The 230,686-nt window shown below is 59.1% G+C and carries 216 protein-coding genes and 7 tRNA genes (2 of these 223 only partly in view); 102 read left to right on the plus strand and 121 right to left on the minus strand.

Features of this window, described 5'->3' with window-relative positions; genetic code table 11:
* The 23 genes from GH975_RS06520 to GH975_RS06630 form a co-directional block, all read left to right on the plus strand.
* Positions 1–121: the end of a methyl-accepting chemotaxis protein gene (locus GH975_RS06520; RefSeq protein WP_153713751.1), read on the plus strand. 1,079 nt of this gene lie to the left of the window's left edge; only the last 121 of its 1,200 coding nucleotides appear in the window; the start codon falls outside the window, past its left edge; its stop codon occupies positions 119–121.
* A 54-nt stretch (positions 122–175) separates the two neighbouring features.
* Positions 176–511, plus strand: coding sequence for an STAS domain-containing protein (locus GH975_RS06525; RefSeq protein ID WP_153713752.1), 336 nt, complete (start codon positions 176–178; stop codon positions 509–511).
* Between the two features lie 161 nt (positions 512–672).
* Positions 673–2,064: a flagellar hook-length control protein FliK gene (locus GH975_RS06530; protein ID WP_170272575.1), complete on the plus strand. Its 1,392-nt coding sequence runs from the start codon at positions 673–675 to the stop codon at positions 2,062–2,064.
* A 20-nt stretch (positions 2,065–2,084) separates the two neighbouring features.
* The gene (locus GH975_RS06535; protein WP_153713754.1) at positions 2,085–2,672 is read left to right on the plus strand and encodes a flagellar basal body-associated FliL family protein; all 588 of its coding nucleotides are present in this window, start codon (positions 2,085–2,087) and stop codon (positions 2,670–2,672) included.
* On the plus strand, positions 2,672–3,676 hold the full coding sequence (gene fliM, locus GH975_RS06540; protein WP_153713755.1) for a flagellar motor switch protein FliM: 1,005 nt from the start codon (positions 2,672–2,674) through the stop codon (positions 3,674–3,676). Before GH975_RS06535 ends, fliM begins: the two co-directional genes overlap by 1 nt.
* Positions 3,673–4,101, plus strand: coding sequence for a flagellar motor switch protein FliN (fliN, locus tag GH975_RS06545; RefSeq protein WP_153713756.1), 429 nt, complete (start codon positions 3,673–3,675; stop codon positions 4,099–4,101). Before fliM ends, fliN begins: the two co-directional genes overlap by 4 nt.
* Complete coding sequence (gene fliO / locus GH975_RS06550) at positions 4,102–4,419, plus strand: flagellar biosynthetic protein FliO (protein ID WP_153713757.1); 318 nt, start codon at positions 4,102–4,104, stop codon at positions 4,417–4,419.
* The gene (gene fliP / locus GH975_RS06555; protein WP_153713758.1) at positions 4,416–5,153 is read left to right on the plus strand and encodes a flagellar type III secretion system pore protein FliP; all 738 of its coding nucleotides are present in this window, start codon (positions 4,416–4,418) and stop codon (positions 5,151–5,153) included. Before fliO ends, fliP begins: the two co-directional genes overlap by 4 nt.
* Before the next feature lies 1 nt (position 5,154).
* Positions 5,155–5,424 (plus strand): flagellar biosynthesis protein FliQ, encoded by a 270-nt coding sequence (fliQ, locus tag GH975_RS06560; RefSeq protein WP_153713759.1) that lies wholly within the window; start codon positions 5,155–5,157, stop codon positions 5,422–5,424.
* Positions 5,421–6,203, plus strand: coding sequence for a flagellar biosynthetic protein FliR (gene fliR, locus GH975_RS06565; RefSeq protein WP_246164692.1), 783 nt, complete (start codon positions 5,421–5,423; stop codon positions 6,201–6,203). The genes fliQ and fliR overlap by 4 nt, the downstream gene beginning before the upstream one ends.
* Positions 6,196–7,338: a flagellar biosynthesis protein FlhB gene (gene flhB, locus GH975_RS06570; RefSeq protein ID WP_153713760.1), complete on the plus strand. Its 1,143-nt coding sequence runs from the start codon at positions 6,196–6,198 to the stop codon at positions 7,336–7,338. The genes fliR and flhB overlap by 8 nt, the downstream gene beginning before the upstream one ends.
* 54 nt (positions 7,339–7,392) lie before the next feature.
* The gene (flhA, locus tag GH975_RS06575; RefSeq protein WP_272482778.1) at positions 7,393–9,486 is read left to right on the plus strand and encodes a flagellar biosynthesis protein FlhA; all 2,094 of its coding nucleotides are present in this window, start codon (positions 7,393–7,395) and stop codon (positions 9,484–9,486) included.
* 10 nt (positions 9,487–9,496) lie between these two features.
* Positions 9,497–10,684, plus strand: coding sequence for a flagellar biosynthesis protein FlhF (locus GH975_RS06580; protein WP_153713761.1), 1,188 nt, complete (start codon positions 9,497–9,499; stop codon positions 10,682–10,684).
* Positions 10,684–11,490, plus strand: coding sequence for a MinD/ParA family protein (locus GH975_RS06585; RefSeq protein WP_153713762.1), 807 nt, complete (start codon positions 10,684–10,686; stop codon positions 11,488–11,490). The genes GH975_RS06580 and GH975_RS06585 overlap by 1 nt, the downstream gene beginning before the upstream one ends.
* The gene (locus GH975_RS06590) at positions 11,490–12,242 is read left to right on the plus strand and encodes an RNA polymerase sigma factor FliA (protein WP_153713763.1); all 753 of its coding nucleotides are present in this window, start codon (positions 11,490–11,492) and stop codon (positions 12,240–12,242) included. Before GH975_RS06585 ends, GH975_RS06590 begins: the two co-directional genes overlap by 1 nt.
* A 32-nt stretch (positions 12,243–12,274) precedes the next feature.
* Positions 12,275–12,649: a chemotaxis response regulator CheY gene (gene cheY, locus GH975_RS06595; RefSeq protein ID WP_153714796.1), complete on the plus strand. Its 375-nt coding sequence runs from the start codon at positions 12,275–12,277 to the stop codon at positions 12,647–12,649.
* Positions 12,642–13,364, plus strand: a complete 723-nt coding sequence (locus tag GH975_RS06600) for a protein phosphatase CheZ (protein ID WP_153713764.1) — start codon at positions 12,642–12,644, stop codon at positions 13,362–13,364. Before cheY ends, GH975_RS06600 begins: the two co-directional genes overlap by 8 nt.
* Positions 13,365–13,375: 11 nt before the next feature.
* Positions 13,376–15,406, plus strand: coding sequence for a chemotaxis protein CheA (locus tag GH975_RS06605; protein WP_153713765.1), 2,031 nt, complete (start codon positions 13,376–13,378; stop codon positions 15,404–15,406).
* Between the two features lie 76 nt (positions 15,407–15,482).
* Positions 15,483–16,289, plus strand: coding sequence for a ParA family protein (locus GH975_RS06610; RefSeq protein WP_153713766.1), 807 nt, complete (start codon positions 15,483–15,485; stop codon positions 16,287–16,289).
* Positions 16,286–17,086, plus strand: a complete 801-nt coding sequence (locus tag GH975_RS06615; RefSeq protein ID WP_153713767.1) for a hypothetical protein — start codon at positions 16,286–16,288, stop codon at positions 17,084–17,086. Before GH975_RS06610 ends, GH975_RS06615 begins: the two co-directional genes overlap by 4 nt.
* Complete coding sequence (locus GH975_RS06620) at positions 17,083–17,562, plus strand: chemotaxis protein CheW (RefSeq protein ID WP_153713768.1); 480 nt, start codon at positions 17,083–17,085, stop codon at positions 17,560–17,562. The genes GH975_RS06615 and GH975_RS06620 overlap by 4 nt, the downstream gene beginning before the upstream one ends.
* 5 nt (positions 17,563–17,567) lie before the next feature.
* The gene (locus GH975_RS06625) at positions 17,568–17,906 is read left to right on the plus strand and encodes a DUF2802 domain-containing protein (RefSeq protein ID WP_246164787.1); all 339 of its coding nucleotides are present in this window, start codon (positions 17,568–17,570) and stop codon (positions 17,904–17,906) included.
* Complete coding sequence (locus GH975_RS06630) at positions 17,899–18,345, plus strand: YcgN family cysteine cluster protein (protein WP_153713770.1); 447 nt, start codon at positions 17,899–17,901, stop codon at positions 18,343–18,345. Before GH975_RS06625 ends, GH975_RS06630 begins: the two co-directional genes overlap by 8 nt.
* Positions 18,346–18,460: 115 nt before the next feature.
* Here the strand turns inward: GH975_RS06630 and GH975_RS06635 are convergent, their stop codons facing one another.
* On the minus strand, positions 18,461–18,847 hold the full coding sequence (locus GH975_RS06635) for a MerR family transcriptional regulator (protein WP_153713771.1): 387 nt from the start codon (positions 18,845–18,847) through the stop codon (positions 18,461–18,463).
* A 111-nt stretch (positions 18,848–18,958) separates the two neighbouring features.
* Between GH975_RS06635 and GH975_RS06640 the strand changes: the two genes are divergently transcribed.
* Genes GH975_RS06640 through GH975_RS06650 form a run of 3 tightly spaced genes read left to right on the plus strand, consistent with a single transcriptional unit; the run spans position 18,959 to position 24,569 of the window.
* Complete coding sequence (locus tag GH975_RS06640; protein WP_153713772.1) at positions 18,959–21,385, plus strand: acyl-CoA dehydrogenase; 2,427 nt, start codon at positions 18,959–18,961, stop codon at positions 21,383–21,385.
* The gene (locus GH975_RS06645; RefSeq protein ID WP_153713773.1) at positions 21,382–23,313 is read left to right on the plus strand and encodes a 3-hydroxyacyl-CoA dehydrogenase NAD-binding domain-containing protein; all 1,932 of its coding nucleotides are present in this window, start codon (positions 21,382–21,384) and stop codon (positions 23,311–23,313) included. The genes GH975_RS06640 and GH975_RS06645 overlap by 4 nt, the downstream gene beginning before the upstream one ends.
* Positions 23,313–24,569, plus strand: coding sequence for an acetyl-CoA C-acetyltransferase (locus tag GH975_RS06650; RefSeq protein ID WP_153713774.1), 1,257 nt, complete (start codon positions 23,313–23,315; stop codon positions 24,567–24,569). The genes GH975_RS06645 and GH975_RS06650 overlap by 1 nt, the downstream gene beginning before the upstream one ends.
* Here GH975_RS06650 and GH975_RS06655 read toward each other — a convergent pair.
* From GH975_RS06655 to GH975_RS06665, 3 genes are read right to left on the minus strand one after another with little or no spacing between them, the layout of a single operon-like run.
* The gene (locus GH975_RS06655; RefSeq protein ID WP_153713775.1) at positions 24,566–24,865 is read right to left on the minus strand and encodes an AzlD family protein; all 300 of its coding nucleotides are present in this window, start codon (positions 24,863–24,865) and stop codon (positions 24,566–24,568) included. The two genes, GH975_RS06650 and GH975_RS06655, sit on opposite strands and share 4 nt — an antisense overlap.
* Complete coding sequence (locus tag GH975_RS06660; protein ID WP_153713776.1) at positions 24,862–25,527, minus strand: AzlC family ABC transporter permease; 666 nt, start codon at positions 25,525–25,527, stop codon at positions 24,862–24,864. The genes GH975_RS06655 and GH975_RS06660 overlap by 4 nt, the downstream gene beginning before the upstream one ends.
* The gene (locus GH975_RS06665; RefSeq protein WP_153713777.1) at positions 25,520–27,412 is read right to left on the minus strand and encodes an ATP-binding cassette domain-containing protein; all 1,893 of its coding nucleotides are present in this window, start codon (positions 27,410–27,412) and stop codon (positions 25,520–25,522) included. The genes GH975_RS06660 and GH975_RS06665 overlap by 8 nt, the downstream gene beginning before the upstream one ends.
* A gap of 93 nt (positions 27,413–27,505) precedes the next feature.
* On the opposite strand from GH975_RS06665, the gene GH975_RS06670 reads away from it, so the two are divergent.
* Positions 27,506–28,471, plus strand: coding sequence for a nuclear transport factor 2 family protein (locus tag GH975_RS06670; protein ID WP_153713778.1), 966 nt, complete (start codon positions 27,506–27,508; stop codon positions 28,469–28,471).
* A 106-nt stretch (positions 28,472–28,577) separates the two neighbouring features.
* Here the strand turns inward: GH975_RS06670 and GH975_RS06675 are convergent, their stop codons facing one another.
* Both GH975_RS06675 and GH975_RS06680 read right to left on the minus strand, forming a co-directional pair.
* Positions 28,578–29,237 carry a nitroreductase family protein gene (locus tag GH975_RS06675; protein WP_211365781.1) on the minus strand — a complete coding sequence of 220 codons (660 nt, stop codon included), beginning with the start codon at positions 29,235–29,237 and terminating at the stop codon, positions 28,578–28,580.
* A gap of 55 nt (positions 29,238–29,292) precedes the next feature.
* On the minus strand, positions 29,293–29,505 hold the full coding sequence (locus tag GH975_RS06680) for a hypothetical protein (RefSeq protein WP_153713779.1): 213 nt from the start codon (positions 29,503–29,505) through the stop codon (positions 29,293–29,295).
* Positions 29,506–29,615: 110 nt separating this feature from the next.
* Between GH975_RS06680 and GH975_RS06685 the strand changes: the two genes are divergently transcribed.
* Positions 29,616–30,131, plus strand: a complete 516-nt coding sequence (locus GH975_RS06685; protein ID WP_153713780.1) for a GNAT family N-acetyltransferase — start codon at positions 29,616–29,618, stop codon at positions 30,129–30,131.
* Here the strand turns inward: GH975_RS06685 and GH975_RS06690 are convergent.
* Positions 30,128–31,150 carry an ester cyclase gene (locus GH975_RS06690; protein WP_153713781.1) on the minus strand — a complete coding sequence of 341 codons (1,023 nt, stop codon included), beginning with the start codon at positions 31,148–31,150 and terminating at the stop codon, positions 30,128–30,130. The two genes, GH975_RS06685 and GH975_RS06690, sit on opposite strands and share 4 nt — an antisense overlap.
* A 2-nt stretch (positions 31,151–31,152) precedes the next feature.
* Positions 31,153–31,632, minus strand: a complete 480-nt coding sequence (locus tag GH975_RS06695) for an invasion associated locus B family protein (RefSeq protein WP_170272577.1) — start codon at positions 31,630–31,632, stop codon at positions 31,153–31,155.
* Between the two features lie 134 nt (positions 31,633–31,766).
* Here GH975_RS06695 and GH975_RS06700 point away from each other — a divergent pair, with 134 nt between their 5' ends.
* Complete coding sequence (locus GH975_RS06700; protein ID WP_153713783.1) at positions 31,767–32,306, plus strand: peroxiredoxin; 540 nt, start codon at positions 31,767–31,769, stop codon at positions 32,304–32,306.
* A 5-nt stretch (positions 32,307–32,311) separates the two neighbouring features.
* Here GH975_RS06700 and GH975_RS06705 read toward each other — a convergent pair whose 3' ends face one another.
* Genes GH975_RS06705 through GH975_RS06715 form a run of 3 tightly spaced genes read right to left on the minus strand, consistent with a single transcriptional unit; the run spans position 32,312 to position 33,711 of the window.
* Complete coding sequence (locus GH975_RS06705) at positions 32,312–32,881, minus strand: SCO family protein (protein WP_153713784.1); 570 nt, start codon at positions 32,879–32,881, stop codon at positions 32,312–32,314.
* Entirely contained in the window at positions 32,881–33,336 is a 456-nt protein-coding gene (locus GH975_RS06710) for a copper chaperone PCu(A)C (protein WP_153713785.1), read from the minus strand. The genes GH975_RS06705 and GH975_RS06710 overlap by 1 nt, the downstream gene beginning before the upstream one ends.
* Before the next feature lie 36 nt (positions 33,337–33,372).
* Positions 33,373–33,711, minus strand: a complete 339-nt coding sequence (locus GH975_RS06715) for a hypothetical protein (protein ID WP_153713786.1) — start codon at positions 33,709–33,711, stop codon at positions 33,373–33,375.
* A 186-nt stretch (positions 33,712–33,897) separates the two neighbouring features.
* On the opposite strand from GH975_RS06715, the gene GH975_RS06720 reads away from it, so the two are divergent.
* Positions 33,898–34,812, plus strand: a complete 915-nt coding sequence (locus GH975_RS06720) for an NAD(P)-dependent oxidoreductase (protein WP_153713787.1) — start codon at positions 33,898–33,900, stop codon at positions 34,810–34,812.
* Here GH975_RS06720 and GH975_RS06725 read toward each other — a convergent pair.
* The gene (locus GH975_RS06725) at positions 34,809–35,312 is read right to left on the minus strand and encodes a hypothetical protein (protein WP_153713788.1); all 504 of its coding nucleotides are present in this window, start codon (positions 35,310–35,312) and stop codon (positions 34,809–34,811) included. The genes GH975_RS06720 and GH975_RS06725 overlap by 4 nt on opposite strands.
* Positions 35,313–35,403: 91 nt before the next feature.
* Between GH975_RS06725 and GH975_RS06730 the strand changes: the two genes are divergently transcribed.
* Genes GH975_RS06730 through GH975_RS06740 form a run of 3 tightly spaced genes read left to right on the plus strand, consistent with a single transcriptional unit; the run spans position 35,404 to position 38,277 of the window.
* On the plus strand, positions 35,404–37,161 hold the full coding sequence (locus GH975_RS06730; protein ID WP_153713789.1) for a sensor histidine kinase: 1,758 nt from the start codon (positions 35,404–35,406) through the stop codon (positions 37,159–37,161).
* A 20-nt stretch (positions 37,162–37,181) separates the two neighbouring features.
* On the plus strand, positions 37,182–37,601 hold the full coding sequence (locus GH975_RS06735) for a response regulator (RefSeq protein WP_246164693.1): 420 nt from the start codon (positions 37,182–37,184) through the stop codon (positions 37,599–37,601).
* A 13-nt stretch (positions 37,602–37,614) separates the two neighbouring features.
* Positions 37,615–38,277, plus strand: coding sequence for a hypothetical protein (locus GH975_RS06740; RefSeq protein WP_153713791.1), 663 nt, complete (start codon positions 37,615–37,617; stop codon positions 38,275–38,277).
* Here GH975_RS06740 and GH975_RS06745 read toward each other — a convergent pair.
* Positions 38,274–38,969: a hypothetical protein gene (locus GH975_RS06745; RefSeq protein ID WP_153713792.1), complete on the minus strand. Its 696-nt coding sequence runs from the start codon at positions 38,967–38,969 to the stop codon at positions 38,274–38,276. The two genes, GH975_RS06740 and GH975_RS06745, sit on opposite strands and share 4 nt — an antisense overlap.
* Positions 38,970–39,095: 126 nt before the next feature.
* Between GH975_RS06745 and GH975_RS06750 the strand changes: the two genes are divergently transcribed.
* From GH975_RS06750 to GH975_RS06770, 5 genes are read left to right on the plus strand one after another with little or no spacing between them, the layout of a single operon-like run.
* Positions 39,096–40,121 carry an ABC transporter permease subunit gene (locus GH975_RS06750; protein ID WP_153713793.1) on the plus strand — a complete coding sequence of 342 codons (1,026 nt, stop codon included), beginning with the start codon at positions 39,096–39,098 and terminating at the stop codon, positions 40,119–40,121.
* On the plus strand, positions 40,121–41,161 hold the full coding sequence (locus GH975_RS06755; RefSeq protein ID WP_153714798.1) for an ABC transporter permease: 1,041 nt from the start codon (positions 40,121–40,123) through the stop codon (positions 41,159–41,161). The genes GH975_RS06750 and GH975_RS06755 overlap by 1 nt, the downstream gene beginning before the upstream one ends.
* A gap of 10 nt (positions 41,162–41,171) precedes the next feature.
* Complete coding sequence (locus GH975_RS06760) at positions 41,172–43,019, plus strand: extracellular solute-binding protein (protein ID WP_153713794.1); 1,848 nt, start codon at positions 41,172–41,174, stop codon at positions 43,017–43,019.
* Entirely contained in the window at positions 43,009–43,983 is a 975-nt protein-coding gene (locus GH975_RS06765) for an ABC transporter ATP-binding protein (RefSeq protein WP_211365783.1), read from the plus strand. Before GH975_RS06760 ends, GH975_RS06765 begins: the two co-directional genes overlap by 11 nt.
* Entirely contained in the window at positions 43,980–44,945 is a 966-nt protein-coding gene (locus tag GH975_RS06770; protein ID WP_153713796.1) for an ABC transporter ATP-binding protein, read from the plus strand. The genes GH975_RS06765 and GH975_RS06770 overlap by 4 nt, the downstream gene beginning before the upstream one ends.
* On the opposite strand, the gene GH975_RS06775 is transcribed toward GH975_RS06770, so the two are convergent.
* Positions 44,932–45,630 carry a class I SAM-dependent methyltransferase gene (locus GH975_RS06775; protein WP_170272578.1) on the minus strand — a complete coding sequence of 233 codons (699 nt, stop codon included), beginning with the start codon at positions 45,628–45,630 and terminating at the stop codon, positions 44,932–44,934. The two genes, GH975_RS06770 and GH975_RS06775, sit on opposite strands and share 14 nt — an antisense overlap.
* Before the next feature lie 90 nt (positions 45,631–45,720).
* Between GH975_RS06775 and GH975_RS06780 the strand changes: the two genes are divergently transcribed.
* From GH975_RS06780 to GH975_RS06790, 3 genes are read left to right on the plus strand one after another with little or no spacing between them, the layout of a single operon-like run.
* Positions 45,721–46,521 (plus strand): enoyl-ACP reductase FabI, encoded by an 801-nt coding sequence (locus GH975_RS06780; protein ID WP_153713798.1) that lies wholly within the window; start codon positions 45,721–45,723, stop codon positions 46,519–46,521.
* Positions 46,518–47,276, plus strand: coding sequence for a hydroxyacylglutathione hydrolase (gene gloB, locus GH975_RS06785; RefSeq protein WP_153713799.1), 759 nt, complete (start codon positions 46,518–46,520; stop codon positions 47,274–47,276). The genes GH975_RS06780 and gloB overlap by 4 nt, the downstream gene beginning before the upstream one ends.
* A gap of 1 nt (position 47,277) precedes the next feature.
* Positions 47,278–48,663 carry a LysM peptidoglycan-binding domain-containing protein gene (locus GH975_RS06790; protein WP_153713800.1) on the plus strand — a complete coding sequence of 462 codons (1,386 nt, stop codon included), beginning with the start codon at positions 47,278–47,280 and terminating at the stop codon, positions 48,661–48,663.
* Here GH975_RS06790 and nudC read toward each other — a convergent pair.
* From nudC to cysS, 15 genes are all read right to left on the minus strand, one after another.
* Positions 48,656–49,435 carry an NAD(+) diphosphatase gene (nudC, locus tag GH975_RS06795; protein ID WP_153713801.1) on the minus strand — a complete coding sequence of 260 codons (780 nt, stop codon included), beginning with the start codon at positions 49,433–49,435 and terminating at the stop codon, positions 48,656–48,658. The genes GH975_RS06790 and nudC overlap by 8 nt on opposite strands.
* 1 nt (position 49,436) lies before the next feature.
* A complete protein-coding gene (gene dnaQ / locus GH975_RS06800) occupies positions 49,437–50,150 on the minus strand; it encodes a DNA polymerase III subunit epsilon (RefSeq protein ID WP_153713802.1) in 714 nt (237 codons plus the stop codon).
* Positions 50,135–50,575 (minus strand): ribonuclease HI, encoded by a 441-nt coding sequence (gene rnhA, locus GH975_RS06805; protein ID WP_153713803.1) that lies wholly within the window; start codon positions 50,573–50,575, stop codon positions 50,135–50,137. The genes dnaQ and rnhA overlap by 16 nt, the downstream gene beginning before the upstream one ends.
* Positions 50,568–51,557, minus strand: a complete 990-nt coding sequence (gene sohB, locus GH975_RS06810; protein WP_153713804.1) for a protease SohB — start codon at positions 51,555–51,557, stop codon at positions 50,568–50,570. Before sohB ends, rnhA begins: the two co-directional genes overlap by 8 nt.
* A complete protein-coding gene (locus GH975_RS06815) occupies positions 51,557–53,335 on the minus strand; it encodes a SurA N-terminal domain-containing protein (RefSeq protein WP_153713805.1) in 1,779 nt (592 codons plus the stop codon). Before GH975_RS06815 ends, sohB begins: the two co-directional genes overlap by 1 nt.
* Before the next feature lie 75 nt (positions 53,336–53,410).
* Complete coding sequence (locus GH975_RS06820; RefSeq protein WP_153713806.1) at positions 53,411–53,683, minus strand: HU family DNA-binding protein; 273 nt, start codon at positions 53,681–53,683, stop codon at positions 53,411–53,413.
* Positions 53,684–53,821: 138 nt separating this feature from the next.
* On the minus strand, positions 53,822–56,236 hold the full coding sequence (gene lon / locus GH975_RS06825; protein WP_153713807.1) for an endopeptidase La: 2,415 nt from the start codon (positions 56,234–56,236) through the stop codon (positions 53,822–53,824).
* 80 nt (positions 56,237–56,316) lie between these two features.
* Complete coding sequence (gene clpX / locus GH975_RS06830) at positions 56,317–57,597, minus strand: ATP-dependent Clp protease ATP-binding subunit ClpX (RefSeq protein WP_153713808.1); 1,281 nt, start codon at positions 57,595–57,597, stop codon at positions 56,317–56,319.
* A 117-nt stretch (positions 57,598–57,714) separates the two neighbouring features.
* Positions 57,715–58,317, minus strand: coding sequence for an ATP-dependent Clp endopeptidase proteolytic subunit ClpP (gene clpP / locus GH975_RS06835; protein ID WP_153713809.1), 603 nt, complete (start codon positions 58,315–58,317; stop codon positions 57,715–57,717).
* A gap of 38 nt (positions 58,318–58,355) precedes the next feature.
* A complete protein-coding gene (tig, locus tag GH975_RS06840) occupies positions 58,356–59,663 on the minus strand; it encodes a trigger factor (RefSeq protein ID WP_153713810.1) in 1,308 nt (435 codons plus the stop codon).
* 113 nt (positions 59,664–59,776) lie between these two features.
* Positions 59,777–59,861, minus strand: a tRNA-Leu gene (locus GH975_RS06845).
* A gap of 6 nt (positions 59,862–59,867) precedes the next feature.
* Positions 59,868–59,943: transfer RNA gene (locus GH975_RS06850), tRNA-His, on the minus strand.
* A 49-nt stretch (positions 59,944–59,992) separates the two neighbouring features.
* Positions 59,993–60,069: transfer RNA gene (locus tag GH975_RS06855), tRNA-Arg, on the minus strand.
* Between the two features lie 189 nt (positions 60,070–60,258).
* Positions 60,259–60,335, minus strand: a tRNA-Pro gene (locus tag GH975_RS06860).
* A 45-nt stretch (positions 60,336–60,380) separates the two neighbouring features.
* On the minus strand, positions 60,381–61,736 hold the full coding sequence (gene cysS, locus GH975_RS06865) for a cysteine--tRNA ligase (protein ID WP_153713811.1): 1,356 nt from the start codon (positions 61,734–61,736) through the stop codon (positions 60,381–60,383).
* Positions 61,737–61,804: 68 nt separating this feature from the next.
* Here cysS and GH975_RS06870 point away from each other — a divergent pair, with 68 nt between their 5' ends.
* Positions 61,805–62,299: a peptidylprolyl isomerase gene (locus GH975_RS06870; RefSeq protein WP_153713812.1), complete on the plus strand. Its 495-nt coding sequence runs from the start codon at positions 61,805–61,807 to the stop codon at positions 62,297–62,299.
* A complete protein-coding gene (locus tag GH975_RS06875) occupies positions 62,287–62,994 on the plus strand; it encodes a UDP-2,3-diacylglucosamine diphosphatase (protein WP_153713813.1) in 708 nt (235 codons plus the stop codon). Before GH975_RS06870 ends, GH975_RS06875 begins: the two co-directional genes overlap by 13 nt.
* On the opposite strand, the gene miaE is transcribed toward GH975_RS06875, so the two are convergent.
* Genes miaE through nfuA form a run of 3 tightly spaced genes read right to left on the minus strand, consistent with a single transcriptional unit; the run spans position 62,991 to position 64,852 of the window.
* Positions 62,991–63,626, minus strand: coding sequence for a tRNA-(ms[2]io[6]A)-hydroxylase (gene miaE / locus GH975_RS06880; protein WP_153713814.1), 636 nt, complete (start codon positions 63,624–63,626; stop codon positions 62,991–62,993). The genes GH975_RS06875 and miaE overlap by 4 nt on opposite strands.
* A complete protein-coding gene (locus GH975_RS06885; RefSeq protein ID WP_153713815.1) occupies positions 63,627–64,247 on the minus strand; it encodes a GNAT family N-acetyltransferase in 621 nt (206 codons plus the stop codon).
* A 23-nt stretch (positions 64,248–64,270) separates the two neighbouring features.
* Entirely contained in the window at positions 64,271–64,852 is a 582-nt protein-coding gene (gene nfuA / locus GH975_RS06890; protein WP_153713816.1) for a Fe-S biogenesis protein NfuA, read from the minus strand.
* Between the two features lie 63 nt (positions 64,853–64,915).
* Between nfuA and GH975_RS06895 the strand changes: the two genes are divergently transcribed.
* Together GH975_RS06895 and GH975_RS06900 are read left to right on the plus strand one after the other, a co-directional pair.
* Positions 64,916–65,098, plus strand: a complete 183-nt coding sequence (locus GH975_RS06895; RefSeq protein ID WP_153713817.1) for a DUF2970 domain-containing protein — start codon at positions 64,916–64,918, stop codon at positions 65,096–65,098.
* Between the two features lie 163 nt (positions 65,099–65,261).
* Entirely contained in the window at positions 65,262–66,185 is a 924-nt protein-coding gene (locus GH975_RS06900; protein WP_153713818.1) for an NAD(P)/FAD-dependent oxidoreductase, read from the plus strand.
* On the opposite strand, the gene GH975_RS06905 is transcribed toward GH975_RS06900, so the two are convergent.
* The gene (locus GH975_RS06905) at positions 66,182–66,577 is read right to left on the minus strand and encodes a hypothetical protein (protein ID WP_153713819.1); all 396 of its coding nucleotides are present in this window, start codon (positions 66,575–66,577) and stop codon (positions 66,182–66,184) included. The genes GH975_RS06900 and GH975_RS06905 overlap by 4 nt on opposite strands.
* Before the next feature lie 177 nt (positions 66,578–66,754).
* Between GH975_RS06905 and phrB the strand changes: the two genes are divergently transcribed.
* From phrB to GH975_RS06930, 5 genes are read left to right on the plus strand one after another with little or no spacing between them, the layout of a single operon-like run.
* Entirely contained in the window at positions 66,755–68,164 is a 1,410-nt protein-coding gene (gene phrB / locus GH975_RS06910; RefSeq protein ID WP_153713820.1) for a deoxyribodipyrimidine photo-lyase, read from the plus strand.
* 2 nt (positions 68,165–68,166) lie between these two features.
* Positions 68,167–69,429: an NAD(P)/FAD-dependent oxidoreductase gene (locus GH975_RS06915; protein WP_153713821.1), complete on the plus strand. Its 1,263-nt coding sequence runs from the start codon at positions 68,167–68,169 to the stop codon at positions 69,427–69,429.
* Positions 69,365–70,111 carry a DUF1365 family protein gene (locus tag GH975_RS06920; protein WP_246164694.1) on the plus strand — a complete coding sequence of 249 codons (747 nt, stop codon included), beginning with the start codon at positions 69,365–69,367 and terminating at the stop codon, positions 70,109–70,111. The genes GH975_RS06915 and GH975_RS06920 overlap by 65 nt, the downstream gene beginning before the upstream one ends.
* Positions 70,108–71,373, plus strand: a complete 1,266-nt coding sequence (locus GH975_RS06925; RefSeq protein WP_170272580.1) for an SAM-dependent methyltransferase — start codon at positions 70,108–70,110, stop codon at positions 71,371–71,373. Before GH975_RS06920 ends, GH975_RS06925 begins: the two co-directional genes overlap by 4 nt.
* Entirely contained in the window at positions 71,373–71,876 is a 504-nt protein-coding gene (locus tag GH975_RS06930; protein ID WP_153713823.1) for a DUF2878 domain-containing protein, read from the plus strand. Before GH975_RS06925 ends, GH975_RS06930 begins: the two co-directional genes overlap by 1 nt.
* Here the strand turns inward: GH975_RS06930 and GH975_RS06935 are convergent.
* Genes GH975_RS06935 through rlmKL form a run of 7 tightly spaced genes read right to left on the minus strand, consistent with a single transcriptional unit; the run spans position 71,873 to position 80,265 of the window.
* A complete protein-coding gene (locus GH975_RS06935) occupies positions 71,873–74,602 on the minus strand; it encodes an ATP-binding protein (protein WP_153713824.1) in 2,730 nt (909 codons plus the stop codon). The genes GH975_RS06930 and GH975_RS06935 overlap by 4 nt on opposite strands.
* Entirely contained in the window at positions 74,599–75,393 is a 795-nt protein-coding gene (locus GH975_RS06940; protein ID WP_153713825.1) for a phosphate/phosphite/phosphonate ABC transporter substrate-binding protein, read from the minus strand. Before GH975_RS06940 ends, GH975_RS06935 begins: the two co-directional genes overlap by 4 nt.
* The gene (locus tag GH975_RS06945) at positions 75,393–75,761 is read right to left on the minus strand and encodes a response regulator transcription factor (protein WP_153713826.1); all 369 of its coding nucleotides are present in this window, start codon (positions 75,759–75,761) and stop codon (positions 75,393–75,395) included. Before GH975_RS06945 ends, GH975_RS06940 begins: the two co-directional genes overlap by 1 nt.
* Positions 75,762–75,776: 15 nt before the next feature.
* Entirely contained in the window at positions 75,777–76,850 is a 1,074-nt protein-coding gene (locus GH975_RS06950; RefSeq protein ID WP_153713827.1) for a hypothetical protein, read from the minus strand.
* Positions 76,851–77,975 (minus strand): response regulator, encoded by a 1,125-nt coding sequence (locus GH975_RS06955; protein ID WP_153713828.1) that lies wholly within the window; start codon positions 77,973–77,975, stop codon positions 76,851–76,853.
* Positions 77,972–78,199, minus strand: coding sequence for a glutaredoxin family protein (locus GH975_RS06960; RefSeq protein ID WP_246164695.1), 228 nt, complete (start codon positions 78,197–78,199; stop codon positions 77,972–77,974). The genes GH975_RS06955 and GH975_RS06960 overlap by 4 nt, the downstream gene beginning before the upstream one ends.
* The gene (rlmKL, locus tag GH975_RS06965; RefSeq protein WP_170272581.1) at positions 78,181–80,265 is read right to left on the minus strand and encodes a bifunctional 23S rRNA (guanine(2069)-N(7))-methyltransferase RlmK/23S rRNA (guanine(2445)-N(2))-methyltransferase RlmL; all 2,085 of its coding nucleotides are present in this window, start codon (positions 80,263–80,265) and stop codon (positions 78,181–78,183) included. Before rlmKL ends, GH975_RS06960 begins: the two co-directional genes overlap by 19 nt.
* A gap of 95 nt (positions 80,266–80,360) precedes the next feature.
* Between rlmKL and rmf the strand changes: the two genes are divergently transcribed.
* Positions 80,361–80,558, plus strand: a complete 198-nt coding sequence (rmf, locus tag GH975_RS06970; protein WP_153713830.1) for a ribosome modulation factor — start codon at positions 80,361–80,363, stop codon at positions 80,556–80,558.
* A gap of 70 nt (positions 80,559–80,628) precedes the next feature.
* Here the strand turns inward: rmf and GH975_RS06975 are convergent, their stop codons facing one another.
* From GH975_RS06975 to GH975_RS07020, 10 genes are all read right to left on the minus strand, one after another.
* Positions 80,629–81,642, minus strand: coding sequence for a quinone-dependent dihydroorotate dehydrogenase (locus GH975_RS06975; protein WP_153713831.1), 1,014 nt, complete (start codon positions 81,640–81,642; stop codon positions 80,629–80,631).
* 35 nt (positions 81,643–81,677) lie between these two features.
* Complete coding sequence (locus tag GH975_RS06980) at positions 81,678–81,905, minus strand: DUF2835 family protein (protein ID WP_153713832.1); 228 nt, start codon at positions 81,903–81,905, stop codon at positions 81,678–81,680.
* Positions 81,892–86,502 carry an NAD-glutamate dehydrogenase gene (locus GH975_RS06985; protein ID WP_153713833.1) on the minus strand — a complete coding sequence of 1,537 codons (4,611 nt, stop codon included), beginning with the start codon at positions 86,500–86,502 and terminating at the stop codon, positions 81,892–81,894. Before GH975_RS06985 ends, GH975_RS06980 begins: the two co-directional genes overlap by 14 nt.
* Positions 86,503–86,534: 32 nt before the next feature.
* Positions 86,535–89,096, minus strand: a complete 2,562-nt coding sequence (pepN, locus tag GH975_RS06990) for an aminopeptidase N (RefSeq protein WP_153713834.1) — start codon at positions 89,094–89,096, stop codon at positions 86,535–86,537.
* A 12-nt stretch (positions 89,097–89,108) separates the two neighbouring features.
* The gene (locus GH975_RS06995) at positions 89,109–89,351 is read right to left on the minus strand and encodes a DUF1315 family protein (RefSeq protein WP_246164696.1); all 243 of its coding nucleotides are present in this window, start codon (positions 89,349–89,351) and stop codon (positions 89,109–89,111) included.
* Entirely contained in the window at positions 89,342–89,965 is a 624-nt protein-coding gene (locus tag GH975_RS07000) for a rhomboid family intramembrane serine protease (protein ID WP_153713835.1), read from the minus strand. Before GH975_RS07000 ends, GH975_RS06995 begins: the two co-directional genes overlap by 10 nt.
* Positions 89,962–90,903 carry a metallophosphoesterase gene (locus GH975_RS07005; protein WP_170272582.1) on the minus strand — a complete coding sequence of 314 codons (942 nt, stop codon included), beginning with the start codon at positions 90,901–90,903 and terminating at the stop codon, positions 89,962–89,964. Before GH975_RS07005 ends, GH975_RS07000 begins: the two co-directional genes overlap by 4 nt.
* Positions 90,900–91,778 carry an NAD(+) kinase gene (locus GH975_RS07010; RefSeq protein WP_153713837.1) on the minus strand — a complete coding sequence of 293 codons (879 nt, stop codon included), beginning with the start codon at positions 91,776–91,778 and terminating at the stop codon, positions 90,900–90,902. Before GH975_RS07010 ends, GH975_RS07005 begins: the two co-directional genes overlap by 4 nt.
* A 383-nt stretch (positions 91,779–92,161) precedes the next feature.
* A tRNA-Asp gene (locus GH975_RS07015) sits at positions 92,162–92,238 on the minus strand.
* Between the two features lie 2 nt (positions 92,239–92,240).
* Positions 92,241–92,316 (minus strand) — tRNA-Val (locus GH975_RS07020).
* A gap of 216 nt (positions 92,317–92,532) precedes the next feature.
* Here GH975_RS07020 and GH975_RS07025 point away from each other — a divergent pair.
* From GH975_RS07025 to GH975_RS07035, 3 genes are all read left to right on the plus strand, one after another.
* Complete coding sequence (locus GH975_RS07025) at positions 92,533–93,354, plus strand: hypothetical protein (protein ID WP_153713838.1); 822 nt, start codon at positions 92,533–92,535, stop codon at positions 93,352–93,354.
* A 76-nt stretch (positions 93,355–93,430) separates the two neighbouring features.
* On the plus strand, positions 93,431–94,480 hold the full coding sequence (locus tag GH975_RS07030) for a 3-deoxy-7-phosphoheptulonate synthase (protein ID WP_153713839.1): 1,050 nt from the start codon (positions 93,431–93,433) through the stop codon (positions 94,478–94,480).
* Positions 94,477–95,109 (plus strand): carbonic anhydrase, encoded by a 633-nt coding sequence (locus tag GH975_RS07035; RefSeq protein WP_153713840.1) that lies wholly within the window; start codon positions 94,477–94,479, stop codon positions 95,107–95,109. The genes GH975_RS07030 and GH975_RS07035 overlap by 4 nt, the downstream gene beginning before the upstream one ends.
* On the opposite strand, the gene recD is transcribed toward GH975_RS07035, so the two are convergent.
* The 19 genes from recD to cysM all read right to left on the minus strand — a co-directional run bounded on the left by recD (position 95,106) and on the right by cysM (position 121,600).
* On the minus strand, positions 95,106–96,938 hold the full coding sequence (recD, locus tag GH975_RS07040; protein WP_153713841.1) for an exodeoxyribonuclease V subunit alpha: 1,833 nt from the start codon (positions 96,936–96,938) through the stop codon (positions 95,106–95,108). The genes GH975_RS07035 and recD overlap by 4 nt on opposite strands.
* Positions 96,935–100,441: an exodeoxyribonuclease V subunit beta gene (gene recB, locus GH975_RS07045; protein ID WP_153713842.1), complete on the minus strand. Its 3,507-nt coding sequence runs from the start codon at positions 100,439–100,441 to the stop codon at positions 96,935–96,937. The genes recD and recB overlap by 4 nt, the downstream gene beginning before the upstream one ends.
* Positions 100,438–103,671, minus strand: coding sequence for an exodeoxyribonuclease V subunit gamma (recC, locus tag GH975_RS07050; protein WP_153713843.1), 3,234 nt, complete (start codon positions 103,669–103,671; stop codon positions 100,438–100,440). Before recC ends, recB begins: the two co-directional genes overlap by 4 nt.
* An 84-nt stretch (positions 103,672–103,755) precedes the next feature.
* A complete protein-coding gene (locus GH975_RS07055) occupies positions 103,756–105,195 on the minus strand; it encodes an NAD(P)(+) transhydrogenase (Re/Si-specific) subunit beta (RefSeq protein WP_153713844.1) in 1,440 nt (479 codons plus the stop codon).
* A 10-nt stretch (positions 105,196–105,205) separates the two neighbouring features.
* On the minus strand, positions 105,206–106,777 hold the full coding sequence (locus GH975_RS07060) for a Re/Si-specific NAD(P)(+) transhydrogenase subunit alpha (RefSeq protein ID WP_153713845.1): 1,572 nt from the start codon (positions 106,775–106,777) through the stop codon (positions 105,206–105,208).
* A 126-nt stretch (positions 106,778–106,903) separates the two neighbouring features.
* Positions 106,904–106,990, minus strand: a tRNA-Leu gene (locus GH975_RS07065).
* A gap of 40 nt (positions 106,991–107,030) precedes the next feature.
* Entirely contained in the window at positions 107,031–107,588 is a 558-nt protein-coding gene (gene pgsA / locus GH975_RS07070) for a CDP-diacylglycerol--glycerol-3-phosphate 3-phosphatidyltransferase (RefSeq protein WP_153713846.1), read from the minus strand.
* Positions 107,589–107,593: 5 nt separating this feature from the next.
* Positions 107,594–109,420 (minus strand): excinuclease ABC subunit UvrC, encoded by a 1,827-nt coding sequence (gene uvrC, locus GH975_RS07075; RefSeq protein ID WP_153713847.1) that lies wholly within the window; start codon positions 109,418–109,420, stop codon positions 107,594–107,596.
* A gap of 23 nt (positions 109,421–109,443) precedes the next feature.
* Positions 109,444–110,061, minus strand: a complete 618-nt coding sequence (locus GH975_RS07080; RefSeq protein ID WP_153713848.1) for a response regulator — start codon at positions 110,059–110,061, stop codon at positions 109,444–109,446.
* An 83-nt stretch (positions 110,062–110,144) separates the two neighbouring features.
* Positions 110,145–110,921: an undecaprenyl-diphosphate phosphatase gene (locus tag GH975_RS07085; protein ID WP_153713849.1), complete on the minus strand. Its 777-nt coding sequence runs from the start codon at positions 110,919–110,921 to the stop codon at positions 110,145–110,147.
* Position 110,922: 1 nt separating this feature from the next.
* Positions 110,923–111,564, minus strand: coding sequence for a tRNA (adenosine(37)-N6)-threonylcarbamoyltransferase complex dimerization subunit type 1 TsaB (gene tsaB / locus GH975_RS07090; RefSeq protein ID WP_153713850.1), 642 nt, complete (start codon positions 111,562–111,564; stop codon positions 110,923–110,925).
* Between the two features lie 6 nt (positions 111,565–111,570).
* Entirely contained in the window at positions 111,571–112,356 is a 786-nt protein-coding gene (locus tag GH975_RS07095; protein WP_153713851.1) for a GGDEF domain-containing protein, read from the minus strand.
* 36 nt (positions 112,357–112,392) lie between these two features.
* Positions 112,393–112,866 (minus strand): hypothetical protein, encoded by a 474-nt coding sequence (locus GH975_RS07100; RefSeq protein WP_153713852.1) that lies wholly within the window; start codon positions 112,864–112,866, stop codon positions 112,393–112,395.
* A 56-nt stretch (positions 112,867–112,922) separates the two neighbouring features.
* Entirely contained in the window at positions 112,923–113,585 is a 663-nt protein-coding gene (adk, locus tag GH975_RS07105; RefSeq protein ID WP_153713853.1) for an adenylate kinase, read from the minus strand.
* Between the two features lie 83 nt (positions 113,586–113,668).
* A complete protein-coding gene (gene ppc, locus GH975_RS07110; protein WP_153714802.1) occupies positions 113,669–116,311 on the minus strand; it encodes a phosphoenolpyruvate carboxylase in 2,643 nt (880 codons plus the stop codon).
* A gap of 74 nt (positions 116,312–116,385) precedes the next feature.
* Positions 116,386–117,168, minus strand: coding sequence for a nucleoside triphosphate pyrophosphohydrolase (gene mazG, locus GH975_RS07115; protein ID WP_211365784.1), 783 nt, complete (start codon positions 117,166–117,168; stop codon positions 116,386–116,388).
* Positions 117,155–119,377, minus strand: coding sequence for a GTP diphosphokinase (gene relA, locus GH975_RS07120; protein ID WP_153713854.1), 2,223 nt, complete (start codon positions 119,375–119,377; stop codon positions 117,155–117,157). The genes mazG and relA overlap by 14 nt, the downstream gene beginning before the upstream one ends.
* Positions 119,370–120,719 (minus strand): 23S rRNA (uracil(1939)-C(5))-methyltransferase RlmD, encoded by a 1,350-nt coding sequence (gene rlmD, locus GH975_RS07125; protein WP_153713855.1) that lies wholly within the window; start codon positions 120,717–120,719, stop codon positions 119,370–119,372. The genes relA and rlmD overlap by 8 nt, the downstream gene beginning before the upstream one ends.
* Positions 120,719–121,600 (minus strand): cysteine synthase CysM, encoded by an 882-nt coding sequence (cysM, locus tag GH975_RS07130; protein ID WP_153713856.1) that lies wholly within the window; start codon positions 121,598–121,600, stop codon positions 120,719–120,721. The genes rlmD and cysM overlap by 1 nt, the downstream gene beginning before the upstream one ends.
* Positions 121,601–121,700: 100 nt before the next feature.
* Between cysM and GH975_RS07135 the strand changes: the two genes are divergently transcribed.
* A complete protein-coding gene (locus GH975_RS07135) occupies positions 121,701–122,375 on the plus strand; it encodes a sensor histidine kinase (protein WP_170272583.1) in 675 nt (224 codons plus the stop codon).
* Here GH975_RS07135 and GH975_RS07140 read toward each other — a convergent pair.
* On the minus strand, positions 122,351–123,271 hold the full coding sequence (locus tag GH975_RS07140; RefSeq protein WP_153713858.1) for an NAD(P)H-dependent flavin oxidoreductase: 921 nt from the start codon (positions 123,269–123,271) through the stop codon (positions 122,351–122,353). The two genes, GH975_RS07135 and GH975_RS07140, sit on opposite strands and share 25 nt — an antisense overlap.
* A 2-nt stretch (positions 123,272–123,273) precedes the next feature.
* Complete coding sequence (locus GH975_RS07145; protein WP_153713859.1) at positions 123,274–123,729, minus strand: DUF1289 domain-containing protein; 456 nt, start codon at positions 123,727–123,729, stop codon at positions 123,274–123,276.
* Positions 123,730–123,861: 132 nt separating this feature from the next.
* Between GH975_RS07145 and GH975_RS07150 the strand changes: the two genes are divergently transcribed.
* Positions 123,862–125,010, plus strand: coding sequence for a YeeE/YedE family protein (locus GH975_RS07150; protein ID WP_153713860.1), 1,149 nt, complete (start codon positions 123,862–123,864; stop codon positions 125,008–125,010).
* Here the strand turns inward: GH975_RS07150 and GH975_RS07155 are convergent.
* Both GH975_RS07155 and ppsA read right to left on the minus strand, forming a co-directional pair.
* Complete coding sequence (locus tag GH975_RS07155; protein ID WP_153713861.1) at positions 124,988–125,476, minus strand: putative 4-hydroxy-4-methyl-2-oxoglutarate aldolase; 489 nt, start codon at positions 125,474–125,476, stop codon at positions 124,988–124,990. The two genes, GH975_RS07150 and GH975_RS07155, sit on opposite strands and share 23 nt — an antisense overlap.
* Positions 125,473–127,833, minus strand: coding sequence for a phosphoenolpyruvate synthase (gene ppsA / locus GH975_RS07160; protein WP_153713862.1), 2,361 nt, complete (start codon positions 127,831–127,833; stop codon positions 125,473–125,475). The genes GH975_RS07155 and ppsA overlap by 4 nt, the downstream gene beginning before the upstream one ends.
* Positions 127,834–127,973: 140 nt before the next feature.
* On the opposite strand from ppsA, the gene ppsR reads away from it, so the two are divergent.
* Complete coding sequence (gene ppsR / locus GH975_RS07165; RefSeq protein ID WP_153713863.1) at positions 127,974–128,804, plus strand: posphoenolpyruvate synthetase regulatory kinase/phosphorylase PpsR; 831 nt, start codon at positions 127,974–127,976, stop codon at positions 128,802–128,804.
* On the opposite strand, the gene GH975_RS07170 is transcribed toward ppsR, so the two are convergent.
* On the minus strand, positions 128,785–129,627 hold the full coding sequence (locus GH975_RS07170) for an alpha/beta fold hydrolase (protein WP_170272584.1): 843 nt from the start codon (positions 129,625–129,627) through the stop codon (positions 128,785–128,787). The genes ppsR and GH975_RS07170 overlap by 20 nt on opposite strands.
* On the opposite strand from GH975_RS07170, the gene GH975_RS07175 reads away from it, so the two are divergent.
* Complete coding sequence (locus GH975_RS07175; RefSeq protein WP_153713865.1) at positions 129,626–130,306, plus strand: NUDIX hydrolase; 681 nt, start codon at positions 129,626–129,628, stop codon at positions 130,304–130,306. The two genes, GH975_RS07170 and GH975_RS07175, sit on opposite strands and share 2 nt — an antisense overlap.
* Here the strand turns inward: GH975_RS07175 and cysB are convergent.
* Positions 130,274–131,251 carry an HTH-type transcriptional regulator CysB gene (cysB, locus tag GH975_RS07180; RefSeq protein WP_153713866.1) on the minus strand — a complete coding sequence of 326 codons (978 nt, stop codon included), beginning with the start codon at positions 131,249–131,251 and terminating at the stop codon, positions 130,274–130,276. The genes GH975_RS07175 and cysB overlap by 33 nt on opposite strands.
* A 227-nt stretch (positions 131,252–131,478) precedes the next feature.
* Here cysB and ccoN point away from each other — a divergent pair, with 227 nt between their 5' ends.
* From ccoN to GH975_RS07230, 10 genes are all read left to right on the plus strand, one after another.
* Positions 131,479–132,939: a cytochrome-c oxidase, cbb3-type subunit I gene (ccoN, locus tag GH975_RS07185; protein ID WP_153713867.1), complete on the plus strand. Its 1,461-nt coding sequence runs from the start codon at positions 131,479–131,481 to the stop codon at positions 132,937–132,939.
* Between the two features lie 2 nt (positions 132,940–132,941).
* Positions 132,942–133,556 (plus strand): cytochrome-c oxidase, cbb3-type subunit II, encoded by a 615-nt coding sequence (gene ccoO / locus GH975_RS07190; RefSeq protein ID WP_153713868.1) that lies wholly within the window; start codon positions 132,942–132,944, stop codon positions 133,554–133,556.
* Entirely contained in the window at positions 133,553–133,756 is a 204-nt protein-coding gene (locus tag GH975_RS07195; RefSeq protein WP_153713869.1) for a cbb3-type cytochrome oxidase subunit 3, read from the plus strand. Before ccoO ends, GH975_RS07195 begins: the two co-directional genes overlap by 4 nt.
* On the plus strand, positions 133,753–134,661 hold the full coding sequence (ccoP, locus tag GH975_RS07200) for a cytochrome-c oxidase, cbb3-type subunit III (protein ID WP_153713870.1): 909 nt from the start codon (positions 133,753–133,755) through the stop codon (positions 134,659–134,661). Before GH975_RS07195 ends, ccoP begins: the two co-directional genes overlap by 4 nt.
* Positions 134,662–134,703: 42 nt before the next feature.
* Positions 134,704–136,038, plus strand: coding sequence for a cytochrome c oxidase accessory protein CcoG (gene ccoG / locus GH975_RS07205; RefSeq protein WP_322788847.1), 1,335 nt, complete (start codon positions 134,704–134,706; stop codon positions 136,036–136,038).
* The gene (locus GH975_RS07210; protein WP_153713872.1) at positions 136,032–136,517 is read left to right on the plus strand and encodes a FixH family protein; all 486 of its coding nucleotides are present in this window, start codon (positions 136,032–136,034) and stop codon (positions 136,515–136,517) included. Before ccoG ends, GH975_RS07210 begins: the two co-directional genes overlap by 7 nt.
* On the plus strand, positions 136,514–138,844 hold the full coding sequence (locus GH975_RS07215) for a heavy metal translocating P-type ATPase (protein WP_153713873.1): 2,331 nt from the start codon (positions 136,514–136,516) through the stop codon (positions 138,842–138,844). The genes GH975_RS07210 and GH975_RS07215 overlap by 4 nt, the downstream gene beginning before the upstream one ends.
* 1 nt (position 138,845) lies before the next feature.
* Positions 138,846–139,028 carry a cbb3-type cytochrome oxidase assembly protein CcoS gene (gene ccoS, locus GH975_RS07220; protein ID WP_153713874.1) on the plus strand — a complete coding sequence of 61 codons (183 nt, stop codon included), beginning with the start codon at positions 138,846–138,848 and terminating at the stop codon, positions 139,026–139,028.
* Entirely contained in the window at positions 139,021–139,689 is a 669-nt protein-coding gene (locus tag GH975_RS07225; protein ID WP_170272585.1) for a sulfite exporter TauE/SafE family protein, read from the plus strand. The genes ccoS and GH975_RS07225 overlap by 8 nt, the downstream gene beginning before the upstream one ends.
* A 101-nt stretch (positions 139,690–139,790) precedes the next feature.
* The gene (locus GH975_RS07230) at positions 139,791–140,348 is read left to right on the plus strand and encodes a 3'-5' exonuclease (RefSeq protein ID WP_153713876.1); all 558 of its coding nucleotides are present in this window, start codon (positions 139,791–139,793) and stop codon (positions 140,346–140,348) included.
* On the opposite strand, the gene GH975_RS07235 is transcribed toward GH975_RS07230, so the two are convergent.
* The 4 genes from GH975_RS07235 to GH975_RS07250 all read right to left on the minus strand — a co-directional run bounded on the left by GH975_RS07235 (position 140,334) and on the right by GH975_RS07250 (position 145,035).
* Positions 140,334–140,930, minus strand: a complete 597-nt coding sequence (locus GH975_RS07235) for a 3'-5' exonuclease (RefSeq protein ID WP_211365785.1) — start codon at positions 140,928–140,930, stop codon at positions 140,334–140,336. The two genes, GH975_RS07230 and GH975_RS07235, sit on opposite strands and share 15 nt — an antisense overlap.
* Position 140,931: 1 nt before the next feature.
* Positions 140,932–142,770, minus strand: coding sequence for a DUF294 nucleotidyltransferase-like domain-containing protein (locus tag GH975_RS07240; protein WP_153713877.1), 1,839 nt, complete (start codon positions 142,768–142,770; stop codon positions 140,932–140,934).
* 84 nt (positions 142,771–142,854) lie between these two features.
* On the minus strand, positions 142,855–144,771 hold the full coding sequence (locus GH975_RS07245; RefSeq protein WP_153713878.1) for a sodium:solute symporter family protein: 1,917 nt from the start codon (positions 144,769–144,771) through the stop codon (positions 142,855–142,857).
* A 9-nt stretch (positions 144,772–144,780) separates the two neighbouring features.
* Positions 144,781–145,035, minus strand: coding sequence for a DUF4212 domain-containing protein (locus GH975_RS07250; RefSeq protein WP_153713879.1), 255 nt, complete (start codon positions 145,033–145,035; stop codon positions 144,781–144,783).
* Between the two features lie 135 nt (positions 145,036–145,170).
* Between GH975_RS07250 and GH975_RS07255 the strand changes: the two genes are divergently transcribed.
* Positions 145,171–149,025: a hybrid sensor histidine kinase/response regulator gene (locus tag GH975_RS07255; RefSeq protein WP_153713880.1), complete on the plus strand. Its 3,855-nt coding sequence runs from the start codon at positions 145,171–145,173 to the stop codon at positions 149,023–149,025.
* On the opposite strand, the gene grxD is transcribed toward GH975_RS07255, so the two are convergent.
* A complete protein-coding gene (gene grxD, locus GH975_RS07260) occupies positions 149,022–149,348 on the minus strand; it encodes a Grx4 family monothiol glutaredoxin (RefSeq protein WP_153713881.1) in 327 nt (108 codons plus the stop codon). The two genes, GH975_RS07255 and grxD, sit on opposite strands and share 4 nt — an antisense overlap.
* A gap of 132 nt (positions 149,349–149,480) precedes the next feature.
* Between grxD and argF the strand changes: the two genes are divergently transcribed.
* Together argF and lexA are read left to right on the plus strand one after the other, a co-directional pair.
* Positions 149,481–150,413, plus strand: a complete 933-nt coding sequence (gene argF / locus GH975_RS07265) for an ornithine carbamoyltransferase (protein ID WP_153713882.1) — start codon at positions 149,481–149,483, stop codon at positions 150,411–150,413.
* Between the two features lie 35 nt (positions 150,414–150,448).
* Entirely contained in the window at positions 150,449–151,042 is a 594-nt protein-coding gene (lexA, locus tag GH975_RS07270) for a transcriptional repressor LexA (RefSeq protein WP_153713883.1), read from the plus strand.
* Here the strand turns inward: lexA and GH975_RS07275 are convergent.
* On the minus strand, positions 151,039–151,485 hold the full coding sequence (locus GH975_RS07275) for a hypothetical protein (protein WP_153713884.1): 447 nt from the start codon (positions 151,483–151,485) through the stop codon (positions 151,039–151,041). The genes lexA and GH975_RS07275 overlap by 4 nt on opposite strands.
* Positions 151,482–154,136 (minus strand): type I DNA topoisomerase, encoded by a 2,655-nt coding sequence (gene topA / locus GH975_RS07280; RefSeq protein ID WP_153713885.1) that lies wholly within the window; start codon positions 154,134–154,136, stop codon positions 151,482–151,484. Before topA ends, GH975_RS07275 begins: the two co-directional genes overlap by 4 nt.
* Before the next feature lie 148 nt (positions 154,137–154,284).
* On the opposite strand from topA, the gene GH975_RS07285 reads away from it, so the two are divergent.
* Positions 154,285–155,001 (plus strand): hypothetical protein, encoded by a 717-nt coding sequence (locus GH975_RS07285; RefSeq protein ID WP_153713886.1) that lies wholly within the window; start codon positions 154,285–154,287, stop codon positions 154,999–155,001.
* Here the strand turns inward: GH975_RS07285 and GH975_RS07290 are convergent.
* Together GH975_RS07290 and GH975_RS07295 are read right to left on the minus strand one after the other, a co-directional pair.
* Complete coding sequence (locus GH975_RS07290; RefSeq protein WP_153713887.1) at positions 154,998–156,992, minus strand: 3-hydroxyacyl-CoA dehydrogenase NAD-binding domain-containing protein; 1,995 nt, start codon at positions 156,990–156,992, stop codon at positions 154,998–155,000. The genes GH975_RS07285 and GH975_RS07290 overlap by 4 nt on opposite strands.
* Positions 156,989–157,447, minus strand: a complete 459-nt coding sequence (locus GH975_RS07295) for a hypothetical protein (RefSeq protein WP_153713888.1) — start codon at positions 157,445–157,447, stop codon at positions 156,989–156,991. Before GH975_RS07295 ends, GH975_RS07290 begins: the two co-directional genes overlap by 4 nt.
* A 91-nt stretch (positions 157,448–157,538) precedes the next feature.
* Here GH975_RS07295 and GH975_RS07300 point away from each other — a divergent pair, with 91 nt between their 5' ends.
* The 5 genes from GH975_RS07300 to GH975_RS07320 all read left to right on the plus strand — a co-directional run bounded on the left by GH975_RS07300 (position 157,539) and on the right by GH975_RS07320 (position 161,782).
* The gene (locus GH975_RS07300; RefSeq protein WP_153713889.1) at positions 157,539–158,294 is read left to right on the plus strand and encodes a TatD family hydrolase; all 756 of its coding nucleotides are present in this window, start codon (positions 157,539–157,541) and stop codon (positions 158,292–158,294) included.
* Entirely contained in the window at positions 158,288–158,758 is a 471-nt protein-coding gene (locus tag GH975_RS07305) for an elongation factor P hydroxylase (protein ID WP_153713890.1), read from the plus strand. The genes GH975_RS07300 and GH975_RS07305 overlap by 7 nt, the downstream gene beginning before the upstream one ends.
* Positions 158,758–160,101, plus strand: a complete 1,344-nt coding sequence (locus GH975_RS07310; protein ID WP_153713891.1) for an MATE family efflux transporter — start codon at positions 158,758–158,760, stop codon at positions 160,099–160,101. The genes GH975_RS07305 and GH975_RS07310 overlap by 1 nt, the downstream gene beginning before the upstream one ends.
* Complete coding sequence (locus tag GH975_RS07315) at positions 160,098–161,105, plus strand: DUF3080 family protein (RefSeq protein WP_153713892.1); 1,008 nt, start codon at positions 160,098–160,100, stop codon at positions 161,103–161,105. Before GH975_RS07310 ends, GH975_RS07315 begins: the two co-directional genes overlap by 4 nt.
* Before the next feature lie 113 nt (positions 161,106–161,218).
* Positions 161,219–161,782: a hypothetical protein gene (locus GH975_RS07320; RefSeq protein ID WP_153713893.1), complete on the plus strand. Its 564-nt coding sequence runs from the start codon at positions 161,219–161,221 to the stop codon at positions 161,780–161,782.
* Here the strand turns inward: GH975_RS07320 and GH975_RS07325 are convergent.
* A complete protein-coding gene (locus tag GH975_RS07325; protein WP_246164697.1) occupies positions 161,770–162,012 on the minus strand; it encodes a sulfurtransferase TusA family protein in 243 nt (80 codons plus the stop codon). The two genes, GH975_RS07320 and GH975_RS07325, sit on opposite strands and share 13 nt — an antisense overlap.
* Positions 162,013–162,219: 207 nt before the next feature.
* Here GH975_RS07325 and phbB point away from each other — a divergent pair, with 207 nt between their 5' ends.
* From phbB to GH975_RS07340, 3 genes are read left to right on the plus strand one after another with little or no spacing between them, the layout of a single operon-like run.
* Complete coding sequence (phbB, locus tag GH975_RS07330) at positions 162,220–162,966, plus strand: acetoacetyl-CoA reductase (protein ID WP_153713895.1); 747 nt, start codon at positions 162,220–162,222, stop codon at positions 162,964–162,966.
* A gap of 48 nt (positions 162,967–163,014) precedes the next feature.
* Positions 163,015–164,196 (plus strand): beta-ketothiolase BktB, encoded by a 1,182-nt coding sequence (gene bktB, locus GH975_RS07335; protein WP_153713896.1) that lies wholly within the window; start codon positions 163,015–163,017, stop codon positions 164,194–164,196.
* Between the two features lie 4 nt (positions 164,197–164,200).
* The gene (locus tag GH975_RS07340; protein ID WP_153713897.1) at positions 164,201–165,904 is read left to right on the plus strand and encodes a PHA/PHB synthase family protein; all 1,704 of its coding nucleotides are present in this window, start codon (positions 164,201–164,203) and stop codon (positions 165,902–165,904) included.
* Between the two features lie 197 nt (positions 165,905–166,101).
* On the opposite strand, the gene GH975_RS07345 is transcribed toward GH975_RS07340, so the two are convergent.
* Positions 166,102–167,289 (minus strand): polyhydroxyalkanoate depolymerase, encoded by a 1,188-nt coding sequence (locus GH975_RS07345; protein ID WP_170272586.1) that lies wholly within the window; start codon positions 167,287–167,289, stop codon positions 166,102–166,104.
* A 103-nt stretch (positions 167,290–167,392) separates the two neighbouring features.
* Here GH975_RS07345 and GH975_RS07350 point away from each other — a divergent pair, with 103 nt between their 5' ends.
* Genes GH975_RS07350 through GH975_RS07365 form a run of 4 tightly spaced genes read left to right on the plus strand, consistent with a single transcriptional unit; the run spans position 167,393 to position 172,529 of the window.
* A complete protein-coding gene (locus GH975_RS07350) occupies positions 167,393–169,333 on the plus strand; it encodes an acetoacetate--CoA ligase (RefSeq protein WP_153713899.1) in 1,941 nt (646 codons plus the stop codon).
* Complete coding sequence (locus GH975_RS07355; RefSeq protein WP_153713900.1) at positions 169,333–170,775, plus strand: VWA domain-containing protein; 1,443 nt, start codon at positions 169,333–169,335, stop codon at positions 170,773–170,775. Before GH975_RS07350 ends, GH975_RS07355 begins: the two co-directional genes overlap by 1 nt.
* Positions 170,772–170,966, plus strand: coding sequence for a hypothetical protein (locus tag GH975_RS07360; RefSeq protein ID WP_153713901.1), 195 nt, complete (start codon positions 170,772–170,774; stop codon positions 170,964–170,966). The genes GH975_RS07355 and GH975_RS07360 overlap by 4 nt, the downstream gene beginning before the upstream one ends.
* A 60-nt stretch (positions 170,967–171,026) precedes the next feature.
* A complete protein-coding gene (locus GH975_RS07365; RefSeq protein ID WP_153713902.1) occupies positions 171,027–172,529 on the plus strand; it encodes a putative bifunctional diguanylate cyclase/phosphodiesterase in 1,503 nt (500 codons plus the stop codon).
* Here the strand turns inward: GH975_RS07365 and GH975_RS07370 are convergent.
* The 4 genes from GH975_RS07370 to GH975_RS07385 all read right to left on the minus strand — a co-directional run bounded on the left by GH975_RS07370 (position 172,519) and on the right by GH975_RS07385 (position 175,716).
* Positions 172,519–173,613, minus strand: coding sequence for a chorismate-binding protein (locus GH975_RS07370; protein WP_153713903.1), 1,095 nt, complete (start codon positions 173,611–173,613; stop codon positions 172,519–172,521). The genes GH975_RS07365 and GH975_RS07370 overlap by 11 nt on opposite strands.
* A 30-nt stretch (positions 173,614–173,643) precedes the next feature.
* Positions 173,644–174,354 carry a glycerophosphodiester phosphodiesterase gene (locus GH975_RS07375; protein WP_153713904.1) on the minus strand — a complete coding sequence of 237 codons (711 nt, stop codon included), beginning with the start codon at positions 174,352–174,354 and terminating at the stop codon, positions 173,644–173,646.
* Positions 174,351–174,920, minus strand: coding sequence for a DUF1439 domain-containing protein (locus GH975_RS07380; protein ID WP_153713905.1), 570 nt, complete (start codon positions 174,918–174,920; stop codon positions 174,351–174,353). Before GH975_RS07380 ends, GH975_RS07375 begins: the two co-directional genes overlap by 4 nt.
* 67 nt (positions 174,921–174,987) lie before the next feature.
* Positions 174,988–175,716 (minus strand): 5-oxoprolinase subunit PxpA, encoded by a 729-nt coding sequence (locus GH975_RS07385; RefSeq protein ID WP_153713906.1) that lies wholly within the window; start codon positions 175,714–175,716, stop codon positions 174,988–174,990.
* Between the two features lie 87 nt (positions 175,717–175,803).
* Between GH975_RS07385 and GH975_RS07390 the strand changes: the two genes are divergently transcribed.
* Positions 175,804–176,589 (plus strand): putative RNA methyltransferase, encoded by a 786-nt coding sequence (locus tag GH975_RS07390; protein ID WP_153713907.1) that lies wholly within the window; start codon positions 175,804–175,806, stop codon positions 176,587–176,589.
* Between the two features lie 4 nt (positions 176,590–176,593).
* On the opposite strand, the gene GH975_RS07395 is transcribed toward GH975_RS07390, so the two are convergent.
* Both GH975_RS07395 and GH975_RS07400 read right to left on the minus strand, forming a co-directional pair.
* Entirely contained in the window at positions 176,594–176,758 is a 165-nt protein-coding gene (locus GH975_RS07395; RefSeq protein ID WP_153713908.1) for a hypothetical protein, read from the minus strand.
* Between the two features lie 68 nt (positions 176,759–176,826).
* Positions 176,827–178,140, minus strand: coding sequence for an MFS transporter (locus GH975_RS07400; protein WP_153713909.1), 1,314 nt, complete (start codon positions 178,138–178,140; stop codon positions 176,827–176,829).
* Positions 178,141–178,308: 168 nt separating this feature from the next.
* Between GH975_RS07400 and GH975_RS07405 the strand changes: the two genes are divergently transcribed.
* From GH975_RS07405 to GH975_RS07425, 5 genes are all read left to right on the plus strand, one after another.
* On the plus strand, positions 178,309–179,418 hold the full coding sequence (locus tag GH975_RS07405) for an S-(hydroxymethyl)glutathione dehydrogenase/class III alcohol dehydrogenase (protein WP_153713910.1): 1,110 nt from the start codon (positions 178,309–178,311) through the stop codon (positions 179,416–179,418).
* The gene (gene fghA, locus GH975_RS07410) at positions 179,418–180,245 is read left to right on the plus strand and encodes an S-formylglutathione hydrolase (protein ID WP_153713911.1); all 828 of its coding nucleotides are present in this window, start codon (positions 179,418–179,420) and stop codon (positions 180,243–180,245) included. Before GH975_RS07405 ends, fghA begins: the two co-directional genes overlap by 1 nt.
* Before the next feature lie 99 nt (positions 180,246–180,344).
* Positions 180,345–181,076: a class II aldolase/adducin family protein gene (locus GH975_RS07415; protein ID WP_153713912.1), complete on the plus strand. Its 732-nt coding sequence runs from the start codon at positions 180,345–180,347 to the stop codon at positions 181,074–181,076.
* Positions 181,073–181,960 carry an NAD(P)-dependent oxidoreductase gene (locus GH975_RS07420; protein ID WP_153713913.1) on the plus strand — a complete coding sequence of 296 codons (888 nt, stop codon included), beginning with the start codon at positions 181,073–181,075 and terminating at the stop codon, positions 181,958–181,960. Before GH975_RS07415 ends, GH975_RS07420 begins: the two co-directional genes overlap by 4 nt.
* Positions 181,960–183,039: a mandelate racemase/muconate lactonizing enzyme family protein gene (locus tag GH975_RS07425; protein ID WP_153713914.1), complete on the plus strand. Its 1,080-nt coding sequence runs from the start codon at positions 181,960–181,962 to the stop codon at positions 183,037–183,039. Before GH975_RS07420 ends, GH975_RS07425 begins: the two co-directional genes overlap by 1 nt.
* Here GH975_RS07425 and GH975_RS07430 read toward each other — a convergent pair.
* Positions 183,029–183,907, minus strand: a complete 879-nt coding sequence (locus GH975_RS07430) for a HalD/BesD family halogenase (RefSeq protein ID WP_153713915.1) — start codon at positions 183,905–183,907, stop codon at positions 183,029–183,031. The two genes, GH975_RS07425 and GH975_RS07430, sit on opposite strands and share 11 nt — an antisense overlap.
* Positions 183,908–184,009: 102 nt before the next feature.
* Between GH975_RS07430 and GH975_RS07435 the strand changes: the two genes are divergently transcribed.
* Positions 184,010–184,885 (plus strand): LysR family transcriptional regulator, encoded by an 876-nt coding sequence (locus GH975_RS07435; protein ID WP_153713916.1) that lies wholly within the window; start codon positions 184,010–184,012, stop codon positions 184,883–184,885.
* On the opposite strand, the gene GH975_RS07440 is transcribed toward GH975_RS07435, so the two are convergent.
* The 7 genes from GH975_RS07440 to GH975_RS07470 form a co-directional block, all read right to left on the minus strand.
* Entirely contained in the window at positions 184,882–186,033 is a 1,152-nt protein-coding gene (locus GH975_RS07440) for an aromatic ring-hydroxylating oxygenase subunit alpha (RefSeq protein ID WP_246164698.1), read from the minus strand. The genes GH975_RS07435 and GH975_RS07440 overlap by 4 nt on opposite strands.
* A gap of 95 nt (positions 186,034–186,128) precedes the next feature.
* The gene (locus tag GH975_RS07445; RefSeq protein ID WP_153713918.1) at positions 186,129–187,169 is read right to left on the minus strand and encodes a quaternary amine ABC transporter ATP-binding protein; all 1,041 of its coding nucleotides are present in this window, start codon (positions 187,167–187,169) and stop codon (positions 186,129–186,131) included.
* A 20-nt stretch (positions 187,170–187,189) separates the two neighbouring features.
* Positions 187,190–188,209: an ABC transporter permease gene (locus tag GH975_RS07450; RefSeq protein ID WP_153713919.1), complete on the minus strand. Its 1,020-nt coding sequence runs from the start codon at positions 188,207–188,209 to the stop codon at positions 187,190–187,192.
* 73 nt (positions 188,210–188,282) lie between these two features.
* On the minus strand, positions 188,283–189,254 hold the full coding sequence (locus GH975_RS07455; RefSeq protein ID WP_153713920.1) for a glycine betaine ABC transporter substrate-binding protein: 972 nt from the start codon (positions 189,252–189,254) through the stop codon (positions 188,283–188,285).
* Positions 189,255–189,393: 139 nt separating this feature from the next.
* A complete protein-coding gene (locus tag GH975_RS07460) occupies positions 189,394–190,833 on the minus strand; it encodes an aldehyde dehydrogenase family protein (RefSeq protein ID WP_246164699.1) in 1,440 nt (479 codons plus the stop codon).
* Entirely contained in the window at positions 190,823–191,950 is a 1,128-nt protein-coding gene (locus tag GH975_RS07465) for a hybrid-cluster NAD(P)-dependent oxidoreductase (RefSeq protein ID WP_153713922.1), read from the minus strand. Before GH975_RS07465 ends, GH975_RS07460 begins: the two co-directional genes overlap by 11 nt.
* A 93-nt stretch (positions 191,951–192,043) precedes the next feature.
* A complete protein-coding gene (locus GH975_RS07470; RefSeq protein WP_153713923.1) occupies positions 192,044–192,280 on the minus strand; it encodes a hypothetical protein in 237 nt (78 codons plus the stop codon).
* A gap of 89 nt (positions 192,281–192,369) precedes the next feature.
* Between GH975_RS07470 and GH975_RS07475 the strand changes: the two genes are divergently transcribed.
* Positions 192,370–193,416 carry a GlxA family transcriptional regulator gene (locus GH975_RS07475; RefSeq protein ID WP_153713924.1) on the plus strand — a complete coding sequence of 349 codons (1,047 nt, stop codon included), beginning with the start codon at positions 192,370–192,372 and terminating at the stop codon, positions 193,414–193,416.
* A 1-nt stretch (position 193,417) separates the two neighbouring features.
* Here the strand turns inward: GH975_RS07475 and GH975_RS07480 are convergent, their stop codons facing one another.
* The 13 genes from GH975_RS07480 to GH975_RS07540 form a co-directional block, all read right to left on the minus strand.
* Positions 193,418–193,948, minus strand: coding sequence for a DUF5943 domain-containing protein (locus GH975_RS07480; RefSeq protein WP_153713925.1), 531 nt, complete (start codon positions 193,946–193,948; stop codon positions 193,418–193,420).
* A 2-nt stretch (positions 193,949–193,950) separates the two neighbouring features.
* Entirely contained in the window at positions 193,951–194,925 is a 975-nt protein-coding gene (locus GH975_RS07485; protein ID WP_407657219.1) for a dipeptidase, read from the minus strand.
* Between the two features lie 15 nt (positions 194,926–194,940).
* A complete protein-coding gene (locus GH975_RS07490; protein ID WP_211365786.1) occupies positions 194,941–196,116 on the minus strand; it encodes an aromatic ring-hydroxylating oxygenase subunit alpha in 1,176 nt (391 codons plus the stop codon).
* Between the two features lie 14 nt (positions 196,117–196,130).
* Entirely contained in the window at positions 196,131–197,495 is a 1,365-nt protein-coding gene (locus GH975_RS07495; RefSeq protein ID WP_153713927.1) for an L-serine ammonia-lyase, read from the minus strand.
* A gap of 3 nt (positions 197,496–197,498) precedes the next feature.
* Positions 197,499–198,365, minus strand: coding sequence for a formyltetrahydrofolate deformylase (gene purU / locus GH975_RS07500; protein ID WP_153713928.1), 867 nt, complete (start codon positions 198,363–198,365; stop codon positions 197,499–197,501).
* A 140-nt stretch (positions 198,366–198,505) separates the two neighbouring features.
* The gene (locus GH975_RS07505) at positions 198,506–199,114 is read right to left on the minus strand and encodes a sarcosine oxidase subunit gamma (RefSeq protein ID WP_170272587.1); all 609 of its coding nucleotides are present in this window, start codon (positions 199,112–199,114) and stop codon (positions 198,506–198,508) included.
* Positions 199,107–202,109: a sarcosine oxidase subunit alpha family protein gene (locus GH975_RS07510; protein ID WP_153713930.1), complete on the minus strand. Its 3,003-nt coding sequence runs from the start codon at positions 202,107–202,109 to the stop codon at positions 199,107–199,109. The genes GH975_RS07505 and GH975_RS07510 overlap by 8 nt, the downstream gene beginning before the upstream one ends.
* A complete protein-coding gene (locus GH975_RS07515) occupies positions 202,106–202,396 on the minus strand; it encodes a sarcosine oxidase subunit delta (protein ID WP_153713931.1) in 291 nt (96 codons plus the stop codon). Before GH975_RS07515 ends, GH975_RS07510 begins: the two co-directional genes overlap by 4 nt.
* A gap of 12 nt (positions 202,397–202,408) precedes the next feature.
* Positions 202,409–203,662, minus strand: coding sequence for a sarcosine oxidase subunit beta family protein (locus GH975_RS07520; protein WP_153713932.1), 1,254 nt, complete (start codon positions 203,660–203,662; stop codon positions 202,409–202,411).
* A 112-nt stretch (positions 203,663–203,774) separates the two neighbouring features.
* Complete coding sequence (locus tag GH975_RS07525; protein WP_153713933.1) at positions 203,775–204,533, minus strand: hypothetical protein; 759 nt, start codon at positions 204,531–204,533, stop codon at positions 203,775–203,777.
* Complete coding sequence (locus GH975_RS07530; RefSeq protein ID WP_153713934.1) at positions 204,530–205,615, minus strand: electron transfer flavoprotein subunit alpha/FixB family protein; 1,086 nt, start codon at positions 205,613–205,615, stop codon at positions 204,530–204,532. The genes GH975_RS07525 and GH975_RS07530 overlap by 4 nt, the downstream gene beginning before the upstream one ends.
* A gap of 2 nt (positions 205,616–205,617) precedes the next feature.
* Positions 205,618–207,507, minus strand: coding sequence for a DUF3483 domain-containing protein (locus GH975_RS07535; RefSeq protein ID WP_153713935.1), 1,890 nt, complete (start codon positions 207,505–207,507; stop codon positions 205,618–205,620).
* Between the two features lies 1 nt (position 207,508).
* Positions 207,509–209,566: an NADH:flavin oxidoreductase gene (locus GH975_RS07540; RefSeq protein WP_153713936.1), complete on the minus strand. Its 2,058-nt coding sequence runs from the start codon at positions 209,564–209,566 to the stop codon at positions 207,509–207,511.
* Positions 209,567–209,745: 179 nt separating this feature from the next.
* Between GH975_RS07540 and dddP the strand changes: the two genes are divergently transcribed.
* Together dddP and GH975_RS07550 are read left to right on the plus strand one after the other, a co-directional pair.
* Complete coding sequence (dddP, locus tag GH975_RS07545) at positions 209,746–211,017, plus strand: dimethylsulfonioproprionate lyase DddP (RefSeq protein ID WP_153713937.1); 1,272 nt, start codon at positions 209,746–209,748, stop codon at positions 211,015–211,017.
* Between the two features lie 267 nt (positions 211,018–211,284).
* Positions 211,285–212,106, plus strand: a complete 822-nt coding sequence (locus GH975_RS07550; protein WP_272482792.1) for an ATP-binding protein — start codon at positions 211,285–211,287, stop codon at positions 212,104–212,106.
* Here the strand turns inward: GH975_RS07550 and GH975_RS07555 are convergent.
* Genes GH975_RS07555 through GH975_RS07570 form a run of 4 tightly spaced genes read right to left on the minus strand, consistent with a single transcriptional unit; the run spans position 212,103 to position 216,837 of the window.
* Positions 212,103–212,732, minus strand: coding sequence for a DUF3726 domain-containing protein (locus GH975_RS07555; RefSeq protein ID WP_153713939.1), 630 nt, complete (start codon positions 212,730–212,732; stop codon positions 212,103–212,105). The genes GH975_RS07550 and GH975_RS07555 overlap by 4 nt on opposite strands.
* A complete protein-coding gene (locus GH975_RS07560) occupies positions 212,729–214,396 on the minus strand; it encodes a hypothetical protein (protein ID WP_153713940.1) in 1,668 nt (555 codons plus the stop codon). Before GH975_RS07560 ends, GH975_RS07555 begins: the two co-directional genes overlap by 4 nt.
* A gap of 18 nt (positions 214,397–214,414) precedes the next feature.
* Complete coding sequence (locus tag GH975_RS07565) at positions 214,415–215,392, minus strand: membrane dipeptidase (protein ID WP_153713941.1); 978 nt, start codon at positions 215,390–215,392, stop codon at positions 214,415–214,417.
* A gap of 2 nt (positions 215,393–215,394) precedes the next feature.
* Positions 215,395–216,837, minus strand: coding sequence for an aldehyde dehydrogenase family protein (locus GH975_RS07570; protein ID WP_407657220.1), 1,443 nt, complete (start codon positions 216,835–216,837; stop codon positions 215,395–215,397).
* A gap of 93 nt (positions 216,838–216,930) precedes the next feature.
* On the opposite strand from GH975_RS07570, the gene GH975_RS07575 reads away from it, so the two are divergent.
* Positions 216,931–217,245, plus strand: coding sequence for a LysR family transcriptional regulator (locus tag GH975_RS07575; protein ID WP_153713943.1), 315 nt, complete (start codon positions 216,931–216,933; stop codon positions 217,243–217,245).
* Positions 217,194–217,601, plus strand: coding sequence for a LysR family transcriptional regulator substrate-binding protein (locus tag GH975_RS07580; RefSeq protein ID WP_246164700.1), 408 nt, complete (start codon positions 217,194–217,196; stop codon positions 217,599–217,601). Before GH975_RS07575 ends, GH975_RS07580 begins: the two co-directional genes overlap by 52 nt.
* On the opposite strand, the gene GH975_RS07585 is transcribed toward GH975_RS07580, so the two are convergent.
* Genes GH975_RS07585 through GH975_RS07600 form a run of 4 tightly spaced genes read right to left on the minus strand, consistent with a single transcriptional unit; the run spans position 217,598 to position 222,572 of the window.
* Positions 217,598–218,143 carry a sarcosine oxidase subunit gamma gene (locus tag GH975_RS07585; RefSeq protein WP_153713945.1) on the minus strand — a complete coding sequence of 182 codons (546 nt, stop codon included), beginning with the start codon at positions 218,141–218,143 and terminating at the stop codon, positions 217,598–217,600. The genes GH975_RS07580 and GH975_RS07585 overlap by 4 nt on opposite strands.
* The gene (locus tag GH975_RS07590) at positions 218,136–221,042 is read right to left on the minus strand and encodes a sarcosine oxidase subunit alpha family protein (RefSeq protein ID WP_153713946.1); all 2,907 of its coding nucleotides are present in this window, start codon (positions 221,040–221,042) and stop codon (positions 218,136–218,138) included. The genes GH975_RS07585 and GH975_RS07590 overlap by 8 nt, the downstream gene beginning before the upstream one ends.
* Complete coding sequence (locus GH975_RS07595) at positions 221,039–221,311, minus strand: sarcosine oxidase subunit delta (protein WP_153713947.1); 273 nt, start codon at positions 221,309–221,311, stop codon at positions 221,039–221,041. Before GH975_RS07595 ends, GH975_RS07590 begins: the two co-directional genes overlap by 4 nt.
* A 10-nt stretch (positions 221,312–221,321) precedes the next feature.
* Complete coding sequence (locus GH975_RS07600) at positions 221,322–222,572, minus strand: sarcosine oxidase subunit beta family protein (RefSeq protein WP_153713948.1); 1,251 nt, start codon at positions 222,570–222,572, stop codon at positions 221,322–221,324.
* Positions 222,573–222,741: 169 nt separating this feature from the next.
* Here GH975_RS07600 and GH975_RS07605 point away from each other — a divergent pair, with 169 nt between their 5' ends.
* The 6 genes from GH975_RS07605 to fdhF all read left to right on the plus strand — a co-directional run.
* Complete coding sequence (locus GH975_RS07605) at positions 222,742–224,085, plus strand: NAD(P)/FAD-dependent oxidoreductase (protein ID WP_153713949.1); 1,344 nt, start codon at positions 222,742–222,744, stop codon at positions 224,083–224,085.
* 159 nt (positions 224,086–224,244) lie between these two features.
* Positions 224,245–224,526: a hypothetical protein gene (locus GH975_RS07610; RefSeq protein WP_153713950.1), complete on the plus strand. Its 282-nt coding sequence runs from the start codon at positions 224,245–224,247 to the stop codon at positions 224,524–224,526.
* 211 nt (positions 224,527–224,737) lie between these two features.
* Positions 224,738–226,219 (plus strand): hypothetical protein, encoded by a 1,482-nt coding sequence (locus GH975_RS07615; protein ID WP_153713951.1) that lies wholly within the window; start codon positions 224,738–224,740, stop codon positions 226,217–226,219.
* 94 nt (positions 226,220–226,313) lie between these two features.
* Positions 226,314–226,790 carry a formate dehydrogenase subunit gamma gene (locus GH975_RS07620; protein ID WP_153713952.1) on the plus strand — a complete coding sequence of 159 codons (477 nt, stop codon included), beginning with the start codon at positions 226,314–226,316 and terminating at the stop codon, positions 226,788–226,790.
* Between the two features lies 1 nt (position 226,791).
* Entirely contained in the window at positions 226,792–228,321 is a 1,530-nt protein-coding gene (locus GH975_RS07625; RefSeq protein ID WP_153713953.1) for an NADH-ubiquinone oxidoreductase-F iron-sulfur binding region domain-containing protein, read from the plus strand.
* Positions 228,314–230,686, plus strand: partial view of a formate dehydrogenase subunit alpha gene (gene fdhF, locus GH975_RS07630; RefSeq protein ID WP_153713954.1) — the 5' portion only. 498 nt of this gene lie beyond the right edge of the window; 2,373 of the gene's 2,871 nt are visible here — the first part of the coding sequence; it begins with the start codon at positions 228,314–228,316; its stop codon lies beyond the right edge, outside the window. Before GH975_RS07625 ends, fdhF begins: the two co-directional genes overlap by 8 nt.

Here is a 230,686-nt window from a genome sequence, read left to right on the forward strand (position 1 = left end):
TGAGTTAGCGTCCAATCAGATACGTACTATAGCGCAACAAATACGGACCCGTAGTGACGAAGAGACCCGACAAGCTGTACCCCAAGGTACACTCGACGAGGGCGAGATTGAACTATTCTAGACGTAGCAAACAGGAGGGCTATCCATCAACGCCCTTATTTACAAAGGAACGTCAATGTCGGTTTCAACCAGTTTTCTAAGCGCCGAATCGCGCCTGACCATTCGCGTCACCGGGCGCTTTGGGTTTTCACTGCACAAAGCCTTCCTAGATGCCTTCCAAAAGTTCGGCAGCGGCGCCCGTTGTTACACGGTTGACCTGACGGATGCCGATAGCGTCGACTCGTCGGCACTGGGCATGATGCTGTTACTGCGTGACTTCGCCGGTGGTGACCGATCCAACATTACGGTCGAGGGTGCCAACTTGGACATCGAAAAGGTGCTAAAGATCACCGCGTTCGATAAGTTATTTCATATCCCGGGCCTTAGCATCCGTGATCTCGAAACCGTCTAATTGGCACGCATATTGCTAAATTGTCACTAACGCCAACTTAGTGACGGATTTAGTGCATGACAGACATCGCGATAGCACCCACAGCTCCAGTAGCCTCCTATAGCAGCGCGTCCAAGGCCACAGGCTCCAGCCTCAAAAGCGGTGGCGAGTTCGCGAACTTGATGAACCCAATAAAATCCGCCGCTGCAGGGACCACAAACGGCAAGTTATTGCCGGTCGCCCAGCCCGCTTCGGTGGCGCTCACAGTTTTGGTCGCCGCACTGCCGATCGAGGTCAGTGACGGGATTCAGGCCTCGTTGGCCGCGTTTCTTGAAACCGCTGGCATTCCCAGTACCACAACGCAAATCCCAGATGCCGTCATGGACGCCTGGATTGAGACCGAACTGCCATTGCTGGCCGTCGAATTACCGGCGCTGGCGGATGCGCTTGACCAATTGACGACGATCGCAGCCCCGTCGCCCACACCCTTGCCGTTATCGATCCCCCCCGTGGAAGCGACAAATTCAGCCGTGCCCATGCGTGTTGCCGCCACCGAAACGCCCGCCATCGCGAGTGTCACAACCCGCACCGCATCGCCCGAGCGTGCCGACACCCAACGCAACTTCATCGCGCTGGCTGCGGGGACGCGGGCCGACTCGGCCTCAACACTGCCCAAAGCGAGCCTTGCGCCGGTTGCGACCATGGCAGTACCAACAGCCCAGGGCGCGATTACCCCAGATGCAGCCGGCCTGATCGTGACGACGCGTGAACCGTCTGGGCTGAACAAACCCGAACAGACAGCGCTGTCGCGCCTGGCTAACGCGCTCAACACCCAGAGCGCCCAGACGCCCGCGAATACAGCGAGCACGGGCTACGTGCCGCTGGCGACGCTCAATTCAGCGCTACCGGCGCCCGCTATCAGTCAAGTTGTTGACGAGGTTAACGCGATGATCGGTAGCCCCGGCGCAGCACGCCCCGAGGCGCCCGTGATCAGTACGGCCCGTATGCCCACCGACGGCAGTCTTGGTCTAGCGGAGAACGTGACCGAGGGCCGGTTGATGGCAGCCCGCGTGGAGGCTTCAGCCGCCGCGCCGGCCCCGACGCGCGCCGAAGCCCCAGCCGCGCCTGTGGCGGGTGACACCAAGTTGCCGCACTTCGATGACCCCGCGTGGCTGCGCAGTGTCGGCGAAAAGGCCCAAATGATGCTGCGAAATGCACAGCCCGAGGCACGACTGCGCCTGGACCCGTCTCACCTGGGCACCATCGAATTGAAAGTCGCCCAAGGTAACGACGGCACACAGATCACCATGGTGGCGACGGACGGGCGCGTACGCGATGCGCTCGAGGCCGGCCAAAACCGTCTGCGCGACCAACTGGCAGAGCAGGGCGTTAGCCTGAGCCAGTTCGACGTCAGTGATCAGGCCCAACAACAAACCGCACGCGACAGTGATGACCAACCTCAGACCGGTCAAGGACAGGCGAGCGCTGATGTTGATAGCCTTTCGGACTCCACTGATGACAAGTCCGCTACGTCCCTTGCCGCCAACGATCGATTGGTCGATCAACGCGTTTAACCACAGGATTTAATAAGCTCATGGCCGACGAAGACAACCTCAAAACCGACGATGCCGATGACAGCATCGACAGCGGTGGTAAAAAGAAACTCATGATCATGGGCGCGGCCGGATTGTTGCTGCTCAGCATCATCGGCGCGGCCGTGTGGTGGTTCATGTTGCGCGACACCCCAGCGGAGTCTGTGTTGGACGCGGACGGCAACGAGATCGTTATCGAGGGCAATGTCGCAGCATCGGTTGACGGCGACCAGGACGGTCAAGGGCCCGACATCACCGAACCCGATGCCGGTCCGGCCGAGTACGTCAGCGTAAGACCGCCGCTACTGACCACGTATTTTCAGGGTGAGCGTGTGCGTAACTTCCAGCTCAAATCGACCCTTGTAACCCGTGACTCAGCCACTGCGGATGCAATCCGTGCGCACATGCCCCGGATTGCCGACGCCTTTGCGATTCATTTGCGTCAGATGAGCTTAAAACAGGTAATGGATGCACAGGTTCGACTGGACCTGCGTGAACAACTCACGACCATTGCTAATGATGTCCTGAGCAAGGCCAAATCGGCGGCAAAAGTCGAGGCGACCTTGTTTGAACAGGTGGTGGTCCAGTAATGCAAGATATCCTAAGCCAAGATGAAATCGATGTACTGCTGCATGGCGTCGATGACGGCGATGTCGACACGGACGAGGGTGTCGATGACGGCTCGGCCACGAATTACGACCTGACCAGTCAGGACCGGATTGTTCGTGGCCGAATGCCGACCTTGGAAATGATCAACGAACGCTTCGCTCGCTACACCCGAATCAGCCTATTTAACCTATTACGGCGCACGGCGGATGTCGCCTCCAGCGGCGTCCAAGTCCTCAAGTTTGGCGAGTACATGCACACACTGTACGTTCCAACCAGCTTGAACCTAATTAAAATCAAGCCGTTACGAGGCACGGCGCTGTTCGTGATGGACGCCAAATTGGTCTTCAAACTGGTCGACAACTTTTTTGGCGGCGACGGTCGTCACGCCAAAATCGAAGGCCGTGAATTTACGCCGACAGAAAATCGGCTGGTCCAAAAAGTTCTGGATCAAATGTTCGTCGATCTAAAAGAAGCCTGGCGCACGATTATGGACCTGGAATTCACTTTCGTGAACGCCGAAGTAAACCCAGCCATGGCCAACATTATCAGCCCGTCCGAGGGTGTCATTGTCTCGACCTTTCACATCGAGCTGGATGGCGGCGGAGGGGAATTGCACCTGACGTTCCCGCTGTCGATGATCGAACCGATCAAAGACATGTTGGACGCCGGTATTCAGTCCGACGTTGATGACGTTGATGACCGCTGGGTCGCGACGCTCCAGCAAGACATCATCGAGGCGTCGGTGCCGGTGACCTGTCGCGTTGCCCAGACCACGCTGACACTGCGCGAAGTCAACAAACTAAAGGTCGGCGATGTGATACCGATCGAAGAGCCCAAAGAGGTCAAGTTGATCGCCAACTCGATTCCGACTTTTGTTGGCCGTATGGGCCAGTACAAAGGCAACTACGCGGTCCAGGTCGAGCGGCCCATCAGCCGCGATCGACCCACCGCACAACCCTTCAACCTAAAGAAAGGTAAGTCATGAGTGACGACAATCAAAACATTGCAGACGACCTGATTGCTGACCTCGCGGGCGACACCAGCGACGGCGGTGATGCACTAGCCGACGAATGGGCGGCAGCGCTGGAACAACAGGACGATACCGCGCCTGCCGGCTTTGACGAGCTAAGCCCGGGTGGCAACGGCGACAACCCAGAGCTGGAAGTGATTTTGGACATTCCGGTGTCGATCTCGATGGAAGTCGGGCGCACCCAGATCCCGATTCGCAATTTACTCCAACTTAACCAGGGATCGGTCATTGAACTGGATCGGTTTGCCGGTGAGCCGCTGGACGTATTGGTCAACGGCACGCTAATAGCGCAGGGTGAGGTGGTCATGGTCAACGAAAAATTTGGCATCCGATTGACCGATGTGTTGAGCCCATCCGAACGCATCAAAAAGCTCAAATAGATGGACGCCGGAAACCTGTTTGGCGTGTTCGCCGCGTTGATCGTCGTTTTGGGCGTGATCGTCGGTGGAGCCTATCTAATTCGGCGATTTGGCGGCCAACTCGCCACCAACCCCGGCCCGCTGCGAGTGCTTAGCTCGATCAACGTCGGCACGCGCGAGCGCGTGGTGCTGATTCAGGCGGGCGACGAGCAGTTACTATTGGGAGTCGCACCGGGTCGCGTGGAATTATTAAAAAACCCGACGACGCCGATCGATGTCCCGGCGCCTGCCGCATTCGCCCAATCCCTATCCAGCGCGCTGAACCGAGGCCGCCAATGATGCGTTATCTGTGGCTGTTGCTGCTGCCGCTGAGTACCATCGTCGGTGCCGAGGACCTAGGCATCAAGGCCTTCACCGTGACCCAGAACGCGAACGGTGAAAACGAATACTCGGTGACGCTGCAAATCTTGGCGATCATGACCGCACTGTCGTTTTTGCCCGCGGTGGTCATGATGATGACAGCGTTCACCCGAATCATCGTGGTGCTTGCAATCTTGCGTCAGGCGATCGGCCTGCAACAGTCACCGTCCAACCAAATCTTGGTCGGATTGGCGATGTTTTTGACGTTTTTCATCATGGCCCCGGTGTTTGCCAAGATGAACGAAGCGGGCTTACAGCCGTATTTGAACGAAACCATGGGCTCGGTCGAGGCCTTGAACGCGGCGATCGTGCCACTCAAAGCGTTCATGCTGGCGAACACCCGCGAGGTCGACCTGCAACTATTCAGCGAGATGGCCGGCGTCGCCGCGTTTAACGGTAACCAAGATGTACCCCTACAGGTATTAGTACCGGCATTTGTGACCAGCGAGCTGAAAACCGCGTTCCAGATCGGCTTCATGCTGTTCATTCCGTTTTTGGTCATCGATTTGGTTGTGGCCAGCGTACTGATGGCGATGGGCATGATGATGTTGTCGCCGATTATCATCAGCTTGCCATTTAAATTAATGCTGTTTGTTTTGATCGACGGGTGGGCCATGATTATGGGCACGCTCGCGAGCAGTTACGGAGTCTAGGATGGCACCCGATGCAGTCGTCAACGCGTTTAGCGAAGCCCTGTGGCTGATTGTGCTGATGGTCTGCGTGATCATCCTGCCAAGTTTGTTCGTCGGTTTGATTGTCAGTGTGTTCCAAGCTGCAACCCAGATTAACGAGCAAACGCTGTCGTTTCTGCCGCGACTGCTTGCGACCCTGATCGCCGTCTCGGTCGCCGGTCCTTGGCTGGTGCGCCGGATGATGGAGCACTTCAACGGTATTTTGGCCTCGATCCCCGGGATGCTTGGGTGAGCATCGGCGAAGCCGACCTGATCAACCAACTGATGAGCACGCTGCTTGCGATCTTTCGCATCGGTGCGTTCTTTGCGGCCGGCCCTATATTGGGCGCAACCTTCATCACCGGCCCGGTGCGTGCCGGTCTGGCCCTGATCATGGCCTTGATTATCCAGCCCCTAATTCCCGCCGTACCCGCGATTGATCCGCTCAGCATTCAGATGCTGGTGGTCATCGGCCAGGAAATCATGATGGGCGTGGCCATGGCCTTTGTGGTTCAGCTGCTGTTTCAAATGTTCGTCTTGGCAGGTCAAGCGATCGCCATGCAGGCAGGTCTGGGCTTCGCCAACATGGTGGACCCCTCCAACGGCGTGTCGGTGCCGGTGGTGTCGCAGTTTTACTTAATGATGGTGACCTTGCTGTGGCTGACTTTAGGCGGGCATCTGGTGATGATTCAGGTGCTGGTCGACAGCTTTACCGTGCAACCCATCGGAAATATTCAAAATCTAGTTCAAGGCATGGCGCTGTTGCCCGAACTGGGCAGCTGGTTGTTTGCCGGGGCGCTACTGATTGCACTGCCGGCAATCGCCGCGATGCTGATCGTTAACCTCGCCTTTGGCATCATGACGCGTACCGCCCCCCAGCTGAACGTATTTGCCCTCGGCTTTCCGTTCACGTTGCTGTGTGGTCTGTTGGCGATGTACATCGGCTTGGACGGTTTCTTGCCGCGCTTTGAAGTATTCGCCGCCGAAGCGCTGGGTTACGTCCGCGAAGTGATGAGTGGGCGCGATGGCTGAAGAAAACGAAGACGGCCAAGAAAAATCCGAAGACCCCTCCGAGCGACGCCTCGAAAAGGGCCTTGAAGACGGCCAAGTTGCGCGCTCAAAAGAACTGGCGACGCTGCTGAGCTTGATGTTCGGCATGATCGCGATGTATTTCGCCGGCTCCATGTTGGCTGAGGCCCTGGCTGCGATTGGCCGAGATGCCTTCACCATCAGCCGCGGCGAGTTGGCCGACAAAAGCAGCATGGCCACGCTGCTGGGTGAATCCAGCCGCGCCGTGATCGGCGGCATTATTGTGGTCGGCGGCGCCGGCATGATCGCCGCGATCGCCGGCAACTTGGGCGTCGGCGGCTTTTTGTTAAGTGCCAAATCCTTGATGCCCAAAGGCTCACGCATGAACCCGCTGCAGGGGCTCAAGCGTATGTTCAGCGCCAATTCACTGGTCGAGCTGGTCAAGAGCGTACTCAAAGTTGCCTTGACTGCCGGCATTGGCGGTGCGGCGCTGTGGGCCCAGCTCGATATCCTGTTGTCGCTAGCGGACATGCCCATTGAACAGGCGATTGAAAAAGCCCTGACGTCGGTGTTGCTAACGGTCTTGTACATGGTGTCCGGGCTGATCTTGGTGGCCGCATTGGATGTGCCGTACCAGCTGTACGAGCACAAGAAAAAAATGCGCATGACCCTGAAAGAGGTCAAGGACGAATTCAAAGAAACTGAGGGCTCGCCGGAGCTGAAAGCACGAGTGCGCCAAGTCCAGCGCGAAATGGCCAATCGCCGAATGATGCAAAAGGTGCCCGACGCCGACGTCATCGTCACCAACCCGACCCACTACGCGATCGCGCTCAAATACGACCCACACGGTGGCGGCGCGCCGACCGTACTGGCCAAGGGCAAGGACGAACTGGCCATGCGAATCCGCGAAAAAGCCAGCGAACACGGCATCGCGCGCTTGGAAACGCCGCCTTTGGCCCGTGCGCTTTACCACAGCGTCGACATCGACCAGGAAATTCCAGCCGGACTCTACGTCGCCGTGGCCCAGGTGCTGGCCTACGTGTTCCAGCTAAACGAACACTTCAAGGGCCGCGCCCAGCGCCCAGCGCACCCCTCAAACCTGCCCATCCCGACCGAATTCAGGGTCGACCCCGACTAACTGGCACGCATTTCGCTTTGACCCACGGAGAACCGTCAATTTTAAGGAGCCTCCGTGGCTGCAGTGTTACCCAGTATTAGTGGCATCCGCTCACAGCTCGCCGTTCCGATCATGGTGCTGGCACTGCTGGGCATGATGATATTGCCGCTGCCGGCTCTGGCCCTGGACATGCTATTTACCTTTAACATCACCCTGTCGCTGGTGGTGTTGCTGGTCACGGTGTACGCGCGCAAACCGCTAGACTTCGCTATTTTCCCGTCCGTTTTGCTGGTCGCAACGCTGCTCAGGCTGGCGCTGAACGTGGCATCAACTCGGGTCGTACTACTGAAAGGCCACGAGGGTGGTGATGCTGCAGGTAAGGTCATCCAGTCGTTCGGCGAGGTCGTCATCGGCGGCAACTACGTGGTCGGTTTGGTGGTCTTCCTGATTTTGATCATCATCAACTTTGTGGTCGTCACCAAGGGTGCCGGTCGAGTCTCGGAAGTCACGGCACGTTTCACCTTGGACGCTATGCCCGGCAAGCAAATGGCCATCGACGCCGACTTAAACGCCGGTATATTGACGCAAGAGCAAGCCAAAGCGCGGCGCCAAGAAATCGCCCAAGAGTCCGAGTTCTATGGCTCGATGGACGGTGCCAGTAAATTCGTCCGCGGTGACGCCGTCGCCGGCATCCTGATTTTGATCATTAACATTGTTGGCGGTTTGGCCATCGGCGTGGCACAACACGACCTGGCCTTTGCCGACGCATCACGCATCTATGTGCTGTTGACGATCGGCGATGGCTTGGTCGCACAGGTCCCTTCGCTGTTGCTGTCGACGGCCGCGGCGATGATCGTGACCCGTGCCACCAGCGACGACGACATGGGCGTTCAGGTGCGCAACCAGCTTGGTTCACCCAAGGCGCTGGCGATCGCATCGGGCGTGTTAATGGTCATGGCGATCGTGCCGGGCATGCCCCACATTGCCTTCGGGCTGCTGTCGATCGGCGTCGGTGTGACTGCGTACTACCTAAACCAGCGGCCGACGGTATCGGTCGAGTCCGAGCCCAAGGTGCCCGGCGCGCTGTCCGACGGTATAACGAACGAACCGGGCGCAGCACGCGCACCCGTTAACGACCCCTTGCCGGAGCTGTCGTGGGACGACGTCGAGGCGGTTGACCGCATTGGATTGGAAGTCGGGTATCGCCTGATTCCGCTGGTCGATCGTGGGCAGGGTGGGCAGCTATTGGCTCGGGTCAAAGGCGTGCGCAAAAAACTGTCGCGCGAACTGGGCTTTCTATTACCCAGTGTTCACATCCGTGACAATTTGGAGTTGTCACCGACCGCCTACCGCTTGACGCTGAATGGGGTGGCCGTGGGCGAGGCGGAGATCAACCCTGACATGGAAATGGCGATTAACCCCGGCCAGGTGTTTGGCAACTTGGACGGTGAGCGCACCCAGGACCCCGCGTTCGGCTTGGACGCCGTCTGGATCCCCGAATCGCGCCGCGATCAAGCCCAGTCCCTCGGGTACACCGTAGTCGATGCGTCAACCGTGGTCGCCACCCACTTGAATCAAATTCTGGTCCAGTCAGCTCACGAATTATTGAGCCACGATGACGTCAACCAGCTGCTCGAAAAATTGCGCGACACCTCGCCAAAGCTGGCGGAAAACCTGGTCCCGGAGTCGGTTAGCCTCAGTCAGTTGCTGCAGGTATTGAAGTCACTGCTGCGTGAAGAAGTCCCGGTGCGCGACTTCCGCGGCATCGCCGAAGCGCTGACGGCTGCGGCGCGGCAACATTTAGCCCGGGTGATTATTGACGGGATCAACGGCAACGAATCCGAACTGCGCGTCATTGCCCTGGATCCAGAGTTGGAACAGTTATTGCTAACCAGTGTACAGCAGAGTCAGCAATCTGGCGGTGCTGCCGACGAGGCCGTCATGGAGCCGCAACTGGCGGAACGTTTGCAGCGGTCATTGATTGCCGCCGCCGATCAGCTCGAAATGGAAGGGCGACCACCGGTGCTGCTGGTATCCGCCCCCATTCGACCGCTACTGGCTCGATTTGCGCGCTTTGGCGCACGCACGATGCACGTTCTGGCGTACCAGGAAGTGCCAGAGAACAAACAAGTGACCATTGTGGCCAACGTCGGCCAACAGGGCGCATAGGAGCAAGACCATGAGCAACCAACGAATTCAAGCCCGGGACATGCGCAGTGCTTTGCGACAGGCCAAAGAGCGCTTTGGTGAACAGGTCAATATTTTAGCCAATCGGGCCATTCCAAACGGGATCGAGTTGCTGGTATCGACCGGCCCGGTGCCGTCGATTGCCGCGACAACCCGCGATGATTATGGCATTGGTAGCCAAGAGCGCTTTGCCCAGCGCGCCCGCCAGACGGGCCGCGACTTAGCCGCGCAGTTTGGCGTCGACTTAAATGGTAGCGTCGATCAACGGACCCGGCACGGTCTCCCCGCCCGCTCGACAGTGGCGCCGGAAATCACCGAGCTGCGCAGCCAACTGGTCGAACTTAAACACATGATTAGCGCCGTCTCGCCGCCACCCGTAGCCGCCACAGCGGAGCCGGTGCCCGCGGCGCGCTCGAGCACGGTCGACGCATTGGAGGGCATTGGCTTTACGCGCCAAGCAATCATGCGACTGGATATGACCCGTTCACACAAAGACCCGATTCGAGATGGTTTGAATGCCGTCGCCAAAGCACTGGCGGTGGTCAAAGCGCCCGGACTACACGCGCCAAGCCAGGTGTTCGTCGGTGCGGCTGGGTCCGGCAAGACCACGACCATTGCCAAATTGGCGGCCCAAAAAGTCATCCAAGGCGGCGCCAACTCCGTCGCCATTATTAGCTTGGACAGTCGGCGCATGGGCGCCGGCCTGATTGCCAGCTCTCTGGCCCGCGTGCTGGGGGTTCAGGTGGTCACCGTATCGCCCGACGAATCACTGCTCGAGGCGCGCCAGAAAATTGCCGCCCCGCAGGTGCTGGTGGATACCGCAGGGTTAACACCGGCCGATCCCGGATTCCGGCGCCAACAACAACAAATCAGCGAGCTAAAAGACGCCACTGTGTGGCTGGTATCCTCGGCCACACAACAGATCGCAGCGGCGCGCTCGGTGTACCGAGCCCAAGGAAAACTCGCGCTAAGCGGTATGATCCTGACTAAACTGGACGAGGCGTGTAACTTGGGCGAAGCACTAAGTTTGACGCTTGAATCTCAGTTACCCGTGGCATGGAGCACAGACGGACAACGCATTCCGGACGATATTCAGGAAGGCAAGGCCAGCTCTCTGTTTCACCAAGCGTTATTGCTGGCTCGCCAGTCAACACATGCATTCGAAAGTAAGGCTGTTTGATGAAACCTGTTCAGGTCATTGCCGTATCCGGTGGTAAAGGGGGCGTTGGTAAAACCAACGTGTCGGTCAACTTGTCCCTCGCGCTGGCGAACCTGGGGCGTCGAGTGGTGCTCATGGACGCCGACCTGGGCCTGGCTAACGTGGACTTGCAACTGGGCATCAAACCCAAAAAGACGCTGTTCGACGTGATCTCCGGCGAAGCCGACTTACGTGACGTCCTGGTCCAGACCCACGGCATCCGGGTAGTCCCCGCGGCCAGTGGCATTCAACGCATGAGCCAGTTAGAAAGTATGGAGCACGCGGGGTTAGTACAAGCCTTCAGCGACATTGGCGACGACCTGGACGTATTGGTGATCGATACCGCCGCTGGCATTAGCGACAGCGTCATCACCTTTACCCGCGCCGCGCACGAAGTGCTGTTGGTGGTGTGTGACGAACCCAGTTCTATCACCGACGCTTACGCGCTGATGAAAATCCTCAACAAAGAACACGGCATGAACCGCTTCCGCGTGGTCGCCAACATGGCTAGAAGCACCAAAGAAGCCCAGAACATTTACAACAAGTTGCACACCGTAAGTGAGCGATTTTTGGATCTCACCCTGAAATATGAGGGGCTGATCCCGTTCGACGAAAACCTCCGCAAAGCGGTCCAGAAGCAAAAGCCAGTGCTCGAAGCCTTTCCCCAGTCAAACGCCGCGCGTGCCTTTCGCGCTCTGGCTGCGCGGGTTGATAATTGGCCCAAGCAGGGCGGTCCACGCGGGCACCTAGAGTTTTTCGTCGAGCGTCTTTTGGCTGGAGGAGTCTAATGGCTACATTGGCAAGCAACCCTTACCAAACCCCAGAAGCCGCCCACGCTCGGGTTCACCACCTGATGCTGGAAACGGCGCCCTTGGTCAAGCGCATCGCTCACCATTTGCTGATGCGCCTGCCGTCGCACATAGAAGTGGACGACTTGATTCAAGCGGGCATGATCGGATTGGCCGAAGCAGCCGGAAAATTCGACGGCACCAAGGGCGCAACCTTTAGCACCTATGCGGGCATTCGTATCCGTGGGGCCATGCTGGATGAAATCCGCAGGCTCGGTTGGGCGCCCCGCAGCGTCCACCGCAAAGCCCGGGAAATTGCCGAAATGATTGCCGAAATTGAACGCGAAACCGGCAGTGCCGCCAGTGAAACCTTAGTCGCACAGCGGCTTGGCATCACACTGGACGAGTACCACGGCACCCTGGCCGACGTCAGCGGCAGTCGGCTGTTCAGTTACGACGAACTGTCCGACCCCGAAGACGACGCCGGCTTTAGCATCGGCGCCATCGCAAGCGCCGAATTATCGCCAGAACAAAACAACGAAAAAGCAGCTTTCACTAAAGCTTTGGCCACTCAGATCGACAAACTCCCTGAGCGTGAAAAATTAGTGCTGGCGCTCTACTACCAAGAAGAGCTCAACCTCAAGGAAATTGGCGAGGTCCTCGGTGTCACCGAATCCCGAGTCAGCCAGATTCATTCCCAGGCCGCCGCGCGTTTGCGAGGCCGATTGAGTATGTGGAACGAGCATTCCTAAAGGTTTGGAGGAAACCCAACTTGAATAAAGACATGAGAATATTGGTGGTCGACGACTTTTCGACCATGCGCCGGATCGTCAAGAACCTGTTACGTGACTTGGGCTTTACCAACACCGTCGAGGCGGATGACGGTCTAACCGCGTTACCGATTCTTAAAACCGGCCAAATCGAATTTTTGGTCACGGATTGGAACATGCCTGGCATGTCCGGCTTGGACTTGCTTAAAAAAGTGCGTGCCGACGAAAATTTGAAACACATCCCAGTGCTGATGGTGACCGCCGAAGCCAAGCGTGAACAGATCATCATGGCCGCCCAAGCCGGGGTCAACGGTTACGTGGTCAAGCCCTTCACCGCGGCCACACTGAAAGAAAAAATCGAAAAGATCTTTGAGCGTATCAATGCTTGATGGCCTATCGGATGAGCAGTACCTGAGGCTGCAACAGCTCGTCCAGAGCGATGATCGTGACGGCGTCAATGACCTGCTTGCACGTTGCCAACAGCAACAATATGACGCCCTGTTTCAGGACGTCGGGCGGCTAACCCGTTCGCTGTATGACGCCATCAACAGCCTACACACCGAAGTCCAGGGCCAAAGCCGCGTCGAGGAAGCCTCCGATTCATTGTCGTATGTGATTAAAGCCACACAAACGGCTGCCGAAAACGTATTGGATGCGGTTGATGATGCCCAGCCCTATGCAACCCAGTTGCAGCGGCGAGCGGAAACACTGGCGGCGGACTGGGAAAAACTCGGTAAGCGGCAACTGAGCGTCGACGAATTCAAGGCGCTGTACGCCCAGGTAGGCAACTTTTTGTCGGAAACGGTTGACGATGCCACAGTACTGAATGAACGACTGCAAGCGATTGTTTTAGCACAGGATTTCCAAGACCTGACCGGGCAGGTCTTGGAGCGCGTCATCACCATGATTCGTGAAGTAGAACAGGGACTGGTGGGGCTGGTCTCGCATGCCGCCAGCGTCGACCACGCGCTGGGCCATGATGCACCGGAAAAAGTCGACAAAGACCTGTCCAAAGGGGTCGGGCCACAAGTTAACGCCAAGGCAAATGACGCCATGGCATCCCAAGACGACGTCGATGACTTGCTATCGAGTCTTGGGTTTTAGGAGCCAGTACAATGGATGAAGAAATCCTCCAGGATTTTTTGGTTGAGGCCGGCGAGCTTCTCGAAGCCCTGTCCGAACAGCTCGTCGAGCTCGAGCAGCGCCCCGAGGACTATGACCTGCTGAATGCAATTTTCCGTGGATTTCACACCATCAAAGGCGGTGCGGGATTTTTGGCCATCGATGCCATGGTCGAGTGCTGTCACATCACCGAAAACCTATTTGACTCGCTGCGTTCCGGCAAATTGAGTGTCAACGCCGAGCTGATGGACGCGGTGCTCAACGCACTGGACGAAGTCCAACGCATGTTCGGCGAAGTCAACGACGGTCAGCCCGCCTCGAAAGCCGATCCGGCGCTGATTGCACGCCTGCACGCGCTTGAAGCGGGCGAGACGGCGCCGACTACGGCAGTTTCTGAACCGCAATCGCTCGACGAATCGACCGAGGCTGCTGAGTTGCCGATCGCTGACGCCGCCGGAAGCGACGCGTCGGAGGCTGAGTTTGAAGCCATGCTGAACGCGATCGCCCCCGTAGTTGACCACAGTGACAGCGAGTTAGCAGGCGACGCGCCGGCGACTGATCTGATTACCGACGATGAATTCGAAGCCTTGCTGGATGAATTGCACGGCGAAGGCCAGATGGGCGGGCCGGCTTTGGCCGAAGCGAGCGCGGAGCTGGAAACCCCAAAAACCGAAACCACCGGTGACGATGAAATCACCGAAGATGAGTTTGAGGCACTGCTGGACCAGCTGCACGGTGAAGGCCAACACGCCAGCAGTACGCCGGCCGAGACTGCACCGGCCGCCGCTGCGGCGCCGACCAACAACGTGGCGCCAATGCCTGTGCGTCCAAAGGCGGTAACGCCCGCCAAGCCGAAAGAGGAAACCTCCGTACGCGTCGACACCGCGCGGTTAGACGACATCATGAACATGGTCGGGGAGCTGGTATTGGTGCGCAACCGCCTGGTTCGGTTGTCTGACAAAACCGAGACCTCCGAGGATATGGGTAAAGCCGTTGCCAACTTGGATGTAGTCACGGCGGACCTGCAAAGCGCGGTTATGAAAACCCGCATGCAGCCAATCAAAAAAGTCTTTGGCCGTTTCCCGCGCGTCGTGCGTGACCTCGCCCGTTCACTGGAAAAAGAGGTCAACCTCGAACTGGTGGGCGAGGAGACCGATCTCGACAAAAATTTGGTCGAGGCGCTATCGGACCCATTGGTCCATTTGGTCCGCAACTCGGTCGACCACGGCATCGAGACGCCAGCCGTGCGCGAAGCCAGCGGCAAACCGCGCAAGGGCACCGTTGTGCTATCGGCCAAGCAAGAGGGCGATCACATCCTGTTGTCGATTACCGATGACGGCGCCGGTATGGACGCCGAGGTGTTGCGTAACAAGGCGGTAGAGAAGGGCATGATGGACTCCGAGGCTGCCTCGCGCCTGTCTGACTCGGACGCTTACAACCTAATTTTTGACGCCGGTTTTTCAACCAAGGAAGCCATCAGCGACGTCTCCGGTCGCGGCGTTGGCATGGATGTGGTCAAAACCAAAATTTCCCAGCTCAACGGGGCGTTGGCGGTATTGTCCGAAAAAGGCCGCGGCACTCGGATCGAAATCAAAGTACCGCTGACATTGGCGATCATGCCGACGCTCATGGTGCTATTACAACAGCAAGCCTTTGCGCTGCCGCTGGCCAGCGTTAACGAAATTTTCCACCTGGACCTGACCGAAACCAACGTCGTCGATGGCCAAGAAGTCATCATCGTTCGGGGCCGACCGCTGCCGCTGTTTTATTTAAAGCGATGGCTGGTCAAAGGCGCCAACCCATTCGAGAAAGTGACATCCGGGCATGTCGTGATTGTCACCGTCAGCAACATGCGCGTAGCGCTGGTGGTCGACCATCTGATCGGCCAAGAAGAGGTCGTCATCAAGCCGCTGGGCAAGATGCTACAGGGCACGGCAGGGATGGCCGGTGCGACTATCACCGGCGACGGTCGTATGGCGTTGATATTGGACATCGGCAGTCTGTTGAAACGCTACGCTGCATAACTGGCACACAGATTGCTCTGTTCTAACTAATCGGTCCATCGTCAATTGATTGACTGAACCTTTAGGAAACGAGTGAATGCAAATCTGGGGTGTCGTTAATCAAAAAGGCGGCGTGGGGAAAACCACGACCACCGTCGCGATCGGTGGGATCTTGGCCAAACAAGGCCAGCGCGTACTGATGCTGGATTTGGATCCGCAGGGATCCTTGACGCGGTACTTCGGCTTATCCGCCGACGACAGCGACAACACCACCGCCTCCCTATTCGACGAACCCTCCGCCGTGCAAATCATCAATTCAGTACGCCCAACGGGCGAGCCGGACCTATCATTGATCCCCGGCTCCGCGGCCTTATCCGCCTTGGAGCGTAAAAAAGCCAGCACCGGCGGCATGGGCATGGCGATCGCACGGGCTCTGCGCTTGATCGCCACCGAATTCGACTATGTGTTGCTCGACAGCCCGCCTGTGCTGGGGCTGTTGATGGTCAATGTGCTGGCCGCCTCGGACCGTCTGATGCTGCCATCACAAACAGAGCCGTTGGCACTCGAAGGCCTAGAACGCATGGTCCGAACCTTGGAAATGGTTAAGAAAAGCCGCGGCAGTGCACCGCCGCACTTGATCGTGCCGACCTTGCATGACAAACGTACCCGCGCCGGCAAAGACTGTTTGAACGAATTGCGCCGGCGCTATCCGGATTCCTTGTGGCGCGGCGCCGTGCCCGTCGACACACTGCTGCGCGAAGCCTCGCGCCAACAAATATCACCGGCCCAGATCAACGAGTCCAGCCGCGGGCTGGATGCCTATGAACAGTTGTTGCGTGACATTGCAGCGGGCACCGAGTGCGTGGAAACACCAGACAAACCGGGCGCGTGGATGGCCGTATGAACAAAGACGTATTGGACTATTTTGATGACCTATTGGGGCCCGACATCCATGCCCCCGAAAGCTCCGAGCCACAGCTGGCCAGCCTAGATGCGGTCACCACCGGCACTCTACTGACTGACGAAGTAGCCGGTGACTTTATTGGCGCTCTGACTGACTTTATTGATCAGGCCGAGCTAATCGAGTCTGTGCCAGAAAAAAACGACGGCGCACTCAGCGCAGATGACCGCGAATTTGACGCATCATCCACCGACACCCCAGACAGCGCAGAAATCGCCCCTGTGGCACCACCGATGACACCTGCCGCCATCGAGCCCCACGCGTTTTCAACCAGTGGCATCGGCCCGCTGAACCAGTGGAGCAAAGACGGGCGCAGCTCGGCCATGCTGCTGGAAGTGTCCGGTATTTCCTTTGCAATTCCCCAGTCGTGCGTAACCCAAGTCATGTATAAAGGCCGCGTTCAAAGTGACACCACCGATCCCGAACAACCCTGGCGTTGGGGCATGGCGGAAACCGACACCGGCAGCGCGATCGTGGTCGACACGGCGTACCTAGTCATGGGTGATCGATACCAACCGAGCATGCGTGCCAGTTACCGCAAGCTGATTGTGATTGCGGGCCTTGGCATCGCGTTGGCCGCCGACGCGATCGCCGACGAAGTTAACGTGCCCGAAGGCGCCGTGACGTGGCGCGACGACACTTGCAGCCGGCCATGGCTGGCGGGCACCTGGTCTGATCAGCGCTGCGCCATGGTCGGCTTGCAGGGGATGGTTGAACAATTAATGGAGCTAGAATCATGAGCAACGCCAAACAGCAGGCCAATGACCCCTTATTGCAGTGGGTCACCTTTCGGCTGGGCAACGAAACCTATGGCATCGATGTCATGTTCGTTCAAGAAGTTCGGCGCTATACCGAAATTGCGCCGGTGCCTGGGGCAGGGCACGACGTGCTCGGCATCGTTAACCTGCGTGGCAGCGTCGTCACCGTGGTCGATGCTCGTGTGCGGCTGAGCCACGAAGACGCTCCCATCACCGACGAAACTCGTATTGTGATTGTCGAGTACAGCGGAGAAGTCATTGGGCTGCTGGTCGATCAGGTCTCGGAAGTAGTCTACCTGCGCCGCTCTGAAATCGAAGGGTCCCCGCGGATTTCCAACGATGACGCGGCCCGATACATTTCGGGGGTCTGTAACAAAGACGACCGGCTGTATATCCTATTGTCGATCGAAAAATTATTGGGCAAATCGGATGCCAGTGCAGAAATGGACCTGTTTTGATCGCGGTGGCTGCGCTGGTGCTGGCAACGGCTGCGTTGCTGCTGGCGGTGGTTATTGGGCGTGCCCAGTTAAGTGACCGCGCGCGAATCGAGCAAATGCAAGCGCGCATCAAAGCGACCGAACAGATGCAAACGGTATTGGCGCGAAGTTACCGCGGCTTAACCGCAGCGGTCGGCAAAGGCGCCGCCGAGGGGCAGGGCGACGACGCCAAATATGCGCGGGCCGCTGAACTCATTACACGCGGGGCTGGGGCCGACGAATTGGCGCGGACCTTGGCGCTACCGCTGGAAGAAGCAGAATTGATGATTCAACTTAATGTAGGCAAGAACCGAACCCATGGATAAGCCGTTTTGGCAAACCACCGCGTTAGCGGACATGAACGACACCCAGTGGGAGTCGCTGTGTGATGGCTGCGGGTTGTGCTGCGTGCACCTGTTGCAAGACGACCTGGACCAGGTCTATCAAACCGACGTGGTGTGCGATCTAATCGATCTGGATAGCTGCCAGTGTACGCGTTACCCAGAGCGTCAAACCCTGGTGCCCGAGTGCAACAAAGTGTCGTTGGAGTTGCCTCAAGCCTTTCCGACTATGCCCGAGACCTGTGCCTATCGCCGCCTTTACTATGGACAGCAGATCCCGGCATGGCACCCATTGATCACCGGTTCAAGCGACGCAATGCACCAAGGTGGTCACAGTGCCCGTGGCAAAGTCGTTCATGAATCCGATGCCGGCGATCTAGAAGACCACGTGGTGGCCTGGACTCCAATTCGAATGCCAGACTAAGCAACACCCCCTCAAATCACGACGCCAGTACCGACATCGACGCCATTATCAGTAGCAAGCCCAGGCAAATTTTCATGCCCCAAGCCTAGTCAGGAATGCGCTAAAAAGTAGCCACCTACTTAGTACCTTCGGCCGCCGCCAATAGCCCTTCGGTTTGCTGACGAATGCCGTCCAAGTCTGCCAATGTCTCAATTATGTCTTTTTGTTGCTGAACCAGCTGAACGCGGCGCTCCTCTACCTTGTTCAGCAACAGCTGCATCTGAGACACGAGGGTGGGATCCTGGTCGTAAAGGTTTAGGTACTGGCGTATTTCCTCGAGACTGAACCCCAAGCGCTTACCACGCAATATGAGCTGCAAGCGGCCTCGGTCGCGGCGCGTATAAACCCGACGTGATCCCGCCCGCCCCGGGACAATTAAGCCCTTATCTTCATAAAAGCGGATGGCTCGCGCAGTGATGTCAAATTGCTCGGCCAGTTCATTGATGCTGAATAAGGTGTCCATTTACGCGCCTGTCTCGTGAGTGTGATGAGGTTACACCAGCGGGTCCTTGTAAAAAACTCTAAGGACAATTACCTTACCTTTACGTTAATTAAATAACCAAAGAGGCAAGCCATGAGTGCCGGTGTCGCAACCCTAGTCGTAACAGCATTGCTCCTGGCAATGGCCTACCGTGGATCGAGCCTAAGAGACTGGTCGGCTGCGCTTTTGTTCATCGGCATCGTGCTGGCTATCAGTGACTTTGGCAGCCTCTGGCTGGTGCCGGGTATCGTCGCCGCCGTGCTGTGCATTCGCTCGGTACGCATGCGCTTGGTTACGCGGCCGGCTTACGGCTTGGTGCGCAAAATACTGCCAAAGGTCTCGCCGACCGAACAGGAAGCACTGGACGCCGGCACCGTAGGCTGGGACGCGGAACTTTTTAGTGGCTCGCCGAACTGGGATACCTTGGCTGCGACACGGGCGCCGACTTTGACCGACGACGAGCAAGCATTTATGGATGGACCGACCCATGAGCTGTGCAAAATGCTCGACAATTGGGACATCAGCCATCACCGTCGCGACCTACCGCCGGCGGTTTGGGCCTACATTCGTGACAATGGCTTCCTCGGTATGCTGATCGAAAAACAGCATGGCGGCCTGGGTTTCAGCGCCCAAGCCCAGTCCATGGTGGTCTCCAAAATTGGTTCTCGCAGCGTCGCCGCCGCCATTACCGTCATGGTCCCCAATTCGCTCGGGCCGGGTGAGTTATTAACTAAATACGGCACGGACCAACAAAAATCCTACTACCTACCGCGCTTAGCCGACGGCACAGAAATACCCTGTTTTGCCTTGACCGGACCCAACAGCGGTTCGGATGCCGGTTCGATGCATGACGTCGGCGTGGTCTGCGAACGTGACTACAACGGTCACCCCACCTTGGGTGTCGCGCTAACCTTTGATAAGCGCTACATCACACTGGCGCCGGTCGCGACGCTCATCGGCCTGGCGTTTCGCCTACATGATCCTGAACAGCGTTTGGGGCAGGGCACCGACGTCGGCATCACCTTGGCGCTACTGCCGCACGATCACCCGGGCGTTAGCACCGGCCGTCGACACTACCCGTGCCGCAATGCCTTCATGAACGGACCGGTCACGGGCACGGACGTGTTTGTACCGATGGAATTTTTAATCGGCGGGGCGGACTACGCCGGCCAAGGCTGGCGCATGCTGATGGAATGTTTGAGCGTTGGCCGCGCGATCTCGCTGCCGGCCATTGGCACCACCGCCACCAAGGCGACCTTGCGCACCACCAGCGCATACGCCCGAGTTCGCCGCCAATTCGGCATCGCGATCGGACGCATGGAAGGTGTGGCCGAGCCGCTGGCCGATATGGTCAAGACGGCTTACGTGTTCGAAGGTGCCCGCGCGGCGACCGCGGCCATGGTCGACGACGGCGAAAAGCCCTCTGTCGTCAGCGCGCTGATGAAGTACCAAGCCACCGAGGCCATGCGCCGCAGCTACGACAACGCCATGGACATTCATGGCGGCAAAGCCATTTGCGACGGCCCGAGCAACTACCTGTTCGCGGATTTTGGCGCGGTGCCGGTTGGCATCACCGTTGAAGGCGCGAACATTTTGACCCGGACCTTGATCACCTTTGCGCAGGGCGCACTGCGGGCTCACCCCTGGCTGTACAAAGAGATCCAAGCTGCCCAGGCTGACAATGCCGACCAAGGCGCCAATGATTTTGATACGGCGATGGCGGGGCATACGCGCTTTACGCTGCAAAATTTGGCCGCCAGCCTGGTTCATAACCTCAGTGCCGGTCGCTTGGCCTCGGCGCCAGACGACGCCGGCCACGAGCAGCACTGGTACCGACAACTTCATCGCATGAGCCACGCCTTCGCATTAGTCGCGGACCTGACCGTGGTCGTGGTCGGCGGCGATTTAAAACGTAAACAGATGATCAGCGGTCGTCTAGCGGACGCGTTGGCGGAACTGTATTTGATTGCCACGTCGCTCAAGCGCTTTCGCGATGATGGCCGCCCGGATGCCGACCAACTGGTGTTGGATGCCAGCATCCAAGACGCACTGGCGCGGTTCCAAGGCCACATCGACGCGGTCATCGATAACTTTCCCGTGCGTCCCGTGGCATGGTTGATGCGCGCCTGTGCACTGCCGCTGGGGCGGACATTCCGACCCACCAGCGATCGCGTTAATTACCGCCTGGCCAAGGCCATTTTGGTGCCCGGCGAGTGGCGTGACCGGATGACCCGCGACATGTTCATCAGCGACGATGCCGCAGACGTGACGGGTGTGTTGGAAGCGGCATTGACCGCCGTCACCGCCGTCGAAGACATCGAGCAACGCTTCCTCAAAGGGATGCGCAAGGGCCTTTACGAATGGCGCCATGATCAAGATGCCATTGAACAGGCCGTTGGCGCCGGCGTCATTAGTGCCGACGAGGCTGCACAACTGCGTGACGCCCTGCGCTTGACCGACCAGGTCGTCGCCGTCGATCACTTCGATCCGCGCGAGTTGGCACCTGGGGCGCAGGCATGAACACACCAGAGCTAAGCCATTTCAACACCCAGGTCGACGCCGACGGCATCGCCTGGATCACCTTTGACCAGCACGCAAGTGCGGTCAATACGCTGTCTACGGCGGTATTGGCCGAGCTAGAAATGCTGACGAGTTGGATGGAGCAGTCGACGCTGACCGGCGCGGTATTGCGCTCCGGCAAACCCGGCGGCTTTATCGCCGGCGCCGACGTGCGCGAATTCGAAACCTTCACGGATCCGGCCCAACTGAGCGCGGGGCTGCAACAAGTCCACGCCTTGTTTGAGCGCCTGGAACGGCTAGCGTACCCGTTGATCGCGGCGATCCATGGTTATTGTTTGGGCGGTGGACTGGAACTGGCCTTGGCCTGTCACGGGCGCATCGCGGTCGACGACGCCCGTACCAAACTCGGTTTCCCGGAGGTCAAGCTCGGCCTATTTCCCGGCTTTGGCGGCACCGGTCGCAGCGTCGCATTAAGCGGCGGTGTGGCCGCCATGACCGCCATGTTGAGTGGCAAAAGCTACAGCGCTCGGCAAGCACGCGGGCTCGGTTGGGTTGACCGCTGTGTTGCGACCCCCGACCGCTTGGCCTGGACGGCCCGAAAAATGATCAACCGCGGAGTGCCCCGGCGTACGCCCCGCCTGACTCACCGGCTGATGGCACTGCCCGGGGTTCGCCATCTGCTGGCCGAACAAATGCGTAAAAAAACCGCCGCCAAGGTCAACCCGACGCATTACCCGGCGCCATTCGCGCTGATTGACCTTTACCGACAGCACGGCGCCAATCCACAGCGCATGCGCACGGTCGAGACCGCGGCCTTTCCACCGCTGATGGTTTCGCGGACCAGTCAATCCCTGCGCCGACTGTTCTTTGCCTCCGAGGCACTCAAAGCCGATGCCGAGCCATTTGACGGTTTAAAACGGGTGCATGTCATCGGTGCCGGCGTCATGGGCGGCGACATCGCCGCGTGGTGCGCACTCAGCGGATTCGAGGTGACCCTACAAGACCTGGATGCCGGCGCCGTCGATCGTGCGGTTGAGCGGGCGCAACAACTGTTTGCCAAGCGCGCACGGCGTCAACCGGCGCGTGACAATGTGCGCGCCCGCCTAATCGCGGATCCCGAGGGCAACGGCATTGCCAACGCCGACCTGATCATCGAAGCCGTGGTCGAGCGTGAGGACGTTAAACAAGCCTTGTTTCGTGATCTTGAAGCCCGTGCCAAACCCTCGGCGGTGCTGGCGAGTAACACCTCATCGATCGCTTTGGCGCGCATATCTCGCGCCATGGACGATCCGTCGCGATTGGTCGGCGTTCATTTCTTTAACCCGGTGGCCCAGTTGCCATTGGTCGAGGTGATCCACGACGCCGGCACTGATGCCGCCGTGGTCGAACGCGCCCGCGGCTTCGTCGTCGCCATTCGCAAGTACCCACTGGTGGTCAAGTCCGGACCGGGCTTTTTGGTCAACCGGGTGCTGGGCCCGTACATGCTGGACGCGCTGCGCCGGGTCGACGAAGGCGAGTCGATCGACGTCATCGATGCCGCCGCGGTCGCCTTTGGCATGCCCATGGGCCCGGTCGAACTGGCGGATACGGTCGGGTTGGATATCTGTTTGGCGGTCGCCACGGAACTGGGCATTGAGGCGCCGGCGGACGGTCGACTGCGCCAACACGTCGCCGCCGGTAACCTCGGCAGTAAAACTGGCCAAGGCTACCTCAGCTGGACCCAAGGTAAAGTTGCGCGCACCTTGCCCGCCGGCGACGCCGAGCTGGGCGGCGCATTACTCAAACCCCTGGTCGATGAATGCGAACGTTGTTTAAGCGAGGGCGTCGTCGCCAGCGCTGACGAAATTGATATCGGCGTCATCATGGGCACCGGCTTTGCACCATTTTTAGGCGGGCCGTTAAACGCACGTCACCTGGAGATTATTTAATGAACCCATGCCGTGACGTGTATGTCATCGCCAGCGCGCGCACCCCATTTTGTCGCAGTTATACCGGCTACCAAGACCTGTCCAACTTGGATTTACTGAGCGTTGCCCTTAACGGGCTGGTCGCCAAAACCGGATTGGCCGGCGACAGCGTCGGCGAAGTCACCGCCGGCGCCGTGGTCGTCCACAGTGCTGACTGGAACTTGGCGCGCGAAGCGGTGTTGAACACGGCGCTGTCGCCGTCAACTCCGGCGACCACGTTGCAGATGGCCTGCGGCACCAGTCTACAAGGGGCGTTAATGCTGGCGGCCAAAATTGCTACTGGTGAAATTGACAGTGGTATTGCCGGCGGTAGCGACACCATATCCGACGCACCGCTGACGACGTCGCGCAAACTGGCAAAACGCCTGGTGGGGCTGTCCAAAGCCAAAACCTTCGGCGCCAAACTCGGCGCGTTCAAGGGACTTTCATTGGGCGAGCTAGCGCCGATCGCGCCGTCCACCGGCGAGCCCAGAACTGGACTCAGCATGGGCCAACACTGCGAGCGCATGGCCAAGCACTGGGCGATTGAGCGGACCGATCAAGACGCCTTGGCCGCGCAAAGCCACATCAACGCGGCGGCGGCTTATCAGCGTGGTTTTTTTGACGATTTGCTGGTGCCGTGTAACGGCGTGCTGCGCGACAACAACCTGCGCTCGGACACGACGGCGGCAGGGCTGGCTAAACTGCGCCCAGCCTTCGATCGTAAAAATGGCACCTTGACCGCGGGTAACTCGACGGCACTGACCGATGGCGCCGGGGCCGTGTTGCTCGGGACTCGGGAATGGGCCGAGGCCCGCGGGCTGCCGCTGTTGGCCAAACTGACGCTGGGGCAAACCGCAGCGAATAACTTTGCCGGGGGTGACGGCTTGTTGATGGCCCCGACTCAGGCCGTCGCCAAACTCTTAGAACGTGCCAGCTTATCACTGCAAGATTTTGATTTTTATGAGATTCACGAAGCATTCGCCGCCCAGGTACTGTGCACGCTCAAGGCGTGGGAAGACGGTGACGGCGTGCCGGTATTGGGTGCGATCGACCGCAGCCGTTTGAATGTGGTCGGTTCATCCTTGGCGATGGGGCATCCCTTTGCCGCGACCGGCGCTCGGGTCTTGGGCACCGCCGCCAAATTGGTCGCCGACCAGGGAACGGGCAGGGCGTTGATCAGCGTGTGCACCGCCGGCGGCATGGGGGTCGCGGCGATCGTCGAAGCGGTGGCTTAGGTCAGCGCCCGAAACAGCGCCACTGCGCCGACACCGGCGGTGATACTGAGCAAGTTGTTGCGCGTGACGGTCATCACCGCCACCGCGACCGCGCCGCCCACCCGCATGGCCCAATCACCGTTGATCATCAGCGGGATGACCAAGGCCACCAACACGGTGTTGGCCATCCCCGACAAGAAGTCCATGACCCAGGGCGTTAACGGCACATAGCGCATGGCCGCCAGCCCGACCAATCGGGTGCCATAGGTGACCACCGTCATCCCCAACAAAACCAGTAACAGCGTTTGCGTGCTCATTTACGTTGCACCGCGTTGACAACGCCACCGACCACCGCACCGACCAAGACATGCCAGTTGCCGCCCATGACCCGTTGCCACGCGATCGCCACCAAGGCCGCGCTTAACCACGGTAGCAACGAGCGGCGTCCGCGAAAGGCTGACACCAATACAACCAAAAAAAACACCGGCATCACGGCGTCAAACCCATACAGCGCAGGGTCGCCAATGACGCTGCCGAATAGCAATCCGATCACGGTGCCCAGCACCCAGGCCAGCCACACCAACCAACCACCGGCGACAATCAGGCCAATACGTTTAGCCCGATCCGGTTCGTTTTGAATCAGTGCAAATGGTGCGTCGGTCAAGGTCATGACCATGGCCGCTTGACGACCAAAGGAATAGCGCCCGAAGTCCGGATACAACGTGGTGCCCATCAGCACGTGACGGGCGTTGACCGCAAAGGTCAGCAGACAGATCGCCAACAACGACCCCTGACCGCCGAGCAGTTCCAGCGAGGCAAACTGACTGGCCCCGGCGAACACCACCGCCGACATCGCCAAGGTCATCCAATCCGGTAAACCAGCGGCTTGGGCGGCGACCGCCCAGGCAACCCCGAAGGGCACCACCGTCACGCAAAATGGCAGGACGCTGAGGGCGCCCTGGCGCATGGCATTAGCCATCGCGTTTGGCCTCTAGGGCCTCCCACGCTTCGTAGTCCGCCATCAGGGCGGATTCAAGTGTCGCCAACTCGGCTTGCAGCGCTGCAATGGCATCCGCGCCTTGTTGGTACAGCTCCGGATCGGCCAACTGGGTCTGCAGGCCGGCAATCGCCGCTTCGGCTTGTTCAATTTGCAGCGGCAGCGATTCCAGCGCCTGCTTCTCCTTAAACGACAGCTTGACGACTTTTTTGGCCGCGGTGGCTTTGGCCACCACCAGCTTGTTGTCGCCCTTGGCCGGCGCCGGCACCGACAGGTCGGGGCGCTGGCGAACCCAGTCGTCGTAGCCGCCGATGTACTCGTTGACACTGCCGCCCTCAAAGGCCCAGCAGTGAGTCACGACGTTGTTGATGAAGGTTCGGTCGTGGCTGACCAAGAATAGGGTGCCGCTGTATTCCACCAACAGCGATTCCAACAGCTCTAATGTTTCGGCGTCCAAATCGTTGGTCGGTTCGTCCATCACCAACAAGTTTGCCGGTTTGGTAAACAGCTTGGCCAACAACAAGCGATTGCGCTCGCCGCCAGACAGGGCGCTGATCGGCGCACGGGCGCGGGCAGGGGAGAACAGGAAGTCCTGCATATACCCCATAATGTGCTGCGGGCGCCCGTTAATAGTCACGGTATCGCTGCCGCCGGACACGTTATCCAATGCACTCAAGCTTTCGTCGAGCTGGCCACGCATCTGGTCGAAGTAGGCCACCTCAATTCGGGTGCCCATTTCGACCGTGCCTTGCTGCGGCTCAATTTGGCCCAGCAAAATACGCAGCAGGGTGCTTTTGCCAGCACCATTGGGGCCCAAAATACCGATCTTGTCGCCGCGCACAACGTCCAGGTTGACGTTGTCGAATAACAGCCGATCCGGAAAGCCAAACCGTAGGCCCTTGGCCTCGACCACTTGCTTGCCCGACTTCTGGCCTTGGTCCAGTGCTAAACGCACGGTGCCTTGTTGCTCACGCCGCGCCGAGCGTTCTTTGCGCAGTGCCTGAAGGGCGCGTACCCGACCTTCATTGCGGGTGCGGCGGGCCTTAATGCCTTGGCGAATCCAGACTTCTTCCTGGGCTAATTTCTTATCGAATTGGGCGTTGTGCTCGGCTTCGACTTCCAGTCGTGCGGCGCGGCGCTCCAAAAAGGTTTGATAGTTACAGTCATAGCTGTGGAACTTGCCACGGTCCAGCTCGACGATTCGTCCGGCCACCGCCTGCAAAAATGCGCGGTCGTGGGTGATCAGCAATAGGGTGCCGGCGAAATCCTTTAAAAAGGTTTCCAGCCACTCGACCGCATCGATGTCCAAATGGTTGGTCGGTTCGTCAAGCAACAGCACGTCCGGTTCGGCAACCAGCGCCTGGGCCAACAACACTCGACGCTTCATACCACCAGATAGGGCCGAAAATTCGGTCTCGCCGTCCAAGCGCAGGCGCGACAATACCCGCTCGACTCGGTTTTCAACCGACCACGCGTCCTTGGCGTCCATGTCGGCCTGGGCGTCGGCCAATTCATTCATCGCCGCGTCCGACAAATCGTGGTTCACACGGTCCAACGCGTCATGGTAGCGGTTGACGCACTGACCCAGGTCGCCCAGGCCATCAGCCACCACCTTGGCAATGCTGCCGGCGGTGCCCTGGGGGACTTCCTGAATCAATGCCGCAACACGCAAACCTTGCTGTCGTTCAACGCTGCCGCTGTCGTGTTTTAACAGACCCTTAAGCAAACCGAACAACGTCGATTTGCCTTCGCCGTTGCGGCCAACGATGCCGACCTTTTCGCCGGGTTGTAGTCGAAAATCAGCACCGTCAAAAATCAACGGGCCACCAAATGAGAGGCGCACATCGCGCAGGGTAATCAATGCCATGGCGCGCACAGTAGTCGAGGACAAAACCAAGTGCAACGCGCCTGATAAGGCGGTTTAATGTTGCGTAGTAAAAACGACGACTAGGAGACCGCTGTGCAGGGTTTTGATCCGCGCTGGGAAAGCCCAGAACACTACGTATTGGGCATCACCAAGGCCATCTGGGAGGGTCGTGATATCGGCTCCCTGACCCATTACTACGCGGACGACATCGTGGTGCGTTCGTCGGCCAGCGTTATCCAAGGCAACAGCGGCATTATCGCCGCGACGCTGGCAACCTTGGCTGAATTTCCAGACCGCGAACTGCTCGGTGAAGACGTCATCTGGTCCGGCGCCGGCGATGGATTTTTAAGCTCGCACCGGCTGATCAGCACCGCCACACACAGCCACCCAGGGGTCTACGGTGCACCAACGGGCCGGCGCGTGGCCTATCGTATTTTGGCCGATTGCCACTGCCAAAACGACCAAGTTAACGACGAATGGTTAGTCCGCGATCAAGGCGCGATCGTGCGCCAAATGGGCCTGGACCCGAAAGCCTTCGCGGCCAATCTGATCAACAACGAAGGCGGGGCACAGGTGTGCGTCCAACCCTACACCGAACACAACGACATTCAGGGACCCTATCGCGGGCGCGGCAACACACATATCCGCGGCCAGCAGTTAGCCGACCTGATTACCCGGATCATGAACGCCGAGTTGTCGGCGATTGAACAGACCTATGACCGAGCCTGCCAACTGGAATACCCGAGCGGTCAGTCAGCTCAGGGCTGGAAAGCCGCCGACCAGTTTTGGCTAGGTTTGCGCGCAGCATTCCCCAACGCGGTATTTAGCATCGAGCACCAGATCGGTATGGACGGCGGCGATTTGTCACCACGCGCGGCGGTACGCTGGACACTGAAAGGCAAACACGATGGCTGGGGTGCTTTTGGCACGCCCAGCGGTGCGGACGTGTTCATCATGGGCATGACCCACGCCGAGTTTGGCCCCAGGGGGCTCAGGCGCGAGTGGACGCTGATTGACGAGACCGCGGTTTGGAAACAAATTCTGTTACAGACAGGGTAAATGTTAAGGCGTGCCGGCGCAGTCACATGCACCGGCAGTGGCCACATGAAAATAATATCTTATTTAACATAATATACATTACACGACATAAAGGCTGCCCCGGTGATCAGCGCCAACTCACGGTTTCATCCAAGGGCTTGCGCTGAATATCGGGCACCTGAGCGCCGACTGCCGGATAACCAACCACCAATAACAAATACGGCCGCTCGCGCTTGGGACGATCGAGTATTTGATTCAAAAAACCCATCGGGCTTGGTGTGTGGGTCAAGGTCGCCAATCCAGCTTGGTGCAGCGCGGCGATCAAAAAGCCGCAGGCAATACCGACCGATTCAGGCATGTAATAGTTTTTAGTTTTTTCGCCATCGGCGTCGACGCCGTAGCGCTCCAAGAACACCGCTATCAAGGCCGGCGCTGTTTCCAGAAATGGCTTGTCAGCATCGGTCGCCAATGGCTTCAAATCATCCAACCATTGATCGCCAGCTTTGCCTGCATAAAACGCACGTTCTTCATCTTCGGCGGCCAGTCTAATCTGACGCTTGAGTGCGGGTGTTTGGACAACCACAAAGTGCCAGGGCTGCTTGTTGGCGCCACTGGGAGCTGAGGCCGCGGCGCGCAACGCGTCGGCTAAAATGGCCGGATCAACGGCTGCGGTTGAAAAGTCTCGAACCGTACGCCGGCGAACCAAATAGTCAGCCAGTTCGCGCACATCCGTGCGCCCCTGCGCCGGCGTTTTGACGGTAAAATCTAGCACTGTTTGCGGGACCACTGAAACACTCTTTTATTAGCATTTTCAGCAGGTTAACAGGCCAAACTGAAGTTTCCTAGCGGCATAGGTTGCGGCCGCGCATGGTGGCATGACTAAAGTCCCCCGAGCGCTCGCGCCAACGTACAAGTGCGGCCTCCACCTCGTCGGCGCTACCCAAGCGCATGACGCAGTGGCTCAACAACGTCTTGTTGGGGTCGTAACCTAGGGTCGCCAATTCGTTGCATTCTTTAAAAACCACACGCTCGACGATGCTATTACTGACGGGCACACTAGTCTCCGGCAATTGCTTGTACCCTTTATAAAAGTTGCTGAGAGTAACGACACAGCGAATGTGCGCCGTTTATGTGAACCCGTTTCCAGTCTGTTACAGGAGCTTGCATGTCGCTATCGATTCGCGACGGTTTATCCGCTGATTTGCGAGGCATCCAGGCTATTTACGCCCGCGAGGTGCTGCATGGCTGCGCCAGTTTCGAAGAAATCCCGCCGAGCATCGAAGACATGCGTGTGCGCATGGACGACATCCAAGCACAGGGCTTTCCGTACCTGGTCGCGGTTGTTGACGGCGCCCTCGCCGGCTTCGCCTACGCCAATCGTTACCGGTTCCGCCCGGCCTATCGCTATACCCTAGAAAATGCCATTTACGTCGACCCCAGCCATCGCCGATGCGGCGTCGGTCGCGCCCTGCTCGGCGCCTTGATTGATGGCTGCACTGACGCACGGCAACTGATCAGCGTCATTGGTGACAGTGCCAACGAAGCCAGCATTCAACTGCACCAGTCACTGGGATTCAGCCATGTCGGCACGCTCAACTCGGTCGGTTTCAAACACGGTCGCTGGCTGGACTCCGTATTGATGCAGCGGCCGCTTAACGGGGGCGATACGCATCCACCCTAGCCCGCCAAGCACCCCCGGTTAAGCGGCACGGGGGTCAGCTCGCGCATGCGTTCAAACACATCAACGCCCAATTGACGATAGACGTCCAACAGGTCCACCAGCACCCAGTTTTCTCGAATCAAGCCGTGCTCGCAGCGCCAAAAATCCAAGCTACGCATGGTCAAAGGCTGATTGGCCGGGGCAATGCCCATCCAGCCATCGCCACTCAGGGTCATCTGCATATTCGGCCAGCCGGTAATACCGACGTAGTCCCCGTCTGCAAACAAAGCGCCTTTGCCTCCGGTACCACGGCGATCGGGCATGGCTTTCAGGAAGGGTATTTGATGCCAGTGTCGGAACCCGGCAATGCCTCGATTGGTGCCAATCCCAGCCGGACCGTACCAATTCATTTTTGGGTGCCAATAACGCTCCAGCCCCATCGCGCCCGCACCGCCCTCGGCAAAGTCCAATAACCCGGACAGCATGTTCGACACCAGTCCGGCCGCGGACGACGCACGCGCCGCATCGCGCGGGCCCGACTGAAGCCCGTCCTGTGTCGCAGGTCCAGGCGCCTGCCACGTACGACCCAGGCTAGGCGCCATTGGCCACGCGGCGCACTGCATCATTAACTCCGGGATGTCCCAAATCGCCTGAATCTCGACCACTTGACCGCCTTCAAAACGGAAAAATTCGTGGTACCGCATGGCCACCTGGTGACCGGTCGGCGGTATGTCGAGCCAGGGAGCGACCATGACGCCGGTGAAATACCCAGCCAATCCGACCCAGTCGCCATCCTCGGCGGTGTCACCGGCGACCCGAATAAAGTCGCGACGTTCAAGGTCCGGCATCGCAGCGGCCAAGTCGGCCACCGCGTTCAGGTAGTGTGCGGCGCCCGTCGCGGTGCCCAGCGGGTGACACAGATTAACCACGACGTCCGCGGCCAAAATCCGTTCACACACAGTCGCCAGTGCCGCCGGATCGTAATCATATTGAGCCTTGGAAAAGTCCATCAAGGCGTCTCGGTTGGACCGATGCGGCATGCTCAGACCCCTTCGCTGGCCGCGGTAAATCCAGCCAACGACAGCTCGACGACCTGAGTTTCAACGGTCCCAAATAAGCGAAAGCCAAGTCGCGCACGGTTGCCCGCGCGCAGCGTCGCTAACAAGGCCTCGTCGACCGCCAACACCGCAGCACAGCCCTGTGCAACACAGGTGCTGTAGGCAAATCGTTGTTCCTCACCTTCGTCAATTTGAATCACCAAGCCCGCGCGCAAATCCATACCCAGCGGCAACGCGATTTCTAAAAACTGGCCATCGGGTACGCGTGACAGTGTTGCCCGCAATAACGGACGGGTCTGCTCGTCCTGAGTTACGTTTAACACTTGTATGGCTTCGCATCGGCTGACTTCACCTTCGGACAAACATACCTGGGTCCAGTCTTTGTAGCGGGTTTCGTTAACCTCGGGCGCGGCCATCGCCAACGGCGCAATCACAGCCAATAGCGCGAGTTTGTTTCGTATCATTGGAACTCCAGTTGTTTTCTGTTCAGTCATTGATTTTTACTATAGCGCCCACAAAAAAACAGTGGTTGTGGCAAATTACCACTTTGCTACTCTGCGCCCGCACCATTCCACTGATTGACTTAGGAGATTCACCCATGAGCCAAGGCTCTACTTTGCCCGTTGTTACTTTTCACACCCGTGTGCGTGACGAATCCATCGGCGGCGACAACCCCTTCCGCTGGGAAGACGTCCAATCAGACGCCCTGTTCGGTAGCGAAAGCAACCCGCGCCGCGTTGTGCTGTTTAGCTTGCCCGGTGCGTTCACGCCCACATGCTCGACCTTCCAGCTGCCTGGTTTCGAAAACAACGCCCAAGCATTTAAAGATGCCGGCATTGATGACATCTACTGCGTCAGCGTCAACGACACCTTCGTGATGAACGCATGGGGCCGCGGCCAGAAACTCGAAAACGTCAAAGTTGTACCGGACGGAACCGGCGAGTTCACCGACAAAATGGGCATGTTGGTCGACAAGAGCAACATAGGCTTTGGCAAGCGCTCGTGGCGCTACGCGGCGGTCATCAAAAATGGTGTCGTCGAGCAGTGGTTCGAAGAACCCGGCAAGTGCGACAACCACGGCGAAGACCCCTACGGTGTGTCATCACCCGAAACCGTGTTGGAATACTTGACCAAGTAATCCGCTTACGGCAATGCCTTGGCCAACAGCGCCAGGGCATCGTCAAGTGCATCGCCATCGCGAATCAGTCCAATCAACTGATGATCCGCGTCCAACACCAGCAGCCCTGCTGAATGATCGACCAAATAATCCTCACCATTCACCGCATCCACTTTGGCGAAATACACGCTAAAGGTCTGTGCGGCCGCCTTCAATTCGGCCTCGGACCCGGTCAACGCAATTGTCGTCGGATCGAAATAAGCGACGTACTGAGTCAGCCGTTCGGGGGTGTCGCGGGCCGGATCAACGCTGACGAACACCGACTGGGTGCGCTGCCCAGTGGCGGCCTGCTGCGCGTCCAGCACCTGCGCCAGATACGCCAGCGTGGTCGGACAAATATCGGGGCAAAAAGTATAACCAAATGTGACCACGTACGGCTTGCCGGCCAGCGCAGCGGCCGAATCAAACGGCGCACCATCCATCGACGTGAGGCGCAATTCGCGAGCATTTTTGGGATCCGGTAACCACTGGCTGCCGATCACGCCCATGCCGAGCGCCAGAACGCCGGCCAACAACCACATCAGCGTCCGCGGCATCAGTGTTTCGCCCCGGGTTTGGCATGTTTCATTTTACGAATATCAACCACTGGCGCGTTAATCGGGTAGCGACCTCCCTGCTCGTCAATCAGCACAATATCGATGGCAGTGCCGGCAACTAGCGGCGCGTTGAGCCCCATTAACATTACGTGCAAACCGCCGGGTTTGAGCACTACAGAGTCGCCCGCGGCGATCGATATGCCGTCGACCTGGCGCATGCGCATCACGCCGTTGTCGTTCAAATGGGTGTGAAGCTCGTTGCGTCGAGCCACCGCAGTTTCCACCGCGACCAGGCGCAGCGACGCGTCCGAATGGTTAGTCAACGTCATAAAGGCTGCCGAGTTAGCGGCGCCGGGGACGCTGGCGCGGGCGATCACATCGGTTGCGATCAATGGGCCGGCATTTGCAGCCAGGGCAGATATGGTGGCGATCGTCGCCAAAAATTTCGTCAACATTGGGTGATCCTTTTCAATTCATTGTGGAGTAGTGAGTTAAACGAACAATGAATGAATCGGCGGGTCGCGAGCATGGAATTGGGGGGTATCGGCATCGACCATGAGCCCATCACGGACGCCAGCGTCGACCGAATGTGCATTCGCGATGCCTAGGTTAAGCGTTGGTATCAGGCCATCAAGTTCCGCCAGCCGCCGCCAACAGTCACAAGCTGGTGCATCGGCCAATGGAACCTTGGATTGGCCGGCATCATCGAGGTAGACAACTTGAGTTCGGTCCAGGCTGCACAATACCGTCGCGGTCAGGCCCAGTGACGCCACCGATGCGGCGTTGGACCCAACCAACACTAACAGCACTAAACCCAAGACTTTCATCATGGGGCTAGCCTATCGCAGCCGTTTTTGGTTGACTACAGAGGTTCCCAACTTACGACAATAAAAATTAGAGGTGAAAATCATGGTCAACGTTGCCAATCAAGGTGAAACACTGGGCTGGATGCTGGGCGGAATCGCGCTGCTGTTCGTGGTCGTTTATCGCTTAATTTCGAACAAAAAAAGTAAGCATTGATCCCCTTTCTATCGACCGCCAGTGACGACGAACAGGCGCACTGGCTCGAGCAGCTCAATAACAACACCCACGGCCTGACCTTCGCACACCCCGATCAGATCGACCCCAGCCAACCGCGCGTCGCCGTTTTCACTGCGCCTGCGGCGTCGCAGCTGAACCAATTTCCGAACCTTGAATGGGCCCAATGCACCTGGGCCGGGGTTGATCAGGCCCTGTCTCAAACAGCGGTGCCGATCGCACGCCTGGTGGACCCCGGTTTAACGGCGATTATGGCCGAGGCGGTATTGGCCTGGACGCTGTATTTACAGCGCGACATGCCGCACTACCAACGCGCCCAGCGCACGCGTCAATGGGAGCCGCGGCCGTATCGGCCGCCCGAGTCGATTTCAGTCGCCATCTTTGGCGCCGGTCAACTTGGCCTGGCCGGTGCCGAACGCCTGCACCAGCACGGCTTCGATGTCACCACACTGAGCGCATCTTCAGCGCCGATCGTGCCATGGACCCACATCACCGGCACCGCAACGCCAGCCCAGTTGGCGCGCTTTGACCTGATCGTTAACTTGATACCCGCGTCGGCGTCGACACAGCGCCACTACACCACTGATTTCTGGAGTCAGTGCCAACCGGGGCTGGGGTTCATTAACTTCGGGCGCAGCGCCGCTGTGGTTGACGCCGACCTGCACCAGGCGCTCAACCACGGGCACATCGGTCATGCGGTGTTGGACGTATTTGATCACGAACCATTGGACATGGCGGACTGGAAATACGGCCACGAAGCCGTCACGGTGCTGCCGCATATTAGCGCCCAAACCCCAGCCCCCAGCGCCGCGAAGGTGATCATCGAAACCCTACGCCGCTACCGGCTCGACGGGGCGGTGCCTGCTATGGTCGACCGCTCGCGCGGGTACTAGCGATCCCAGCTTTCGGTGCGATTAACGTAGCGCGTGTCGATGTGATGATTTGGGTTCAATGCCCAGGTCGCTACATACCCGGGCTGACGCCACCGCTGCTCGGACAACCCAAATGACTCGGCCGCTTGGACCGATCCGATATCGATGCCGCGACTGACGATGTCGCCGGTACGCGGCTCAAATTCGCCGGCCACCACCCACAAATGCGCCAACCCTTCGTTCGCGGCGTAGTCACGCGCACGGTCGACGTGGGCTTGGCAGGCCTCGGTGCAGTCAGGACCGATAAAGGTCACTTGATAACCCCGCCCGGCGTGGTCCAAGGTCGAATCAAACACCCCGCCATCGACCGCCAAGGTCACGCTGACCGGCGCGAACAATCCAGGCGCTAGACTGTGACAAATAGGTAGCAACTCATCTTTTTTGAGATAAGAGCCGCCGACGACGCCGGCGGATAAGCAGGCCGCGACAAATACTAGCCAAAAGGCATCGGACAATTTCATGCGCCGACGCTAGCGCCCTTGGCGAACATCTTCAAGCAGGTTTTGCGACGCGGTTCGACCCTGCCCGATCCCAGCCTTGCATACTACGGCCATGAGTTTCCGTTTTAGAAATGCCCTGCGTGGCTCCGAAGTATTACTAGCACTGCTCTTTATCGCCGCCGCAACAGCGCTCAGTGTTGGCTTTGGCTCGGCTCAGCGCCAAGCCGCCGAATCGCGCGAAACAACTCGGGTCGACGCCCTCGCCACGCGCATTCACAACGACATGGTCAGTCGTAGCTTCGCATTGGCTCAGGTCGGACGTTACTTTCAATCGACAGCTCCGGTCAGCTACGACGAGTGGGCGCGCTTCGTCGAACCGATCCTGGACCACTTTCCCGAGCTCACCGGGATTGCCTATGTTGCTGTTGGCGAAGGCCCTGCCTTGGAGCGCGCGGTGACCTTAGGCCAAACGCAAGACCCCAATTTTAGTATCTTCGAGTTGACCGCAGAGGGGTCACGCGCAGTCACACGCCAGGCTGGGCCGCGCGCGCCAGTGGTCTATGTCAGTACCGATGACCGCAATACCGAAGCCCTCGGCTTGGACCTTTACCGTGAGCCGGCACGCGCCGAACTGCTCAAACAGATTTCCGCACTGCGGCGCTTTACCCTGTCCGAACCCTTGGTCTTGGTCGACACAGCGGCGCCTGTCGCGGTGTTGTTTGGCGTGCCTATCGTGGACGGCGCCTCGATTTCCCGTTTCATCGTCGGCGCCGTTCAGATTGATACACTGGTCACGCAGATATTGACCGGCACCGGGCTTAACGACTCTGCCATCCGCATCATCGATGCCGAACGCCCCGATCAGACCCTATACAACGGGCTGGCAGCCGCAGACCCTGCCAATGGCGTCGAGCGTCACCGCACGATCCAAATCGGCGGACGCACCTGGGACATCAGCTTCAACATTGCGCCGGTACGGATTCCGCTTTGGGTCTTTTTGCTGTGGCTGGTACCCAGCCTACTGGCGCTGACGATGCTGGTCATTAGCACCCAACGCCGCGTTCAACTGGCGCAAACCCAAGCCGAAGTCACGCGTACCGTCGCCGACAGCGAGCGGCTGAACCAGGATTTGATTAAAGAACGCGCCAAGCTGACCGAAAGCCTTGATCACATCAACCGCAAAAATCGGGAACTGGAGTCCTTTGCCTATGTTGCCTCGCATGACCTAAAGGCACCCTTACGCGGCATCCGCAACGTCAGCGCTTGGCTGCTCGAAGACCTGGCGCTGCTGGACCTGCCGGCCTCCATCACCGAATACAACTTGCGCTTGACCACCTTGACCCAAAAAATGGGCGATCTGCTGGACGGGTTACTGGGTTTCAACCGCGCCCGCCTCGACGATCAACAAGAGCCAGTCGATTTGAACGCCATGGTCGCCGAAATTGCGGCGGACGTGGATCAATCGCACGGCCCTTTTGGCCTGACATGTACTGAGTTGCCAACGCTGCAAACCCGCGAATCAGCCCTGCGCCGGGTGTTAACCGAGCTGATAACCAATGCGGTCGTTCACAATTCAAACGCAGCGCCAGCGCTACAACTAACCGCGACCCCAGACGCCGACGGCCTGGTTTTTCGGTTGTGTGACAATGGCACCGCGATACCGGTTCAAGCACGCGACCGCGTGTTCGAGATTTTTCAAACCTTACACGCAACCGGCGATCGGGTGGCGGGCCTGGGACTGGCGGTGGTTCGCAAACTGGTGTCTTACCACGGCGGTCACATCCACATTGTTGACAACACTACGACCGATGGCACCTGTTTCGAATTCAGTTGGCCGTGCACACTAGCGGCGGATTCAAGCGAGGCATGAGCATGCGCGAACACTCCCCTGTGAGTTTTTTGTTAGTCGATGACGACGAGGTCGATATCATCAGCATGCAACGCGCGCTGAAAAAACAAAAGATCGCCAACCCGCTATTGGTGGCGCGCGATGGCATCGAAGCACTCGAAATTTTGCACGGCACCCACGAGGTATTCCGGCGCCCGCACAGCGTGATAGTGCTGTTGGATTTAAACATGCCACGCATGAACGGCCATGAATTCCTAAACGCCATTCGCGGCGATGCCACACTCAGCCAACTCGTGGTGTTCGTGCTGACGTCATCGCGCCACGAACGCGACATTCACCAGGCCTACGAACAAAACGTCGCCGGCTACATTGTTAAAGAAGACCTCAACAACGGCGGCCTCAGCCATGCACTGGGGCTTTTGGATAAATACTGGCGTGTGGTAGAACTGCCAGACATTTAAGCCAAGGTTGACCATGCTGCGCGTAATTCTACTGTCCTTCTTACTACTGAGCGGCTGCACGTCTGGCGACTTCGAACCACGGCGACTGGCCCAGTCGGACACCCAACTGATTATTGAGCGGGTCCGAAACCAGCTTGATGAGGACCTCGACACACTGATCGGCAAGCTTTACGCGCGCAACCCGATCTTCTTAAATCGATCCGGATTCACATTACCCCAGCGCCAGCGCATGCTGCGTGATGCGCGCTTTTACGCTGAATTGGACGAAGCACGCAGCACCGAGGCGGTGAGGCTGGCGTTTAACGACGACTTTGGCGGCGACCGGGTATTTGCTTTTGTTTACGGGCTCGCCAGCATGATCGACGAAAGCTACGGTCGCAAACGCGAGTTTTACTTACTCGACGGACCCAGCGGCCAATTCATCTTTAACTCGGCGCGCAACATCGATACCGCGACCTTTTTGCTGCGCACTCAGACCCGCAGCGACGGCAGCCCCTACCTTTACGCGGACGGTTACCAAGGCGACATCTTGAACGCGAGTTTCTCGCAGTTATTGGGGCGTCTATCGGCCAAACAGGACGTGGTCGCCGATATGCTGGGGGACGGCAACCAACGTCAGGTCAACGCGGTCGCCCGTGGCGTGTTCACCACGGTATTCTTGCCGATCGGCCTTTAATGCAGCGTGCGCGTGGGGCCGTCGTCATCCCCAGCGTCGTCGACCTCGTCGCCGTTTTCGTCATGGTTGGCCACGCTCGCCGCCATGCCCTCCGGCAGCTGCTCGTTGAACTCAGCGACTAAATCCGCGACCACATTGCGCAGTGCGTCGACCGCGACCTGGTTGTTTTCGCGGATCGCTTCTTCTTCCAAATCCATCGTGCCATGCCAATACAAGGTCGACGCCATGACGTCGTGGACCTGCTCGGTGACTGCATCGTAAAACTGCTGATGCGCGCTTTCGTCGCCGACTGCTTCGGACCGGGTCACTGAAATGCGCAGCGCCACCGGTTCGTTGTGCTCCAGCCAGCTAGGCTCGTACAGCGACAAGCGCGCAATGTAGGGGCGGCCATCGTGTTCGAAGACACAAATCGCCTCGTCGTATTGCAGCGCCATACCATCTTCACGCTCACCGACTACGATGTAACTGGCCATGACCGGCGTGCTCATCCACCCGACCGCCTCGTCGGCAAACGCGAGCTGGGATTCGAGCAAGCAATGCAGGCAATCAATTTCGTGCATCCCCAGCACGTACTCAGCCTCAAAACGGGTCAAGTCATGGCTGTGATCGATCGCCGCAAAGTCCTCGTTAGTGATCCGCACACCGGCATCTTGGCTGGGCGCGTCGGAAAAAATAGTCAATTCAGAAATCATGAAATCCTCGCAAGGCGCGCAGTGTAAAGCACCGCGTGCCGTCACTAAAGTGCCGGAACTCGTCGCAACGCCCAAGGTCATACTTTTTGGCTTGTTTATTAACAACTTAAACCGTATAGATAAAAGATGACTGGATACTTCATCCGACGGCTATTGCTGATCATCCCCACCTTCCTCGGAATTACGCTGATGGTTTTCACCATCACGCGCTTTGTTCCGGGCGGCCCTATCGACCGAGCCTTGGCCCAAGCCCAGGCCGCGTCGGAAAGCTCCGAGTTTCAATCCTCGCGCCCCGGTGACTCGACCAGCATCCTGTCGGAATCACAGCTGAACCAGCTGCGTGAATACTATGGCTTCGACAAACCGGTACTGGAAAGCTACGTCCAGTGGTTAGGCAAGGTCATGCAACTGGACTTGGGGGTCTCGACGCGATACGCCGAACCGGTCTGGCAAACCATCGCTGATCGCTTACCGGTGTCGTTGTACTACGGCCTAGTCACGCTAATTTTAACTTACCTCGTGTGCATACCCCTGGGGATTTGGAAGGGGATCAAACACGCCGGCACCTTTGATCATGTCTCCAGTGCGGTCGTGTTTATCGGCTACGCTGTACCCGGCTACATCGTCGGCATTGCGCTGTTGACCGCGTTTGCCAGCGAAATTGAGCTGTTCCCGCTGGGCGGCTTCATCAGCGATGACTTTGACGACTTCACCCGCTGGGAACAGGTCAAAGACATCATTTGGCACAGCGTGCTGCCGTTGATCAGCTACATGGTCGGCAGCTTCGCGGTGATGACTTTTATGGTCAAAAACTCGCTGATGGACAATTTAGCCGCGGACTACGTGCGCGCCGCCATGGCGCGCGGGCGAACCTTTGGGGGCGCGGTCTGGCACCATGCGTTGCGCAATTCACTGATACCGCTGGCGACCCACTTCGGCAACAACATCGGCATCGTCTTGACCGGGTCTTTTTTGATCGAGACCATCTTTAATATCAACGGATTTGGCTTGCTGGGCTACGAGGCCGTGGTCGAGCGTGACTACCCGGTGGTGCTCGGCATTCTGGTGATATCGAGCATGCTATTTCTGATCGGCAATATTCTGAGCGATTTGTGCGTCGCCCTGGTTGACCCACGGGTCCGCTTTCAGTGATGCACTTGGATCCGCTGACACGCCGTCAACTGGCCCGTTTTCGCTCGACCAAGCGCGGCTGGTACAGCGCACTGATTTTGGTCCTATTGATCGCCAGCACCGCCGTTACCGAGCTGCTGGTCAACAACCGGGCGCTAGTCGTCAACTACCAAGGCGAGTGGCACTTCCCGACCTATGCCGACTTCAAGCCCGGCTCGACCTTTGGCTTGGACTACGCCTACGAGACCAATTATCGCGAGCTTCAAGCGAGCCTAGCCCAGTCAGGCGATGGGTTTGTGATCATGCCCCCGGTGCCTTTCAGCCCGTATGAAATCAACAGCTACGACGGCCTGTTTGCGCCGCACCCACCCAGCGCAGCCCAACAACACTACCTGGGCACCGATACTGCCGGGCGTGACGTATTAGCGCGCTTGGCGTATGGGTTTCGGATTGCCATTTGGTTCAGCCTGGTGCTGCTGGTGGCGACCTTCGTGGTCGGCATCGCGGTCGGCTGTGCCATGGGTTACTACGGTGGCGTTACGGACCTGATTGGCCAACGCGTGATCGAGGTGTGGTCGAACGTACCGATGCTGTACATCATTATTATTATTGCCAGCGTGATCACCCCGGACTTCTGGATACTGATGGGCCTGCTGTTCGTGTTCGGCTGGATGGGCATGACCTGGTACATGCGCACGGCCACTTACCGCGAAGCCGCCCGCGACTATGTGTTGGCGGCGAAGTCACTGGGCGCATCCGACAGCCGCATTATTTTTCGCCATATTCTGCCCAATACGCTGTCGCTGATTGTGACCTTTATACCCTTCGCGGTGACCGGTGGCATCGGATCGCTGACGTCGCTGGATTACCTGGGCTACGGACTGCCGCCGCCGACCCCGAGCTGGGGCGAATTATTGAAGCAAGGTACCGACAATTTGGACTCGGCCTGGATCGTCACTTCGGTGGTGACGGCACTGGTCGGTCTACTGGTTATGGTGACCTTTGTTGGCGAAGCGATCCGCGATGCCTTTGACCCCAAACAACACACAACCTACGAATAAGGAGTAGCCCATGCGCTCAGCCTTGACCACCCTAGTCGCTGGCTTATTACTGCAACCGGCCATGGCCCTTACCCTGTCGTACGACGCCCTCGGCCTGAACGCCCTGCCTGACGGGTTAGTCTGGGAACAAGGGGACCCAGGCCAGACCTTTGGTTCCAGCGAGGCCACCCGCGGCGGCACCTACCGCGCGACCATCCCGTCGTATCCACTGACCCTGCGCACGGTCGGTCCGGACTCAAACGGGGCGACCCGCGGCATCGTGCTGGACAATCAGTACGCATTGACGTCGCTGCACCCCAACAGTGAAACCATCGTGCCGGTGCTGGCCGACAGCTGGGCCTACGACGACGACGGCAAGACGGTCTATTTCAAACTGCGCCCCGAAGTGCGCTGGAGTGACGGTCAACCAGTGACCGCCGACGACTACGTGTTTGCGATCGAATTCATGCGCTCCGAATTCATCGTCGCGCCTTGGTACAACAACTATTACAGCGAACAGATCACCGACGTTCGTAAATACGACGACCACACCATCGCGGTCACCGCAGGGGTCAAAAAACCCAAGGTCGACCTGCAACTTTCGGTTGGCATCAGCCCCCGGGCCCAGCACTTTCACAACCTGACTGAAAGCTGGGTGACCGACAACAACTGGGTCATTGAACCCAACACCGGGCCCTATCAGCTAACCCAAGAATCCGTGCGCCGTGGCAAGGGCAAGTACCTTGAACTGGAGCGAAAATCCGATTGGTGGGGTGACGCGTTGCCCCAATTCGCCAACCGTTTCAACGTCAACAAGGTCCGCTACACCGTGATCCGGGACCCGAACATCGCCTACCGAACCTTCGAGAAAGGCGACCTGGACACCTTTGGCCTGGTGCTGCCGGAGTTATGGCACCAAAAGGCCACCGGCCCGCTGTACGACCACGGCTACATTCACCGACTCAAGGCCTACGACGACACCCGTCAACCGAGTTACGGCATGTTCATGAACCAAGGGCATCCGTTGCTGGGCGACCGAGACATTCGGCTAGGCATTCATCACAGCATGAACCTGGATAAAATGATCGAACAGGTGCTGCGCGGTGACTACGAGCGCCTACCCCAGCACTACACTGGCTATGGCGATTACTCGGACAACAGCATCAGCTACCGCCCCTTCGACTTGGGCCTGGCGGATGAGTATTTCAGCCGTGCTGGGTTCGTCGAGCGTGGCGGTGACGGCATCCGCGTCAATCCCGAGGGCACCCGGCTGTCGTTCGAAGTCAGCTACGGAACCCCCGCCCACACCGATCGTTTGGTGGTCCTAAAAGAGGAGGCGAAAAAGGCCGGCTTGGAGCTGGAACTGAAGTTACTGGACAGCCAAAACGCCTTTAAATTGTTGCTCGAAAAGCGCCATCAAATTGGTTGGAGTGGCTGGAGCACAGGCTTCCGCCCGGCGTACCGCGAGCACTACCACAGCGACAACGCCAACAAGCCGCAAAACAACAACATCACCAACATGGCGGTACCGGCCATTGATGCCCTGATCGATCAGTACCGTATCGAGGAAAACGTCGACACCAAAAAATCCCTGTCCAAGCAAATCCAGGGGCTGCTATACGAGCAGGCGGCCTATATCCCAACCTACATGGTGCCCTACACGCGGCTGGGTTATTGGCGCTGGATGAAGCTGCCGGCGGACAACTTCAGCACCAAGACAGGGTCCGGGTTGTTCAGCCTGTTTGATTCCGTTGCCGGTGGCTTGTTCTGGCTGGACACCGGGCTGAAGCGCGAAACGCGAAGCGCCCTCAAGGACGACGCTGTGTTCGAGCCCGTGCTGATCATTGACGAAACCTGGAAACCTAACTTTGGCGGCTGAATTACTGTGCGTTGAAAACCTCAGTGTGGCCTTTGCCACCGAAGCCGGCCGCGCCGAGGTCTTGGACGGCGTGTCATTTTCCATCGGCGCCGGCGAGACCCTCGGCATTGTTGGCGAATCAGGCTGCGGTAAAAGCGTTACCAGCCTAGCGATCATGCGACTGCTGCCACAGCCCAGTGGACAGATCACCGGCGGCGACATTCGCCTCGATGGGGACAGCCTAGTCACGCGCCCCGCCCGCGCAATGCATGCCATACGCGGCCCGCGCATTGGCATGATATTTCAAGACGCGATGACGGCGCTTAATCCGGTCAAACGTATTCGGGTGCAGCTGGCGGAAAGCCTCTCGCTGCATGGCCAGGGCCATAACAAACGCGACATTCAAGCGCGCAGTATCGCCCTGTTGGAAGACGTCGGAATCCCAGAGCCGGCATTGCGCCTAGACGACTACCCGCACCAGCTATCCGGCGGCATGCGTCAACGTGTGATGATTGCGATTGCGCTGGCCGGCGACCCGGACCTGCTGATCGCCGACGAACCGACCACGGCACTGGATGTAACCGTTCAGGCCCAGATTCTGAGCCTGATTCAGTCGATTCAAGCCAAACGCAACATGGCCGTCATTTTTATTACCCACGATTTAGGGGTGGTCGCCCAAGTGTGCCAGCGCGTCGCCGTTATGTACGCCGGCCGAATCGTCGAATCGGCGGCGGCGACTGAGCTGTTTGCCGACCCCAAGCACCCCTATACCCAGGGGTTATTGCACAGCATCCCACGCTTGGATCGGGAGCCACTAACGGCGCTGCCGACGATTGAGGGGCTGGTGCCTTCGGCGCTGGATATGCCGCCTGGATGCCGCTTCGCACCGCGCTGTGCGCGCGCCATTGCCCGCTGCCACGCACAGGTGCCGACGACCCAGCAACGTGGTACACGTCAGTTAATGTGCCACGAGGCCAGCCTATGAGCCTGCTACGTATTACTGATTTGGCCAAGCGTTACCCAGTCAAAGGCGGCGTGCTGCGGCGAACGATTGGCCAGGTCCACGCGGTCGACGGGGTGTCGTTTTCGCTCGAAGCCGGCGAGACCCTCGGCATCGTTGGTGAATCCGGCTGTGGTAAGTCAACTCTGGGCAAAACCCTGTTGCAGTTAACCTCGGTGTCGGGCGGCCAAATTGAGTTCAAGGGCGAGGACATCACTGCCCGTTCGCGGCAACAGCTGTTGCCGTTTCGCCGCCAGGCACAGATGGTATTTCAAGATGCCTACGAAGCCCTCAATGCGCGTCACAACGTCGCCCGAATTTTAGCCGAGCCGTTCGAAATCCATGGCATTTCCGGGCCGCATGACGAACGCGTGCTGGCGCTGCTGAGTCGAGTCGGCTTGGGTCGCGACGCCATGGGGCGTTACCCACATGAATTTTCCGGCGGGCAGCGTCAACGCATCGGTATCGCGCGGGCAATCGCGCTGGAGCCGGAGCTGTTGGTGTGTGACGAGCCGGTCAGTGCGCTGGATGTCAGCGTGCAATCGCAAATCATGAACCTGTTGATGGACCTGCAACGTGAGCGCCGCCTGGGCATATTGTTCATTGCGCACGATTTGGCCGTGGTCAAACACCTATCGCATCGTATTGCAGTTATGTACCTGGGGCGGATTGTTGAAATTGGACCGGCGCAGACGCTGTTCAAGTCGCCCAAACACCCCTATACCCGAGCCTTAATCGACGCAATTCCGGTGGTCGATCCAGCTCAACAACGTCCGCTGAAACCGCTTGAAGGTGACGTCCCCAGCCCCATCAACCGACCACCTGGCTGTGCCTTCGCGTCGCGCTGCCCTTATGTTATCGACGACTGCCGCGCCGCGCGCCCGGTACTAGAAGGTCTGCATCATCAGGTCGCCTGTATCCGCGCCGACCAGCTCAACCTGTCTTAGCGCTGGCTGCTTGCGGTTTAATCTGGGCCAAACGACCACGCAGGCGTTGGCGCAGGGCGCGCGGCGGGATCACCCGCTGTTTGCGTGCCACCACCAAGGTGCAGGTATTGCCCCACCATTGGCGCTTAGCTAACCAGCCGGCGACATCCGGATAGCCCAAGCGCTCGACGCGCTGGGGTGGGCAATTGAGCAGCCCCAACCAATCACTTAAGCGCTTACTGGAAATCCCCAACGCCGGCCAAACGCGGCGGCCCAGTGGCGCCTTGGACCAGCGCAGTGGCCCGAGAGGATCAAAGCCAATAATCAAAACGGTGCCACCTGGGCGCAACACACGAATCGCTTCGCGCAACACCGAGTGCGGGTGACGAGTCACGTCCAATGTGTGGTGAAGCACGACGACATCGACGCTGTCCGAGGCCAGCGGTAATTCGCTGGGTCGCGCCACTAACGCGGGCGTATCCCGATCGCCCAGACTTTCGCGCGCCACGACCCAAATCCGGTGCGCCGATTTGGACTGTGTCAGCAGCGAACCGGCGCCGCTGATCTGGACCGTCAACGGCGCAAACAACGCGCGCAAACAGGGGTCAATCGCCAGACGTTCATCAGCCAACAGGGCTTGGCCGGCAGGGGTCTGGAACCAGCGGAACAAGCCGAGCGCGGCGCTATCGGAAAAGTCGGGACTCATCGGAACAAACTGCATGCACTGAGGATACCCCAACCCCGCGTTCAGCGTGATAAACTGCCGACGATTTTTGACCGACATATAAGGATGTTTATGGGTTTCTTAAGTGGCAAGCGCTTCTTGGTTGTTGGCGTCGCCAGCAAGCTCTCTATCGCCTCCGGCATTGCAGCGGCAATGCACCGTGAAGGCGCCGAACTGGCATTCACCTACCAGAACGAGAAACTCAAAGACCGCGTGGTCAAGTTCGCCACCAGCTGGGGATCCAATGAGTCCCTGTGCTTTCCGTGTGACGTCGCCAGCGATGACGAAATTGACGCCGTATTTACTGAACTCGGCAAACAGTGGGATGGCCTGGACGGCATCATTCACGCCGTCGGTTTTGCACCCGCGTGGGAATTGGCCGGCAACTACGTAGACGTCACCACCCGCGAAGGCTTCCGAATCGCTCACGACATTAGCTCGTTCAGCTTCGTGGCCCTGGCCAAAGCCGGCAAAGCGTTGCTGGACGGCCGCAACGGGTCGTTGTTGACCCTGAGCTACCTTGGCGCGGAACGGACCATGCCGAACTACAACGTCATGGGCCTGGCCAAAGCCAGCCTCGAAGCCAACGTGCGCTACATGGCCGCCAGCATGGGTCCGCAGGGTACTCGTGTAAACGCGATCAGCGCAGGCCCAATCCGCACATTGGCAGCCTCCGGCATCGGCAAATTCCGCAGCATGTTGGCGTACAACCAAGCGCGCTCGCCGATGAAACGCAACGTCACCATCGACGAAGTCGGCAACACCGCGGCATTCTTGTGCTCGGATTTGGCGTCGGGCATCACCGGTCAGGTGGTCTACGTCGACAACGGATTTAGCGTCACTGCGATGGGCAACGACGAGGCCGACGATTGATCGAGATTGTTCGTCTACCGGCCTTCACTGACAACTACTTGTGGCTGATTCGCCGCGGCAGTCAGGCCTGGGCAGTTGATCCAGGTGACGCCGCCGTGGTGGCGTCTTACCTGTCCCAGCACGACCTCGACTTGGCCGGTATTTTACTGACCCACCGCCATGCCGATCATACCGGCGGTGTCGCCGACTTAGTCGAGGCTTTCCCTCGGGCACGGGTCTTGGGCAGTACCATTGGACTGTGCGGCATCAGCACCCCCGTGGTCGACGGACAGGTCATCGATATTTTTGACCGTCGCTTTGAAGTGATGCACCTGCCGGGTCACCTTGACGATCACGTTGCCTACTACAGCGCCGATCCAACGCCACTGCTGTTTTGCGGCGACGTCTTATTCATGGCCGGTTGCGGGCGCAATTTTGAAGGCCCACCGGGTGCATTTTATAAAAGCCTGGTGCGCATCGCCGCCCTGCCGACTCGGACAATGATCTATTGTGCGCACGAGTACACCCAGAGTAATTTGCGCTTTGCGCAGCATTTGATGCCGAATAATCAGGCCGTCAACGAGAGACTACAACGCGTCAACGAGGCACGCGCACAGGGCGAAGCCACGGTACCTGGGGCACTTGAAATTGAACTGCACACCAATCCGTTCCTCCGACTCGACGATGCTGAAATCATGCAATCGTTATCGTTGACACACAGCATGTCACCCGCCACGCGCTTTCACGCGGTCCGACGGGCGAAGGATAACTTTTAACGTGAATTTTCTGCCTTGGTCGGTCGTGATCACGACCGCGTTGCTGGCTGGCTGCCAACTCAACCCGACACGGACCGATAACGACGACAGCACCACTTTGGCCGACCTGCTCGACAGCAGTGACACCCTTGACCTGCCGGACCCGCAGGGTTTTTACGACCCCTTTAGTGATCCACGATTTGCAATACCCGCACCGCGCATAACTGCGACTACCGCACCCGTGCCGGCCGACGAACCGGCACCGAGCGATACGCCGACGCCGGCAGCCAGCGTGTGGTCCGACTTGGTCACGCGTTACCAGCTAGGTCCACTGCCCGCCAACATCGACGTCCAAGGCCAATGGCGATCGGCCGGCCGCAACCCGCAACTGCTGACGGACTTCCTCGGCCGTGGACGCCTGTGGATGTACCACATCGCCCTCGACATCGAGCGTCGCGGGATGCCGGGCGAGTTGGCCTTACTGCCTTACGTCGAATCTGGATTCAAGCTAACCGCACGCAGCTACCGTGGCGCCGCAGGGCCTTGGCAGTTAATGCCGGCGACGGCCACCGGCTTAGGGCTGACTCGGGATCGCAGCTGCGACGAGCGACTGGATGTCATTCGGTCGACCGACGCGGCGCTGGACTATCTAGAGACCCTGGTCGCCCGTTTCGACGGCGACTGGCTGCTCGCCATTGCCGCGTACAATTCCGGCCCAGGGCGGGTATCCAAGGCGATCAAAGCCAACCGTTCGCGCGGGCTGGCGACCGACTTTTGGTCACTGCGGCTGCCGGCGGAAACACGCAAATACATCCCTCGGCTGCTCGCACTGGCCGAAATCGTCAAGAATCCGGGCGCCTTTGATGTCACGTTACCGGCACTGCCGCCTCGGCATACCTTCGAAACCATTGAGCTGACGCGCGCGGTAGACCTTGAGCTGCTGGCGCGCTGGAGTGACTCCAGCGTTGAAACCATACGTTTGCTGAACCCCTGCTTTCGTGCCTACTCGACGCCGGATCGCGTGGCCAATGTGGTTGTGCCGTTGGGTACGGCCGACAACATTCTGTCACAACTGGCATCGACGCCGGCCGACCAACTGGCGACCGTCAGCGACTACCTGGTTCGATCGGGCGACACCTTGAGCGCGATCGCCGTGCGCTTTGACACCAGCGTCGCTGACCTGCGCAACCGCAACGGTCTGACCTCAAATCGCATTCGAATCGGGCAACGCTTAGTGGTCGGTGCGCCGGCGCCTTCGGCGGTCACGGGCTACGTGGTTAGGCCTGGGGATTCCCTGTGGTCGATTGCGCGCGCCTATGGCACCACGGTCAGCGCCTTGCAGGCCATCAACAATGTCGGTCGCTACCTTAAGGTCGGCCAATCCATTAGCTTGCCGGCGGTTAACTAGCGATCCAGGTGTCGATCAATGCTCGACTGATGCTGGCGCGCGGTGGTAGCGGCGGCAATTGGTCGCGGCTAAACCACTGGGCATCTTCGATTTCGACGCCGTCAACGGTGATTTCCCCGGACTCCCAGTCGGCGAAATACCCCATCATCAACGAGTGTTTGAACGGCCAGCTTTGGGTCGCAAAGTAGCGCGGTGCGGTGACCCGAACACCGACCTCTTCCATCACCTCACGGCGTATCGCGTGCTCGGCCGATTCGCCAGCCTCGATGAAGCCCGCCAAGGTTGAATACATTCCCTCGACAAAACGCGGCGAGCGCCCCAACAGCGCCTGGTCACCTCGCGTCACCAAGACAATAATTGACGGCGCCACTCTCGGATAGGCCACCAGCGCACACGATGGACACTGCTTGCCCATGTCACTGCTGGAGTTTTCAGTCGCGCTGCCGCAGCGCCCGCAAAAACGGTGTTCCTCGGCAAACTCGAGGCGCTGAATACCAGCCTGAATCGCCATAAACGCATCGTCGGCGGCCTCAATCAAGGCCGCGCGAATCGGTACCCACTGGCCCGGGCCCTCGATCGAGTCGTGGCGCACAGCGTATACGCAATGCGCGCCGATGCCCCCAACCAACGTGGCAGCGCTCGGCACTGGGCTGGCTAATAGCGGGCCGTGATCGCTAACCCACACGTCCCGGTCCGCGTTAAAAGCAACCCAAGTTGGCGTGCCAATGGCCAAGCCGGGCGCCCAATCTCGCTCAACATCGCCGCGAAACACCCTAGGCGTCCCAGCCTAGGCTGTCGTTTTTGGCGCGCAGCGTATCCAACAGCGCATCAAACGCGAGCGCTTCGTCCGCACTCGGCGCAATCACACACCCCTGTCGCTGGCCGCCCAGTCGCTCGATCGCTTGCGCTTGCGGCACCTGCACGGTATTCCCGCCGGACGATGCCAACAACGAGTTCTGCTCGCGCGTCATCGATAGGTACACTTCCGCCAACAGCTGGGCATCCAGCAAGGCGCCGTGCAGCTCACGACTTGAGTTATCAATGCCAAAGGCTTTGCATAAGGCATCCAGGGAATTACGTTGCCCCGGGCGTTTTTGGCGCGCCATCTTCAGCGAATCCAGCGCTTTGCCTTCAAAGCACAGGTCCGCGGTCAGCGGTGTTTTGGGCCCGAGCCGGCGGAACTCAGCGTCCATAAAGCCGACGTCGAACGCGGCGTTATGGATGACCAATTGCGAACCCTGGATAAATTCGATGAATTTATCTGCGATCTGGGCGAAGCGCGGTTTGTCCGACAGAAATTCGTTGCTGATTCCGTGGACGTCGTAGGCGCCCTGATCAATGTCCCGATCGGGCTGGATATACTCGTGAAAAACGCGCCCGGTTGGCCGCCGGTTAACCAGCTCAACACAGCCGATTTCGATAATGCGATGGCCCAACTCCGGCTCAATGCCGGTGGTCTCGGTGTCTAAGACTACTTGCCTAAGCACTGTTCAACTCCTAAGTTGGCCAACTCGTCCGCGCGTTCATTACCGGGGTCGCCAGCGTGACCCTTGACCCAGCCCCAATGCACTTGGTGACGCGCAGCCGCTTCGTCCAGTGCTTCCCACAAATCCTTGTTTTTAACCGGTGAGCCACTGGCCGTTTTCCAGTGCCGTTTTTTCCAGTTCGGCAGCCACTTGGTAATGCCGTCTTTCATGTACACCGAGTCAGTAATTAGGTGGACGTCACACGGGCGTGTTAGGGCTTTTAAGGCCTCAATCGCCGCGGTCAGCTCCATCCGGTTGTTGGTGGTGTCCGCCTCGCCGCCGTACAGGGTTTTCTCATGCTCGCCCAGCAGCAGCAACGCGCCCCACCCACCAGGGCCCGGGTTACCCTTGCAGGCCCCGTCCGTGTAGATCGTTAATTTATCCATGACTGATCAAACCCAAGCGTTTTCCAAATTCACGTATTCCCAGCGCCGCGGACTGCCCAAAACGAGCGCCTAGGTTTCGCGGCCGTTTAAACTCGACCTGCAAAATACGGCGTTTCTTCGCACAGGCCATCAGGTAGTCGTCAACCGAACCGATTTCATCCACCAAACCCAGCTTCAGCGCGTCTTCGCCGAACCAGTGGCCGCCATCAGCAACCACATCCAAGTCCAGTGACGGGCGGAAACGCGTGACGAACTCTTTGAACAAAGCGTGTATTTGCTCCAGGTCTTGGCGAAACTTGGCTCGACCCTCGTCCGTGTTTTCGCCAAACACCGTCAGTGTCCGCTTGTGCTTGCCAGCGGTCATGACCTCAACGTCAACGTCCGCTTTTTGCAGCGCACGGTGAAAGTTGGGCACCTGAGCGACCACGCCAATTGAGCCGACCGCGGAAAATGGCGACGCAATAATATGGTCCGACACCACCGCCATCATGTAGCCACCGCTGGCGGCGACCCCTTCCACTCCGACCGTCACATGCAGCCCGGCATTTTTTAACCGGACCATCTCGTTGGCCGCAAGGCCGTAATCGCTGACACCGCCGCCGGGGCTTTTGAGGCGCACACACACCTGGTCCGTGGCCGGATCAGCCGCCGCAATAATCGCACTCACCGTTTCGCGCAAGCAGCCCAGGCCGGATGCTCGCAGGTCGCCGGAAAAGTTGGTTACCCAAACTACGCCGTCTCGTTCAACCTTGGCATCGGCCTTGGCCTGTTTGCGTAACGCGCTACGTTGGCGGCGAGTGAGGCCCCTTGCACCGGCCAAGGCGTCAGCATACCCACGCCAGCGCGCGGCCAAGTCACGGACACTGAGTTGACCGTGCGACGGTGGCCGCTGACGCGACGCACTGGCTACGATCACTAACACGACGGCCGCAATAACGGCCGCCTTCAGGGTGAAACTGAGCAGTTCAATCAATGCGTCCATTAACGCTCTACGGTCGCATTTTCGCGGGCCCAGTTACCCAGTGCCGCCTGACTCTGGCGAGCGTACTGGCTGGCCAAGAAACCGCGCATGGATTCGGCGTCCGAGCCCTCGCCCTGTGCAACCGAGATCAGCTCGACGGCCCAGGCATCACCCGAATCCAGCACAATCACGTCGGTGCTATTACGGGGCATGGCAAAAATCTGGTTGACCAACGGCTGCGGCAGGTCATTGCTGGCAACACGACCTAGGGTCAGCGGCTCACCGCTCAGTTGAGTCAGCAACAATTCGGCGGCGGCAGTGGCGGCATCCGAACGAGCCTTTGCAGACCACACCCGAACCAGCTCGTCACGCACCTCATTCAGGGTTTGTGTGCGCGGCTCGACCCGATCTACGACACGCAACACCAAGACGCCGGCATCGATTTCCAGCAGTGATGAATTTTCGCCGCGTTCCAGCACTTCTTCGCCAAAGGCGGCGATACGCACACCCAGATTGGACATGACACCGGTGCCGGCATCGCGAGAAAAGGCGTCGCTGGTCATGATATCGACGCCCAACAGCTCGCTAACTTCTTCCAAATCACCGGAAAAGGCGATGTTCGCCATTTCTTCGGCCAAAGACTCAAACTCCAACCGAGTTGCTTGCTCCGCCAACTGTCGGCGCAACTGCACCGCTTTGGACTCAAAACTGTCGGCCGTTTGCTCCCGTGCCTCGGTCAACTGAATCAGGTGATGGCCAAACTGAGTTTGGACCGGTTCCGACACCTGTCCGACGCTGAGGGCATTCAGTGCTGATTCGAATTCAGGCACATAGGTTCCCGCCGCCGCAAAGCCCAAATCACCCCCGGCTTCAGCGCTCAAGGTGTCATCGGACAGTTCACCGGCAACCGCAGCGAATGCTTCGCCCGCGTCCAAACGGGCCTTGGCCGCGATGGCCTTGGCCAGCGAGTCATCCCCGGTCAGCAATATATGCGAAGCCCGGGTTTCTTGATTTGACTGCAGTCCGGCCACATAGCGATCGTAGGCGTCACGCACATCGGCTTCATCAACCGCGTCCAGATCGATCTGTGCATCGCGGGACAGCAACACGTACTCGGCCGTCAACTGCTCCGGCAGTTGCCACGCAATCAGGTTTTGCTCGTACAAGGCTTCCAATGCGGCCTGGTCGGGCGTTGCCGTAACCACCTGGTCGGCAGCTGTCACACCCTGCACACGCACGCTACGGGTCTGACCTTCAAGCAACATCGCCGCACTGACCGTGGCCGGCGCTGCAAAGGCGCTGCTGGCTAAGCCTTGGTTTAACTGATCCGCGATCACGCGGGTCTTCATCCACTCACGAAACCCAGTACGCGAATACCCCAGCTGGCCGATAACCTGGTCAAAACGATTGGAATCAAACTGCCCATCGATTTGAAACTCCGGCGTTTGAAGCAACACGTTATCCAACTGGCCGTCACTAAACGACATGCCACGGGCCTCCGCTTGGGTCAACACCGCGGTCGACTCGACCAACTGCCTCATCACACTAGCACGCAGCTGCGATTCGTCGATCAACGCGGGGTCGCTGACGAACTGCAACGCTTGGCGGCGCTGTTGGTCCAGCGCGCGCAAAAACTCGCGTTCCGTGATCGGACGGTCATTGACGACCGCCACCTCGGGCTCGCCGCCGCCAAACTGGATCGCGCTAAGGCCACCGGTGATCAAAAAAGTCAGGGCGATCAGGCCAACTAGAATTTTGGCACCGATACCGGTTGAGTTGTCTCGAATATTTTGCAGCATGTGGGGTTCTTTTGTTTTTGAAGATACAAAAAGGGGCGCCTAAGCGCCCCTTTTACCAATCCGTGTGGAGCCGAATTAGTTTACCGCGTCTTTCAACGCTTTGCCGGCTTTAAAGCCCGGAACGTTCGATGCGGCGATTTGAATTTCTTTGCCCGTCTGCGGGTTACGGCCCGTGCGTGCTGCACGTGCTTTAACGGCAAAAGTGCCGAAGCCGACCAAAGAAACCTGGTCGCCGCCTTTCAGCGCGTCAGTGACGGCCGCAACAGTTGCGTCCAGAGCCTTACCTGCGTCAGCTTTGCTCAAACCAGCGCCATTTGCGATTGCTTCTACCAATTCAGTTTTATTCACGTGTTACCCCTTGTGAGTCGTTTTTTTTGATGCATTGGACCAACCGATGAGCCCGGTCCGCAGTTGATCCATTATGTCTCAACTCGGGGAGTTTTATATCAACGCACAAACTAACCGGTCAAGCCCTGAAACCCTTATTTAATGGGCTACAGGCGAAATTCTTTCATTTTTTCGCTCAGAAATCAGCTTCGCGGTGTTTTCTACGTGCACCACGAACTCATCGACCAACGCCAGCCGCAACACCTCGTCGACCCAAGCTACGTCAATGATTTCCAGGTCACCTTTGACGTTTTCCGGGATTTCCTTCAAGTCTTTAACGTTATCCCTAGGTATCAAAACACGTTTAATCCCGCCGCGATGGGCCGCCAATAGTTTTTCCTTGAGCCCGCCAATCGGTAGGACTTGACCGCGCAACGTAATTTCTCCGGTCATGGCCACATCGGCTCGCACCGGGATGCCAGTCAGCACGCTGACCAACGCCGTTGCCATTCCAACGCCTGCACTGGGGCCGTCTTTTGGCACTGCGCCCTCGGGCACATGAACGTGAATGTCGTTCTTCTCGTGGAAGTCCGCCGCCAACCCCAGCGATTCCGCGCGGCTGCGACACACCGTCATGGCCGCGGTGATTGATTCCTGCATCACGTCACCCAGTGATCCCGTTCGCGTGACCTTGCCTTTACCCGGCATCGACACCGCCTCTATCGTCAGCAGCTCCCCGCCAACGCTGGTCCAGGCTAAACCGGTGACCTGACCAACGCGGTCTTGGTCTTCTTTAATGCCGTAGTGGAACTGTTCAACGCCGGCGTAAGCTTCTAGGTTGTCGGTGTCGATTGTAATGGGCGCCAACTTACCCTTGGCTTCGACCACCTTGCGGGTCACCTTGCGCAAAACCTTGGCGATTTGACGCTCTAATCCTCGAACGCCCGCCTCTTTGGTGTAATGGCGAATTAGCTGCATGATCGCGCCCGAACTCAGCTCCGCTTCGCCCGGCTTGAGGCCGCTATTTTTTTGCTGCTTCGGAACCAGGTAACGTTCAGCGATCGCGCTTTTCTCATCCTCGGTGTAGCCCGGCAACCGAATCACTTCCATACGGTCCAACAGCGGGCCAGGAATGTTCATACTGTTGGAGGTACAGATAAACATGGTCTCCGACAGGTCCAAGTCAACTTCCAGGTAATGGTCGTTAAACGTATGATTTTGCTCGGGATCCAACACTTCCAACAGCGCCGAGGCAGGATCCCCGCGGTGATCCATTCCCATCTTGTCGATCTCGTCCAGCAACACCAGCGGATTACGCACACCGGCCTTGGTTAGCTTCTGAACGATCTTGCCGGGCATCGAACCGATGTAGGTACGGCGGTGACCACGAATTTCCGATTCGTCGCGCACACCCCCCAGCGCAATACGGGCAAACTTACGCCCCGTCGCACGAGCGATCGACTCGCCCAAGCTGGTTTTACCGACGCCAGGCGGTCCTACCAAGCACAGCACCGGCCCTTTAACCTTACTACCCGAACGACTTTGAACGGCCAAGTATTCCAGAATTCGCTCTTTAACTTCTTCCAGTCCGTGATGGTCGTCATCCAAGGTGGTCTGGGCTTTGGCTAAGTCACTCTTGATACGCGAGCGTTTCTTCCACGGCAGCCCCGTCATCCAGTCCAGATAGCCTCGGACCACCGTGGCCTCGGCACTCATCGGCGACATCATTTTCAGCTTATTTAGCTCACCATTGGTTTTTTCCAGCGCCTCGGCGCTCATGCCCGATTCGGCAATTTTCTTTTCCAGCTGTTCAAACTCACTAGCCCCGTCCTCGCCCTCGCCCATCTCTTTTTGAATGGCCTTCATCTGCTCATTCAAGTAGTACTCGCGCTGGCTTTTTTCCATCTGCTGCTTAACGCGGCCACGGATTCGCTTCTCGACCTGAAATAGGTCCAGCTCTGACTCCATCAAGGCAACCAGGTGCTCACAGCGTTCGCGTACCGACGACAACTCCAACAGAGCCTGCTTTTCGGACATCGCAAACTGCAAGTGAGCGGCCACCGAGTCGCACAAACGATCCGGCCGATCCAACGACTGCATCGATGCGGTCAGTTCCGGCGGGACCTTTTTACTGGCCTTAGCGTATTTTTCGAACTGCCCACGCAACAATTTGACCAGCACCTCCGATTCGCTGTCGCCCAGCTCATCATCGGACAGCACCTCAACCTCGGCCAACATGACCTCGTCGTCGGTCATACCCAGGACCCGGGCACGCCGCTCCCCTTCGATCAGCACCTTTACGGTGTCATCGGGTAAGCGCAGCATCTGCAACACCGTGGCCACCGTGCCGACCTGATACAGGTCCTTTTCAGTGGGATCGTCGGAACTGGCTTCTTTTTGGGCCACCAAAAAGATCTTTTTTCCGTTGGCGGACGCATGGTCCAGCGCCGCAATCGACTTCTCGCGGCCGACGAACAGCGGAATAACCATCGACGGGTAAACAACCACGTCACGAAGCGGCAGAACTGGCAGGGTTTCAGATGGATTCGACACGGTGGACTCCTTAGATCGCATCCCGTATTACTGCGGGTCAACGCGACATATTACAAGCAAAAAAAAACGCCCTTGCGGGCGTTTTCATAGAAACCAGCGGTTTAATCTTCGGCGCTGGCGACTTTGGGCTCATCCGCATGCACCACCAAGGGCGTGGCTTCGCCCAGCACCACATTGGCGTCGACCACGACTTTGGTGACGGTATCCTGGCCGGGCACGTCGTACATCACATCCAACAGGATCTGTTCCATGATCGAGCGCAGGCCACGGGCACCGGTTTTACGCTCCATGGCCTTTTTAGCCACCGCACGCAGCGCATCATCCCGCAATTCCAATTCGACGTTCTCGATCGCAAACATTTTGGTGTATTGCTTAACCAACGAGTTTTTCGGTTCCGTCAGAATCTGAACCAAAGCGTCCTCGTCCAATTCTTCCAGTGTCGCAACCACAGGCAAACGACCGACAAACTCTGGAATTAAACCAAACTTCACCAAGTCTTCCGGCTCGGTCTGGGCCAAGGTCGCCCCGACACCACGGCTGGTGTCCTTTGAATGAACATTCGCACCAAATCCAATGCCGCTCTTTTCAGATCGATCACGAATAACCTGGTCCAGGCCGGCAAAAGCACCCCCGCAAATAAACAGGATGCTGGCCGTATTGACCTGCAAAAATTCTTGCTGCGGGTGCTTGCGTCCGCCCTGCGGCGGCACCGAGGCCACCGTGCCCTCAATTAACTTGAGCAGCGCTTGCTGGACGCCTTCGCCGCTGACGTCCCGGGTAATGCTGGGGTTGTCGCTCTTGCGCGCGATCTTGTCGATCTCATCGATATAAACGATGCCCTGCTGGGCCCGTTCAACGTCGTAATCACACTTTTGCAGCAGCTTCTGAATAATGTTCTCAACGTCTTCGCCCACATAACCGGCTTCGGTCAAGGTGGTCGCATCCGCCATAGTAAACGGCACGTTCAACGAGCGCGCCAAGGTTTCCGCCAATAAGGTCTTGCCTGAACCGGTCGGCCCAATCAGCAAAATGTTGGACTTGCCCAGCTCGACGTCGTCCTTGGCAGTTTCACCATGACGCAGACGCTTGTAGTGGTTATAAACCGCCACAGCCAAGACTCGCTTGGCCTTTTCCTGGCCAATCACGTACTCGTCCAGCGTCGACTTCAACTCGGCCGGGACTGGCAGGCGCTCAGAGTCACCGTCCATCGCTTCCGACTGGATTTCTTCGCGAATAATGTCGTTGCAAAGGTCAACGCACTCGTCACAAATAAATACCGATGGGCCCGCAATCAGCTTGCGCACTTCGTTTTGGCTCTTACCACAGAATGAGCAGTAAAGAACCTTATCGTCGCCCTCGTGGGTTTTGCTGTCGTCAGCCACTTGCGATGTCTCCGCGTAAATGTCGTATCGATGAAGTAAAGATAGCGCTTAGAATAGAAAAAGGGCAACCGAGATTGCCCTTTGGTGGCGGCCTGTTACCGCCGACCTGGTTCCTAATTATGAACGACGGTCCAAGACTTGGTCAGCCAAGCCATAGGCCACTGCTTCCTCGGCACTCATAAAGAAGTCACGTTCCAAGTCCGCCTGGATTTTATCCAAAGGCTGCCCGGTGTGCTTCGCGTACAAGTGGTTCAGGGTATCCTTCGTGCGCTGCATTTCCAACGCTTGGATCTGAACGTCTGTCGCCTGCCCTTGGCTGCCGCCGCTGGGCTGGTGAACCATTGTGCGGCTTTGCGGCAACACATAACGCTTGCCCGCTGCACCGGCCATGGCCAAAAACGACCCCATTGAACAAGCCTGACCCAACACCATGGTGCTGACGTCGGGCTTGATGAACTGCATGGTGTCATAAATCGACAATCCGGCGGTCACCACACCGCCGGGAGAGTTGATGTAGAGGTGAATATCCTTGTCAGGATTTTCGCTCTCTAGGAACAACATCTGAGCGACCACCAGGTTGGCCATTTGGTCTTCGACCGGCCCGACCATAAAAATTACGCGCTCTTTAAGTAAGCGCGAATAAATGTCAAACGAACGCTCGCCGCGGGCGGTCTGTTCGATGACCATGGGCACTAGGCCCAAACTTGTGATGTCGCTCATATTACCTCTAGTCTCTGCGTGTACGTAGTTGCAGTGACTTAGGCTTGTGCCTGCCCTGCAACCGCTTCCTCATAGGATAGCTTTGTTTGGGTCACTTTGGCTTGATTGCAAATGCCTTCAGCCGTCATTTCTTCCAGTACCATGGTCTCAACCTGGCGCAGCGCCTCTTCGTTGCCGTAGTAGTACTCGACCACTTGGGTGCCGTCTTCATACGCGCTGGCGATGCGATCAATGGCTACCTTGACCCGGTCAGCGTCGGCTTTGAGTTCATTTTGACGAGCCCATTCACCCACCAACACACCCAACTTAACGCGACGGTTCGCTTCTTCTTCGAAGGGTGCGTCCGGCAGTGTGTGCGGATCGATTTGGCCCTTGCCAAAACGCTCAGCAGCTTGGTGCTTCAAGCTGTGAATTTCGCTTGAAACGGCAGCCTTAGGAACTTCGATGTCATTGGCGTTAAGCAATGCGTCAAATGCCGCCTTTTTGTTGCGGTTAGTGATCGCTTGATCCAGCTCACGCTGCATGTTGACCTTGAGCTCGCCCTTGAATTTCTCCAAGTCGCCGTCCTCAACACCAAAGGACTTAACGAAGTCTTCGTCAACCTTAGGCAAGTCAGCACGCTCCAACAGCTGGACCGTGATCTTGAACACCGCGGCTTTACCTTTTAGATTTTCAGCCTGGTAGTCATCGGGGAAGTTGACGTCGATGTCTTTCTCTTCGCCTTTCTTCATGCCGATGATGCCGTCTTCGAAGCCGGGGATCATTTGACCCGAACCGATTTCCAGGGTCTGGCCTTCAGCGCTGCCGCCGTCGAACAGTTCGCCATCAATGCTGCCGACGAAGTCGATGGTGACACGGTCGCCAGCCTTAACGGCGGCACGCGCGCTCTCACGCCATTCTTTCTTTTGGCTGCGCAGGTTTTCGATCATGCCGTTGACGTCTTTGGCGGCAACGCTTGATTCAGCCTGCTCAACGTCAACCGCTGATAGGTCAGCCAATTCAACATCCGGGAAGACTTCAATGACGGCAACGAACGACAGGTCGCCGCCTTCGGGCATGTCAACGGGCTCAATGGTCGGCTGACCGACTGGGCGCAGGTTCTCTTGGGTAACCGCTTGATAAAAGCCGCGTTCAATCACTTCACCCATGACTTCCTGACGAATGCTCGCGCCGAAACGCTTGCGCACTTCTTTCATCGGGACTTTGCCGGGACGGAATCCATCAATGCGCGCGCGCTTTGATGTTTCTACGAGTTTGGCTTCAACCTGTGTATCAACATCCGCCGCGGGGACTGTGATGGTGAGGCGGCGCTCCAGGGCGCTGGTGTTTTCGACGTTGACTTGCACTGTTATTTGCTCCTACGCGTACTTTATTAAATTCATATGAATTTTGAAGGCGCGAAGGATAGAGTTTGGGGGGGCTTACTTCAAGCATTTGTTGCGATTTGGGGAAGAAGATATGGTGCGGACGGAGAGACTCGAACTCTCACACCTTTCGATACTAGAACCTAAATCTAGCGTGTCTACCAATTCCACCACGTCCGCAGGAAATGGGGTGGATGATGGGGCTCGAACCCACGACAACCGGAATCACAATCCGGGACTCTACCAACTGAGCTACACCCACCACTGCTGTTGAGACAACAACTACTTTTCACACGCTGCTTGCCGGGGCGTGGCACGCCCGGCAGGACTTGAACCTGCAACCCTCGGCTTAGAAGGCCGATGCTCTATCCGGTTGAGCTACGAGCGCTCCGTGTTTAAGCGGGGCGAAATATAACGGCGAGTTCGGGCTTTGTCTAGCGAATTGTGGCCCCAATTTAGATCGAACGGACGAATTGCTCTGACAAGCCCATCGACATCGACGAGACCGCATTAAAAGCGTTTTGAATAAGGACAAGAAGAACCAAGAACGGCGGCGCCAGTAGCACCCAAGAAAAGTTGGTCGGAGCAGAGGGATTCGAACCCCCGACCCTCTGCTCCCAAAGCAGATGCGCTACCAGGCTGCGCTATGCTCCGACGCGGGCCGCACTTTACGACCCTTCGCTAAAAACCACAAGGGATTTATACACGATTCCAGCGCGTGCCCTCTCGGCTGTCCTCGATCTCGATGCCAGCGGCCAACAAATCGGCACGAATTTTGTCAGCCAAGGCGAAGTCACGGTCGCGTTTTGCCTGCGTGCGGGCGGCGACCTGGGCCTCAATGCTGGCGTCATCTAATGACGATGCCGAGGGCTTGGCACTGAATGCGGCTGGGTCTTGGGCAAACAGTCCCAGCACTGAACCCACGGACTTCAAGAAGCCCGCGGCGGCCTCGGCGCGGTCACCGGTATTAATTCGCTTGCAGGCCTCGTGAATCAGCGCAATCACGCCGGGCACGTTGAAGTCGTCATCCATCAGCGCGGTAAAGCGCGCACTTAGGTCGGAACAGGGATCGCCGACCGCAGCCCCGCGCAAGCACCGGTAAATACGCGTTAACGATTCGGCGGCGGCGTCAAGGCCTTGGTCGCTGTAGTTAATGTGCCCGCGGTAATGGGTTCCCAGCAGGAACCAACGCACGACCTCGGCGTCATAACGTTTGAACACATCGCGAATGGTGAAAAAGTTGCCCAGCGACTTGGACATTTTTTCATTGTCGACCCGGACCGCACCGGCATGCATCCAATACCCTGCATACGGCTTACACGTGGCCGCCTCGGACTGGGCGATCTCGTTTTCGTGATGCGGAAACTTCAGATCCGGACCACCGCCGTGAATATCAAAGCTCTCGCCCAAGCACGTCATGCTCATAGCGCTGCATTCAATGTGCCAACCCGGACGCCCCTCGCCCCAGGGAGACGACCAGGCATGCTCGCCCGGCTTAGCCATTTTCCAGAGCACAAAATCAGCCGCTGATTCCTTGTCGTTCGCGACATCGACACGTGCTCCGGCCAACATCTCGTCCAGCTTACGGTTATTCAGCTTGCCGTAGTCCTTAAAGGCGGCAACACGAAAATAGACATCGCCGCCAGCGCCCTGGTAGGCCGCACCCTCGCCTTGGAGTCTCTCGATCAGCGCAATGATGTCGCCAATGTGATCGGTCGCGCGCGGCTCCATGTCCGGCGGCAAACAACCCAGTTGCTCCAGATCCTGGTGCATGGCGTCGATAAATTGCTGGGTTAGGGCGTCAAATGGAAGACCGCGCTCGGCGGCACGGGCAAAGATCTTGTCGTCGACATCAGTGATGTTGCGGACATAGGTCAGCGGATAGCCCTGAGCGCGTAGGTAGCGGGTAATGACGTCAAAGGCGACCATCACGCGGGCGTGCCCAATGTGGCAAAAGTCGTACACGGTAATGCCGCACAGATACAGCCCGACGCGCGACGGATCAAGGGGTTGGAACGGACGCTTCTGACCCGTCAAGGTATCGAATATTTTCATGCAGGCTCTGCGGTTAGCGGTAAAAGCGCGTATGATAGCGCCAAAATTCACCCTCCGGAGCTTTTTGAATGATTCAGCTAACCACGAACTACGGCGTTATTTCGATTGAACTGGCCGAAGACAAGGTCCCTGCGACCTGCGCCAACTTTAAATCCTACGTGGAAAGCGGCTTCTTTGACGGCACGCTGTTTCACCGTGTGATCCCAGGCTTCATGGTTCAGGGCGGCGGCTTTGACCTGAACTTTGAACAAAAAGAAACCCAGGACCAAATCGAGAACGAAGCGTCACGCGGCCTAAAGAACACCCGCGGCACGCTGGCCATGGCCCGTACGATGGAACCGCACAGCGCGACCAGCCAGTTCTTTATTAACGTGGTCGACAATGAATTCCTGGACCACACCTCCGAAACCATGCAGGGCTGGGGTTACTGCGCGTTTGCCACGGTCACCGATGGCATGGACGTGGTCGACAAGATCGTTGGCGTTGAAACCGGTCGTCGCGGACCCCACGCGGACGTTCCGAGTGAAGACGTCATCATCGAAAAAGCCGAGTGGATCGCCTAATCGACCTCGTTGTTTCCGACCTTCATTTAGGTCAAGCGCCCTGCCCGATCAGCCGCAATTTTCTGGCACTGCTGGACAGCGTACAGGGGCAAGTGGCGCACTTGGTCATCGCCGGCGACTTGTTTGAAGCCTGGTTAGGTGATGACCTTGCCAACGCGTTCGAGCACCAAATCGCCGCCGCCATCGCCGCGGTCGGCGCCGACCAGACCTCTTTCCTACCGGGCAACCGGGATTTTTTGATCGCGGATGACTGGGCACGCCGTGCTGACCTGACCATTCGTGATCAGGTCGACCTCACCGTTAGCACATGCCCCACGCTGATCACTCACGGTGACGAGCTGTGCCTGGATGACGAGGCCTATCAAGCCTGGCGCCGGACCTGCCGCAACCCCGAGTGGCAATCCGCTTTCAAAGCCCAAAGCGCAGACCAGCGAGTCGCCTTTGCCGCGCAAGCACGAGCGCAAAGCCAAGCCCGCGGAGGCCAGCAAGAATCCGTCATTGCCGATGTCGCACAACGCGCCCTCGGACCGGGCAATCGCATTCACGGACACACACACCGCCCTGCCATTCACCGCAACGGTGCCACGCGAGTGGTAATCGGCGACTGGCGGCCACAAGCCTGGGTATTTGTGAATGATGAACGCCCCCACCTGGGACTGTGGGACCATGGCTGGCAGGCCCGAATAGACCTTTAGCCCACAAACGGGCCCGAGTGAAACCTGAATTCGCTGTCCGGCGACTCGATTAAATCGCGCTCGATCGCGCGCAAATCATCCAACCGCACACGAACCTGCTCCTCGCCGACGCGGTCGACCGCCAAAGCCAGGTAATCTTCGAAATGTCGACCCTCGGCTCGCAGCAATGATCGGTAGTACTTGGCGAGCTCCGAGTCAAAGCCCTCGATACGCGGGGCCAGGACGTGAAAACGCTCGCACGACCGCGCTTCGACTAGCGCTCCAACCAGCAACGTGTCGACCAGTCGCTGTGGCTCGTGTTTCGAACACACGGCCCGCAATCCGGCCGCGTAGCGTGCCGCAGTGACCTCTTCGTAGGCGACCCCGCGCGCTTGCATCAAACCACACACCTGCTCGAAATGGAGCAGTTCTTCGCGCGCCAACTGGGACATTTTCTGCAATAAATCAGGCTGATCCGTGTAGCGCCAGATCAAACTCATGGCGGTCGCCGCCGCCTTCTTCTCGCAATTGGCGTGATCGATCAACAGCAACTTAATATTGTCCGGGTGGGCCGCATGATCCAACCAAGCCTGCGGTGTTGGGCACGGCAGGAAGGCATCGATGGCCGCAATAATCTTGTCGTCTTTGGTCACTTAGGTCGCTCGGTAAAATAGGGTCTCGAGGGTGCCGTCGAAAGTCATCTCGCCGACTGGCTGAAAGCCTAATCCACGATAAAACTCGGCGGCGGTTGCGGCGCCACTGCCGAGGGCAATGCCGTCAGCTGCTTGCATGCGCTGCACGCGCTGCCAGACATCGTTGAGTAGCCCGCTTCCGACACCGGCACCGCGGTAATCGTCCAACACGCCAACCAGTGGTAGGTAACACCACTGGGCTTTCGGCATTGCCGCTCGCAATTGATCCTGGTAAGCCAGGTAGCGCTTGGCGCTGCGAATGCCCAGGGTCAACGCCAGCCCAATACGGGCACGCCGGGAGGCATTCAGGGCGCCTTGATGGCCGGGTTCGCACAACAAAGCCGCACCAACCAAGCGACCCTCAATTCGCGCTCCGACGATGGCTTGGCGTTCGCTCATGTGCTGCAAGCAGTACTCGCGCACAAAGGCGCGCAACCGTTGCTCGTAACCGCTGCGATTGCTATCGAACAACGCTTGAAATGTTCGTTCGCTACGGTACGCATCGACCAACACAGACTTAACCTCGGTCAACTGATCGCTGGTCAGCAGCTCAAATTCCGCTGCACCCGTGGCTAAGTCCATGCCGCTCTCCCGTTCGATTGCATTTAGCTGTAGTACGCGTTGCTCCGATCACTGTGGTCGGTGACGTCGCGCACGCCTTTCAATTCCGGGATCTGTTCAAGCAGCGTTCGCTCGACCCCATCTTTTAGTGTCATGTCGACCGCTGAACAGCCCTGGCACCCGCCGCCAAATTGAAGGATCGCAATCGGGTCGTCGGTCAATTCGATCAAGCTCACTTCACCACCATGAGCGGCAAGGCCAGGATTGATCTCGGCCTGCAATACATAGCTGATGCGTTCCGCCAAGGGTGAGTCGGGGTCAACCTTGGGCATTTTGGCGTTCGGCGCCTTGATCGACAACTGGCCGCCCAAACGATCAGCCTGGTAATCAATGCGCGCGTCGTCCAAAAACGGCAGGCTGGCCGCCTCGATCCAGGCGCTGAAGCCCTCGTACGGGAACTCTTGATCGTCGGGCTTTTGTTCACCAGGGCGGCAGTAGGCCAAACAAGTTTCGGCATACGGCGTACCGGGGCGTGACACGAAAATTCGGACACCCGTACCGTCGCTGTCCTGCTTGTCCAGCAAACCACGCAAATATTCTTGGCCGCTAGGCGTAATTTCAATCATGTTTGGCTCCCATCGTTATGGCGCCTATGATGACGTCGAAACCGGCATTATCAAGGACGGACGATGAAAAAGTGGCTACGGGCATTGATGAGCGTTGCGGCGGCCGCGTTTGGCGTTCAAAGCAACAAAAACCGCGAGCATGACTTTGCCAACCTCCCAGCCGGCGTGGTGATCGCCGCGGGTTTGATTTTCACCGTGCTGTTTGTTCTGACGCTCGCGGCCATCGTGTCTTGGGTGATGCCCTAGTTATTGGCTGGCGACCCAAAATAAGGCACCGGCCACGGCTGCACATACCAACCCGATAATCGCAACGGTATCGGCGGTATGGTCTTTACTGGACGAATCTGACATTTGCTGCCCCTCCTGTTATTTTTATACGACATCACATTATTAGAGCAATTTGCAGCCTATGACCACCCCACAGGTCGCCATCATCGGCGCCGGCATCGCCGGCCTTGCGTGTGCACATGCACTACGCCAACACGGCATTGAATCGATCATCTACGAAAAATCCCGCGGCCCCGGTGGCCGCATCAGCAGCAAACGCACTGACAACAGCAGTGTTGACCTGGGCGCGCAATACTTCACCGCACGCGATCCGGGTTTTGCAGCGCTGGCGTTACAAGCCGAGCAAGCCGGCGCGCTCGCACGTTGGGAACCGAACTTGGCGATGATTGATGACGCCGGCATTCAGGCGTCGCCCGATACACAAACGCGCTGGGTTGGGGCGCCGCGCATGGGGGCGTTTGCTCACTATCTGGCGCGCGACCTGCGGATTGAGCCGGCAACCCGCATCGGCGAGCACCGCAGTTTGACCGAGCTACGAGCCCAGTTCACGTCGGTGGTCATCGCAACCCCGGCCGACCAGGCCCGAGCATTACTGCCGGACCTAAAGGTACCGGCCCAGGCGCCCTGCTGGGCCGTCTGGATTGATATCGACCGCGACCAGCCGTTTGACGCAGCCTTTGTTAAAACCGGGCCGCTACGCTGGATCGCCAACGACGCCAGCAAACCGGGCCGGGCAACGCGGCGGCGCTGGGTGTTGCATGCCACGCCGTCGTGGAGCGATACCAACTTGGAGTTAAGCGCCGAGCAGGTGCTGTTAAAGTTGACCGAGGCGGCCGGGGGCTTGTTGCCCAACGCCTTTAGGGTGGAGGACGGCCACGCCCATCGCTGGCGCTACGCACGCCCATGGGACGACCAAACCGCGATGGCTGATGCCTGCATCGACGCGGGCGACCACCTGTGGGTGGCCGGTGACTATTGCATGGGTGGGCGCGTTGAAGGGGCTTGGCTGAGCGGCGTTGCCGCCGCCCAACGGATTATGCGTTAGCCGCCAAAGATGCGGCGGCGGTCCGGGTTTGATCGCGCGAACAGCACCAGCGCAATCGCCGCGCTGACCAGTTCGTAACCTAACAACAACAAGGTGTTCATCGAGGCGGAGTCGGACTGCATGGCCAGTAAACGCGTAGCCGCCAGCAGGCCGTATAGCGACGCGAGCTGAATCAAATAAGCCCGTAAGTTCGAGCCCATGGCCCCGCTTAAAAAGTGCACGCCTAAAAACACCCAGGTTCCGCCGATCGCAACTTTCAATTCGATCCGACCGGCGCCCTCGGCGCTTACACCCAATATCGACCAGTCGCTTAAGAACGCACACAACAGCCCAACCGCCAGCGCGATCAAGCCTTGAACACCCAAAAACAACCGAGTTAACACCGCCGCCACTCACCTTTTTGCATATTGATCAGAACGTTACGCCACTTTTTTAACACAGCAACCAAATTAACACCAAAACCCGTTGAGTCGCCGCGCCTTGGCCCCACTAATTCGGTATGCTAACGCGGGCACATGGATGGTGCCCGCCACTCACTTCTACGGACGCTTGATTTTAAGGCAACCCACATGCCCCACCTTGTTTGGCTTCGGCGCGATCTGCGCGTGACTGACAACCCGGCACTGTCCGCGGCCTGCGCCAACACCGGCGACGTCATCACCTGCGTCGGCCTGCCGGACGCTCAATGGCAAAGCCATGACCTCGGGGCGCCGGCACGCAACCTATACCAACGGCGACTGACACCGTTAACGGCTGACTTGTGCGCACTCAACATCCCGCTGTTGATGCTGGACGGGGCAACCTTTGCTGACCAGGTGAATGGCTTGCAGGCCCTATGTAAACACCATGGCATAACCGCGGTCTACGTCAATCGCGAGTACGAATTCAACGAGCGCGCACGCGATCGCGCCGTCGACCAAGCCTTGGCGGCATGTAGCATCCAAGTGCACTGGTTTGACGACCAATGTTTGGTGCCGCCCCAGACCTTAAAAACCGGTCAGGGTGGCCCCTACAGCGTATTCACCCCGTACCGGCGACGCTGGGAGGCGAGCCTGCGCGAGGAGTTCAACGCGCCCTTATCCGCACCGGCGCGCCGGCCAGCATTAACCCTGGCCCCGGCACGCCTGACCGCTCCCGACGATCCATTAGCGGCGCTGTGGCCGGTCGATAACGACAGCATTCAAACCCGTTTAGAACGCTTCGTGGCGCGCCCGTTGGACCGTTACCAAACCGACCGCGATCTGCCGGCGCTGGAAGGCACCAGCTCGCTGTCCCCCTATCTTGCCATCGGTGCGATCAGCGCCCGCCAGGTACTGCATGCTGTACTGCAGGCAGCTCCGCATGCGCTGGACGGTGCCAGTGACGCCAACACCTTTGTCAGTGAGCTGGCATGGCGAGACTTCTACAAGAACCTGTTAGTCGAAGCGCCGCGGGTAAGTCGTGCCCGCCCCTTCAAAGTCACCACCGAAACACTGCCCTGGAATCCTCCGGGCGAGGCCTTTGAGCGCTGGTGTCAGGGCCAAACCGGGGTTCCTCTGGTGGACGCGGCCATGCGTCAACTCAACACCACCGGCTGGATGCATAATCGCTGTCGTATGGTCGTAGCGATGTTTTTGACCAAAAACCTGTTTATCGATTGGCGCCACGGCGAACGCTACTTTATGCAGCGCCTGGTCGATGCCGACTTGGCGGCGAACAACGGCGGTTGGCAGTGGTCCGCCTCGACCGGGACCGATGCGGCACCGTATTTTCGGATCATGAACCCGGTCAGTCAAAGCCAGCGGTTCGACAAAAACGGCGATTACATCCGCCGCTGGGTTCCTGAACTTGCGGCCCAGGACGCGAAAACGATTCATGCACCCTTTGACGCCAAGGCACACCCGATCGGGCTCAAGTACCCGAAACCGATGGTCGATCTAAAACGCTCTCGGCAACAAGCGATTGATACCTTTAAAGCACACCAACAGGACAGCGCATAAGCATGGCTCGATTGGCAATTATAGGCGCCGGCATCACCGGCTTGGGCGCGGCCCGCGAGCTGCACGACCGAGGACACGACGTTCAGGTGTTTGAAGCGGACTCACGAATTGGCGGCCACACGCATACGGTCAAGGTCACGCTAGATGGGCGCGAACGGGCGATCGATACCGGTTTCATTGTGTATAACGAACGCACCTATCCCAATTTCATCGCCTTGCTTGACCGCCTCGGCATCCAGCGCCAGGCCACCACCATGGGCTTTAGCGTGACGGATGAAGGCGGTGACTTTGAGTACGCCGGCACCAACCTGGCCACCTTAGCGCCGAGTTGGAAACTCAAATTTTCACTCAGCCACTGGCGCATGATCCGCGACATTGTGCGCTTCAATCGCCGGGTCAAAGCCGACCTCAAGGCCGACCAAATAGAGCCCGCGTTGACGCTGGGCGACTACCTGGCGCGGCATCGTTTTTCCGAGGCCTTCGTGCAACGTTACCTACTGCCGATGGGTGCGGCTATTTGGTCGACGCCGGAAAGCAACATGCGCGAATTCGAAGCGTTGTTTTTCGCGCGTTTTTTCTACAACCATGGGCTGCTGGAAATCCAAGACCGGCCTCAGTGGTTCACCCTGATTGGCGGCTCCCAAGCCTACCTTGAACCCCTGACCGCCCCCTTTGCTGACAACATTCGCTGCGCCGCTGCAGTCGCACGGGTGACAACGTCGGGCGAGTGCGTCGGCGTCGAGTTGGCCAATGGCGAGTCATTTGAATTTGACGGAGTCGTGATGGCCTGTCACAGCAACCAAACCGCGCGACTATTGAGCGATCCGACACCCGCGCAGGCGGCGTTATTGAATGCGGTCCCGTATTTAGGCAACGAGGTCGTCATGCACACCGACGCCAGTTTGATGCCGGCCCACCGATCGTGCTGGGCGGCGTGGAACTATATGCTGCAATCCAAACACCCAGAGCAACCGTTACTGACCTACTACATGAACGAGTTGATGTGCCTGGATGACCCGGTTGATTTTTTCGTCACGGTTAACCCAGAATGCCGTATTGATCCCGCCAAAGTGCTGTCAACGCACCACTACGCGCACCCCCAATTCAGCCCCGAGTCGCCCGCTGCACAGGCGCAACTGGCAGCCACCAACGCAGGACAGCGTGTGGTCCTGGCCGGCGCATGGGCGCGCAACGGCTTTCATGAAGACGGCTATACCACCGGCCTCGAGGCCGCCGCCGCGCTGGACGCTAGCGTTCGTGGCTGACGTTCGATTAAACGGGCGCCTATTCCACCGGCGCTTGCGGCCGATAGGACACAGCTTTGGCTATCCGTTGTGGATGGCGTCGCACGAACTAGGCGCCGGCGACCCACCCCGTGGCATACGCAATCGTCGCCACCTGGACACCAGCAACCGCAACCTGCGCGACAAAGTACAGGCATTGGCCACCGCCCATGGACTGCCAAAGCCCGATTCGATCACACTGTTAGCCCAGCCCAGTGTGCTTGGCATCGGATTCAACCCGCTCTCGGTCTTTTACCTCAGTCACGCCGGGCAACCGCTTGCGTTGTTGCTGGAAGTACGCAACACCCCGTGGCGCGAGCGCGAGGTCTATGTGATACCGGCGAACGGTCGAACGGTACGCCACCGCTGGCAAAAAACCTTTCACGTGTCACCGTTCAACCCCAGCGGTCAATCCTATGATCTGCACGCGCGTTGGCCAGATGACGGGCGTTTCGCGTTGGACCTGTCCTTGCGCGATGACGCTGGTGTACTGTTCCGAGCGGGTTTTCGGCTCGCCCCACTCGTCCAGCTGCGCCTCGTCGATCGTGTCGGCCAGGCCCTGATGCCGCTGATCACCTTGGGCGGCATTTATTATCAAGCGCTGCGCCTGTGGTTGCGCGGCCTACCCTTTCAGCCCTACCCGAAGGAGTTAAAAAAAGGATGACTACATCCGTTCATAAACTCGCGCCGATGGCCCAAACCGGCTCGCTGATTGAGCGTCGCTGCCGCAAGGCTTGCTTTGCCTTGTTGAACAAGCTTGAGCATGGGCTGCTGGAAATTGAAGAAGGCCAACACATCCACCGCTTCGGCCGCGATGACGATCCAGAGTTACGCGTCAAGGTGCATGTTTTGGACCCCAGCGCCTGGGCTGACTTGGCGCTGCGCGGCGCCATTGGCGCGGGTGAGGCCTACATGCACAGCGTGATCGAAGTCGACGATCTGACGCGCCTGACGCGGGTATTCGTACGCAACGTCGAGGTGCTTGATCAGCTCGACGGCGGCCTCGCCAAGCTGCTCGGCAGTACCCTGCGTGCGGTGCATTGGTTCAACCGCAACAACCGCGAAGGGGCGCGCCGCAACATCCGCGCCCATTACGACTTGGGCAACGATCTGTTCGAAGCATTTTTGGACCCGACCATGATGTACTCCAGCGGCGTTTACCCCAGCGCCGACGCCCCGCTGGAAACTGCTGCGGTCCACAAACTGGATTTGATCTGCCAAAAACTGGGGCTGCAACCGGGCATGCGCGTGATCGAGATCGGCACCGGCTGGGGCGGCATGGCGATCCACGCGGCCAAACACTACGGCGTCCATGTGACCACCACTACCATCAGTGACGCCCAGTATGATTTGGCTCAGGCCCGCGTGACGGCCGAAGGACTGGACGATCAAATCACCCTGTTGAAACAGGACTATCGTGACCTGACCGGCACCTATGACCGGCTGGTCAGCGTCGAGATGATCGAGGCGGTGGGTCACCAATACCTGGATACATTTTTCGCCAAGTGCCGCAGCCTGCTGAAGCCCGACGGCCTGATGCTGATACAGGCCATCACCATTGTCGATCATCGCTACGACCAAGCGCTGCAAGGGGTCGACTTTATTCAAAAGTACATATTCCCCGGCGGTTTCGTGCCCAGCGTCAGCGCGATGATGAAATCGGTTGGCGCGGTCACCGATTTGCGGCTGGTTGATCTGCAGGACTATGCCGGTCACTACGCGCAAACACTGGCGCACTGGCGACAGCGCTTTGATGACGCTCGCGATCACGTCGACGGGCTCGGTTACGACGAGCGTTTCCAGCGTATGTGGCGGTTTTACCTGTCGTACTGCGAAGGTGGCTTTGCGGAACGTCAATTGGGCCTGGGTCAATTGCTGTTAGCGGCGCCGCGCTCGTCGGCTCAATCACCAGCCAGCCCCCTTTGATGCCAAGTTTCAGCCGCGCGCAGCTGTACAACCTGGTGGGTTTCAATCTGTTGTGGTTGTTGTTGATCACCCAGCGCAGCCCCTGGGCTGATGGCGTGGGACTGGCATGGATTGGCGCGCACTTCGTTTGGTTTGCCCACCCCGGCGAGCCGCGACGGGTGGCACTGGTGATGCTGACCGGAGTCGTTATTGACGGACTGTTACGGCGGGCGGGGGTGTTTCAATTTAGCGAAAATGCGCCGTGGTTACCGGCTTGGCTGATGCTGATGTGGGGCTGCTATGCGACCACGCTGGAACACTCGCTGCGCTGGCTGGTCCGTCAAACTCGGCTGGCAATTGTGCTGGGCTGCGTCGCCGGACCCCTAAGCTATGCCGCTGGCATGCGCCTGGGTGCCGTCGAATTCCCGATGGGGCTGTGGACCACCCTGGTGCTACTGAGTGTTATCTGGGCCACCCTGATGGGCAGCCTGTCTTGGTTGTACCGGCGCAACGGCTGGGTTTAACTGGCGATCACTAGGCTGCTGGCGTCTGCCGGCAACCACAGCGTCACCCGCGTGCCTTCGTTCAGAGTCGATTCGATGGCAACGCTGCCACCGTGCAAGTCCATAATTTCCTTGACCACCGACATACCGAGACCGGTACCTGGGATATTACAGCTCGGATCCGCCCGGAAGAACCGATCGAATACCCGATCGACCGCGTCCGGCGACATGCCCATCCCGGAGTCCTGGACCCATACGCCAACCCGACCGCCATCAACATCCACGCCGACATCGACGTCCCCACCACCGGGCGAGTACTTAAACGCGTTCGAGATGATGTTGTTGAGCGCCTGGGCCAATTTGCTGTCGTCATAGGCCACGGACGGCAGCTCACCGTCCACATTCCAGTTAATCTTGCGCGGGTCGCCGACGTTCACAAAGCTGGCGCACAGGTCGTTAACGAAGGTCGACAAATCACCTGGGGTAATTTCAAAGTCCTTGCCGGCCCGCGCCTCGATCCGCGCCAAATCGAGCAGCTCATCGATCAGCTTGGTCAAGCGCGAGGCTTGCTTGTGGATCGTGCCCAGCAAGTCATCGCGGGTTTCTTTGTCGTAATCAACGCTCATTAGCAATTCAGAGAAACCATAAACACTGGCCAAAGGCGTGCGCAGCTCATGTGCCGCGGTCGACAGAAATTCCGATTTCATGCGATCGACTTCGGCTTGGTGCGTCACGTCACGGAAGTACATCACCCGACCCAAACTGCGTCCGTCTTCGTCGCTCATCGTGCGGGCGCTGATTTCAACAATGCGCGGCGCCGGCTTAAGCAGGCTAATACGATAGACTTGGCCGTCTTTGAGGCTGTCAAGGTGGGTATGCCAATCGTCGGATTGACCGATCATGCGGTGACTCAAACTGCCGATCGTTTGACTGGCGACTTCCGACGCTCGTACTCCGATCAGGCGACTGAAGGCGGGGTTGGCGTAACCAACCTGGCCGATACCATCAAAGGCGACAAAACCGTCTCCGGACAGGCTCAAAATGCCATCAAGTTGTTGCGAGTGCGCGCGCAAGGCTTCTTGGGCTTCGCGTTTTTCGGTGACATCACGGACCACCGCGGTAAACAGCTCCTCGCCCTCGCTTTCCATCACGCTCAAGGACATTTCAATCGGCACGTCCGCACCGGACAACCGTCGGCCCACCGTGCTGATGACGCCGCTCGAATCACTCAGCGCCATTACTTGGGTCACGCCACGGCTCAGAGAGGCTCGTAGTTGCGGCTCCAATAGCTCGCCAAACCAGAGCCCGATTAGTTGTTCGCTGGGCAGCCCAAACACCTCACCGGCGGCGGTGTTCGCGCTTGACACCACGCCGTTCGCGGTCAAGGTCATGATCGCATCACTGGCCGACTCTAGGATCGAACGGATCTTGTTTTCGTTTTCACGCAGCTGCGTTTCCGCTTCCAATCGTGCGGTCACGTTGTCCCGGGCTTCAACCAATTGAGAGCAGGTTGTGATCAAAGGTTGCAGGAAGCTTTCAAGGTTTTCGGAGTAGGGTTCGCTGTTGCGGAAAACCCCAAAGGTGGCGACGACTTGGCCTTTGTGAATCAACGGTACCAACGCCATGTAGCGGTATTCATCCGCCAGCGGGGATTCCCCGAGGCAGTCAACGATGGCCGCGCGCCCCGTCAGGTAACGGCCACTGGATTCGAACCCAATCCCCATGTCCTCAACCGAGCCCTGCCAGTTAAACCACCAGTCCCCGTTTTCCAGACGGTCGCGGACCCAGCTGACCTGTTCGTGATTGCCGGAGCGCGAAAAACCGGCCACAACTTTGAGGCTAGCGCCGCTTTGCGCGACCCCCTCGGCTTGGGCAATAAAGCCCGCCTCGGACAGGGTAATATCGAGCAAGTCCTGGACCAACGCCGAGTTATAAACCGCCTCAATCGGGTTCAAAATAACGTTCAGCTGAACAACGTTCAGCAGGTTTGACATCTGGTTATAGGCTTCGACTTGACGCGTGCGTTCGATCAAGTCGGATTCTTTTGAGCGGGCCTCATCCAGCGCGGCATCTCGCTGCCCGGCCTCGGTTCGCAGTAGCTCGGCCATGTTATTAAACTGGCGCGCCAAATCCGAAAACTCATCGTTGCCCGTATCGACCACGACCGTACTCAGGTCGCCCTGCCCCAAGCGCTGCGCGGCACGAGTCAGTCGCTGGGCACGCGTTGATAACCAACTGCCTAACGCGAAACTAAAAATTGCCGACAGCACAATGCCGACACCTGCCAAGCCAGCAAAACGCCAGCCTGCCGCGGTGACTTCGGCACGACCTGCTGCCAAACTGAGGCCCAACGCCAAATCGCCAAAACGCTGCCCGCCGGCTGACACCGACACCATGGTGTCCAAAATATCATCCGAGGCGTCTGCCCAGCCTGATTCTTGAGTACCCGCTTGGTCCGTCAAATCGCCACTGAATGACAGCCAGCGATCGTTCAAGCGAACCCCGGCGTACACGATATCCGTGTCCAGCGTTAACGCTGACAATATGTCGTCGACACTGGCCAGGTCACTGGATATCAACGCATCAACCAACACGCCGCGCATCATGATTTGAGTCGCCTCGGCGCGGCGAACAAACTCGGAGCTGACGCTTTCGCGCATCGCATTGATCGAGGTGTAGCCGAGGATAAATAGCAAAACAACCTCGATCGCGGCGATGCCAAGCACCGTCCTAAACCGCAGGGTCATGGTGTCGCGATGGCCTTTAAATCAAGCGCACGCACATCATTCCAGTCTGCATCCTCGGCAGCCACGAACGCATTAATTTTTAACGGGTCCAAGACCTCGCGATCGACCAATTCCGTGACTGCGCGCTGGACGCGCCCGATCACCTCAGGATCAACCTGCGGGGCCGCTGCGATTGCATGCGGCGTGTAAGCCGCGGTGGTGTGCAGCACCCGCAACAGCGAACGGGTGTCGGCGTCAACCGCAGCCAAGGTCCGACCGATACCGCCGCCCGCTGGCATCAACCCGGCGCTGACCGCACGGTAAACGCTGTCGTGGGACAGGGTATAGCGCGGTATAAAGGTGACACCTGCGGCCGTCAGCTCGGCACCGGTAATCAAGGTCGCGGCAAAGGCGGCCGGTGCTGGAAACGCAACCACGCCGCCGTCGAGCTGGCCTAATTCCGTGATGTCGCTGTCTTTGGCCACCACGATCACGCCGCGAATACCTTGGCCGTCCCGATGCGCCATGGCTTGGTAACCGGGATTTTCGTTAAATACCGTGAAGTGGTAAGGGTTCATGTAGGCAAAATGGAAAGCCCCCTTGGCAAGCTCCTGCTCAAAGGTCGGGATGTCGCGCGACGTTTTCAGCTGGATCTCCAGCCCGGTTTCCGCTGCCAGATGGCTCACCAGAGGACCCCACAACGTGGCCGTTCGGATCGCTGACTGCTGAGGCACCACACCGAAATACAGGGGCTCTGCCCACGCCGACAGGGCCAACCAAACCCCCAGGCCGACCGCCACAATCGAGCGCATTATGCGGTTAACTCGCGAACCGTTTGAATTAACTGCAACGGTGAAAATGGTTTGACCAAGTATTTGTCCGCACCCACACGATCGCCCTCTTCCAAGTCACTGGCCTGACCGCGCGCGGTTAACAGCACCACCGCCAGCCCCTGGTACTTTTCATCCGACTTCAACAGTTGGCACAGCTGATAGCCGTCCATCTCGCCGGGCATCATGACGTCCAGCAGTAAGATGTCGGGGCGAAAGGCATTGACCTTCTCCAGTCCCTGAGTGGCGTCTTCCGCTTCCTGGACCTCGTAATCACCCATTTTCAAGGTCATCGTGATCAACTTTCGCAGCTCTGGTTGGTCGTCAACGACCAATACACGTTTTGTCACTTAGGTTCAGTCCTATTATGATTTTCGGCGCGACACCGCTTCCATAAGCATAGCCATGTCACGGGCATATTGCTCAGCTTGTTCCAAGGCAGTCTTGGCACGGGTTTCAGCACAGGCGTTCATACCCTGGCCGGTGGGTATTTCGACAATGTACTCGACCCCGAGTGCACTGGATTTAAACTTAAAATTGCCGCCAATTCGCTTTAGCACGGCGTAGGCCAGATTCAGACGCACCCGGTCGACACTGACGCTGCCATCGACTGCGATCAGCGGTCGTTCGTCCAGTACACTGAGGTCAACGCCGCGTTGACCAATACCGCCGACGACGCGAAATACAAGGTTAAGCATGTACGGCATTTGGCGCGCGACGATCCGCACATCGGTGTTTTCAGCCGCATGCGCTACCACGTCGCCGAGCAGCCCACGCAGGGCCGCCTCGACCCAGTAACTGGGGCCATACATGGCGCCAAGTGGTTTTTCACCGGTACTCAAATCGACCCGGACACCGCGGCTGGCGACGTCATCCGTCGACACGCCTTCAATCAAGGCCGGCAACAGTTCAGAAAAAACAATGCGCTCTTCGGCATCCAAGGATTCGTGGCCGTACAGACGGGCCAAATCCAACACCGCCGGCATCAAGGCTATCGACTGGGTCGCCGGCGCCAACCACTGGTTGACCAACGCCAGGACCTCGGGGTCCTGGATCGCCGAGGTCTTCAACGCCTGTGCCGATGCCGCCAGCGTTTTCAACGGGGCTTGAAACTCACGGTTCAACATCGACAGCAGGTTATCGCGCAACACCAGGTAATCACGGCTAACACCGGCCCCGGTCAGCTTGAAAAAGTGTTCGCCGTTGACGGTCATCAGCTCAAGGATTCGGACACCTTGACTGTCACTGATGATCTTGAGGCAGGCCGGGCCGTCCAAGCCACCGCCAAACAGCCCGGCCAAGTGGCCGAGGCCGCCCCAATCGCGGATGTTTAGCTCGCCAAACGCACGCGCGGCTGGGTTTACCGCCACCACCGACCGTGCACGCCATTCAAACAGCGGCTCCGAAACCATCAACGCCCATTGCGCACTTGTTGCCACTTAAGATTCCTGCAGGTTGCTGAGCGCGTCGGGTGCAGTGGTCGCTGGGATACCCAAGCGGAGACTAAAACCCTGTCGCGCGTCAATCGACAAAGCGATACTGATATTACTATCGGCAAGAACCCGGGCGACTTTAGCTAGACCCACACCGGCTGTGTTGTCGCCACCTGAATTAGCCACAACCCCCAACCGAAACAACTGCTCAGGTTGATACTGCCAGACCGGTGAAATTCTAGGATGTTGCGTGCGCAGGGTTAAGCACACTTCGTGACCTCGGTGGGTTGCACTGGCCAGCAGTCGCGCCTCGTGAACCGCCACGGGACGGTCAAAGCGCAGGGCGTTGGCAACCAGTTCAGTCAAGGCACAATCCAGCCGCGCCGCATCAATACTGACCTCGACATCCGAATCAACCTCAGCCGACCAGTGCAAGGTCGGACCGGCCAGTGCCGACAAGCGCGCGCTAACCACCCCCCAGGGCTTTGGCTCAGCGTCGTAGCCGGCGTCGATCTCGACCCAACTGGCCAGGTGATCCAGCTGAGCCTGTATCGCGTCCGCGTGCTGTGCCGCCAAGCCCTTCAACAGCCGCACCGCCGGCAAATCAGCCCGGTCAGCCGCCTGCTGGCCGCTGCCCAAGCCTTTCAGCTCGACCAAAGCCGGCTCCAGCTGTGAGCGCAGGGCCGTTAACTGGGCATCAATGCTCTGTTGAGCGCGTTTGCGCTCGTTGCGCAGCTGAACCCGGCGTGTCGCCGAATCAATAACGCCGCCCAACAGGGCGCGGGTCAAAATTTCCTTGGGCAAGAAATGTTGCGCACCATCGCCACGCAGGTCATCCACGCGCTGCGGCAACGACAACTCAGAGACGATCACGACAATCGGATTGCCCCAGCGCCCCTCTCGAGCACTGCGTAATACTTCGCTGCCATCGCCGTCCGGCAGACGTAAATCCAGCAGCACCAAGTCCGGCTTGACCGCTTGCCACTGCTGGATGCCTTCATCGACCGAGGCCGCCTCGTGGAATATCACCTGGCGTTCCTGGCTCAGCATCCAGCTGATCTTGAAGCGGTCATCGGGATTATCGTCGACCAGCAACACCACCGGCACTGCCTGTGCAGGCAGGCCTATCATGACATCAACCAGGCCTGAACCTGGTTCGGGTCAAACGGCCAACCCAGCTCGCGTTCGCCAACGCGAATAACCGGGATACGTACCCCGTAGGCCGCCATCAAATCGCTGGACGTGGCGATATCGACCGCGCTGTAGGCCAGCCCTACATGGTCCAGAACCGCCATCGCCAACTCGCACAGATGACAGTCCTGGGTGTGATATAGCGTTACTTCGTCAACAGCCAACTTTTGTGCCCCGATCGGTGGCTAGGCGGACAATCCTGATCGCGTGTGCGCTCGGTAAAGGGCACCACCTCAGACCAGGCCGGCTCCAGTTCTTTGGGTAGCTTGAACCCTTTGGCATTGTTTGAAAACAAGCATTGCCCTCCAGGTCGTAGCACCCGGTGGACCTCTGCCAACAGCGACGCTGCATCTTTTTTTAGGTCCAGCACGGTGTCCGTGCGTGCGGAATTGGAAAACGTTGGCGGATCGAGCAAGACCATGTCGTAAATGGCCGGTGGCGCGTTATAAATCCACTCAACCACGTCCGCTTGGATCAAGGGGTGCTGCTCCTTGGCTAACTTATTCATGCGGAAATTCTGCTCGGCCCAACGCGTGTAACGCGGCGACAGGTCAACACTGGCGACCTTGCGGGCGCCGGCCAGCGCCATCCGAACGCTGGCGGTGGCGGTGTAGCTGAACAAGTTCAGGCAATCCTTGCCGCTGGCGTTTTGGGCCAACCACCGGCGCGCACCACGGTGATCCAAAAACACACCGGTATCGTTATAGCGGGTCAGGTTGACGCGCAATCGCGCGCCCTCTTCACTGATTTCCATCCAATCGTCATCTTCACCACGCTCGTAGTCACCTCCGCGCGCGCGGGTCTTAAAGACGATGTCCGATTCGGCCATCTCGAAGACCTGGGCGACGGTGCACAACATTTGCTCGCGTCGACGCCGCGCCACCACCGGATCGATTTGCTTGGGTGGTTCATACTCGGCGACATGAATGCGGTCGCCGTATAAATCAATCACAAATGAATATTCAGGAATATCGGCGTCATAAATCCGATAGGCCTCAATGCCCTGACGATTCGCCCACTTCCGCAAATGCTTATAACGCTTGGTCAAGCGCGCCGCCAAATCCGGCGACGGTTCGATGGTCTTAACAGGTTGCCCAGCCGTTGCCGGCCCGATGTCATAATGGTGCAGGTGTAACTTGTCGACGCCGGCGGAAATCGCATTGCGCCGCCCAACTCGAAGCCCGGTGGCTTGGGCCAGTTCACGACGATCCGTCAGTAGCGCCAAACGCGCCCCCGGCCAATGGGCCTTCATGGTCTTGCCCAAGGTCTCGTAAAGGTGCTCGATGTCATCGGTACGCAGGCGTTTACCCCAGGGTGGGTTGGTCAACACCAACCACTCATCCGGGCGCTCGACATCCGGTAACTCTTCGATGCTGGCAACGTCAAACTTGACCCACGGCGTCAGCCCCATGTCATCCGCCTGCTTGCGGCACAGCTGGATAAAGGCGGGATCAATGTCACGGCCCCACAGTCGTGGTTCACGCGGGGGCTCACGGCGTTTTTTGACGGCGCGGGCGCGGGCCGCGGCCATCGCATCAGGCTTATAGCGCAACCAGTGCTCGGCCGAGTTCTCGCGGTACAGCCCGGGCGCTTGGCCCGACGCGATCAACGCCGCTTCAATAATCAAGGTGCCGCTGCCACAAAACGGATCCATTAACGGCGTCTCCGGCGTCCAGCGAGCGCGTTCCAGCAGCGCCGCACCGAGGCCTTCGCGCAGCGTCGCCGGGTGTCCGGGCGCACGGTATCCGCGGCGATCCAGTGGCTCACCGGCCAAGTTCAAGCCGACCGTGGCGCGGCCACGGTTAAAGCGAACTTCGACGCGGTTCGGTTCATCAGAGCCCGAATTGGGGCGGTCATCGAACTTGTCGCGGAACTGATCAACAATCGCGTCTTTGACGATGACGGCCGGGTAACGGCGATCGCGAATCCATTCCGCGGACCCAAACACGTCAACCCGAAAGCCAGGCACCAGCGGCAGGTGACGCGTCCAATCCACACGCTGGGTCAAGCGGTAAAGGTCTTCATCACCCTCGACCGGCCCTTCCGCCAGCGGCAATATAATCCGTGAGGTGTGACGTAACCACAGCAGCAAGTCATACAACTTGGCCGGGTCTTCGATATGAACACGCACTTCACCCGGTGTTACGTGCTCGACGTCACACCCCAACTGGGCACTTTGTTGCGCTACTAAGTCTTCGAGGCCACCGGGGGCCGACAAGATCAATTTCATTGTGCTAATTTCCTTATGTGGTCGTGCAAATGACCACGTGCCTGACCCGTTTGGTCGGGTCGGCATCCGAATCGCTCTACAGAGAGGTCTACAGGATGAAAAGACAAAAGAGAGACGTTCACCGACGCGCCTACCTTAAAGGCTATCAAGCTGGCATCGCTGGTAAATCCCGCGATGACTGCCCTGCCTCCAATCGACCCGATTGGCTGGGCGGTTGGCGCGACGGACGAACGGATTTCTGGGACGGTAGAATCGGCGTTTCTGGAATACAAACCAATCCCATGATGGCATGACCCCCGCCACCCATGGATGCGGCCTCGCGTAGGCCCGGCATCACGAGGCCCGCCACAAGCGGGCCTTTTATTATCCGCGCTGATCACGAATGGCCTTGACGCAGCGGCGCGCCAACCCCGGGCCTTCGTAAACGAGCCCGGTGTAAAGCTGAATCAGATCGGCACCACTGGCCAGTCGCTGCAACGCCAACGCCGGCGAGTCGATGCCACCGACCCCCACCAAGGTGGTTTCAGCACCCACAGTTGCCCGCAAACGTTGCATGACCTGATTGGCGCGCGCACAGACCGGCTGACCCGACAGCCCGCCCGCCTCATTGGCGTAGGGCTGACCGGTGACCGCATCACGGCTTAGGGTCGTGTTGGTGGCAATAATGCCGTCGATACCCGCCTCTACCAATCGTGTCGCCATTTCATCCAAGTCTTGGTCGGCTAAATCCGGGGCCAACTTGACCAGCACCGGGGTGCGCGCGCCAAAGCGATCGGCCAGGGCAGCCCGTGCCGCCGACAGATCGCTCAGCAGATGATCAAGCGCTTCACCCAATTGCAGGTCACGCAGGCCCGGTGTGTTCGGACTCGATAAATTTACGGTGATGTAGTCCGCTAGCTGATGAACCGCGTTTAGGCCGGCGACGTAGTCGTCGCTGGCACGATCCGCCGGTGTATCTTTGTTTTTGCCTAGGTTAATGCCCAAGACACCGCTGTAGCGGCGGCCATCGACACGCCTAATCAGCGCATCCAGACCATGGTTGTTAAACCCCATCCGGTTGATGACGGCACGGCTTTGCGGCAGTCGAAACATGCGCGGCTTGTCGTTACCCGGTTGCGCCCGCGGCGTCACCGTACCCACTTCTATAAATCCAAAGCCAAAACGCGCGAGGCCATCAAACGCAGTCGCGTCCTTGTCCAGCCCGGCCGCCAGACCGACTGGGTTAGCAAAGGTCAGACCCATGCGTTCAACGGGGTGGGCGTCGGGCACAGTGCCCGGGCCGGCGACTCGGCCTATCCAGTGCATTGCCGACAGCGTTAGGTCGTGAGCGGTCTCGGGATCAAGGCGAAACAATAAGGGGCGAAGGGCCGAATACATGGGGCGTTGCTGTCCTAGCGTAAAACCGCATTCTATCAGTTCTTGGCGTCCAACGACCGCAACGCCACCAGTTTTCCTTGGCTTGTATATTCCAACTCGAAATAACCATCGACCCCGTCCCGGGTCACAAAAGGTCGCAGCTCCAACGCCGGGAAACGCACGTGCCGACCGTCGACGGTTGTGGCTTGAGCGTCACGCACGCCCTGATACATGCGTTCAATTTCCTGTGGACTGACCCGCAGCCGAAACCTAACGCTCGGCATCTGGCAGCAATGCCAGCGTGCGCCCCGCCACCGCCATCACAGGGTAGGCATTGTCACCCGCCGCTTCGATCGCATCGATCAGTTCCTGCCACTGGGCTACCGCCTCCGGGCGTGCCTGGACCCACTCGTCTAAAGCGTCCGCCGGCGCGCCATCACACGCCAGCAGGCGCCCCGAAAATGCCTGGTAGGCGCGATCAATATCGTCGCGGAAACCATCCCGCGCACGCGCCTCCCACGTGCTCTGAACGCGCAGACCGTTAACATGACGTGCGAAGTCATGCAGCCCCATTCGCTCGCCCAGAGCCAAGTAGAGCTCAGTCACACGATGAACCCCCTGATCGGACGCCAAACAGGACTCGACCACACTGGGACCACTGGTCAGTGACGGCGTTCCGGCGACATATTCCGCGACGGCCTCCGGCACACCGGCCGCAACCCAACGCTCAACTAAACGCTCGAACTGAGTCTTGGGCTTGCCGTACAGCCAGCCGCGCATGCCACCGGACAGCTCGTTCAAACGCCCCTGATAGCGCTCGACTAGGTCCGCGACCGCGTAGTCACTGCCATGGCGGCGTAATATCCAGCGCGTTACCCGGCGCATCAAGCCGCTGAGTCGCAGCAGCAACTCGCGTCGAATCTCGACGCTGACCGAGGCCGGCAGGCTCTCAATTTCGCCCCAACGGCGATCCAAATCGAAGCAAATACGTGCAACCTGAAAGGCTTTGGCGACGCCAACCGAATCGGTCGCCGCCAGTGCCTCGAGCCGATGGGTCACCGCAATCCCGAGATAGTGGACCATGGCGTTGGCCAGCTGAGTCGCAACCAGCTGCGGGCGCAGCCGATGCTCGGCAATTTCCTGGGCGTAGTCGTCGCGCAAGCTGGGCGGAAAGGCTTCCGCGGCAATCGCCGCCAAGGTGTCGTCTTCAACGGCCAATATGAGCGAGCGTTTCAAACGGTTTTTGGCCGTGGCCAACAGCACCGCCAACTCCGGTCGCGTCAGTGGGCCTCGGCCGGTCAAGTCACGCGGCAACCCTTCAAGCTCGGGGTCCAACTCGCCGCCCGCTTCTAAGGTTTCGATGAACCGCATCAACTCGAATTGCGAACGCGGGGCGTCCGACGCCGCCACGCCCAGGGCTCCAGCTTGGCGGTCATTGTTTGCCAGCACCAACGCCGAGACTTCGTCGGTTTTGGACTCCAACAAACGGTCTCGCTGGCGCCGCGTCAGCTCGCCTGCGCGCTCACGCTGGGCCAATAGGATCTTTAAGTTGACCTCGTGATCCGAGCAGTCGACGCCGGCTGAGTTATCAATGAAATCAGTATTGACCAGGCACCCATTGAGTGCCATTTCGACCCGACCCAACTGGGTCAAGCCCAAATTGCCGCCTTCGCCGACAATGGCCGCACCAAGCTGGGCGCCATCAACCCGAATGGCATCGTTGGCCTTGTCGCCGACGTCGGCATGGCTTTCGCGCGCCGCCTTCGCGTAGGTCCCAATACCGCCGTTCCACAGCAGGTCGACTTTGGACGTTAGCAACTCTTTAATCAGTTCGTTCGGCGTCCGCTTGCCCGCTTTCAAGCCGAGCGCCTTGGCCGCTTCCGGCGACAGCACAAGCGACTTTGCGGTGCGATCAAAAATAGCGCCACCCGGGCTGATCAGCGCAACGTCGTAATCCGCCCACCCAGAACGCGGCAAGGCAAACAGACGGGTACGCTCGTCAAATGACTGCTGGGGGTCCGGCGTCGGGTCAATAAAGATATGCAAGTGGTTGAACGCCGCCAACAGCTTCATCTGATTCGACAGCAGCATGCCGTTGCCGAACACGTCGCCGCTCATGTCGCCGATACCCACCGCAGTAAATTTGTCCACGGCGGGGTCTTTGCCAAGTTCACGGAAATGGTGAATAACGCTAACCCACGCGCCCTTGGCGGTAATGCCCATACCTTTGTGGTCATAGCCTGCCGACCCGCCCGAGGCAAAAGCGTCACCCAACCAAAAACCCCGTTCGACCGCGATGCCGTTGGCAATATCCGAGAAAGTGGCGGTACCCTTATCCGCCGCGACCACCAAATAGGGGTCGTCGGCATCGTGACGGCGCATACTTGGCGGCGCCACGATTTCGTTCTCGACCAGGTTGTCCGTCAAGGCCAGCAACCCACTGATAAATTCCTTGTACGCGCAAATTGCCTCGCGCTGGGTCGCCTCGCGATCCCCGCGCGGAAGCTGCTTTGGCACGAAACCGCCCTTGGCACCCTCCGGCACAATGACGCTATTTTTAACTTGCTGAGCCTTAACCAATCCCAGAACTTCGGTACGGTAGTCCTCGTGACGGTCGGACCAGCGCAGGCCTCCGCGGGCAACGCTACCGCCGCGCAAATGAACACCCTCCACCCGCGCGCTGTAGACGAATATCTCGAACAGGGGCACCGGCTTTGGCACCCCTTCGATCGAGCGAGGCGCGATCTTGAAGGCCAGTGAGAGACTCTGGTCATCCGCCAGCGGCTGGAAAAAGTTAACCCGCAAGGTCGCACCAATGACGTCACGGTATCGGCGAAACAGGCGATCCTCGTTAAGTCCGGCGACCTCTTCTATTAGGCCGTTAAGACTCTCCAACACCCGCGCTTCCAGGGCGTCTGCACGGCCCGGCTCGTGGCGCGCACGGAACAGCGCAATCAGCTCTTTGGCCAATACTGGATTAGCCACCAGCGTCGCCGCAATCCACTCGCGACTGAGTTCAAAACCGATCTGTTTGATGTAGCTGCTGAGCGCGCGCAACACCGACACTTCGCGCCAGTTCAGGCCGGCGCTGAGCACCAAGCCGTGAAACGCATCGCTTTCGGTACGCTGGTACCAGGTCGCCGCAAAGGCGTCTTGCCAGTCATCACGCCAATCCGCCAAGGCCGCAGCCGAGCGCATGTCGAGGGTGAAGTCGTGGATATACCAGTCGCGATTGCGCGATGCATAGGTCTGATCGGCCAGTACCCGCGCACCCAAGTGCTCCATTATCGGCAGCGCATCGGACAATGGAATCGGGGCGCCGAAATGAAACAACTTCAGGTGCAGCTTTTGCGTGCCTAAGTCATGAAACAGGCTCAGGTCCATGGGTTTTTCGGCACTTAACCCGGCCAGATGGTTGATATCCAAGACCGCCCGCTTGGCGTCAAAGTCTTCGCGGTACCCAGCCGGGAAATAGTCGCAATAGTCACGCAACAATGCCCGCGCCTTGCCGTCGCCATGGGCATCAGCCAAAGCGATGCGCAATTGCTCGTCCCAACTTTGGACCAGCAACTCAACACGCGCTTGCAGGGCCGATGGATCCAAGGTGACCGGCTCGCTTAGGCGGATAATGAACTGGACCCGAGTGTGCACCGACTCGCTAAACGTGGTGTTGAATTCAATGTCCCGCGCCGCCAGCTCCGTCGCCAGCATTTCCTGGATAAGAGTTCGAATGCGGGTGTCGTATCGATCACGCGGGATATACAACAGCGCCGTCGCAAAATGCCCCAGCGGATCAACCCGGACCATCAAACGGGTGCGCTCACGTTCCTGTAAGCGCAACACTACCAGCGCCTGCTCCGACAGCGTCGGCTGGTCTATTTGGAGCAGCTCGTCGCGCGGAAACACCTGCAGGATTTGGCTTAGTTGCTTGTAGTTGTGACCGCCCCGCGCAAAACCGCTGGCGTCCAGCACCTGCTGTATTTTTTGTCGCACCAACGGGATTTCCAGGGTCATTTCCTGATAAACGCGCGATGTGAACAACCCATAAAAGCGGTGCTCGCGCGCCCCTTTTCCGTCGGCCTCGGTGATCACGATCAGGTCGATGTAAGCGCCGCGGTGAATCTTCGACCGCTCCGGGGCCTTGGTAAACAAGATGCCGGGTTGCTGCTGCATCGACAGTTCATCGCCCAACCCGCAACCCTCACGAACCCTCGAAATACCAAGGTTCAGCTCGGTTTCGACGGTGCCGGATTTAGACTTGCTGGTACGGGATAATTGCTCGTAGCCTAAAAAGGTAAAGTGATCCTGGGCCAACCAGTTAAAGAACTCGCAGCCTTCTTCGTCCTGGGATTCAGCCATCTGGCGACAGCGATCACGCATGCCCATAAAGTCATCGACCGCCGCACCGAGCAAGCGCAAAACGCTCTGAATGGCGCTGGCCAGCGCACGCTGCCCGGTCAAATCATCAATCCGATCAATTTCCAGAATCATCACCGCGTGCGGTTGCTCGCCGGCATCCAGCGACGACAAGGTGCCGTCCTCAACAACAGGACGCGCGACCAGATTCTGGGTCAGGTGAATACGGTGCTGCTGTCGGCGAATTTCCAGGCGCACGGTGTCGACTAGGAACGGCTGATCCGCCAACACCACGGCCACCAGCGTGTGCCGAGAATCCCAGCCGTCGCGCTCGGCATTCGGGTTGAACACCTGGACGTGATGCTCGCCGGAGGCCAGCAACCGCTCGATCCACTGCGCTCGTCCCAACAAACTCGGTAGATCCAAACGACAGACGTCCTCGTCCGGCACGACACTCAGTAAGCGTCGCGCCAGCTCGCCGGTAATTGACTGGGGAAAGGTATCGGACAGTTCAGAACGGGACATCAGTTACCACCTTATTTCCCCCAGTGTAGGTCCTATTTCAGAGCTTTGCCGATAACCTCCCGGCAATCGGCTGACTGACACACTTTATCCAAGCCTTTGAGGACGTGGATAGCGCGCTCTCGCTGAGACGTCGACCAGTTTTTATAACGGGTCAACGGAATCACCAAACGCGCGCCGATCTGGGGGTTGCTGACGTCCAAGGACGCCACGCAGCCGGCCAAAAGCTCGTAGCCGCCGGGTGCGTGAAAGGCTTCAGGGTTGGCGCGGGTAAACACCCCGAGCACGCTACGTGCCCGATTCGGGTTGCCCAAACTAAAATCGGCATGCTCCAACAGCGCCGAGATTGCGTCAAAGTCACCGAACCGCGCTTGCTGTTGAAACCACTGATCCAGCAGTAGTGGCTCGTGCTGCCAATCCGCATGAAAAATGGTCAGCATCGACTGGAACATGGACGGGTTATGGCGCGCCATCACCCCGGCCACCGTCATGCAGTTCATGCGGTCGGTTAAGTTATCGGCGCCGACAAAACGTCGCGTCAGCGCATCGGCGATTGAGTCGTCGGCGGCATGCGCCAGCAACTGTGCTAACAAGCACCAAAGGCTGCGCTTTGCGGCCTGGTCACCGCCCGGCTGGTAGGGCTTAACCGGTTCCAGTGCCAGCAATATCGGCTGAATCAGCTCACCCATACGGCGGCCCAGTTCTGCCCGAATGGCGTCGCCGGCTTGGCGCACCCTGACCGGATCGACGTCGGCACCCAGCTCGTCCAGGATCTGGCTGTCGTCGGGCAGGCGAATAATTTCAGCCGTTAGTGCGGGGTCCTGCTCGAACTGCGCCAAGGCCGCATCAAACAGGTGCTCGATCGGGTCAATCAGCCCAGCATCAGCATTGCCGACGTAGGCCGCCCAGGCCTCTATCACAATTTGACGACCCGCATCCCAACGGTTGAAACCGTCAAGGTCGTGACGCGCCAGCACATCGCGCTGACTGGCGTCGAGTGCATAGTGGATTCGAACGGGCGCCGCAAACCCCTGATTGACTGACACTAATAAATCATCGCTGGGCTGGTTGACTCTGAACGACTGCTCGACCTGGTCCAGCTCCCAGCTAAGGCCCTGTTCGAGCAGCGCACCATCGGCCGCGTATAGGCTGCACGGCATTGGCATATGGAACGGCGCTTGGCCGTCGCGCAATTGCTGGCGGAAGGTGATTCGGCTGCCGTCACCGTCCGCGGCCACCGACACATTGATATGCGGGGTGCCGTTTTGGCTGTACCAGCGGCGAAACTGGGTCAAGTCGCGGCCACTGGCTTGCTGCATACAATCAACAAAGTCATCGCAGGTCACCGCCTGCCCGTCGAACCGTTCAAAGTACAGGTCGGATCCGGCGCGAAATTGATCCCGCCCAATCAAGGTCTCGAGCATGCGCACGACCTCGGCGCCCTTCTCGTAAATCGTGACGGTGTAAAAGTTACTGATCTCTTCGTATTCGGCCGGACGCACTGGATGCGAGGTCGGGCCGGCGTCTTCGGCAAATTGATGCGTGCGCAGAAAGTCCACGTCCTGGATACGTTTAACCGGGCGCGAACGCAGGTCTGCGGTAAATTCAGCATCACGGTAAACCGTAAAACCCTCTTTAAGGGACAGCTGAAACCAATCACGGCAGGTCACACGATTGCCCGACCAGTTGTGAAAGTACTCGTGTCCAATGATCGCCTCGACGCGCTCGTAGGCGTCGTCCGTGGCGACATCCGGTGTCGCCAGCACACAGGATGTGTTGAAGATATTGAGCCCTTTGTTCTCCATCGCGCCCATGTTGAAGTCGCCAACCGCAACCACCTGGAACACATCCAGGTCATACTCGCGCCCGAACCGGCGTTCGTCCCACGCCATCGCTTGCTTGATGCTGGCGATCGCAAAATCGACTTTGTCGGCATCGGCTTGGCGCGTGTAGACGTGCAGATCAACCTCGCGGCCTGACGCCGTGGTGAATCGGTCATTACGCAGCACCAGATCACCGGCGACCAGCGCAAACAAGTACGCCGGTTTCGGGTGCGGGTCACTCCAGTCGACCTGGCGCCGGCCGTCGGCGGTGGTGCGGTCGCCGACCCGGTTACCGTTGGACAATAACGTCGGCATGCTGGCCGGGGCGTCAATACGAACGGTCCAGATCGCCAACACATCCGGCCGATCCAGGAACCAGGTAATACGCCGAAAGCCTTCGGCCTCGCACTGGGTGCAATACATATCGCCGGATTTGTAGAGGCCTTCCAGCTGAGTATTCGACTCCGGTTTGATTCGTACCCGCGTCTGCAAGGTAAAGTGACCGGCCGGCGGCGTCAGTACCGTCAACGTCGTCGCGGTCACGACATAGGCGTCGGCATCTAAGATCACGCCATCAATGGCGACCGACAGCGTCTCTAAGCCCTCACCGTCCAATACCAACGGTTGTAAGTCCGCGCTGTTTTGCGCCAACTCTAACGTCGCCGCTATCTCGGTTTCGCCGTCATTGATCGTCACGGTCAGGGCCACCTGACTAATCAACCAATCCGGAGCGCGATAGTCGGCCAGACGAGTCACCGCAGTTGCATCAGTCATCGACACAGTCCTTTATTGTTGTTGGGTCGGAATTAAGTTGGCCGGGGCACTCTTACAGTCCGGCTGGGGCAGATAGCCAATGCGCTGGTCTTCGGGCAGGTGCTGGTGGCCAAACCGAATCAGTGCCTCCATCACCAGCTGCTTTTGTTCGCTGGACAAGGTGCCACCGTCGGGCCATTTGCCAAGTTCCATCGAGTCTTTAAGAGCCTGATAAGTGGTCAGGTCCATCCGCTCGATCAATAAATTCAGGTCCACAGTTTCTTCCTCGTAATGCGCTCAATTCCGACATGAACAATGGCGACCACTAGCCCGCCTAGCAAGCCCCCAAGGTGAGCAAAGTTGGCCAAATTCATGCCCAGCATGCGGTCAAGCCCCGTGAAACCGACCGCCAAAAAGCCCAGACACAGCCCCAAATACACCGACGGCACCGCGTATACGTCCGATCGCAACCGATCCCACAGCGCGGTGTAGCCCAGCACGCCATACACCACGCCACTGAGCCCGCCAAACCAAATCGTGCCACCAAAAACGAGCTGGGCCAGGTTGCCGGCCGCCGCCGACACCAGCACCACCGCCACCCACACCCCTGCGCTGCGCCATTCGATTAAGCGCCCGACCGCGAACATCCACAGCGCGTTAAAAATCCAATGCGGCCAGGAAAAATGCAGCAGCGCCGGTGTCAACAAACGCCAGGGTTCAGCCATAAAAAACTCAACATTGGGCGCCATCACCAAAGGCGTCACGAAAGCCCGGTTGGCGCCGGTATCGGACAACAGCGCCACCAGTGCACTAATCAAAATCAAGCCGGCACTGAATGGGGTCGCGCGCCAAGGCATACGCGATGGGTGCTGGTAAAATGGTGATCTCATGTCCACTCCGGGGCCGCATCGACCCACTCAAATTGATCCGCGATCAACGCCTGTCCTGGGCGGTGGCGATAGGCGACCAGTTTCTCACGCAACACCGCGCTGTAGTCTAGGCACATCACATTTTCGGCCAGTGGCGCCGGCCGGCCGCGACGCCAATAGTGACCAAAGAATAAGTGCGGCTGGTTGCTGGCATAGCTTGGCAGCCCTGCTCTGATGGTCCCATTCAAGGGTTGTTCAGCAACCCCCGGGGGCAGCGGATCCGGTTGAAACACTAAGTCACCCAGGGTGTCCGGTTCGTCCAACCAAAACGCAACCCGAAACGACTTCCGCGCGGTCCCATCACGCGACACCATGGATTGACCATTGGGCAGCGGCAACGACGGGCCACGAACCAAGCGCGACACCGCGCGTTGAAGCTCGCCGGAGCGGTACAGTTGCCCAAAGTGTTGGCGCGCAATAATGCCGTCCGGTGCCACCGTACGAATACGCGCTACTGCATGGTCGTCCCAGCAGGCGTGCACGGCCCGAAAATCGGCCTGTTCAAGCCACAGCGGGCAGTCTTGTAGCCACTGGCACAGGCTCAGCAATTCAGGGCCGGGAATCGAGTTAAAGGTCGCGGCGGCTTTGCCTAAGCGCCGTTTGGTATGGTCAAGGTAGGGTTCGATGCCATCACCCAATACCAGCCCCATGACATCAATTTCGTGGTTACCCAATATCCAAGTGGCGTTGCCCGCCTCGACCATGGCCCGCGCAATCTGACAGGCCAGCCGCACGCGCGGCCCGCGGTCCATCAAGTCGCCGATAAACACCGCATGGCGTTCGCTGTGCCGATACGCGCCGTCACGGTATTCGTAGCCAAGCTTGCGCAGCAGACGCCCAAGCGACTGACCGCAGCCGTGCACGTCACCGATCAAATCAATCACCGTGCGATTACTCAATCCCCTAGCCGCGTGGCCCACCCCAACTTTTCACGGCACACCGCGTAGTAGTTGTAGTCCTTTCCAGGGTGCAACAAATGCAGCTGCTCCTTGAGTTTTCGAATCATGATCCGGTCGCCCGGCATCACTGAGATATGGGTCTGGCCGTCGCACGAAATTAACGGCAATGACTGGTGCTGATCGGTTATCGACAAGCACAAAATTTGATCATCGCCGATGACCAAAGGGCGATCCGCCATGGTGTGCGGGAACATCGGCACCACCACCCACGCGCTCAAACTGGGGTGCAAGATCGGCCCACCGGCACTTAACGAATACGCAGTTGAACCCGTCGGCGTGGCCACGATTAGGCCATCAGCCTTGGCGTCGTAGACCTTTTGACCGCCGACGGCGACATCGAAAGACAGCATGCGTGCACTGTTGCCTTTGTGCAGCACAATGTCGTTCAGTGCGCTGCCACTGGCGATGCGCTCGCCGTCACGCTCAACGACAACACCGATAAGGTTACGACGATCGATCAGGCAGTCCCCTGCCAGCGCTTGGTCCAGGGCCTGGATGGCGTCTTCGGGGCGGATATCGGTCAGAAAGCCCAGGCTGCCTCGGTTGACACCCAGTACCGGCGTGTCGGCTTTGGCCAGGGCACGGGCCGCACCGAGCATGCTACCGTCACCACCGATCACCATGACCAGATCGCAGTGCGCTGACAGCTCGGACAACTCGACGCTGTGTGCCGCGACGAACCCATCCGGCACCCCCTCGCGTGCCGACACGACCCAGTTCAAGCCTTTTGATTGAGCGTGCTCGACCACACGTTGGGCGGTCGCAGTTGCCGAAGCGTTGTCGGCTCGAATGACCAATCCGATCGTTTTTATCATGCGTGTTCAATCCTTATCGCAGCGGCGCAAGGCTAGCATAAGGGCGCGTGGGCTGGAGTGGTAGGTCAAAGGCGGGCTGGAAAATTGAGAACTTGGCGATTAGCGATCGAGCGGTGCGCGCTGGCAGGTCAAAAGTCGCTTCGCAAAGAAAAACACTGAGGTTCAGGCACGCGGCGATCCGGATGGGACTGCGCCTGCGCGTCCCGCTTCGGCGTCCTTCGGACTCGCGCTAGGCGCTCGCTCAAATCGGCCGTCCATGGCCGATTTGTCGAACCCCGCACGAGGGTTCGAGCACCCTTCCGGTAAAAAACTCACATACAAAAAAGTCCATGTCAAAAGCCGCTTCGCTGCTTCTTTTGACATGGACTTTTTCGTATGAAATATGGCGATCCGGAAGGGACTCGAACCCTCGACCTCCGGCGTGACAGGCCGGCATTCTAACCAACTGAACTACCGGACCGCTGGTGGGTAGTGAGGGGCTCGAACCCCCGACCCTCGCCGTGTAAAGGCGATGCTCTCCCAGCTGAGCTAACTACCCGCGGTCTGTGGGGGCGCATTCTAGGGACTGAGCAAAAAGTGTCAAGCGTTTATCCGAAACTTTTTTAAAAAGGTTCGTGTGACCTGGTTCACGTCTCGTCGATTCGCTTGCGTCAAAGAGGATATTCCGACACCAAACCGCGGGTTAAACGGCAACACAACGGCATACAGAAACTAGGGTACTAGTACCAATGTACGGAATAGGAATGGCAAGACCATGAACCCAAACGAACCGCTGCTGTGCATTTTACTGGCGCTTGCCTTACCCGCGACACTGGCCGAGGCCGGCGCTGGGCGCCAAATCGTCGGCTTAACCGAGCGACTGCAGAATGCTCAGATGTCGAGCATCGGCACCCTAGTAGGTCAAACCCCCAAAGGCTCATGGGTCGGGGGCGCCGCCGTGATCGCCCAAACTGACTGCCACTTGGCAGTATCGACCGCGGGTCACAACATCTACGATGGCCAAGGTCACCCGACGACCTCAATCGAAAAAATGCACATCCGACTGGGCGCGCTTCGCCTTCCAGTCGTCCGCGCGGTGACCGACCCGGCCACCCGAAGCACCACCGCCCCGGAAAATGACTGGGCTGTGGTCATTGCTGAAAAGCCTCGCTGTGGCATTCAGTTCACCACGCTGGATCCCCGGCCGATCAAACAATCCCAGCTACCGGCCTCGGGCCTGCGCGTCCAAATGATTTGCTTTCACCATGATTCGCGCCGACTCAAGGACAGCTTAGCGACCGAGTCATGCCGAATGTACCCAACCGGCCAACACTTCAATGGCCTCTACCGCAGTAAGCACAAACAACCGGTTGGACTGCACAGTTGCAAAGCGGACTTGGGAACATCTGGGTGCCCGCTGGTGGTCTCGAACGGCAGCCAATTACAGTTTGTCGGCACCCAAATCGAAGCGCATCCCAGCACCGGTGCCGGCGTCGCGCGCTTATTTGCCGATGCATACGAACGGGGATTCAAGATCGCCATGCGTGCCATGGAAGCGGTTGAGCAACACCAAGCACCCCATTTGGCACAGCGCTAACTTGGACATAACTGTCGGCTTTTAAAGGTAAATTCGGCTAAGATGGCGAAAATTAACCGCGATCAACGGACTTTTAATGACTGACATCAAACTCTCTGACATCAATGTCGCCAGCTACGCCCCGGTAGTGTCGCCCACTAACTTAAAGGCCGCGTTGCCGTTAACTGGCGAAGATCGTGAACGTGTTGCCCAATATCGCAACACCGTGAAAGCAATTTTAGACGGCGACGACCCGCGCCTAATGGTTGTGGTCGGCCCTTGCTCGATCCATGACACCAAAGCGGCCATCGAATACGCTGAAAAACTGAAGGCGTTAGCGCCCCAAGTCGACGATCAGCTGTTCTTGGTGATGCGAGCTTACTTTGAAAAACCGCGCACCACGGTGGGCTGGAAAGGCCTGATCAACGACCCCGATCTGGACGACAGCTTCAACATCGAAAAAGGATTGCATGAGGCTCGCAAGCTTTTGATTGAAATAACTAAAATAGGTCTGCCTCTAGGCACCGAAGCGCTCGACCCGGTGACCCCTCAGTACCTCCAGGACACCATTACTTGGTCGGCCATTGGCGCCCGCACCACCGAGTCGCAGACCCACCGCGAAATGTCCAGCGGACTGTCCAGCCCCATCGGATTTAAGAATGGCACCGACGGTGGACTGGACGTTGCAGTCCAAGCCATGCAGGCCAGCGCGCAGCCACACGCCTTTTTAGGAATCGACCCTAACGGCCAAGTCGCAGTCACCCAGACCCTGGGCAATGCCTACGGCCACGTCGTCTTGCGTGGTGGCGGCGGCAAGCCCAACTATGACTCGGTCTCGGTTGCCCAAGCCGAAGCTCGGCTAACCGGCGCCGGCTTGTCCAGCAACATCGTGGTCGACTGCTCGCACGCCAACAGCTCCAAAGACCCCAGCATCCAACCGCTGGTATTGGACAACGTGATCCACCAGCGCTTGGACGGCAACCTGGCGATCAAAGGCGTGATGCTAGAAAGCCACCTCAACGCCGGCAACCAGTCGTTGGGCAATCCCGCCGACCTCGCCTATGGCGTGTCGATCACGGATGGCTGCATCGACTGGGCAACGACCGAAGCTGCCTTACTTAAAGCCGCCCAGCAGTTGCGCGGGTGACCTTCCAAGCCCTATTTGAAGGCAACCAGGCCTGGGCCCAGGGCTGCACTGACAAAGATCCTGAGTTTTTCAGCAAACTCTGTGGCATCCAATCGCCTAAGTATCTGTGGATTGGGTGCTCGGACAGTCGCGTGCCCGCGAACACCATCGTCAACCTGAATGCCGGCGAGCTGTTCGTGCATCGCAACGTGGGCAACTTGGTCAACCACTCGGACATGAACTGTGTCGCGGTCATTCAATACGCGGTCCATGTCTTGAAAGTTGAACACATTATCGTCACCGGCCACTACGGCTGCGGCGGCATTCATGCCGCTATGCAGCGCCACGACCATGGCATTCTGGAAAGTTGGCTGAGTCACATTCGCGGTGTCTACCGTGATCATTATGATGACTTGATGACGCTGGACCCGACGCAGCGCACCGACCGTCTGGTCGAACTGAACGTGATGCAGCAGGTGCGCAACGTGTCGCGCTTGCCGGTCGTCCAGCAAGCCTGGGAAGCCGGACAGCCGTTGGAGGTTCATGGCTGCGTGTACAGCCTAGAAAACGGAATTCTGCAGGACTTGGGGCTGACCCGGCGCGGCATCATGGACTTGCACCCAGCGCACCGGCTGATCCCCGGCGGCTAACCCTTCAGACGCCCAACCCGGTTGACCCGGCGCGAGCAGGCGCGTGCAAATTCAGTGGGATCCGCACCGACCAGTTGAAAGCGACGGCGTGCGCGCGTAATTGCGGTGTACACCAGTTCCCGCGTCAACAGCCCACTTCGATCGCGCGGCCACAGCAATGCCGACTCGGCAAATTCGCTGCCCTGGGACTTATGCACCGTCATCGCATACACGGTTTCAACGCCTTGCATGGCCGATAGCGGGAACCAGCGCAACACACCGTTCGCCACCATCGCGACCTGCAAGCGCTCGACACCGTCGACCGCACGCGGCAAACACAGCCCCAAATCCCCGTTCATCACGCCCAAATTCGGTTGATTACGCGTCATTATAACCGGCCGGCCGACGTACCACTGAGCGATCTCCGATCGTCCAAAGCGCGCCACCAAGGCGTGTTCGACCGCCTGGTTGAACACCATTACGCCGCCGGCCCCGGCACGCACTGCCGCCAACACCTGAAACTCGGACAGACGATCGACGCACGCTCGCGGCCAGCCCGGGTCGCGTTCATCGCGCGACTGCTCGATCATATCCGCCGTGCGCTGAACACAGCGCTCAACTGCAACTGACATATCCGGGGTCAGGTCAATATCGGCAAACTCCTCGAACAAGGTCCACGCGTGCTCCCCATGCCCCTGGTTAACGGCCTTAGCCAGGGCGCCGATACCGGAGCGGTGGTCGAAGCGATGACTGACTTTTAAATGCGCCCAGACCGCGCCCATCCCGCTGGGCGCCGCGCCCGCCACCTCAACAGGCCCGGCACCCAACGCCTCCAGTCGCGCGCACTGAGCAGGCTCAAACGCCGCAGGCGCCGACGACGCGGTCAGTTGACCCAGCACCGCACCGGCCTCGACGCTGGCTAACTGGTCCGGGTCCCCCAGCAACACCAGTCGCGTGTCCGGGCCCAAGCTGTCGACAATTCGCGCCATCAGGCGCAGGTCAATCATTGATGCTTCATCGACGATCAACCAGTCCAGCGGCAACTTGGCGGCATCCGCGTAGCGCCCGCGCGGCTGAGCCGACGACAGCCCCAGTAAGCGGTGAAGGGTGTCCGCCGAACTAGGCAGGCTCGCTCGGACACCCGGTGCCAACCCAGTGAAGTCCATGCCCGCGACCTGCTTGGCAATCGACTCAGCCAAACGCGTTGCCGCCTTTCCGGTCGGAGCTGCTAGACCTATCCGCTGCGGCACACCCTGTTGTGCCATGGCCATGTGCTGAATCAGAGCCAACAAGCGCACCACCGTGGTCGTTTTGCCGGTACCCGGCCCACCGGTGATCAATGAAAACGCCGCCTCCAGGGATACCAAACAGGCGACCCGTTGCCAATCCGTAGCCGTCCCCTCAGCCTCACCAAATAACACTGCGACCGCCGTGGCAACGGACTGGGCATCGACCGGATAACGATCAGCAAGGCGCGCGCTCAGGTAATGTTGAATGTGGGCTTCATCGTCGTAATGACGGCGCAAAAACAAACACCCATCCGCCACGACCAAAGGCCCCATCGGCCCGCACTGGTCCACCAGTGACGCCTCATCCCAGGCGGCAGCGGCAGCCCACGCGCACAGGGGGTGCCCGTCGCCCTCGCCCAGCACGCGGCTGGGGCTGGCCTTGAGCGCACGCAAATCTAATAGAGTGTGGCCGCGCGCGGCTTGGCGGCTACACAAAGCAGCCAAGGTCACCAGCTCCGCCGACCAGGCCGGCTGCAGTCGTTGCATAGCCGCGGCAAACTGCCAATCCAGCGCGCTTAAAAAGCCACTGTCGTGCCACGCCTCTAGGTGGACCAAATTCATGACAACAGCTCCGACAGTTGGCCAACCCAATCCAGATCGCCGCGACACCAGTGCAATCCCTGTTCAGGGCCCTGTAGCCCACGCAGAAACACATAGGCGGCGCCGCCGAGGTGATAACCCGGGTGGTAGTCCGCCAATCGTAGCGACAAATGACGGTGCAGCGCGACCAGATACAAGGCGTACTGAACGTCATACCGATGCTCAAGGATCGACTGGTTAATCGCGTCACGGTGGTAGTGCTGCGAATCGGGACCCAGATAGTTGGACTTCCAGTCCAGCACCCAGTAGCGCCCTTCCCATTCAACGACGAAGTCGATGTAACCTTTTAAATAGCCATTAAGTTCACCACGAGACAGCGCGGGGCGGGCCAGTCCAGGCAGTATGTGGCGCTGACAAAAGACATCCAATGTGTCGATGGCAAGACTGCCGGCGGCCATCAGGAACTCCAGTTCCGACTGCGCGGGCGGCTCAGCCATCAGCGACAGTGGCGCCGCACCAAAGCCGGTAAACTGGGCGCTCAACATCTGTGTTAACCAACCGTCCAAGCGCTCAAGCTGATCGCCAAAGCCGCGCTGCTCCGCCATCAGGCCTAGCCATTGACGCTCGTTAACCGCGCGCGCGAAGCCCATGCCATGTGCCCGCTCCAACACATCGTGCAAAAAGGTGCCGGCCTCCGGGCCGCGGGCAAACCCTGCGATACCCGGTGCACAGGGATCGTAGTCCGAAGTATCACCACGGGCTTCGTCGTCCCAAACTGAACTGTAGTGGCTTTGGTCGTCAGCGTCGGCACGCCGGCCCAAGGACGAAAAGCTCGCAATCCAACGTCGTTTCGGCAGTCGAAAACGAGCCTGTAACGCCGACGCCGGCGTGCACACGGCGCCCCCCTGCGGGCCCGGTGGTAAGTCAATCGGCCCATAGCAAACCTTGACGTCAGCGAACGCCGACAGCTGCCCGAGCCGCTCGTCCAAACTAGCACCATCGGATACGCCTAGGACCGCTCCTAGCGCAGTTTTTTGCATGCCCTTATTCAGGCCGACGGCTCCTATCACCGCTAGATGACGGGCGCGGGTCAAGGCCACATACAACAGCCGGACGTCTTCTTGCAGGCGCGCCTCATCGGCCTGTTGCCAAAGTTCCGGCTGCGCGGTGCTGCCGGCGACGCTGATCACCGCTTGCTGGTCCACGCGCACGACAATCGCCGGGTCACTGGCGCCGACCACATCGGCGACACACAGATAGGGCACCACGACGACGGGGTATTCCAGGCCTTTTGACTTGTGTACGGTAACGATGCGGACCACGTCTTGATCGCTTTCCATGCGCTGAATGTCGGTATCGCCCGGGTCCAGCATCATGCGTTCAAATTCAACGATCAACGCGCCGACGCTGTCCAGTTGTTGGCGACTGGCCTGGGCCCATTCCATCAGGTGCATCCAGTTGGCAAGCGCCCGGGCGCCACGATCGACCGCTAACAGCCGCTCTCGAACGCCAAAGTGACTGAGCACTTGGCCGAGCATCTTTTGAATGTCGCCATCGCCGGCCAGCTCGGACCACACCAACACTTGCTCGCGCAGCCCTTCCCAGGCTGTGATATCGAATACCAACGCATCCAATTCCTGCCACGACAGACCAATCGAGGCCGACAACAGGGCCGATTTCAGCACCCGAGCGTCGGTGGGATCAGCGGCAACCTTGAGCCAGGCCAATATATCGAGGGCTTCGGGCTGGGCGAACAAGCTTTCGCGATCGGACAGGTAAACACTGGTCACGCCAACCGCGGCCAGCGCCTTGCGCATGCGATTGGCCTGGGATCCTTTGCGCACCAGGACCGCCACATCGGCTGGCTTGATTGGCCGCGGCGGTGTACCAATCATCATTCGACTGCCCAGCATCGAAGCGACCGACTGGGCCGACATCAGCGTTATCTCTTGAACGTGCTTGGTGATCCCGCTCTCGCTGCCGACTAGCCACTGCATCGACGCCATGCCACCGACGCCGGACAATCCCGACTCCGACCGGTTCGCGGCTACAGGGTCGTAGGTCACGCCGACCTCGTCAGCGCTGGCCACGGTAAAGGCGCCGGCGGGCTGTTCAAAGACTGCATTACAGGCGTCCACCAGCCCCGGATCCGAGCGGTAGTTCACGCCCATGCGGTAGACCTGCTCGCCCATGAGTCGCTTGGCGTCCAGATAGGCATGAATGTCAGCGCCACGAAACGAGTAAATCGCCTGTTTAGGATCACCGATCAAGACTAATGCGGCGCCCGGGCGCTGATGATAAATGCGTTTGAACATGCCCCATTGGGTGGGGTCGGTGTCCTGGAACTCGTCAATCAACGCCAGCGGATATTGCGCAGCCAACGCGCCGGGCAGCGTCGAGTCCGGTTCTGCGATCATCTGTGACAGCTGGCGCAAGACCTGGTCAAAGCTGGTGCTGGGGTTTTGGCGCAAGGCCTGGTCGGTGCGTTCAAGCACCCAGCGCCGGGCATGCCCCAGCAACTGGGCTCGCGCCATCGGCAGCGCTCCACTTTCGAAGCTGGCGCAGGCATGGTGCCACTCAATCAGTGGCGGCAGCGCCCAGTGCTCAAACTCAGGTGTGTTCTTTTTACCAATCCAGCCGCGCGACAGCAGTCCTAATAAGCTTTCCGGCGGCGCCCCACCGCCGGTTATCCAAGCCCGCCAGTCGAGCAGCGTCGCGGCCAATTTTTTCGGCGCCAGCATGGTCAGTCGTCCGTGATTCGCGTTGCCGGCAGCCGCCTCGACCGCGTCCATGAAGTCATCGCATTCCAGCGCCAGGCGCCGCCGTGTCCGCTCAAGTTTTTCATCCAGCGCGGAGGATTGTTCGGCGAGCCGATCGAACAGCGCCTCCAGTGCCATACCCGGCTGATCATCCAGGATCGCCATCTGCGGGTGCTGCAATGGCAGCCGCAACGCGGCGGCCAAGTCCGCCGGCACCGCAAACAGAGGCACCAACTGAGCCGCCCAATGCGCTGGCGCGCCGTAGAAATGGTGGCGCCAATAGTCGACGATCAAGCGTTGCTGTAATGACCAATGACTGGCCACCAACTCTGAATTAACCGGTGCCAAACCGCTCAGCGGGTGCTGTTTAAGCGCTTGGATTGCCCAGCTGTGAATAGTCATCACCGCCGCTTGATCCAGGTTGCGCAGCCCCGCCGCAATACGTGCCCGCGTCACCGCTCGTTGTTCAAGCGCGACACCGGCGCACACCTGATCTAACGGACTGTCCCCGGGCGGGCTTGGCGGCTGATCAAACCATGCCAGCGCATCCAACAACTGCTGGTGAATACGCCCTTTCAACTCCTCCGTAGCCGCCACCGTAAAGGTCACCACCAGCAACGATTCCACCGGCAATGGCGATCGCCCAATTCCGGCCAGCGCACGCAGATACAACAGCGCAATCGAAAAGGTTTTACCGGTCCCGGCGCTGGCCTCGACCAAACTCGATTCGGTCAAGGGGAAGCGGTTTAAATCCAGCAGCTTCATTGGCCTAACGCCTCTAGCAATCCGCCGTACAGCGCCAATGCTGCCGGCACCAATTCAGGCGCGTCGGCCAATGCCTCGGCATCCGCCCAACAGCGAAGCAAGTCTTCACTGCGTTTGACCGCGATCAGGTACTGGCTGGTGGCTTTGTCGCTCCACCCCTCAGTCGCAATCACCTCGGCGGCGAAACTGGGATCGCAAGGCAACGGCCGACGGGCAGCCCGGCCAGCCCATTCAAGCAAGCCAAGCAGTGTCGCACGGGCGTCCTCCGGCGCGCACGGCGCCAGATCAATACGCCCATCTTTGAACCACCAATGCGAATCGGTCGGCCCCGTCAGCTGGCATGCCAAGTGCTCGACCCAGGCCTGGGCCAGGTAATTCAGACCCACCCGATTACCGGAGCCGACCCGCGCGCGGCTGGCGTGAAGCCCCAACCGGACACGACCTGACTGGCCACACCGAACGGTCAGTTCGTGCCAGTTCAGCGTGCCCTGCGTGGCCTGCAATTGGCCGCTCAAGGATTCCACCTGTGGGGTATCCAGCAGCCGTTGGCGGTAATCGTTCAGCGCCGGTGTCCACTGTTCGATCAGCGCTTGCGCCACACGCGACTGGAACGGATCGACCCCAAGCCGGCCTTGGCGGGCCACGGTTGCAATCGCACGGGCCAGTGCGGGTTCGGCGGCCTCACCGGCGTCAATTCGGACCTGCGCGGCGCGTATCACCGCGTCCGTCACCTGCCAGCCGTCGAGCTCGGTCAGTCGGAACGCTTCGTCCGTGGCGCTTTGCTGCGGGGAACCCTGGCAACGGGCATCATAGCGCCGGCGCAAAAAGCTCGTTGACGGCGACTTCAACACATCGCCAATATCGCGCAGCGTCCACTGCACCGGTGCATTGGCAACCACCTCATCCGAGTCGGGGGACGCCGCGCTGGCCTCCACTGGCGCCCACTCACGGGCATAAGTCGCCAAGCCGGAATCTTGGATAAAGTAATCCGAGCTGTAGGGGTGAACCGGGTGCTGCTCCAACTCAACCTTGGCACCGCCGGCGGCCAAAAAGCCAAACCACTGGTCCCACAGCACCGACGGCGCACGTTCGGCGTTATCGACCGGGCTGCGGCCCTGGTAGCTCAGGTATAGCCCGTCACGCGCCGACAGGATCGCCTCCAAAAACAGGTAGCGGTCGTCTTCGCGCCGCGCGCGATCCCCAGGCCGATAATCGTGCTGCATCAAATCCGGTCCCACCGCCGTGTTTGGGCGCGGATAGGCGTGATCGTTCAAGCCCAAAATACAAATGTGACGGTACGGAATGGCTCGCATCGGCATCAGCGTTGCGAACTGGATCGCGTCATGCAGGAATTGGCTGCTGGACGCGGCCTGTTCCAGCAAGCGAGTCCATACGGCTACCGCCAGCGCGGCCTCAATGACTGGGTCCGCATCCGCGCAGGCAAGGTCCGCTGCCCAGCTATCTAAAGCCGAGTCAGCCTGGCGGCGCGCGCCTAGGTCGACCGCGTCCTCGGCCACCAGCCAGTCCGTTTGCAGCGCCCGAAAGGCTGCGATCCAGTGGCTGCTGGGGTGATGCCCCTGCAGGCTTGACCACAGGCGCTCGGCACGGCTAACAAAGTGGGCCAAACGGCCTGCGGTCTGTGCCCCCAGACCGGACACCGAATCGACCCCGTCGATGCCTTGCCACGCCAAATCACCCGCGGCATACCCCAGCAGCAGTCGCTGCACGCCCCACGCCCACGAATAGCGACCGTCAATGGCGGTTGATACGTCGTTTTGCTGCGTGGCATTCAAGCCCCACCGGACCTGGGCGCTGCGTAGCCAGGCGTCAATGGTCGCCAACTCGGTCTCGTCGATACCGAAGGTTGCGCGAATCGGCGCAACACCGAGTAAACGCATCAGGTCAGCCACCTCAAAGCGCGTGCTGGTCAACTCCAGTATATCCAGCAGTCCGCGCAACCACGGGCTTTGACTACGCCCGCTTTGGTCGGACACCGCCGTTGGCAAAAAGCGTGCATCGACGCTGGAGAGACGACCAAACACGGCTCGAATGTGCGAGGCATAGTCGTCAATAGCCGGCACCATCACCAGCACCTGATCCGGGCGCAACGACGAATCGCCGTCAAATAGCGCTAGCAAATGATCTTGCAAAACCTCCACTTCGCGCTGTGCACTGTGGCAACTTACGGCACGAACGCTGGCGTCGGCTGGGCCCAAAGCCGGTGTGCTGTCGAGCGCGTACAGCGAGCTCTGGACACGTTTCAGTAGGCTGGCGGCGCCCGGGGCGCTGTACAGATCGACCTCGGCATTTGCGCCTGACATCAGCGGCCGTGCCTGAAAGTCATCGAGCATGCGCGCATTGTCCCGCCCCAGCTGCCCCCAGGCGTCCAACAGCGGATGAACATCGGCGTCGAGACTGCCGTGCCACTGATCGCTCCAATAACTGGGCGATGGGCTGTGCACACAGATGATGACTTGGGTGAAGCGCGCGATCGCCGCCAACACTTCCATCAGCTGAACCGGCATCGAAGCCAGCCCAAATACCACTACCCGCTGTGCCAGTCCCGGCGGACGGGACGTCAGCGTGGCACAGGCCTGGATGAACTGTTGGTGGACCTGGGCGCGATCACTGTCCAACTGGGCGCCGTACTGAGCTTTCAGCAGTCGCCACAGCACCGGTTGCCAGCGATTGGCGACGTCAACATCACAGGCCATGCCAGCACGCGTAATCTGATCATGCCCCGCTTCCCACTGGCTCAGCCAATCCGGACGGTAGAGCTGATATTGGTCAAACAGGTCAGCCACCATGCTGGCCAATTGGTAGCGTTGAATGGGGTCGCCTTGGCGTTCAAAAAACTCGCCCAACCCGACCAACAAGCCGTCGTCGGCCCAACGCGGTAAGTCCGCGTAAAGGCGCCACGTCAGCACCGACTTATCAAAGCTGGATTTGGCCGGAAGATCCCCGAGGACACTTCGATAAGTCGGCCATATGAACCGCGCCGGTAGGCTGATATCGACCGCCGCGGCGATCCCAAGCCCGCCCTCGTCGGCGGACTGGGCCATGGCGCGCTGAAACCATTGCGCGATGCCGTTGCTGTGCACCAATAGGGTTTCGGTCTCGAATACACCCAACGGATAGCGGCGCATCCAATCGATCGTCAGCGCTCGTAACTGCTCGTTTCGGTTGCTGCGGACGAACAATAATCCAGGCGTGAGAGCGTTTTCGGTCATCCGAGAATTATGCCACCAACGGGCACAAAAAAACCCACCGCCTGTCGATTAAAACAGTGGGTGGGTTCGGCCGTTCAAGGACAATCAGTCAATCATCGGCAACAGCGCGTCAACGCTGGCTTTGGCATCGCCATACAGCAGCCGTGCGTTGTCTTTGTAGAACAACGGGTTTTCGATGCCGCTGTAGCCCGCACCCTGACCGCGCTTGAGCACGACCACTTGACGCGCTTCCCAGCAGCGAATAACCGGCATGCCGGCGATCGGCGAATTCGGATCATCCATTGCAGCTGGGTTCACGGTGTCGTTTGAGCCGATCACGATGGCGACGTCGGTGGCCGCAAAATCATCGTTGATTTCGTCCATTTCCAGCACGATGTCATACGGCACCTTGGCTTCCGCCAGCAACACGTTCATGTGGCCTGGCAGACGGCCGGCGACCGGGTGAATCGCAAAGCGCACGGTTTTGCCGCGCGCAATCAGGCGCTTGGTCAGCTCCGATACGGATTGCTGGGCCTGGGCCACGGCCATGCCGTATCCAGGGATGATGACCACGGTTTCGGCGTCGTTGAGCAAGCCGGCGACGCTGGCAGAATCGGTCGCGATCTGCTCTCCTTCGACTTCCATCGCCGGCCCTGTGGCGCCACCGAAGCCACCCAAGATCACACTAATAAATTGGCGATTCATGGCCTTGCACATGATGTACGACAGGATAGCCCCGCTCGAACCGACCAAAGCACCGACCACGATCAGCACATCATTGCCAAGGGTGAAGCCAATCGCCGCCGCCGCCCAACCCGAGTAAGAGTTCAGCATCGACACCACCACTGGCATGTCAGCGCCACCGATGCCCATGATCAGGTGGTACCCGATAAAGCCGGCGATAACCGCCACCAACAGCAGGCTCAAAACGCCGGCGCCATTGAAATAGCCAATCGCGATCAGCACGGTTAGTGCCAGCGCGCCTGCGTTCAACAGGTGGCCACCCGGCAGTTGCTTGGGTTTGCCATCGACATTGCCAGCCAGTTTGGCGTAGGCAATAACCGACCCGGTAAAGGTCACGGCACCGATAAAGATACCGACCACGACCTCGCCTTTTAGGATCGCGATTTCGGCCGATGTCTTACCGGCTAGCTTTGCCGCAAACCCAGTCAGTTCGTCCAGCGCACCTTGCTCGGCGATCAGCTGTTGAACCAGTGCCAATTCGAGCTGTGCATTGATGCCAATAAACACCGCCGCCAAACCGACAAATGAGTGCAACGCCGCCACCAGCTGCGGCATTTCGGTCATCTCGACCTTGGCTGCCAAATGGCGGCCAATGAACGCGCCGACAATCATGCACAGCGCCAACACCGCGTAGTTGCCGACGCCGCCGCCGAACACGGTCGCCGCGACCGCGACGGCCATACCGGCAATGCCATACCAGACCGCGCGCTTGGCCGATTCTTGGTTACTCAGTCCACCCAATGACAGGATGAACAGCACAGAGGCCGCAATGTAAGCGGCCGATTGAATGCCATAAATCATCTGTCTCTCCTCAGGACTTCTGGAACATAGCGAGCATACGACGGGTCACCATGAACCCACCGACAATGTTAATCGTTGCAATCAGGACCGAGATGCCGGCCAACAACAACACCCAGACCGAGTCCGAACCGACTTGCAAGACTGCGCCAAGAATGACAATGCCAGAAATCGCATTGGTCACCGCCATCAGCGGCGTATGCAACGAATGCGAGACCTTCCAAATCACTTGGAAACCGATAAAGCAGGCCAAAACGAATACGATCAGGTGCTGCATGAAGCTGAGGGGGGCCACCATGCCCAGCAACAGCATGACGGCACCACCGGCCAATAACCAAGACACCTGACGGCGGGTGTCGGCCTTAAATTCGGCGACCTCGGCGGCTTTGCGCTCGTCGGGGGTCAATTCGACCGGTTTTGGTTTTGCAGCCTGGGCCGCGATCGCCTTAATTTTCGGCGGCGGCGGCGGAAAGGTGACCGCGCCCTGGTGCGCAGCCGTTGCGCCACGGATGACGTCATCATCCATGTTATGAACGATAACGCCGTCTTTGGCCGGGGTCAGATCGGACAGCATGTGGCGCACGTTGTTGGCATACAGCGTCGAGCTTTGAGCGGCCATCCGACTGGGGTAATCCGTGTAACCAAGAATGGTGACGCCGTTGTCGCTAGTCACCACCTTGTCCGCTTCGGTCAGGTCACAGTTGCCGCCACGCTCGGCCGCCAGGTCGACAATGACACTGCCCGGCTTCATCGCCGCAACCATGTCCGCCAACCACAGTTTGGGCGCGTCACGGCCCGGGATCAGGGCCGTCGTAATGACGATATCGATGTCACGTGCTTGTTCGCGGAAACACTCAAGCTGTTTTTCGCGGAATTCAGGGCTGGACGGGGCTGCATAGCCGCCGGTCGCCGAGCCGTCTTGCTGGTCTTCGAAGTCCAGCAATAGGAATTCGGCACCCATCGATTCGATCTGCTCGGCCACTTCCGGGCGCACGTCAAACGCACGCACGATCGCGCCCAAGCTGGTAGCGGTTCCGATCGCAGCCAATCCGGCAACACCGGCACCAATCACCAAGACCTTGGCCGGCGGCACTTTGCCGGCGGCGGTGACCTGGCCGGTAAAGAAGCGCGGGAAGTGATTGCCCGCTTCGATCACAGCACGGTAGCCGGCGATATTCGCCATCGAGGACAGCGCATCCATCTTTTGAGCACGCGAAATACGCGGCACCATGTCCATCGCAATCAGGCTAGCGCCCTGCTCGGACAAGGTTTGCAGACTGTCGAGGTTTTGACCCGGGTAGTAGAAACTAATCAGGGTGTGACGCTCACCCAAGCGAGCCGCTTCGTCGGCGCTAGGTGGCCGTACTTTGATCAACACATCGGCCGTCGCCAGCAATTCGTCCAAGGTTTCAACAACCGTGACGCCAACCGCGCGGTAGGTATCATCGTTAAAACCCGCGCGCAATCCGGCGCCGGTCTGAATAGAGCACTCGTGCCCAAGCTTTTGGATTTGGACCGCGCTTTCCGGCGTCAGCGCAACACGCGCTTCGCCTTCAAACGTTTCGGTCGGACATGCAACAATCACAATGTTCCCCTACGTAAAACAACACAACGAGCGGGAACATTACACATTACACGCGTCTCAACAAAGCTGTTTTGACGATAACATCAGTGAAGGGGCGCGTTGCACCGCTAGTAGGTGCTTAGAAAATGGTGCCCGAGGCCGGACTTGAACCGGCACGCTGTTACCAGCGAGGGATTTTAAGTCCCTTGTGTCTACCAATTTCACCACTCGGGCGGTGAAGGCCGGCGATTCTGCCACAATCGCCGGACGCTGGCTACGGGGAGTTTGTTCCCATTAGAAAGGGCCATGCGGCGCGCAGGTACTGGACCAAACTGTGCAGGGTCAAGATTGCCGCGACGACCAAGATACCCAGGCCGACCTGGGCCAAAATGCCCTGATCTGAGGGGAATGCCAGCAGCCACCCAATCGCGATCATCTGCATAGCCGTTTTCAGCTTGCCGACCCATGACACCTTGACGACGCCGCGGGCGCCCATCTCGGCCATCCATTCGCGCAGCGCACTGACCAACACTTCGCGGCAAATGATCACCACCGCCGGCAAGGTCATCAGCGCCTTGTCCCAATGCTCGATCAGCAAGCCCAGGGCCACGGCGACCATGACCTTGTCCGCGACCGGGTCCAAAAAGGCCCCGAACGGTGTCTCTAAACCGTTTTTACGGGCCAAATAGCCGTCAAAGAAGTCGGTTAGTGCGGCCAGCGCAAACAGCCCTGCGCAGGCCCAACGATGGCCGGGAAAGGGCAAATACCACAACAACACCAACACCGGCACCATGCCCAGACGGGCCAGGGTCAAAATATTTGGGAAATTCAAAACAGCTACGACTCTCCATGCAGCGCGGCGTAAACCACACTGGCCAATTTTTGGCTCATCCCCGGTGCACTCGCCAACTCGTGCAGTCCGGCACCCTGTATTTCACGTAACCCACCAAAATGCCGCAGCAGTTGCTGGCGGCGCTTGGGTCCGACCCCAGCAATCCCTTCTAGAGGACTGGTGATTCGGGCTTTGCCACGCGCTTGACGATGTTTAGTTATCGCAAAGCGATGAGCCTCGTCCCTAATATGTTGCAACAAATGCAGGCCTGGTGCATCACTTGGAGGTCTAATAGGCAAATCATTACCCTCGACATGCAACCATTCCATGCCCGCTTTACGCGTGGGGCCCTTGGCGATACCCAACAATTTCACCTGGTGCAGGCCCAATTCAGACAGCACATCGCGGGCCTGGGTGACTTGCCCGGGCCCGCCGTCAATCACCAACACGTCCGGTATCGGGATTTCGCCACCTTTAACGCGATTGTAACGACGCTCCAATGCCTCGTGCATGGCCGCGTAATCATCCCCCGCCTTGGCATCGCGAATGTTAAAAACACGATAATCGCTTTTCAGCGGACCCTGGTCGTCAAACACGACGCAACTGGCGACCGTAGCCTCGCCCTGGGTGTGGCTAATATCAAAGCACTCCATCCGCACTGGCAATGTGTCCAGCCCCAATATTTCGGCCAGTGACTCGCGCCGGCGGTTCATGTCCAACCGATTGCCCAAATGGCCACTCAGGGCTTGGCTGGCGTTGTCCCGGGCCATTTGCATCCAGCGTGCCCGAGTCGCCCGAAAGCGATGGCCGACCTTGACGGACTGCCCGACCGCCGCCGCCAACACCGACGACAGCCAACCCTCATCACCAACCGGATGGCTGAGCAGCACCTCGGACGGCACTGAATGCTGGCCTTCGCCCAGATAGTATTGCGGCACAAAGGCTTCCAACAATGCCTCCGGCTCCTCGTCCAGACCGCCGCCGGGCCAAAACTCGCGGTGGCCCAACAGCCGCCCGTCGCGCACCACCAGTAGGCTGATGCACGAAATACCCGGTCGCGATTCAATCGCAATCACATCAACATCACCGTAATCCGTGTCTACGCCCTGCTGTGACTGCATTCGGCGTAATCGACCCATCTGATCGCGATAACGTGCCGCTTGCTCAAACTCCAGGGCCGCAGCGGCGCCATCCATTTTGTCCGTTAGATTGTCAATCAACACTTGACTACGGCCGTTCAGGTACAGCGCCGCGCCGGCCAGATCTTCGGCGTACTGGTCCTCGCTGATAAGGCCCACGCACGAGCCGCTGCAACGCTTGATCTGGTATTGCAGGCACGGCCGCGAGCGATTACTGAAAACACTGTCTTCGCACGAGCGCAGCTGAAAGGTTTTTTGAATCAGATCAATGGTATCGCGGGTACCGCCGCCGGACGGGAATGGACCAAACCACATGCCCTTGCCCTTCACCCGACCACGCCGAAAGCGCACCGCCGGAAAAGCCTGACGGGTATCGACCCATATAAATGGGTAGGATTTATCGTCACGCAAGCTGATGTTGTAAGGCGGTCGGTGGGCCTTAATCAGGTTGTGTTCTAATAGCAGCGCTTCGGTTTCGTTGGCCGTGACGGTGACTTGGATGTCGCGTATGTGGCTGACCAAGGCCATGGTTTTGGTGTTCAACCCGGAGCCACGAAAGTAACTGGACACCCGGTTTTTCAACTTTTTGGCCTTACCGACGTACAGAATGCCGCCGTCGGCGTCGAGCATCTGGTAGACACCCGGTTTCATTGGCAGGCTTTTGAGAATTCGTTTCGGATCGAAATCAGTCATGCCCGCTAGTATGCCACCGCCGTCTACACAGAGCTTGCTTCAATCCAGCCCTGTTGCAATGCGAATTTAGCCAACTCCAAGTCGGTGTCCAGCCCCAGCTTATCCATTGCACGCTGGCGATAGGTGCTGACCGTTTTATGGCTAATGAACAGCTGCTCGGCTATCTCGCGGTGGCGCATACCGGTCATCAGGTAATTAAGGACCTGGTACTCGCGCTGGGTCAGGCAATCGATTGGCGATTGGGTCAGCAACTGTGCCTGGGCGATTGCGCGCGACAGATAAGGAGTTTGCGCGGCCGCACAGCCCAGCGCCTCGGCCAAATCCGCCGCGCAAACGGCCTTGTCGACAATCACGCGCACGCCCTGCTCCATCAACCAGCGCGCAACCTGGGGTTCCACCATCGAGCTGAACACCAGCACCCCGATGTGCGGGTAATGACGGCGCAAGCGACGAATCGTCTCGATGCCGCCAATGCCAGGCATTTTCAGATCAACGATGACCAAACGGGCCGTGTTGGATTGCAGCCACGCCAGGCCTTTTTCACCGTCGGCCGCCCAGTGCTTTAGCCGGTAACCCTCCGGCAAGATTGAGCTGACGCCCTCGGCGACGACCGCATGGTCTTCGATCAATAGTATGTCCATGGTTGCTCCTGCTCCGATGCAGCACCCTAGCAACCTGACGCGTCGGCTGAATTAGCCTAGGGCGCTAGCCCTACCCTTTAGTGTCACCAAAGAATCCAAGCAAAGAGTGCCGCGCTCAGCGCAACCCGATACCAAACGAACACCATCATGCCGATCCGTTCGATCAGGCCGACGAACACGCGGATGCACGCAAACGCGGCCAAACACGACACCAACGCACCCAGACCCAGGTCCGACCAGTTAACCGCCCCCCCCGAGTCCAGCGCCTCTTTGGTCAGCAGCAAGGCGGCGCCGGCGATAATCGGGATGGCCATCAGAAACGAAAAGCGCGCCGCATCCGAACGCGACAACCCGAGTAACAGCGCCGCGGTCATGGTCACGCCGCTGCGCGACGTGCCCGGCACCAACGCCAACACCTGAGCCAAGCCAATACCGACTGCGATCGCCAAGGTGACCTGGACGCCACGCTGGCGGCCCTTACGGTCAGCAAATCCCAACGCCAGTGCGAAAACCAGGGTGGTGGTGGCAATGACCCACGGCGCCCGCGTCCAGCTTTCCAGCCAGTCCCCTAACACCAACCCGGCGACCACCGCCGGCAGCGTCGCCACTGCCAATAACATGACCTCGGTTTGGGCGGCGCCGGGGCGCCACATTTGACGCGCCAAACGCATCAGATCGGCACGGTAAAACGCCACCACGGCGACCAAGGTTCCGACATGCACCGCGATATCAAAGGTCAGGCCCTGATCCGGCCACCCCAGCAGCGGCGACACCAACACCAAATGGGCCGAACTGGAAATAGGCAAAAACTCAGTGAGCCCCTGAACCAGCGCCAGCGTAATGATTTGAATCAGTTCCATGCTATTTACTCAGCGGCGACGGCTGGTCGACGCGCTTCTTCCAATTGACGGTCTCGCGCAGGTACACCGGCACCAGCGTTTCCGGTGTGCAGTGTGGCAATTCAGTGAGATAGGCCTGCCAGCCAATGCAGACGGCGCCGGTGGCGACGTCGGTCGCGGCCAAATCAACCAGGGGCCAGCCGTCACCCAAGGGCTGGGCGTTGGGCGCCAACACCAGCGCCTGAGCCGACATCAGGCCGGGCGCCGACACCACCTCCAGCTGATCGGTCACCTGGTAGCAGCCGCTGTAAACTTCGCCCAAGCGCGCATCGAGCGCGACCTGCCACAAACCCGGTCCAGCCTGGAGTGCCATCAGCGCCATTGAGTCCATGGCTTTCAGTGTCACCGGTCCACCCAGCGCAATGCCCTGGGCGCTGGCCACCGCGACGCGACTGCCGGTGAATGATCCCGGCCCGACCCCGACACCCAGCGTATCAATGTTAGCCAAGGTCAGATTATGCGCGCCCAGTAACGCCATCACGGCCGGCATCAAACGCTGGTCATGACGACCATCGGGCTCGCTGGCGTAAAAGTAATGCTGGGAATCGATTTTAAGCTGAAGCCAGCAACGTGCGCCGGCCGCTTCAATAATTAGGCTGTTCAAAAGGCGTTAAGCGTCGTCCAGTGCGGTCTCGCTGAAAGTGCCAACCGACGCGCCAGAGTCTAGCGTACTTTCGGCAGCGATTTCAGCGCAGCGCAGTAACCGCTCCGCATTGCCGGCATGTTCGGGGAATACCGCGACGCCAACCGCCACCGGTAGGCTTTGATCCCGCGCCAAGTCACTGGCCAACCGACGGGCTAACTCTTGGGCGCCAACCAAGTGGGTTTCCGGCAGCATCAATGCAAACCGGCGCTCGCCAACACGCGCCAATAAATCCACGTGCCGCGCATAGCTTGCCAAACGGTGGCCCAAGGATTGGGTGCCGGCACTGTCAATTAAGCCGTCCCCGGTGACCGTCAGGGACAACACGGCCAGGCTACGATTAAAGCGGGTCGCCCGTTCGTGCTCGTCACGCAAGCGGCGAACAAACCCATTGCGACTTAGTAACCCCGTTGTGCTGTCGACCAGTGCAAGGTGGCTAATACGCTCTGCCTGCAGTGCAAAGGCGTCACTGACCTCGGCGATTGCCGGCTGGATCGGTGCGGGCACGCGCGGCATTGAGCCGCTGTTACCCTGAGCGAGGGCCGTTAGCCAGGCACCCAATTGCGACCACGAGCTGCGATCCTCGGTCGCCCAGCGAATCCACAGCGCCGGGAAAACGACTAACGAACAAACCAAACAGACAGCGCCCAACCATTTCAGCGAAATAGGCGCAATCGCAACGACCACGATCGCGCTGAGCACCGCGGGCACAATCGCACTTGAAAATAACGCCAGCATTCGCAGGTTCGTCATACCACCTCTATTCCAGCCGCAATAAAAGGCCCGAAGCTAAGCGTTGTGAAGGCCTTCCTGCGCCTGCCAGACACATTCACCGAGCACTTTAAACTTGGCAACGGTCATCGCGTTTTTCTTCGATTGCTGGATTTGATCCAGCACCGTTTCTCGGTTTAAAGCGTACAGGTGGGTGGTGGCGTATGACTCGTTCATCAGTACCAGAAGTACGTGAGTCCAATCCCCTGCGGCATTGATCGAGCCGATCCGAGGCGCACTCTTAGCACCGCCAAATAAGGCGCGGCTTTTGATTTGAAAACGGAAGTTTTGGTCAGTGGACACCAGATCAATGCCGGCTATGCCTTCGGCGACTTCGTGCAGATTAAGCAATCGCGCTGCATCGTACAGCGCGATCTCGGACCCGACCGGCAGCGATTTGCCAGTCGATTCTCGAAAGTCACTGGCCAACTGACGGGCTTGCTCCATCAGCAGGTCGATTTTATAGGGTTGGCCTACCGGGACATCGCTCATACACGGATGATAACCCGCACGTGCGCCATGTCCACGACCCAATGTGCGTCGCCGGGCTAGGCCGTAACTTCCAGCGCACCAAACACGCGCGAGCGAATCGCATCAACGCTGCCGACACCCTCGACACGAACCAAGTCCGGCGCATCCGCCGGCTGGTCAACGCCCCAACGCGTGTAAAAATTGACCAGCGGCGCGGTTTGGCTGTGGTACACCGACAAACGCTTGCGGACCGTGTCCTCATGGTCGTCTTCGCGCTGAATCAAAGCGTCCCCAGTGACGTCGTCCCGGTCTTCAACCTTCGGCGGATTAAACACAACGTGATAAGTACGCCCCGAACCCGGGTGCACGCGGCGCCCACTCATACGACTAACGATTTCTTCGTCTTCGACATGAATTTCAATCACTTTATCAATCGCCACACCGTTTTCACGCAGCGCCTCGGCCTGCGGAATCGTCCGCGGGAAACCGTCAAATAGGCAGCCATTGGCACAATCCGCCTCGAGCAAGCGGTCTTTGACCAGACCGATGATGATGTCGTCCGACACCAGCCCACCGGCGTCCATAATCTTTTTGGCAGCGACGCCCAGTGCACTGCCGGCCTTGACCGCCGCACGCAGCATGTCGCCGGTTGAAATCTGCGGAATGTCGAACTTTTCACAGATAAATTGAGCTTGCGTGCCCTTTCCTGCGCCCGGCGCGCCTAGCAAAATGATTCTCATGGGTCGTGGTGCTCCTAAAATAATGACGTAAACATACCCCCTGCCCGCGCAACCTCAAGTCAACTTTGGGCGGGGGTCCTGGCTTATCCTGTGTTGCGCATACCCGCAGCGATGCCGGCCATTGAGACCATCAAGGCGCGCTCCGTAGCACGCCCCGGGTTACCGTCGGCTTGACGCGCACGCAGCATTAACTCGGCCTGCAAAAAGTGCAGCGGATCGGTGTACGGATCGCGCACCGCCAACGAGCGGGCAATTGAGGGCACGGTATCGAGTAGCGCCGGCTGTTGCTTAATGTCATTGATGACGGTGATGACATGAGCCAAGCGATCACGCAGCTGTTGACCCAATGTCAACGACGAATCGTTGGTGCACAGGCGCTCCTCGTAGTAAGCGGCGATGTCGCTGTCGGTTTTCGCCAGCACCATTTCGAGCATATCGACGTAGACGCGGAAGAACGGCCAATCGCGCACCATGTCGCGAATGCGCTCGGCATCATCGCCCTCCATGGCACGGCCCAAGGCCTCATCGCTGCCCAACCACGCCGGCAACATCAGGCGGATCTGCATCCATGCAAAAATCCAAGGAATGGCGCGCAGCGATTCAACACCACCACCGGCCTTGCGCTTGGCGGGGCGCGAGCCGAGCGGCAACCGCGCCAACTCACCTTCCGGGGTGATTTCACGGAAGTACGGGACAAACTCGGGGTTGCCACGGATCACGCCACGGTAGGCCTCGACGCCTTCTTTGGCCAACCGTTCAATCAGCGCACGGTGCGCAGGTTGAGGTGCCGGACCCGGTTCCATGGTGGCCTCTAACATCGCGCCCAGGTAAAGCTCCAAGGTTTGACAAGCGATCTCGGGCAACCCAAATTTGTAGCGAATCATCTCGCCCTGTTCGGTCACCCGGATGGCGCCCATGACGCTGCCCGGAGGCTGCGCCAAAATTGCTTGGTGTGACGGCCCGCCGCCACGACCGACCGTGCCGCCACGGCCATGAAACAGGGTTAAGTGGGTGGTATTCAGGCGGCACACTTCGGCCAGTTTTTCCTGGGCCTGATACTGCGCCCAGGTCGCCGCTAGGGTACCGGCGTCTTTGGCGCTGTCGCTGTACCCGATCATGACTTCCTGGCGCGCACCGATGCTGTCTCGGTACCAGGCATTTGCCAACAGTTGGTTGATGACGCTCGGCGCGCGTTCCAGATCGTCCAGGGTTTCGAACAGCGGCGCCACCGGCACTGAGTGGACGACACCGCATTCTTTCAGCAGCAACTTCACCGCCAACACGTCGGATGGCTGACGTGCCATCGAAATCACGTAGCTGTGGATCGCATCGGCATGCGAATCGGCGACCACACGGCAAGTTTCCAGGACCTCGTAGGTGTCGTCACTGCCGCGCCAGTTGGGCGGTAACAACGGACGATTCGATTGCAATTCGCCGAGCAAGAACGCTTGTTTCTTGTCTTCGTCCCAGGCGCGGTAGTCGCCCAAACCGACAAACTCACACAGCTCCGCTAAGGCCTGTGTATGACGGTCCGATTCCTGACGGATATCCAGCATTACCAGGTTCGGGCCAAAGGTCGCCGCACGCCGGATGGTGTCCAGCAAGTAACCGTCGGCGATCACGCCCATGCCGCGCTCGTGCAACGAGCGATAGCACAGCGTCAGCGGCTCCAAAATAGCCGCTTTGGAACGCAAATTCGAACACACACTGACCGGTTTGCCGTCGCGAATGGCTTCAATTTCACTTCGGATGTCGCGCATCTGCTGACGCAAGGGGCGCAGGAATACACGGTACGGCTCGCGTTGGTCGCCTACCTGAGCGCGCATTTCGTCGTTACACGCGTCCATCGACAGGTCCTGGATCAGGCGGTTGATGTCGCCCTCAAACAAGTCCGCCGCCATCCAGCGCGCCAAGCCCAAGACCTCGCGGGTGACCCGGGCCGTGACGTTGGGATTGCCGTCACGGTCACCGCCCATCCAGGATGAAAACTTGAACACCGAGGCGTCAATCGGCAACGGGTGGCCCGTAGTCGCCTGCATGTGCGTGCTGATGTCACGCAACACATCCGGCACCGCGTTCCACAAACTGTTTTCAATCACCGCAAAGCCCCATCGGGCTTCATCCACTGGGGTCGGCCGTTGACCACGGATTTCATTGGTGTGCCAGCACTCGGCGATCAATCGTTGCAGTCGCCGGCGCTGGTGATTGGCCTCGCGCGGGGATAAATCGCCGCCATCAAGCGCGCCCAAGCATTCGGCGATGCCTTCGTATTTTTGGATCAGCGAGCGACGCACCACTTCGGTCGGGTGCGCGGTCAACACCAGATCAATCGACAGTTTTGGGATGGCCTCGGCAATCTCGGCGCCGCTGTGGCCCTGGTCCATCAGTCGCGTCATTGCCGCGCGAATCGAATCCTCACCTAACAGCAGGCCGTCCTCGGCCGTGTTTTGACGGTGGTACCGCACCCGATGGTGTTGTTCCGCAATATTAGCCAGGTTCAAAAACTGGGTGAATGCGCGAGCGACCTGAACCAGGTCGTCACCGTCTAGCTCTTGCAGGGTTTGCTGGAGCGCCGTGCGCGCGGCCTTGTCACCCGCTCGGCCTTGCTTAGCCAGCGACCGGATGGATTCAATTTGGTCAAGAAAAGGTTGGCCTAGGTGTTCGGCCATGGCGTGCCCGAGTGCATCGCCTAACTGCCGCACGTCATCTCGGAGCGCGGGGGACATTTCAGTCACAGTAAAAATCCGTTTTTAAAGGTGGGGAGCGCACCAATTAACCAGATCGCGCCGGACCTTGCAATTCACGTCGCCGACTTGGCACGCGACCAGCGGGCCTCGAGCGCATCCGTATCAAGCCCCTCAAGCGGGCCTTGCGACTCCATATGGGCAAATCGCGCCTCAAATTTCCGATTCGCGCCGGCCAGTACCTGCTCCGCATCCAGCCCTGATTTACGTGCGTAATTGACCAAGGTAAACATCAGGTCACCCAGCTCATCGGCGCGCTCATCGGGGCTTGTGGCGGCGTCTAGTTCGGCCAGTTCTTCACTGATTTTATCGCGCACGCCGTCCAACGAAGGCCAGTCAAACCCAACCCTGGCCGCCCGCGCTTGGATTTTTTGTGCACGCTGAGCCGCCGCCAGCGCCAACGGCACATCATCCAACAGTCCGCCCTCGCCGCGCGCCGCGCGCTCGTCGGCTTTGCGTGATTCCCAAGCCGCATTGACCTGCGCTTCGGTCAGGTGCGTCGGTTGGCCAAAGCTGGCGCGGGTGCCATCGGGCCAAACATGGGGGTGGCGCCGGACCAGTTTTTCATGCAGCCCCGAGGCCACATCAGTCAGCTGAAAGTGCCCAGATTCGTGCGCAATTTGACTAAAAAATACCACCTGAAATAGCAAGTCGCCTAACTCCGAGCGCAACTCAGCCCAGGCGCCGCGTGATGCTGCATCCTGAACCTCGTAGGCCTCCTCGACCGCAAACTTGGCCAACGAAGCTAGGGTTTGACGCCGATCCCACGGACAGCCGTGGGCCGGGTCACGCAGCTCGGCCATTAAGCCCGCCAAGGCCGGTAAATCAACTGCGCTCACGGCGAGCCTCCAGGACGTAGGGCAATTGGGACAGGCGGGTCAATACGCCGGACAGCCGCGACAGCCCCTCGACTTCTATCTGCAGGCGCATGGTGGCACTGCCATCGGAGCGATCCGACTGGGTATTGACGGCCAACACATTGCACCGCTCGCCCGCCAACACATTGGACACATCGCGCAGCAGTCCGGTCCGGTCCATGGCTTTGACGTACAGATTGACCGGATACGCACGTTCAAGGTTGCCCCATTGGATGTCGACAATACGTTCCGGCTCATTCGCGTTGAGGTTTTCGAACGACGGGCAATCGGCGCGGTGTACGGACACACCGCGGGCTCGGGTGATATACCCCTTGACCCAATCACCTGGTACCGGTTTGCAACAACTGGCCAAGCTGGACGCCAAGTTATCCACCCCATCGATGGTGATGGAGCCTCGCTCGGCACGGGACGCATGCTCTCCCAGTGGTAGCTCGTCCGGCTCGCCGGACGGGTCCGATTCCTGGTGGTAACGATGGACCGCACCAATGGCCTGCGACAGTTTAATGTCGCCGGCACCCAGCCCCACGTAAAGTTCGTCTTCAGTTTGCAGTCCCAAGCGTTCGGCCAGCAGTGCCGGCGGCGGCGCCACCAGGGCCAAACGGCGCAGTTCGACCTCTAATAGCTGACGGCCTTCTTCGTAATTTGCATCGCGATCCTGAAGACGAAACCAGGCTTGGATCTTTGAGCGCGCCCTCGACGTTGTCACAAAGCCCAGGTCTTGGTTCAACCAGTCCCGGCTTGGCTTGCCTTCCTTGGCCGTCAGAATCTCGATCTGGTCGCCCAACCCCAAGCGATAGGTCAGCGGTACAATGCGGCCGCCGACCTTGGCACCACGACAGCGGTGACCGACCTCGGTGTGGACCTTGTAGGCAAAGTCCAACGGTGTCGAGCCGCGCGGCAAATCAACCACGTCGCCAGCCGGCGTAAAGGCGTACACACGGTCATCCGAGGTGTCGTTACGAAAGGCTTCTAACAGGCTTTCGGTGTCGCCCATTTCGTCGTGCCAGGCCAATACCTGGCGAAAAAACTCAACTTTTTGCTCATAGCTACCGGGTTTTTCGTCGGTGTCGTGGCCCTTATAGCGGTAGTGCGCACAGACACCGTACTCGGCTTCATCGTGCATGCTGTGGGTCCGAATCTGGACCTCGACCACCTTGCCCTCCGGACCCAGCACAGCGGTATGCAGCGAGCGATAACCGTTGGGCTTGGGCTGCGCGATGTAATCGTCAAACTCGCCCGGCAGGTGCTTAAAGGCGGCGTGAACCATGCCCAGGGCGGCGTAGCAATCGCGCGTTTCATGAACCAGCAAACGGATCGCGCGAACGTCATAAACCTCATTAAATTCAATGTTCTTTCGGCTCATCTTGCGCCAAATACTGAAGATGTGTTTGGCGCGCCAGCTGATGTCGGCATCGATGCCGGCTTGACTCAAACTGTCGCGCAATCGTTGGACCACATCTTCGATGTAATGCTCGCGTTCTTGGCGCCGCTCGGCCAGCTGTTTGGCAATCGCCTTGTATTCATCGCTGCGCAGGTAGCGAAACGCCATGTCCTCCAATTCCCAGCGAATTTGGCCGATGCCCAAGCGGTGCGCCAACGGCGCATACACATCGATAATTTCTTGGGCGACGCGTTGGCGGTGGGCCTCGCTGTGGTCTTTAACAGCGCGAATCACGGCGGTTCGCTCGGCCAACTTTAAAATCGCTACACGCGGGTCGTCGACCAACGACACCAGCATCCGACGAATGACGTCTAGCCCCTCTTCTTTGCCGCCAATGGCGCGCACGTCACTGAGGCCTCGGTCGCCAATCACACGCATCCGCAGAGTGTCAGAGACCAAGCGTCGGGCCACCGCACCGAGGCTAAATTCGACCTGGTCACAGCTAATTTTACCCTCTCGAACGCTGCGATAGACCAAGGCGGCCAACAAGGTTTCGATGTCGCCGGAAATGGTCGCGATCACAGTCGCCATCTCGAGCCCCAATTTCAGGCTGTCCAGACCGTCCCACTCATCCAGTGGCGAGGGTTGCTCGGCCGCAACCTGGATCATGTCCAGGGCGGTGCTCAGACGCGCATCGTCAAACCCCAGTTTACGCCACTGACTCAGCCAATACTGGCTGTCGTCCAAACGCTCACCGTCCAGGGGATGTGCAATCCGAGTTTTAACCATTGAGGTCCTCGCGAACAAAGGCCGCCATCGATTCGACGTGGGCGGTGTGTGGAAACATGTCCATAATCCCAGCGTGGGTCAGGGTCCAGCCGCGTCCACGTAAAATGGCGATGTCTTTGGCCAGCGAGACGGGGTTGCAGGACACGTACACAATCTTTTCAACGCCGTCTAAGTTCAACGCCGCGAGCACGTCGCCGGCACCGCTGCGTGCGGGGTCCAGCAAGATTTTATTAAAACCGCCGCGCGCCCAGGGCTTGTCGTCGATCGATTCAGTCAGATCCGCCGCATGGAACTCGACATGCTGCATGCCGGCGCGCTGGGCGTTTAACCGCCCCCGCTCTGTCATCGCTTCATTGCCCTCGACCCCGACCACGTGGGCCGCCGTGCGTCCGATCGGCAAGGTGAAATTACCTAAACCACAGAACAAATCTAAGACCCGGTCGCTGGACGTAAGTTCCAACAAATCGAGGGCTTGGGTCATCATCTGGTGGTTCATCGGCGCATTGACCTGGGTGAAGTCATGCGGGTGGAATAGCATTCGCAGCCCGTACTCCGGATGCTCGTAACTGAGTAACTCCGGGCCCGTCAGCGGGTAGATGCGATGGGTAGTCTCGGGACCCTTGGGCTGCAACCAGATCTGGTAGCCAAAGCGCTTGCCCAACTCAACCAAGCGCGCCTGATCTTGCTGGGTCGGCGGGTCCAACACGCGAAATATAAGCGCCACCGCTTGGTCGCCACAGGCCACTTCGATCTGGGCAATACGGTCTTTGATCGTAGTTTGGCGAATCGCCGCGGCGATGTCCTGCAGGTGCAGACCGACCCGCGGATCCAGCACCTGACAGTCGTCGATCACGGCCAGAAAACCACTGGCGGCCTCGCGGAAGCCAACCAAAACGCGTTCTTTAGCGGCCACCCAACGCACGCCCATGCGGGCTTTGCGGCGATAACCATGGTGCGGGCCGCGCAGCGGCGCCAGGGTTTGTTGCGCTTGAGTACCGCCGTGCTCGCTAATCAAGTCATCCAGCACACCGGCCTTAAAGGCGACTTGAGCGTCCGGCGCCCAGTGCTGCAGTGCACAGCCACCGCAGTTATTGAAGTGCGCGCAAATCGGCTCTACGCGTTCGTCGCTGGGGTTGGCGACGGCCATGGCGCGACCCTCGCCATGGCCTTGCCAGCGATTGTGCACATGCACTTCAACGCGCTCACCGGGCAGTGCATTGCCGACATACACCACGCGCTCATCATGTTCGACCACCGCGCGCCCTTCTTGGGTCAAGCGCAGCACGTCAGCTTCAAAGGGGGCCGGCATTTTTTTGCGGCGAGGGGCTTTTCGTTTGGCCATTAGTTTGGGAACACTCCAGTGGATAGGTAACGGTCACCGCGATCGCAAATAATGGTGACAATGGTGGCGCCGGGGTTTTCGCGCGCAATTCGTAGGGCGCCTGCGACCGCACCGCCGGCACTGATGCCACAGAAAATGCCTTCCTGGGCGGCCAGCTGGCGGGTGGTTTCTTCGGCTTCGGACTGGGAAATATCCAGCACACGGTCAACCCGTTGCGGTTCAAAGATAGTCGGCATATAGGCTGCCGGCCAGCGCCGTATGCCGGGAATGTGCGACCCTTCGTTAGGTTGCAGCCCGATAATTTGAACACTGGGATTTTGCTCTTTCAGGTAACGCGACACGCCCATAATCGTGCCCGTGGTGCCCATGGACGAGACAAAGTGGGTGATTTCGCCGCCGGTGTCACGCCAGATCTCGGGCCCGGTTGAGTCGAAGTGGGCCTGTGGGTTACTGGGGTTAGCGAACTGGTCCAGAATAATGCCCTCGCCCTTGGCCTGGAGCGATTCGGCCAGGTCACGCGCCCCTTCCATGCCGTTGGACACCAAGATCAACTCCGCACCAAAGGCTTTCATGCTGGCGCGCCGTTCGACACTTAGGTTGTCCGGCATCACGAGGCACATACGATAGCCTTTAATCGCCGAGGCCATGGCCAGTGCAATACCGGTGTTGCCGCTGGTCGCCTCGATCAACCGATCGCCTGGTTTGATCCGGCCACTGCGCTCGGCTTCATTAATCATCCACAGCGCGGCACGATCTTTGACACTGCTGGCAGGATTATTACCTTCCATTTTGCCCAGCACCGTCACTCCGTCGGGTGCTAAACGTTGCAAACGCACCAACGGCGTGTTGCCGACCAATTCTTCTAGAGTGGGGTAGTTCACGCAGATCTCCTTTGCAGAGCGACATTATTGCCAGCTCAGGTCGTAAAGGCGATACCTGTGACCAATGGGATCAAAAAATTGGCCGCGGGATACTGCCGCCATGACTCGATTTACCGTCCAACCACGCCCGACCCCGTCCCGGTATGCACGCGCGCCCAGCCTATGGCGATTGACGCAAACGCTAAACCGCGCCGATGCTAGCGAACGGCATGCTTTGGACGCCATGGAGGTGGCTCGGCGGCGACTGCAACAAACTCGCCACGACGCGCGCAACTTAACCATTGCCGCGCGCCGGCTGATCGAAGCGGGCGATCACGGCGGCGCCGTGCACTGCCTACAGGCGCTTGAGCAGTGGTTCACCCGCAGCGAACGACCGGCGTTACCACTGCGCCAACAGCTGCACGCCCTGGCCGCCTCATGGCGCGTGCTGTGCCGCCCCCAGGTAACGGTGTCGATTGCGGTGTCGACGTCGGTCGATGATTGGCCGGTGGCGCAGCAAGTGGCCCTGATCGCCGCCGACAATTTGATGCGCAATGCGATCGCCGCAACCCGCCGCGGCACGGTCCGTTTGCAAGTCAGTCAGTCGAACCGCTGGCTGCGATTGACCGTGATCGACACCGGACCGGGCTTGGGTGCCAGCGATCAACAGGGCCTCGGCATCGGCTTGGATTTACTGCGCAGCTTGCTGGACGAATTCGATGGCGAACTTGCAATGAACAGTCGCCCCACGGGGGTCTGGGCCCAGGCTCGCTACCCGATACGTGCGCGCGCTTGAGCATACTCAGCGCCTAGCCGCGCCACCAACTCGGCCACACTCGGCGTGTCATCAATGCCGCCGACGCCGTGGCCGGCCGACCATAGCGAGGTCCAGGCCCTGGCGCCGCCTGTCGGGACGGACAATTCCTGCCCCAGGTCAACCGTTTTACCGCCCCATTTCGCCGAATCCAAGCCAGCCGCTCGCAACGACGGAATCAAGAAGTTGCCTGGAATGCCCGAGACTTGATCGGTGTAGGCAATATCACTGGCCTGCGAGGCGATCACCATGGCACGGTAATCGGCCCCGGCCGCGCTTTCGGCGCTGTTGATAAAGCGTGTTCCCATGTAGGCCAAATCTGCTCCCATCGCCCGAGCAGCCAACACGTCCGCACCGGTGTTCAGCGCCCCACCAAGGACCAGGGTGCCGTCAAAGCACTGGCGGATTTCCGAGACCAGCGCAAACGGGCTCAGCACACCAGCGTGACCGCCAGCGCCGGCGGCCACCGCAATAATTCCGTCGACACCGGCCTGCGCCGCCTTTTCAGCATGCCTGCGCGTGGTCACGTCATGCCAGACTTGGCCGCCGTAGGCGTGGACCGCCTGGACCACATCCGGGACCGCACCGAGCGAGGTAATGACAATCGGCACTTGGTGTTTGACCACCACCGCCAAGTCATCGTGCAGACGCGGGTTCGATGGGTGAACGATTAAGTTGATGGCAAAGGGTGCCGCCGCGGGGATGGCCGCCTTGATCCGCGCAATAGCGTCATCTAGCTGTTCGCTGGTGCGTGCATTAAGCGCCGGCATGCTGCCAACGATGCCGGCCTGGCAACACGCAATCACGGTCTCGGGCTGGGACAACAGAAACATCGGGGCCGCCACCACCGGCACCGCTAACGACTGATGGTCAAACATGCTTAAAACCTCAAGTGGTTGGCATGCAGTCGATCGTATTCCGCTTGTGCGCGCTGGTATAGCGCCTGGGTCAACCAGTCGGACAATTGCCCCACCGTTTGGTGTTCCCACTGAGGCATAGCCCGCAAACCGAGTTCATCCAGGCGTTTGAAATGTTGCCCGCCCATGCGCAGCAACTCGGCAGCCCAGCACAGGGGGTCTTGTTCGGGGCGCGCACCGCGCACACGCAATTGTTCACACAGCGACCACAGGCGCTCCGGATCAGTCACCTGGACCACGCTACCGGCCAGCGTCACCTGGAGCGCCTCTAGGCGGCTCATGACCGCCCGCTTTGCCGGCTCTTGGTAGCGATTCCAATCACGCACTTCGTGGGCGAAACGGCGACAGCCGCGACACACCAAATCCCCGTAAGTAGTCGAGCACATACCCAGACAGGGTGTCTTCGTTCGTAAATTCATTCGCCTATTATGGGGCACCCGGCGCCCAGACCAATGCTTTTTGTTGCTGTTAGATACTCTGGGTCTAGCATCCGCATTATTTATTCTAAAAATACGCTAGAAGCCACCGCCGCACGACCGTAAACTCGCACCATGGCTTATTTTGCAAAAAGCGCCCGCATTGCCGGCGCGACACTGATCGCTGGGCTGCTGATTGCCAGCACCTATTTCACCTCCCTGCCGCAAACCGCTTTACTGGCGCTGGGTATGATCGCCGGCATCGCGTTTTTAACCGCGTCCTTTGGCTTTGCGACGGCCTGGCGCGATTTGGTTACCGGCCGTTCAACGCGATTATTCCGGGCCCAACTACTGATGATCGGAGCCGCCTCACTGGTGATGGCGCCACTGATCGCACTGTCCCCTGACCTGAATGGGTTTGTCCGTCCGGTCGGCGTCAGCCTCCTGGTAGGCGCGTTTATCTTCGGCGTCGGCGCCCAAATCGCCAACGGCTGTTCATCGGGGTCGTTGTTTCACTTGGGCCAAGGCCGCATTCAATCAATCGCCGTACTGCTGGCGTTTGGTCTGGGCACCATGCTGGCGATCCGCGATTACGATGACTGGCTTGAAGCGCCCATTTTCTTTGCCGAATCGCTGACCCGCAGCTTAGGCCCCTGGCTAGGCACCGGACTACTGCTGGCGGGATTGGTGGCACTGTTCGCGATCGCCGGCCGCAACCCGCTGGGCTGGTTCAAGGACCCTAAATCACGACCTGTACTGATCGCCGCGCTGGTGCTGGCCGCGGTTAACCTGGGCATCTTGTTGGTCAGTGGGCGGCCCTGGTCTACCGCCCAAGGATTCGCCTTGATCGGCACCCAGCTAGACACCGCCCAAGGCTGGGAGTGGGATTTGGACTTCAGCGCATTTTGGTCGTCCGACTTGATGGCCAGCCGCCTGGAAAACCCATGGTTCATGGACAGTTTTTTGATGCCGAACCTGGGGGTTATTGCCGGCGCCATTGGCGCAGGCCTACTCAGCGGCAAATTCCACCCCGGCGCGGTCAAGGTACTTCCCTTGGCGGGCGCACTGCTGGGGGGGGTGTTGATGGGTTACGGCGCGACCATCGCCTTTGGCTGCAACATCGGCGCACTGTTCAGCGGCATTGCCAGTGGCAGTGTCCACGGTTGGATCTGGTTACTACCGGCCTTAGCCGGCAGCTGGGTTGGGGTTAAATTACGACCCGCCTTCGGCTACCCAAACGCCAGCGAAAACACCACTTTTTTTAAAGCAGCGGCGACGAGCTAACTAACAGTCCATTGGTATCCCCAGCCATAAAGTCGCCGGGGTTGATCGAGACGCCACTGAATCGCAGCGCGACGTTGGACTGGCCGACGCCGAGTTTCTCGGTCTTCATCGGATGGGTATTGAGCGCGTACACCGCGATCGGCATGCCTTCGATTTGAACCGCATCGCGAATACAGCCGTTAATCACGATCGCTTCCCAGCCATTGTCAACCGCGGTCTGGGCCAACTGATCACCGAGCATGGCACGGCGCAATGAACCTCCGCCATCCACCGCCAGCACACGCCCCAATCCCGGCTGCGCGACCCACTCGCGAACCCGAGAGTTGTCTTCAAACGCCGACACCGTGACAACCTCACCGTGAAAACAGTCATGACCGCCAAAGCTCGCAAAACCGGGGTCCAGAACCCGCACGACGTCGCCAAGACGGTCGCACAGGTCCGGGGTTAAATCGGCATGCCGATTCACGCGTTTTCCGCCAGGTGGAACCAGGTTTCCAGCACGCTGTCCGGGTTTAACGAGACCGAATCGATCCCTTCGTCCATCAGCCACTGGGCAAAGTCCAAGTGATCCGACGGGCCCTGGCCACAAATGCCGACATATTTGCCGGCCGCCTTGGCCGATTGAATCGCGCGTGACAGCAAGAACTTAACCGCGTCGTTGCGCTCGTCAAACTTGTCCGCAATCAGCCCAGAGTCGCGATCCAGACCCAAGGTGAGCTGGGTTAAATCGTTCGAACCGATGCTGAACCCATCAAAGTATTCCAGGAATTGATCCGCCAGAATTGCGTTGGACGGCAATTCGCACATCATGATGACCTTGAGTCCGTTTTCACCGCGCTTCAGGCCGTTTTCAGCCAACAGCTCAGTCACGCGTTTGGCCTCGTCAAGGTTACGCACAAACGGCACCATGACCTCGACGTTTGTCAGGCCCATTACGTTGCGAACTTTTTTCAGCGCTTCACACTCCAGCTCAAAGCACGGGCGGAAGCCTTCGTCGATGTAGCGCGACGCACCGCGAAAGCCCAACATCGGGTTCTCTTCTTCCGGCTCATAGCGACTGCCGCCAATCAAGTTACGGTACTCATTAGACTTAAAATCAGACAGACGCACGATCACGCGCTCGCCGGCAAAGGCCGCCGCCAATGTCGAGATGCCCTCGGCCAATTTATCAATGTAAAAACTAACGGGGTCGGCATAGCCGCCAATTCGGTCGGCAATCGAGTTGCGCAAGTCACTGGGCAATTTGTCGAATTCCAGCAGCGCCTGGGGGTGAATGCCAATCATCCGGTTGATGATGAATTCGAGGCGGGCCAAGCCAATGCCGGCATTCGGCAGCCCGGCAAAGGCAAACGCCCGGTCCGGGTTACCCACGTTCATCATGATCTTGAATGGCAACGCCGGCATGTCCGAGACATTGCGTTTAAGGTGGTCGAATTCGAGCAGACCCTCGTAGACAAACCCGGTGTCCCCCTCCGCACAGCTAACGGTTACCTCGGTGCCCGTGGTCAGTCGACGGGTTGCGTCACCGGCACCGACCACCGCAGGGATGCCCAACTCGCGAGCAATAATGGCGGCGTGGCAGGTGCGCCCGCCGCGGTTAGTCACAATGGCGCTGGCGCGCTTCATGACCGGCTCCCAATCCGGGTCGGTCATGTCGGTGACCAACACGTCACCCGGCTCGACCTGGTCCATATCGTCGATGCTGGCCAATACCTTGACCGGACCGCGGCCGATTTTCTGACCGATCGCACGGCCTTCGACCAAAATGGTGCCGTCACCTTTAAGCACGTAGCTTTCCATGACGTTTGAATCGGCCCGGCTTTGGACGGTTTCCGGCCGCGCCTGAACGATGTACAGCAAGCCGTCATCGCCGTCCTTGGCCCACTCGATGTCCATCGGTCGGCCATAGTGGCGTTCGATAGTCACCGCTTGACGCGACAACTCTTCGACTTCGGCGTCCGTTAAACAGAACACCTTGCGCTGCGCTTCGTCGACCTCGACCGTCTTGACGCTTTTGCCCGGGGCGTGCTGGTCGTAGACCATTTTAATCAGCTTGGAGCCGCGTGAACGGCGCAGTACCGCGGGTTTGCCATTGGCCAAAATTGGCTTTGACACATAAAACTCATCCGGGTTGACCGCGCCTTGTACGACGGTCTCGCCCAGCCCGTAGGCGGCGGTCACGAAGACCACGTCACGGAAACCAGACTCGGTGTCCATGGTGAACAGCACACCGGCCGCCCCGGTCTCGGAGCGCACCATGCGCTGGATGCCCGCGGACAAGGCGACCAATTCATGGTCAAATCCTTGATGCACGCGGTAGCTGATGGCGCGGTCATTGAATAGCGAAGCGAAGACCTCTTTGATGCTGTCTTTAATATTCTGCAAACCGCGAATATTAAGAAAGGTTTCCTGCTGGCCGGCAAACGACGCGTCCGGCAAATCTTCGGCCGTTGCAGACGAGCGCACCGCCACCGCAATGTCCGGGTTGCCGTTGCACATGGCGGCAAAGTCAGCTTCTAAAGCCGACTCAAAGCCCGCGCTGAAATTGGCTTGCATGATCCAGCCGCGAATCCGCGCGCCGACTTCGGCGAGCGCTCGCACATCTTCGATGTTAAGCGCATCAAGCTCGGCTTTGATCCGCCCAGCCAGGTCATCCTGGGCCAGGAACTCACGGTACGCATCGGCAGTCGTTGCGAACCCGCCGGGCACCGACACGCCAACACCGGACAAATTCGAAATCATTTCGCCAAGGCTGGCATTCTTTCCGCCGACTACCTCAACATCATCCATGCCTAACTTTTCAAAACCGATGGTGTATTGCATACCGCTCTCTCCATTGCACCAAATCAACGCCACGCCCAAGACAAAATATCCATGCTAGGGTGACTTCGTAATGACATTGTTAACTAAAGCCAAGATTGCTGCACGGCTTTTTGTGACCAAATTATTGAGGCAGTCATATAGTGAATAGAACCAAACGAACGATACTGTTTATTTCCGATGGCACCGGTATTACCGCCGAGACCCTTGGCCAAGCGCTGCTCAGCCAGTTCGACACCAAGATCGATTTTGAGCGACAAACCCACCCCTACGTCGACTCGCCCGACAAAGCCAATCAGGTTCGCGACGAAATCAACCATATCGCCGGCCGCGACGGCGTGCCGCCCATCGTGTTCGACACCCTGGTCGATCCACAGGTACGCGACATTATCTCGAGCTCCAATGGGGTCATGATGGACGTCTTTCAGACCTTTCTAAAGCCACTCGAAAGTGCACTTGAAACCGAGTCTGCGTATTCAGTTGGCATGAGCCACGCGGTCAAGCCGGACAACGGTTACGACCTGCGTATCGACGCGGTTAACTTTGCCCTGGATAACGACGATGGCGCCCGCATTCGTTACTACGACCAGGCCGATCTTATTTTGATTGGGGTGTCGCGCTGCGGAAAAACCCCGACCTGCCTGTACCTGGCGATGCAATTTGGCATCCGCGCAGCCAACTACCCGCTGACTGAGGAAGACCTAGACAACCCAGTGCTGCCAGCGATTTTGAAAAAGCACAAGTCGAAGTTGTTTGGCCTGACGATCGATCCGGTGCGCCTGTCCGCTATTCGCGAACAACGCCGGCCGGATTCGCGTTACTGCAGTCCACACCAGTGCCACTTCGAGGTTAACGAAGTCGAAGCGATTTACCGCCGCGAAGGCATTCCGCATATCGCCACGACCGACCAAAGCGTCGAAGAAATCAGCACTCAAGTGTTGGCAATGAGCGGCCTTAAGCGTCGCCACGTTTGAACCAAGCAATACAGGCATCGGCGACCGCGGTCGGCTTTTGATAAGGTAAGGCATGATCAACCCCAGCAATGACCTGGTAGCCCCAGTCAGGCCGGCACTGGGCCTGGGCGCGGTGCAAGGCGTGAGCATCGTCTGGGGTTTTGGCACCCACTAGGCTCAGGGTCGGTGGCAAACTCGCTAGCAATCCGGAACGGTTCAGACTGGGCGCGTAACGCCCAACCGCATCCAGCGCATGCGCCAACCCAACAGGTCTGTGTGACAGCCTGTGTGTGACCATCGATTCAATACGCGGGTGACGCGATCGGTTGGGCGACACAATGTCCAAAAACGCCGTCACCGCCGCGACCGCATCACCGCCGCCACGCAACGGATCGGTGGCCGCCGCGTAACGCTGGCGTCGGGCCAGCGTCGCAGCCCACGAGGGGCTTTCCATCAGCGCAGGCTCAATCAGCGTCAAACGCCGAATCCCGAGGGGCGCCGCGATCATCATGGCTACCAAACCGCCGAACGAATACCCCGCCAAATCAATATCTTGAAAATCAAAACCTAGAATCCACCGCAACAAATGATCGGCCAGTTCGTCCATCTCAAATGGACGCTCGCCAGCCCCGTGCCGAGTCTGTCCAGCGCCGTACAAATCCGGCACCAGCACATCACGATAGCCCGCCAACCGCGGCAGCATTGGCGCGAAGGTCAGCGCCCCAGCCACGCCCGCACCGTGCAGCGCGACCAGCACACCATCGCCGGCCGGATTGTGCCAGTGCCGGTAATGCAACGACCAGTCGCCCCACCCATGAACGGATTCAGTTAAACTAAACGGCATGTTTGATTCCATTGATGATCCTGTATTCCCACTGTCGCCGCGCACCATAACGCGCCCGTACCGCAAAGGCCTGGACGACGCCAAGCAGGCGGCGGTGGCGCTGCTACAAGTACCGCTTAGCTGCCCCGGCCTGCAAGGCGTGCCGATGTCGGACGACAGCCACGGCATTTTGTTGATTAAACGGTCACACAAATTACGCGGCCATTCCGGCCAATGGGCACTGCCCGGCGGCCAACGCGAAGCTGGTGAAAGCCTGTGGCGGACCGCTAAACGCGAGCTGTTCGAGGAAACCGGCCTAGCCCCTAACCGCGTCCGATGGCATGGCGACCTGGGCGCGGTTTCAACCGGCACCGGCTATTCAGCGCGGGTGTTTGTGGGGCAACTGGCAACACCGGCCGTGATGGTAGCCGATGGCCACGAAGCGGTGCAGCTGTCGGCCTACCCGATCAGTTGGCTAGGGCGCTCGGACACCCACAACCATGCTCCAGTGGATGCCCTGGGAGGGGCTCACTTTTGCTGGACCAAACCGGGTGGCGCATTGCCCTGGCCGACGCCATTGTGGGGGGCGACCGCGTTCATGCTGCTGGAATTGCGTCGCCGCCTTTATCCGCACCTGGCCGAGCCGGACTGCGAACCTAAGCGCGACTCAGTATTCCGGCAACTCGACATCCGCAAATAACGCCGCCACTTCGGCACGGGTTTGCATGCGCTGGGCCTTCATCACCAGATCCTGTGTCAGGTGTGGCGCGAACAGGCTGACGAAGTGGTACATGTATCCGCGCAGGAACGAACCGCGCCGAAAGCCAATTTTGGTGACACTGGCTTCAAACAGGTGCGAGGCCGGGATGCACACCAAATCGCTATCAGCGACCGGGTCATACGCCATCGACGCAATGATCCCCGCCCCCATGCCCATGCGCACGTAGGTTTTGATAACGTCCGCGTCGGCGGCGGTAAATACGATCTGTGGCGTCAACCCATGCTTGCTAAACGCCTCGTCCAACTTGCTACGACCGGTGAAACCGAACACATAGGTCACGATCGGCTCTTCGGCCAAGCGCTCGACCGTTAACGGCCCTTTCAGGGTTGCCAGCGGGTGGTCTTTTGGCACCACCACCGCACGGTTCCAGCGATAACACGGCATCATGATCAGGTCGTTAAAATGCTCCATCGCTTCGGTCGCGATGGCAAAGTCTGCGTGACCCTCCGCGGCCATTTCAGCGATTTGCTGGGGCGTACCCTGGTGCAAATTCAGCGACACCTCGGGGTAGGCCTGGATAAAGGACTTCACCAGCGGCGGCATGACATAACGCGCTTGGGTGTGGGTCGTGGCCACCGCCAACGCACCCTGCTTCTCGTTACTAAATTCCTGGGACAGCTGACGAATGCGGTCGACTTGACTCAACACCTGGCCGGACACGCGAATGATTTCTTCGCCGGCTGGAGTGATGTGCGTCAAGTGCTTGCCGTTTCGGGCAAAAATCTCGATACCCAGCTCGTCCTCCAATAGCCGAATCTGTTTCGAGATGCCGGGCTGGGAGGTAAACAAGCTCTGCGCAGTCGAAGACACGTTCAGATCGTGACGCGCGACTTCCCAGATGTATCGTAATTGTTGAAGTTTCATTGAATTCGAAAAACCTTAAACCGTTACCGCCCCTGCGGCCTTATAACTGTAGATTATCAAAACCTACCCTTCTTATATGCCTTTTAACACAAAGTCGTAGCATGACTTAGATCAAATGATCCACGCCAATCGTTGTGGTAGCGCATCGGTGCGTTTAAACTAGCCGCGTTTTCGTGAAACTTTTCGGCTCGCCTCTTGCGGGCTAACTAATCAGGCAAGGATAAGATATGGCACAGGCAAACAGTCACGCTGTGTCCTACGACTACGACGTCGTCCGCAAATTTGCGGTGATGACAGTAGTTTGGGGCATCGTGGGAATGACACTTGGCGTAATCATCGCAACGCAACTTATATGGCCCGACTTCCTCGCCAGCCAATTCACGCATTTCGGGCGTATCCGTCCGTTGCACACGAATTCCGTGATATTTGCCTTTGGCGGTTGCGCCCTGTTTTCGACCTCGTACTACGTTGTCCAGCGCACCTGTGGTACGACGCTAGCATATCCATCCTTGGCCAAATTTACCTTTTGGGGCTGGCAAGCCGTCATCGTGGCTGCGATTATTACCCTGCCCATGGGCTTGACCTCGACCAAGGAATACGCCGAACTGGAATGGCCAATTGATATCCTGATCGCCGCCGTCTGGATCAGCTACGCGATCGTATTTTTGGGCACTATTCGTAACCGCACCACGCCGCACATCTATGTTGCCAACTGGTTCTACGCGGCATTTATTATCGTCATCGCGGTGCTCCACATTGTGAACTCGGCAGCCATCCCGGTCAGCGCGTTCAAATCCTACAGCGCATACTCCGGCGCGGTCGACGCCATGGTTCAGTGGTGGTACGGCCATAACGCCGTGGGCTTCTTCTTGACCGCGGGTTTCCTCGGCATGATGTATTACTTTGTGCCTAAGCAAGCGGGCCGCCCGGTCTACAGCTACCGGTTGTCGATCGTTCACTTTTGGGCGCTGATCGCGACCTACATGTGGGCCGGTGCGCACCACTTGCATTACTCGGCACTGCCCAACTGGGCTCAGTCAGTGGGCATGGTGATGTCATTGATCTTGTTAGCGCCTAGCTGGGGCGGCATGATCAACGGCGTTATGACCCTATCCGGCGCGTGGCAAAAACTACGCCACGATCCGGTCCTACGATTCCTGGTGGTATCGCTATCGTTTTACGGCATGTCGACCTTTGAAGGCCCGATGATGGCAATCAAGACGGTCAACGCGTTGTCGCACAACACCGACTGGACCATTGGTCACGTCCACTCCGGCGCACTCGGCTGGGTTGCTATGGTCTCGATCGGGGCCATCTACCACATGATTCCGAAAGTGTACGGCGTTGCCGCCATGTACTCGACGCGTTTGATCAACACCCACTTCTGGCTGTCGACCATCGGTGTGGTGCTGTACATCGCCGCGATGTGGGTCAACGGCATTATGCAGGGCTTGATGTGGCGTGCGGTTAACATGGACGGAACCTTGACCTACTCGTTCATCGACTCAGTCGCCGCGTCTTACCCGGGCTACACCGTGCGTATGATTGGTGGCCTGCTGTACCTGACCGGCATGTTCATCATGGCCTACAACGTTTTCAAGACAATCCGCATGGCACGCGATGGCGTCGCCGATTCATCGACACCGGTTGCGGCTGATCCCGCAACAGCGGCAGCGGCAGGGAAATAACCATGGCAAAAGCCCACAAGATTTTTGAAACCCACCTGGGTGTTTTATCCGCTGGCATCATTGCCGTGATTAGCCTCGGTGGCCTGGCCGAAATCGTACCGCTGTTTTACACCACGGCGACGACCGAACCGGTCAAAGACCTAAAGCCTTGGTCGCCGCTGGCCTTGGAAGGTCGTGACATTTACATACGCGAAGGCTGTCACGTCTGCCACACCCAAATGGTACGTCCCTTCCGAGCCGAAACCGAACGCTACGGCGCCTATTCGGTCGCCGGTGAACACGTTTGGGAACGCCCGTTCCTTTGGGGCTCCAAGCGCACAGGCCCGGATTTAGCCCGGGTCGGCGGCAAGTACTCGGACGACTGGCACCGCGCGCACCTGTACAACCCGCGTGACGTGATTCCGGAATCCAACATGCCGTCATTCCCGTGGCTGTTTCAAAACGAGCTGTCCGGCAAAGACACCCTTCAGAAAATGCGTGTGATGCGAATGATGGGCGTGCCGTACACCGATGGCGACTTGGAAAATGCGCGATTTGAAGTGCGCGGCAAGCTCGAGATCGATGCGCTGGTGACCTACCTGCAACAAATCGGCCACGCCATGCCGAGGGTCCAATGAGCTACGAAGAGGGCCTTGGCCTGCTCAGTGTGGTCATGCTGGTGATGTTCATTGGCATTTTCGCCTGGGCCTTTAGCCCTTCTCGCAAGAAAAAATTTGATGAGGCCGCGCGAACGCCGCTGGATGACGATGCCATGGAGCAAAACGTCGCCGACCAAGCCGCCCGCGTGAACAAAGAACAGGAGAGCCTTAAGCCATGAATGCAGATCACCTAACGCCCTTTTGGAGCATGTGGGTCGCCGCGATCACCTTGATCGTTATTTTCGGCTGCCTCGCATTGCTGTTGGCGATTCGAAAAAGTGAAACACACAAAGAAGAAACCGAGGCTGACACCGGCCACGAATTTGATGGCATTCGCGAACTGGACAACCCACTGCCCAAGTGGTGGTACTACAAGTTCTTAATACTGACCGCGTTTGGTTTGATTTACCTGGTGCTGTACCCGGGTCTGGGTAACTTCAAAGGCGTGCTGGGTTGGAGCCAAGAAGGACAGTGGCAGGCTGAAATGGTCAAGGCTGAGACCGAGTTTGCGCCGGTCTTTGCTAAATTGGCCGAAGGTGACGCCATCAGCCTGGCCCAGAACCCCGAGGCGATGAAAGCCGGCTCGCGGCTGTTCCGCAACAACTGCGCGATCTGCCATGGCCAAAACGCCCAGGGCGGCTACGGCTTCCCGAACCTAACCGACAATGACTGGTTGTACGGTGGCGACCCGGCGACCTTGCAGGCGACCTTGAACGGTGGCCGTGGCGGCATCATGCCGTCGTTCGCCAAGGTCTTGGGTGATGAAGGCATCGAAAACATGTCGCACTACGTGGTCAGCCTGTCCGGGCGCCAACACGACCTCAACAAAGCGGCCCAAGCTGCGCCGGCCTTTAAGGCCAACTGTGCTGCCTGTCATGGCGCCGACGGTCAAGGCAACCCGATGTTGGGTGCGCCCAACCTGACGGACAACGTGTGGTTGTACAAGCACCCCAACCTGACCGTTCGCGGCAGTGTCGAGCTGACGTTGCAAAACGGGCGTCAAGGCCAGATGCCGGTCTTTAAGCACCTTGGAGAAGACAAGGTCAAGCTGCTATCAGCCTACGTTTATTCCCTGAGCAACTAACCTGGGATGAGCAAAAGCACCTCTGGTTCAAATCGAATTCCTTTGATCGATTTGGACCGGATTTATCAGCGCAAGATTAAAGGCACTTACCAACGCTTACGCCGCTATGGCAGCTGGGGCTTGTTGTGCCTTTACTTTCTGACACCCTGGTTTATGTGGGGCGAGCGCCAACTGGTGCTGTTTGATCTGCCCCAGCGGCAGTTTCACGTTTTCCACATGACCTTTTGGCCACAGGATTTCTTCTTGCTGGCGCTGCTGTTGATCATTTCAGCCTTCGGCCTGTTTATGGTCACGGTCTATGCCGGACGAATTTGGTGCGGCTATACCTGCCCCCAGACCGTTTGGACCCAACTTTTTGTTTGGCTTGAAATGAAAATCGAGGGGTCCCGTAACCAACGAATCAAGCTGGACGCTGCCCCTTGGGGTTTTCAAAAGCTGCTTCGAAAATCGTCCAAACACCTAAGCTGGGGTGCGATTGCGCTGGCCACGGGCATCACATTTATTGGCTACTTCACGCCGATTCGGGCACTGGTGCCGGACTTCTTCACCCTCGATGCGAACTTCCAAGCGGCACTTTGGATCATGATTTTTGGCGTCCTGACGTATTTGAACGCCGGCTGGATGCGCGAAAAGGTCTGTATCTACATGTGCCCGTACGCACGCTTTCAAAGCGTGATGTTTGACGAGGACACCAAAGTAGTCAGTTACGACGTTGGCCGTGGCGAGCCACGCGGCAAGAAAACCCCAACCTCGGGCGCCGGTGACTGTGTCGACTGTGGGGTCTGTGTCCAGGTCTGCCCAACTGGCATCGACATCCGTGACGGCCTGCAATACGAGTGTATCGGTTGCGCCCTGTGTATCGATGCCTGCGACAGCGTCATGCAAAAGCTTGAGCGCCCCAAGGGCTTGATCCGCTACAGCACCGAAAATGAACTGGCCGGAAAGATCACCCACTTCCTGCGCCCTCGCCTGATTGGTTACGCGATCGCCATGACCGTGATGGTGGTGTCATTGACCGTGTTTTTGGCCCTGCGCTCGCCGCTGGAATTGAGTATTGAGCGCGGCCGAGGCCAGCTGTTTACCGAAGCCTTAAACGGTGACATCGTCAACAGCATGCAAGTCAGCATTCTGAATAAAAGCGAGAACACCCAGACCTTTGAGTTCTTTCTGGAGGGCCGTCCCGGCGCCCAGTTAAGTGCCCCAGAGCAGGTTATTATTGCACCGGGTGAACGCGTCACGAAACCGGTACAGGTCTCGCTGGAACCGCAAAAAGTGGTTCAAGCACGACTGCCCTTTACCTTGCGCATCGAAGCGGTCGGCGGCAACCGCGCCACCAGCACAATCGACAGCACCTTTATTGGACCCGAACGATGGTAAATCCCTGGTACAAAGAACCCTGGCCATGGCTATTTATGCTGCCCATTGCGGTCACTGTGATCGTCGGTATCAACATGCTGCGACTGTCGATTGTGACCGCCGATGGACTGGTCAGTGACGATTACTACAAAGAAGGCAAGGCCATCAACCGCTCGCTGGAACGCGATGATGCCGCACGTGCCATTGGCGCCCGAGCGATCGCGGAGCTGGATCCGGTGACCGGCGATTTTCAGGTCACGCTGACCGCCAATTTGGAGCGCTGGCCGGCGGGGCTCAACCTTAAGGTCGTGCACCCTACCCGCGAAGGCTTCGACACTGAAGTTTTCCTGCGCCATGCGCGTGACGGCGTTTTCCAAGGGCAACTGGAAAGCCTGGTTCCGGGGCCACGGTTGCTGGAGTTGCACCCACCGGAAAATGACTGGAGGCTGCGCACGCGCGTGATGTGGCCCGATCAAACCCGGGTCAACTTCGGTACGTGAGCTGTTACCACTGCGACCAACCGGTCGCAGACGCCGACGCTTGGACGGCTGAACTGGCCGGTGTCCGTCAGTCCTTTTGTTGCCCGGGCTGTCAAGCCGTCGCCCAGCACCTGTATGACAGTGGCTTGGATCGTTACTACCGCGTGCGCCTCGAGCCGGGCATCAGGCCCGATCTTGACCTTGAACTTGGCGACAGTCACGCCCTGACCGAGGCCTTCGCCCACCCTCGTGGCGATGGCACTGTCGACATCGACTTGGCAGTCGACGGCATCACCTGCGGCGCCTGTGCTTGGCTGATTGAGCAGGCACTGACGCCGGCACCCGGCATCAACCTGGTGCTGGTAAACCTGAGCGATCACCGGGTTCGAGTGACTTACGACCCAAGCTTGATTGAGCTGGGCCAGATCATTAACCGCCTCAATGGCGTCGGTTACCGCGCGAGCCCTTGGCGGGCCTCGGACGCGGCCGTTCAACGGCGTGCTGCCCAGCGTCAATCCATGATTCGTTTAATTGTCGCAGGCCTAGGCTCGATGCAAGCCATGATGTTTGCGGTGGCCCTGTACACCGCCGATGCCAGTTTTATTGAATACCGTCACGAGCAACTGCTGCGCTGGATCAGCCTAGTGGTCAGTGCGCCGGTGATGTTGTACGCCGCGCGGCCATTTTTTTCCGGTGCCATCAACGCGCTCCGCCACCGTCGGCTGAACATGGACATTCCGGTCAGCCTGGCCATGGGCCTGGCCTGGGTCGCCAGCGCTTGGCACGTCATTCAGGGCAGCGGCGAGGTCTACTTCGATTCGGTCAGTATGTTCGCGTTCTTTTTGCTGGCCGGGCGTCACATTGAGCAGTCGATGCAAGCGCGCAGCCTGACGGCAACCGGCCTGGACCGATTGGCACTGCCAACCTTGGTGACGCGGCTGGGCGAGCCGGTCACGCGCATCGCCGTGTCCGAGGTGGTAGTCGGCGACCAAATCCAATGGCACGGTGGCGAACGCCTCAGCGTCGACGGCTGCATTGAGGATGGCGCCGGCGACATCTCCCAGGCCACCGTCACCGGCGAGTCCCAGCCAACCGCCGTCAGCACGGGCGACACCGTCTTGGCCGGAGCCTTGAATGGCCCGACACCGCTGGTGGTGCGGGTCACTGCGGTCGGCGCCGAGCGAACCTTAGCCAAGCTGGAAGACCAAGCCAACCTCGCAATGGCCGGGCGCCCACGGACATTGAGCTGGGCCCAGGCCTGGTCAGGGCGGTTTATCGCCTTTCAGTTGACTGCGGCCGTGGCGACCGCGCTGGTCTGGCTGGCACTGGATTCGAGCATGGCCTTCCCAGCGGCACTGGCAGTATTGGTGGCGACCTGCCCTTGCGCCTTCGCCCTGGCCGCCCCGACTGCGTTAGCGGCAGCCCAGGCCGGAGCCCACAAGCGAGGCGCGGTGCTGCTGTCCCCCAATGCGCTGGAGCGCCTAGCACGAGTTCGCCAGACCCTGACTGACAAGACCGGCACTCTGACATACGGGCGCCCATCAATCGAACAAACAGCGGTTTTGGCTGACCACTCGCGGGCGACCTGCGAGGGTATTGCCAGCGGTCTGGAGCAAGGGGTCGCCCACCCACTGGCGCGGCCGTTTCAGGCCTTTGCGCGGGCCCGGCTAGAGGCGGTTGAGGTTGTTGAGGGTCAAGGCGTGCGCGGCCACTGGAACGGCCTGCCGGTCGAACTGGGCAAGCCGACATGGCTCGGCTATGTGGCCCCATCCGACGCCGGTTGGGTGGTGCTGCGCATTAACGGCACGCTGGCCTGCGCGTGGTCCTTGGTCGACGAACCCCGGAGCGACCTGCGCGCGGCACTGGCCCTACTTCCGCACCCAATCACCGTGGTGTCAGGGGACACCCAAGCGCGGGTCACCGCCCTAGTAGAACCACTCGGTCTAAGCGGGTTCGGCGGCTTGTCACCGGCCGATAAACTGGCCCACCTGCAACTGGCCCAAGACCACGGGCCCGTGTTAGCCCTCGGCGACGGCATTAACGACGCGCCTTTGCTGGCCGCGGCCGACGCCAGTATCGCGCTAACCGATGCCAGCGCCCTGACTCGGGCCCGTTGTGACGCACTGATTACCACCCAGCGCCTCAGTGCAGCCCCTGCCGTGGTTGCCTTAGCGCGCCAAACCCAGCGCGTGATTGGCCAGAATTTGAGCTGGGCGATCGGGTACAATTTGACGGTATTGCCATTGGCGGCCAGCGGCTGGTTACCGGCGTGGGGCGCCGCGCTGGGCATGTCGCTGTCATCACTATTGGTAGTTTTCAATGCATTACGACTCAACCGGGCGGACTGACATGGATATTATTGCTGCACTGATTCCGATTTCGATTGTGTTGCTGGTTGTCGCAACCGGTGCCTTTTTGTGGGCACTGCGCGGCGGCCAGTACGACGACCTAGAGGGCCCCGCCCACCGCATCTTGCACGACGATGATGATCCGGCACACCACGCCGCGGCTGACCTCAAAAAGAATGATTGAAAGCCTGATCGCAGGCGTGCTGATAGGCCTAGCAGGGACCGCGCATTGCCTGGCGATGTGTGGCCCATTGGCGGCCAGTGTCTCGCTCAATTTCAGCCCGGATCGCCGGCTTGGCCGAGCCAACCTGACCACACTGATGTGGATCGGCGCCGGCAAAGTCGGGTTGTATACACTGCTGGGCGCGCTGGCAGGCGTGGCCGGCCAACAACTGATGTTGGCGGGCGCACTGATGCCGCTCTTGCTGATATCCGGGCTGTTTTTGATCGCCATGGGACTGTACGGCTTTGGAATCGCCCCGCCGACACGGCTTTTTCGCCACCTTCTAACCCCGATCTCGGCGCCCCTGCACACGATTTCTCGGCGGGTTACGCCGATCAACAGTGCCGCACGCGCACTGGCGTGGGGCATGGCCTGGGGTTTGCTGCCCTGCGGTTTGGTCTACGCGGCGTTAGGCTGGAGCCTGACCCAGCCTAATCCCCTCGCCGGGGCCGCGGGCATGCTCGGGTTTGGCTTAGGCACGCTGCCGGCGGCGCTCGGCAGTGGCTATCTGGGCAGTCGCCTGGGGCGCGCGATCAAAACCGGTGGTGCCGCGCGCATCAGTGGCGCGGTGCTAATTGCCATGGGGCTGTTATCGATCACCCTTGGGGTTGCCCAGGGCTGACCGCGATTAAAGCTTGTGCCAGGTCACAGTTCCAACGGACCGGACGGCAAAGTGACCGGCATTGACTAGGCTCGGTAGTCTAAACCCCTAGCGCGGCGAACATGAACCGATTCGAACACACACCCTTATTCTTCGATTGCGAGGCATCCGGTCTAGCGGAAGACTCCTATCCGATCGATATTGCGGTCGCTGAAATCGCGGCGCCAACCCGTCGCTGGCTGATTGACCCCAGCAGCGTCGATAGCTGGACCCATTGGAACAGTGAAAGCCAAAACAGCCACGGCTATCAACGCTACGACTTGGTCGACTGGGGAGAGGACGCCTGCCGCGTGGCCGAGCAGTTGCACGCGCGTCTGGACGGTTGCGTGGTGTTATCCGACAACCCCGAGCGCGATCGCCTCTGGGTCAATAAGCTATACCAAGACACCGGCACCCTCGCACCGATCTACCGGGTCTTGGATGCAAACGACCAATTTCGCGAGCTGCTGGCACTGGTAGAACCGGACCTACACCGGCGCGACGAGCGCCTGTACAACCTAAAAATACTGGCCCGCGCGATGCACCTTCCACGCCACCGCGCCCAATCCGATGCCGAATACCTGCGCCGACTCTACGTGCTGGTCGTTCAGTTGACGGAACCTGTGTTAACGACGCATTAACTTAACGTACGCCATCGCCACCATGGTGGCGTCCCCAATGGCGGTATGGCGGCCCATGACCGGCACACCCAGTGCGTTCAAAATGGTTTCAAGGCGGCGGTCGGCGGTTTCGTCAATACGTTCTTTGCTGGCATAGATATCAGCCAATTCGAGGGTCGGATTTGGCAGTTCAAAGCCAAAGGCCTGTTGGATGTAGCGATTCAACAGGGTGACGTCGAAATTTATGTAGTAGCCCAGCAGCGGACGGTTGCCGATGAAGTCTAAAAATCGCGGTAACGCCTGGTCTAGGCCGACGCCATCTTCCAGGTCGACTTTTCGAATACGGTGAATGCGAATGGAATCGGCAGCCTGCTTTGGCGACGCCGGCAGTCGAATATCCAGCTTTTCACTGGTCATGATTTTGCCGTCCCGAATCTTGACCGCGGCCAGGGTCAGCAAATCATCCTGCAGTGGGTTTAAGCCGGTGGTTTCGCAATCAATGCTAATCACTTCGTCCCCGTGATAGGGCATGAAAAGCGGCTCCCAGGGTGTGCCCTGGACCTTGAAGCGGGTACCCATCGTCTTCAGTGTTTTTGCGACCATACTATCCTCGGATATGCAGCTCAGATTCGAGCCAGTCTTTGAATTCTTTGACCACATGCAGCCCTTCACGCAGCATGTCGCGTTCCAGCCGATTCAGCCGCTTCGGTTCAATGTAATTATTAACCTTCGTAACGTCAGCATTGGCACCCAACTGGCGCAGGTGACTGCGCAGGCGGTAATCACTGAACAGAACCAAGGCGCTTTCCAAGTTGCGTCCCATTTTTTCATGGATCCCACCGCAGCGTACCAAGCCCTGAATACGCTTGAAGGTATTGCTCTGGCGAACGTTATTTTTTAACGACAGCGCCCGAATACCGTGCACCAACGGGAAGATGGCGCCTTTTTTAATGTCCACACCCTGCTGTTCTTTCTTGACGTTTCCAAACAGCGTTAGCGGTACCGCGAAGTGCATGCACGGGGTCGCGAAATGGGAAATAAAGATGTCGTTGGCGGTCATCGCTTTGAGTAGCGCACGGCCCATACGATCGAACAACTTGGCGTCACCGGCAACGCGGTGGCCGTCCATCACGATGGCCAGGTTCATCAGGGTAGTTTCGTCCAGCCCCAACACCCAGCGATCAATGGTCTGGACCCATTGGCTTTCGGTTTGAACCCACATCGGGTTACTGATCATGATGTTGCCGGGACACGGCGGAAAGCCCAATTGGATCAACCGATCGATGAACCGTTGGCAGTCCGCAGCCTGGGTCGGCCAGTCAAACCCATCGCGCACAATAAGGCAGTTGTCTTGGTCCGTGCGCACGATCTGCTCGCCGCGCCCTTCACTGCCCAATACGACTAACGCGGTGTTTTCACGCACCGAATCCGACACCGTCAGCTCCCAGACTTTGGCCACCAACCGGTTGTTTAAGGCGGCCAATAAATCCATCAAAAAACGAATCCGAGTGCCCTTATCGACCAGGTTTCGGACCAGCGGGTTCAAATGCTCGGCCGCATCTAGCAGATCTTCAATACTGCGGGCCTTTTCAATCGCGACCCCGACACTGTGGCTGCGCGAACTCAAAAACCCGAGCACGTCCGCCAGTTCAGCGACGCCGACAATCGCGCTCTCTTTTTTGACCACCACGCGCTTGATGTGGTGGCGCGCCATCACCGTCAAGGCCTCGAACAAAAATGCCTCGGCCTCGACCGCAATTAGGTTACGCCCAGTAAACCCGGCGATGCTCTCGTCCGGTCCATAGCCGTCTAAGGCCGTCGCGTTAAGCAAGTCGGTGCCCGTCACCAGTCCATAGCGGCCGGCTTCGCCGGGGAAATCAACCAAGGCCGAATCGATGTGGGCCGCACGCATTTTTTGTACGGTTTCACGGATGCTGCTGTCGGCGCTGACCACCAGACCCTTGCGGGTCACCGAATCGCCGACCCGGACCAGACTGAAATCGTCACCCTCACGGCGGTTTTGCGAGCGCAGGTGCTGCTTGGACATGCTGGCCAAGCCCTTGTGGAAGTACTGGCGGAATTCCGGATTTTCGTGGACCAGGTCCAAAAAAAGGTGGGCTGGCAAGCATTGGCAAATGGCCTCTTCGAAGGCTAGGTATTCGTCCCGGGCCTGCCCCTTCAGAACCGCCAACGAGCCGAACAGGTCGCCCTCGCTGTACTGGCTAACCAGGTGCGCCGAATCGTGTTCAAGGGTATTACCGTCGTACTCTTCGACCTTACCTTTCAGAATAATGTAGAGCCCTTCGGGGGCGCTGCCGGCGCGAATAATCACCTGGCCCGCTTCGAAATACTCCAGGTGCAATCCAGCACTCAGCCTTTTGATCTGTTCGGGTGACAGCAAATCAAAAGGCGGAACGCTGAGATCCAATGCAGGTGTGTCCATGGGGGTTCCTTGTAAAATTTAAAAAGGGGCGCCATTGCTGACGCCCCCTTTCTGGTTTTCAGTGGATCAAATGATCCGCTCGACTCAGTGAGCCTGAGCTTCACCCGCTCCGCGTGGGATACGAATGTCTTCAACCATGTCTTGGATTTCTTGCGGCGGCGGCGCAGTCGCACGTGACACTACGTACGCTACGATGAAGTGCAAGAACATGCCAATGGTACCGACGCCGGTGGCCTTGATGTTAAACATCTCGTAGGCGCCGGACTTGTCGACGAACACGTTCAGGATGATGTAACCGAAGGTGAAGATCAGACCGACCAACATACCTGCGATTGCACCTTCACGGTTCATACGCTTGTCGAAAATACCGTTGATGATGACCGGGAAGAACGACGCTGCGGCCAAGCCGAATGCGAACGCCACAACCTGAGCCACGAAGCCCGGCGGGTTGATGCCTAGGTAACCGGCAACAATGATCGCCACAACTGCTGCGCCACGAGCGGCCATCAGTTCCTGCGAATCGGTCAACTTAGACTTGCCAGTTTCTTTGTCTTTGTAGATCACGCGACCCAACAGGTCGTGCGAAATAGACGCCGAGATTACCAACAACAAGCCCGCAGCAGTCGACAATGCAGCTGCCAAGCCACCTGCCGCAATCAACGCGATGACCCAGTTGGGCAAACGTGCGATTTCGGGGTTAGCCAAAACGATGATGTCACGGTCAACATACAGCTCGTTTTCGATCGCCTGACCTTCAGGCGCTGCAATTGCAGTGTTGGTGATCATGCGCTGACCCGAAGCACCGACCTGATCGCTGAATGTGGGTTTGCCTGCGAAAGGCGCGCCGTTAGCAAACTGAATTTTGCCATCGCCGTTTTTGTCCATCCAACCGATCAAACCGCCCTTTTCCCAGGTCGCAAACCAGTTACCGGCACAGGGCATACGGGCAGCATCACCACCGTCAGCCATGATTGCGTTGATCGCCGCTTCCTGTTCGGCTGAACATTCAGCAGTCCAGGTGGCGTAATCGTTGTTCTGTACGTTCTTGATCAGGTTCAAACGTGCGAATGCCGCAACGCCAGGAACCGAGGTGTACAGCAACGAAATGAAAAGCAATGCCCAACCCGCTGAGATACGTGCATCACGTACTTTAGGTACGGTGAAGAAACGCACGATCACGTGCGGCAGACCCGCAGTACCCGCCATCAATGCGACACACAGCAGGAACGTGTTCCAAACGCCGGCACGACCTTCAGTGTAAGGGATGTTAAAGCCCAAATCGGTGAAGGTTTGGTCCAGCGCGGTCAGCAAGTAAGTGCCCTGCTGAATGGTTTGAACGCCGTTATCGAAGTCAAACGCAATCGGGCTACCGAGGCCGACCTGAGGCAGGAACTCACCGGTGACCTGCAACGACAAGAACACCGCCGGCACGATAAACGCGACGATCAATACGCAATACTGTGCAACCTGAGTGTAGGTAATGCCCTTCATGCCGCCCAAGACCGCGTAGAAGAATACAATACACATACCAATGATAACGCCTGTGTTGACGTCAACCTGGAGGAAGCGCGAGAACACCACGCCAACGCCACGCATCTGACCGGCCACGTAGGTGAACGACACGAAAATTACACAGATCACCGCAACAGTACGTGCGAAATCGGAGTAGTAACGATCGCCCACAAAGTCCGGCACTGTGAATTTGCCGAACTTACGCAGGTAAGGTGCTAACAGCATCGCCAGCAGTACATAACCACCGGTCCAACCCATCAGGTAGGCCGCGCCATCACGACCCAGCAGCGACACAATACCCGCGAGTGAAATAAACGAAGCCGCTGACATCCAGTCAGCCGCGGTTGCCATGCCGTTGGCCACGGGGTGAACACCGCCACCTGCGACATAAAAGTCTTTAGTTGAGGCCGCTTTGGCCCAAATCGCGATCCCGATGTACAGCGCAAACGACGCGCCGACAAAGAGATAAATCAAGGTTTGAAGATCCATGAGTGTCCCTTACTCCGCTACGTCGTATTTTTCGTCAATCGCATTCATGCGGCGTGCATAAATGAAAATCAGAATCATGAAAACGTACATGCTGCCTTGCTGTGCAAACCAGAACCCGAGTTTAAAACCACCAAATTGAATGGTATCGAGTAGGTCCACGAACAAAATGCCGCACCCAAATGACACGATGAACCACACCGCCAAAAGCAGCATGATCGTCGAGATGTTCTCTTTCCAGTAGGCCTGCGCCTTCTGTGCGTCCATTTTAAATAACCCTTTATGTTGTTTTACAGACGTGCGTAATCTAGCAAGCACGGCCGTCGCTGGTTACTCTACTTTCGGATGGTCAGGCCGCTAGTGGCCGATACTTAGGTCTTTTAATAAACGCAAGGAAACTGCGTGTTTAGTCCCTATTCGTTATTGGCCTTAAGCCTATTTTACGTGCTGTTCTTATTTGCGGTCGCCATTTGGGGTGACCGCAAGCGGGCCAAACCCCTGCACCCCCTGGTGTATGCCTTGGCAATCGGTGTTTATTGCACCTCTTGGACATTTTACGGTGCGGTTGGCACCGCGGCCAATCAAGGCTGGGGCTTTTTACCGATTTACCTGGGTCCGGCGCTGACGTTTTTATTGGCTTGGAGCCTGTTTAAAAAAATCGGTGTACTGACCGATACCCACGGCATCAGTTCGATCGCCGACTTTATCGCGACACGCTACGGCAAAGCCCAACCGGTTGCCGTGTTAATTACCTTAGCGGCGGTGTTGACCGTGGTGCCCTATATCGCACTGCAGTTAAAGGCGATTTCAAACGCGTGGTTTACGCTGGCCCCAGCGTCACGGGACGGCACGGACCCGGCGTTATTGGCCACCGTGTTACTGATCATATTTGCGATCGCCTTCGGTACCGCGCGCTTGAGCCGACGCGAACATCACCGCGGCATGATGCTGTCGCTGGCGTTTGAAAGCAGCATCAAATTGATTGCCTTCGCGGCGGTTTCGATCGGCGCCAGTGGCGCCTTGTTTGGCGACATCGGGACCCTATTCAGTCGAGCCGCGACGACACCCAATGCCCGGCCGTTGTTCGAGACCGACTTCACGACCCCTATTTTCCTCACCCAAACCCTACTGGGCGCGCTGGCCATTATCTGTTTGCCACGCCAATTCCAAATCAGCTTTGTCGAGTCCGGCGGTGCCCAGCGCACGGACATGGCGCGCTGGGTGATGCCGATTTACCTCGGCGCGTTTGCACTGCTGGTGCTGCCGATCGCGGCCGCCGGGTTAATGACCTTTGGCGCCTCCGTCAGCCCGGACAGCTACGTCTTACTACTGCCGCTGGCGGCGGACCTGCCGGCGCTGGCCCTGCTGGCGTATATCGGTGGGCTGTCTGCCGGCGTCGGTATGATTATCGCGGCCACCCTGGCGCTGTCGACCATGGTCTGTAATGAGCTGGTGGTGCCGGCGTACGTGCGCTACGTGCGCAGCAGCGAGCAAGACCTGAGCGGACTGATTTTGGCGTCACGGCGCTGGGCCATCGCCGGCATCATGATGATGGCGTGGCTGTATTACGAAAACGCCCCTGCCGGCTCGTCCTTGGCCTCGATTGGCCTGTTGGCATTCATCGGTGCAGCCCAATTTGGCCCGGCCCTGATTGCTGGTTTGTATTGGCGCGGCGCCAATCGCTACGGTGCATTTGGCGGCATCTTGACCGGCATTTTGGTGTGGCTATACACCCTGGCGCTGCCGTCTTTCAATGGCATGACCTCGCACCAAGCGATCCTGTGGAATGACCGCATCGGTTTTTCAGGGTTGGCGCATTTGGACCCGGTGACCCATGCCACACTGTGGTCACTCGGCCTTAATGTACTGGTCTTTGTGCTGGTGTCGCTGCTGACACGGCCGAACTTCACCGACCGCATGCAAGCCAGCATCATGGTCGACTCGGCAGCCGTCACCAGCACGCCCAAAGCCTGGCGCGGGGTGCTCACGGTCGGCGACCTGGAGGTGCTGTTAGCGCGCTACTTAGGCGAAGATGCCGCGCGCACCGCCTGGCACGAAATCCAGGACGAGCTCGGGATCAAGTTTGAACGGTCCACGCTCGAAGCCTCGCCAGAACTAATGACGCTAGTCGAGCGCCGCCTGGCCGGAGCGCTGGGCGCCTCGTCCGCGCGCTTGGTGCTGGACAGTCGCATTAAGGGGCGCACGGTCAAGGCTGACGAACTGGTGTCCGTCGTCGAGGAAAGCAATCGGGCCCTGCAGTCGTCACGCGAGCAGTTGCACGCAGCACTCGAAAACCTGGCCCCAGGCGTCAGCGTGATCGATGCCAACAAACGTTTGGTGGCGTGGAACCGTCGTTACCAAGAGATATTTGATTACCCGAGTTCGCTGCTGCAGGTCGGCCAACCGATCGAAACGCTGTTGCGCTACAACGCGACGCGTAACTTTTTTGGCGAGGGCGACCACGAAGCCCAAATTCAGCGGCGTGTCGAACACCTGAGTCATGCCCGCAGTCACCGTCGCATTTCATACCTGCCAACCGGCACCGTCATTGAACTCAGCGGCAACCCCATGCCGGACGGCGGTTTCGTGACGAGCTTTTACGACATCACCGAGCTGAAACGCAATGAGAGCGCGCTCAAACAATCCGAGGCCAACATTCGCCTTTACACCGACAACGTGCCGATCATGTTGGCGTATCTGGATAACGACCGCCGAATATTGTTTGTGAACCAGTCCTTTGAAGAAATCATGGGTTTCCGGCGTGATGCCATTTTGGGCAAGCATGCGTGGGAGGTCTTCAGCGAGTCCGAATATGCGCTACGCCAGCCGCACATGGCTAGGGCGCTGCAGGGCGAGCGGCAATCGTTCGAGGTGTCCATCGAATTTATGGACATGGAACGATTTTACGAAGCGGTTTACGTTCCGCACCAAGTCGACTCGCGCGTACTCGGCCTATTTATCATGTACCAGGACGTCACCGAGCGGCGCATGGCGGAAGCGATGTTAAAAACCGCCAATGAAACCTTGGAAGAACGCGTCAGCTCGCGAACCCACGAGCTGTCGAACCTGAACGTCCAGCTCATGCAAGAAAACCGCATTCGCGCCCGCACCGAACGCGACCTGACCCTGGCCAAGGCCGAAGCCGAACGCGCCAACCTATCCAAGACCCGCTTCCTAGCCGCCGCCAGCCACGATTTAATGCAGCCACTGAACGCCGCGCGCTTATTCGCCGCCGCGCTCGAGCGGCAGGTCAGCGGCGAGGCCGTGCAGATGGCAAAAAACCTAGACAGCTCGCTGGACAACGCCGAGGAGTTGTTAGGGACGCTGCTGGAAATTTCAAAGCTGGATGCCGGCGCGACCAAGTTCAATCCCCAGGCCCTAAACGTGCGGCCGTTGTTCGAGCAATTGGCCGCCGAATTCAATGCCTTGAGCCATGAAAAAGGCCTGACGCTGCGCGCCCGCGCCCGCGACGCCTGGGTCTACGCCGAGCCGTTGATGGTGCGCCGCGTGCTGCAAAACTTTTTGTCCAACGCCCTGCGCTACACCCGCCAAGGCAAAGTCCTGCTGGGCACCCGAATCAGCGGCGGTCACGTCGAATTGCAAGTCTGGGACACCGGCATCGGCATCGCCCAACAAGACCAGGCGCGGGTCTTTGACGAATTTGCGCGCCTGGAGTCAGGCCGCGCGCAACACCAAAAGGGCATGGGGCTTGGCCTGTCGATATCGATCCGACTGGCCAAACTCATGGGCGGCGAAGTGCGCCTGCACTCAACCGAGAACCGTGGCACCTGTTTTAGCCTGCGCCTGCCGTTGACCGACAAACGGGCCCAACCCAAGGCAAGCCCGGCGCTTAATACACGACGCACTAGCGCCAAGCTTCAAGGCCTCAGGGTGCTGTGCTTGGATAATGAGCCGATGATTCTAGAGGGCATGGCCCAACTGCTGGGCGACTGGGGTTGCACGGTATGGCCGGTTCAAAGCGGCGATGATGCCATGCGGGTGATCGAACAAAACGGCCGCCCGGATTTACTGATCCTGGATTACCACCTGGACAATAACGCCACTGGGCTGGAAGCCTTGGCGGCGATTAAAGGCGTCGTCCCCCAGTGTCCGCCGTCGATCTTGCTGACCGCCGATCGGACCGAAGAGACACGCACCGCCGCACTGGAGGCGGGCGCACGCGTCATGAACAAGCCGGTCAAGCCGGCAGGGCTGCGCGCCTTGATGTCATCCCTCGCGCCGCCCCCTCGGGATTAGTCCTGGGCGGGGACGGTGTCGTGAATCAAGGCTTTCAGTTCGCCGTTTTGGTACATCTCGACGACGATGTCACAGCCACCGACGAGTTCGCCGTTAACCCACAATTGCGGGAAAGTCGGCCAGTTGGCAAACAGCGGCAACTCGGCGCGCACATCTGGGTTTTCGAGGATGTCGACGTAGGCAAAGGGACGCTCACACGCCATCACTGCCTGCACGGTCTGAGATGAGAAACCACATTTCGGCCCGCGCGGATCACCCTTCATGTAAAGCAGCACCGGGTTTTCAGCGATCTGTTGTTTGATGTTATCTAGTGTGTTTGACATAGGTCCTCTCGACTTTCATACAATTTGCAGGGTTGATGGGGGCGTATGCTGTCACCACAACGTCGTAGTTGCAAAACCTTTGCAGGCGCAGCGTCGCTGTGTATATTCAATCGCTTTTTTGCGAGTCTTAGCATGAAGCCAGCACCGAAGCATTTTCTGCGGTTTAACGACCTAAGCGCCCCCGAAATTCGGGCGGTGTTGCGCCGCGCCGCGACCCTAAAAACCGAACAGCGCAGCGGCACACGCCACCCCACCTTGGCAGGCAAGACGCTGGGCATGGTGTTTGAAAAGTCCTCCACTCGGACACGCGTCAGTTTCGAAGCCGGGATCTTTCAGTTGGGCGGCATTGGACTGTTTTTGTCCCCGCGTGACACCCAGCTGGGACGCGGTGAGCCGGTCGAGGACACCGCCCGGGTATTCTCCGAGATGATCGACCTGGTCATGATCCGCGCCTACGACCACAGCATGGTCGAAACCTTCGCAGCCTATTCCAGCATCCCAGTCATTAACGCCCTAACCGACGACCATCACCCGTGCCAAATATTGGCCGACATCCAATGCTTCGAAGAGCACGTCGGCCCGATCGAAGGTAAGACCATCGCGTGGGTCGGTGACGGTAACAATATGGCCGCCAGTTGGATGGATGCGGCCAGCTTGTTGAACTTTAACCTGGTCCTGTGCGGACCTGCGGGCTACGACGTCAGCCCCGAACTGCTGGCGGAGCACGCCGCCAACGTGCGAATTGAGCGCAACCCGGCTGCGGCCGTCCAAGGCGCTCATGCGGTCACCACCGACGTCTGGGCGAGCATGGGCCAGGAAAACGAGCAGGCTAAGCGCGAAGCCGACTTCGCCGCCTACCAAGTGACCGAGGCGCTATTAGACCAAGCCTCAGACGAGGTGATTTTCATGCACTGCCTGCCAGCCCACCGCGGCGAAGAAATCAGCGACACCTTGCTTGACGATCCTCGCAGCCGAGTCTTTGACGAAGCCGGCAACCGCCTGCACGCCCAAAAAGCACTGATGGAGTTCTTGGTGCTAGGGGAGCGCTTCCCAGAGCCTGTATAAAACGGCATACTGTCTAAAACCCCAGAGGATGTTTTATGCAAGCCCTAAGCCCCGGACAAGAACGCGTTTACGATCAAATCCGTAAGCACATGGGCTCGCAAGGTGTGCCGCCGACACGGGCCGAACTGGCCCGTGACCTCGGGTTTCGCAGTGCTAACGCCGCCGAAGAACACCTCAAAGCGCTGGCCCGCAAGGGCTACATTGAATTGACCCGCGGGGCTTCACGCGGAATTCGCCTGCTGCTGGACCAAGACGAGGGTATTCCATTGATTGGCAAAGTGGCTGCCGGCATGCCGATCAGCTCTGAAGCTAACATCGAAGCTCACATCGATTTTCCGGCCGCCCTGTTCGGCGCCCTGCCCGATTACCTGCTGCGCGTCGACGGCGATAGCATGATCGGCATTGGCATTATGGATGGCGATATTTTAGGGGTGGCTACCTGTGAAACTGCCCAGAACGGCGACATCGTGGTGGCTCGGGTCAACGAAGACGTGACCGTCAAACGCTTCCAACGCAACGCCCAAGGCATCGAATTGATTGCCGAAAATCCCAGCTACGCGCCGATCAAAGTCGGCCCGGCGGACGAGTTTCGGATCGAAGGAAAAATGTTGGGCTTGGTTCGGACCTAGTATTCGGCGTAGGCGCCGCTAAGTTGATCCAGTAGCGCCTGCAACGAGTCGCACCAATCACGGTAGCCGCGCTCGGCGGCCTGACGTATCAACATCTGATCCTGGTCCGCCAAAGCGATTTGTCCGTCGCTGACGGCGGCGGATTGTCCAGCACTGGCCAACGCTTTGCGTGACGCTGACCAGAGCGGCCAGGCCAGCACTTGGTCCAAGGCGCCACTGGGCAAATCCCGAGCCGCCAGAGTCGCACGTGTCGCCACCTCGTCGCCTGGGCCACGCAACCCATGGTGTTCGCGGACCGCATCCACCAGAGCATTTTGCGCTTGGTTTAGAAACCACAGGCAACCCAACTCAAACGACAGCTGTTGGTCTGCACTCACGCGCTCCCAGGCATCGCACTGAACCTGTGCCAAGTACAGCGCACGGTGGACCTGACCAAGCTTCACGCCTTGGCCGCCGCCTTCTTGGTGCTGGCTTCGTCAAGCCACTGTTTACCATTCCAAAACGACTTCCACTTGCTCGGCTTGCCCTCCGCTCCTTCACTGCCTAGGTACATCTCGGCGGTTTTTCGGCTGTAGCGAACCAGCGTGGCGTTGCCATCCGGGTCCTTATCAGGCCCCTTAAACAGATAGTCATATTTCGCTGGCAATTGATCGGCGACCGGACGAATTTCATGCAACAGCGGTGCACGCGTTTCACGATTGCGCGGAAAACCACTGGCGGCCAAGAACAAACCGGTTTGGCCGTCACGCAAGACGTAATGATCGTCGACCTTGCGGCAACGCAGGTCAGCCATCACCACAGGGTCCATTTTCGGCGGTGCCGGCTGACCGTTTTTCAGCAGTTTGCGAGTGTTTTTACAGTCGGTGCCAGTGCACCCAAAAAACTTGCCAAAGCGGCCGGTTTTTAGCTGCATCTCGCTGCCACACTTGTCACAGTCCAGGCTGGGACCGTCGTAGCCCTTAATTTTAAAGCTGCCCTGCTCGACCTCGAATCCCGCACAGTCTGGGTTGTTACCACAGACGTGAAGTTTTCGGTCGGTGTCGACCAAAAACGACTCCATCGCGGCGTTACACAGCCCGCAGCGGCGCTTACTCATCAAGGCCTGGACCTCGACTTCCTCTTGGTCGACCCCGGCGCTGATGGCCACGGCTTCGTCACCGGGCACTAAGTTAATTGTTTGTTTGCACGGATCTTCGTCTTTGCCGGCGTTGTAGCCACTGCAGCCTAAAAAGGTCCCGGTAGTGGCGACTCGAATCAACATCGGACGCTCGCAATTCGGGCAGCTAATGTTGGTCGGCGTGGCCTGGTTACCCAGCATCTCTTCCTGGGCATGGGTCAGTTTCTGGCTGAACCCGGCGTAAAAATCATCAAGCACGGTCTTGTATCCGGTCTTGCCTTGGGCGACGCCGTCCAAGCGCGATTCCATATTCGCGGTGAACTCGTAGTCCATCAGATCGTCAAAGCAGGTGACCAAACGGTCAGTGACAATCTCGCCCATTTTTTCGGCAAAGAAACGGCGACTTTCGACGCGCACGTAACCTTTGTCTTGGATTGTCCCGATAATGGCCGCATAGGTTGACGGGCGGCCGATTCCGCGCTTTTCCAGCTCTTTGACCAAGGCGGCCTCGCTGAATCGCGCCGGCGGCTTGGTAAAGTGCTGCGACGGCAGCATCGGGTCTTGCAGTTCAAGCGTTTCGCCCACGTTAAAGTCCGGCAAGATTGGCTCATCCGTTTTCGATCCCGCCGGCGTCATCACACGTTGGAAACCGTCAAATAGGCGCACCCGACCGCGCGCTTTCAATTCGATGCCGTCCGCAATCACAGTCACGTTGGTCGAGGTAAATCGCGCGGCGACCATTTGGCAGGCGACGAACTGACGCCAGATCAGCTCGTACAATCGCACCGCATCCGGCTCAACACCGACCAAAGCATGGGACGAAACACCGACGTTGGCCGGACGAATCGCCTCGTGCGCTTCCTGAGCATTTTGCTTGTTACCGTAAACCGTGGGGCTGGCCGGCAGGTACTCGGGACCAAATTGATCGCTAATAAACTCACGAGCGGCGGCCAGGGCGTCCGCGCTCAAAAAAGTCGAGTCGGTACGCATGTAGGTAATGTGGCCCGCTTCGTACAGACGCTGCGCCATCATCATGGTTTTCTTAACACCAAAGCCCAGTCGCGTGCTCGCGGCTTGCTGCAGCGTCGAGGTGATGAAGGGCGCAGTCGGCCGGGTTTGGGTCGGCTTGTCTTCGCGGTTGGCAATGCTCAAGGCGCCGGCGCTCTTGATCCGCTGCATAATCGCACGGGTTTGGGCTTCGTTGACCAGCTTCAGCGCTTTACCATGATCCTTGGTGGCGTCGAAACGGGCCTCGCCGATGGTGCCTTTAAGGTCGGCTTTGAGCTCCCAGTATTCTTCAGGCACGAAGGCACGAATTTCACGTTCGCGCTCGACCACCAAGCGCAGTGCGACTGACTGAACCCGACCGGCCGACAGGCCGCGCCCAATCTTTTCCCACAGCAGCGGGCTGACCATAAAACCAACCACACGGTCCAGGAAGCGCCGCGCCTGCTGGGCGTTGACCATGTCCATGTCGAGCTTGCCCGGCTCTTTGAAGGCTTCTTGAATAGCTTTCTTGGTGATCTCGTTAAAGGTCACCCGATGGTAGCGACTCGGGTCGCCGCCCAACAGTTCCGCTAGGTGCCAGGCGATCGCCTCGCCTTCGCGGTCCAAATCCGTCGCCAGATAAATTTCGTCAGCGTTCTTGGCCAGTTTTTGCAGTTCGCTGACGACTTTTTCTTTGCCCGGAATGACGTCGTAGTGCGCGTCCCAGTCATGCGTCGGGTCAACGCCCATCTTTTCAATCAGCTTCAACTGGGCCTGTTCGGCCTTGTAGCGGACTTTTTCCTCGGGTGGCAGGGAGCGCGTGTAGGCCGCCTTGCGGGCACGCTCTTTGGTGTCAATCGGCCCTTTCTTGGACTGTGTCGGCAAATCCCGAACGTGACCGACGCTTGATTTGACCACGTAGTCCTTGCCCAGGTATTTGTTGATCGTTTTGGCCTTAGCAGGCGACTCCACGATAACCAGTTTGGTCACAGTTGATCCTTCTATTAATTAGCAATCAGGGCGGAATGGAGTGCCCCGATCGGCGGTGGTATACGCGTTTTTACCAAAGCAGGTCAAGTCGAGCGGGTCAAGAAACTTCTACATCAGTCGATAACTAAAGCTCTAAACTGGGAGTCCCATGGACGCTAACATTGCCCTATTCATTCTGATCGCCGCGGTCGGCGCGCTGACCCTGAGCTCCTGGCTGTACCAGCGCCAGCAGGCTGAACTTGCGCGCCGTTTACAGATTACAAAACTGTCGCGCACCGTACGCGAACTGGACGAAGGCCTGGCTCTGCTGGATGCACTTGGCTCCAGTTTGGTGCTGCGCGAAGCCTTTCACGGCATGCGTCAAGCGTTGGTCCAACGTCTCGCCAACATGGACCCCAAGCAAGGCTGGGCGACGCGACTGGGCGACGAAGCGCCCGATTCCCCCGGCAGCGCCGCCGGCCCTTTCGTGCTCGCCAATTTAAATGCGGTCCCGCCGGTCCAACTGCGACTGGCGGCGATGCGCGATGCGCTGGCGACCGCGACCCAAGACCCCGACCTGTTGATCGAAATTAATGAACTCATTGCGCTGGTCCAGCTGGATACCTTGCTTAGCGACACCGTCAACATGATCACCGCCTCCAAACAGCACGAGCAGTGCCGTGCCAACCTGAGCAAGGCACGTACCTTACTGCGATCACCGATGCTCAGCACGCCGACCAAAGCCAACCGCGGGCAACAGGTTAACGACATTGGCATGGGCATGGCCAAGCAAGCCCGGATTGAGTTAGAGGCGTCACTCAGCGGCGGTGATTCGATCGAGCAGGCCTTTATCGACATGCTCAACCAACCGCCCGCCAGCCTTTAGTAAAACTCGCGCGCCGCCAACGCTAGTGCGTCCGTGCGCCCGTCCCAAAAGCCATTGGCATGAGCCCAATACAGGGGCCCTCCGTGATAGGCCGGGAAGCCGAGCCCCATCAAACACGCACAGTCCGCCACCGCGGCGCTTTCGATCACGCCTTCACTGACACATCGTGCCAGCTCTTCGATCATCGGCGCCATCATCAAGCCTAAAATATCGGCCGACTCCATGGGTTCTTGGACCGGCAAGCCCAATTCCAAGTCGGCTGGTTGACCTCGCTCCAGGCGTCCGTTTGCGGCGGGCGCATAGTGGTAGAACCCACGCCCGCTTTTCTGGCCAAGCTGACCACGCTGATGGAGCACCCGCAGACTGGATAATGGCGGCGGCGTCATCCGATCTGGAAAGGCTGCGGCCATCACGTCACTGGCGTGAACACAGGTGTCGATGCCAATTACGTCGGCCAAGAACCCGGGCCCCATCGGCCAGCCAAACTCAGCCATGGTCTGGTCGACCCGCTCGACCGATTGCCCCAGCGCCAGCATCGTATCGAAGGCATTTAGGTAGGGGAACAGCACCCGGTTGACTAAAAAGCCGGGGCAGTCTTGAACCACCACCGCGCGCTTGCCCAACGCCGTCGCGGTGGCCACCAAATTCGCGGTCGTCGCCGCTGCCGTATCCTTGCCGACGATGACTTCAACCAGCGGCATGACCGGCACCGGGTTAAAGAAGTGCAGACCACCAAACTGGGCTGGACGCAGCATGCCTTGGGCCAGCCCGGTGATCGCCAGGGTCGAGGTGTTAGAGGTCACCAGCGCGCTGGCTGCCACCGCCGCTTCGGCCTGTTGCAGAACCGCCGTTTTAATGTCGGCACGCTCAGTCACCGCCTCAATCACCAAATCACAGTCGCCAATCGCCTCGATTGCCAAGTCATAGCTGACGCGGGCCTGAACCGCAGCCACCTGTTCGTCGCTCATCCGCTGTTTTTTGATTTGACCGGCACCCAAGCGCTGCATTTCGTGGCGCGCCGCATCCAGCGCTTCGGCCTGGATATCTTTGACCACCACGGCCATGCCACTGACGGCACATTGCCACGCAATGCCCGCGCCCATAATGCCCGCACCCAGCACCGCCACGCGGGTCGCCGGGACGCCGCCTTGAGCCGCTTTGCGCGCAGCGCGTTTGGTCGCTTGATCGTTTAAATAACGTTGAATAAGCGCGTGCGCTTCGCCGCTCTGGGCGAGCGCCACAAAGGCATCCACTTCGGCGTCTTGGGCCGCACGCAAATCCAGCAACTGGGCCTTGGCCATCAGCCGAGAAATGCTGGCCTGGGCCAGTTGACCGGGAACGGGGTCGACCGTGGTTACCGGTTCGGGCCGCGTCACCGCGCCTAGGTCGGTCATACGGGTGGGCGACAGCTCACCGCTGACAAAGGCTTCAAAGGCGTCGTCAGTGTCGGCAATGGCGTCGAGCAATCCGCATTCGAGCGCGCTCGCCGCCTTGACTGGCCGCCCGCTTAAAACAAAGTCGGTAGCGGCCTTCGCCCCCAGCAAGCGTGAACTGCGAACGGTGCCACCCCAACCCGGGCACAGCCCCAAGGTGACCTCGGGCAGGCCAACTCGAGCGCTGCTGTCGGCGACACGGTAGTCGGCTGCCAAGGCCAGTTCGTAACCGCCACCTAATGCAAATCCGGACATTCGCGCCACCACAATCGAGGGCAAGCGAGCAAACCGATCAAACACGCGCTGGGTATCCGCAATGCGGGCTTTGACCACCGCGGCGTCGTCTGAAAACCAAACCAAGAAGGCGTTAATGTCGGCGCCTAACACGAAGTCTTTGTGGGCCGACTGCACGATCAAAAGGCGCTTGGGGTCAGCCTCGACGCAGGTAATCGCCGCGTCTAGGTCATTGATGAGTTGTTCGCCTAGGACGTTGACCTTGGGCTGGTTCAGGGTCATGACCCAACGGTCAGCGCCGGCGGTGAGTTGTACGGTGTTCATGCGTTCGATCCTTTTCGCAGGGGGCAGGCTTTGAGCCAGGCGGCCAGCGCCGCCAATTGGGATTCGTCTTCGTGTTGCCACCACACGCCGACTTGGCTGGCATTGGCTTCGACGCCGATGACCGCGTCTGGGCGCTCGCTAAGCCAGCCACTTAGAGACTCGGAAATCAGATGACTGCCAGGGCTATCGGGTTGGCCAACCCATTCCGCACCGGACAACCAAATTGAAAAATGTTGCTCACCAACGCCGCCGGCCAATGAGTAAAACGGCAGCATCGGTCGGTCCGAGCGTTGCTTAGCCCAGGCGCTGAGCGCGCGTACGTGCGGGTGCAAGCCGATTTTTCGCGCGGCTTGGCGAGCCTGCATCTGGCGTTTCTCCATCGGCGATGGCCTTAGCCAACTGAGACCCGAAAAGATCAAAACCACCGCAACCAATAGCGAGAGCGTCAATGCCATAACTTCTGTCCTTTTTAATGCAGCGCACAACTTGCCTTAACTGACTCAATTTGGAAAGCAAAGCGCGACCAAAATCCGTACACTGCGCGCCATGTTCGATATTGCTGTCAACCTAGCCGACGCCCAATTGCGGCCACGGACCGAGGCCATCCTGAGCCAAGCCTGGCAAGCCCGCGTCTCGGGGTTGCTGGCCTTGGGCACCGATCTAGAAGAAAGCCAGTATCTGTTTGATCAACGCTGGGATTCGCGCGTTCACCTGACCGCCGGCACCCACCCCCACTACGCTGACCAGTTCGCCGGTGGCGACGCCTTTGAAGCCATGTGGCAGGACCCGCGCTGCGTAGCGATCGGCGAATGCGGGCTGGATTACTACCGAATGCTAAGCGATCGGGTGACCCAGCAACAGGTAGCCTGCGTACAATTGGACGCCGCACTGCGGCTGGGCAAACCGGCACTGATGCATGATCGGGAGGCCAGTGCCGACCTGCTGTCCTTGGTCCAGGCACGACCGGGGCTGCGCGGGGTTGTTCATTGCTTTACCGGCGACCGAATCGCCCTGGAGGGGTATTTGAACGCCGGTTTATCGATCGGCCTAACCGCGTGGTGCCTGGATGAACGTCGAGGCCAATCGCTGGCGGCCATTGTTCCGCACATCCCCTTGGATCGGCTGTTGATTGAAACGGACAGCCCGTACCTGGTGCCGCGCACCTTAAAGCCGCGCCCTCGGCGCAACGAACCGGCCTTTATCAGTCACATTGCAATCGGCATTGCTGCCTTGCGCGGCGAAGACCCTGCTACGTTAATTGACCAGACCACCGCCAACGCCCGTGCGCTGTTCCAATGCTGACCGGCGCTGATATCGAAGCGGTCTTCAACGCCTGCTTTCACGACTATGCCACCACCCTCGCCGGTGGCTTTGACGAGCCCTTTTACCGCGCCGGCCCTCCAGCCCAAATCCAGTACCGCGCGGATTTCCTGCGCAGTGCACTGCACGAAACGGCCCACTGGTGTGTCGCCGGATCATACCGCCGGACCCAGGACGACTATGGGTATTGGTACGAAGCGGATGGCCGCGATGCCGACCAGCAGCGCGAATTCGAACGCGTGGAGGTTGTCCCGCAGGCCATCGAGTCACTGTTTTGCGACGCGTTGGCGATTGAGTTCACACCGAGCATTGACAACCTCACGGCGCCACCGGCCACGATCACGAACTTTCAAACCGCCATCGCCGAGGCCGCCAAGCGTATCGCCCTGCGCGACGATCGCTTAACCCGGGCGCATCGCTTTATCGCCGCACTCAAAGGACTGTGATGACCCGTCTATTAAATGAATGGCGAACCATTTGGCGAATTGCCGCACCGCTGTTAGTTGCCCAGCTGTGCTACACCGGCATGGGGGCCGTTGACACCTTGGTGGCCGGTCGCGCAGGCCTGTATGACCTGTCGGGGGTCGCCGTCGGGACTGGCGTTTGGATGCCTATTTCACTGTTTTTGACCGGGCTGTGCTACGCCGTATCGCCGATTACCGCGCGCGCCTATGGCGCCGGCCAAGCGACCCGGGTCGCGCACGTACTGGCCCAAAGCGTATGGCTGGGTGGCGGCCTTGGGCTGGTCGCGGGATTGGCATTGGGGTTCGGTGGCTCCAGCGCGCTGGGCTGGTTTGGCATGGATGCCCAGACCTTCGCCGTCGGCGCCGGCTATTTGGACGCCATCGCCTGGGGGTTGCCTGGGTTTTGCCTTTACCAGGCCCTACGTAGCTATCAAATTGGCCTGGGCACGACACGCGCTGAAATGGTCATTGCCGTGGTTATGGTCACTCTTAACGTGCCACTCAGCCTGGCTTTGGCATTTGGCTGGGGCGCGCTGCCGGCGATGGGCGCGGTCGGCTGTGGCGTAGCAACGTCTATTTTGTTCTGGCTGGCGGCACTCGCACTGGCGCTGGTCGTGTTCGCACGGGCCCGCCCTAGTCGCAGCCAGTGGCGGCCGAACGCCGGGCAATTGAACGCCCTGTTGGCGCTGGGCACCCCGATTGGGATCGCCATCTTTGCAGAGGCCAGTGTGTTCGCGATTATTGCCTTGCTGCTGGCGCCGCTGGGCGCAGTCGCTATCGCCGGGCACACCATTGCACTGAACCTGTCCTCGATTATCTTTATGTTCCCGCTCGCCATCGCCATGGCGGCCACGGCGCGGGTCGGCTACCTACGTGGCACCGGCGACTGGGCGCTGGTTCGCTTCAGCGGGCTCGCCGCGATCGCCTTGGGCTGCGCGTTCGCGGTCATCACCTGTGGTTTGACGCTGCTGTTTCGCGGCACGATCGTGGCGTGGTATGGCGCGCCCAACGATGTCCAAACGTTGGCGATTGGACTGCTACTGCTGGCGGCGGTTTACCAGATACCGGATGCGGTACAGGTGGTGGCTGCGGGCGTATTGCGCGGCTGGGAAGACTCCAAAGGCCCCTTGCTGGTCGCCTTGGTCTGCTATTGGTTGATTGCGCTGCCGGGTGGGATGTGGCTCGGGCGCGGCTGGTTTGGCCAAACCGCAACCGGCGCCAGCGGGTTTTGGGTGTTTTTGATTGTCGGCCTGACCCTTGCCAGCGTCGGTATGGGCTGGCGCCTGCGCATGCACCACCGCTCAGCACCCAACGGCGCGCCATGACACGGTGGCTGCTCGGGTTGGCCGCTGCATTGTCCGTGATCGCCGCGCTCAGCCTACGCTCGGACCCCGCCGCCGCAGTCTGGGACGACTACGCCAACCGCCTGGGACGGGTCCTGGAACAACCGCTAACGCTGACGCCGGTGGCGCCAGTCGGGATACTCACCCCCCGCAGCCAACGCCGGGTTGCGCTGACTGAATCCCGGACCTCGCTGGGCAAGGCTCTGGCCCTCGGTCCCTGTGGCTTGGTGCCGCTGATCGCGGGCAATAATAATTCCCTGGGCAAGGTCGCCCCGGCCACCGCCGAACTGGTTTACACCCAGCAAGCGCTGCGTTTGGCGCGCGCCTGTGTCGCCCAGCCCCCCGCCGCCATTCAGGGCACCGGTGCCGAGGACGGCCTACGCGCGCTGATCGCACATCGCCAAAGCCTGTGGCCACAGTTGCTGTCTAACGCGGTGTTCGCCGCCCCCGAGTTTGATCGCTATTTTCAGTCGAGCGCCGCGGCCCTCGGCCCTGATCAGGTGACCTCGACCGGCCTTGGCGGGCTGGACGACTACCTGGCCATACTCGGCGCCGCCGACGCGGGGGCCACCTTGGAGCTATCGGCGCTGGAGCAAGCCGCACAACGCGTTCAAGCGGCACCGACCGGTGCTACCTGGATCAACAGTCAGCGCCTGGCACGCCACCACCTGGACACCCTGACCGCGGCGATTGATGCGCACCGACTGTGCCAAGGCCCACGCACGCCCGAACAAGGGCTGCTGGCGCGCACGGTCTTCGAGGCAATTTACTTAGATCAGGTCCAGCCGATGCTGACGACCCTGGACCAGCGTGGACGACGCTTGCACGAATTACTCAGTACCCATCAACAGCAAACCGGCATTGTCGTTGATTGGCTCGCCACTGACTGGCACCCTGATCAGCTGCGTCAGGCGACGCGGGCGCATGCCTTGGCGTGGAAAAACCTGCTAACGGCGTGTGGACTGCCCATAGGTACCAAACCCTAGGCAACGCGCCACCACAGCTTTCCTATACTTTGCGTGTGAAAAACCTCTCCGACAGTTGCATTGTTGACCTCCAAGCTGCTCGTTTCGCGCGACGCCACAAAACCGTCCGCCTGATGCCAGAACTGGATGGCGCCGAGGCCTTGTATGATTTGGGGTTTGGTCCGGCGCAACTAATCGCCCGGCCTCTGGTCGCGTGGTCACTAAGCGACACCGGCGTGTGCGCGGGCATGATCGCATTTGATGGCGAGCTGGTCCGAGTCGACGCCCTGGGCAGCCGATTTAAAGGCTATGTCGATGCCGCCAGTGGCGCTGTAAGTCGAACGCCTCCCAACTACGTTGACGCCAGCTTGCGCGCCAGTCACGGCCATTTCAGCCAGGGCCCAGAGCGGGTCGCCCTGACCAGCCCCGAGTCCAACGGCCATCGCGTGGCCGTTTACCGCGCCGGCGACTGGCAATTTAAGCGCGTTATAGGCTGGCGTTTGAATGCGGCCGGCGAAGCGGCGCCCTTAGTTGAGCAGACATCGACCTTGACTGACCCGCCCATGCTGCGGCGCGTCGATGGTCGCAAACTGCGCGGTTATGCCGGCATTGTCGACCCTATCCAAGCCGCTCAGCTAAGCGCCGACGGTCCGATCGAGGCGCGATTTATCGGGCTGCGCAGGCTTTATTTGATCTGAATCAGAAAGCACGAATTCATATCGCTGTCCTGGTCGGTCTGGAGCAACCGATGGCCCAGGGCCGCGCAGTATTTTGGCACGTCGCGCAGCGCCGCTGGATCCGAGCACAACAGCTGAATTTGCTGGCCCGGCGCCATCGAGTCGATGGCCTCGCTGAGCAGGCTAATGGGTTCCGGACACCAAGTGCCATGGGTGTTTAGGGTCTTAGTACCCTGTTCGCTATCGATCATGCCAATGATCATACTTTAGCCCCGAATCAATCACCAACACAGGACAGCGGTGACGGTTTCGCGTAACACTAACAATGCATCTTACATTCTGAGACGCAAATTGGACTTTTTTGACGGTAGCGGCGCTTTCGTCGTGTTGGGTTCACAGACCCAATCACCGTTTCACGTTTCTTCGTCAATTCATTCGGGCGAAGCAGGGAGGCAGTAATGGGCAGTAAAGTTGCATTGGTCACCGGCGGTACGGGTGGCATTGGTACATCGTTGTGCCGTGAATTAGCACAACAAGGGTTTACCGTGGTCGCCGGCTACAACAGTGGCGGCAAGCACGAGAAAGCCCAGGCATGGCAAGCCGCGCAAGTCAAAGACGGTTTCAACATCGACGTAGCCTATGGGGACGTGTCGGACCCGGACAGCTCCGAAGCCTGCGTCAATGCCATTTTGGAACGCCACGGCAGCATTGACGTATTGGTTAACAATGCCGGCATTACACGTGACTCGACCTTCCGCAAGATGACCCTAGATCAGTGGGACGAAGTCATGAACGCGAACCTGCGTAGCGTGTTCAACATGACCCGTTTGTGCATCCAGCCGATGATGGACAGCAAATGGGGCCGTGTGATCAACATTTCGTCCGTCAACGGGCAAAAAGGTCAATTTGGTCAAACCAACTACGCCGCCGCCAAAGCTGGCATGCACGGTTTCACCAAGTCGCTGGCCCAAGAAGTCGCGTCCAAAGGCGTCACGGTCAACACCGTCAGCCCGGGTTACGTGCTGACCGCCATGGTGGCAGCCATCGGTGACGAGGTGCTACAGAAAATCGCCTCGACCATTCCGGTCGGTCGTTTGGGGCAGCCCGAAGAAATCGCCAACGCCGTAGCCTTTTTGGCCAGTGAGCGTGCCGGTTTCATCACCGGTTCCAACCTCGCCATTAACGGCGGCCAGCACATGTTCTAGCGTTACCGCCGGGGCGGGCAATCGCCCCGGCGCTCATTAGGAGGTTTCATGCGAAAGGAAATTCACGTTCTGAGCGCGACCCGGACGGCCATCGGCACTTTTGGCGGCATGTTCAAAAACACCACCCCGATCGAATTAGCCACTGCCGTTTGCCGCGAGGCGATGGACCGCGCCAGCATTGACCCGGCCTTGGTCGGCCACGTCGTAATGGGGCACGTGCTCAACACCGAACCCAAAGACATGTACTTATCGCGGGCCTGTGCCCTCGAATCTGGCATGCCCGACACCACCCCTGCTTTCAACCTGAACCGACTGTGCGGCAGCGGTTTAAGTGCAATCATCAGTGCGGCCCAAATGATTAACGACGGCGAGGCGAAAATCGCCGTCGCCGGTGGCGCTGAAGTCATGAGCCGAGCGCCCTTTTGGGTGCCCTCACAGCGATTTGGCCAACGCATGGGCGACGCCACCATGGTCGACGCCATGCTCGGTGCGCTGTCCGACCCCTTTGACGGCTGCCACATGGGCATTACCGCCGAACGCGTGGCCAGCAAGCACCGGATCACCCGTGAGCAACAAGACGCATTGGCGGCACTGAGCCACCAACGCGCGGCACAGGCCCAAGCCGAAGGCCGTTTTGACGCCCAAATTACGGCCATCGAAACCCAAGTCCGGCGCAAGCCCATGACATTGGACCAGGACGAGCACATCAAGGCCGACACCACGGCCGAGTCACTCGCTGGACTGCGCCCGGCATTTGAGCGTGACGGCACCGTGACCGCCGGCAATGCATCCGGGATCAACGATGCCGCGTGCGCGCTGGTGTTGGCCGAAGCCGGTGCCCCCGGAACCGAAAACACCACGCCCATGGCTCGCCTGGTCGACTATGCGTTTGTCGGCCTGGACCCCAAGGTCATGGGCTTAGGACCGGTGCCCGCGACACGCCGGTTACTGGAAAAAACCGGACTGGGGATCGACGACATCGATGTCTGGGAAGTCAACGAAGCCTTTGCCGCCCAGGCGCTTGGCGTGTGCATTGAACTGGGACTGGATCCGGCCCGGGTCAATCCTAACGGGTCGGGCATCAGCCTAGGGCACCCCATCGGTGCGACCGGCGCCATTGTCGCCACCAAAGCCATTTATGAGCTGCACCGCACCCAAGGTCGCTATGCGATTGCCACCCTGTGTATCGGCGGTGGCCAAGGCGTCGCTGCCCTATTTGAGAGACTGTAATCAAATGAATGCACCCAGCAATGATCCCAACCAGCTGTTCAAAGAACTGACCGAGCAAACCGAGCAAATGATGGCGCGGTTGTCGCACCCGGATCACCTAGCATCGATTGAAAAGCTGACCGAGGCCTGGACGCAGTTGGCCTCAACCCAGTGGCACGACCCGACCCAATGGGTCGAGAACCTGACCCAATTTCAACGTCAGCAAATGAATTTGTGGCAACAAATGATGGGGCTACCGACAGAAACCCAAGACCGCCGCTTTAAGTCCGAGCACTGGGAAGACCAGCCGGTGTACGACTTTATTGCCCAGTCCTACCTGTTGGTTAGCGACATGATGAGCCAGTGGGCCGAGGCCGCACCGGTCGAAGACAAAGACAAAGAGAAACTGCAGTTCTATACCCAGGCCTACATCGATGCCATGAGCCCCAGCAACTTCGCCGCGACCAACCCCGAGGTGCTCAAAGAAGCCATGGAAAGCGGCGGCCAGTCGCTACTTAACGGTTGGAAGAACCTGTTGGGCGACGTCGAAAAAGGTCGCATTACCATGACCGACGAAGCAGCCTTTCAAGTCGGCGAAAACTTGGCCATAACGCCCGGTCAAGTGGTCTTCAAAAACCACCTGTTCGAGTTGATTCAATACACACCCTCAACCCCCGAGGTCAACGCCAAGCCGATGCTGATCGTGCCGCCTTGCATCAACAAGTTCTATATCCTGGACTTGGGCAAAGGCAACAGCTTCATCGAGTACTCGGTGGCTCAAGGTAACACGGTGTTCGTGGTCAGTTGGGTCAACCCTGACGCGTCGTACGCCGACACCAGCTGGAGCGACTACGTCGACCAAGGCGTTATCAAAGCGACCAAGATCGTGCGTGAAATTGCCGACAGTAAAAAAATCAATGCCGTGTCCTGGTGTGTTGGTGGCACCTTGCTGGCCTGTGCGATGGCCGTGATGCAGTCACGCCGCGACAATGGCATTGACAGCGCGACCTTCTTAACCACGCTGTTGGACTTCAGCGATCCCGGTCAACTGGGTCTATTTTTAGAGCCGGACGAAGTCGACCGACGCGAAGCTGCGTTTCGCAAAGAAGGCTACTTCAGCGGCAAGTCCCTGGCCCTGGGTTTCAATCTACTGCGCTCGAATGATCTGATTTGGAGCTACGTGGTCAATAACTACTTGAAAGGTAAAACTCCGCCGCCGTTCGACATTCTTTACTGGAACTCGGACCCGACCAACCTACCGGCGGAAATGTACGCGTTTTACATCCGCGAGCTGTACCTAAACAACAAGTTGAAGGACGGCCAGCTGGAGGTTTGTGGCAAGTCGATTGACCTGTCCAAAGTCAAAGTCCCGTGCTACTTCCTGTCTGCATTGGAAGACCACATTGCACCTTGGAAGGCGACCTTTGAGGGCACCCAACTGCTGGGCGGCAAGGCCACCTTTGTGTTGGGCGGCAGCGGCCACATCGCCGGTGTCATCAACCCGCCGCACAAAAATAAACGCAACTACTGGAGCGATGGCGAATTGGGGCAAAGCGCGGATCATTGGTTGGATACCGCCCAATCACACCCGGGCAGCTGGTGGACGCACTGGTCAGCGTGGGTTAAAGCCCAGGGTGACAGCCAGGTTGCGGCGCCTGAGACCCTCGGTTCAGACACTTACCCCGCGCTTTACCCGGCGCCCGGTGAGTACGTCAAAGTCCGCATTTAGCGGTAAAAAAAGACCCCGAAACCATCAAGGTTTCGGGGTTGTATCCAAGAGCGCGCTCATGGGCAACAAACGCGCGAAGATCGCTAGGTTAGTCACCGCCTGACTCCACAGAAAGTCAGACGACCGCACCGGCATAAATGGTGCAGTGCAAAACCAGCCTACTCTTTTGCTGCGGCGCGTAAATGCTGATCCTGTACTTAGATCGAAGACGCCATAAAGTCTTTGATTTTAGGTGCAATCACGTCGCGAAATTTTCGTCCGTTGAAAATTCCGTAGTGTCCGACCCCATGTTGCAGCCAGTGCAACTTGCGCGATTCATCGATCCCAGCCAACAAATCCTGTGCGGCCTTGGTTTGACCAAACCCTGTGATATCGTCCAATTCGCCTTCGATGGTCATCAGCGCGGGTCTAACAATCGCCGTCATGTCGATGGCCTGACCGCGCCACGTCATCTTATTTTTCGGCAGCAGGTGCTGAATAAATACGCGGTCCAATGTTTCCAAATAGTAGTCCGCCGGCAAATCCATGACCGCCAAATATTCGTCGTAAAACTGACGGTGTTTTTCGGCACTGTCGCCGTCGCCGTTAATCAGATCATCAAAAAACTTGAAGTGTTTACTCATGTGGTTGTCGAAGTTCATCGCCATAAAGCCACTGAGCTGAATAAAACCGGGGTAGACCTTTTGGCCGGCACCGGCAAAACGCCAGGGTACCGTCTTAACGACGTTTTTCTCGAACCATTCCAAGTCGCGATTGGCAGCGTAATCGTTAACTTCAGTCGGGCTCAAACGGGTGTCGATCGGTCCCCCCATCAGGGTGATGCTGGCGACATGCTGATCGCGCCCTTGCATGGCCTGAACCGCCGCCATCATTAACACCGGCACCGAGGGCTGGCAGACCGCGACCACATGAACTGGCGCTGCGATCGCTTCGCTGAAAGTCAACAAATAGTCGACGTAGTCATCCAGATGGAATCCACCAACGCTAACCGGAACATCACGGGTGTTCTTCCAATCCGTGATGTAGACCCGATGGTCTGGCAAGAATTCAGCCACGGTTGAGCGCAACAGCGTCGCCCAATGCCCCGACAACGGCGCCACCATCAACACCCGCGGCGCATCCGCCGACAAGTCGCTTTCAAATTCGATCAGATCACAGTAGTCGTGGCTAAGCACCACGCGAGTCGCCACGCCCAAGTCCCAATCGGGTTTAGGGTAGTTTGCAGTCTGGCGCTCCAGCAGTTCAAGCTGGGCGCGCATCAAGCGCGAACCGGGCATATAGTGGGCTGGGCTAAATGGATTGGACATCGATTTACGCATCGACGAGACGACAAAGTTGCCAGGTGCGAGGAATCGCGCGAGCATGTCTTGGGCCTGATACAGCATAACGATCCTTGAACCTCGAGTTGTGTTGAGCCAAAGTGTGCACTGCAACATAACAAATCACCATCATTAAATGCCAACTCTGCGACAAAGGAAACGCCACCACATGACCACTGCACTTTGGACACCCTCCCAGGATCAGATCGACGCCAGCGAAATCAGCCGGCTATGCCAGCACTTTGGACTGGCACCGACCTTCCAAGCCTTGCATCAATTCAGCATTGAGCAACCGGGTGCATTTTGGGCCGGGTGGTTGACTCATGCCGACATCATCACCAACGGTAGCCTTAGCCCCAGCCTGATTAGCGCGCCGCAAATGAAGGACGCCGAGTGGTTTCCAGACCTGCAACTGAACTTTGCCGCAAACTGTTTAGCGCCCCACTACACCGGCAGCGCATTTGTTGAGTTGAAAGAAAACGGTGATCGCCGCGAGCTCAGCCGTGACGTATTGCGCGGCCAAGTCGGCGCACTCAGTCACTGGCTGCGGACTCAAGGTGTCGGGCGCGGCGATGTCGTCGCCGGCTTTTTGCCCAACGGCGGCGACGCGGTGCTGGCGATGCTGGCATGTGCCGCCGTCGGCGCCATCTGGACCAGCTGCTCGCCTGATTTTGGAACCTCAGGCGTGCTCGATCGTTTTGGCCAGACCCGCCCGAAGGTGCTGTTCTGTGTCGACGGCTACCACTACAACGGCAAGACGCATGATGCTTGGCAAAAAATTCAGAGCGTCGCCGCCAGCCTACCCGGGCTACAGGCCATTGTTAGAGTCAGCTATGCGGGTGCGCCCGCTGATTTGGCGGCATCGGTGGTGCCTGCGCACGGACTTGAAGACCTGATTGCCGCACCGCGCGCGCCTGAATACACGCCAGTCGGATTTCGCGACCCACTGTTCATTTTGTATTCCTCCGGGACCACCGGCGCGCCTAAGTGCATTATTCACAGCGCCGGCGGTACCCTAGCCCAGCTGACCAAAGAGCATCGGTTGCATGTCGGACTGCAGGCCGGCGATCGTTTGTTTTATTACACCACGCTGGGCTGGATGATGTGGAATTGGCTGGTCACTGGACTGGCCAGTGGCGCCACCCTGATGCTATTTGACGGTTCGCCCTTCTACCCCGGCCCAGCGGCCTTGGTAGAACTGGCCGACGCCGAGCGATTTAGCGTCTTCGGCACCAGCGCCAAATACCTGGCCGCGCTCGAAAAAGCCGCGGTGGTGCCGCGTGACATGGCGCCCTTCGAGTCACTCAAAGCGATTCTATCAACCGGGTCACCACTGGCCCACGAAAGCTTTGAATTTGTCTACCGGGACTGGAAGTCTGACGTGTTGTTGGGGTCCATTTCCGGCGGCACCGACATCGTCAGCTGTTTCGTCCTGAGTGATCCGACCTCCCCGGTGTATGCCGGCCAAATCCAGCGCGCTGGGCTTGGCATGGACGTGCGCATTGTCGACGAGGCCGGTAATGAACTGGCCCCAGGCGCTGGCAAAGGTGAGCTGATTTGCGCCACCCCTTTCCCGTCAATGCCGGTCGGTTTTTGGAACGACCCCGATGGCAGCCGCTACCAAGCCGCCTACTTTGATCGCTTCCCAGGTATTTGGGCCCACGGTGACTACGCCGAACAGACCGTCGAGGGTGGCTACATTATCCACGGCCGCTCCGACGCGACGCTGAACCCCGGCGGCGTGCGTATCGGCACCGCGGAAATATACCGCCAAGTCGAACGCGTCGAGTCGGTCATCGACTGCCTTGCGATCGGCCAGCGCTGGGAGGACGACGTGCGCGTTGTGCTGTTCGTGGTGTTGCGCGACGGTCTGACCCTGGATGCGGCGCTCGAAAAAACGCTGCGCACCGAAATTCGTACCCACACCACACCCCGCCACGTGCCGGCGCGAATTGTTCAGGTCCCCGAACTGCCTCGTACCCGCAGCGGCAAGTTGGTAGAACTGGCCGTTCGCTCTGTGGTACACAATGAACCGGTAGCGAACACCGAAGCCTTGGCCAACCCTGGGGCCTTGGACTATTTTAAAAATTTGGACGCACTGACTAACTAATGAGATTTCTGGGACTAGTGGCCGGGCTGACGCTCGCATTATCAAGCCTGGCGGCGTCGGACCTTCGGGTCTTGATTGACGTATCCGGCAGCATGAAAGCGAATGACCCGGAATCGTTGCGCCGACCGGCGGCCGAGCTGATTGCCCGGCTATTGCCCGCGCAATCACGTGCTGGCGTTTGGCTATTTGGCACCGATACCCGCACCCTGGTTAACTACGGCAACGTCGACGACGATTGGCGCAGCGCCACCCTGACCCAAGCCGAACAGATTTCCAGCGCTGATCAATTCACCGACATCGAAAACGCCCTGTCGATGGGATTGGCGCCACCGACCAGTGCCCAGCGCGACTGCCATGTCATCCTGGTCACAGACGGCCTGATTGACCTCAAGGCCGGAGCCGCCGCCATCCGCGAAAGCCGCGCCCGAATCGAAAGCCAGTTGACCCGCCAGGCAGTCGCCCAAGACTGCCGAATTCACACCCTCGGCCTTTCATCGAACGCGGATCTGGCACTGCTCAGCCGCCTGGCCCAGGCCACGGGGGGACTGAGTGCGTCACTGTCCGGTGCCGCCGAGTTAATCCCGGTGCTGATCAATGCGCTGGAAATCGCATTGCCGAACAACCAACTGCCGGTGAGCGAAGGTCGCTTTACCGTTGATGACAGTGTCAAGCAACAGACCGTGATCGCCCTCAAAGGCGATGGCGAAAACCCACCCCTGGTACTGCGCTCCCCCAGCGGCCGCGTCATCACGCCTGAATCCAACATCCCCGGCATCGAGTACGAGGACACCGCGGGCTACCAGCTTTACCAGATCACCGATCCGGAACTTGGCGAATGGACGGTAGTCGGCAACCAAGCCGACCGCGTTTTTGTTGAATCGCAGTTAGAACTGGCGCTGATTGACTTCCCAAGCACCGTAGAGGTTGGCCAACCGATCAACCTGGTGACTGAAATAAAACGTGACGGCACCCCAATCACTGCGATGCCGGGACTGCGGGTCAGCGCTACCATCAGCCAAGACGGTGCCGTGCTGCAAACGCTGACGTTGACGGCCAAAGGTGACCTGACTGGCTTTCAGGCACGGCTGCCAGAACTGGCGGCGGGCGACTACCAGATCAGCGTTTTAGCCCGCGCCGCCCAAATCGAACGCAAGATCGACCGCTCGCTGCGCGTCATCGCCATACAAGCGGCGGCGGCACTCGAATCCGATACGACCCAGGCGATCACTCAGTTCAAGGCGCCCGCGCGCGCCGACGCCAGCGTCGACACAAGCACCCAGCCGGCCAGTGAAGCCTCGGCAACACCGGCCGAGGTACTGGCTGCGCCGGTATTGCAGTCCGGCTTGACGCTGTCCCAGTGGTTGTGGGCAATCGGGGGCGTATTATTGGCGATCATTATTGCGCTGGCATTTTGGTTGGCACGGGCCGAGAAAAAATCATGAACGGACTTTGGGAAACACTGCAAGGCTTGGGTTATATAGCCTGTGTCATGTGGGTGCTGGCTGCAGTGGTTGGCGTTATTCGACCACAGGTGCTTCGAAAGACCGAACGCATGGACGTTATACGCCTGTGTAGCATGGGCTTTCTGGTGTCGTTTTTAGTGGTTGCCAACGCCACCTATTTGCTTAGTTGACCCAGCTCACAAAACACGACTTTCGCGCCCTATTTCAGGCCAGTAGTCTAGGCTTAGACCATGACCAATTTAGGCCTCAAAGCATTCGCTGATCGACACTCCCTGACCTTGGTTCAGCTCGCGGCTGGCCATGCGGTAACGCTGAGTGCGGACGACCCGCCTCCGCGTGCGCTACTGGCGGCGATTGAGCGAGGCCAACAACACGTGCGCGCCGCCGGTTGGGCTGCGATCAACCTGGGTCACGACAGCCTTTGGCTGGCGCTATCGCCGTCCACTATCAACGCTTCTGAGGAAACCGCCAGTCTGCGCCGGCAACTGACCTGGATGGATCAAAACGATCGTCTGACTGGTTTGATGACCCGCGACGCCATGACCAACGCTCTGGCGCCGTTGGTGTCCAACGATGAATTTTTGTGCCTGTACATTGCGATCCAAGACTTCCGCGACGTCGATGCCTTGCGCGGTACCCGCGCGGCGGACATGGTGCTGCAAGCACTCGGCGGCCGCCTAGCGATGCACTGCGCCGAAAACGACGCCATGGCCAGCCGCATCAACGCCCATGCCTTTGTCGTGCTGGTGCGGCTTGATGATGAGCCCGCCGGCACCGCCGCCGCACTGATCGAGGAGTTGGGTCAGCCGATCGCGTTGGAATTTGGCACCATCCGCATGCGCTACGCAGTGGGCATGGCGACCTCACCGCAACACGGCACCACGGTCGAGCACCTGATCCGGCATGCCGAATTGGCCAGCCGCGAAGCGACAAGAGTGAGCGACGGCGTGGTCCTGTTCAATACCGATATTGAGCGTGCCTATATGCGCGCACGCGCGGTCGCCAAAGGCGCCCTAGCCGCCTTCACCGAAGGTCAGCTGAGCGTCCACTATCAGCTGCAGGTGCCTTTGGGCACCGGTAAGGCCGGCGCCGAGGCGCTGATACGCTGGAATCACCCGAGCCTGGGCACGGTGCCGCCGAACGAGTTTCTACCGGTCTTTGAGGCCCAGGGCTTGATGAGTCGACTGACCGAGTTCGTGCTCGAAACCAGTTTGCGCGAATGGAACGTCAGCGAAACCGCAGACATGAACCTGTCGATTAATCTGCCGCCGCAGCTGATTGATCAAAGCATGGCGGATGCCATTGCCGACCGCTGCCATCGCCATCAGTTTGACCTCGGCCGGCTGATCCTTGAAATCACTGAACAGCAGCTGCCGACCGACCCGGACAAGCTCAGTAGCCTGCATTGGTTGCAGCAACAAGGTGTCCAAATCGCGATTGATGACTTCGGGGTCGGCCAGTCGTGCCTGGCGCGATTGGGCCAGATTCAATTTGATGAACTGAAAATCGATCGATCTTTAATTGTTAAGCTGGACCAGGACGGCAGCCAGAGCGCCGTGATTCGTAGCATTATCGCACTGGCCAAATCACTGGGCATGAAGGTAGTGGCCGAAGGCGTCGAAACCGAAGGCCAGTTCTCGACCCTATCCAGCTTTGAATGCGACCGTATCCAGGGCTTCTACACCGCCCGCCCTCAACCCTTTAGCGAGCTGCGCAGCCGGCTTATGCATTGAGAAAGCGCGTTTTTAAGTGCACTTCGTCCCACTCATCCTGAACCTCGGAGCCGACCGTGATACCGCCGCCGACTCCAAACTCGAAGTGGCCATTGGCATGGGTCAGGGTTCGAATCGCAACATTGGCGACCGATCGGCCCTGGTGTAGGTAACCCAGGCTGCCGGTGTACAGTCCGCGTGGCGTGCTTTCCAGCTCGGTGATGACTTCAATGGCGCGTTTTTTCGGTGCCCCAGTGATCGAGCCAAACGGAATCAACGCACGGGCCCAGGCGTCCAGCCGCGGATCGACAAGTTGCGCCTGGATACGCGAGACCATTTGCTGAACCGTTTGAAAGCGCCGCACTTCAAAAGCGATCGGCACCTGGACACTGCCCGTCACGGCGATCCGGCCGAGGTCGTTGCGGATCAGATCAACGATCATCACGTTCTCGGCACGATTTTTCGGGTCATCGGCCAACCAATTGGCCAGGGCGCGGGCGCGGGCATCATCATCGTGATTGGCAATCGTACCCTTCATCGGTTCGCAGTGTATGGCGTCCCCGTCGACCGACCACAGCTGCTCCGGTGACTGGCTGACGGCCCACCCATCGCCCCAGGGCATCAGCGCGTGAAAAGGCACCCACTGGTGCGCCAGCAGCCGCCGATGCAGCGCCTGGGCCGAGCCTGCGAACCGGCCCTGGCCGCGCACCGTCAAATTAACCTGATAGCAATCCCCCGCCGCCAAATAACCTTGAACACGGTCATAGGCGGCACGCCACTGCTCGAAGTCCTGTGATAACGACCATTCGAGGGCGCAATCGGCCACCGGCAAACGGGCCAACACCTCGTCATTCGACAGCGTTTCAACACGCCCCCAAACGCAGGCATCCAGCCCGGGAAGCGGGTCCGACGCCGTGCCCAGAAAATCCGCCACCGAGGCTTCGTAGCTGATACCGAATGTGACCGGATGACGTTGCGAGTCGGACTGCAATTCGCGCCAGACGGGCCCGCGATCGACACCGGCCGAGCGCCGCTCGCGCAGGTCCGAGAACCACAGCGTTGTGTCCGAGCCAATGCCCATAAGCGCGTAAGGAGTTGTTGTCATGCCGATCCGACCACCAAGTAAGCGCGTACTCTAGCGAGTCAGTGGGCCGACGCCAACGTCAATCTGATCGGTAATCCACGCATGGCAACGCGTGTCGACAACACCGGCGTCAAGCGCCAACGACCAGGCCACCACCGGTGTCGCCGGCCAAGGCTGCATATTGGCCAGCAGTTGGCGCTCCGGGTGCAGCCAAAAATGCCGGTGAGCGCGCCAAAATTTCAGCGCCGCCGGAATGTCATCATCAAACAATAAGCCTTTGCGTGGCTCCGGCCAGCGCGTATCCGCCTGTTCCAGCAGTGCGCCGTCAAAACTGGACAACCACCAACTCGCAGGCCAGTTCGGCAACCCCAATCGGCTCAGTTCGCCATCGCTGGCGCGGCCCGTGCCCTGGCGCAATTTCAGTTCGACGTTGACCCTGCTATCGCCAAAGTGCTGGATCAATTGATTCAATGACATCAGCGGCTGACCACCCAGCCCGACCAGCTGGGCGACACGGTGTGACGGCAGTTGATCCAAATACAGCGCCGGTGGCTGATGGATGTGTTCGTGTAAGGCACTGGAGTGGATCAACCAGCCACGCCCATCCGCATCCAAGCACAGGTCGACCTCGACAAAATCAGCCCCGGCACTGAAGGCCAGGGCGATTGCGGCATGGCTGTTTTCCTGGGGGACGCGTTGGCGACCACCGCGGGCGTCGGTCCGACCACAGCCACGGTGCCCGCCGATCAAAACCCCTGTCACGGCACCAACGACACGCGATCATCACCAATGCGCAGGTTCGTCAGCACCTTGGCGGCCAATCGCGTGCGCGGATCCGAATCCAACCGGTAGATCGGTTGGCTGGAAAAATAGGCGTCCAGAGCCTGGGTCAGGGCGCCGCCATTTTCACCTAGAAACTGATCAATCTTTTGATCATAACCCTCTGATAATCCGAGTGATAGCAATTTTGGGGATGTCAGATAAATAGCCTCATCCTTGATCATCAGACCGGCCTGGAAACGGGGCGCCAGCCGAGTTTTAACGGTGCCAATTAACGGCACTGTGGTGTTCAGTGTTGACTCAAACCCAGCCACCACCGCACCGCCATCCGCCGCCACCAAGTCCAAGTCGACGTCTTCCAGCAACAAGGAGATGTCCATGATGGCCGTGTTCACCAACGGCAACGCACCGTCCGCGCCCATCCGACTCTGTAATTGGCTTTTCGCCACGGACTGCAACGTGGCCTCGTCAATGTCCAGACCTGATAAACCATCGACACTGGCACAGGCACTTAGAAGTGACGCCAAGATAACTGGGATGAAACGCATGCTGGACTCCTTTTTTTTTAGTATGCGAGCATGGCCTGACAACGCTAGGGACCTGAGTGCATAGGTCTCAGGTTTCTAAGATAGCGCGTAACCGACTGGCCATGTCAAACGCCCCGGCCGAGTCGCTGTGAACACACAGCGTTTGCGCTTTTATTTCAATGTCTTGGCCGCCGTCGACCGTCAACGAACCGAGCTGAAGTGAGCGGACCTGAGCTTGCATGGCCTGACCATCCGCCAACACGGCATTGGGCAGGTGACGCGGTCGCAGCTGGCCGGAGCCTTCGTAGCTGCGGTCGGCAAAGGCCTCGGCAATAACAAAAAAACCATGCGCTTCGGCACAAGCACGGGCTTGGGCCCCAGCCGGGCCTGCCATCAGCATCAAGGCCGGGCGATCCGGCAGCGCTTTAAGTGCCTGGCACCACTGCTCCAGGGTCGGGATGTCTTGGTGCAGGCGGTGATACAGCGCGCCGTGCGGCTTGATGTATTCGGGCATGACGTGTTGCTGGCGCGCGATTCCGCCCAGCGCACCCCATTGATAGAGCGTCCAATCGATCACCTCTTCGGCGCTGGAGGGCAGCGCACGGCGACCAAAGCCGGCCAAATCCGGGTAGCCAACGTGAGCGCCGATGCGCACACCATGGCGCTTAGCCGCGGCCACCGTAGCCCGCATAATGTGCGCATCGCCGGCGTGAAAGCCACAGGCAATGTTGGCCAAATCCAGCAACGGCAACAGCGCCGCATCCGGCCCCATGGTCCAGGCACCGAAGCCCTCTCCTAGGTCGCAATTAATGAGCATTATTTTTCCTTGTGGCCTGGCGTATTCAACCACAGACCACGCCCCAGTAGGAATGCCTGGGGCGCGGCGCAGTGGTACGATGGGCACATGACGACCATTGCCCTGACCTGCCCGCTTTGCCACAGCGCCCTAACCATCGCCGACCGCCGCGCATGCTGCGAGCACGGTCACAGCTTCGATCAAGCCAAGCAAGGCTATTGGAACCTGCTGCCGGTGCAAAACAAAAAAACACGTAGCCCCGGCGACGATCGATCGATGCTGGACGCGCGGCGGCGTTTTTTAGAAGCCGGCCACTACCGACCACTGGTCGAGCACCTGGCGGCGGACTGCGCGTCCGGCGTCGGACTGGATCTGGGCTGTGGTGAGGGCTGGTATGCACGACAGCTGAACGCCGCCGCCGGCGTCGACATTGCCAAAGATGGGGTACGCATGGCTGCCAGCCAACAAAAAGCGGCGACCTTTGTGGTCGGCTCAAACGTGGCGACGCCCTTCCAGCGCAATCAATTTGACTGGGTACTGTGTGTGTTTGCGCCGTTCGACCTGGCCGAAGTCCAACGGCTACTCAAACCCGGCGGCCGCTTTATTCACGTCGGTCCTGGCAGCAACCACTTGCGAGCACTGGCAGCCCAGATTTATGACCAGCCCAGTGCCCACGCCACCGCAGCCACAACGTCGAGTCTGGGCGAACGCGCAACGCTGGATCAAGTCAGGGTTGAGTTGCACTTAAAAGGGGCCGAATTGGCCGACCTGCATCAAATGACACCGTATTTTTGGAGCACCCCCGCCGACAAGCGCAGTGCGATCGAACAGCACCCAGGACTGGATGTTGTGGCCGAATTCGACGTGCGGCGATTGACCCTAGGCGACGCTTAAATTCTCACGCATCGAATGATAACTGTCGCGGCAAGTAGGCATGCCGGGCCTTGAGCTTTTGATACTGGTGCAAGGTGTTCAAAGCACCGACCACGCCGACCTGCAACGCCGCCGACGGATTATCCAGCACCCCGCGCGCCACTGCTTTGTGGGCCGTGAATAAAGCCATCAGGTGCTTCCAAAATCATAAACGCAAAGTCTAGCGCCATCACTAACGCGACACATCCGTGCTAACACCTAGCGCGGCGGCTCCGGCGGGCCTTCCTCGCTCGCCAGCTCGTCCAGCACGTCCAGCTGATCCTCGGCCAAGGCCACGGCGTACTCTTCCGCGTCCGGCGCGTTAAAGGCAGCGACGGGCGAGCCGATCGGGCCGGCGGTCAAAATCGGACTCTGGTCTTCGATGTCCTGGGCGGTCACCTCACGGGTCGCTTTACTGCGCAACACGGCCAACGCCACCAGCACAAACATGATAGCGATCGCCGCGAAAAACATGTCATCGCCAAACTGCCCCATCAAAAACGCCACCGAGATTGGCCCGGCGGTCAAACCAATCCCCGACGCCAACAGCATCGCGCCACTGGCGGCGACCAAATCCGAGGGGTTAAGGCGATCGTTCAAGTAGGCGATACACAGCGAGTACATCGGCATGACTAAACCGCCCAGCAGTGTGACCGCCAAGAAAAATCGGGGGCTGCCGGCATCAATCGTCATAACGAAACCGGCAACGACGGCTGCCAACAGACTGATCCACAGCAACAATTCGCGACGACCGTAGCGATCCGAGGCCCAACCAATCGGCCACTGCAGCACCAGCCCACCGAGCGAAAACGCGGCCATGAAGGTCGCCACCTCCGCCGTCGAGAAGCCTTTGTTGACTGCGTACACCGCACCCATGCCGAAAATCGTGCCGTGGGCGGCACCGGTCAGCAGGTTGCTTTGGACCGACAAGGGCGACAGTCGGTACAACTTGACCAGAGACATGCTATCGGAGGAGTCAAAGCGTGGCGCCGGACGCGCCGTCAACAAGATCGGCACCGAGGCGATGCTGACCAAAATGGAGATCAAGATAAACAGCGAGGTCGTGGTCGGCTCGGCCACGTTGAGCAGAAATTGGCCGCTGCCCATGCCCAAGGTACAGATCAGCATATAGACCGAGAGCAACGCACCGCGGTTTTCATTGCTGGCGCGATCGTTCAGCCAGCTTTCACTAACCACATAAATCGCCGCCAAACAGGCACCGGTCATGATGCGCATCAACCACCAAACCCAGGGGTCGACGATCGAGCCCTGAATCAGAATCGAGATCGAGGCGACCGAGGCGGCCGCGGCAAACACCTTGATATGGCCGACCCGGCGAATCAGCTTAGCGCTGACCGCACTACCGATCATCATGCCGATGAAATAGCCCGCCATGACCACGCCCGTGGTCTGGGTATCAAACCCCTCCAGCGTCGCGCGCACACTCAGCAACGTTCCCTGCAGACCATTGCCGATCATCATTAACCCGATGCCGACCAACAACGCCCAGCTGGCCAGTAATTCCTTGCGCATAACACCCCACCCTCGTTTCAGCGCGCATGGTGCACCTGAGTGCGTAAATTTCAAAGCGCGGCGCTGACTGAAGGTCAAATTTCACAAAAAAACGGCGTGTACAGGGCAACATCGAAGCTTGGCCTGGTTAGGCTAGGATGACTAAAACACCAAAATAAGGAACGCCCAATGAAAACGCGCGCTGCTGTGGCTCTGGAAGCCGGTCGCCCCCTCGAGATTATGGAAGTCGATTTGGCAGGCCCTCGCGACGGCGAAGTGCTGGTCGAAATCATGGCCACCGGCATTTGCCACACGGACGAATTCACCAAGTCCGGGGCCGACCCCGAGGGCGCATTTCCGGCGATTTTGGGCCACGAAGGGGCCGGTATCGTGCGTGAAGTTGGGAAAGGCGTGAAAGGCTTGGTGCCGGGTGATCATGTCATCCCGCTGTACACCCCCGAGTGCCGTGAATGCGACTACTGTTTGCACCCCAAGACCAACCTGTGCCAGGCCATTCGTACCACCCAGGGTCAGGGCCTGATGCCGGACGGCACCAGCCGCTTCAGCATCAACGGCAAACCGGTCCTGCACTACATGGGCACGTCAACCTTTTCGAACTTTACCGTGGTGCCCGAAATCGCGCTGGCCAAGGTACGTAAGGACGCGCCCTTCGATAAAATTTGCTACATCGGCTGCGGCGTTACCACTGGCATCGGCGCCGTTATCAACACCGCCAAAGCCGAGCCGGGTTGCAACGCAGTCGTGTTTGGGCTCGGCGGCATCGGCCTGAATGTTATCCAGGGCCTGCGCATGATCGGCGCCAACAAAATCATCGGCGTCGACATGAATGATTCCAAGGAAGCCTGGGGGCGCAAATTCGGCATGACCGACTTCGTTAACCCAAGCAAAGTCGGCGGTGATTTAGTCGCGCACCTGGTCGAGATGACCAACGGCGGTGCCGACTACAGTTTTGAGTGCATCGGCAACGTCAATGTCATGCGCCAAGCGCTGGAATGCTGCCACAAAGGCTGGGGCGAGAGCATTATCATCGGCGTCGCCGGTGCCGGTCAGGAAATCGCAACGCGCCCGTTCCAGCTGGTCACCGGACGATCATGGCGCGGCAGTGCCTTTGGCGGCGCGCGCGGACGCACGGACGTGCCGAAAATCGTCGACTGGTACATGGACGGCAAAATCGACATCGACTCAATGATCACCCACACCATGGGCCTGGAAGACATCAACAAAGGCTTTGAGTTAATGCATTCCGGCGAATCCATTCGCAGCGTCGTGGTCTACTGATGGAGACGTTATCCACTGCGATCGCATTTGGCGGCACACAGGGCGTGTACCGTCACGCCTCGGCCACGACCGGCACGGCGATGACCTTTGCGGTATATACGCCGCCCGGGGATGGGCCCTTCCCGGTCCTGTGGTACCTGTCTGGTCTGACCTGCTCGCACCAAAACGTTATGGACAAGGGCGAATACCGACGCATGGCCGCCGAATTGGGGCTGATGATTGTGTGCCCCGACACCAGCCCCCGAGGCGGTGACGTCATGGCCCACGATGACGACTGGCAGTTGGGGTGTGGTGCCGGGTTTTACCTCGACGCGACCACGCCGGGGTACCAGCATTTCCAGATGTACAGCTACCTGACGGATGAGCTGCCGGCGCTGTTGGGCGCGTATTTTGCCGATGCTGACCTGAGCCGCCAGGGCATATTTGGCCACTCCATGGGCGGTCACGGTGCGCTGACCCTCGCCTTAAAAAACCCTGAACGGTTCAAAAGTTGTTCGGCCTTCGCCCCGATCGTTCATCCGTCAACCGCGGACTGGTCCAGCAAGGCCCTGCGCACGTACCTCGGGGACGATCCGGCCCACTGGCGCGCCTACGACGCCATCAGCCTGATCGAAGACGGTCATCGTTTTGATGCCTTTTTGGTGGACCAGGGCGAAGCCGACAGCTTTTTACATGACGGTCTGCGGCCGTGGCTGTTTCAGGACGCCTGCGAAAGCACGGGGCAGGATTTGACGCTGCGAATGCAGCCCGGATACGACCATTCGTACTTCTTTATTTCGACCTTTATGGACGATCACCTGCACTGGCATGCGCAGCGTTTGGGGTAACGAGTCGCATCGAAAAAAACGATCTCAGCGGATGCCTTTTTCGCATCTGCTGGGACGTCCCCTTTGTTACCCTCACCCGATAACACAGGACGCCAACTGATGACCTTAGAACAACAGCAAGAACAGGTCCGAATCGACCTCGCCGCCATGTTTCGCCTGACCGCTCATTTTGGTTGGGACGACACCATTTGGAACCACATCACCGCGCGCGTGCCCGGCCGCGACAATCATTTTTACATGCACCGTTTTGGCCTCGGCTATGACGAAGTGTCTGCGTCCAACTTGATCACGGTTGACCAGGACGGCCGCGTCGTTGAAGGCCCAGAGGACGTCAATACCGCAGGCTTCATCATCCACAGTGCGATTCACCTGGCCGACAGCCACAAACATAACCGATTTGTTTTTCACGCCCATCCGCAAAGCGCCATCGCCGCGACCGCCTTTCGTGAAATTCCATTTCACGTGCAGGACTCGTCAATGCTGTACGGCAAGGTCGGTTATCACGACTGGGAGGGGCTATCGGTCGACCCGGATGAGCGCCATCGCATCGCAGAAAACCTGGGCGATAACAGCGTCCTAATCATGCGCAATCACGGTTTCCTGACGGTTGGCGAAAGCGCCGGTGAATGCTTTATGAACATGTACTACGCGGTGCGCCTGTGTGAAGTCGCGTTGCAAGTCGCAGCCACCCAGGGCGTGCCATTGGCCCAGACCGACCCGGAGCTGTGGGCGCTGGCGTCCAAGCAATACGAATCTTTTTCCCCAGGAAAATACGAGTGGCCCGCCCTGCTACGACGCTGTGACCGGCTAGACCCGAGCTACAAGCAATGAAATCGGTCGGCATTATTGGCCTGGGCAATATGGGCGTCGGCATGGCCGCCAACCTGCAGCGTTACTGTGCCGCCCATGGGCAGGTTCTGCGCGTGTTTGATCTTGATCGCGAAAAGGTCCGGACCTTAAGCGCCGCTGGCGCCCACGCCAGCCACTCGGTTGCCGAATTGGCCGCGGATTGTGACCTGGTGATGACCTCGCTACCCAGCGCACGAGAGATCAACGCGGTCGCCGAGGCCATCTTTGAGCACGCCAAGCCGAATACCCTGTGGCTTGAAACCAGCACCAACAACGTGGCGGACTGGCACGCCCTGACCCAACGCGCGCCGGCACACCTGACGTTAGTTGATGCGCCGATAACGGGTGGTTTTGAGGGCGCGCGCGACGGCACGCTTACGATGCTGTTGGGCGGACACGAAGATGATATTGCGCCGATCCGAGCGTTGTTGGGCGCAATCACCCAGCGCGCCTTGGTGATGGGCCCCAGCGGCGCAGGTTACGTCACCAAGTTGGCCCAGCTGCATCTCAATTACCTGGTCGCCCAAGGCATCGGTGAGGCCTTAATGTTAGGCGCAAAAGCCGGCCTGGCGCTGGATCAACTGCACGACGTACTAAGCCACAGCTGCGCCCAAAGCTACGTCGTTGACGCCTACGTTCCGCGCGTGCTGGACGGCTCATACGACCCCTCATTTGCACTGGGCTTAGCGCGCAAAGACATGCGCCTAATCTGCGAGTTGGGTGACCACCTGGGGGTCGATTTAGAGCTGGGTAAGCAGGTGTTAGCGGCCTATGAAGATGCCACTGAGCGCTTTGGATTCGAGGCACCCCACCTGTCGATACTCAAGCGCATAGAGGACAGCAGCGAAACCGAGCTGCGCGCCTGATGATTGCGAACGCGACCCTCGACGTACTGCGTTTGCCGTTGGCCAAACCCATGTCGACCGCAATCCACCGCACCGACGCCGTCTATTGCGTGGCCCTTAGCGTCGAAACCGACCGCGCACGGGGCGAGTCCTTTGTTTTTAGCCTGAACCCCGACCGGGCCATGGCGCTGCGCTACATGATCCAAAGCCTACTGCCGATTTATCAGAATCAGGACGAACAGCAGGTCCAGACACTGTGGGACGCGGCCATGCTGGACATCAATCCGGTCGGCACCCAGGGCTTTGCGGTGTCGGCCATTAGCGCATGGGACACGGCCGTCTGGGACGCCATTGGGCACAGCGCAGACCAACCCTTGGCCGATCTGTTCGGGCGTCAGCGCGATCGTATCAGCGCCTACGCAAGTTCCGGGTTGTGGCTAAATCAGAGCATTGATCAACTCATCGAAGAGGCCCACGGCTTCGTCAATCAGGGTTTTCGCGCGGTTAAGTTACGTGTTGACGGGCGCATCGCCCGAGACCAGGCACGCGCCGCGGCGTTACGGTCCAGCCTCGGCCCGGACATCGAAATATTGGTCGATGCCAATCAATCGTTGACCGAGGACAATGCAATCGCCCTCGCCCACGCCCTCGCTCCCAGTCAAATCGGCTGGCTTGAAGAGCCCGTGTTGGCCGCGGATTTGGACGCCCAAGCACGGGTCAAAGCGGCCTCACCTATCCCCATCGCCAGTGGCGAAACGGACTACACCGCGCGCGGCATGGCGCGAATTTTGGCGCAGGACTGCACCGATGTATTAATGCCGGACCTGCAGCGTATCGGCGGACTGTCCGAGATGCGCCGCGTCAGTGCGATGGCCGAGGCCGCCGGAGTCCCCATTTCCACCCACATATTCACCGAATACAGTCTATCGATTGCCGCCGCCAGCGCCGGCTGTATCAGCGTCGAGCATGTCGACTGGTTTGCCGACTTATTTCAGGCGCCGATCCAAATTGAGCAAGGCCAAGCCTTGCTTCCCCGCGGCGCCGGCACCGGTTTCCGCTTTGCCCGCGACCGCTTCGCCGACTGGCGCTTCAATCACTGAGTCGATCAATCCGCGCAAGCGCCGCGCGCTCATGGTGCACGGCGGTCGCACGACCATAAATTTGACGTGAACGTTCCACGTTATTCACCGTATCGGGGTCGCGGGTGTAGGTCGGCAGCGCAATATAGCGATTGCGCGAGCCACTAACCGCCGTCACTCGGTGCATCGAATAGCGGCCTTTAAAAATTTGCAGGTCACCCTCTTTCAGCGCTAGCTGTTGAACCCGTTCACGCGACCCCGCCAGCACCTCAGCAACCGCTGGGTAGTGTTCATTGTCAGGCGCACGAAGGTCCGGCGCATACTCAAATACGCCGCCTGCGTCAGCCTCCTGAACGAGGATGCTGACGGTGTAGGCATTGCCGTCAAAGTGCCATGGAAAATAGTCACCCGGCTTCATCACCCCATAGGGGTTGCGGCCCAGTGGATCTGCCCAACAATAAATGTGCGTATCGCGCAGGCTTTCACCGACAAACCGGCGCATTAACTCGCTGTCGTACAGCGTCGTCATCGGCGACGAGGCAGCAATCAAGTCGGCATTAAAAAAACCACTGGTTCGGCGCTCAAAATGACGCCGTGGATGATCGGCCGCCAGCTCGGGCTGGTCTTTGGAGAAGTAAGGATTGTGTGAGTTCTCCGACCAAAAAATCTGTTCGTAGCCGGCTTCAATTTCGGCCTTCATCAACGCCAACGCCTCGGGCTTGACGAAGTTGGGTAGGCAACAACACCCGACCGAATCTAATCCCCGTCGAGCGTCCGCTAACATGTGCTGACCGTCCGCTGAATCCAACCGATCGATCGGATAGCGCTGCAAATCAACAATGTCCGACAAGGCACTGCCGAGGTCTGAAAGGGTGGCTAACGTCATCATTCAATCTCGCTTATTTTTTCGCAGTTTGGCGCCTCAAATACGACAACAACAGCGAATAGACTTGCTACTTTGAATCGATTTTTTCGATACAAGGCCCCTAGCATGAACCTCAGTCACCTCAAAGCCTTTTTAGAAATTGCCGAGCTGGGCAGCTTTCAACGCAGCGCCGAGCGCCTTCACATCACCCAGTCAACCATCAGCGCGCGCATCAAGACGCTGGAAGACCAGCTGGGACAAACCCTGTTTCAACGTCACCGCGATGGCGCCGTACTGACGCCCCACGGACACAAGTTAGTCCGTCACGCCCAATCTGCCGTGCAAGCTTGGGAGCAGGCAAAACAACAATTGGCCTTGCCCGAGCAACTGGATTCAATGTTGGCGATCGGTGTCCAAACGGACCTGTGGAATTCGCTATTAAAACCCTGGCTTGGCCGCATCAAACAGACCCATCCAGATATTGGACTGACCCTTCGCAGCGATTACAGCGAGGCCTTACTGGCGCAGTTACATGAAGGTCGACTGGATGCCGCGATTACCTACCGGCCCAGCCGACTGCCCGGCTTTCACTCCAGCGAGCTTATTCGTGACGACCTGATGTTGGTGTCGACGTACCCGAGGCCGGCGCAACTGGACTGGCGCGAGGACTACGTCTTTGTCGATTGGGGAGCTGACTTTCGACGCGCGCACCAAGCCGCTTACCCGACGCTGCGTGCGCCGGCGCTGACGGTGGGCAGCTTCCCACTGGCGCTGGATTGGCTGAACAGTTACGGCGGCAGTACCTTCTTACCTGAGCGTATTGCTAAACCGCTGATCGACTCGGGCGCATTGCACGCCGTCGCCGGCGCACCACGATTTGCCCATACCATTTACTTGGTGCGCGCGCGCGATACCTTGAACCCGGCACTGGATGGTGCGCTAGACCTGCTTCGAGCGTTCACCGAAACAGGCCTCCGAGGCCAAGGGCCCGCACGGGACTAGCTCAGCGCACGCGTCATGTGCGCGCAATACCAGTCGACAAACTGACACACGCCATTTTCCTCGGTGTCCGAATAGGGACCCGGTGTGTAGTGCGGTGAGGACACGCCAATCTGACACTCCTCGACCAAGCGCTTGTCCTGGGCATTGGTTGCGTACCACACCTCCGTCAGGTGCTTCAGGTCATAATCGACCCCTTCGACGGCGTCTTTCGGCACCAGCCAGCGCGTCACCAGCTGGGTTTTACCCTTGCCCAGCGGCAGCATCTGGAAGCTGAGGGCATGGTCCGCCATAAAGTGGTTCCAGGTGTTCGGGTAGTGGAAGTACAGCAGCGCCCCGATTTCATCGACACCGCTGGTGTCCAACCGCCGATTGACCGCCGGCTTGCCATCCATGGTGTAGCTGGACGCCTGGTTTAACAGCGGTATTCGCGTCATCCGGAACTGACCCCGCTCATCAATCGCCAAACGGCTGGGCAAACCACCGGCTTCACAGGCGTCCAAGAACGCCATCAGTGACGGATCGTCGTCGCCACCCAAGCCGGACACCGCGTTGTTTTCTTCATAGGTGCGCAGCAATTCAGGGTGGTTGGCGTCGCAATGAAAACACTCGCGATTGTTCTCGAACACCAACTTCCAGTTGCCCTCTTCAATCGAGGTGCTGGTATGGGCGACCTTCAAATCGTCCGGATTATGCGGCGCCACAAAGGGCGTCATCATGGCGGCAAAGGTGCCGAAATCCGGCGGTGTGTCGGCCACGCACACGTAGATATAGCTGGCGGCAATGCCGACCGCGACCTCGTCCAACTTGAACTCGCTCGGGTCAAAACCCGCACCCATACTTGAGGCGAACACCAACTGGCCATCGTAGTCATAGGTCCAGCGATGGTACGGGCACACGAGCATGGCAGAACTGCCCTTCTCTTCGGTGCAAATGCGATGGCCACGGTGCTTACAGCTGTTGTGATAGGCCTTAATCACACCGGCTTTGGTGCGCACAATGACAATTGGATAGTCGCCCAACTGCATCGTAATAAAGCTACCCGGCTTGGGCAACTCAAAGGTATGACCGGCAAAAACCCAGGTCGCATACCAAATGTGTTTCAGGTCGTCTTGGTAAACCTCGTCGCTTAAATAGACATCGCGAGGCATAGCCCATCGCGGCTTTCGTTGTTGAATTAAGCCTAGTGTGGACGTTGTTGTCATCGTTGTTTCCTCAACAATGGGGCTGTGCGAATCCGCCCTATTTAGGGGGCGGCGCTTTGCGGAACCATGGCCAACATAATGTCGTGCATATCAAATACGCCGATCGGGTGCTGGTTGTCCAAGACCACAAAATTCTTTGAGGTATCACCCTGGACCGACGCAATGATGCTTTCCAAATTGGCATCGGCGTCGACGCTAATCGCATCGGACCGCGTTTGATCAGGTAACACTTTCATAATCGAACGCGCACGCAGAACGCGGGCACGGTTGATATCGGCCACAAATTGCTCGATGTAAGGGTCGGTCGGGTTCAGGATGATCGACTGCGGTTCGCCCTGCTGGACCACATACCCATCATTCAAAATCACCAAATGGTCAGCCAATTTCAGCGCCTCATCCAAATCGTGGGTAATGAAAATAATGGTCTTGTGCAGCTCGCGCTGCAATTCCAGCAGCAAATCCTGCATTTGCGAACGAATAATCGGATCCAGCGCCGAAAACGCCTCGTCCAGCAACATCACATCGCTGTGGGCGCACAGTGCACGGGCAATACCCACGCGCTGCTGCATACCGCCGGACAGCTGGTGCGGGTAGGAATCACCAAAGCCTTCCAATCCCAATCGTGCCAGCCATTTTTCAGCCTCGGCTTTTTGCTCGGCTTCTGGCTCGCCACGCACATCCATCGCCAAAGCGGCGTTATCCGACACGGTGCGATGGGGGAACAAGGCGAACTTTTGAAACACCATCGACATGCGCTTGCGACGCAAGTCCTGCATGTCTGTGGCATCAAATTTCAGGATATCCTGACCATCCAACAAGACTTCACCGGCGGTCGGTTCAATCAACCGGTTAAGGTGGCGAATCAAGGTCGACTTGCCGGACCCGGACAGGCCCATGATGACGGTGATTTCACCTTCATTCATGTCGACATTGATGTTGTTCAGCCCCAGCACATGGCCGTGGGTTTCCAGCAGTTCTGCCTTGCTCATGCCCTGGTCTACCAGCTTCATCATTTGCTCAGGCTGGTCGCCAAATATTTTGTACAGGTTCTTGACCGATACTTTTACGTTTTTCGTGCTCATGTCAGCGTCTCGGGTAGCAATTAAGAGTTAGGCGCTTGAGACGCGTTAACGCGATTCAATGCAGTTTTCGATACACGATCCAACACGATCGCCAACAACACGATGGCAAAGCCGGCCACAAAGCCAACGCCCAAGCGCAGGTTATTAATGCCGTCCAATACCAGTGTGCCCAAGCCCGGTGCCGAGACCAAAGACGCAATCACCACCATCGCCAATGACATCATGATGGTTTGGTTAACGCCGGCCATAATGTTAGGCAGCGCCAGTGGGATTTCGACACCCAACAGTTTTTGCCGCGACGTCATGCCATAGGCGTTGGCCGCCTCGATGACGGATTGATCAACCAGACGAATACCCAGATTGGTCAGTCGCACCACCGGCACGATGGCGTACATAATGATGGCCATGCCATACAACTTGGGCTCCGTGATCTTGAACAAAAAGATCAACGGAATCAGGTACACAAAGGTCGGCAGTGTTTGAAGCATGTCCAATATTGGCGTCATGATGCGTTGGGTTCGGTCACTTTTGGACATCATGATGCCCAGCGGCACCCCCAACAGTACGCATATCAAGGTACACACAAAGATAATCGCCAAGGTCTGGACGGCGTAGGAGTAATGGTCGGTAAACAAGAAAAACGCAAAGCAAACCGCGACCAAGCCGACCACTTGAACCGAGCGCGCAGCCCAGTAGCACAGTGCGAACAGCAGCGGCACCAACAACCACCAGGGCGTCGACGTAAACAGGTATAGAGTTGACTCGAGCAGCCATGACAGGGGCTGAGTCAAGGGGTCTAACACAAATCGCAGTGCTGGACGGACGGCCAAAAAGCCTTCCTCCAGGCCGGCGGTAAAGTCACGCGTCTGCGGTATTTTGGCACAGGCTTCGTGGAGGTTGTCCAGCGATGGAAACTTAACGTCATACCAATTGGCTTCTTCGCCCTTGAGGCTACGAAGCGACAACAGTGACGGTTTTTTATCGGCATCGCACCACTCGCGCAATCCCAGTCCATCGAAAACAGCTGAGTATCCGGACATTCAATTTCCCTTGGTTTTTATTCTATCGGCAACATCAAAAGCCGGCCGCGCACGCGCGGCCGGGTCGAGCTAGTTACAGCAACTTGCCAAGCTTGGCGCGTGCGTCGTCATTGACCATGCCCATGATCATGTCGGTGTAGTTGGTCAACACCCACGCGGCGGCTTCATCAGCCGAGGCGTTATTTTCCTGTTTCCAAAACAGCATTTTGCTGATCAGGTCGTTGGGCAACGCCATATTGGCGACGAAATCAGCCACGGCCGGTTCACGGGCCGCAAAGTCTGCGGTGATCGCCGTTTTAATCGGGGCTGCCGGGAAGCCAGAGACGCCCAGCTGCGCAGGATCCGCATCGGCTTTCTGGTTAATGGCGTGCTGCTCGGGATTGACGTCACCGATGTTGACCTTGGTCATTTCATACTTGCCCAAGACCGCAGTCGGGCCCCAGTAGTAACCAAACCAAGGCGCCTTATCTTCGAACGCTGACGCGATTGACGCCGCCAGGTTCGCACCTGAACCGTGATCAAAGATTTCGAGGCCGTTCGCTTCCATGTCCAGCACCACTTTCAGGTTGTCGTTGACGACACGACAGCCCCAACCGACGGGGCAGTTGTGGAAACGATTATCAACCAATTCGGGGTTGGCCAAAATGCCTTCAATAGTGGCCAATTCCGGGTGTGCATCGGTCAAGTACTTGGGCACCCACCAACCTTCTTCACCGCCGTTGGCGAAGGTATTGGACGCGGAAATGATTTTGCCTTCGGCTTCGAGCTCGAAGTAGACCGGTGCCGAGTTAATCCAGACTTCCGGAACAACATCAGGCTGACCATTTTCGGCCAATGATGTCACCGCAGGTACCGTGTCGGTGGGGACAATTGAGACGCTGCAGCCGTAACCCTGTTCCATGACGAAAGCGGCCAGTGCAGAAATGGTTTCACCCGAAGCCCAGCCCATGGCACCGATGCTGACTTCACCACAGTCGGCGTAAGCTGCGCCGGACGCGGCCATCGCCACGGCCAATACTGAGCTCTTGAGTTTGACGTTGTTCATGTTTGGTAACTCCCTTTTATAGTTATTACGTGCGGTCGTTAATAGACTTCACTGCGCTACGATCCCGCATGCGGCCAAAACAATCTAGTCTTGACGGTACAAAAACCTGCGTTAAAGCGACGAAATCGCGCCATGCGGGCTAAATCCGCACCGCAATATTCTTGGTTTGGACGTAATTCCACAACGCCTCGCGCCCTTTTTCACGGCCATAGCCACTCTTGCCGTAGCCGCCAAAGGGCGTCTCGACGCCGCCGGCGAACCATTCATTGATAAAGACTTGACCCGCCCGAAGGTCACGTGCCAGCCCCATGCTGGCACTGATATCGCGGCTAAATACGCCGGCGACCAAGCCGTAGTCGGTGCCATTAGCGATCGCCAGTGCTTGCACGTCATCATGCGCCTTAATGACGGACAACACCGGACCGAATACTTCGTCCTGGGCGATATTCATGCTGGGCTCGACGCCTGCCAGTACAGTCGGCGTTAAAAACGCGCCCTGCTCGCTGGCGACGCCACCGGCTACCACGCGCGCGCCCTGGCGTGCCGCTTCGGTGACCATACCCTGGGCCCGGTCACGTTGACCCAGGCTGACCAGCGCACCCATGTTCAGGCCCATTTGCTCGCGTTCAATGCCTGGGCCGGTGCTGATCTGGCTGGCTAAACCAGCCGCCGCCTCGACCACCCGGTCATACACATCGGCGTGAGCAATCACACGACTCATGGCCGAGCAGACCTGACCGGCGTTGAAAAATATGCCCCAGCGAATGTTGCCAATCAGGTTATCCAGGTCGGCGTCGGTGCGCACGATGGCTGCGCTTTTGCCGCCCAGCTCCAACACACAGGGCACCACGTTGGCGGCCGCGGCCTGGCCAATCGCGATGCCGGTCTGGACGGAACCGGTGAACACCACCTGGTTAATACCCGGGTGAGCGACCAGCGCAGCACCCGCGTGGTGGCCGTGACCGCACAGCACATTCACCGCACCCGCGGGCAATCCGGCGTATTCGGCGGCCAACGCGTAATACGCACAACTCAGCGGATCCAGTTCCGGGCTCTTGATGATGCAGGCATTGCCCGTGGCCAGCGCCGCCGACAACGAGCGCGCGGTCATTTCCAGCGGGTAATTCCACGGGATGACCTGGGCTGAAATGCCCATCGGTTCGTGCACAGTAAAGTCAAAGTAGTCATCACCCAGTGGGATCGACCGGCCCTCGACGGTTTCGGCCTGGTTGCCGTAGTACTCGAAATAGCGCGCGCTGCCCTCGACTTCAATCACGGCTTCCCACAGCGGCTTGCCGGATTCGCGCGACAACAGCCGGGCAATCTCGTCGCAATGGAGTAGTAAAAACTCGCCCATCCGACGCACCATGCGCCCACGCTCGACCGGACGCAGGCCGCTTAGTGCGCGCGAATTGACCAGCGCACGCGCGGCGCCGACCGCAGCGTCGACGTCAGCCGCGTCAGCCAGAGCCTGATGTTGGATCAGTGCGCCGGTGGCCGGATCCGTGACCGCCAATTCGCCGGCGCCGCCGACAACCCATTGGCCGCCGATATAATTTTTTCCAATACTAATAGTCAACCACCAAATCTGAAGCGGGAACGCTGCAGCAGGACAACACGTAGCCCTCTGCGATTTCGTCATCAGTAATGCCGCCGTTGTGCTCCATCACCGCATCGCCACTGATGACCTGAACGCGGCAGGTACCGCAGATACCCATGCCGCACGCCTTGGGAATATGGATGCCAAGCTTGGAGGCCGCCGCGTGAATGGTTTCCTCCGGCGCGACCCGAACGCTTTTGCCAGCGCTGGAAAACTCGACCGCCCTCATCTCGGCGGTGTCGACGGCCTCGGCGTCCTCGACCGCCAGTTCGGCCTGCTCGATGGCCTGCTCTTCGACCGCGGCCGGTGTTTCGCCGAACGATTCTTCGTGGTAGCGCGACATGTCAAAGCCCGCCGCCACCAAAATGTCGCGCACCGCAGCCATGTAGGCATTGGGGCCGCAGCAAAAGATCTCGCGCTCCATGAAATCGTCGGCCATCAGCTCAAGCCGCGTGGCATCCAAAAAGCCGCGGTAGCCATACCAGCTCTGGCCGACGCCGACCTGTTCAGAAATCAGGTGCAAGTGAAAGTTTTCGATGCGCGAATCCATGTGTTGCAACTCGCGCTTGTAGATCACATCGCGGGGTGTCCGGCAGCTGTGCGCAAACACGATGTCGACATCCGCATTGGTGTCGAACAACCAGCGCGCCATCGACATCAGCGGTGTCACGCCGACCCCACCGGACAGCAACATGACCTTTTCAGACGGGTAATCGATGACATTGAAACGACCGACCGGCCCGTGCACGACCAACTCATCGCCGGACTTCATGTTGTCGTGCATCCAATTCGACACCAGACCGCCGGGCAGACGCTTAATGGTCAGCGAAAAGCTGTAGGGCACCGAGGGCGAACTGGAAATCGTGTAGGACCGCATGACTTGCTCGCCGTCGATTTCAAGCTCCAGGGTGACAAACTGTCCGGGCTTAAAAAAGAACATCAGCGGCTGTTCGGCCATGAAGCAAAAGGTCTTTACGTCCCAGGTTTCTTCGATCACTTTGACGCAGCGCATTTGGTGGCGGCCGTTGACCCAGGTCTGGGTATTGACTGGCGTAAACGCGTCTTGATTTATTGAGGTTGCGGCAGGTGAGTTCATGCGCGGCGGGTCCATCAGTCTATTTCTGACAGAGTACAAAGAGGACTGACAACAAAACCGCGTTTTTACGACAAATCTTTGTGAATACGACGCCTAGGGTGGCAGCGGCTGGTCGCGCAGTGCGTCGATCACGCTGGGCAATACCAGTCCGGATTGCCGCTCCAGTGCACCCCACAAATCCGCCAACTCACGGCGCGTTTGCGCGTCCAAATTCGGCCATGCGGCGATCACCTGAGCGGTCACCGCAGCCGGTGCTGACACGCCTGCTAGCGGCAGGTAAACCGCCACCCGCTGGCAAAAATCGACGTCGTCAACCAAATCCGCAATCATCACCACAAAACACTCACTTTTTACTGGTCACCGAAGTCGAAATCGTCGCATACTTCCGCCCACAAAGCCTATTATAAAAGCGATGCCCAATGTCCGAAACGCGGCGCTCATTTTCGAAATCACTGCAAAGCGCCAACCGCCGCTATTTGGGCGATGGCGCCCCTAGCCGCAGCCTGCGCGTGGGCTTCGTTCTGCTCGAAAACTTTTCAATGATGACCTTTACCGCTGCCGTCGACAGTCTGGTCACGGCCAACCTGGTCGGGCACCAGCGGGCATTCACCCATTCAACATTTTCAGTCGGCGAAACCCGCGTTCGCAGTGACCTGGGCATTGACCTTCAGGCCCAGGGTACGGTTAACCGAATCGAGGTCGATCGCGACGGCCGCGGGCTGGATGTTTTGATTGTCGTGGGTGGCTATCGAGCGCCCCTAGTGCACACGCCCGTATTGCTCGACAAATTGCGCACCGCGGATCAAAACGGGGTCATTTTGGGTGGGCTATGGAACGGATCTTTGGCCTTGGTACAGGCCGGCGTTATGGACAATCGCCAGTGCGCATTGCACCCGGATAACCATGCGCTGTTGCGCGAGAAATACCCGAACGTGCGACTGGCGGATCAAACCTTTGCGCTGGATGATCATCGACTGACCAGTGCCGGGCCGGCCAGCACGCTGGAGGTGATGTTAAGCTTCATCGAACACGAACGTGGCCGTGACCTGGCCCGGGCGATTCGTGAAATATTGGCCGCGGACCAATTATCGGTGACCGACTCGCCGGCGTCCTCAATGCTCCAAGATGACCCCAGTTTACCCGAGGCGCTGCGCAGCCTGATTCAGCTGATGCGATCGAACATCGAGGAGCCGCTGTCGAGTGAAGAGTTGGCGTCGTGTGTAAACCTGTCCCGGCGTCAGGTCGAGCGGTTATTTCAAACGCATTTGGCGGCGTCGCCGTCGCGCTATTACTTTGAACTGCGCCTAACCCAAGCGCACCGGTTGCTGGTCCAAACCTCGGACTCGATCACCCGTGTCTCGCTGGCCTGCGGTTTTGTCAGCAGCTCACACTTCAGCAACTGCTTTAAAGACTTCTTTGGCGAGTCGCCATCGGTGGCCCGACAGCGACACCGCGCGTCGAAATAAACTAGATCGGCGTGGTTTCAAACAGCCCAAACTCACACCCGGTTTCGGCCTGGCTTTGAACTTGGTGGGCCTGAGTTCGAACCGCCACTCCCTGGGCTTCGGCGACTTGATCCATGGCACCGGCGAACCAACCGGTAAACATGTACTCGACCTTGCGATCGACCTTGCCTAGCTGCAGGTAAAACGAGCTGTGATCCAGCCGCACACGGCAGGTGCCGGCAGCGACATCCAGTGATTGGGTGGTGAAAATACCCCAACCGCGCTGGGACAGGCGCTTCATGTAGTGCAAAAACACAGCGTCCCCCGCCAAACCGTGTTCGGCCGCTTCTTTTTGGCACCAAAAATAGGCCGATTTGTAGCCGGCTTTGTACAGAGCCTCGGCGTAGACATCGGCGCCCAGGGCCTCCTCGACGGCCACGTGGTTATTAATAAAAAAGTGCCGCGGGACATACAACATCGGCAACGCATCGGTGGTCCAAACGCCAGTGTCGTCATCAACTTGAATCGGCATGTCAGGTGCGTGATGGCCCATGATTAGTTCTCCAACCAAACGTCTTTAAGCACGCGAACCCAGTTCTCGCCCATGATTTTGCGGGTCAAAGGCTCGCTAAATCCGTGATCCAGCAGCGCCTGGGTCAGATTCGGAAACTCGCCCAAGGTTTGAATGCCGCGCGGATTGACGATCTTGCCAAACTGGGTCAAACGCCGGGCGTAGCCCTTGTCGTGCGTCAGCCACTCAAAAAAGTCATGGCCGTGACCTTGGGTGAAGTCGGTGCCGATGCCAATCGCGTCTTCGCCGACAATGTTGAGGATGTACTCAATCGCCTCGACGTAGTCTTGGATGGTCGAGTTGATGCCGTTTTTCATAAAGGGCGTAAACATGGTGACGCCAACAAAACCGCCGTGATCAGCAATAAATTTCAGCTCATCGTCACCCTTGTTGCGCGGGTGCTCTTTCAAACCATTGGGCAGGCAATGGCTGTAAGTCACGGGCTTTTTGGACGATAAAATGACTTCCTCGCTGGTCTTGGGACCGACATGCGACAAGTCACACAACACACCGACACGGTTCATTTCAGCGACCACTTCGTGACCGAAACCCGACAATCCGCCATCGCGCTCGTAGCACCCGGTGCCAACCAAGTTCTGGGTGTTGTAGCACATCTGAACAATGCCCACGCCCAGGTCCTTAAAGGCCTGAACGTAGCTCAATTGGTCCTCAAAGGCGTGCGCGTTTTGAAAGCTCATCATCACGCCGGTCTTGCCATTGGCCTTGGCCGCGGCGATATCCGCGGTGCTGCGGACTTTCAACACCAAGTCGCTGTTGTCGTCAATCAGCCGGTTCATCGCGCCAATGTTATTGACCGTGTCTTGGAAACCTTCCCACACCGACACCGTGCAACTGGCGGCGGTCAAGCCCCCCTTGCGCATGTCTTCAAACAGTTCACGGTCCCACTTGGCAATCACCAAGCCATCAATAACGATCGCGTCGTCATGCACAGTGCTCATGCACAGCCCCTTTTATTAGTTATTTTGATACTGGCGAGCCAGCCATTTATGAAAAATATGGGTCGGGCCATCCATGACCGGGGAAAAAGCACCCCCGGTGAAGCCGGCTGAATGACGACCTTTTTGCATCGCCTCTACCACCCCGACATCCTCTGAAAAAACCACCCGCCAGGCCTCTAAAACGGCGGTGCGGGCCGGCAGCAGCTCGTCGCTCAGAGCCGATTCGTCGACGTAAAATAGACGCAGCCGCTCTTCGACCTGTTCCTGACCGCGCGGCATCAGCACCATGGCAAAGGCGTGATCCGCCTGCAGCCCGAGCAACACATTGGGGAACAGGCTGATGTACTCGGCGTTTTCAATGCGCGCCGCTGGCCACTCGGCAATTCGCGGCAACACGAAACCTTCATGTTCGCTCAGTCGGTAAGCGTGACTGCCCTGACCGGAAAAGTCCTGGTCTTCGATGTTGTAATGGTCTTCCAGCTTTGAATAGGTATTCAGGTCGGGGTGAACCCAAGGCAGGTGGTAAGCTTCGCAGTAGTTTTCGACCGCCAACTTCCAGTTGCACTGGATGTTCAGGGTCAAATCGCCATGGGCTAAATCTGGCACAAAGGCGTCATAGTTGCGCGACGGAAAAAATTCATCCCAGCGCGCCATCAATGGCTGCAAACGCGACTCGAATGACGGTGCGTCACCGGACAAATTGACGAACACCAGGCCCATCCAGACGTGACTACGAACCGACTTGAGCCCGTGTTTGGCGCAGTCAAAATCGTCGTGGGTGTGCTGGTTCATGCCACCGATATGCGGCGTCACTTTGAGCGCACCTTTCAAATCGTAGGTCCAGGAATGGTAAGGGCAGCACAGCATGCCGGTGATGACCTTGGGTTGGTCCACCAGTTGCACGCCGCGGTGCGAACAGACGTTATGAAACACGTTGATGTGTTCGTCTTTGTCACGCACCAGCAGTAGCGGCATGCCCATAAAATCGATCGGTTTAACCGCCCCTTTAACCTCGACGTCCGAGGCAAAGCCGATGCAGGCCCAGGTCGGATCAAAAACCTTTTCGCGCTCAACCGCCAGCATCGCCGGGTCCGTGTAAATCGCATTCGGCATCCCGGTGGCTTGATGGATCGGCCGGTCAACGCCGTCCAGGTCCAGCAACGGAATCAGGTTATTTGAGGGTGCGTTCATTGCGCGTCTCCGGGTTAGCACTCGACCGCATTGACGGCCAAACCGCCGGTCGATGTTTCTTTGTATTTAGCCTGCATGTCTTTACCCGTGTCGCGCATGGTACGTATCACTTTGTCCAGTGAGACGTGGTGCTTGCCGTCGCCTGACAAGGCCATTTGGGCCGCGTTAATGGCCTTAACCGCGGCAATCGCATTGCGCTCGATACAGGGCACCTGCACTAAGCCCCCGATGGGATCACAGGTCAACCCCAGGTTGTGCTCCAAGCCTATTTCTGCCGCATTTTCGACCTGTTCTGGCGTTCCACCGAGGATTTCGCACAGCCCCGCCGCCGCCATCGCGCAGGCCGAACCGACCTCGCCCTGGCAACCGACCTCGGCACCCGAAATCGACGCGTTCTTTTTGCACAGCGAACCGATGGCGGCCGCCGCTAGAAAAAAGTCACGAATGTCGTTGTCCGACAGGCCGTCGCCCTGCTCGGCGACCCACATCAACACCGCCGGCACGATACCGGCCGCGCCATTGGTCGGCGCGGTCACCATACGTCCGCCGGCCGCGTTTTCTTCGTTGACCGCCAGCGCATATACATTGACCCAGTCCATGCCGTTGAATGACAACGAAATCATGTTCGAGCGCTGGCCACTTTTGAGCTGGCGGTACAGCGACGGCGCCCGCCGTTTGACGTTCAAGCCGCCGGGCAAGACCCCTTGGTTGTCCATGCCGGCATGAATGCACTCGCGCATGGCGTGCCACAGGGTGTTGATCCCCGCGGTAATTTCACTGGAGGTGCGCTCGGCTTTTTCGTTTTCCAACATCAACTTAGAAATGCTGAAACCGTGTCGCTGACACAGGCTCAACAGCGTCGCCGCCGAGTTAAACTCGTAGGGTGCGTCGGTGGTGCTGACCTCGGCCTGGTCAAACTCGTCCGCGGTTTTAACAAAGCCCCCGCCAATCGAAAAATAGGTGCCCTGGTGCACCGCCGCGCCTGCGGCATCCAACGCGGTAATGGTCATGCCATTGGGGTGCGCCTCCAAAAACTCGGCGCTGAACACCAGGTCCGTGTCCGCGCAAAAATCGATCCGATGGTGACCACCCAGCGACAACTCGCCGTTGCGCGCCGCCATCACCGCCGCGCTTAACAATTCAGGCGTGACCTGATCGACTTTGAGCCCACTGAGACCGGCCAGGCAGGCTTGGTCGGTGGCGTGGCCACGCCCGGTGGCACTCAAGGATCCGTACAGCACCACCTCGACCCGGACGACACGATCAATCGCCCCTGCCAGCTCGTCTAAAAAGCGCGAACAGGCGGCCATCGGCCCCATGGTATGAGAGCTGGACGGGCCGACCCCCACTTTGAATAGGTCAAACACACCGATGTGCATGCCTCAGCCCTTCAACACAACGGTGCGACCACCGGACAGGAACACCCGTTTGGACACGTGCAAACGGACCGCCTTGGCCAACACCACGCGCTCGACGTCCTGGCCCACGCGAACCAGGTCTTCGGGGTAAAAGGTGTGGTCAACGTCTTGGATGCCCTGGGTGATAATCGGGCCCTCGTCCAAGTCGTTGTTAATGTAGTGAGCCGTCGCGCCAACCATTTTGGCGCCCTTCGCCCAGGCCTGGTGATAGGGCTTGGCGCCCTTGAATCCGGGTAACAGCGAGTGGTGGATGTTGATCGCCCACCCATCCAGGTATTCGCACATCGCCGGCGACATCACCTGCATGTAACGCGCCAACACCACCAAATCAATGTCGTACTGTTCCAGCAGCTCACGGATTTTCGCTTCCTGGGCCGGCTTGGTGTCTTTGCTGATCGGCAAGTGGTAGTAAGGGATATCGTGCCACTCGGCCAGGCCTTGCAAATCTGGGTGATTGGAAATAATCAGCGGGATTTCAATGTCCAGCATGTTGCCGGTGCGGTAGCGGTACAACAGATCGTTCAGACAGTGATCGTATTTGGAAACCATGATCGCGACCCGCTCACGGTGATCCGGCGCGGTCAGGCTCCACGTCATATTAAAGCGATCAGCTTGGGGCTGGAACAGCGCACCAAAGGTCGCCGCGTCAAAGTCGTCGCCTTCCGGGCGAAACGCAATACGGATGAAAAAGCCGACATCCGTTTTATCGTCAAACGACTGAATTTCATCAATATACAGGCAGTTTTGCGCCATGAAATGGGTGCACACATCGACCGTGCCGAGGATGCTGTCGCATTGGGCCGCAAAGACCCAGCTTTTATTATTAGGCATGTTGATTCCATCGCGAAATTGAGCGCCAACCGATCCGGTGGCTGGCACCGTTGATGGCCTCATCATGGCCGAGCTCCGCCGCCTATACATGCCGATAGGCGACGTCTTTTGCTAGGAAATGGCCGCTGATCGCGCCCTAATCAGCCACGAAACTCGGCACTGGCATCGAGCAGCCAATCCCACAGGTAATCGGCAAAGCTGCGACGGATCACCAACAAGTAACAGTCGCTGTCGGTCCGGGTGATACTGGCGGCACTTTTGGCAAACGCAGTACCAACGGTTTTGCCGATCGCAAAAGCGTCCGGATGGACGTCAACTGGGGTCGATTTTTTAAGCACCGCGCGGGCCGCGGGGCCCGACAGCTCGACCAAGGTTTGGCCGCCGCTAATGTCGACAATCGAGTAGTGCCCGACCTGCTTGGCACGGTAGTCCGCCTCAAAGGTACGCGCTTGATCCCACGGCATAATGACCAGCCAATCATCCGGGGCGACCCAGTTAATACGCACATCGCCATGGACCACGCTGGTCAACACCTGGGTCGGCAAATCACCGCCCAACATCGACGCCGCAATGGCCATTTGCTCGGCATTGTCCGGCTTAATGCGCAGGTTAAATTGCCCGCACAGCGGCAACTCACGCAGCCCAATACGGTCACTGGAAAACGCCGTGTTCGCATGCCGCGATTGGATCGGGGTGATCCCTTGAACCGTTTCGCTGTGCTGGGGCACGACCGAAAATAACTCAGACATTTTGACGCGCTCCTTCGGGGTCAAAGAACACGGGCGAGCAAATCTCCGCTTCGATGGTTCGACCATCGACACCCGGGAAATAGACTTTTTCACCCATGCGATTAAGGCCGCCTTTGATCAGCGCCATAGCAATACTGTGTCCACAGTTCGGGCTCCAGTAACTCGAGGTCACGTGGCCGACCATGGTCATGGGAATGGCGCCATTGGGGTCGAACACAGCCTGGGCACCCTCTTGCAAGACGGCTTTGGGGTCGATGGTTTTCAGGCCGACCAGCTGTTTGCGGTCGTCGCGCACACAGTCCGCGCGCTGCATGCCGCGCTTGCCGATGAACGGGAAGGGTTTCTTCATGCCGACCGCCCAGCCATGGTTCAAATCAAAGGGATGAACCGAGCCGTCGGTGTCTTGACCGGCGATAATGAAGCCCTTTTCCGCCCGCAGCACGTGCATGGTCTCGGTGCCGTAGGGGGTAATATTAAACTCGGCCCCGGCTTCAATCGCCGCTTCCCAGACGTGCAAACCGTAGTGCGCCGGCACGTTAATTTCGTAGCTGGCTTCGCCGGTGAACGAAATACGGAAGATTCGTCCCGGTACGCCGGCGATCGTGGCCGCCTGCCAGTCCATGAACTTAAAGGCCTCGCCCGACAGCTCGGCATCGGTCAGCTTTTGCAGCACCTTGCGGCTGTTCGGACCGGATATCGTCGTGGTCGCCCACTGATCGGTGACGGTATTGAAGTACACCTCCAGTTCCGGCCATTCCGTTTGGTGCCACAATTCGAGCCACTCGTAGACCCGTGCCGCGCCACCCGTGGTGGTGGTCATGATGAAGTGGTTGTCGCCTAAACAGGCGGTCACACCGTCATCAAACAGCATGCCATCCTCGCCACACATCAGACCGTAACGGCACTTACCAATGCCCAATTTAGCCCAGGCGTTGGTGTAGACCCGGCCCATGAATTCACGCGCATCCGGTCCTTGGACATCAATTTTACCCAGCGTCGAGGCATCCAGAATACCGACCGAATCGCGCACCGCCTTGGCTTCACGGTTGACCGCCTGGTCCAGCGTCTCGCCGTGCTGGGGGAAATACCACGGCCGCTTCCACTGGCCGACGTCTTCGAACACGGCGCCCTGGGCTTCATGCCACGGCTGCATGGCGGTGTAGCGCTTGGGGTCAAATAAGGCCGCGGCGTTTCGACCGGCAATGGCGCCAAAGGTCACCGGCGTGTAGTTCGGCCGGAACATGGTGGTGCCGGTTTCGCTGATCGGTTTGTTCAGCGCCTTGGCGGTAATGGCCACGCCGTTGATGTTGCTCAATTTGCCTTGGTCGGTGCCAAATCCGAGCGCGGTGTAGCGCTTGACGTGTTCAATTGACTCGAAGCCTTCTTGACACGCCAGCTCAATCGCCGACGCGGTAACGTCGTTTTGGTAGTCGACAAATTGTTTCGGGGCACGCGATGTGCGCGCGGTGTGCGGCACTTGAAACAGCGCCATGGCCGGCGCCACCGCCACATCCTCGACCCGCGGTGGTGCGATCGGCGCGACGTCACAGGCCGCGGCGGCGCGTTCGATCGCCCGCGCCAGCACCGTACCCAGCGCATACTCGCCCTCAACGCCACCGGCACAGTGCAGGTGCTTAAAGGTCACATTCGGCACAAACCCCAATTTTTCTTGATCCCACAGCGGACGGCACCCCAAGTGGGCCGATAAGTGCACAACTGGGCTGTAACCGCCGCTGGATCCAACCGTGTCGCATTGCAGTTGGCGCACGGGCCCGTCCACTCGATTGCCATCGGCACTGATCGGAGCCACATAGACGCCTTCAACCGCCTTGCCGCCGCGCACATCGATCACGGCCTGGCCGGTCAGCACGGTCAATCCGGCGTCGCGCGCCGCACCGATCGTTGCGCTTTCCGGGTTGGCCCGGGTATCAACCACGGCCACCACAGTGCCGCCGCTGGCGGCCCAGTCGATCGCACACTGGTAGCCATAATCGTTGGTCGTCATGACCACCAAGCGTTGACCCGGACGCACGCCGTAGCGGCGAATGTACGTCGAAATGGCCCCCGCCACCATGCAGCCGGGGATGTCATTGTTGCCGTAAACCAGCGGGCGCTCGTGAGCGCCGGTGGCCAAAATTACTTCGTGCGCACGGACCCGGTGCATGCGCGAGCGCACCTGTCCGACCGGCGCACGATCACTCAGGTGCTCGGTCAAGCGCTGGTGCACCGTAACGAAGCTGTGGTCGTGATAGCCGTTCGCGGTCGCCCGCGTCATCAACTCAACGTTGGCCATGGCGTGCAGTTCAGCCACCGCCGCGTCGACCCACTGCATCGCCGGTTGACCGTCGATCAATTCCGGGCTGGCCAGCAAATAGCCACCCCATTCGTTTTGCTCGTCCACCAACAGCACGCGCTTGCCGCCGCGACCGGCCGTCAGCGCCGCCGCCAAACCCGCAGGCCCGCCGCCGACCACCAACAGGTCGCAGTGTTGATTCATCACGTCGTACTGATCGGGATCCGTTTCCAGCGGCGACCGGCCCAGGCCGGCGGCCTTGCGGATGTAGTGCTCGTAAGTCATCCACAGCTTGGCTGGCCACATGAAGGTTTTGTAGTAAAAACCCGGCGCCATCAGGCTGCCGCCCAAGGTGCCTGCGATGCTCTTTAAATCAAATTCGACACTGGGCCAGCCGCTGACCGGCTCGCACACCAAGCCATCGAACAGCTCTTGTTGGGTCGCGCGCACGTTGGGCACTTGGGTCGCTTCGCTGGCCCCCAGTTGCAACAGTGCGTTGGGCTCGTCAGCGCCGGCGGCCATGATCCCGCGCGGGCGCCCGTACTTGAAACTGCGCCCGACTAGGTTAATCCCATTGGCCAACAACGCCGAGGCCAACGAATCGCCCTCAAAGCCCTGATAGCTTTTACCGCGGTACTTGAAATTAACGGGCTTGCCACGGTTGATGCGCCCGCCCTGTGGCAGTCGGTTGCCTTGGCTCATGCGTTGTCTCCGGTGACACGGGGCTGTTCGCCGATTTTGTAGGTTTCTTTGATGTCGTAGGTCAGGGTGTCGCGGGTGACGTTGAAAAACTTACGACAGCCCAGTGCATGCACCCACATTTCGTGGTGGATACCCTTGGGGTTTTTACGGAAGTACAGATAGTCGCCCCACTCTTGGTCGCTACAGGCGTCCGGATCCACCGGGCGCTTGATGTGGGCCTGGCCTTTGGCGTGGAACTCTTCTTCTTCGCGGTGCTCGCCGCAGTGCGGGCAAAAAATATGCAGCATGGTCGATTCCTATCAGTGCGCCACGCCGGCCGCGCCATGCTCATCGACAAGCGCACCGGTGTGAAAACGATCAATTGAAAACGGCGCCGCTAACGGGTGCATTTCACCCTTCGCCAGGCTGGCCGCAAAAACGTTGCCCGAACCGGGCGTGGCCTTAAAGCCACCGGTGCCCCAGCCGCAGTTGAAATACAGGTTCTCAACCGGAGTCTTGGACAGAATCGGGCAGGCGTCGGGGCAGGTGTCGACGATACCGCCCCACTGGCGGTTCATGCGTACACGGCTGAAGATCGGGAACATCTCGACGATCGCCTGAACGGTGTGCTCAATCGTATGGTACGAACCGCGCTGGCCATAGCCGTTGTAGCCATCGATGCCGGCGCCAATGACCAAATCGCCCTTGTCGGACTGGCTGACGTAGCCGTGCACGGCGTTGGACATCACCACCGTGTCTAAAATCGGTTTAATCGGCTCGGACACCAAGGCCTGCAAGGGGTGCGATTCCAGCGGCAAATCAAAGCCCGCCATATTCGCCAGCACACTCGAGTTGCCGGCCACCACACAGCCCACCTTGCCCGCCTTGATCAGGCCGTGTTGCTTGGTCTGGACCCCGGTAATGGCGCCGTCCTCGATCTTTAAATCAATGACTTCGGTTTGCTGAATCAAATCCACACCCAGCGCGTCGGCACCGCGCGCATAGCCCCAGGCCACGGCGTCGTGACGAGCAACGCCAGCACGCGGCTGCCACGACGCCCCCAGCACCGGGTAACGCGCGTTCGGCGAACAATCCAGATGCGGCACAATGGCCTGGACGCCTTGGGTGTCCAGTACTTCACCGTCAATGCCGTTCAAACGGTTGGCGTTAACCCGGCGCTGGATATCGCGCATGTCTTGGAGGTTATGGCCCAGGTTTAATACGCCGCGCTGGGAGAACATCACGTTGTAGTTCAAATCCTGGCTGAGCCCTTCCCACAGGCCCATGGCGTGCTCGTACAGGTGCGCCGCCTCATCCCACAGGTAGTTCGAACGCACGATGGTGGTGTTGCGCCCGGTGTTACCGCCGCCCAAAAAGCCTTTTTCGATCACGGCCACATTGGTAATGCCGTGTTCTTTGGCCAAATAGTACGCCGTCGCCAAGCCGTGGCCGCCACCGCCGACAATAATCACATCGTAGTGATCCTTAGGTTTCGGGTTGCGCCAAACGCGCTGCCAATTTTCATGGTGGCTGAGCGTGTGCTTGGCCAAGCCAAAGCCGGAATAACGTTGCATAACGTGCTCCAAATCGTGGGGACGCAAGGTTTTCAGTGGTTAAAAGGGTACGGCTCAAGCGGGGCGACGCGCATACACGCCGACGCCCCACGGTTGCCTGTCTACGACAGTGTCAGGAAATCAGGCCCTTGGACGCCAACAGATCCAGTACGCGGCTGGCGGCCTCCGGGTCGTCACCACGGATCACCTCGCCGCCGCCGGCACTGACCGCCATGCGCTGGCTGAATCGATCCCAGCCGGATTTCGTGCTTTTAATGGTCAGGCGCTGGTGGCCGGGCTTGGCCGGCTCTTGGGTCCACATCACGGCGGTCGAGCTGACCAGCAGTGGCGTCGCCTGAGCCTCAACAATAACGCCCGTTCGAGCACGCCGCGCCACGTATTCAAGCGTCAGCGGCGCGTTCTGCGAGACCGTCACCACCGTGCCCTGGGCAATCCGCATCACCCGGCGTTTGCCCTTGGGCAAAAACTGAGTGGCATCGAATCCATCGCCATCTGCCGCCAGGCCGAGCACCTGATCCACCAGCGCCATGCCCAGCGACGCAGCCACCAGGTAAGGCAAGGTTCCACTGTCGTCCTGGCCCTGCGCCTGATGACCGCACAGCACCAGATCATGCGGCCCCGTGCTCAACAAAAAGCCAGCCAACAGCGCGGCGATATCATCGCTGTTCGGCTCGATCCGTTGAATGCGCTCAAAACCCAGCCCCAAGTACTGGCGCAGCGCCCATTCATGGCCTTTAGGGCCGACGTGCACCAGCCGCGGCTTATCCACCAATGAACGCGCCACCGCCAGCGCCCGGGCGTCATTCGGCGCCAACATCAGGCGCCCGCTTTTGGGATGACGGGCCAATGACACACAGACCGTAATATTCATGCGTCTACCCTCGCCTTCAAGCGTTCGATCATTTGCTGCATCCAGCTTTCCGCATCCGCGATGATGCTCAAATCAGCCCGTTTGACCATGTCACAACTGGGGTCATTGTTAACCGCGATCACCGTCGAACACTCCTTGATGCCCTGCAAGTGCTGCACAGCACCGGAAATGCCAATCGCCAAGTAGACCTGGGCCCGGACAATCTGACCGGTTGCGCCGACTTGGCGCTCGCGGGGCAACTTGCCGTCGTCAACCACCACGCGGCTGCCACCAATACTGGCGCCCAAGGCCGCCGCCAAGGCGTGAAAGGTGTCCATGTTGGCCACCCCGTTGCCGGCCGAAATCACAAAGTCCGCCTCGACCAGCGGTATATCGTCCGACGGCAGGCTGAACAGGTCTTCATCGCCCGCGGTCAACCCCAGCGCGTGGGACTGCGCGTCGACCGCCGTCGTAAACTCCAAATCCAGCGCCCCAGTGGTACCGGCGCGCAGCGCAATCACCGCAGGCAAGAGTGCGTGGGCGTGGTAGCGCCCATTGCCGCACGCACGGCGCACACCCGCATCGGACACCTCAAACACATCGGTGGCCAAACTGAGCCCGGCACGCACCGCGAATCGACGCGCCAAATCCGAGTCGCCCTGGGCGCTTTCCGCGAACAGCACATGCTGGGGCTGGACCCGCTGGTATTCACCAAACAGCGCCTCGACTTTGGCCTCCGGCTGGTAGTGCTCGATTGATTCGTCGACCCACTCGGCCACTTCGTCAATCCCCATATCCGCCAGGCACTGCGGTTGATCAAGCTGACCAAACAGCACCAGCACCACCGCGGTATCGCCATTCAATTCAGCCAGCGCGCGGGCGACGTAGGCGACTTCGCGATCCAAAGTCGACAGAGCGCCGGACTTGGCCTGTAAACACAGCATGATCCGGCGCTCGGCATCGGCATGATCGCGCACCGGCTTGACCGCCGCGGCGATCGGGGTCTGATCTTCACCGGACACATCACGCCCACGCGCAATGCGTTTGACGCCGGATGCGGTCATAAAGCCGCGGTCTTGGCTAAATCGATTGATTCGCTTCATGCTCAGGCCACTCCCACGGCATCGGCCACCAGTTCAACGATATCGACCACCTCGGTTTGGCTTTGCACCACGCCGTCCAACATGGTCATGCAATTCGGACAGGCGACCGCCACGGTGTTGGCTGCGACCTGATGAATGTCATCCATGCGCATGTCCGGAATTCGGCGCTCGCCGGGTATGTCGCTGAACGCGGCACCGCCGCCCCACCCGCAACAGCGGCTGTCCATGGCCGAGCGCTGCATATCGACAAAATCATCGGTAATCGCCTTCAGCAGCGCGCGCGGCGCATCGACCTCGCCGTTGTACCGCCCCAAATAGCAGGGGTCGTGGTAGGTCAAGGTGCCCAGCGACAGCCGCTGACTGATCGTCAATTGGCCGCTTTGAACTAACGCATTCAGCAACTGGGTATGGTGGAGCACATCAAGGTCGCCACCGAAGGCCCGGTATTCTTGGCCCAGGGCGTGAAACGCGTGCGGATCGATGGTCACGATCTGTTTGAAATCCAGCTCGGCCAAACGCGCCAGGTTGCGCTCGGCCAGGTTTTGAAACAGCAATTCGTCACCCAAGCGGCGGGCAACGTCGCCCGTATCCAGCTCGCGGCCGCCCATCACGGCGACCGACAACCCGGCTTTTTTCATCAGCTTGGCGAGCAGGCGCAGGGTCTTTTGATTGCGTAATTCGAATGCCGATTCACCACTCCAAAACAGGTAGTCAACGGCGTGCCCGGGGCTCGCCACCGGCAAATCCAAATCGATGCTCCAGTTGCCGCGTTGACTGACATCAAACCCGCCGACCGTGTCGGTGTGGCGCAACGCATCCAGTGCGGCATTGGCGTTGCCGGGCACACCGCCCTGCTCGAGCGCGACAAAGCGCCGCATGTCAACGATGGCGTCCACGTGCTCGATCATCATCGGGCACTCGTTGACACAGGCCCGGCAGGTGGTGCAGGCATACAGCGTTTGCTCCTCGATCAGACTGGGAATGATGTCGCCGTCCAAGCCAGGGTGGTGCTGGCCCACCGCCAGACCCGGCGTCGGTGAGCCTGCGTAACGCGCGTCGCTGCGATCCTCGATGCCGGCGACCAGGTCTTGAATCAGTTTTTTAGGGTTCAGTGGCTGGCCGGCCGCGAATGCTGGGCATGCGGCCTCGCACTTGCCGCACTCGACACAGGCGTCAAAGCTGAGCAGGCGATTCCACTCAAAGTCATGCACATGGCCAACGCCGTATTGGGCGGCCTCGCTGTCGATTGGTTTGAGGTCGGTCGATAACTGACCGACCGAGTCGAAGCGATCCTGACGCGGGTGAAAGGCCAGATGCACGGAGCCCGACAACACATGCTTCAGCGGTCGGCTCAACAAGGCGCCACCGGTGATTTCGATCAACCCTATGACCGCCAAGCCACCGCCGATCAATGCCCAGGGCAAGGCGGGGTCGATCGCGCGCGACTCGGCCAGTGTCAGCATTAAAAAACCCAGGCCATAGGCAAACAGGCTATAAGGCACCGCCATCCAGGGCCCGCCCGACAGGCGCTCGGGTTTAACCAGCCGCCGGCGGGCGACAAATAAGGCGCCGATTAAACCCAGCGCCAATAACCCCCACAGCAGCCCGTAACTGAGGCCGTTGCGAAACCCGGCGACGTACACCACCCCCAACATCACAAACGACCCAACCACACCGCCGGCGGCAGCCACGTGGGTCCGGGCAATGTAGCGATCACGCGCAACAATGTGATGCAGATCGACCAGATAGCGTTTGGGTATCGTCAACAATAACGACAGCGGCAGCGCAGCGCGGGCCGATTGCCCCTGGCCCCACAGGCTGACCCGGCGCATTACGCCGACCACAAAACCAATGACCGCAACGCCCCACAGCAAGCTAATCAACGCGCTCATGTTAGAAGTCCTTGGCGATGCGCAGGGCGTCGTAAATGGCGCCGTGAATGTTGTGCATCGAGATACAGTCACCCACCCGGAACAGCGCGAACTGGCCCGCCGGAATGCTGGTCAAGGCCGATTGCGGGATGTGATCGTACAGTTGGTCCATGTCGGTAATGCCGCCGTTGCTGGAGCGCTCGCGCAAGGTCCAGTAAAGGCCATCGTTGGGCACAATGCCGTTTTCAATGACCAGCTGATCGACCTCGCGCTCCTCGTGCTCCTCGGTGTACTCGTTCATCAGCACCGCGATCACTTTGTCGCCCTCGGCGTAGGCGCGGGTCAACCAGTAATTCGGCGTCATCATGATGCCTTGACCGTAAGTGCGGCGGTAAAAGATCGGGAATGTGGTGCCGCCGACGTCGTCCGCCACTTTCGGCTCCGGCGTCACGATTTCAACCCGGGACCCTTTATTGCTGATGAAGTCCGCGGTGCCGGTACCGGCATGTTGACCCATCACGTCGTACACCAGCACGTTGTCTTTGGGCGCGACCTTGCCCGACAAAATGTCCCACGACGACACCGCCAGTCCCTCGGCCGCGCCCCACTCGGGGTTTTCATCGATGCCGGCTGAACCACCCGTCGCCAACACCACGATGTCCGGCTGTTCGGCCAAAATTGCAGCCTCGTCCGCCCAGGTGTTCAAGCGCACATCCACGCCCAGGCGCTGCAGTTCCATATCAAACCAGCGCACGATACCGGCCATTTGATCGCGCTGTGGCGCTTTCGCCGCTAGGTTGATTTGACCCCCGACCGCACCGGCGGCTTCAAACAGCACCACCTCATGACCGCGTTCGCGCGCAACGCGCGACGCTTCCATGCCGGCCGGCCCAGCTCCCACCACCACAATTTTTCGCAGCGGCCCATCGGTGCGCTCGATCTGATGGGGCATAAACCGCTCGCGCGAGGTCGCCGCGTTTTGCACGCACAACACATCCTGACCCAGGTACTGGCGGTCGATGCAGTAATTCGCACCGACGCATTGACGTATTTGCGTTTCCTTGCCGTCGCGGATTTTATTGATCATGTGCGGGTCGGCGATCATGCCGCGGGTCATACCAACCAGGTCAACCATGCCCTGGGACAGCGCCCGTTCGGCCTGATTTGGGTCGCGGATACCTTGGGCATGCATGACCGGCACCTTGACCACGGATTTGATGCTGGCAGCCAAATCCAAAAAGGGTTCGGGCGGCAATGCCATCGGCGGCATGCAGTTAGCCAAGGTGTTGTGGGTATCCGCGCCTGAACCGACCACGCTGATAAAATCGACCATGCCACTTTGATCCATGGCCTGGGCGATTTCTTTAAAGTCGTCGTGGCTCAACCCATCGGGGTGAAATTCATCCGCACACATGCGCATGCCAACCGCAAAATCGGCGCCCACGGCTTCGCGGATTTTGGCAAACACCTCCATCCCAAAGCGCATCCGATTTTCCAAACTGCCGCCCCACTGGTCCGTTCGCTTGTTGGTCCGGGGCGACCAAAACTGGTCAATCAGGTGCTGGTGGGCACAGGAAATCTCGATGCCATCCAAACCCGCATCACGGACACGAATGGCAGCCCGGCCAAAGTCATCAATGATGCGCTGGATTTCGTGCGGCTCGATAATCTTGGCGGTACCGCGGTGGACCGGCTCGCGGATTCCGCTGGGGCTGACCAGGTGTGGCCAATCACCACCCCAATAGGCGTTGCGACGCCCCATGTGGGTCGCTTGGATCATGATTTTTGCGCCGTGGCGGTGCATCGCCTCGGCCAAGTTTCCGAGCGGCTCGATACAACGATCATGGGTCAAGTCGACCGCGCTCCACCACTGCTGAGGCTGATCGCGGGACACCGGGGATGAGCCGCCACAGATGGCCAAACCGACCCCGCCTTTGGCTTTTTCTTCGTAGTAGTTGACGTAACGCTCGGTCGTTAGGTTGTTCTCGGCATACACCTCCGCATGCGCGGTCGACATGATCCGGTTACGGACGGTGACCTGATTGATCTGAAGCGGCGTAAATAGGTTTTCATATTTCATGCTGAGGCGATCCGATGTTTATTATTGAATGACCATCGCACACCGCCTGCGAGTCGGGATAGGCCCGCTCCGTCATTGCGACAAAGCACGTCGCGATTGCGAAACAGTGGTCGCTTTTGATTATGTTGCAAACCGCCGTCGCGGTTCACACTGCGACACCGATTCGGATTGAGCGCCGCATGAACCGACCTGCACGAAAGATCAACCCTGGCGATGGCAACAGCGTTGAAATAGGGCCGACACCCTTGGCCTTGGACGAATGGGCGCAGGCCAGTTTGCAGCTGCCGGACCTGACCGTGATGCGCCGCTACCGACTGGATCGATTGGTCGCGCAATTACACAGGCATGACTGCGCGGGGCTATTGATGTTCGACCCGCTCAACATTCGCTACGCCACCGACTCGACCAACATGCAGCTGTGGAACACCCACAACCCATTTCGGGCGGTGCTGGTGTGCGCGGATGGGTACATGGTGATTTGGGACTACAAGGGCTGTGGATTTCTCAGTGACCACAACCCGCTGGTGCGCGAAAAGCGCCACGGTGCCGACCTTTTCTATTTTGACCGGGGCGACGGCGCGGATGCGGCGGCTGCGCGCTTCGCCGCCGAAGTCGACGCACTGTTAGCCGAGCATGGCCGCGGTCGTCTGGCGGTCGATAAAATAATGATTCGTGGGCTGCGCGCCCTCGAAGCCGCGGGCCTGACCGTGATTGAGGGCGAACCGCTGACCGAGCGCGCCCGCGCCATTAAATGTGACGACGAAATCAGGGCCATGCGCTGCGCGATTCACGCCACTGAAACCAGCGTCGCGCGCATGCATGCGGCAGCGACACCGGGCATGACTGAAAACGATCTGTGGTCGGTGTTGCACGCTGAAAACATTCGTCGCGGCGGCGAGTGGATCGAAACGCGCCTACTCACCAGTGGCCCCCGGACCAACCCGTGGTTTCAGGAGTGTGGGCCTCGGATTATCCAAAACAACGAGATCGTCGCCTTTGATACCGACTTGGTCGGTCCTTACGGCATGTGCTGTGATATTTCCCGGACCTGGTGGATTGGCGACGGCGAACCCTCGCCCAAACACCGGGCGGCGATGCGCTTGGCCATCGAGCACATCGAACACAACTTTTCGCTGTTAAAACCCGGCGTCAATTTCGACGCGTTAAGCGCCAACGCGCACCGCTTACCCGCCCCCATGCAGGCGCAAAAGTACGGCTGTGTGTACCACGGTGTCGGTCTGTGTGATGAATGGCCGATGATCGCCTACCCGGACGGGCACGTGCCCGGTGCCTTCGACGGTGTGCTAGAACCGGGCATGGTGTTGTGTGTGGAAGCACTGGTCAGTGAGGCCGGCGAGGACTTTTCGATTAAACTAGAGGAGCAAGCGCTGATTACCGCGGACGGCGCAATCATGCTGTCCAGCTACCCCTGGGATCCGCGTTTGGTGTAGCCGCGCAGAAGTTCAAAAAGCCGCGCCAGAATACAAACGAAGGCAGCCGTCAGCCCGCACGATGGTCGCTCTTTTGGCTGGGTACCGGACTGCATGCAACTTGATCACTGCCGACAACTGCTTGACCAACCCCCAAGTCCCCAGCGCTGGACGGAGTTGGCGTCTGCTGGCCGCGGTGGTCTCGCTGATGCTGTCCGGGGCGACCCAATTAGGCGCGTATCGACACTTGGGCTGTTTTTACATTTCGGTTTTTAGACGGGCCTGCTGATCACCTATTTGTGGCCACAAAACCTGGCTTTTTTCACCCCCGCTATTGGACTCTCAACCGGACTTACACTGATTTTTTTGGTCGCGTTCACCCAAGCCTTCTTTTCTCGCCAATGGCTTGGCAACGCCATTCGTCGGGTGACCCAACTGCTCACTGTGGCCACCGTCATCGTCATTGCCTGCGGCGCCTTGATTGATTTCAGTACCACGGTGCTGGCCTGGAGTTTAGGCACCTATGTGGCCTTAACGCTGTGCATGGTCGGCCTCGTTCATCATCGTGATGGTCAACGTGGGGCGATGCGCTCAAGCGAGCGCGCTTTGCGCCACCAAGTGATGGTGAATCAGTCGCGCGAACGGTTTTTGAACGAAATGAATCATGAAATACGCCCCCATGTTGAACTGTGTGTTGAAGACAACGGCATCGGTATGCCCGCGCATGAACTGGAACTGGCGACTACACCGCTGTTTCGCGGCCGCCACGCGCTCCAACACCGCCCCGACGGCAGCCGCATGGGCCTGGCGATCGTCAGCCAGATCGTGGCGGAGCTGAACGGCCAGTTCACACTGAGCAGCAGCGCCGGGGTCAAAGCCTGTGCCAGTGTGACGCTGGAGGCGGCCGAGCCGGTAGTGGGCACTGCAGAACCGGCACTGGGCCTGGAGCAACACCGCATTTTGTCCGGCTTAATCGCCGCCGGCACGATGAGCGATATCCTTGAATTTGCGTCGCAACTGGATCACAGCCACCCGCAACTGGCAAGCCAATTGCGGGTCGCAGTCGACGCCTTAGATGTGGCCGCCTTGGTTAAGCTGACCCACGCTTAGTCATTGTCGGTGACCCCAGCACCGGCGCCGCTGGCACGACTTTGAGCGGTTGCCGGCGCATAGGTTCGGGCACAAAACGCGTTCAAGCCCGCCAACACCTCGGGGTTGATGACAAGCCGCGACGCCCCCTGGCTCGGCGGTACCACCGCATCCACTAGGCTGATCTGAAGCGACTCGCTGGGGCTAAAATCACCGGCAATCAACAACCCATGGCCGTCCGTCAGCGCACAACCCGTGGCGCATGACATTTGCAGCACCCCGCCGCGGGTACGCGCAGCACGGGCCAGCAAACCGAGCAACACCAGCGGCGCGTCTACCTGATGCAGGCCAATGGGCTCGGCGTCGATCGCGAGCGCCATGTCGCACAGGCTAAGGCCCGCCATAATTCCACTCAGACGGCCGCACGGCGCCCGCCACGGCGATTGCAACTGGATCGGGCTGACCTCGGCGTGGCCGATTTGATCGTTACGGCGCAACAACGCCAGCAAGGCGGCCAGCGAGTCGGGCTGGTAGCGCACTAACCAGCGCATACAGCGCGCCACTTCCGCACTGGCGCCCCAATTCAAGCCGGAACCGCGACAGGCTTTTTTGACCAGTGCCTCGACTTCGTTAAGTGACAAATTCATTGCGGTGCGTACATCCAGTCGTCAGCGCACTCGGCAACGCCGTCCAAGTAGGGCGCATGCCGAAACATACAGATGCGGACCCAACGGTCCGAGCGTGGATCGAAGCGCGCGGCGCCAAAAAACGACAATTTGCATCGCAGCATGTCAATCGGCAGCAAATCGGCGCCGATGGTGTTGTCGTGAATTTCGCCGTACGGCGCGGTCTTGAGCCACTGTAGACGCTGAATAGCCAAACGGTGCTGTGGGTGGCGCAATAAAAATTCAGCAATCCGCTCGCCCTCGAACCCACACAACGCGTGGTAGGCAAGCGCCATATCACGACCCGGCGCCAGCGGTTGTTCGTAGGGTTCCAGCGGCTCATCCAAGCGTTCTGCCAGACGCGGCTCTAGCTTTTCCTCCGATACGTACCACAGGCGCGCATGGGCCGGCGCGGTCGACCAGTCCGTTTCCAGCGCCCAGCGGTAGCGTGCGGCAATATCGGCGGCCGTATCAGCCACCGTCGCGCTGCCGTCAACCGCCGGCAATGCGACTTCGTCCGCCGCCATGCCGACCGCCAACCGATCAACCGAGGGATAGGGTTCCAGGACCAAGGAATGCAACAGTTCTTGGGCTTCAACGCCGAGTGTCTGGCGCGCCCACTCGATCAAGTCGCGCCAGGCTGCGCCCTGGGGCGGCGATTGCATCGCTTGCACCAGGCGTGCAACGTCCGCTCGAAGCGCTGGCAGCCGAATTTGCATGACCGCATGCTCGCTATGCCAGCTCGCGATGTCGCCCTGGACCCGGGCCAGCAGCGAACGCACCTGTTGCCACGCATCCCCCGTCACGTCCGTGATCGTACAGACCTCGGCCAAGGCGGTTTCTTTGGCCAGTATCCAATTGTTCAGCAGGACCGGATGGTTGAGCAAAAACGGCGCCATACCCAAGCCTGTCGAGTTACCGATGCCCAAACGCCGCGCCAATGCCTCGTCCAGGCCAACCGCGTTCGCACCCCCGATCACCTGGGCTTGATGCTCGACCCAGTCGCGGGCGAATTGTCGGGTCAACAAAACGGACAGCATTTCAACCTGGAACGGGGCTTGAAACTCCGCGCGATCCGCCAAGGTTTCACGGTCCGCCGCGCCAAACTTGCCAGAGCCATAGACCGCCGTGGTGCGCATCAGATACCCGACCGCATCCAGCTCAGCCTGATCGGGCTGGACGCCATTGGACAGCCGCTCGACCACATGCGCCCACAGCCGCACCGAGCGGTTGGCCCGCGACAGCGACAATTCCGAGGCGCTGACGCGGCCGGCTTCTTGGAGCGGCACGTTGGCCGCCAACCGGTCAATGTCGGCATCGGTCGGAATGCCGTCAAACAGGGTGAACGTGGCATCCCATGCGGTGGCAATGACCCGGTCCGAGCGCAAGTCATCGGGCAGGTCGCGCCCAAACGCGACCAACGAATAGGCGCGCTCGGGTCCCCGCGCGGTGTAAACCGCACAGCCTTCACCGGCCGCATCGAACGCAAACCGCGTGCGCTCAAAACGCCAGGCTTGATGTTTCAACCGGCGCAGCAAAATGCGCATGAACGATAGCCGCGAGGCGTGCATCGAACCCAGTCGGGCCAAACGCATCACCTCGGCGGCGGGACGTAGTGAAGTGGTCACTTGCGGTGCGGTTTGCATAACGCCCTCACATTTGGCCTAGGCCGTAGCCGGCCCAAAGCTAGATTCAAAGAAACGGTGCCAGTTGCCGCCCATGATTTTCGCCACATCCGCGTGGCTAAAACCGACCGCTAACAACCCAGCCTCGACGTTACCAAAGTCACGATTATCGGCAAACCAGCTTGGCATCGCCGGGAACCCCGGTGCACTTTTGGAGCCCTCGCCGTAATCAACTTTTTTAGTCCAGCGACCGACCCGCATCCACTCGACCACACTGTCCGGCTGGTCCTGGCACAAATCCGAACCCCACCCAATGTGATCCACCCCCATCAACTCGGCGGTGTCCGCGACCATCTGACAGAAACTGTCCAACGTGCAATCGCCCTTGCCCTTGAGGTGGTGCGGGTACATCGAAAAGCCGAGCATGCCGCCGGATTCACCTAACGCCTTTAATACCGCATCGCTTTTATTACGCAGCGCCGGCTCCCAAAACCCCGGGTTGGCATGGGTAATCGCAATCGGACGCGACGACAGCTCTATCGCCTCTAAGGTTGAGCGTTCGGCCGAGTGGCTCATGTCGATGACCAAACCGACACGGTTCATCTCGGCGATGACCTCACGGCCCATGCGCGTGATGCCGGGGTCATTGGCCTCGTAGCACCCGGTCGCCAGCAAGGATTGATTGTTGTAGCTGAGCTGCATGAAGCGCGCGCCCAAGCTGTGCAAAATTTCGACCAACCCAATGTCATCTTCGATCGGACTGGGGTTTTGAAAACCGAAGAAGATCGCGGTCCGGCCAGTGGCTTTGGCGGTCTCGACACAGCGGGCCCAGCGGCCCTGAAAAATCAGGTCCGGGTACTGTTCAAACCAGCGGTTCCAGTGCTCGATATTGGCCACGGTTTCGCGGAAATTTTCATGGTAGGCAATGGTCACGTGGACGGCATGGACGCCGCCCTGGTTCATCTGCTGAAAAATCTCGCGACTGAAATTACAGTACTGGAGGGCATCGATACGCATGTTCAGCTCGGGGTGCCGCACGCGATGTACGCGGTCTTGACCGTGGTGTAGAACTCGGCGGCGTAACTGCCTTGCTCACGCGGGCCGTAGCTGGAATTACCGCGGCCACCGAAGGGCACGTGGTAGTCGGTGCCGGCGGTCGCCAAGTTGACCATGACGCAGCCCGTACGCGCGTTGCGGCGGAAGTGGTTAGCGCGCGCCAGGTTCTGGGTGACGATGCCGCTGGTCAGGCCAAATTCAGTGTCATTGACCACGTGTAATGCTTCATCGTAGCTGTCGACCGCGATCACGGCCGCCAGCGGTGCGAACATTTCCTCGCGGTTGATGCGCATGTCGTTACGGCTATTGATGAACAAGCCCGGGCGCATGTAGTAGCCGGGGGTCGCCAATTCAATTTGCTGGCCGCCGGTGATCAGCTCTGCGCCTTCGGCTTGGCCCAAGGCTGCGTATTCAAGGTTTGACTGCAATTGTTCAGCCGACACCACCGGTCCGATCTGGGTACCGGCCTCGAGCGCATGACCGACCACCATGGCATCGGTCGCGGTGACCAGGCGCTCAACGAATTGATCGTGGATTGAACGGTGCACGACCAAACGTGAGGACGCCGTGCATTTCTGGCCGGTGCCGCCAAACGCGCCGCCCAAGGCCAGGCTGACCGCCAAATCCAGATCAGCGTCGTCCATCACCGCCAACGCATTTTTAGAGCCCATTTCGAGCTGGATTTTGGTGAAATTCTGGACCGCTGCCGCCGCCACGCCGCGCCCGACGGGCACGGACCCGGTGAACGAGACCGCGTCGATTTTGGGGCTTTCGACCAAGGCTTGACCGATGCTTGACCCCGAGCCCATGACCAACTGGAACAGCCCGCGTGGCAGGTCCTGCTTTTCGATGATCTTGGCCAATTCCACCGCCGACGCCGGGGTCGCATTCGCAGGTTTCCAAATCACCGCGTTGCCATACGCCAGCGCCGGCGCAATTTTCCAGCTGGCGGTCGCGGTCGGAAAGTTCCATGGCGATACAATCGCGACCACACCCACGGCCTCGCGGCGGACATCGATTTCGATGCCATCGCGCACCGAATCTGCGGTGTCACCCATCTGGCGTAGGGTTTCGGCGGCGTAATAGGTAAAGAACTGTCCGGCACGGTAGACCTCGCCCTTGCCCTCAGCCTTGGGCTTACCTTCTTCGCGCGACAACAGCTCGCCAAGCTCGGCGCTGCGCGCCATCATTTCGTTACCGATTGCCATTAACGCGTTGTACCGGCGCTCCAAGCCGCTTTGGGCCCATTCACGCTGCGCGATACGGGCGCAATCCAAGGCACTGTCTAGCTGCTCGGGGGTGGCCTGGGTGAATTGGCCAATCACATCGCGGGTGTCCGACGGGTTGATGTTGTCGATGCTGTGATTGCCTGCGACCCATTCGCCGCCGATGTAGTTCAGATTCATGTGCATGTCCTTGTTGCGCGCTGATTTTGATTCAGTATGTAAGCGGTGATAACTTCAGTCAAAATCTATTTAAGTTAAGTAATTACAGAAAAAATGAAACTAGAGTCCTTTCGTGTTTTTATCGCCGTGGCCGACGCCCAAAGCCTGGTCCTGGCCGCCAAACAGCTCAACAAAACGCCGTCTGGCTTGTCGATGGCGCTGAAAAATTTGGAAACCCAAATCGGCGCGCCGTTGTTTGCCAGCGAACGCAAAAACCAACTGACCGCGCTAGGCCAATGGGTATTGACGCGAGCCCGGCACGACGTCGCCCAATTCGATGCCACCGTGCGCTGGAGCGCGACGAGATGGATTTGGTGGTGCGATCGCACGTCGACGCACCGCCCTCGCCGCTGTTGCGCGAACGCCTAGGCTGGGTCATGCCCGCCAGTCATCCGCTGGCCGGCGCCAGCATGCTGGAGTGGTCGGATGTACGCGCCACACCCGGGCTGTCCAACCGCTTGTGCCAACAATCCGGCCGCGAATGGATGCAAGCCTTCGATCGCAGTGCCGCCCTACGCATTCACAATACCGCGTCGCTATTGGCGATGGTGCGTGCCGGCCTCGGCATGACCTTGTTACCCGAGCTGGCTGTGCTCGGCTTGGTGGACCTGGCCTTTGTGCCCTGCGCCGAACCGGAGTGGCGCTACCTGGCGGTCCACACCCAAGCCCTCCCCAGCCCAGCCGTGCAAGAATTTGCGGCGGCACTGCACCGCTACATGGGCTAGCGGATGCGCTCGGCGGCCTGTTCGATGGCGTGCAACAACGACGCCGCGCTCGAGCGTGGCCCGTAGACACTGAGGCTGTCCGTAGCACGGCGCACAAACAAGCAGCCCAGGTGTTCCAGGGCCCCGCGCTGGGCGCAGCCGACCGTGAAGTGGCGCCAATCCACCATCGCCAAGCGTTCAAACAGCACCGCCAAGTCAGGCGCGCGGACATCAAACCGGACCCAGGCATCGGTCTGTTCAGTGACCGACGCGGCGCCGCGTAACCGCGCAGCCATGGCACCGGCTTGATCGCCTTCGCCATCGTAGGGCAGCTCCAGCATCCACTGCTGCGGCCCGGTCCAAAACGCCTCTAGGGTCGTTAAGTCGGCAAAACGACCGACCTCAGGCAAGCCCGGCAGCGCATGGTCCAATGCGCCTTGCTGACCGCGCCGGGTGGCACACGACAGCAAGGCATTGCTGCATTCCGTCAGGTGTACGGCGCCGATGGTTTTGTCCAGCGCCGCCGACGCTCCCAGGGCAGATATCGCTGTTAACTTATCCACGTAACCGCTCCCCTTCCGGATCAACAAAGTGGGCACTGACCACCTTAACCTTGACGTCCAGCCCTTCGAGTGGGCTGACCGCGCGCATGTGTTCGCCCAAGCGCGACTCGGCGTTTTCCAGATAGCCCAGGGCGATGCTGCTGCCGACATGCGGCGAATAGCAGGCCGAGGTCAGCCAGCCTTGGTCATTGGCCGCATTGGCGACCGCGTCGGCGCCCATCAGGTGCATGCCGCCGAGCAAGCTGTCATTGCCATCCAGTGGCACAAAGCCGACCAGACGCCGCGTATCCGCCGCCAACACCTCGCGATTGGCCAAGACCCGGCCGATGCTGTCTTTGGCTTGGGCCACCATTCGGCCCAGCCCCAGGTTCAGCGCCGTGGTGGTGCCGTTCAGTTCATTACCGGCGGCATGGCCTTTCTCAATGCGCAGCACCCCCAGCGCCTCAGTTCCGTATGGCATCACCCCAAGGTCACGGCCGACGTCCATCAAACGCCGCATCAGGGCATCGCCATAGCGCGTCGGCACCGCCAACTCGTAGGCCATTTCGCCGGAAAAACTGATCCGAAATAGGCGCGCCCGCAGTCCACCACAGACCGTGATGTTGGCACAGGCCATGAACGGGAAGCCCTCGTTGGATAGGTCATAGTCCGGGTCGACAATGCGCTGTAGCAAAGCCCGGGACTGGGGCCCGGCGACCGCGTATTGGGCCCAGGCCTCGGTCGTGCTGATCAATTGCACGTCCATGCCGGGGCACAGGCATTGGCGGACAAATTCCATGTGCCGATAGACCGCGACTGCGTTGGCGGTGGTCGTGGTGACCACGAAATGATCGTCCGCCAAGCGCGCGGCGGTGCCGTCATCCATGGCGATACCGTCTTCGCGCAGCATCAAACCGTAGCGTGTACGCCCGACCGCCAGTTTGACAAAACCGTTGGCGTAAACTTTATTCAGGAACTGCGCCGCGTCCGCACCCTGAACATCGATCTTGCCCAAGGTGGTGACGTCACAGACCCCGACGTTTTGGCGGACGTTAATGACCTCGCGATCCACGCTTTGGCGCCAATGGGTTTCACCGGGCTGGGTGAACCACTGCGCACGCAGCCAGTTGCCGACCTCGACAAAGGTAGCCTTGTGTTCGACCGCCCAGCGGTGGGACGGGGTCAGCCGCGTTGGCTTAAATTCGCCATCGCGTGAACGCCCGGCCCATGCGCCGATGGCCACCGGGGTATAGGGCGGGCGAAACATGGTGGTGCCGGTGTCGGCAATACCTTTGCCGGTCATTTCGGCCATCACCGCCAGACCCAGCACATTCGCCGTTTTGCCCTGATCGGTGGCCATGCCCAAGGTCGTGTAACGCTTCAGGTGTTCGACCGAAATAAAGCCTTCTTGGTGGCTCAGCTTGACGTCTTTGACGGTGACATCGTTTTGCTGATCAATCCACGCACGTCCAGCGCCGTGATCGACCCGCAAGGTCGCATCGGGTGCGCAGGCCAAATCCTCGGCCTCGGGTAGTTTCGGCAATTCCAGGCTGCCGCCCAGGGCCTGTGAAGCCCGGTAGGCGCCATCGGCCAAGGCTGCCGCGGTGCTCATTTTGCCCGCCGCCGCGCCCGCCACCGACATGCCAACCGGCAGCTCATCGCCGGCCACGAAGGCGTGCAAATCGGAGTCCCAAACCGGGCGTCCGCGTTGGTGACAGGTCAGGTGAACATTCGGGTTCCAGCCGCCCGACACGCCCAAAGCATCACAGTCGATCCACTCCAGGCGACCGTCGCTGCGGCGCACCTGGATCGCGCTCAAACCCAGTTTACCGCGGGTGTCGACCACGGCATCGCCCTGGCGTGTGTCGATGACCGCCACCACCGTGACGCCGGCGGCGGTAAGGTCCGCCGCGGTACGCAGCCCGTCGTCGTTGTTGCTGAACACCGCAACGCGCTGGCCGACCGCGCTGGCCCAGCGGTTGGCATAGGCGCGCATGGCACCGGCCAACATGATGCCGGGCCGGTCATTGTTTTCAAACGCGATCGGCCGCTCGGTGGCGCCCGCCGCCAGCAACGTGTGGTCGGCGTAGATGCGCCACAAGGTCTGACGGGTTTGATTCGGCGCGGCCGCCGCCAGGTGGTCGGTATTGCGTTCCAGCGCCGCGTAAACGCCATGATCAAAGGCGCCGAGCACCGTCGTGCGGGTCATCAAGCGAACATTCGCCAGCCCATTCAATTCCGCGACCGTGGTATCGACCCACGCACTGGCCGGCGCGTCGTCCAGCGTAAAACGTTCCGCATTCAGGCGACCGCCGAGGCGAAAATCCTCGTCGGCCAGAATGACGCTGCGTCCGGCACGGCCCGCCACCAACGCCGCCGCCAAGCCCGCGGGACCGGCGCCGACAATCAACAGATCCGCATACAAGAAACCCTTGTCGTATTGGTCCGGATCCGGTTGCATGGACAGGTGCCCAAGGCCCGCGGCGCGGCGAATCGCCGGCTCGTAAACCTTTTCCCAAAACTTTTTCGGCCACATGAAGGTTTTGTAGTAAAACCCGGCGGATAGGAAGCTGCTGAAGCGGTCGTTAATACCCAGCGCGTCAAAGGCCAACGACGGCCAGCGGTTTTGACTGTGGGCGACCAAACCGTCGAACAGCTCGACCGTGGTGGCACGGGTGTTGGGTTCTTTAAATGCCCCTTCGCGCAATTCAACCAGCGCATTGGGTTCCTCGCTGCCGGCGGTTAACGGGCCGCGCGGGCGGTGGTATTTGAAACTGCGCCCCATCAAACGCACGCCGTTGGCCAACAAAGCCGAGGCCAGCGTATCGCCCTCAAAGCCCTGGTAGTGCATGCCATCAAAGCTAAAATTCAGCGTTTTGGCGCGGTCCAGCTGGCCGCCTTGCAGTCGATTTACGGTCATACCGCGGCCACCTCGCTGGCCAATGTTGCGTCAATTATTTCGTGGGTCAGGGTGTTGCGAGTGACCACCAACCACGATCGATCGCCCTGTTCGTGGAACCACAGTTCACGGTGGATGCCGGCCGGGTTGTCGCGCAAATAGGTGTAGTCATGCAAGGCCGCCTCGGCGCCCTCGGCCATGCCATCCGGACGATCGAGCAGGCTGGCATCGCCTTTGTAGACGAACTCTTGGGCATCACGCAGGCCCAGCAAAGGGTGGGGTATCAACATCGTCGTCGCCTCAGTGCAGGTTGGGCTGAGCGCCCTGACCTTTCTCGTCAATCATGGCACCGCGCTGGAATCGATCCAGGCGGTATGCGGTGGCGGTCGGGTGCGGCGTATCGGTCGCCAACAAGTGCGCAAAACACCAACCCGAGGCCGGAGTCGCTTTGAAGCCGCCGTAGCACCAGCCGCCGTTAAAATACAGGCCGTTCAACGAGGTTCGGTCAATAAAGGGCGAGCCGTCCATGGACATATCCATGACCCCGCCCCACATGCGCAGCAACCGCGCCCGGCCAATCATCGGCATCAGCGCCATCCCGCCCTCGCAGACGTCCTCGACCACGGGTAAATTGCCGCGCTGGGCGTAGCTGTTGTAGCCGTCAATATCGCCGCCAAACACCAAACCGCCCTTGTCGGACTGGCTGACGTAAAAGTGCCCGGCGCCAAAGGTAATCACGCCCGGGATGGTCGGTTTTAAGCCTTCGCTGACGAAGGCTTGGAGCACGTGGCTTTCAATCGGCAACCGAATGCCCGCTTTTTGCATGACGCGCGACGAATTCCCGGCCACGGCGCAGCCGACTTTGCCGGCGCCAATAAAACCGCGACTGGTTTCGACACCGACGACCCTGTCCTGCTCGATACGAAACCCGGTGACCTCACAGTTTTGGATAATGTCGACGCCGCGCTGGTCCGCTGCGCGCGCATACCCCCAGGCCACGGCGTCATGGCGCACGGTGCCACCGCGCGGCTGCAGCAAACCGCCCTTGATCGGGAATCGGCTGTTGTCAAAGTTCAAAAATGGCGCCATCGCCTCGACCTGTTCGCGACCCAGCAGCTCCGCATCCACGCCATGCAGGCGCATGGCATTGCCGCGCCGGCGAAAAGCATCGCGCTGGGCGTCCGAGTGATACAGATTGAGTACGCCGCGCTGGGAGACCATGGCGTTGTAGTTCAAATCCTGTTCCAAGTTTTCCCACAACTTCATGGAGAATTCGTAAAAGGGTTCGTTACCGTCCAGCATATAGTTGGAGCGCACAATGGTCGTGTTGCGGCCGACGTTACCACCGCCAATCCAGCCTTTTTCCAGCACCGCAATGTTGGCCTGGCCAAACTCTTTGGCCAGGTAATAGGCCGTCGCCAGCCCATGCCCACCGCCGCCAATGATGACAAAGTCGTAATGCGCTTTGGGCTGTGGGGAGCGCCACGCTGGGCGCCAACCTTTGTGGCCCGTTAGCGCCTCTTTGATCACCTTTAAGGCGGAATACTTCATAGCGGTCTCCGTTATCGTCGACGCAGTGTACGCAGTGTTTAGCCGCATCAATGTTGCCAAAAAAGACAAAAACTGGTCCATTTCGGACATCTCGTTAGGCTCAAAGCTACCTAATCTTGGCCCATCATAAAAACCACAACGCTGGTGCCAAACCAGCCAAGGATCACACATGGGACTGCCCACACAGACGCGCTATTTAATCATCGGCGCCGGCATTCACGGACTCAGCACCGCCTACCATTTGGCAGTCGAGCTTAAAGCCAGCGGGAAAGGCGATGGACGCGATATTTTGGTCATCGACAAGAGCGGCGTCGCATCTGGCGCCTCGGGCATCGCCTGTGGTGTGGTGCGCAACAACTACTTCCAACCGGCCATGCGCGAATTGATGGCCCACAGCGTTGATGTGTGGGAAGCCGATGCCCAGGCTTACCATTACCACGCGGTTGGCTACATGCAGATCAGCCCGGAATCCATGCATGAAGACGTCGCCAGCATCGCTCAACAACAAAAAGACATCGGTTACGAAAGCGACTTTATTGAGGGTGAAGCGGACTGCATGACCTACATGAAGGGGTTGTTTGACGATTGGCAGGCCCGTGACATCACCTCGGTGCTGCACGAAAAACGCGGCGGCTATGCCAACAACGCCCGCGCCATGCACGCCCTCGCCAAAAAAGCCACGGACGCCGGCGTCACCATTTTAGGCGGTGTTACCGTGCGCGCGTTCGAAAAGGACGCCAGTGGCGCCGTCACTGCGGTGGTGACCGACCAAGGCAATATCCAAGCCGACCACATTGTGATCGGCGCCGGTCCCTGGGCCAAACAGTTTTGGGACATGCTGGAGCTGGAATCAACCACCCAGATTAAAGGCCCCGACGGCACCATTCACACCGATGTGCCGATGTGGATTTATTGGTCATTGCAGGAGGGCACCTTGGGTGTCGAGCCGGACATGCTGAAAACCAACGCCGGCGCCATGCCGCCGGTGATCCATGTCGACAGCAACGCGACGCTGTACTCGGATGTCGACGGCAGCGTCATCACCGACAAAATGTGGGGCATTTATTACAAGCCTGACTTTAACTTCGGCGGCATCCAAGGCGGCGCGGCGCCCTTTCCGATTCAGACCGACCCCAACCAGGTCGCGGTTGACCCGTACGGGCCGGCCTCGCCGGAATTCATCGTTGGCGACGATTTCGCCCACATGTGGGTGTCGGCGCTGGCGCACTGCCAAAAACGCTTCGAAGGCCATGTGCCCAAGTTTAAACAAGAGCCGTCGGGCGGCATCGGCGCCTTTACCCCGGACAGCTTTCCGGTGTTCGACACCTTTTGCCAGAACGTCTACTTCCTGGCCGACTCGAACCACGGCTATAAGATGATTGGTGTCGGCAAACTAGTCGCCGAAGAATTGGTTCACGCTCGCCCCAGCGCGCTGCTTGAGCCGTTTCGATTTAGTCGTTATGCGGCCGGTCAGCTACACCCGACGTCCAGCAGCCCCTTCCCCTGGAGCTAAGAATCAACCGCCACGTTCTTTTGTGCACGTGGCGGTCATGGCGAGCAGCAATTCATTGAGCATCGCAATATCAACACTCGCGTAAAAACCACCTAATCAAATATCAATTTGATATCTACCCCCCCCCCCCCCCCGCTCAATCTTGTATATACTTTTGACATGAGAATTGATGCCGAGAAGTTACTCAACCTATTGCGGTCAAAGTCGCTGTCCGCCAACGAGATGACGGTATTGATTTACCTAGGCCAGCACTCGGAATCACTGCCACTTAAATCATTACAGACCGTGCAGTTAGAAACCAAAATCCCCTACGCCTCGTTCTATCGCGCAATCAAGCGGCTAAAAAAACTCGATCTAATCAGCAACGAAAACAGCGACGTTGATTACCGCGTGAAGCTACTCGATTTCAGCATCTCGACAAAAGAAAATATACAAAAATGATACTCAATATCGCTTTCGAACTTCGCTGTGCGTGCCTTGTCGTACTGGCAATTTTGGCGCCCGCAACCCTTTGCAGACGCACCCGCAGCAAGGTCGCGATCAGCGCAAGCCAACTCACCCTGCTGTTGCTCGCTGTAACTTTACAACCCGGCGCATTGATCGGCCTGGTCGCGCTGCCCCTTATTCCCGCCATTGCTCGGACTGTCAACGCATGAACGCACTCACAGAAACACCCCTTGAACGGCCACCTTACGACGACGAAATTGACCTAATGGATTTGTTCCAGTCGCTTTGGAGTCAACGTGGGTTAATCGTCGGCATCACCCTTGGTTGCCTGTTGGCGCTAAGCACCATGCATTTGGCACTGTTCAGCCTGCCATCAAGCCACAGCGTAAAACTGAACGTCATTTTTCCGTTTAAAGGGGCCGAATCCGGTACTTATCCCGATGGCAGCCCGTTTTTTCTCAGTGATTTGACCGCCAATCGGACGATCATGACTGCGATCGAGGCAATCGCGCCGGGCATCGACGCCAATGATCTGGCACGCGCGTTAACCGTGACCCCTGGCAACGCGCTGACCGAGACCCTTGAAGGGGCGCTTGAGGATCTGCGCGCAGACAAAAAGACCCCCGCCGAACGCATCGATCAGCTTGATCAAACCTTGGATCAATTGACCGCAGTGGCCAACAAAACCGCGCATCTGCGTTTGGATGTCGGCCAACTCGGCCTGTCCGCCAATCAAGGCGAGCGTTTATTGCTGGCCATACTGGATAACTGGGCCGTCGTCGCCGCACGGGATTTTGGTGTCAGCGCGGCCAAAATCGCGCTGCCACTGCAGCCCTTTGAGTGGGACCGCGACACCGACATCGCCGAAAACATTGACGCTCTGTCACGGCGCCTGACGACGCTGGAACAAAGCATTCGTAACTTGCAAACGCTGCCCGGCATTGAGACCACGACCGACGGTACGACCTCGATTATTGATTTGACCACCCAAGCGAATTTGCTGCGCAACGCCAAGGTCTCACCGCTGCGCTCATTCATCTATGAATACTATTCGCTGCTAGCCGAGGACTCCGTCAGCATCCGAATTCAACGCGATGGCCGCATTCGCACGTTGGAATTGGCGCTGGATGAAAAAAATGGATTGCTCGAAAGCTACAAAACCGCCTTCGACGGCATTGCGGGCGCCGGGCCACGGCTCTCCAATGCCGGCAACCAGCCGCTGGCATCCGGCCCCGGCGTTGACGGTTCATTCCTCGCTGAAATGTTGAGTTTGGGCGAGCAGCTCGGCGAGAAAGAACTCAAGCAAACGCTGCAAACGAAGCAATTAGTGCTGCTTGAGGATATCTCTGCACTGCAACGGGAGCTGTCATTAATTCAAACCGACCGCGAATTGGCGTTTTCGAAACAACAGGTCAACGACTATATTGACAGCCAGTTCCCAAGCGCAATTGCGGGTGTTAATGCCCTGCGCCTAGACACCATTGACTTGGTCGAGGTCATCAGTCAACGCACCTTGAACGAGCGCCAAGCGCTGTATCAATTGCTGGGCCAGCGTGAGGTCACACAGGACCGGATCGTCACAACCAAATTGTCACTGCAGGTGGCACTGGCCGGCGTGCTCGGTCTAATGATCGGTTGTCTAATCGCTCTGATCAGGGGCGCCATGCGCAAACGTCAACTGGTCTAATACCGTCACACAGACGCCAATCATGGCGCATTAGGGCAAGTCTGCGAGCGCACGCGCGATACACTTATCTCAATTACAAATAATTGAGTCACGCATGATTACCGACGACGCCCTCTGTGCCGCTATCGAACCGCACGCCGATTTGCCCGGGGCAATGCTGCCGGTGTTGCACGCCATTCAAGGCCAGTTCGGTCACCTACCGCCCAATACGGTGCGCCTGGTGGCGGTACGGTTGCGTGTCAGTCGCGCCGACGTCGAGGGCGTCATCAGCTTCTATCACCACTTTCGGCGCCAACCCGCCGGCGCGCACATCGTTCAAGTCTGTCGTGCCGAGGCCTGTCAGGCCCGCGGGTCGCGCGAGCTGGAAGCGCACTTGAAATCGACCTTGGCGATTGACTACCACCAGACCACCGACGACCGCGAAATCACCCTGGAACCTGTGTACTGCCTGGGCAACTGTGCCTGTGGCCCAAACCTGTTGATTGATGATCAGGTTCACGCCCGTATCACGCCTGCCAAAGCGACGCGGCTGATGGATGGCTTGCGCAGCCAAGCCCTGGAGATCAACTAAGATGATTCGTATTCCCAGTGACACCACCGCACTTAGCTTGGGCGCCAACGCGGTCGCCGAACGCATCCGTGAATTGGCCCCGGACGCCGAGATTAAACGCAGCGGCACGCGCGGCTTGTTTTTTCTAGAACCGCTGATCGAGGTCGAAACGCCCAACGGTTGGGTCGCCTACGGACCGCTAGAGCCGGACGATGTCACCGCCGAGTTGGTGGCCGGCGGCGCCCATCCCAAATGCCTGGGCGACATTGAAGCCCACCCCTATTTGGTCAATCAACAACGCCTGACGTTTAGCAAAATCGGCAAAATTGATCCGCTGAGTCTGGACGATTACCGAGCACACCGCGGCTTTGCCGGGCTGACCGCGGCGGCGGCCATGACCCCAGCCGACATTGTCGCCACGGTCACCGACAGCGGCCTGCGTGGGCGCGGCGGCGCCGCCTTCCCAACCGGCATTAAATGGAACACGGTATTGGGCGCCGACAGCGCGCAAAAATACATCGTCTGTAACGCCGACGAAGGCGACAGCGGCACCTTTGCCGACCGCCTGGTGATGGAATGCGACCCCTACATGCTGATCGAGGGCATGATCATCGCAGGCTTTGCCGTCGGCGCGACCCAGGGCTATATCTACCTGCGCCGAGAGTACCCCTTGGCTGATCGCACCCTGCGCGCGGCGATTGAAAACTGCTACGCGTCAGGGCTGCTGGGTGATGACATCGCCGGCAGTGGCCGCGCCTTCAATGTCGAAGTGCGGTTGGGCGCGGACGCCTATATTTGCGGCGAAGAAACCAGCCTGCTTGAAAGCCTGGAGGGCAAGCGTGGACTGGTTCGTGCAAAACCCCCGCTGCCTGCGCTGGTTGGCTTATTTGGCCAGCCGACCGTGGTCAACAATGTGCTGTCGTTGGCCGCCGTGCCGTTCATTTTGGACCAGGGCGCGCGCGCCTATGCCGACTATGGGGTCGGCCGTTCGCGCGGCACACTGCCGATCCAATTGGCCGGCAACATCGAATGCGGCGGCTTGATTGAGCGCGCCTTTGGCCTGACGCTGCGTGAAGTGCTAAACGATTATGGACAGGGCTGCGCCAGTGGCTTGGCCATGCGAGCAGTCCAGGTCGGCGGCCCGCTGGGCGCGTACCTGCCGGACTCGCAGTGGGACTTGCCGTTGGACTACGAAGCCTTTGCCGCCGCCGGCGCGGTGCTGGGGCATGGCGGCGTGGTGGTCTTTGATGCCCGCGTGGATATGGCCGAACAAGCCCGTTTCAGCATGGAGTTTTGCGCCGCCGAATCCTGTGGCAAATGCACGCCGTGCCGCATTGGCAGCACCCGCGGGGTCGAGGTCATCGACCGCATCCGCGCCGACGATAACCGCGCAGCCAACCTGGAATTGCTCAACGATTTGTGCGACACCATGATTCATGGATCGCTCTGTGCGATGGGCGGCATGACACCGTTCCCGGTCCAGAGCGCCGTTAAACATTTTGCCGACGATTTCGGCACCCCGAACGTGACGCCCGAGGCTCCCCATGCTTAAACACTTCGATCCCCGCACCGACATCCGCATCGACAAAGACCTGGGCACGCCGCCGTCGCGCTCCGAAAACACCGTCGAGCTGAGCATTGATGGCGTCCGTATTCAGGTTCCCGAGGGCACCAGCGTGCTGCGGGCCGCAGCGTTGGCGGATATCAACATCCCCAAACTGTGTGCCAGTGATAACTTGGACGCCTTCGGGTCGTGCCGATTGTGCGCGGTCCAAATCGAGGGCCGGCGCGGCTACCCCGCCAGTTGCACCACCCCCGTCGAGGACGGCATGCAGGTCCAAACTCAAAATGATGACATTGCCAAATTGCGCCGCAATGTCATGGAGCTGTACATCTCGGACCACCCGCTGGACTGCCTGACCTGCCCGGCCAACGGTGATTGCGAGCTGCAAGACATGGCCGGGGCCGTTGGGCTGCGCGACGTACGCTACGGTTTTGACGGCGAAAACCACTTAAGTGCTGAAAAAGACACTTCTAACCCCTATTTCACCTTCGACCCCAGCAAATGCATCGTCTGCAGTCGCTGTGTTCGCGCCTGTGGCGAAGTTCAAGGCACCTTCGCCCTGACCATCGACGGCCGCGGATTCGACTCAAAAGTCAGCGCCGGCAACCTCGACTTTATGGATTCGGAGTGCGTGTCCTGCGGCGCCTGTGTCCAGGCCTGCCCGACCAGTACGCTGATGGAAAACAGCGTCATTGAAATGGGTCAACCGGAGCATTCAACCGTCACCACCTGTGCTTACTGCGGCGTCGGTTGCAGCTTCAAAGCCGAAATGAAGGGTGACCAATTGGTCCGCATGGTGCCGTACAAGGGCGGCGACGCCAACCAAGGCCACAGTTGCGTCAAAGGCCGCTTTGCGTTCGGCTACGCGACCCACAAAGACCGCATCAAAACCCCCATGATCCGCGACAGCATCAACGAGCCGTGGCGCGAAGTCGATTGGGACACGGCCTTGCAATTTGCGGCCGACAAATTAAAGGCCGTTCAAGCCAAACACGGGCGCAATTCCATCGGCGGCATCACCAGTTCGCGCTGCACCAATGAAGAAACCTACCTGGTCCAAAAACTGATTCGCGCCGGGTTTGGCAACAACAACACCGACACCTGTGCCCGTGTCTGCCACAGCCCGACCGGATTCGGCCTTAAAATGACACTGGGCGAATCCGCTGGCACCCAAACCTTTGACTCGGTGCGCCATGCCGATGCGGTGCTGGTGATTGGCGCCAACCCGACCGATGCGCACCCGGTATTCGCCTCGGCGCTGCGCCGGCGTCTGCGCCAAGGCGCGCGCTTGATCGTCGCCGACCCGCGCGAAATCGACCTGCTCAACACCCCGCACACCCAAGGCTCGCATCATTTGCCGCTGCGCCCCGGCACCAATGTCGCCATGATCAACGCGCTGGCGCATGTGGTGGTGACCGAGGGATTCGAGGACCTGGACTTTATCCAAGGCCGCTGTGATAAAGCCGCGTACCACGCATGGCGCGCATTCATTATCGATCCGCGCAACAGCCCCGAGGCGATGCAACAGGCCACCGGCGTTGACGCCGAGCGCGTGCGCCAAGCGGCCCGTGATTTCGCCAGCGCGCCCAACGGCGCGATTTTCTATGGCCTTGGGGTGACCGAGCACAGCCAGGGCAGCACCATGGTCATGGGCATTGCGAATTTGGCCCTGGCGACGGGCAACATTGGTCGCGAAGGCGTGGGTGTTAACCCCTTGCGCGGTCAAAACAACGTCCAGGGGGCCTGTGACATGGGCAGTTTCCCCCACGAACTACCCGGCTATCAGCACGTCAGTGACGTCGCCGCGCGCAGCCGCTTTGAGGACAAATGGGGCGTAACCTTGGATCAGCATCCGGGCTTGCGTATCCCCAACATGTTCGATGCCGCAATCGCCGGCCAGTTCAAGGGGATGTACGTGCAGGGCGAGGACATCGCCCAGTCCGACCCCAACACACAGCACGTCGAGGCGGCACTGCGTGCACTGGAGTGCTTAGTAGTTCAGGACATCTTCCTGAACGAAACGGCCAAGTTCGCGCATGTGCTGCTGCCCGGGTCGACCTTCCTGGAAAAAGACGGCACCTTTACCAACGCCGAACGCCGGATCAACCGCGTGCGCCGCGTGATGCCCCCGGTCGCCGGCATGGCCGACTGGGAAGTCACCGCGGCGCTGTCCAATGCACTGGGCTACCCGATGAACTATGCCCACCCCAGCGAGATCATGGATGAAATTGCCGAACTGACCCCCAGCTTCGCCGGCGTGTCGTACGACAAACTCGAACGCCTCGGCAGTATCCAATGGCCCTGTAACGATGCCAACCCCGAAGGCACTCCGACCATGCACGTCGACAACTTC

Source organism: Litorivicinus lipolyticus, from assembly GCF_009650135.1.
GTDB classification, from domain to species: Bacteria; Pseudomonadota; Gammaproteobacteria; order Pseudomonadales; family Litorivicinaceae; genus Litorivicinus; species Litorivicinus lipolyticus.

Coding starts and splice junctions, on each gene's coding strand:
- GH975_RS06525 (WP_153713752.1), top strand. CDS start 176: ATGTCGGTTTCAACCAGTTTTCTAAGCGCCGAATCGCGCCTGACCATT.
- GH975_RS06530 (WP_170272575.1), top strand. CDS start 673: ATGAACCCAATAAAATCCGCCGCTGCAGGGACCACAAACGGCAAGTTA.
- GH975_RS06535 (WP_153713754.1), top strand. CDS start 2,085: ATGGCCGACGAAGACAACCTCAAAACCGACGATGCCGATGACAGCATC.
- fliM (WP_153713755.1), top strand. CDS start 2,672: ATGCAAGATATCCTAAGCCAAGATGAAATCGATGTACTGCTGCATGGC.
- fliN (WP_153713756.1), top strand. CDS start 3,673: ATGAGTGACGACAATCAAAACATTGCAGACGACCTGATTGCTGACCTC.
- fliO (WP_153713757.1), top strand. CDS start 4,102: ATGGACGCCGGAAACCTGTTTGGCGTGTTCGCCGCGTTGATCGTCGTT.
- fliP (WP_153713758.1), top strand. CDS start 4,416: ATGATGCGTTATCTGTGGCTGTTGCTGCTGCCGCTGAGTACCATCGTC.
- fliQ (WP_153713759.1), top strand. CDS start 5,155: ATGGCACCCGATGCAGTCGTCAACGCGTTTAGCGAAGCCCTGTGGCTG.
- flhB (WP_153713760.1), top strand. CDS start 6,196: ATGGCTGAAGAAAACGAAGACGGCCAAGAAAAATCCGAAGACCCCTCC.
- GH975_RS06580 (WP_153713761.1), top strand. CDS start 9,497: ATGAGCAACCAACGAATTCAAGCCCGGGACATGCGCAGTGCTTTGCGA.
- GH975_RS06585 (WP_153713762.1), top strand. CDS start 10,684: ATGAAACCTGTTCAGGTCATTGCCGTATCCGGTGGTAAAGGGGGCGTT.
- GH975_RS06590 (WP_153713763.1), top strand. CDS start 11,490: ATGGCTACATTGGCAAGCAACCCTTACCAAACCCCAGAAGCCGCCCAC.
- cheY (WP_153714796.1), top strand. CDS start 12,275: ATGAGAATATTGGTGGTCGACGACTTTTCGACCATGCGCCGGATCGTC.
- GH975_RS06600 (WP_153713764.1), top strand. CDS start 12,642: ATGCTTGATGGCCTATCGGATGAGCAGTACCTGAGGCTGCAACAGCTC.
- GH975_RS06605 (WP_153713765.1), top strand. CDS start 13,376: ATGGATGAAGAAATCCTCCAGGATTTTTTGGTTGAGGCCGGCGAGCTT.
- GH975_RS06610 (WP_153713766.1), top strand. CDS start 15,483: ATGCAAATCTGGGGTGTCGTTAATCAAAAAGGCGGCGTGGGGAAAACC.
- GH975_RS06615 (WP_153713767.1), top strand. CDS start 16,286: ATGAACAAAGACGTATTGGACTATTTTGATGACCTATTGGGGCCCGAC.
- GH975_RS06620 (WP_153713768.1), top strand. CDS start 17,083: ATGAGCAACGCCAAACAGCAGGCCAATGACCCCTTATTGCAGTGGGTC.
- GH975_RS06630 (WP_153713770.1), top strand. CDS start 17,899: ATGGATAAGCCGTTTTGGCAAACCACCGCGTTAGCGGACATGAACGAC.
- GH975_RS06635 (WP_153713771.1), bottom strand. CDS start 18,847: ATGGACACCTTATTCAGCATCAATGAACTGGCCGAGCAATTTGACATC.
- GH975_RS06640 (WP_153713772.1), top strand. CDS start 18,959: ATGAGTGCCGGTGTCGCAACCCTAGTCGTAACAGCATTGCTCCTGGCA.
- GH975_RS06645 (WP_153713773.1), top strand. CDS start 21,382: ATGAACACACCAGAGCTAAGCCATTTCAACACCCAGGTCGACGCCGAC.
- GH975_RS06650 (WP_153713774.1), top strand. CDS start 23,313: ATGAACCCATGCCGTGACGTGTATGTCATCGCCAGCGCGCGCACCCCA.
- GH975_RS06655 (WP_153713775.1), bottom strand. CDS start 24,865: ATGAGCACGCAAACGCTGTTACTGGTTTTGTTGGGGATGACGGTGGTC.
- GH975_RS06660 (WP_153713776.1), bottom strand. CDS start 25,527: ATGGCTAATGCCATGCGCCAGGGCGCCCTCAGCGTCCTGCCATTTTGC.
- GH975_RS06665 (WP_153713777.1), bottom strand. CDS start 27,412: ATGGCATTGATTACCCTGCGCGATGTGCGCCTCTCATTTGGTGGCCCG.
- GH975_RS06685 (WP_153713780.1), top strand. CDS start 29,616: ATGTCGCTATCGATTCGCGACGGTTTATCCGCTGATTTGCGAGGCATC.
- GH975_RS06690 (WP_153713781.1), bottom strand. CDS start 31,150: ATGCCGCATCGGTCCAACCGAGACGCCTTGATGGACTTTTCCAAGGCT.
- GH975_RS06695 (WP_170272577.1), bottom strand. CDS start 31,632: ATGATACGAAACAAACTCGCGCTATTGGCTGTGATTGCGCCGTTGGCG.
- GH975_RS06700 (WP_153713783.1), top strand. CDS start 31,767: ATGAGCCAAGGCTCTACTTTGCCCGTTGTTACTTTTCACACCCGTGTG.
- GH975_RS06705 (WP_153713784.1), bottom strand. CDS start 32,881: ATGCCGCGGACGCTGATGTGGTTGTTGGCCGGCGTTCTGGCGCTCGGC.
- GH975_RS06710 (WP_153713785.1), bottom strand. CDS start 33,336: ATGTTGACGAAATTTTTGGCGACGATCGCCACCATATCTGCCCTGGCT.
- GH975_RS06715 (WP_153713786.1), bottom strand. CDS start 33,711: ATGATGAAAGTCTTGGGTTTAGTGCTGTTAGTGTTGGTTGGGTCCAAC.
- GH975_RS06725 (WP_153713788.1), bottom strand. CDS start 35,312: ATGAAATTGTCCGATGCCTTTTGGCTAGTATTTGTCGCGGCCTGCTTA.
- GH975_RS06730 (WP_153713789.1), top strand. CDS start 35,404: ATGAGTTTCCGTTTTAGAAATGCCCTGCGTGGCTCCGAAGTATTACTA.
- GH975_RS06740 (WP_153713791.1), top strand. CDS start 37,615: ATGCTGCGCGTAATTCTACTGTCCTTCTTACTACTGAGCGGCTGCACG.
- GH975_RS06745 (WP_153713792.1), bottom strand. CDS start 38,969: ATGATTTCTGAATTGACTATTTTTTCCGACGCGCCCAGCCAAGATGCC.
- GH975_RS06750 (WP_153713793.1), top strand. CDS start 39,096: ATGACTGGATACTTCATCCGACGGCTATTGCTGATCATCCCCACCTTC.
- GH975_RS06755 (WP_153714798.1), top strand. CDS start 40,121: ATGCACTTGGATCCGCTGACACGCCGTCAACTGGCCCGTTTTCGCTCG.
- GH975_RS06760 (WP_153713794.1), top strand. CDS start 41,172: ATGCGCTCAGCCTTGACCACCCTAGTCGCTGGCTTATTACTGCAACCG.
- GH975_RS06770 (WP_153713796.1), top strand. CDS start 43,980: ATGAGCCTGCTACGTATTACTGATTTGGCCAAGCGTTACCCAGTCAAA.
- GH975_RS06775 (WP_170272578.1), bottom strand. CDS start 45,630: ATGAGTCCCGACTTTTCCGATAGCGCCGCGCTCGGCTTGTTCCGCTGG.
- GH975_RS06780 (WP_153713798.1), top strand. CDS start 45,721: ATGGGTTTCTTAAGTGGCAAGCGCTTCTTGGTTGTTGGCGTCGCCAGC.
- rnhA (WP_153713803.1), bottom strand. CDS start 50,575: ATGGATAAATTAACGATCTACACGGACGGGGCCTGCAAGGGTAACCCG.
- sohB (WP_153713804.1), bottom strand. CDS start 51,557: ATGGACGCATTGATTGAACTGCTCAGTTTCACCCTGAAGGCGGCCGTT.
- GH975_RS06815 (WP_153713805.1), bottom strand. CDS start 53,335: ATGCTGCAAAATATTCGAGACAACTCAACCGGTATCGGTGCCAAAATT.
- lon (WP_153713807.1), bottom strand. CDS start 56,236: ATGCGATCTAAGGAGTCCACCGTGTCGAATCCATCTGAAACCCTGCCA.
- clpP (WP_153713809.1), bottom strand. CDS start 58,317: ATGAGCGACATCACAAGTTTGGGCCTAGTGCCCATGGTCATCGAACAG.
- cysS (WP_153713811.1), bottom strand. CDS start 61,736: ATGAAAATATTCGATACCTTGACGGGTCAGAAGCGTCCGTTCCAACCC.
- GH975_RS06870 (WP_153713812.1), top strand. CDS start 61,805: ATGATTCAGCTAACCACGAACTACGGCGTTATTTCGATTGAACTGGCC.
- GH975_RS06885 (WP_153713815.1), bottom strand. CDS start 64,247: ATGGACTTAGCCACGGGTGCAGCGGAATTTGAGCTGCTGACCAGCGAT.
- nfuA (WP_153713816.1), bottom strand. CDS start 64,852: ATGATTGAAATTACGCCTAGCGGCCAAGAATATTTGCGTGGTTTGCTG.
- GH975_RS06895 (WP_153713817.1), top strand. CDS start 64,916: ATGAAAAAGTGGCTACGGGCATTGATGAGCGTTGCGGCGGCCGCGTTT.
- GH975_RS06900 (WP_153713818.1), top strand. CDS start 65,262: ATGACCACCCCACAGGTCGCCATCATCGGCGCCGGCATCGCCGGCCTT.
- phrB (WP_153713820.1), top strand. CDS start 66,755: ATGCCCCACCTTGTTTGGCTTCGGCGCGATCTGCGCGTGACTGACAAC.
- GH975_RS06915 (WP_153713821.1), top strand. CDS start 68,167: ATGGCTCGATTGGCAATTATAGGCGCCGGCATCACCGGCTTGGGCGCG.
- GH975_RS06920 (WP_246164694.1), top strand. CDS start 69,365: ATGAAGACGGCTATACCACCGGCCTCGAGGCCGCCGCCGCGCTGGACG.
- GH975_RS06925 (WP_170272580.1), top strand. CDS start 70,108: ATGACTACATCCGTTCATAAACTCGCGCCGATGGCCCAAACCGGCTCG.
- GH975_RS06930 (WP_153713823.1), top strand. CDS start 71,373: ATGCCAAGTTTCAGCCGCGCGCAGCTGTACAACCTGGTGGGTTTCAAT.
- GH975_RS06935 (WP_153713824.1), bottom strand. CDS start 74,602: ATGACCCTGCGGTTTAGGACGGTGCTTGGCATCGCCGCGATCGAGGTT.
- GH975_RS06940 (WP_153713825.1), bottom strand. CDS start 75,393: ATGCGCTCGATTGTGGCGGTCGGCCTGGGGGTTTGGTTGGCCCTGTCG.
- GH975_RS06955 (WP_153713828.1), bottom strand. CDS start 77,975: ATGATAGGCCTGCCTGCACAGGCAGTGCCGGTGGTGTTGCTGGTCGAC.
- rlmKL (WP_170272581.1), bottom strand. CDS start 80,265: ATGAAATTGATCTTGTCGGCCCCCGGTGGCCTCGAAGACTTAGTAGCG.
- rmf (WP_153713830.1), top strand. CDS start 80,361: ATGAAAAGACAAAAGAGAGACGTTCACCGACGCGCCTACCTTAAAGGC.
- GH975_RS06975 (WP_153713831.1), bottom strand. CDS start 81,642: ATGTATTCGGCCCTTCGCCCCTTATTGTTTCGCCTTGATCCCGAGACC.
- GH975_RS06980 (WP_153713832.1), bottom strand. CDS start 81,905: ATGCCGAGCGTTAGGTTTCGGCTGCGGGTCAGTCCACAGGAAATTGAA.
- GH975_RS06985 (WP_153713833.1), bottom strand. CDS start 86,502: ATGTCCCGTTCTGAACTGTCCGATACCTTTCCCCAGTCAATTACCGGC.
- pepN (WP_153713834.1), bottom strand. CDS start 89,096: ATGACTGATGCAACTGCGGTGACTCGTCTGGCCGACTATCGCGCTCCG.
- GH975_RS07000 (WP_153713835.1), bottom strand. CDS start 89,965: ATGAGATCACCATTTTACCAGCACCCATCGCGTATGCCTTGGCGCGCG.
- GH975_RS07010 (WP_153713837.1), bottom strand. CDS start 91,778: ATGATAAAAACGATCGGATTGGTCATTCGAGCCGACAACGCTTCGGCA.
- GH975_RS07025 (WP_153713838.1), top strand. CDS start 92,533: ATGAACCCAAACGAACCGCTGCTGTGCATTTTACTGGCGCTTGCCTTA.
- GH975_RS07030 (WP_153713839.1), top strand. CDS start 93,431: ATGACTGACATCAAACTCTCTGACATCAATGTCGCCAGCTACGCCCCG.
- recD (WP_153713841.1), bottom strand. CDS start 96,938: ATGAATTTGGTCCACCTAGAGGCGTGGCACGACAGTGGCTTTTTAAGC.
- recB (WP_153713842.1), bottom strand. CDS start 100,441: ATGAAGCTGCTGGATTTAAACCGCTTCCCCTTGACCGAATCGAGTTTG.
- recC (WP_153713843.1), bottom strand. CDS start 103,671: ATGACCGAAAACGCTCTCACGCCTGGATTATTGTTCGTCCGCAGCAAC.
- GH975_RS07055 (WP_153713844.1), bottom strand. CDS start 105,195: ATGATTTATGGCATTCAATCGGCCGCTTACATTGCGGCCTCTGTGCTG.
- uvrC (WP_153713847.1), bottom strand. CDS start 109,420: ATGACTGATTTCGATCCGAAACGAATTCTCAAAAGCCTGCCAATGAAA.
- GH975_RS07080 (WP_153713848.1), bottom strand. CDS start 110,061: ATGGACATACTATTGATCGAAGACCATGCGGTCGTCGCCGAGGGCGTC.
- GH975_RS07085 (WP_153713849.1), bottom strand. CDS start 110,921: ATGGAACTGATTCAAATCATTACGCTGGCGCTGGTTCAGGGGCTCACT.
- GH975_RS07095 (WP_153713851.1), bottom strand. CDS start 112,356: ATGACGAACCTGCGAATGCTGGCGTTATTTTCAAGTGCGATTGTGCCC.
- GH975_RS07100 (WP_153713852.1), bottom strand. CDS start 112,866: ATGAGCGATGTCCCGGTAGGCCAACCCTATAAAATCGACCTGCTGATG.
- adk (WP_153713853.1), bottom strand. CDS start 113,585: ATGAGAATCATTTTGCTAGGCGCGCCGGGCGCAGGAAAGGGCACGCAA.
- ppc (WP_153714802.1), bottom strand. CDS start 116,311: ATGTCCCCCGCGCTCCGAGATGACGTGCGGCAGTTAGGCGATGCACTC.
- relA (WP_153713854.1), bottom strand. CDS start 119,377: ATGGTTAAAACTCGGATTGCACATCCCCTGGACGGTGAGCGTTTGGAC.
- rlmD (WP_153713855.1), bottom strand. CDS start 120,719: ATGGCCAAACGAAAAGCCCCTCGCCGCAAAAAAATGCCGGCCCCCTTT.
- GH975_RS07135 (WP_170272583.1), top strand. CDS start 121,701: ATGACTCGATTTACCGTCCAACCACGCCCGACCCCGTCCCGGTATGCA.
- GH975_RS07140 (WP_153713858.1), bottom strand. CDS start 123,271: ATGTTTGACCATCAGTCGTTAGCGGTGCCGGTGGTGGCGGCCCCGATG.
- GH975_RS07145 (WP_153713859.1), bottom strand. CDS start 123,729: ATGAATTTACGAACGAAGACACCCTGTCTGGGTATGTGCTCGACTACT.
- GH975_RS07150 (WP_153713860.1), top strand. CDS start 123,862: ATGGCTTATTTTGCAAAAAGCGCCCGCATTGCCGGCGCGACACTGATC.
- ppsA (WP_153713862.1), bottom strand. CDS start 127,833: ATGCAATACACCATCGGTTTTGAAAAGTTAGGCATGGATGATGTTGAG.
- GH975_RS07175 (WP_153713865.1), top strand. CDS start 129,626: ATGTTTGATTCCATTGATGATCCTGTATTCCCACTGTCGCCGCGCACC.
- GH975_RS07170 (WP_170272584.1), bottom strand. CDS start 129,627: ATGCCGTTTAGTTTAACTGAATCCGTTCATGGGTGGGGCGACTGGTCG.
- cysB (WP_153713866.1), bottom strand. CDS start 131,251: ATGAAACTTCAACAATTACGATACATCTGGGAAGTCGCGCGTCACGAT.
- ccoN (WP_153713867.1), top strand. CDS start 131,479: ATGGCACAGGCAAACAGTCACGCTGTGTCCTACGACTACGACGTCGTC.
- ccoO (WP_153713868.1), top strand. CDS start 132,942: ATGGCAAAAGCCCACAAGATTTTTGAAACCCACCTGGGTGTTTTATCC.
- GH975_RS07195 (WP_153713869.1), top strand. CDS start 133,553: ATGAGCTACGAAGAGGGCCTTGGCCTGCTCAGTGTGGTCATGCTGGTG.
- ccoP (WP_153713870.1), top strand. CDS start 133,753: ATGAATGCAGATCACCTAACGCCCTTTTGGAGCATGTGGGTCGCCGCG.
- GH975_RS07210 (WP_153713872.1), top strand. CDS start 136,032: ATGGTAAATCCCTGGTACAAAGAACCCTGGCCATGGCTATTTATGCTG.
- ccoS (WP_153713874.1), top strand. CDS start 138,846: ATGGATATTATTGCTGCACTGATTCCGATTTCGATTGTGTTGCTGGTT.
- GH975_RS07225 (WP_170272585.1), top strand. CDS start 139,021: ATGATTGAAAGCCTGATCGCAGGCGTGCTGATAGGCCTAGCAGGGACC.
- GH975_RS07230 (WP_153713876.1), top strand. CDS start 139,791: ATGAACCGATTCGAACACACACCCTTATTCTTCGATTGCGAGGCATCC.
- GH975_RS07235 (WP_211365785.1), bottom strand. CDS start 140,930: ATGGTCGCAAAAACACTGAAGACGATGGGTACCCGCTTCAAGGTCCAG.
- GH975_RS07240 (WP_153713877.1), bottom strand. CDS start 142,770: ATGGACACACCTGCATTGGATCTCAGCGTTCCGCCTTTTGATTTGCTG.
- GH975_RS07245 (WP_153713878.1), bottom strand. CDS start 144,771: ATGGATCTTCAAACCTTGATTTATCTCTTTGTCGGCGCGTCGTTTGCG.
- GH975_RS07250 (WP_153713879.1), bottom strand. CDS start 145,035: ATGGACGCACAGAAGGCGCAGGCCTACTGGAAAGAGAACATCTCGACG.
- grxD (WP_153713881.1), bottom strand. CDS start 149,348: ATGTCAAACACACTAGATAACATCAAACAACAGATCGCTGAAAACCCG.
- argF (WP_153713882.1), top strand. CDS start 149,481: ATGAAGCCAGCACCGAAGCATTTTCTGCGGTTTAACGACCTAAGCGCC.
- lexA (WP_153713883.1), top strand. CDS start 150,449: ATGCAAGCCCTAAGCCCCGGACAAGAACGCGTTTACGATCAAATCCGT.
- GH975_RS07285 (WP_153713886.1), top strand. CDS start 154,285: ATGGACGCTAACATTGCCCTATTCATTCTGATCGCCGCGGTCGGCGCG.
- GH975_RS07290 (WP_153713887.1), bottom strand. CDS start 156,992: ATGAACACCGTACAACTCACCGCCGGCGCTGACCGTTGGGTCATGACC.
- GH975_RS07295 (WP_153713888.1), bottom strand. CDS start 157,447: ATGGCATTGACGCTCTCGCTATTGGTTGCGGTGGTTTTGATCTTTTCG.
- GH975_RS07300 (WP_153713889.1), top strand. CDS start 157,539: ATGTTCGATATTGCTGTCAACCTAGCCGACGCCCAATTGCGGCCACGG.
- GH975_RS07305 (WP_153713890.1), top strand. CDS start 158,288: ATGCTGACCGGCGCTGATATCGAAGCGGTCTTCAACGCCTGCTTTCAC.
- GH975_RS07310 (WP_153713891.1), top strand. CDS start 158,758: ATGACCCGTCTATTAAATGAATGGCGAACCATTTGGCGAATTGCCGCA.
- GH975_RS07315 (WP_153713892.1), top strand. CDS start 160,098: ATGACACGGTGGCTGCTCGGGTTGGCCGCTGCATTGTCCGTGATCGCC.
- GH975_RS07320 (WP_153713893.1), top strand. CDS start 161,219: ATGCCAGAACTGGATGGCGCCGAGGCCTTGTATGATTTGGGGTTTGGT.
- GH975_RS07325 (WP_246164697.1), bottom strand. CDS start 162,012: ATGATCGATAGCGAACAGGGTACTAAGACCCTAAACACCCATGGCACT.
- phbB (WP_153713895.1), top strand. CDS start 162,220: ATGGGCAGTAAAGTTGCATTGGTCACCGGCGGTACGGGTGGCATTGGT.
- bktB (WP_153713896.1), top strand. CDS start 163,015: ATGCGAAAGGAAATTCACGTTCTGAGCGCGACCCGGACGGCCATCGGC.
- GH975_RS07340 (WP_153713897.1), top strand. CDS start 164,201: ATGAATGCACCCAGCAATGATCCCAACCAGCTGTTCAAAGAACTGACC.
- GH975_RS07345 (WP_170272586.1), bottom strand. CDS start 167,289: ATGCTGTATCAGGCCCAAGACATGCTCGCGCGATTCCTCGCACCTGGC.
- GH975_RS07350 (WP_153713899.1), top strand. CDS start 167,393: ATGACCACTGCACTTTGGACACCCTCCCAGGATCAGATCGACGCCAGC.
- GH975_RS07355 (WP_153713900.1), top strand. CDS start 169,333: ATGAGATTTCTGGGACTAGTGGCCGGGCTGACGCTCGCATTATCAAGC.
- GH975_RS07360 (WP_153713901.1), top strand. CDS start 170,772: ATGAACGGACTTTGGGAAACACTGCAAGGCTTGGGTTATATAGCCTGT.
- GH975_RS07365 (WP_153713902.1), top strand. CDS start 171,027: ATGACCAATTTAGGCCTCAAAGCATTCGCTGATCGACACTCCCTGACC.
- GH975_RS07370 (WP_153713903.1), bottom strand. CDS start 173,613: ATGACAACAACTCCTTACGCGCTTATGGGCATTGGCTCGGACACAACG.
- GH975_RS07380 (WP_153713905.1), bottom strand. CDS start 174,920: ATGCGTTTCATCCCAGTTATCTTGGCGTCACTTCTAAGTGCCTGTGCC.
- GH975_RS07385 (WP_153713906.1), bottom strand. CDS start 175,716: ATGCTCATTAATTGCGACCTAGGAGAGGGCTTCGGTGCCTGGACCATG.
- GH975_RS07390 (WP_153713907.1), top strand. CDS start 175,804: ATGACGACCATTGCCCTGACCTGCCCGCTTTGCCACAGCGCCCTAACC.
- GH975_RS07395 (WP_153713908.1), bottom strand. CDS start 176,758: ATGGCTTTATTCACGGCCCACAAAGCAGTGGCGCGCGGGGTGCTGGAT.
- GH975_RS07400 (WP_153713909.1), bottom strand. CDS start 178,140: ATGCGCAAGGAATTACTGGCCAGCTGGGCGTTGTTGGTCGGCATCGGG.
- GH975_RS07405 (WP_153713910.1), top strand. CDS start 178,309: ATGAAAACGCGCGCTGCTGTGGCTCTGGAAGCCGGTCGCCCCCTCGAG.
- fghA (WP_153713911.1), top strand. CDS start 179,418: ATGGAGACGTTATCCACTGCGATCGCATTTGGCGGCACACAGGGCGTG.
- GH975_RS07415 (WP_153713912.1), top strand. CDS start 180,345: ATGACCTTAGAACAACAGCAAGAACAGGTCCGAATCGACCTCGCCGCC.
- GH975_RS07420 (WP_153713913.1), top strand. CDS start 181,073: ATGAAATCGGTCGGCATTATTGGCCTGGGCAATATGGGCGTCGGCATG.
- GH975_RS07425 (WP_153713914.1), top strand. CDS start 181,960: ATGATTGCGAACGCGACCCTCGACGTACTGCGTTTGCCGTTGGCCAAA.
- GH975_RS07430 (WP_153713915.1), bottom strand. CDS start 183,907: ATGATGACGTTAGCCACCCTTTCAGACCTCGGCAGTGCCTTGTCGGAC.
- GH975_RS07435 (WP_153713916.1), top strand. CDS start 184,010: ATGAACCTCAGTCACCTCAAAGCCTTTTTAGAAATTGCCGAGCTGGGC.
- GH975_RS07440 (WP_246164698.1), bottom strand. CDS start 186,033: ATGCCTCGCGATGTCTATTTAAGCGACGAGGTTTACCAAGACGACCTG.
- GH975_RS07445 (WP_153713918.1), bottom strand. CDS start 187,169: ATGAGCACGAAAAACGTAAAAGTATCGGTCAAGAACCTGTACAAAATA.
- GH975_RS07450 (WP_153713919.1), bottom strand. CDS start 188,209: ATGTCCGGATACTCAGCTGTTTTCGATGGACTGGGATTGCGCGAGTGG.
- GH975_RS07455 (WP_153713920.1), bottom strand. CDS start 189,254: ATGAACAACGTCAAACTCAAGAGCTCAGTATTGGCCGTGGCGATGGCC.
- GH975_RS07465 (WP_153713922.1), bottom strand. CDS start 191,950: ATGAACTCACCTGCCGCAACCTCAATAAATCAAGACGCGTTTACGCCA.
- GH975_RS07470 (WP_153713923.1), bottom strand. CDS start 192,280: ATGATTGCGGATTTGGTTGACGACGTCGATTTTTGCCAGCGGGTGGCG.
- GH975_RS07475 (WP_153713924.1), top strand. CDS start 192,370: ATGTCCGAAACGCGGCGCTCATTTTCGAAATCACTGCAAAGCGCCAAC.
- GH975_RS07480 (WP_153713925.1), bottom strand. CDS start 193,948: ATGGGCCATCACGCACCTGACATGCCGATTCAAGTTGATGACGACACT.
- GH975_RS07485 (WP_407657219.1), bottom strand. CDS start 194,925: ATGAGCACTGTGCATGACGACGCGATCGTTATTGATGGCTTGGTGATT.
- GH975_RS07490 (WP_211365786.1), bottom strand. CDS start 196,116: ATGAACGCACCCTCAAATAACCTGATTCCGTTGCTGGACCTGGACGGC.
- GH975_RS07495 (WP_153713927.1), bottom strand. CDS start 197,495: ATGCACATCGGTGTGTTTGACCTATTCAAAGTGGGGGTCGGCCCGTCC.
- purU (WP_153713928.1), bottom strand. CDS start 198,365: ATGCCTAATAATAAAAGCTGGGTCTTTGCGGCCCAATGCGACAGCATC.
- GH975_RS07505 (WP_170272587.1), bottom strand. CDS start 199,114: ATGTCTGAGTTATTTTCGGTCGTGCCCCAGCACAGCGAAACGGTTCAA.
- GH975_RS07510 (WP_153713930.1), bottom strand. CDS start 202,109: ATGAGCCAAGGCAACCGACTGCCACAGGGCGGGCGCATCAACCGTGGC.
- GH975_RS07515 (WP_153713931.1), bottom strand. CDS start 202,396: ATGCTGCATATTTTTTGCCCGCACTGCGGCGAGCACCGCGAAGAAGAA.
- GH975_RS07520 (WP_153713932.1), bottom strand. CDS start 203,662: ATGCAACGTTATTCCGGCTTTGGCTTGGCCAAGCACACGCTCAGCCAC.
- GH975_RS07525 (WP_153713933.1), bottom strand. CDS start 204,533: ATGAATATTACGGTCTGTGTGTCATTGGCCCGTCATCCCAAAAGCGGG.
- GH975_RS07530 (WP_153713934.1), bottom strand. CDS start 205,615: ATGAAGCGAATCAATCGATTTAGCCAAGACCGCGGCTTTATGACCGCA.
- GH975_RS07535 (WP_153713935.1), bottom strand. CDS start 207,507: ATGAGCGCGTTGATTAGCTTGCTGTGGGGCGTTGCGGTCATTGGTTTT.
- GH975_RS07540 (WP_153713936.1), bottom strand. CDS start 209,566: ATGAAATATGAAAACCTATTTACGCCGCTTCAGATCAATCAGGTCACC.
- dddP (WP_153713937.1), top strand. CDS start 209,746: ATGAACCGACCTGCACGAAAGATCAACCCTGGCGATGGCAACAGCGTT.
- GH975_RS07555 (WP_153713939.1), bottom strand. CDS start 212,732: ATGAATTTGTCACTTAACGAAGTCGAGGCACTGGTCAAAAAAGCCTGT.
- GH975_RS07560 (WP_153713940.1), bottom strand. CDS start 214,396: ATGCAAACCGCACCGCAAGTGACCACTTCACTACGTCCCGCCGCCGAG.
- GH975_RS07565 (WP_153713941.1), bottom strand. CDS start 215,392: ATGCGTATCGATGCCCTCCAGTACTGTAATTTCAGTCGCGAGATTTTT.
- GH975_RS07570 (WP_407657220.1), bottom strand. CDS start 216,837: ATGAATCTGAACTACATCGGCGGCGAATGGGTCGCAGGCAATCACAGC.
- GH975_RS07575 (WP_153713943.1), top strand. CDS start 216,931: ATGAAACTAGAGTCCTTTCGTGTTTTTATCGCCGTGGCCGACGCCCAA.
- GH975_RS07590 (WP_153713946.1), bottom strand. CDS start 221,042: ATGACCGTAAATCGACTGCAAGGCGGCCAGCTGGACCGCGCCAAAACG.
- GH975_RS07595 (WP_153713947.1), bottom strand. CDS start 221,311: ATGTTGATACCCCACCCTTTGCTGGGCCTGCGTGATGCCCAAGAGTTC.
- GH975_RS07600 (WP_153713948.1), bottom strand. CDS start 222,572: ATGAAGTATTCCGCCTTAAAGGTGATCAAAGAGGCGCTAACGGGCCAC.
- GH975_RS07605 (WP_153713949.1), top strand. CDS start 222,742: ATGGGACTGCCCACACAGACGCGCTATTTAATCATCGGCGCCGGCATT.
- GH975_RS07610 (WP_153713950.1), top strand. CDS start 224,245: ATGAGAATTGATGCCGAGAAGTTACTCAACCTATTGCGGTCAAAGTCG.
- GH975_RS07615 (WP_153713951.1), top strand. CDS start 224,738: ATGAACGCACTCACAGAAACACCCCTTGAACGGCCACCTTACGACGAC.
- GH975_RS07620 (WP_153713952.1), top strand. CDS start 226,314: ATGATTACCGACGACGCCCTCTGTGCCGCTATCGAACCGCACGCCGAT.
- GH975_RS07625 (WP_153713953.1), top strand. CDS start 226,792: ATGATTCGTATTCCCAGTGACACCACCGCACTTAGCTTGGGCGCCAAC.